Below are 230,686 nucleotides of genomic sequence, written 5' to 3'. Positions count from 1 at the left end.
TGGACGCCACCTGGAACGCGACCTCACCCGGTTCGTAATCCGCTGTGCGAGCATAACGTGCCCCCGCGAGACCCTGCTCCCTGCTCAACATATCGAGCGTCGGGCCGTCCAAAAACCGGATGGCGATCAGATAGTATTCCGCCTTCACCTTACCTGGATCATCTTGCACCTGATGAACCACCGGAACGATGCCCGCAATCGAGGGCCTGCCTTCCAGCCGGAGCAACTCCACCTGATTCTTTTGGGGAGCGGGAGCGTGCTGCCCATTGGTTTCCAGGCCTTTTGTTACGGCCGAGATCATTGGCCAAAGGACGGGACGAACCCATTTGAAACGACGCACGCTATCGGGGTCAGGCTGGAGTACGAGTTCTCCGTCGGGCGAAATCAGAAAAACGGCGCTGTAGCCAAAGACGGATGTGGCGATCCGACCAAACGTCTGGATCGACGCGCTTCTGGATATCTCCGTGCCGCTGTCCGAAGAGCCGGGCGATAAGAATGAAGCATAGCCTTCCGCCAGCAGTTGCATATCCTGTGCAACGCGGTCGACCTGATTTTGCAGCCTGCCGTCAACCAGCTCTCGTTGCCTGTCGCGCGCCGCAGAGTCGCTTTCACTTCCGGCCCAAATGGCTGCGAGAACAACGAGCCCTAATATTGCAAGACCGGTTCCGGTCAGCAGGATCAAAACCGACTGCGACGACGAACGAGCCGACAGTCGCGTCAACAATGAAAACACCCAGTTTGAAGACACGGAATCTCCCCTCGCCCAGGGAAGTGTAGAGGGGATTAATTACGAAATGCTTTTAAAGCATGTCTCAAAATTGAAGCATTCGCGATTGATGACGAAAACACGCAATGCCGGAGGCGGCCGGGGTCAAGATGAGCTTCTGGTTGGCCGCTGACAAGCATGCGAGAGAAGCTCTTAATCCTTGTATGTTCTAATATTCCCAATACGGGAATCGAGCCCGGACGACAAGAGGAGAGCCAGATGCCGAAAATGAACCCCAGAGCGCTGATCACACTGTGTATAGCTGCTTCGTTGCTCCTTTTGCCCACACATAACCTTAGAGAGGCAGTCGCTGCCGACCGGGCAGGAGATCAGAAGATCAAGGTTGCGTTTGAGGGAGGCTTTCCTCCCTTCAACTACGTGGACTCCAGCGGTCAACTGCAGGGTTTCGACGTCGACATCGCCAAGGCCCTTTGTGAGACGGCACGGCTTTCCTGCGAACTGGTCGTCCAGGAATGGACCGACATGATCCCCAATCTGCTTTCGAACAAATACGACATGATCGTATCGTCCATGTCGATGAGTGCAGAGAGACGCAAACTCGTGACATTCTCGGACAAATACTACGACAGTCCCTCCGTCTTTATCGCACGCAAAGACTCGGTCTTGACCACCATATCGGACGAAAGCCTCAAGGGCCTGCGCGTCGGCATCGCGGCGGAGACCTCACAGCAGGCATACATCAAGAAGTTTTTCCCAAGCGCCGAGACAACGGTGTTTCGCTCCTCGCCGGAGCTTTACAAGGCGCTGGCAAACGAGGACGTTGACGTCATGCTTGAAGACAAGCTTGCCGTGTACGACTGGCTCACGAACACGAATGAAGGACGTTGCTGCAAGTTCGTTGGCACCGACGTCAAGGACACATCGATCTTCGGCGAAGGTGCGGGCATCGCTTTCCGCAAGGACGATGCTGCGTTGACGGCAAAGATCAATGCGGCCCTGGCGGAGCTTCAGGCTGGCGAAGTCTATGACAGCATTAACGCGAAATATTTCCCCTTCAGCATCCGTTGATGCGGGCCATCTGGCATTCCTGAAGATCGAAACAGGATGTCGGGTCGACACCCTGCCGCGAACCGGCCTAAGCCGGAATCCTGATGCAGCTCAGCGAATGTCGTAGTGGAGATCCGCTCGCGTCATTTCGGTCAGTTCCGCCCCGTTCAATAGGGCCCGTTCAGCTCTTGAGCAACCGTTTGGCAGGCGCGTGTTTGCTTTCTGTCTGTCTGGCTCGCTCACGCCCGCCAGACAGCAACCTCATACGGGCGAAGAGTGCGCTCGCCGAGCACGATGCGGATCCCGGTTGGAACCGTCCAGTCCTCCGCACCGTAGTTAAACGCGAAGACGAGCTCGCCGCGTCGCCGCATACGAACATGTTCCGGCAGCTCGAACGTGGGGATGTCCGCAGCGTCCAGAACCAGGCTCATCGTTGCGGCAAGGAGTGACTCATCCGGCCAGCAGGCCAAGTAATGGATCTTCTCCTTGCGGGTGAGGGCCGGCATGCCATCGCCGAAGCGGGCAAGAACATCGCCGCTCGCTTCTATATCTTCGCGCCAGCGGATCGCCTCTCCCGAGACCTGGCCGGTCACCGGGTGGGCAAGGCCCGACCGCAGCGTGGCGACCTGCAACACGCGGTGGCCGGTGAGATCGGAGAGCGGACCGGGCGGCAGATTGTCGGGAATGGTGAAATTGCGCGTGCGCGATCCGGTCCGGGGGCCGATCAGGACTACACCGTCGAATTGGCGGAGTTCCCTCTCCAGATCCGCGGATATTTCCGTGACGCAGGGCAAAATAACCAGCGCGTAGCCATCCAGCGGCGCGCCGGGGCGCACGAAGTCGATATCGACGCCGAGGCGCCGAAGGCTTTCATACCAGCGGAAGGTCAGTTCTTCGTAACGGAAGTCCTTGCCCTGCGGCTGGATCACCGTCGTCCAGTAGCTCTGGTAATCGAAGACAACAGCAACTTTAGCCGTCTGTGTTTCCGGCAGAGTTCCGAAAGTGGCGAGCTCGCTCGCTACCTGTCCAGCTTCGCGGCCGCCGGGCGAAAGTTCGTCTAGGCCGGGAAGGTTCAGACCCGCGTGCATCTGCTCCTGAGCGAAGGGTGCCTGCCGCCAGCGGAAATAGCTGACGACTTCTGCGCCATGGGCCAGCGCTTCCCAGGTCCAGAGGCGCACCATGCCGGGCTTCGGGATCGGGTTCCAGGGCGCCCAGTTTACCGGGCCGGGTTGCTGTTCCATCACCCAGAACCGGCCACGGCCCACCGCGCGATAGAGATCGTGGTGAAACGGCGCGATATCCGGATGCGACGTCTCGGCCCAGCGATTGCGCTCCGCCTCCGAGAACGGAAACTTTTCGACGAAGCCGATCGGGTAGCTGTCCCAGGAGGCGAGGTCGAGATTGTCAGCCACCTGGAAATGGTCGAAATCGAGAACGAAGCCCATGAAGTTATGGGTGATCCAGCGATCCGGCGAATGCCGGCGGATGATCTCGCACTGCATTGCGTCATAGGCTGCGACCTGCTCCGAGTGAAAACGCCAGAAATCGAGCCGCGTCGCCGGATTGCTTTCGGTCACGGTCAGGTTCGGCAGCGCGACGTCGTCGAAGCTCGCGACTTCCATCGACCAGAACACCGAGCCCCAGGCTTCGTTGAGCTGCTCGGTAGACTGGTAGCGCAGCCGCAGCCAGCGGCGGAATGCCTTCAGGTCTTCAGGTCCAAAGGACAGCGTCGTGTCGTGGCAGCCGTATTCGTTGTCAGTCTGCCAGCCGACGAGACCCGGATGGTCGCCGTACCGTTTCGCGACCGCCTCGACGATGCGGGCGCTCTCGCGCCACCAGGTTTCCGAGGAGAAGGTGTAGTGACGCCGCGAGCCGAAACCACGCGGACGCCCCTGTTCGTCATAGGGGAGAATCTCGGGATATTCGTCGATCAGCCATTTCGGCGGTGTCGCCGTCGGCGTACCCAGCACGATCTTGAGGCCAGCCTTCGTCAGAACGTCCATCGCCCGGTCGAGCCATGCGAAGTCAAAATTGCCGCGGCTCGGCTGAAGCCGTGACCAGGCGAATTCGCCGATGCGCACGAAGGAAATGCCGAGTTCGCGCATGCGCCGCGCATCGGTTTCCCAGCGGTCTTCGTTCCAGTGTTCCGGATAGTAGCAGACGCCAAGCATTATCGTGTGAGATCTCCATTGACGACGGCATGGCCGTCGGTATCGAACAGATGGCAGGCCCTGGCCGGAATGCCGATGCGGATAGGGTCGCCCGCCCGCTGGCTTGCAAGGCCGTCGGCCTTTACCGAAATTTCTGCACCATCGGCGAGCGAAACGAAGAACAGGGTCTCGGAGCCGAGATGTTCGGCAAGTTTCACGCGGCCGTCCAGAACGACGTCGCCCGCGCCGGTCGCATCCAGATGTTCGGGGCGAATGCCAAGCGTCATCGTTGCGCCTTTCACAGAGGCGCCATGCGTGTCGAGCGAAAGCGATGCGCCGCCGGGAAGGCTTGCGGTGGCGCGGCCGTTCTCTCCTGATGTCACGGGAACGTTGAGGAAATTCATCTTCGGCGAACCGATGAAACCGGCGACGAACAGGTTTTTCGGCCGGTGATAAAGCTCGAGCGGCGCACCGACCTGCTCGATGCGACCTGCCGACAGCACGACTATCTTGTCGGCCATGGTCATCGCCTCGACCTGATCGTGGGTCACGTAGATCATCGTCGCCTTCAGATCCTGATGCAGGTTCGAGAGCTCCGAGCGCATCTGCACGCGCAGCGCCGCATCCAGATTGGAGAGCGGCTCGTCGAACAGGAAGACGTCCGGATTGCGGACGATCGCGCGGCCGATCGCGACGCGCTGGCGCTGGCCGCCCGACAACTGCCCAGGCTTGCGCTGCAGCAGCGGCTCCAGTTGCAGCATCTTGGCCGCATAGGCCGTCCGCTCCGCGACTAGTGCTTTCGGATGGCCCGTCATCTTCAGGCCAAAACCGATATTTTCCGCAACAGTCATGTGCGGATAGAGCGCATAGGACTGGAAGACCATGGCGACGCCGCGCTCCGACGGGCCGACATCGGTCATCTCCTGGCCGCCGATCGACAGCGTGCCCTCGGAAATCCTCTCAAGGCCGGCGATCATCCGCAACAGCGTGGACTTGCCGCAGCCGGACGGGCCGACGAAAACGCAGAACTCGCCATCGGCAATATCGAGATCGACACCCTTGATGACATTGACGGCGCCAAAGCTTTTCTTGACGGCGCGCAGGCTGACGTCGCTCATCGCGTCTGTCTCCCATTGTGAGGTGTTAGTTCGAGAAGCAGGGCACTTTCGGGCCGAAGCATCGGCAAGGGCAGGCCTGCAAGCCCGGAATTTGCCAGATCGAAAGCGATCTCGCCGGAAAGCAGTCGCTTCTGACCGTCCGATATGCGGATGAAATCAGGCTCTGTGGGCAGAACAGTTTCGATGCGCCAGGTTCCCCCGAAGCGTATGATCTGTTCAGGCAACCGCAGGGTTGCGGGTTGTTCGCCCACCATCTGCGGTCCCTGCGCAACGATGACGACGATCTTTTCAGCGCTTGCGGCACCCCAGACATAACGGCCATCGATTGGCTCAAGCCGGAAGTTGGCGCCGGGCGCATGCAGAAGCGGGCGAAGCCGCTTGTGGGTTTCGATATAGAGCGCCAGCTCGCCGCGCTCTTTGACTGAGAGTTCCAGCGGGTTGAGTTCGACGCCGAAATGATAGGCCATCGCCACCAGCGCCCGGAAGCTCAGGGAATGGCGACGGTTGGTCTGGTGGTTGGGGTCTGCGGAGATGTGACTTCCGAGGATTTCCGGCGGTACGAAAACCGAGGCGCCGCGCTGGATTTCCAGCCGCTCCAGCGCATCGGTGCAGTCCGATGTCCAGACGCGATGGGTGCGGGCGAGCGCGCCATAATCGATCCGGCCACCGCCCGACGCGCAGCTTTCGATCTCGACATCGGGGTGAGCGGCGCGAACGCGATCCATCAGCGCGTAGACGGCGCGTGTCTGGGCGGCGGTCCTTGCTTTGCCGTCGCGACCGCCGCTATGGGTCAGGTCGCGGTTCATGTCCCATTTGACATAAGAAACCGCGTGGCCGCCAAGCACCGCATCAATCTTCGAAAACAGATAGTCGGAGACGTCCCGCCGGGTAAGATCGAGCACAAGCTGGTTGCGGGACGCGAGCAGGGGCCGCCCTTCCACCTGCAGCACCCAGTCCGGGTGGGCGGTAAATAGGTCGGACAAGGGATTGACCATTTCCGGTTCGAACCAGATGCCGAACTGCATGCCAAGGCTTGTCACGTGATCGACGAGCGGTTTCAGTCCGTTCGGATATTTGCGCGGATCGATATCCCAGTCGCCGAGGCTCGTCGTGTCGTCGTCACGTTTACCGAACCAGCCATCGTCCAGAACGAAACGCTCGATGCCGAGTGCTGCAGCTGCAGACGCCTGCGCCTTGAGCGAGTCCAGCAGGTGGTCGAAATAGTTGCCTTCCCAGGTGTTGAGCGTGACAGGCCTTGGGCTCATGGAGCCGCCCGGCCACTGGACAAGCTCGGAGCGGACGAAGGCATGAAATGCCTCGCTGTGGGGCCCGGCATAGGCGACCGGGCTTTGGTAACTCTCGCCCGGCGCGAGAATGATCTCGCCGGGCTCGAATAGTTCGCCGAGATGGACGAGCCGCTGGCCGTCATCGGTACGGTCGATGGCGATCTGGTGATTGCCGCTCCAGCCAAGCGTGACGCCGAAACGATGGTCACCGGTCTCGACGAACAGCATCGGCAACCGGTCGTGGGAGGTGCGGCCGCGGCGGTTTTCCTGCATCCACAGGCCATTGCCGAGCGTTTCACGACGGGTCTGGAACTCTCGGCCCCATGAGCCGGTAAAACTGGTGATGGTTGTCTCACCTGAGGGCGCGAGGAAGCTCGCGGCCATGCAGCGATCGAGCTGGTAGTCGGTATCGCCTGAATTGGAGAGCCGGGTTGCGATCGACAGCACGCCGGAAGCATGGTCCGTAAGCGTGATGGCGATCCCGATCCGGGCGACCGCGTCACTTGCCGAAAGCACCGTCTGTGCCCCGTTCCGTGATGCCGACCAGCCGCTGAACGCGAGAATGAAATCGCGGCCGGCGCGGTGGCCTGCAATCGCCGGCCAGCCGAAAAAGCCCATTCCGCCTGATGGCAACAGGACGGCCGAGGGGACGGCGATGTCCATGCCGTTGATACGGCTCGACCGTTCGATCTCAAACAGCGGATCGGCGACAACCGGCGGTCGGCCGAAGGCCAGAAACTCGGGCATTCCGGCTTCGGGCATGCGCAGGCTCAGCGCGAAATCGCCCGAGCCGACAGTTACGATGTCACTCATCCCTTGGTTGCTCCAAGTGTCAGGCCGGCAATGAAATGCCGTTGCATCAGGAAAAACATGGCGACCGGCGGCAGGGCCGCGATGATCGATCCGGCGGACACGAGATGCCAGGCGGCAACCCATTGGCCGTTCAGCGAGTAGAGGCCGGCAGTCACCGGCATGGCGTGCTGGCCTTGCACGAGCACGGTCGCCCAGAAATAGTCGTTCCAGACGAAGGTGAAGATCAGGACGGACAGTGCTGCGATCGCCGGCCGCATCAGCGGCAGCACGATATGGCGGAAGATCTTCCATTCCGACACGCCTTCGACGCGCGCGGATTCAATCAGGGCAAAGGGCAGGCCCTTGATGAAGTTGCGCATGAAGAGCGTGCAGAAACCGGTCTGGAAGGCTGCATGGAAAAGCACCAGTCCTGTCACGGTGTCGTAGAGACCGAGTTTCAGCGTCAGGTCGCGAACCGGCACCATCAGGATCTGGAACGGAATGAAATTGCCCGCGACGAACATGAAGAACAGGACGAGATTGCCCTTGAAGCGATAGACCGCAAGCGCAAACCCGGTGAGGCAGGAAATGCCGACCGCGCCGATCACCGTCGGGATCGTCACCTTGAACGAGTTCAGGATGTAGAGACCGATCGGAGAATCCCGGAAGACGGCCGTATAGTTCTCGACACCGGCAAAACCGGAGGGAATGCCGAAGTAGTTGCCGGCTGCAAGATCGCCCGCCGGCCGCACCGAGGTGATGGCGACGCCGATCAGCGGCAGGAGCCAGAGGACGAGCGACACAGGCAAGAGCACCTTGTAGCCGGTCCGCATCCATGGCGATGCGTTCTGAATGGGAGAGGGGAACATCAGGCGTTCCTTTCCTGGACAAGCATCCGCACGATGAAGAGCGAGATGAACACCATCATGATCAGGAACAGCACGACGGCGATCGCGGCGCCATAGCCCATGCGGAAACCGTATTCCGACAATGCCTGTTCGAACATGAAGTAGGAGAGAACCTGGCTCGATCCGTAAGGTCCGCCGGCGGTCATGATCGAGACGAGGTCGAAGGAGCGTAGCGAACCGATGACGGTGACGACCATCGCGATGAAAGTCGCCGGCGCTAGCTGCGGCAGGACGACGTACCAGAGAAGCTTGAACCCCTTGGCGCCATCCATCCGTGCGGCCTCGACCTGTTCCGGATTGATGTTGTTGAGACCGGTGAGATAAAGGATCATGCAATAGGCCGTCTGCGGCCACAGGCCGGCGATGATGATGCCGTAGGTGACGTAGTGCTCATCCGCCAGCACCGCCACCTGCTCGCCCGTCAGCCATTCCAGCAGTTTCGAAAGCGGCCCGAAATCCGGTGCGTAGAACCAGGTAAAGATCAGGCCGACCACGACCTGACTGATGACAAACGGAAAGAAGAACAGCGACTTGTAGAGCCGGATGCCGGTGACCGACTGGTTGAGAAAAAGTGCTACGGCAAGGCCTGCAGGGATCGCTAGAAGATAGAGCAGCAGCCAGATGACGTTGTTCTTGAGGGAAACGTAGAAGGAATCGTCGTCCAGAAGTTCGCTGTAGTTGCCAAGTCCGATCCAGACCTTTTCGCCAAGCCCGTCCCAGTCATGAAAGCTGATCCAGATCGACTGGAAGATCGGCAAAAGAACATAGACGATGAACATGAAAAGGCCGGGGGCGAGAAACAGCCATGGCGTGAGCCATTCTCTGTTGTTCTTCGAGCGGCGCGACGGCGGCGTTGCGGAATAGCTCACGACGATACCCCTGCAGATTGTAAGAATTGCGCCCGGACGCAGGACCTCTCGGTCGCTGCGCCCGGATTCCTGGGAGGAAGCGCTACTTGTAGACGCGGGCGCGGACCTTCTCGAGCCGCGCCAGGATGGCGTCGATCTTGTCCGGCTTGACCATGAATTCCTGGAAGCCTTCCATGCCGGCCTTTGCCATTTCGGCATTGGCATCGCGGTCATAGAACTGCGCAAGACCCTGGGCGCCCGACAGCATCGTGAAGCCCGCCTCGAGGAAGACGTCCTTCGGCTTTTCCGCCTGATTGTTGACGGGCAACTGGCCAAGCGTCGCATTCATCGTCGACTGTGCCTGGGCCGAGCCGACGTAAGCGAGGAATTTCTTGGCGTCTTCCTTGTTCTTGGCCTTGGCCGGAATGTGGAACGTATCCGTCGGCGCTTCTTCGGCCCTCGGCAGGCCGGGGGTGATTTCAGGGAAGGGAAGGAAGCCGATCTGCTCTTCCTTCAGACCGCCGTCCTTCATCGTGGCGACGGCGAAATTGCCCATCAGATACATGGCGGCCTTGCCCTGGACGAGCTGCGGGACTGCATCCTGCCAGTCGATCGCCGCATGGTTCTCGATGAAGTAGCCGGGCTTGACGAGCTCGGCCCATTTCTCGAACACGGCCTTTACCTTGGGATCGGTGTAAGGAACCTTGCCCGCCGTCAGGTCCATGTGGAACTGGTAGCCGTTGACGCGAAGATTGAGATAGTCGAACCAGCCGCCGGTCGGCCAGAGCGCCTTGGTGCCGATCGTGAAGGGCGTGATCCCCGCAGCCTTGAGCTTGGCGCTCGCGGCGATCAGGTCGGCCCAGTTCTTTGGCGGGGTGATGCCCTTTTCGGCAAAGATGTCCTTACGGTAGTAGATGCCCCACTGGTAGTAGGTGTAGGGCATGCCCCACTTCTTGCCGTCGATCGTCATCGACGGTACGGCAGCCTTCATCTGCTGATCGTAGCCATTGGCCGACCAGACGTCGCTCACATCGGCAAACAATCCCGCCTTGACGAAGGGCTCCATGCGGTTGCCGGCATACCAGGCGACGACATCGGGCGCATCGGCCGTCAGGAAGTTGCGGATAGCCGCCTTGTAGCCTTCGTGGTCAAAATTGTTCCACTTGACCTTGATGTCGGGATTGGCCTTCTCGAAGGCGGCAATCAGATCGCCCATCGCCTTTTTCGGCACGGGATCCGAATGGTCTGAATTGACAGTGATTTCGCCCGCGAAAACCGATGGCGCAATCAGAAAAGTCGACAATACGAGGCCAAGCAGCCTCTTTCTTAGAACGGTCATGTGTTCCTCCCTTGTGACCATCGGTAACCGGATGAAGTCCTAGATTTCAGCCTTACCGATCGAGCTCCTCCAGCCCGTCTTGATGTTCCGCCACAAACCCGTAGAGTTCCACCGTATTTCAGGGAATGTTTTCCGGGATTCTAAGATGGATAAGGCCGCATCAACCATTTCACAGGACGGATCGGTTCCGGCACATCCCGATCTCGATCCGCGGCACCCGCTTGTCGTGTTCGGCGACCATCGGTTCTGCGCGGGCGAAACTCTTGTCGTGCAGCGGATGGCTGGCCCGCATATGCACAGTCAGATCGAACTGAATTTTCTTACCCAGGGCCAGATGACCTACTGGTTCGACGGGCGGGAACTGACGATCGGCGCGGGTCGTCTCTGCCTTTTCTGGGGCATGGTACCGCATCAGGTGACGGAGATCGAAAAAGGTACGCGGTTTGTCTGTCTCTATGTTCCCATGTCCGTTTTTCTTGGTCTTGCCACTCTCAGCCGGTTCCGGGATGCCGTCTTCCGTGGTGCGGTCATCGAAGCGACCGTTATCAGGCCTTTCGATGAGGACGTTTTTCTCAGATGGCGCGAGGAACTCTTGCAGGGTGACGAGGGACTGGCAGAGATCGTCCGAACCGAGCTCACGGCCCGGGTTTTGAGGATCGAGCGGGAAGGTTGGCGGGATCTGCGCGAACACGCCCCTGCCATTGCCGGCCTCTCATCCAGTGACAGCGGGCGCGCCGGTCATGTGGAGCAGATGTTGCGCTTCATTGCCGAACACGCCCTCGGCGATATTTCCGTCGATCACGTGGCGCGGGATGTGGGACTTCATCCAAATTATGCCATGAGCCTGTTCAAGCGGGCGGTCGGCCAGACGATGAACCAGGCGATTGCCCGCCACCGGTTGGACACGGCTCGCTCGCTTTTGATCTCGACAGACATGTCGATCACGAATGTCGCCTTCGAATCCGGCTTCGGCTCGGTCTCGCGCTTCTACGAAGCTTTCACCGACCGCTTCGCCGACCGGCCATCCGCGTTTCGCCGCAGGATGCAGGCAAATGCGCGACGCGACTGACACTGCGTGATGACCAGCCGTTCTGGTTGAACGTCCGATTTCAAGTTGAATAGAGCCTTCGCAGGCAATTCCTGCAAGCCGCGCTGAGCAGCGGCCCTAACGTGGTCGTGCACGTCGATTGAGGTTGAGTTTGCATTCTGGGCGATACCTCCGTACATCGCGCAGACACAACCGCTAAGCCCTGTAGGAGTATAATTTTGCCGGAGTTCGAACAGACCCTGGGAGCGGGTACGCTCATATCCATTGCGGCTGGCGCCGTTGCGCTGCTGCTGGTTCTTATCATCCAGTTTCGCATCCACGCTTTTGTCTCGCTCATTCTCGTCAGTTTCCTGACCGCGCTCGTGACGGGAATTCCGGCGGGGAATATCCTTACCACCCTCACGTCCGCGTTTGGCTCGACCCTCGGGGGCGTTGCTCTGCTTGTCGGCCTTGGCGCCATGCTGGGTCGCTTGCTGGAAGTATCGGGTGGTGCGCAGGCTCTTGCGGATGACCTCGTCCGCCGATTTGGCGAAAAACGTGCACCGCTGGCGTTGGGCATCGCGTCGCTGTTCTTCGGCTTCCCGATCTTCTTCGATGCAGGCCTCGTCGTCATGCTTCCGGTGATGTTCACGGTAGGGCGTCGCCTTGGCGGAAGCCTTCTTCTCTACGGCATCCCGGTCGCGACCGCCTTCTCGTGCATGCACGTTTTCGTGCCGCCGCATCCCGGGCCCGTCGCCGCAGCCGAACTGCTGGGCGCTGACGTCGGACTCCTGATCATCGTCGGTCTGTTGGTCGCCATCCCGACCTGGGTCGTTGCGGGCCATTTTTTCGGAAGCTGGATCGGCAAACGCATCTACCTGCCGGTGCCCGACAACGTCACTGATGAGCAATCCTCCGACGACGAGAGAATCTCCCTGCCGAGCCCTGGCCTCGTCGTTGCACTTCTTCTTTTGCCGCTCGTTCTCATCTTCATGAATACCGGCCTCGATTTCGCGCGCGCACAGGAATGGGTCAGCAAGGATGCCAGCTGGTTCCAGCTTGCCCGCACCGTAGGCTCTACTCCAATCGCACTTCTGATTTCGGTTCTCGTCGCCGGCTACGTTCTTGGGCCAATGCGCGGTCGCGATCCCATCAAGGTGGAGCGCATCGTTGACTCTGCTCTTGGACCTGTCTGCTCTGTTATCCTGATCACCGGCGCGGGCGGCATGTTTGGCGGCGTTCTGCGTGCTTCGGGGATCGGAAATGCTTTGTCGGATGTGCTTGCCGATATCGGTATGCCCATACTGGTGGCAGGCTTCCTGATCTCGACCGCGCTGCGCGTTGCACAGGGCTCCGCGACGGTTGCACTCATCACGGCTGCTGGCCTTGTGCAGCCTGCGGTACAGGCTGCCGGTTATCAAGGTATTCAGCTGTCAGCGATCGTCATCGCCGTCGCATCGGGTTCTGTCATGCTGTCGCATGTCAATGATTCCGGCTTTTGGCTGGTCGGTCGCTTCTTCAACATGGACATCAAGACCACGTTCAAGACCTGGACCGCGATGCAGACGTTAGTGGGCCTCGTTGGCTTTGCGCTCTCCGGGATCATCTTCTGGCTGGCCTAACAACCCGGTTTCATAGCCAGGCACGCTCTTGATGAAGGCGTGCCTGGCTTCCCCCGCTCTAATCGGCAAATTTCCAGACGGTCGGCAGCGAGCCGCGCTCAGACAGCGCCGTGACCACGGTATCTCTCACCGGAAAAACTTCTGCAGAGACGGCCTCAGTCGCAGGAACCCCCGATAGGCCATCTCGAACAATGGTGTGGCGGGAGGCCAGCCTGCGATGAGACCGAGCGGGCGCAAAAGGGGTATCGCCCGCCACATTGCGGCAAAGGCTGCCGCCCCCGACAAAAGCTTGCCCCCTTCTTCGGCATGAAACCGCGACAGGATCTCCACACGATCGACAGGACACGATGCCATGGGATCGCAGGCGTCGATGAAGCGGATTGCATTGCGGCGGTCCAGCCTCCGGATCATCGCGATCTCGCGCCGGCAAAGCGGACAGCCGCTGTCAAACCAGACCGTGACTTGCTCCATCATGACGTGTGCTTCGTAGTGTTGATGAGCATGGCTAATACCTCGAGTGCGAAGAATTCCAAACCATCCCATCTGCACAGATGTTCCGCAAGCAAAGGTCACATCACAGCCTACCTGCTGGATCGGTGCCCTCTATCCCCGATATAGGGCACCTTGCGCCCACGAGCGCCCACGTATTCAACCAAGGCCGCATCCAAGATGGAAACCAGAGACGCAGCCTGATCGGCTTGCGGCGGCGGAACCTAGGGGGCATTGATGGCCTCAGCCACCGCCGGAGATCGACAGACATGGCAAGACGAATACGACTGGGCATTGTCGGTGCAGGGATCGCCGGCCTGACTCTGGCCAGAGCCATGGCCGACTGTGCCGATGTCAGGATTTTCGAGAAAAGCAGAGGCGTCGGCGGACGGATGGCGACACGGCGAACCGATGCCGTGACTTTTGATCATGGAGCGCAGTATTTCACCATCAGGGACGGACGTTTCCGTGCAGCGCTGGAGACGGCGCAGGCCGACAGAGTGATTGAGCCCTGGACCGGTGCGCTTGCAACGCTGCCCGACGGCAATCTCGCGGCTTTGTCGGGGGGCGACACCACGCGTTATGTCGGGAGCCCTTCGATGAACGCGCTTGCGAAAGCGATGGCGGCAGACCTTGATATCCAGACCGACGCGCCTGTGGAGGCGATCAGCGGCACGGCGGGTAAGTGGTTCTTGAAAATCGGCGATCGCCGCGAGGGCCCGTTCGACTGGCTGGTTTTAGCGGCGCCAGCCCCGCAGTCGGCATTGCTTCTTCCTGACGAGTTTACGCATCACGGGGCGCTGGCAAAAACCCGGATGAATGCCTGCTTCACGCTGATGATTCGCCAGACCGAGGATGCAAAGCTTCCCTTTGCTGCCGCCCGTGTCGATGATCCGGTCATCGGCTGGATCTCCCGCAACAATTCCAAGCCGGAACGGCCTGACGACCCCTGTCTAGTGGTCAACGCGACGGCCAAGTGGTCCGACGATCATTTGGAGGAGCCACTGGAAGATGTTCGTCGGACGATGCTGGAGGCGCTCCAGCGCTATATTCCGATCTCCCCGAGTGAGGCTGAGGCTGCAACCATCCATCGTTGGCGCTATGCCAATGTCGATCGGCCGGCCGGACAGGCTTTCCTTCTCGATGATGTGTCCCAATTGGCGGCTTGCGGAGACTGGTGCATCGCAGGGCGGGTCGAGGCAGCGTTCCTCAGCGCCGCGGCCCTTGGCGATGCGCTCAAACAGATCGTAAAGGTAGCGCCATGACAATAACCCCGCGGACCATCTCCACGCTTCTGACCTATTGCGGGGCCCTGCCGTTCTGGCTGCTGGCATTTGCCCCCTCGACCGTTCTCGATTTTGAAACGGCACCCGCATTCCTGTCCTACGGGGCAGTCATCGCATCCTTTATGGCCGGAGCCCTCTGGGGAAGCGCTCAAACCGGCAGGGGCGACCTGGTGATCATTGTCGCCAGTAACGTGCTGGCTCTCATTGCCTTTGTGACACTGGTTGCCAGTCCTTTGCCGATAGCCCTGCTGGTACAGGTGTTGCTGTTTGCCCTTCTGCTGATCGCCGACCACAGGACCCTTTCTACGGATCTTTCACGGCAGTGGTATTGGAAACTGCGCATTCGGATCACTGCGCTTGTCGCGCTTGCCTATGGCGTCATGCTTTTCCGCTACGCCTTTTGAACGGGTGGCTGGAACTGCGCTCTCAAGTGTCATCAACTCGATAGGTTGGCGAAGCCGCAGGTATCTCGATGGCACACTTCCGGTGGCCGTCTCAAGACCGCCTGTCCGTCCTTTTCTAGCTCGCAGGCCCGGTGCGTCATTTCCCTGAGGCTTTAAGCTCCCGGTTGATCCGATCGGCCGCATCCGCCAATGCTGTCCTGTCTGACTTTGCCCCCGACATTGCGTCATGCACTTCCTCGCCAAGGATCCTTTCGATCGCTGAATATTGCGGAATATTGGGGCGCTGCCAGGTGTGCAGCAGGTTCTTCTTCGCGAGCTGATCGACAAAACGCACGATCGGCGAACTCGCCGCAGCTTCCGGGTCCGCACTCACCGAGAAGCGCGGGGCGATCGGAAAGCCGTTCTTGACATGGGCCTTCATGGCCTCGCGCGACGCCATCCAGGCGATTGCGTCTGCGGCGAGTTCCACCCGGGCTTCGGGCAGATTGGACGGAATGCAGAAAAGGAAACCGCCGATCGGCGAGGCGCGGGTACCGCCAGGCCCGGAGGGCTGTGGCAGGTACTCGACCCGCCGCTTGACCACGGACTGGACGTCGTACTCGAACCTTGCCGCGCGCATCGTCCAGAAATAGCCGAGACTGGCCTTTCCCTTCATGAACACGTCAAGCGTCTTGTCCCACGCCATGTTGAGAATGCCGGGCGGCGAGATCTCGATTAGGCGGCGCATGAAGTCCAGCGCGGATAGGGCGGCATCCGACTGGATGGTACAGTGCAGTTCTTCGAGGTTCACACCCTCCAGCGTAAAGCCCGCCCGGGACTTGCGCAGTGAAATGGTCGGCTGGCCGCAGGCGCCGAGAAAGAACATGAAGCTCGACGCGATCGGCATGCCGCGGGCACCGTCCCAGACTGCGCCATACATGCCGTGCTGCGGGGCGTGGAAATGCCGGCCTGCGGCAAGCACGTCCTCGAACTTTCGCGGGAAATCCAGCCCGGCATCGGCAAACAGGTCCCGCCGGGCGGCGAGGATCTCGATCGTGCAGTAGCCCGGAACGCCATAGTCCTGGCCATCCCAACGGGCCGTCGACCAGATGGAGGGATGGAAGTCGAGCGGGTTGATACCGGTTTTCTGAATGAGGGCATCGAAGGGGCGGATGATGTCCTTTTCGGCAAACTCGCCAAGCCAGGGCATGTTGATGGCGAGAACATCGTAGTCAGAGACCGGTTTGTTGCGATTGTCCAGGATGCGGCGATAGAGATCTGGCAGTGGCAGAAGGTCGAAGTTCTTCTTCGATGCGAGGTTGTTGCGGAAGTCGGCCCACATGTTGCGCATGGACGAAAAGTAGTTGTCGTCGTTGAGGAGGAAGCGCAGTTCGATATGCGACTCGACCCGCTTCTGCACCAGTCGCATGGGCGGGATGATCTGCGAGCCCAACGGGGTCCCGCCAAAGTAATAGTCTTCCTCCTGCTCGCCGCCGCGCAGGCCGAGCGTCTGGGCAAGCAGGGACTTCGTCTTTCCGGCATAAGCCTGGAAGGACTGCAGGAGCTTTTCGCTCGGTTGCAGGGAAAAGGTCTTGGCGCCGGGCCCCTTGGGGACTTTCAAAATGTAGCCACTGTCCACCATGCGATTGATCAGTCGCATGGAAGTTGCGTAGGGCAGGCCGGATTCCTGGCCGAGCGTTGAGATGGCGACAGTCTGGCTGTGGATATGGGCCTTGATGAGAAAGACCACGATTTTCCAGCCGGGGTCTTCGTCGAATCCGCCGATCACGTCGCCGAAGGGCCGCCGGGTCTTGTCCAGGAACTCAATCACCCGCAGCATTTCGTAGTCGTTCACGTCGGCCCCCCGTCCGTCGCGTCACTAGACGATGTTCGTAGCCATTGCAGCGCCTCTTGGCTAGGCGCTCCAGGTGCTGACGCGAATGTGGTGATTATTTTTCCGCCGGCGGCAGCAGACCCGCGCGGCGTTCGGACTGCTCGAACAGCACAAAGAAGTCCTTTTCAGCCAGCCCTTCCGTAAAGGCGGTCTCGTATTGCTGACGGATCATCGATGCCATGTACATCGGGATATGGTCTGCCCGGGCCGCGTCGAGGATCAGGTCGAAGTCCTTCATCATCTGCGACACCGAAAATGCCGGGTCGAAATTGCGCTGGACCAGAAGGTCACGCTTATAGGCGATCAAAGGCGACGCGACTGCACTTTCGCAAATGACATTGAGCATGGTCTCAACCGAGAGGTTTCCCTTGAGGCCGAGCGTCAGCGCTTCGCCCAGCAGAGCCGATGTGGCGCCCACCAGGGCGTTGAGGACGAGCTTCAGATAGCGGGCCTCCTCGGCCTGGCCGACATAGAAGCGACGCGAGGCAAAGCAACCAAAGATAGGATCGAGGCGCTTGTAGGCGTCTTCCGGACCTGACGCCATGACCGAAAGGGTTCCCGCTGACGCGGTCGCCGTGCTGCCCGAGACCGGTGCGCGCAGGTAATGGACGCCGCATGCGCTCATGGCTTCATTCACTTCGGCGGAGATCGCGGGCGACACAGTGCTCATTTCCACCAGCGTCTGGCCGGTTTTCATGACGCTCGCAAGGCCGCCCTTGCCGAAGATGAGGTCCCGCAAAACGGCGTCGTTGGGAATAGTCAGGATCACGACGTCGGATTTCGCGGCCAGATCCTCAAGCGTGTGGGCGACATTGGCGCCTTCCGCAACGATCGTCGCCCGATTTTCGGGCAAGGGTTCATAGACGTGAAGCCGGTAACCGGCTTCCAGCACCCGGCGGCTCATCGGAGCGCCCATCTTGCCTATGCCAGCCCAGCCGACTGAAATTTCTTCGTTCATTGCGTCCTCCCGTCCCAATCGACAACAGGCTGTGACGGACCACCGATCTGGCCATCGCCTGGGGATCCATACGCCCAGCGCGCGCATCGATCAGCGCGGACCAGACATTTCCTCCCTCCAAAACACTAGGGCGACAGTCTATCGAATGCTCTCTGCAAAATATCCATTCTGGACAAAAGGGGGGCTGTGACAGGTTCCGTTATCTACTAGCCTGAAGTCGGACCGTTCAGCGTTCCGTGGGAGGAACTTAGCTGACAACAAGGATCATGGTGCGCGCGCTGTCGAGCGTCGTTCCCCTGTGCCGTGTGTTTCGCAGGATATGTCGAGGATCGGAGGAGGATCCGCCATGCAAGACGATCATTTCAGAAATTTGGATATTCGCCGCTAGCAAACCTCGGCAATGCGTTGGTGAGGCCACTGCCGCCATGTCGCCTCGTGACATCAGAGATTGGCGGGGCGCGGCTGGCAGCGCAGGCAGATGCAGTTATTTCGGGAAGGACAGTCAGATGAAAGCCGTTCGCTACTACACACAGAAAGACATCCGGGTGGAGGATGTCCCGGCGCCTTCGGGTCCGCTCGGGGACGACATGGTGCTGATCGAGCCGCTGGTCTGTGGCATTTGCGGGACCGACCTGCATGAATACATTGCCGGACCGATCGTCACGCCGAGCACGCCTCATGTCTATTCGGGCGCAACACTGCCACAGATTCTCGGCCACGAATTCTCGGCGCGCGTCCTTGAAGTCGGGCGCAACGTAACGCATGTTTCGCCCGGAACCCGCGTGTCGGTGCAGCCACTCATCTCCCCACGCGACGACTATTACGGGCGCCGCGGTCAATATCATCTCAGCGAGAAAATGGCCTGCGTCGGCCTGTCCTGGGACTGGGGCGGCATGGGCGAGCGCGCTGTCGTCAACAGCTACAACGTCTTTCCGGTCCCTGACAGCGTCAGCGACGTTCAGGCGGCCATGATCGAACCGGCGGCGGTCGCGCTCTATGGCGTCGATCGCGGCGGTGTCGAGGCCGGAAGCACGGTCCTCGTGTCCGGTGTCGGGCCGATCGGAGCTCTGGTCCTTCTGGCGACCCGCGCAGCCGGTGCGACGACGATCTTCGTTTCCGAACTCAATCCAAACCGCCGCGCGCTGGCTCAGAAGCTGGTCCCGGAGGCGATCGTCTTCGACCCGCGCGAAACGGATACGGAAAGCCTTTTCCGACAGCATACCGAAGACGGCGTCGGCGTCGATGTGGCGCTCGAATGTGTCGGCGCGGAAGCCTCTCTCAATCTCTGCGTCAAGGCCGTCAAGCGCCGAGGCACGGTCGTCCAGGTCGGCCTGCATGTCAAACCTGCCTCGATCGACGCCATGCTCTGGGCCTTGAAGGACATCACAGTGGAGGCGACGTGGTGCTATCCGGTGACGATCTGGCCACGCATAGCCCAGATGATCGGCGCCGGCATCTTTCCGGTTGAGCAGATTGTGACCGCGCAGATCTCGCCGGAGGATGTGGTCGAGAAGGGTTTCGAGGCTCTGCTCGATCCCAATGCGTCACACATGAAGATTCTGGTCAACATGCAGGGCTGACACCCTGCGCTTGCCGCGGACCGTGACAAGCGCGGCCGCCACGCAGATCCGTCCGACCAAAGGTGATTTGCGGGCGGTCTGCAGCACTTGAAACAGCCTGATCCAAGAGGGTTATCATGCATTACATCGTTCATTGCCTCGATCATCCCGGCGCCGTTGACAAGCGCCTCGCCCATTACGATGCCCATAAGGCCTATCTGGCATCTGCCAAGACAAAGACCGTAATCTCCGGTCCTCTTCTCGCCGACGACAACGAGACGATGATCGGCTCGCTGTTCCTGCTCGAGGCCGACACGAAGGACGAGGTGGTGGCCTTCAACCAGGCAGATCCGTTCAATGCTGCCGGCGTCTGGGCGTCGGTAAACATCCATCCCTTTGCCAAGCGGGTGGACAACCGATGAGCGGCTACGAGGGAAAACCCGTCCAGGCGGCCATTGTCGGCCTTGGCTGGTGGGGCAAGAAAATGGCGACGCTGGTCAATGCCGGAGGTGCTGAAATGCACTTCGTGCATGGCGTCGACCCCAACCCGGCAGAGCAGGGCTTTGCCGCGGAACGGGGCATGCGTTTCTCCTCCGAACTCGGCGAGGCGCTTGCCGATCCCGAGGTCGAGGCGGTGATTTTGGCAACGCCACATTCGCTGCACCAGAACCAGATCGCGCAGGCGGTTGCCGCCGGCAAGCATGTCTTTTGCGAAAAGCCGCTTGCGATGACCAGGAAGGACGCCGAAGCCTCTGTCGCGCTGTGCGAGAAGGCCGGTCTGGTGCTTGGCATGGGCCACGAGCGCCGCTTTGAACCGCCGATTGCCGAGATCCTTGATGCCGCGGCCACGGGCCGCCTTGGCCGCCTGCTGCAGATCGAAGCCAATTTCAGCCATGACAAGTTCCTGGGGCTCGATCCGTCCAACTGGCGGCTCAATGCCGAACAGGCGCCGGCGGGCGGCATGACTGCCACCGGCATCCATCTGACGGACCTCTCCGTCAAGCTGATGGGGCCGGCGAAGGATGTCCGCGTCATCTGCGAAAACCTCGCGTCGGAAATCCCGCAGGGCGACACCATGAGTGCGCATATCCGCTTCAAGTCCGGCGGGTCGGCCTATGTGTCCGCCACACTTGCAACGCCGTTCATCTCGCGCTTTGCGGTGTTCGGCACGCTCGGCTGGATCGAGGTGCGGGACAAAGCGCATGTGGAATCGCCGGATGGGTGGATCGTCACCGAGGGCTGGAAGGGCCAGCCGATCACGACCCGCGAAGTGTCACCGGCCGAGCCGGTCCGGGACAACCTGCGGGCTTTTGCGCGCGCTGTCCGCGGCAGAGAGACCTATCCGATTAGCGGCGAAGAAATGATCGACAATATTGCGCTGCTCGAAGCGATCATCCTGTCTGCCCGCTCGGGCGCAGTCGAGCAACTTTGAGATTGGCTTTGGGAGGAGCATCATGAAAGCCTTGGTATTCGAAGCACCGGACAAGCCGGTCATTGCCGATCTGGGCATGCCGGAGATTTCCGCAAACGAGGTCCTCGTCCGAACCCGTGCCGTCGGCATCTGTCATTCGGATTACGAACTTCTGGCCGGTCGCTACATCATTCCGATCTCCTATCCGGTGACGCCCGGCCACGAGTGGAGCGGCGAGATCGTCGAGGTCGGTCGCAACGTCACGGGCTTCAAGGCGGGAGACCGTGTCGTCGGCGAATGCGTGGTGCGCACGCCCGAGCGGCTTCATCATTTCGGTTTTTCGATAAGCGGCGCCGACCGGGAGTTCTTCGCCGTCAATCCGGAGTGGCTGCATAAGCTGCCGGACGCGGTGGACGACAAGAAGGCGGCGCTGATCGAGCCGTTTACCTGCGGCTTCTATGCGGTGCTGCGGTCCGGCGGCACCAATGCCAGCGAGACGGTCGTCGTCTCCGGCGGCGGAACGATCGGCCTGGTGTCGGCGGCGGCTGCGATCGGCATGGGTGCACGCGTCATCGTCGTTGATCCGCTCGCAACCCGTCGCGATGTGGCGCTGAAACTCGGCGCAGACGCTGCGATCGATCCATCCGATGGCGGCGCGGCAGATCGGATCCGAGAGATGACCGGTGGTCATGGCGCTGATCTGGTGGTCGAAGCCTCCGGACATGATGCCTCGCTTGCGGCGGCGTTCGACTACGCAAGAGAAGACGGGCGCATGTCGATGGTCGGCATCAACATCGGCCGCAAAGTCCCTGTTGTCATCGGCCAGATCCAGATGAAGAATCTGACGGTCCGGGGCTGTATCGGCTCGCCCGGCGTCTGGCCGGCCGCGATCCGCTTCCTGGAGCGAACGGGCATCGACCTCTCGCCGATCCAGACCCATGACTATGCTCTGACCGATGCGGTGCAAGCCTTTGCCTTTGGCAAGGACGCGACCAAGAGCATCAAGATCACTCTTTTGAATGGATGAGAACATGACACATCACGCTCTCATTGTCGGTGCGACCGGCATTGCCGGCAGCAATCTTGCCGAATACCTGCTGGCCCAAGGCGGCTGGGAGATTTCCGGTCTGTCCCGGTCGCAAAGCCCGATTGCCGCCGTCCGGACCCTGTCCTGCGACCTCACTGACGCTGCTTCCGTCGCTGCCGCCCTCGAGGGTATCCGGCCCACCCATGTCTTCATAACCGCCTGGTCGCGGCAGGAGACGGAAGACGAGAACTGCAATGTGAATGGTGCGATCGTCCGCAACGTTCTCGATGCCCTGCGTGGCCGAGGTGTGAACCATGTCGCCCTCGTTACCGGCACCAAGCATTATCTTGGGCCTTTCGAGAACTATGCGAAAGTCGCGCCGCAGACGCCGTTCCGCGAAGAGCAGGAGCGCCTTCCCAACCAGAACTTCTACTATGTGCAGGAAGACGAGGTCTTTGCGGCGGCAGCCCGCGAGGGGTTCACCTGGTCAGTGCATCGGCCGCACACCCTGATCGGCTATGCGGTCGGAAACGCCATGAACATGGCGGCCACGCTTGGCGTCTATGCCTCTCTTTGCAAGGAAACCGGGATGCCCTTCGTGTTTCCCGGATCCGCCGAGCAATGGCAGGCGGCAACCGACGTGACGGATGCCCGCATCCTCGCCAACCATCTGGCCTGGGCCGCAACGACGCCAGCAGCTGCCGACACGGCGTTCAACGTGGTCAATGGCGATGTCTTCCGCTGGAAGTGGCTCTGGCCGCGCATCGCCGCCTATTTCGGAATCGAGGCCGCGGACTATCCGGGCTCTCCGCAGCCGCTCGAGACGAAGATGGCCGATGCCGCGCCGATCTGGGATGCGCTCGTGAAGAAGCACGGTCTGAAGGAGAATGCGCTCTCGCGCGTCGCCTCTTTCTGGCACACGGATGCCGACCTCGGACGGCAGGTGGAAACGTTCAACGACATGGGCCGCAGCCGCAAGGCAGGCTTCCTCGCCTACCAGGACACGACGGAGTCCTTCACGGACGCCTTCGATCGCCTGCGCGCCGACCGGATCATTCCGTAATGACAGGACCACGCGACCAGCAAGGAGATCGACAGGCCATGGCGGACATCGGTTACTTTACGGAGACGAACTCGGTCGACACCGTCAATGCGCGCATGGGCGCTGACGTTGATCCGCGCCTTGCGCAAGTGATGGCGAGCCTTGTGAAGCATCTGCATGACTTTGCCCGGGAGGTCCAACTGACGCAGGACGAGTGGGAGACGGCGATCGGGTTTCTCACCCGCACCGGCCAGATCTGCACGCAGGAGCGGCAGGAGTTCATTCTTCTGTCCGATACGCTCGGTCTGTCGATGCTGGTGGATGCGATCAACAACCGTCGGCCCGAGGGTGCAACGGAAAACACCGTATTTGGGCCGTTCCATGTCGAAGGCGCCCCGGTGAGGGAGATGGGCGCGCAGATCTGTCTGGACGGGAAGGGCGAGAGCTGCCTGTTCCTCGGCCGTGTGCTCGATCTCGAGGGCAAGCCGATCGAGGGGGCGCGGATCGACGTGTGGTCCGACAATGCCGACGGCTACTATGACGTCCAGCAGCCCGACATTCAGCCGAAATGGAACAATCGCGGCGTATTCGTCACCGGGGCCGACGGACATTACAGCTTCATCGGCATCAAGCCGGTGTCCTACCCCATTCCCGACGACGGTCCTGTGGGCGACATGCTCGCGCATCTGGGACGGCACCCATATCGCCCGGCTCACATGCACTACATGGTGCGAGCCGAAGGCTATCAGAAGCTGGTGACGCATACGTTTGTCGGTGGTGATGCGTATCTCGAATCCGACGCGGTGTTTGGCGTCAAATCGACCCTCGTCGCACCCTTCGACCGCCTTGAAGAACGCGACACGCTGTGGCGTTCGGAGTTCGATTTCATCCTCGTGCGACCTGACCAGTCAAGATAGGAGCCAGGCTTGGACAATTTCATCTATAATGGAAATCCGGCCCGCGTGATTTTCGGGCGTGGAACGATCTCTCGCCTGGCGGAAGAGGCCGAGCGATTGTCGGCCGACCGGGTGCTGGTGCTTTCAACGCCCGAACAGGCAGACCAGGCGCAAGGGATTGCAGAGGTTCTGGGATCGCGCTTTGCCGGGCTGTATTCCAAGGCGCAGATGCATACGCCGGTCGACGTGACGGCCGATGCTTTGCGTGAGGTCGAGCGGCTCGGGGCCAATGCGGTTCTGTCGATCGGCGGCGGGTCCACGACAGGGCTTGGTAAAGCGATCGCCTTTCGCACCGACCTTCCGCAGATCGTCGTGCCGACGACCTATGCCGGGTCTGAAGCGACTCCCATTCTGGGTGAGACGGAGAATGGCCGTAAGGTGACGAAATCCGACCCGCGCATCCTTCCCGAGGTCATCGTCTACGACGTGGACCTCACTCTCACCCTGCCGGTTGCCATGTCGGTCACAAGCGGCATCAATGCCGTGGCGCATGCGGTTGAAGCGCTTTATGCCCGCGAGGCCAACCCGATTGTTTCGCTGATGGCGGAGCAGGGGATTGCCGCGATAGCCCGCGCATTGCCCATCATTGCCCGGCAACCGGAGGATCCGGATGCAAGGGCGGACGCGCTTTATGGCGCCTGGCTCTGCGGCGTATGCCTTGGGTCCGTCGGCATGGCGCTGCACCACAAGCTTTGCCACACGCTCGGCGGCATGTTCAACCTGCCGCACGCACCCATGCATACGGCCCTTCTGCCGCATGCGGTCGCTTATAACGCACCGGCCGCGCCGGAAGCCATGGCGCGTATTGCGCAGGCGCTCGGTGCAAAGGATGCGGCAACGGGGCTGTTTGATCTGGCGCAAGGACTGGGGGCTTCGATGGCTCTTAAAACTATGGGCATGCCGGACGACGGCATCGATCCTGCCGTCGAGCAGGCCATGGCCAACGCCTATTGGAACCCGCGAGTGCTGGAAAAGGATGGTTTGCACCAGCTCCTAGCCGGGGCTTACGAGGGCCAGCGACCAGAATAACGTCTTATAATGAACGGCCCTTGGGAGGGGGTGGCGATGAGCAAGTGGCTTAGTGATTACTGGCAGGTGATATCGGATTGGCTTCGTGACCTGGGCGCGGCCCACGTCGTGGACGACGGCTCATCCGAGCGAAAAGACAAGCCATGATCAGGCACATCGTCATGTGGAACGTGCGCGGCGAGACGCCCGAGGAGAAACTGGCGGCTGCGCGTCTGATCAAGACCAAATTCGAAGGCCTCAAAGGACAGATCCCCGGTTTGAGTACAATTGAGGTGGGGTTGGACATCAGCCGCATCTCCTATGCCTGCGACGTAGTTCTCTACTCCGAGTTCGACGACGAAGCCGCTCTCAAGCTTTACGCGGACCATCCGGCGCACGCGAAGGTGCGGGCCGAGCTCGAGGGCATCCGGATCGCCCGCCATCAGGTCGATTATATCTGCTGACCACGCGTGTCGCCTGACCGCGCGACAAGCGCGGCGCGGCCCCGCCTTCATGCCATTCAAGGAGACCATCGCATGACCTCCCATTCCACCAAGACGCCGAGAATTGCCTTTCTCGGAACCGGCGCTCAGGGCGCTTCGATCGGGGCGGACTTCGTTCTCGCCGGTCATGACGTGACTTTCATCGAGCAATGGCCCGACCATGTGAACGCGATCCGGGAAAATGGGATCACCGTCAATCTGCCGAGCCGGACGATCAACGCCAAGGTCAAGGCCCTGCATCTCTGCGAAGTCGCGGAGATCAAGGAGCCGTTCGATCTCGTCTTCCTGGTGGTCAAAGCCTACGACACGAAATGGGCGACCCAACTGATCGAGCCGGTGCTGGCCAAGGACGGCTTGGTCATCGGCCTCCAAAACGGCATGACCCACGAGGACATTGCGGCCATCGTCGGGCGGCAGCGGACTATCGGCGCCGTCATCGAAATCGCTTCCAACATGTTCGTACCCGGCGTCACCAACCGGCAGAACGACCACGATACCTCCTGGTTTGCGCTCGGCGCCCTAGACCCGCAGACCCAGGAGAGGGTGGAGTCGGTGGCCGACCTGCTGCGCTGCACCGGGACCGTCGAGGTGACGGATGATATCCGCTCCGCCAAATGGATGAAGCTCGTCGTCAACGCCGCCGAACTTATTCCGTCTGCCATCGTCAACCTGCCGCTCGGCGATGCAGCCCGCAGCCCGGGAATGCTAGAGGTGATGCGAGCTGCCGGATATGAGGCCATGCAGGCGGCGATTGCCGATGGCGCAAAGATCGTCCCGATCATCGGCATGCCACCGGTCACCACAAACCATCCAGAGCGCTACGTCGACCAGATCTTCGAGGAGGTGCTCACCGTCTTCTCGCAAGCCGATACGCTCACGACCTCGCTGCAGGACTGGCGGAAGGGCCGGCGGGCCGAGATCCAGGAGGTCAACGGCTGGGTCATCGACACGCTGAAAGCGCATGGCCGGACGGCCCCGATCAATCAACGGGTCGTAGACCTGGCCTATGAGATCGAGGCGAACACGCTTGAGGCGAAACCAGAAAACGCCGCTTTGCTGATCGAAACCTATGCGGCCAGCATCCCGGCGGGCTGAGGGTGCACTGATATGTTTCCCGTCTCGAATACACTTATCCAAAGCGGATATTTTCAGGGTTTTCGTAGTCTTCAAAATACATACAGTTGATCGGAAGGAGTTCGGAGGAGAGAATTTCCTGACGTATTTGAATCGCCGGATTGCGTACTTGTTTTAGCAAGAGATGCCGACCGGTCAGAGTGACAAATTCTTGGAGGAGCAAGAATTTGGGCAATCCGCAAATCATCGTGCCTTGTGAAGTTCTGACCGCGCAGCGGTTCGGAGCCAGCTACAGGCTTGCCGAAGCTTGAGGCTGAGGCCGACGATGCTAAGGATCTGTCCAGCAGATTGCTTCCTCCAGGTATGAACCATAACCGGCTCTGGGAGGAGGACGCGATGCCTGATTTTGCTGACAAATCGACGTGTCTCTTTGCAGACTTCAAGGCGGCGTCCGGCGCCGCCGAAGAGATCGGCTTGCGCCGCCCGGCCATCGTTTCGGGTGAGGTGCGATCATCAAAAGGAGCCGACCGGTGAGTGCAGTCTCAACAATCCCCACACGGGCGGACAGCTATGCCCCAGGCCGGATGAAGCTGACGCGGAGTTTCGTGACCGTGGTCTTCTCAACCATGGTCCTTCTGGTCGCCTGCCTGGTCTTTGCGCCCTCAAGCGTATCCTGGGGTGCCCTGTCAGGCAGTCTTCCGTTTGCGGCGATCATTGCCATTGTCGGCCTCGGCCAGTTGATGGTGGTTCAGCAGGGCGGCTTTGACCTCTCGCTTCCCGGTGCCGTCTCTCTCGCCGTCGTGGTCTCGACCCATTACCCTCAGCAGAATGACGGATTGCTGTATCAGGCGGTGCTCTTGGCGCTGGCCTTCAATCTGACGATCGGCATTCTCAATGGCGCGCTCGTCAGCATCTTCCGCCTGAACTCGATCATTGCGACGATTGGCACCAACGCACTGCTTTATGCGACCGTCTTTGCCATGTCGGGCGGGGTGCCGTCTGTTACGACGGGCCTGCTCGCCAATATTGCCGGCGGCGAAACCTTCGGCCTGCCCAATGCCGTCTACTTCGCCCTCGGCGCCACCGCGCTGGTCTCCTTCATGCTGAAAAAGACCGTGGGCGGCCGCCGGTTCGAGGCGATCGGCGCAAGCCCTGCTGCCGGAGAGGCCGCAGGCCTGCGAGTGCGCTCCTATCAGATGATGGCCTATGTCTATGCCCAGCTGTTCTATTGCCTGGCCGGCGTCCTGATTGCCGGCATCACCCGCGAACCCACGGCCTTCCAAGGCGATAGCCTGCTGCTGCCGTCGGTTGCCGTCGTCGTGCTGGGAGGCACGTCGCTGCTCGGCGGGCGCGGATTTCCCATCTCGACGGTGCTGGCGGCCTTCTTCCTCAACCAGCTGAGCCAGTTCGCGCTGTCGGTCGGTGTGCCCTATTCAGCACAAACCATCATCCAGGCCTTGGCCCTCGGTTTCGGCATCGGCGTCTACTCGCTCCGGTGGAGCGGGAAAGTCAGAAAAACAACCTAACAATAACAAGTGGAGGAGCAGACATGAACTATGCAAATTTGAAGAAGGGCCTGGCAGTCTCGGTTGCGACTGCGGTCATCGCACTGGGAGGTGCGGGTCTGGCAAAGGCGGAGACACCGTCCTGGTGCGGGCCCAAGAAGGCGACGCTTGCCCTTCTCGACGGCTACGGCGGTAACAGCTGGCGTCAGGTGACGACGGCATCCGGCAAGCAGACCGTCGAACTGTGCCCCAGTATCACCAAGTATGAGTATGCCGACGGCCAGGGCGACACCCAGAAGGCAATCTCCGACATCAAGGGTATGGCCGCCAAGGGCGTCGATGCGCTGGTCGTCTTTGGCGACGCCGGCCCGGCCATGCTGCCGGCCATTACCAGCGTCTTCAAGGCTGGAAAGATCATTGTGCCCTACCGCGTCGCTGTTGGCGGCAAGGAAGGCATGAACTATTCGAAGTTCATCGGCTCGTCCTTCGAAAACGACGGCGTCACCTGGGGCAAATGGATCAAGGGTGTGCTTCCCAAGGGCGGCAATGTCCTGTTCCTCAGCGGACCTGCCGGCAACAGCCAGGGTCTGGATGAGCTGAAAGGGCTGAAGAGCGTGCTCGGGCCTGAGTATGTCTTCGTCAATCAGGCGCCTTTTGCCGTCACGAACTGGGATCCGGCGCTGACGCAAAAGGTGCTGACCGCCGAAATCGCCAAGAACGCCAAGATCGACGTCATCGTGTCCGATTTCGGCCCGTCGCTGGTTGGTGCTCTGCCGGCCTTCACCAAGCAGGGCAAATCGATCCCGGCGCTGGCTACGTCAGACGGCAACTCGCTCGGCTGCTTCTGGCAGGACAATCACGCCAGCAACCCGGACTTCAAGCTGTTCACGGTTGCCACCGGTAACGACAATGTCCGGTTGGCCGTGCAGTGGGCCGTCGCGCTTGCAACCGGCGGCGAAAAGCCGAAGGAGCAGATCTTCGAGGCGCCTGCTTATGAGGATTCCGTATCGGGCAAGCCCAATGCCGTTCAGTGCCGCAAGGATCTGCCGGGCGCCATCTATATGTCCTCGGCGCTGAAGCCGGAAGACCAGGCAAAGGCCGTCGGCCAGTAACTGAAACTTAGGCATCGCTGACCCCGGAGGGTTTACCTTCCGGGGCTCTGTCACCAGGACGGATTGCAAATAATGTTGGCACGAAACAGTCAAGACGTGGCGCTGGACGCTCGGGATGTGGTGATCCGCCTTTCGGGCATCTCGAAATATTTCTCGGTTGTCGCGGCACTGGCCGATGTCAGTGTGGAATTCCGCGCCGGCGAAGTGCATGCCCTTCTCGGCGAGAACGGCGCCGGCAAATCGACCCTGATGAACATCATTTCCGGAACGCTGCAGCCGACCGAGGGAGAGATTCACTTCGAAGGCCGCGCCGTACAGCAAATGACCCCGGAAATCGCCAAGTCCCACGGGATTGGCATCTGCTTCCAGCATCCTGCCATTCTGGACGATCTGTCGATCCTGGAAAACCTGCGCGTGGCCTTGCCAGCCTCGGTGTTTGCGGGCGCAAAGCCCGACGATGTGGGCCGGCGCGTGCTTGCCAAGGTCGGCCTGCATCTCCCTCTTGGCATGCGCGCCGACGGTCTGACGGTTGCGCAGAAGCATTTGCTTGAGATCGCCAAGGCGCTGGCGCTCGAGCCGAAGGTGCTGATCCTGGACGAACCCACCGCCTCGCTCGACCAGGATTCGACCGACATGCTGTTTGCCCGCATCCGCGAGGTGGCGGCCGCTGGCACATCGGTCATCTACATCACCCACCGCCTGGCCGAACTTCGCCAGATTGCCGATCGGGTCACCGTGCTTCGGGATGGTCGCGTGCGCGGCTCCGCCGTCATCGGCGAGATCAGCGATTCCGATCTGGTCGGGCTGATCGTCGGGCGTACTCTGGAATCGGCATTCCCGCCGAAAGCGTCATCGGCCGATACGGAGACCGGTCTGTCCGTGGTGGGCATCACCAACAGGGACCTGAAGAACATCAGCTTCGACGTGCCGCGCGGGCAGATCGTTGGGATCGCCGGTGTCGCCGGCAACGGTCAGCCGGAACTGATGCGGGTTCTTGCAGGGCTGAGGCCTGCCGAGGGGCAGATCGTCTTACGCGGGCGCGCACTCGCCCAACCGGAACTCCTCCATGAGGCGGCCTTCATGCCGTCGGATCGCCACGTCGAAGGTGTCGCCGGCAGTTTGACCGTTCGGGAAAACGCAACCTATTCCGCGCTTGAGAAGTTCGCGGTCGGTGGCGTGATGAGCCGCAAGAAGGAACTGGCGCAGGTCGGCGCGATCTTCAGTGAGCTGGCGGTCAAGACGCCCGGGATCGAAGCGCCGATTTTTGCGCTGTCGGGCGGCAACCAGCAAAAAGTGGTCATGGCCCGCGCACTTTTGTCCGAGCCGGGACTGATCATTGCCGACGAACCGACGCAAGGTGTGGATGTCGGAGCCCGGTTTGAAATCTACCGAATTCTGCGCGAAGTCTCGGAGGCAGGGACGCCGGTTGTGGTGAACTCCTCCGATGCCGTGGAGCTCGAAGGTCTGTGCGACAAGGTCGTCGTGCTGTCGCGCGGGCATGTGGTCGAGATCCTTGAAGGTGACGACGTCACCGAAGAACGCATAGTCGCTGCGGCCGTTGGAGCGGAGACGCATGGCGACAGCAGTTTGACGGTGGCACAGCCGAGTACCGGCAGCCGATGGCGCGACCTGCTGCGGTCGGACAATGCTCCGGCGGTCCCGCTTGCCATCGTGACCGTGCTCCTTGGGCTCTATGTCTATGGCCAGAACGAGAACTTCTTCTCTGTCTACAACATCTACAACATCCTGCTTTTGGCGACCGCACTCGGCTTTATTGCGATGGGCCAGACAGTGGCGCTGCTGATGGGCGGGATCGATCTTTCGGTCGGTCCTCTCGCCGGATTTCTGGTCGTGGTCGCGTCATTTTTCATTACCGACGACAATTCCACTGCGATGATGGCGGTCGGCTTCCTCCTGATGTTTGCCGGCGCCTTTGTGACCGGGGCTATCAACGGTGTGCTGATCCGATTTGCGAATTTCACCCCGATTGCCGCGACGCTCGCCATGTATATCGCGATCCAGGGCTGCAGCTTCCTGCTGCGTGACAATCCGGATGGCTATATCAGCGCGACGGTCACCGACTGGGTCAACTGGCAATTGGGTCCTTTCCCGGTCGCCTTTCTGGTACTGGTTGTTGCAGCGGTCGGCGCCGAATTCTTGCTGCGCCGGACCCGGGCCGGATGGCGTCTGCGGGCGGTCGGATCCGATGAACAATCTGCGCGGCGGGCCGGCATTCCTGTCGAACTCACCTTCATCGGCGGCTATATCGCCTGTTCGCTGCTGACCGCTGTCGGTGCCATCATGCTGATGACGCAGATCGGTGTCGGTGACCCGCGCCAGGGCGTGAACTACACGCTGGCCAGCATCACCGCAGTCGTTCTGGGCGGAACGAGCCTTTCGGGCGGGCGGGGAACCTTCATCGGAACCCTTCTCGGAGCCGTGCTTCTGACCGAAGTGCTGAACGCGGTGACATTCCTGGGGCTGACCCAGACCTACCAGTATCTCTTCCAGGGATTGCTGGTTGTGGTGGCAGCGCTGATCTACGCAAGCGCTGGCCGGCGGAAATCGCACTGACTTCCTGGTTCTGAACACGAGTACCTGCCGTCGATCGTAAGAAGACGACCCGGAACACGCATCTTGACTGATTCCATAAATCCAGTATTCTGGATATATGGAATCAGAAGTCGCTATTCTCGCCCTTGCTGCGCTTGCTCAGCCAACCCGGCTCGAAGCTTTTCGCCTGCTTGTCAGGCATGAACCGGATGGACTGCCCGCAGGTGACATAGCGCGCGCGCTCGCGGTGCCACAAAACACGATGTCTGCGCATCTCAACATCTTGTCACGCGCGGGTCTTGTTTCTTCGCAGCGCCAAAGCCGCGTCGTTACCTACCGTGTGGAGATGGAGACGTTACGGGAACTGGTGCTCTTCCTTCTCAAGGACTGCTGTGGCGGAAACGCAGAGCTCTGCGCGCCGCTGATTGCGGAACTCACCCCGTGCTGCCCTCCGGAAAAGGCGCTCTCATGACCGACAAGACATTCAACGTCCTGTTTCTGTGCACCGGCAACTATGCGAGATCGATCCTCGCGGAAAGTGTTTTGCGAAAAATTGGCGCTGGGAAATTCAATGCCTACTCGGCGGGAAGCCAGCCTAAAGGCAACGTCAACCCAATGGCGCTCGATGTGCTTGTTGGCCACAAGTTTCCCACGGAGGGACTTCGGTCAAAAAGTTGGGACGAGTTTGCGGGTGCCGAGGCTCCGCAATTAGATTTTATCTTTACGGTCTGCGACAACGCTGCTGGCGAATCCTGCCCGGTCTGGCCGGGAAAACCGATGACCGCCCATTGGGGTATCGAGGATCCTGCTGCGGTGGAGGGGACCGACGCGGAAAAGCGCATCGCCTTCACCACAGCGCTTCGCTACATGAAGCTGCGTATTGCGGCTTTCGCCGCGCTGCCTTTGCAAAGCCTCGAAAGGATAAGCTTGACCGCCAAGCTTCAGGAAATCGGTCAGCTCGAAGGATCGACAAACAAAAGGCCTGACGTCACATGACTAACCCTATCGATATCGTCATCTACCACAACCCGGACTGCGGGACCTCGCGCAACACGCTTGCGATGATCCGCAACGCCGGCATCGAACCCCATGTGGTCGAGTATCTCAAAACCCCGCCAGCGCGCGCGCTGCTTAAGCAGTTGATCGACCGGATGGGAATTTCAGCGCGCGATCTTCTTCGCGAAAAGGGAACGCCATTTTCCGAACTCGGTTTGGGCGACCCTTCCTTTTCCGATGAGCAACTGGTCGATGCCATGATGGACCATCCCATCCTGATCAACCGCCCGATCGTCGTCACGCCTGCCGGTGTCAGGCTGTGCCGACCATCGGAAGCGGTGTTGGATATTCTTCCAGCTGGCCAGCAGGCTGCGTTTGCCAAGGAAGATGGCGAAGTCGTCGTCGACCAGGCCGGTCGTCGCGTCTTCTGACACAAAACATGCAAGCCGAACCCGTGCGACTGCAGTCTTCATGGCAAGGCTGCGGACGATATCTATCTGCCAAGGAGGCCGCAAATGCGTCCCGAAGAACCAACACTGCGTCTGTCGTTCCTCGACCGCTATCTGACCGTCTGGATTTTTGCCGCCATGGCACTGGGTGTGCTGCTCGGAACTGTCTTTACCGGCCTGCCCGCAGCGCTCGACAGCCTGTCCGTCGGCACCACCAATATTCCGATTGCCATCGGCCTCATCCTGATGATGTATCCGCCTCTGGCGAAAGTGCGCTTCGAGGAACTGCCGCAGGTGTTTGCCGACAAGCGGGTTCTGGCGATCTCTCTCCTGCAGAACTGGATTATCGGTCCGGTGCTGATGTTCGCGCTGGCGGTGACCTTCCTGCGGGACTATCCGGAATACATGACCGGCCTCATCCTGATCGGTCTTGCCCGCTGCATTGCAATGGTTCTCGTCTGGAACCAGCTTGCCCGGGGCGACAACCAGTATGTCGCGGGTCTCGTTGCCTTCAATTCGATTTTTCAGATCCTGTTTTTCAGCGTCTATGCGTGGTTCTTCCTGTCCGTCATGCCTCCGCTGTTTGGTCTTGAAGGCAGTGTGATTGACGTCTCGTTCTGGACGATTGCGGAAGCGGTGTTGATCTATATCGGTATTCCGTTCCTCGCGGGATATCTGTCGCGCCGCTTGCTGACCGCGAGCAAGGGCAGGGATTGGTACGAGAATGTCTTCCTCCCGAAGATCAGCCCGATGACCCTGGCCGCCCTTCTGTTCACGATCGTCGCCATGTTCAGCCTGAAGGGCGGAGACGTGGTCCGCCTGCCGGGCGATGTGGTGATGATCGCCATTCCGCTGACGATCTACTTTCTCATCATGTTTCTTGTCAGTTTCTGGATGGCGAGGTCGGTGGGGACAGATTATCCGCGCACGACAGCGGTTGCCTTTACTGCGGCCGGCAACAACTTCGAGCTGGCCATCGCGGTTGCCATTGCCGCGTTCGGCCTGGCGTCCCCGGTCGCATTTGCGGCCGTCATCGGCCCGCTCGTCGAGGTTCCTGTGCTGATCCTTTTGGTACAGATGGCACTGTGGATGGGCCGCAGATATTTTGCCAAATCGGCAGGAAGCCCGGCCGTGTAGCGCTCCCAGCGGGCACCCAAGGACGCACGGATCCCAGCGTACTAGTTCAGGCCGGACGGCTCGCGAGATGATCGCCAGACTTGTGGCGGCGCTCCAGTCGCGCAATCCCGACGAAGGCGACAATCGCACAGGCCCCGAGCGCTGTTGTGATGGTCAGTGACCACAGCGTACCGATATGGGCCATGGCAAACGCCAGCGCAAACGGTGCGGTCGCGGACAGGATCAATCGTGCGGCCATGACCTTGCCCTGCAGCCTGCCGTAGCCAGCGCTGCCAAACAGCATCAGCGGCAGGGTGCCGGTGACGATGCTGAAAAGACCGTTGCCCAAACCGAAGACAACGGCAAACGCCATGGCGCCTGCCACCGACGGAGCGGTAAGGGTGAGGATCAATACACCCCCAGGGATCAACGTGGCGGCAATCGTTGCCAAAGCCAGCGGCGGCAGATTGCCGCCGAGCATCATATTGGCAAACCGGCTCAGCACTTGTGACGGACCAAACAGCGTGCCGACAATGGCGGCAGTGGCCCCAAGGCCAAGCCCCGACAACAGCGGCACCATATGCACCAGGATCGCCGCACTGACGAGAGATTGCAGTGAAAACCCCACCACCATCAGCTTGAACCCGAACTGGCGGACGTCCGGGCTGAGGCACCCCTCGACGACTTGCGCCGTGCCGTTCTCTTTCTGCGACTTCCCCTGGGCAAGGCCGTAGGACAGCCAGGCGTGGAGAGGCAGGCAGACGAGCAGATTGAGCCCGGCAAACACCAGGTAGACATTCTGCCAGGACAGATGGGCGTGCAGAGCCGTTGTGATGGGCCAGAAGATCGTCGAGGCGAAGCCGGCGATCAGGGTCAGATAGGTGATGCTGCGCTGGGCGGTGCGGGGGCTTGCCTGCACCAGCAGCGCAAAGGCCGCGCCATATTGTACCAGATTGGCGGCGATCTCGATCACGATCAGAGCGGCGACGAAGCCGCTTTTGCCCGGCGCATAGGCACAAGCGACCAGCGCTGCCGCGGCAATCGCGGATCCGGCCGTCATCACCCGTCCTGCGCCAAAATGATCAATGGCCCGGCCGAGCCAGGGAGCGGTCAAGCCGCCCAGAAGAAGTGCCGCCGAAAGTGCGGCAAATATCCACTCCGTCGACCAGTTCAGGTCTCGCGCCATATCGGGTGCAAGAATGCTGAAGCTGTAATAGAGAGTTCCATAGCCGATGATCTGGGTGAGGCCCAGGGCAAGGATAGTGCCGATCGGCGGCCGCTCGCTCATATCGACTTCAGATCCACGCGCTGTTCGAGCTTTGCGGCCTCTTCCTTCCTCTCGCTATAGCGGTCTGTCAGGTAGTCGGACGCATCGCGGGTCAGCAGTGTGAATTTGACCAGTTCCTCGCAGACATCGACGACGCGATCGTAGTAGGCCGAGGGTTTCATGCGGCCATCCGTGTCGAACTCCTGCCATGCCTTGGCAACCGACGACTGGTTCGGAATGGTGATCATCCGCATCCAACGACCGAGAATGCGCAACTGATTGACCGCGTTGAAGGATTGCGAGCCACCGGAGACCTGCATGACGGCGAGCGTCTTGCCCTGCGTCGGTCGCACCGAACCGGTCGTGAGGGGGATCCAGTCGATCTGCGCTTTGATAATGCCGGTCATCGCACCGTGCCGCTCGGGGCTGACCCAGACATGGCCTTCCGACCAGAGAGAAAGCGCGCGCAATTCCTGAACCTTCGGATCCGTATCCGGTGCGCCATCTGGAAGGGGCAGACCTTCGGGATTGAAGATCTTCACCTCGCATCCAAGGTGCTCGAGGAGCCGTGCTGCCTCTTCCGCCAAAAGACGGCTGAACGAAATCTTCCGCAGCGATCCATAGAGGATCAGGATCCGCGGCTTGTGCTGCGAATAGGGTGGTCGAAGTGCCTCAAGGTCGGGCTGGGAAATGAGATCAAGCGAGGCGGCTGGCAGATCAGCCATTTGGATACTCCATCGGATGAGATTGAAACGTTCGCATTTGGGGCTCCTATGACCCAGACCCGGCGAGTTCTGTAGGCCCGCAACCGGCGTCGGATTGGCCCGAACAACAGTTCTCCATCAGGAAATGTGCGAGGCCGTTGAGGGTCTCGAAATTCGCGCTGTAGACGATGGAGCGTGACTCCCGCTGAGCGCTGATCAGGCCCGCATGTTCCAGTTCTTTGAGATGAAAGGAAATGTTGGAAGGCGACACGTTCACAGCTTCGGCAATCATACCCGCCGCCAGTCCGCCGGGGCCGGCGACGACGAGCTTGCGAATGACCTGCAGTCGGGTCTGCTGTGACAATGCGCCAAACGCATCAAGGACCTGTCGCTCGTTCACCAGTTCGTTCCTTGTCCAATAGTGACCAGGCGCGAGCGCTTGCCCGGCCTTCAAAGCCCTGTAAAGGCTATAGAACAACAATTATTCAAGACTTCAAGGATTATTGAAATATTGGTCGAAAATAATCCGCGTGACGAAGCCCGCGCGCTCGATCCCATAACTCCATTCGGTCTCTCAAACTGGTCGCAGGGTAGGGGCCGAGCTTTATAAAACCAAGGCTCGAAGCCGCAAAGAAGCTCGCGTTCCGAACGGCTGTCCTGTCGCGTGGACGCCAAACCGTTCGGATGCTTTCCAATCAGCCTAGCGGGCTGGCGGAAATTCCAGCTTCTTTACGTCGTAGCCGAGTTCGCTCGCCTTGCGCACCATGCGGTTGAGCTTGGATTTCGATGGTACGGTTCGCGAATAGATCCACAGGTCCGACATCGACGGGTTGGCGCTGATGAACCAGGATTTATCCGGCGATTTGTAGAGCACGCGGTAGGTGAAGGTAATGAGCAGTGGATAGCGGACGCGCATCGTTGCGTTCGTCGTTCCGTAATCCTGGATCTTCCCGGTCCCATTGATCGTTTTGAGGCGACCGTTTGGAGTATCGACACGACAACCGTCTTCGACCATGACCGTGTCAGGCGTTTTGCCCTTGCGGTAGGTGGAATAACCGGCAACACAGCCGTCGGTCAGGAACATCGGGGTCCTCCCGATTTCCAGCCATGTCCCCTGGTAATGATCCGGCCCGACCTTGACGACATCGGGAGCGGCGAGGGCCTGCGATACGACGCCGATCGCGAAAAGGCATGTGATAAAGTGCAAGCTGAGATGTCTGATAAGATTGTGCATATGCTCATCCTGTCGGTTGCCGATCCCGCGTGATCTCGAGGCAACCGTACTCCCCGCGGAAGTACTCGCTGTTGCCAAACGGAACCACACATCAGCCGCATTCAGGGTCGCCGAGACATGCGCCACAGGCACAACCAGTTTGTTTGCTGGCCAACGATGTGGATCTATGGCTGCGACGGGCAAAATCAAGCGCGTTGCCACGCGCGAACAACTGCTCGGCTGGTCTCGATCCAAGGGCGCGGCTTATCGGGTTGGCCCTATCGCTTGGTGAGCAAGATTGCTGCAAAGGGCTCCGAGTTGACGTTCGTGAGAGGTTGACTTAGGAGGGGCCGCCGTGACGCTTGATGTCCTCGTGTTGCCCGCTGTCACAGCGTTGCTGCAATCAGACCTGCCTCGTGGGCATCCTGTGGCCAGACCATCATAAAGCCGCGCCAGTGCAGGCGTTTGACAAGCCGGATTTTACACCATGAGTGCCCAACCCGAAGTCGCTGGTTTTTACGACGCGCGTAGCGGCAGCATCCAGTATGTCGTAAGCTGCAAGGCCACGAAGAAATGCGCCATCATCGATCCGGTTCTCGACTACGACGAGAAATCCGGAAGCACGGCCACGCGTCACGCCGATGCGCTCCTTTCACATATCCAGATGCAGGGACTGGACGTCGCGTGGATCCTCGACACGCATCCCCATGCAGACCATCTCACCGCAGCAGCGTACCTCAAGTCGAAGACCGGCGCGCCGACCGCGATCGGCGCCGACGTGGTCAAGGTCCAGGCGCTCTGGAAGGACATCTACAATGCACCGGCGATGCCAACCGACGGATCCCAGTGGGACCGGCTGTTTTCGGATGGCGACCGGTTCATGATCGGTGAGATCGAGGGCCGCGTCATGCATTCGCCCGGCCACACACTGGCATCGATCACGTATCTGGTCGGTGATGCGACCTTCATCCACGACACGCTGTTCATGCCCGACAGCGGTTCGGCCCGCGCCGATTTTCCCGGAGGCAGCGCTGAAGATCTGTGGTCGTCGATCGAGGCAATCCTGAACTTGCCCGACGACACCCGGCTGTTCACCGGCCACGATTATCGTCATGGCGGGCGGGAAGCGCTCTGGGAGAGCACCGTCGCGCAACAGAAGGCGCAGAACATCCACCTCCGGTCAGGGCGTGACGAGTTTATCCAGTCCCGCATCAGCCGTGACAAAACGTTGCCGTTTCCAAAACTGATGCTGCATGCCCTGCAGGTCAATCTGATGGCAGGAGAGCTGCCGCCAAAGGAGGCGAACGGTGTGAGGTACCTGAAGATCCCGATCGACGCTTTCCCTGTGGCGGCTTGGTAAGACATTTGTCGGCGCCAAGCGCAACCTCACGAAATAGTGCGGCCGTAGGCGGTTTGATGCTTTTCAGAAGGGGATAATGTTTGCATATTGTCTCGGCAGACGACGATACAGTCGTCGGCAACCCTCGGTATAGCTTGGAGGAGCGATTACATGAAGCGGACGTGGCCTGAGGAATTTGACTTCATACTGGATGGGGCTGAGGAGGTTTCGCTGGAGGTTCCAGTGGCCCGCAAGGGAGATGTTTCGCAGGGCGAAACGATAACGCGCCATGCTCTTAAGGTCCGTCTCACGCAACAGGATTACGAACGTGTCTGGCCGTTGGCGGAAACACGCTATCGTCTTGGCGGTAGCCGTACTGGCAAAGCGATCACGCTGATCGCCAACAATCCGCACTACCAGCAATGGCACCCGGCCGACGGAGGTTCGGACGCAGGCGATGCCGAGGGCGGCCGATCCTATGCGACCCGCTATGTGGTCGTGTTCTTCCTGCTCGACGAAGTGCGAGAGACTGCAGACGCCTGACCTCTTGAGATCGCAGCCGGCCTAGAAACCCGACTGTACGTGAGAGAAAATCTCGACAACGAGAAGATTGAGTTGGCCGCCTATGAACGGGGCGGCCACTGCCAGCGCTACAAAGACAGCAACAATCTTTGGCGCAAAGCTCAGCGTGCTTTCCTGGACCTGCGTGAGAGCCTGGACAAGGCTGATAACCAGGCCGACTGCCATCGCGGTGAAAACCGCAGGCGCTGACGCAAGGAGCATTGCCCAGACAGAGATCCGCAGGATCCCCAACGCGTCTGCTTCTGTCATTTTACACCAGCATTGAATGTATAGTGGGCGGCGAGACCGCGTTTCGTATCTGCCTTAATACAGATTCGGCGGTTATCAGAGTTAAGTATTGTTAAGATGCGTAAAACGTCTGGACTGCGATAAAATAACGTACAATTTGCGTATTGAAGCAGAGACGGAATGCGGAGATGCTTAGCCACCGAAGCTTATATCTTGCTTGTATTCCTGCTCGCTTATGTGGCGCCGGACTTGGTTCGGTCCATGAAGATACGCGATTTTATTCAATGGTGGTTGGAGGCGTTATGGACATCGGTCTGTCGGGAGAAGTTCTTCCCTTCGATGAGGGCGATGCCGCCGATCTACTGAAGGTTATGGGGCACCCCGCACGGTTCAAAGTCCTCTGTCTGGTACAGGATTGCGAGCGCGACGTGCGATCACTCGCAAAGGCGGTGAATCTCAGCCAATCGGCACTCTCTCAACATCTGAAGATTCTCAGAGACGCGAACCTCGTCTCGGCGCGTCGACAAGCGCAGACGGTTTTCTATCGCTCTCACGAGGAAGGTGTCCGCCAGGTTCTTGACTGTATGCAAAGCATATTCTGTCCCGTCGCAGAGACTCGCGATGCTGTGGCGGTTGCCTACGCTTAGACCCTACGCAATGACCTTGACGATGTCCCAGCTCTCTTCTGTCAATATCGACCGCTGTCTTGAGAATGCAATGAGCACGCTGCCGGTCATAGCAGCGCTTACATTCGGCATGAATTTTAAGGCAAAAACTCGTATTTTTGGCTCTATACTTGACGATTGCCAGATATAGCCTCGGTCAAACGATGGAGGTGCTTAAATCAAGTTCTGCTACTATAGCACAGGGCGAACTATTAACGGTTTTTTATCCCCTGAATCCTAGATTTGTGGTGCCAGATAGGCGCCGTGGCGCCGCATACCCATGAGGGTTTTATGGCCGTGAAGATCAGGAACAGCCGCCACCTGACAGTCTAACACCTGTTCGGTAGACATCTGGGTTTTTGAGCCCCCTTGCTTGCCCCGCGATGGCTTCGAAGCACGCGCGCCGGTGATGGACTGCGTTCCCGTCAGCAACAGATCGCACTCGCTTTAGCGGGCAGACCAACCATGCCTTGTTACCAAGGGACCGCAGCAGGGGACATACATGAGTACGCAGAAATCAGCACAGGCAACGCTTAACGACCGACTGGACTTCGCCGGTCTTGGTGATCCACAGCGCAGGACACTCGCAGCATTGGCGCCCATCATCAACGGGTCGCTCGATAGCGCGCTCGATGTGTTTTACGCCAAGGTCCGTCATCACCCGGAAACCTCCAAATACTTTTCCGGTGAAAATCACATCACCCAGGCAAAAGGACGACAGGCTCGACACTGGGAAACGATTTCCTCGGCAAAGTTCGACGAAGCCTATGTTGATGAAGTCACCATGATCGGCAAAGCCCATGCAAGGCTTGGGCTTCAACCGCGCTGGTACATTGGCGGCTATGCGTTGATGATCGAGAACATCGTGCGCGCCGTCATCGATAACGAGCTTGGTAGTTTTCTGGTGCGCGGCAAACGCCAGAAGATCGGAGACGACGTAACGACGGTTGTCAAAGCGGCCCTCGTGGACATGGATTATGCGATCTCCGTCTATCTCGACGTCCTTGCGGACGAGAGAGCCAAGGCTGAAGCGGAGCAGGCGACGCTGAAAGCGGAACAAGACACAGCGCTCTCAGCCCTCGAAAGTGCGTTGAGATCTCTCTCCGGCGGTGATCTGACCCGGCCCTTGGAACAGCCCCTCGCGGTCAGTTTCGACGGGCTCAAGCATAATTTCAACGATTCCGTATCGAGCCTCAACGGTGCTCTTTCCGAGATCTCAAGCACGGTCGGCTTCGTTCTCTCGCAGTCGGCCGAAATCGCCACTGCGACCGACGAAATGGCAAAGCGCACCGAACGGCAGGCCACGGCGCTTGAAGAAACAGCGGCAGCGCTGGAACAGATCAGTTCAATCGCGCGGCAGTCTCAAACCCGGACGACAGAAGTCCAGGCGGTCGTGACGGCCTCTGCAACAGAGGCAGCAACGTCCGGAGAAATCGTAGAGCAGGCCGTCAAGGCGATGAGCGACATTGTCGAGTCATCCAAACAAATGAACGACATCATTAGTGTCATCGACGAAATCGCGTTCCAGACGAACCTCCTCGCACTCAATGCGGGGGTCGAAGCAGCCCGTGCCGGTGACCAGGGGAAAGGCTTTGCGGTGGTGGCGCAGGAGGTGCGGGAGCTCGCGCAACGCTCAGCCCGGGCCGCCAAGGAAATCAAGGATCTCATCTCGAGATCTTCTCAGGATGTCGCGCGCGGCGTCGACCTTGTGAACACAACGGGCAAGGCATTGAGAAGCATCGGTAGACAGGTGCAGACGATCGACGAACACATGGTATCGATTGCCATGTCGTCGCGCGAACAGGCGACTGGGATAGCTGAAATCAACTCTGCCGTGGGCAGCATGGATACGATCACGCAGCAAAACGCTGCCATGGTGGAAGAGACGTCTGCGGCGACGATAAAACTCTCCAACGAGGCCGAGAGACTTTCCGAGCTTGTCGCCGGATTCAAAACGACGCCAAGCGCGGTGGGGCAAAGCAACGGTCGGGCGCAGTCTCCTGCAGCTTCGCCTTCGCGACAAATGATCCAGTCGCTTCCTGGCAAACTACAGCGGTCGAAGGCGGCCAATGAAGGCTGGTCGGAATTCTGAGCCTGGCGACCCGGTACGCCACATCATGAGGGTAGTTTTGTGAAAATGCTGATCGCAATACCACTCGCACTGCTGGCTGCCGGGCTCTCCACCGCACAAGCGCTCGATAAACTGATCCTTTTGGTCAGGAGGAATCTCGAGCACCTGGACATCGGCAATACGGCGCAGTTCGATCTGAACATGCTCACGGGGTTTGCGGGTCGCCGAGGGTATAGGTCGGGATCCAAAGCGGCCGGGGCCGAATGGATAGAGATCACGGAAGTCGTCGAGTTTATGACTCGTATTGTGGACGCAAAACTAGCTGGAGGTTTTTCACCCGCGAACCTCTCCATCGGGCGAGGTTGCGGCGAGGGAATGATGACAGACAGAACCTGCGACATGCAATATCGGGTGGATCTGCGGTTCTTGCCGTCACCGGTCGTCCTGCTGTGGCAATCCCCTAAAGCGAATAAGGGTTAGGCCGATGCTTTCGGATGAACGGGCGGCAGCCTCACTCTTTTCCAATGTGACACAAGGCGGAGATGGGCTGGACGGAATGTTGCAGACGCTGTTTCACATCTCTCCACTTGCCTATGCCATTTCGATGGCCGGGCCAAACTCCGTTTATGTGCGGGTCAACCAGGCTTACATGGACCTCGTCGGGATGAACGAAACGGCACTGGTTGGTCGCAAACTGACAGATGTCGGCCTGATCGTCGATGGCTCAGACCGTGTTGCCAGGATCAAACTCCTTGACGAGGTTGGGTATTACTCCGCGCAGTCGGGCAAGATCCGGCATCGTGACGGGCGGGAGATTTCCGTGATGATCTCCGCACGCCGGATCACGATCGGAAACGACCTCTACGATCTCGAGGCGCTGACCGATGTCACCGAACAGACGAGCGCGCAAATCAGACAGGAAGAGGCGTTGCGAGCCGCGGCCGTCACCGATAGCCTGACCGGGCTGCCGAACCGTCTTGGGTTCGAGCAACGGATCGCTCACTTTATCGAAGATCGCGCCAACCATGAGGAGTTCGGGCTCGCAATCTTCGATCTCAACGGCTTCAAGATCGTCAATGACATGCACGGTCACCCGGTCGGGGACGAGTTGCTTGCGGTTATCGGGAAAAGGCTGTTGTCGTCCCTGAGAGCGGGCGAATTCGTCTCGCGGCTGGGCGGTGACGAGTTTGCCCTCCTGTTCCAGTCAGACATGGGAGACAGTGAAATGCAGGAGCAGAGGCTCGCCGTGATGATGGACACTGTGCTGGCCGCCGTCACGATCGGAAGCAAAACGCTGCGCGTCGGTGCGGCGCTGGGTTTTGGCTTTGCAAGCGAGGTCAAGTGGTCGAGAACGGCTCTTGTCGCTCTCGTAGATCGGCGCATGTATCACGCCAAACTGACGCGGCGAAGTATTGCGATCCTCGGGCCGCCGGAGGCCTTGGCAACGGCCAACGGCTGATGCCACCCATGGCGACGTGTAAAGACCCTGCCGGTTACGAACCGGCAGGGTCTGATGTCATGGTCTAGCGGCGGACAGCCTTGACGTCTTCCGCAGTGACCGGCGGAGCGTCGTTATGCCAGGCCTGGCGCAGGAAGGTGGCAAGTGCTGCCGCTTCTTCGTCGTTGAGGCGGTCGTTATAGCCCTGCATGCGCACGCGCATGGGACGGTCCTTGGTCGAAGGCAGTTCCGCTCCGTGCAGCATGACATCCAACAGGCCCTTTGAAGACTTCGCGGTAACCAGCGAATTTCCGTCAAGCTCCGGGAAGATTTCCGCGGCACCCTTGCCGTTGACAAAGTGGCAGCCACCGCAATTGTCGAGATAGAGGCGGGGACCGAGCGGCATATCCGCTTTGGCTTCCGTCAGCATTTTCTCGGTGTCGGTAACCTCGGCCTTTTCAGGCGCCGCCGAAGGCGTTGCCGGTGCCGTGGAACCGCCAGTGCTGCCGATCTTCTTGAGGTAGGTTGCGATCGCCAGATTGTCCTCGGGCGTCATGTATTGCAGCGAATCGCGCACCACCAGCATCATCTCGCCGGTTGCCGTGGAATGCGCGTTGCGGGCAGTCGTAAGATAGGCCGCGAGCTCTTCGGTGGACCATTTCTGCGGTGCGCTTTGCGGGCCGCGCAGGTCAGGTGCCGTATAGCCGTCGATCTCGCCGCCGGTCAGGAAGGCAGCGCTGCTCTCGTCGGTACCGTCCTGCGCCATCAGCAGGTTGCGCGGGCTGTGGCAGGCGGCGCAGTGTCCGGCGCCCTGCACGAGATAGGCACCACGGTTGAACTGCTCGTCCTGCGAAACAGGTTCAAAGCCCGGCTTGCCCAGCGCCAGCCAGTTCCAGGCGCGAATGCCCCAGCGCTGGTTGAACGGGAAGGACAGTGCCGTTTCCTCGACCTTGTTGGAAACTGCAGGCACCTCGGTCATGAAATACTGGTAGAGGGCCTGGATGTCCTGTTCCATCAGCTTGCGATAGTTTTCGTAAGGCATGGCCGGGTAGAGATGCGCACCGTCGTTGCGAACGCCGTCGTAGAGCGCCGCGCGGAAATCATCGAGCGTGTAATTGCCGATGCCGGTTTCCTTGTCCGGTGTGATGTTGGTGGCCCAGATCGTGCCCATCGGGCTGTGGATAGGCCGGCCGCCGGCGAAGGGCTTGCCGCCCTCCGCGGTATGACAGGCCATGCAGTCACCGGCCCGCATGGCGTATTCGCCACTGCCCGCCGGTGCTTTGTAATCAGCCGGGAGCTGGGCAACCGCGGCAGTGCGCTGGACCGGCACGAAGATGAAGGCGAGAAGGCCGACGACGCCGAGAACGGCGAGGATGAGAATGACGCGAAGAAAGGTTTTCATCGTTGCTCTCCTCACACCAGTGGCCGCGGATTGGACAGGTACTGCGTCCGGATCGCATGCGCCGCCCAATAGGCCAGGCCGCCGACCATGCCGGTCGGGTTGTACTGGGTGTTCTGCGGGAAGGCGCCGGCGCCCATCACGAAGATGTTGTGCTTGTCCCAGGCCTGCAGATATCGATTGATTGCCGAGGTCTTCGGATTGTCACCCATCACAGTGCCGCCCACATTGTGCGTCGTCTGGTAAGGACGCACGTCGTACATGGCGCCGTCCTTCTTGAAGCCTTCCTGCATTGAGGTCGGGTTCATCGACTTGGCGATCGGCTCCATCTTCGACTTCATGAACTGGGTCATGCGGATGTCGTTCGGCTGCCAGTTGAACGTCATGCGCATCAGCGGACGACCGTGGCGATCCTTGTAGGTCGGGTCGAGGTCGAGATAATTGCCGCGATAGGACATGTGTGAACCGTGCGAGCCGATCGACATCGAGTGGCCGTACCACTCGCCGATGCCCTTCTTCCAGCCGGCACCCCAGGTCGGCGTGCCCGCGGGGAGCGCCATGGAGCGGATCGGCTGACCGTTGGACTGGCCGGCACGCCAGTAGGCACCGCCGATAAAGCCTTCACGACCGAAGTCGATATTGTCCATGCCGAAATCATCGATCGACATGCCGTTGGCACCGGTGCCGATGAACGGATTGAACACCTCGTCCTTGAAGAACATCGTGTAGCCGCCGTTCATCTGGTAGGCATAGCTGCGACCGGTGACGCCTTCGTTCGTTGCGGGATCAAACGGCTGACCGATGCCCGAGAGCAGCATCAGATGGACGTTGTGCAACTGGTAGGCGGCCAGGATTACCAGATCCGCGGGCTGGAACACCTCTTCGCCGGCCTTTTCGTCAAAATAGGTCACGCCGGTCGCGGTTTTGCCGTCGGGCGCCATTTCGATTTTCAACACTTCCGCATGGGTGCGGTATTCGAAGTTCGGCTTGCGCTTCAACGCGTCGAGAATCGCCGTCTGCGGCGAGGATTTCGAATAGTTGTAGCAGCCGTAGCGCTCGCAGAAACCGCAGTGGTTGCAAGGGCCCATCTGCATTCCGTATTCGTTGACATAGGCCTGCGAGGCAATGCCGCCCGGGCTTGGGAACGGGTGACAGCCGGCAGCTTTCGCGGCTTCGGCAAATTTGGCTCCGTCCCAGGTCACCGGCATAGGCGGCATCGGGTATTCGCGCGAGCGCGGTGCCTCGAACGGATTGCCGCCCTCGATTTTCTTGCCATTGAGATTGCCGGCCTTGCCGGAAATCCCCGCGACATGCTCGAACCGATCGAAAAACGGCTCCAGCTCTTCGTAGCTGACGGGGTAATCCTGCAGGTTCATGTCTTCCGGAATGATGCCGGCGCCCCAGCGCTCTTCCACATGCGAGCGCAGACGGTATTCCGAGAGCTGCGGACGCCAGTTCAGACCGTTCCAGTGGGTGCCTGCACCGCCCACACCGATGCCCGGCAGAAACGAACCGAGGCTGCGATAGGGCAGGGCAGCTTCATCGACGTTGCGACGGATCGTCAGGGTCGAGTTGCGCGGCTTTTGCATCATGCCGAGACGAACGCCGTACTTCAGCTCGTCGATCATGTTCGGATACTGAAAGTCCGGAACGGTGTTCTGGTCATGGCCGCGTTCGAGCGCAACGATCTCCAGACCCTCGTTGGCGAGTTCCATGCCGAGGATCGAGCCGGTCCAGCCGAGACCGACGATGACGACGTCCTTCTTCTTTGCCGTGCGTGCCATCGTTATGCCCTCTCACCGGAAATCGAAACGGGACCGAGCGGGTAGGCGACGTTGTGCTTCAACACCCACTCCTTGTAGCTGCCGCGGGCACCTGGGAAACCGATATATTTCCAGGCCTGCATGCCGTGATTGCCGCCATATATCGGGTCTGCGAAGTAGCCCTCCTTGGTGTTCTGCAAGAGGATCGTGAAGAAGTCGCGCAGTTCGGGCTTGATCTTCATCTCGTCTTTCTGGAGGGAGGTCAGGGCCTTGTCCTGGGTTGCGGCGTCAAGCTCGGCAAATATCTTGCCGTGCGTCTGCTGACACCATGCGTCGAACACCGGGATACCCTGCTGATAGATTTGCAGCGGCGTCAAAGGCGATTGCCAGCCGCGGAACGGATGGGCTGCGGCATCGTGCGGACCTTCCATGTACCAGTCTGCCGCCTCACCGAATCCACCGGCCAGTTCCTTGTCGATAAAGACGGGGACGCGGGCCTCGATGGCACCGGGAGCTTCGCCTTCGGAGGGAATGAGCCGCGCCGTGGCAGCCATAACGAAGGCCCACTCATTGGGCTTGAGACAGACCGGCTGGTATTCTTCGATCGGTGGCGGGGCCGGCGGGGTCTCCGCCTTCGCCTGCATCACCACGCCGACGACGGCCGCACTTGCCGCCGAAGCTTTCAAAAAGCTACGGCGGGACGGTAACCCCGGGACATCTCTCATTGTATCGCTCCTTGGTGTCCCGACAGGGGGCCGGAACCGAATAGGCTGGAAACGTGAGGCACCCGTCGCTGCGACATATGGCCTCATTCGTTGCTGACCTTTAAACCCGCAAGGTTTGAGTATGCAATGCTTATGAGGTACGATTTATGAGAAAAATTTTGCGCTAATTAGCGATGCTGCCATGCGTGCGCACAAATGCCTACCTCTGCGGGAAGTTCGTGGCTTGCTCGACTTCATCGAGTATTATTATCAATTGTCAATTTGCCGGCGGATCGCTCTCGGCATTCGAAATTCGGGTGGCGGGATCAGCAGGACCGGTCCGATCAAAAAGGCGGGAGGGACACGGCCGGTTGCCGACGTCAGTGGATTGTCGGTGTTTTGCCGGAATACGCGTCCTGGAGGATCACGATCAGCCGCGAGGCAATAGCCCGTATTTCAGCTTGCTCCGATATCGAGAGATCGGCCTCGCTGCGAGCAAGAGTTTCCAGCGCTGCCGTCGTGTCGTTGACCATCCGGGCGACACCCATCCGGCTGAGCGGGCTGAGGCGCCAGTTCAGATGCCGGATGATACCGGCGAGATCGCCAAGCCGCTGAGCGCTGAAACGCATGTTCCTATCCCGTACTCACTACAATTCAGGACAAGGATGAGCGCTAACCCGTCAAAATTTGGTTACAGCGATTTGGTTACCGCGACGGAGCAAGTACGACCGGAAACGGACGCATAACGACGCAGGCTCTAATTTAGCATTAATCCTTCATTAGTTAGTTGCCTCTAAAATTCGGGTATCAGACCGTCGCGGTCGTGCCGTTTCTTCAGATGGAGGGGGTTCGTGATGAAATTCGAAGTTTGCCTGGTTACCGAAAGTGCTCTCCCATGACTGTAAAGTCTTCTGTCAGCACCCTTTCGGACCTCAACGAGATCGCCGTTCTGCGCAACAAGGCACGCGCAATCGACTGTGCGCAAGCGGTCATCGAATTTGATCTGACCGGCACGGTAAAGAACGCTAACGAGAACTTCCTTTCCCTCATGGGCTATTCGCTGGCCGAGGTGCGTGGCCGGCATCACTCCATGTTCTGCGAGCCGGAGATCGTGGAAGCTCCCGAATATGCCGCGTTTTGGAGTGATCTGGCGGAGGGCAAGCTCCACGACGGTGAGTTCAAGCGCATTGGACGCGGCGGACGCGAGGTGTGGATCCGGGCGAGCTACAATCCGATCCTCGACGACAACGGCGTGACCATCGGGGTGGTCAAGTACGCGATGGATGTCACAGCGACCAAGTCGGTAGAGGCGGAACTCCTGGGAAAAGTAGCGGCGATCGACCGCGCAATGGCCGTGATCGAATTCGACCTCGAAGGCCACGTCCTCGCAGTGAACGAAAATTTCCTCACCCTGATGGGATATGCTCGGGAAGAAGTCATCGGTCAGCATCACCGGATGCTGTGCGGAGCCGACCAAACCCGAACACCCGCCTACAAGGCATTCTGGCAAAGGTTGGGACGCGGCGGCTATGAGAGCGGAGAGTACCGTCGTCTTGCCAAGGGCGGAAAGGATGTCTGGATCCAGGCGACCTACAATCCCATCTTCGATCTCAACGGCAACCCCTGCAAGGTGGTCAAGTATGCCTATGACGTGACTGCAAGCAAGATCCGGAACGCCGAGTTCGAAGGCAAGGTCAACGAGATCGGCCGGGCCCAGGCCGTCATCGAGTTCGACTTGCACGGCAATATCCTTGACGCGAACGAGAATTTTCTTGCCGCCGTCGGCTACTCACTGGAGGAAGTCCGGGGCAAGCACCACCGGATGTTCTGCGACCCTGCCCTCACGCAGACAGCGGAATACGCTTCCTTCTGGGACCGGCTGGGACGTGGCCAGTTCGAAGGAGGGGAATACCCACGCCTCACCAGAAGCGGTAACGACATATGGCTTCAGGCGACTTACAATCCGATCCTCGACCTCGCAGGCCGCCCGATCAAGATCGTAAAGTTCGCCTCTGACATCACGCAGGCGAAACTGCGCAACATCGAGTTCGAGGGAAGGGTCGACGCGATCTCGCGGGGGCAGGCGGTCGTCGAATTCGATCTCGACGGACATGTCGTTTCCGCCAACGAGAACTTCCTACGGGTCATGGGATACTCACTTCGCGAAATCACGGGGCAGCACCACAGCATGTTCTGCAGCCAGGATTACATCGTCTCGGAAGACTACCGGGATTTCTGGCTGCGCCTCAACAAGGGTGAATTCTTTTCGGGGCGTTTTGCCCGCGTTGGAAAGTATGGCCGCGAAGTGCACATTCAGGGGATCTACAGCCCGATCGTCAATCTGCGGGGCGAGACGGTGCGCGTGGTCAAGTATGCCAGCGACATCACCGATCAGGTCAAGCTCGAGCATGACATCCGTTCAAAATCGCAGCAAATGACCAGCATTGTCGGAGAACTGTCCGGATCGATCGCTGGAATCACCGCTAACACCCGCACGGCTACCACGCTTGCATCCGAGACGCAGGGCAATGCGGAACAGGGTTCAGAAGCGCTGGGCAGCGCGATCGCGGCAATCGATCTCATCCAGAAGTCCTCCACGGAAATCTCCGATATCGTCAAGGTGATTGGCGAGATCGCCAGTCAGACCAACCTTCTCGCCTTCAACGCGGCAATCGAAGCCGCAAGGGCAGGGGAACATGGGGTCGGATTCTCGGTCGTCGCGGGCGAGGTCAGGAAGCTCGCCGAGAGAAGTTCGGAAGCTGCGCACGAGATATCCAAGCTCATCCAGGAATCGACCATGCGCGTCAACCAGGGAACGGACCGGTCGCAGCATGCGAGACTGGCTTTCGAACGCATCGTCGGCAGCGTGAACAAGACCGGCGAGTCCATCCGAGAGATTGCGCAATCGACGGATGCTCAGCAGCGTGTCTCGAAGACTGTTGTCGAACTCATCAATGACCTGACGTCTTCGACGGCGCAGCAGCGCAAAGTGGGTTAACCCATGAACCAGATGGTCAGATCTCTTGCGATGCCGGAAGTGCTGAGAGGCAGTCGCCCTGCAACGCAGCAGTTCGGCCTCCTGCGCATTGGCGAGGCGATGCTTGCCATCAATGTCGAGAATATCCGAGAAGTCGTTCCGGCGCCCGGTGGGCTATCGAATGCAGGCATCGCGGCAACCGGCTTGTGCGGGTTGTTCGAATTGAGAGGCAGCACCATCCCGGTTATGGATATCCGACCGATGCTCGGCCTGCCGGCGACGGAGGCCTACGGCGCCGTGATTCTGGTCCTGCGGGTAAGACAGAGGCTGATATGCATTTTTGCTGACGAAGTGCGCGGCATCGCGACAGAAGACGTCGCGGCACTCGATGAACTGGGCGTGTCGCGACCCGCCGTACAGGGACCTTTGGTCACGCATTCATTCTTCCACAGCGGAAAGGTAATCTCGGTCCTGGCAGCGGAGCGCATCTTGGCGTTGCCGGGAATTCCGTCGGTGCAAGAGCCAGTCGCGGAGGCGGTCGCAAAGACGAGCTCGAATGCGAAGCCGCTTCTGCTGTTCACGTGCGGCGCGTTTTCTTTCGGCGTTGCGGCCGGGGTGGTCGAGGCCACCGCGCCGACCGCGCAGTTGAAGGATTCGCCGATGAAGACGGAGACCTGCCTCGGTGTCATCGATCATCATGGCACCCAGGTGCCGGTTCTTGATACGCTTCGGGTGCTTGGCATGGGCGTCCTGTCGGAACGCAAGCAGTCGTCCGTCCTCGTCCTGCGTTACCCCGACGACCGGCTGCTGGGCTTTGCGCTCGATACCGTCGTCGATATACGGCCGATACCGTTGGGCGACATTATGGCGATGCCTGATAATGCCGTAGAGACCGGGTCTGTTCTCAGCGGTGTCTATTCCGTCGACGGACGGACATTGTTTCTCGTCCTCGACGAGCGCACAATGATGAGTGACGATGTCCTGCTGATGTTTTCGCGACTTTCATCCACCAAGCCCAAGACAGCGGCGGCCGGTCGAGCGCCGGGGCAGCGCGGAGACGCGTTGCTGCCATACTTGGTCTTCAGAGCAGGGGGAGACATGGCAACGCCGGTTGCCGATGTCCGGGAGATCGTCGAGATGCCGGAAGACTACGTTTCGTTGAACAATGTCGGACGCGGCACGATGGGCCTGTTTGTCCACCGTGGCACAGCTATCCCTCTCATCTCCCTTGCCAGACGGCTCCGGTTGCCTGCAGTTCCTCCCGGCCAAGAAGGTCGCGTTCTGCTCGTGTCGGACGGCCTCAAGACGACTGGCCTGGTGGTCGACAGTCTGGCACGGATCGAAATGGCCTCGAAATGTGCGACAGGACCGGACGCTACGGACTCCAGCGGGTTCGAGCACCGGATCCTGGGAGACTTCATGGTTCGGTCAGCGGACGGGCGGCTCCTCCCATATATCGACCTCAGAAAAGCCCTCGCTTGAAAGAGCCCGACTGTTGGTTGCAAAATCCAAGGTTGAGTCTTTACCTTTTGTTAACGCTGAGACGCCAAAACTCGTGTTGACGATCTTCCAACGGATTCTGATATGCCCGTCAGCGCGCTTTCCATTCTTGATCCAAACGCTCTCGACGACTATTGCGACCTGCGTTCGGTGCCGAAGCATCGTCATTTCGGAAAAAACGACATCGTTGACCGCCTGCGGTTGGCGGTTCCATTTGACTACATCTCCATCAGCGGTCTCGACGTCGACCACTACAGGTTCGGTCAGGGTTTTTCGATCGACACCGACATGCCTCCTGCATTCCTCGACGCCTATGACGCGGATCGCCTCTATCTGACCGACCCGTTCGTGCTAGCCGCGAAGGCCTCGAACGTGATCGTGGTCGAGAGCGAGGTCTACGCGGAAACTCCGCCGCCGCAGAGGCTCGTTTACCTCCAACGAACCTTCGGCCTGCACAACCGAACGCTTATCCCGATCCTCAGGAACGATGTCATTTACGGAGCGATCTGTTTTTCCCGCTCGACACCGTTTGACGAAAAAGAGTTGATCTTCCTTTCGCTGGTAGCGGAATCCATTCACACGGCTGTCACCAAGCCGCTGATGGATCGCTTCGCTGCCCACCAGCTTCGGCTTTCCAAGGGTGAAATTGCCTGCCTGACCCAGGCCAGTCTTGGGCTTACGAGCGAGGCGATTGCGGTCGCGACCGGATACCAGAACGATACGGTCAACAGTTACATAAAGTCGGCCGTGAAGAAGATCGGCGCGACCAACCGAACGCAGGCCATTGCCGAAGCTATACGCCGCCGGCTCATCGCATGATCGCATCGCCCTAGCTAAAAAGCGATCTGCCACAGGGCGCGGTCATCTTTTCGACCGTAAGCGCCTGAGGCAACAGCAAAGAAGTAAGAATTGAGCGATACGTCTCGTAACGTCTCTTTCTACTCCAATTCTCATTTCAAGATTCACCTAATATAAATGCCTCCGCCCTAGAATTAAGGCGTCCACAGCGTTGAACACGCAATCGGCATGACGCCGATCTGGGAGGAGCGCGCGGTGTATTCCACCACGCATGCCCCGATGGGACGCTGGCCAATAGGCACCCCCCGTTTTGACAGCTTGTCGCGCGCGCCGCGAGTCTACTTCGTATCTTGGAGTTTCAAGTGATAAACCGCATCATGATCGCAGCCGTCATTGTCGCCGGCGCGCTGCTTCCTCTTCAGGCGACGGCGCTTGACTTGCCGAAAGGCAAGGTGGTGCTTACGGTGACTGGCACCAAGCTCGATCATCCCAACGTCGGTGGCAAAGCCCAGTTCGACATGCCTATGCTCGAAGCCCTTGCGGGCCGCACGGGTGAAATGGAGACCCCCTGGACCGAAGGCGTGGTCAAGTTCTCCGGCCCGCTTCTGCGGTCTGTACTCGAGGCAGCGGGGGCCCATGGCAACAAGCTCAAGGTCATTGCGCTCAACGATTATGCCGCTGACCTGCCGATGGAAGATGCAACCTCGCTCGACACAATGCTCGCCACCCGCATGGACGGCAAGCTGATGTCTGTCCGCGACAAGGGCCCGCTCTTCCTCGTGTATCCTTTCGATAAGGACCAAGGTCTGTTCAACGAGAAATACTTCTCCCGGTCGGTCTGGCAGATCAAGGATATCGAGGTCACTGAATGATCACTGCCGCCCAGCAGAGTGGCGATATCATCCGGAAAGCCAGCAAGGCGACCGTCGTGCTGCAGTGCTTTGCCGTGTTGCTGTTGCTGGGCCTCGTTTTTCTGTTTGCCGATATCTCAAGGAAATACTCCGCCCTGCAGGACGGCATTCGCGAGAACGCTTTGTGGTCCGTCTACCAGCTCGACCGGGAAGCGCGCCGGTTGCACGAGACCCTGCACATCATGCTCGTTGAAAACGACCTGACTCCGGAGCGCATCAAGGCTCTCGGGACGCGCTACGACATTCTGTACTCGCGAATGAACATTCTCGACAAAACCTCGTTCGAGACAAAGTTCAAGCTGGATGCGGCTGTTGCCGAGCAGGTCACTGCCATTCGCGACGCGGTGTTCGGTCGCAGCGCCGTTTTCGACAGACTGGCCGCAGGCGACCCCGTGGATCCGGTGCAGCTAGAGACAGCAGATTCAGAGTTTGAGAGGCTGGTAGAGAACACGGAAAAACTGCTTCTCTATACGAACAGCACCGTCAGCATCGAACGGGCTGAGGCTCGGGACGCAGTCCTTGACCTTCAGATGAAATCGGCGGGTCTCGTCGCACTTCTTGTCTGCTGCGTGGTATTCCTCATTCTTACGCTGCGACGTCAGCTCAAGTCAGTTCAGCTTGCCGGTCTCAGCCTGGAGGCGATTTCGAACCAGCTGAAGGAGTCATATCTCGCGGCGGAAGCCGGGAACCGCGCCAAGTCCCAGTTCATGGCGACGATGGGACACGAGATCCGCACACCTCTGAACGCCATTCTCGGAACTGCGGAACTACTGGAGTTGTCTCCGCTACCGCCGTCAGTTGCCCCTGGCCTGCAGACCATCAGGCGTTCTGGTCAGGCGCTTCTCGAGATCATCAACGAAATCCTAGACTTCGCAAAGATCGAACACGGAAAACTGGACGTCGAGACCCGCGCGGTTGACGTTCGGGCCGTCGTCACAGCCACGGTCGAAATGGTACGAGACAGGGCAACTGAACACGGAAATCGCATTGCGCTCGAACTGCCGATCTCGTTCACCACGCCGGTCATATCATCGGACCCCACCCGTCTGCGTCAGGTTCTTCTCAACCTGTTGAGCAACGCCATCAAATTCACGAGCGAGGGCACCGTCACGTTGCGCGTGCTGGAGATTGGCGATCCGCAAGACGCACAGCTGAGGTTTGAGATTGAAGATACAGGCATCGGGATCGACGGTGAAGGTCTTGGCAAGCTATTCCAGCCGTTCTCGCAGGTCGATGCGTCTATCAGCCGGAAATACGGTGGTACGGGACTGGGACTGACCATCTGCAAGCAGATCGTAGAGGCGCTGTCGGGAACAATAGGTGTCAACAGCCGCAAAGGCGAGGGCAGCATCTTTTGGTTCGTAATCCCTGCCAACCCGGCCGAGAAGGGTCTTGTCGACGCCTTGGCGGCAAAGGCCGCGCCCCAACAGTTTCAGTCATGGAATATCCTTCTTGTCGAGGATAACGTGATCAATCAGCAGGTCGCGGCGGGGTTTCTCGCCCATCTCGGCCAGTTGGTCACGATCGCGAACGACGGGCTGGAAGCCGTCAAACTGACGGAGACGACCCGCTTCGATCTCGTCCTCATGGACATGCAGATGCCGAGGCTGGACGGCATAGAGGCTACCAAGCAAATTCGCGCTTCCAACGGCCTTAGCCGGAACGCTCCCATCATCGCGATGACCGCGAATGCTTCTGACGACGACAGGCGGCTTTGCGAGGAGGCGGGGATGACGGGGTTCCAGTCGAAGCCGGTCTCGATGCATCAGCTTCGGGGTATCATCGGGTCTCTGGAGGCGGCTGCGGAAACTGCTGTGGAGCCTATCCAAAGTCCGAGCATCGATAACGCGTTCGAAACCCGGCGGTTGGAGATCGTGGAGGCACTGGGCGAAGAGACGTTCGACGAACTCCTGTCGAGCTTTTTCGAAGACGCAAGCCTACTCCTCACAGATCTTCACTCCGCCTTGGCCGTCAATGACCACCGTCATACCGATCATCTGCTGCACACTCTGAAGGGCGCAGCAAGCAGCGTCGGTCTTCAAGACGTGGCTGACCGGTCTCAGGACCTCCGTCATGCATCAATCACCGAAACCGTACTTGCAGACCTTGAAGACACAGTCACCCGCTACAGGCAGCTCCTTGTCGCATAAGGGACGTTCACATGCGCATTCTACTTGTCGACGACAATAAAACGAACCTCTCTCTCCTGACGAGACTCGTCGAGAAACTGCCGGACTGCGTCGCCATTCCCTATCTTCACCCCGAAGACGTGCTGGCAGATGCCCCGGCGCTCGAATTCGACATCGCGGTCATCGATTTCCAGATGCCTGTCTACAGCGGCATCGAGCTGTTGACCGAACTTGTTCGCTTCGAGAATTACCGCGACAAGCCCGTGGTATTTGTCACGGCCGATACCGATACGGCGACGCGCATGGCGGCGCTCAATGCAGGCGCGATCGACTTTCTGACGAAACCCGTGAACCCGCTGGAGTTCCAGGCCCGGATCAAGAACCTGGTCGCCCTCGTGGACGCGCGCAACAAGCTTGCTGACAAGGCCGAGTGGCTTCGTATCGAGGTCGAGAAAGCGGTCGTCGAGCTGCGTGCCCGCGAGGAGGAAATCATTGACCGCTTGACGATTGCAGCAAGCTACAAGGACTTCGAGACGGCCCGGCACACGCGGCGCGTAGGCCTTTATTCCGAGGCAATCGCGCGGGCCTACGGCATGGAGGCGCGCGCTTGTTCCGACATCAGGCTTGCCTCGCCGATGCACGATATCGGAAAGGTCGCCATTCCCGATGCCGTCCTCCTGAAAAATGGCAAGCTGACCGAACAGGAGTTCGCGGCCATGCAGCGGCATACGGTCGTCGGCTGCGATATTCTCCGGGAGTCGAAGTCGAGCCTCCTGCAGCTTGCTGCAGAAATTGCTGGCAGTCATCATGAACGCTGGGACGGGCAGGGGTACCCGTTCCGTCTTTCGGGTGAGACCATTCCGGTTTCCGGTCGCATCGTCGCCATTGCCGATAATTTCGATGCGTTGACGACCGCAAGGCCCTACAAAGAGGCGTGGAGCGTGGATCGCGCCGTGGCGCACATACGTGAAAGATCGGGGAGTCACTTCGACCCCCGCTGCGTCGATGCCTTCGACAAGGCATTGTCCGTCATTCTCGAAATCATGGAGACCGATCGCAGGGAAAGCCTGCTTTCAGTGCCTACAAGCTGCATCCCGGTTCACGCTGGGTGCTCGCAGTCGCAGGAATCCTTTGAACGCTGCCGCCGCGCCATCAGCGATACCCGCGTGGAGAAAAATGACGGTCCACTGACTGTTGCAATGATGACGTCACCAACAACACAGAACTACGAACTCGAAAATCAACCGACCGCTTTGCAAGGACGATGAAATGAACACTTTGCATCCTTCCAATTCTGCACGTTCCGGTGAGACCCTGGAAATCATCGCGTTCCGCCTTCACGACCAGGAGTTCTGCGTCAGGACGGTGACGATCCGCGAAATCCGCGGCTGGGGCCCTGCGACGCCGATCCCGCATTCACCCAGAGAGGTTCTGGGAGTGATGAACCTCCGCGGTGCAGTGATTCCGATCATCGACCTCGCCTGCAAGCTCGGTATGCGGAGTACCGAACCCAATGAGCGGAGTGCGATCGTCGTGGCGGAAGTCCACGGAATGGCCTTTGGTCTTGTTGTCGACCGGGTCTCGGACATCCTCACGATTCCCGTCGAAAACATGCAGCCTGTGCCTGACATGAACGCGGGTGCCGCGACGAGCTATTCCGACGGCATCATCGTCCAGCCCACAGGAATGATCTGTTTTTTGAACCTGGAACGAATGTTCGAAGGTTTGAATACCGCCGGCCTCATCGCCGCCTGATAGCTGCGCCGTTCGCACGCATCCGCCTAGACGCTCCGTGACTGTCAGATGACAGTTCGGTGCACGACCAAACTTGGCTTGCGGAAGCAGGTACAACCTGAAACGCAACTTACGCCTCAATCGCACAACGTATGAGTATTTGATTAAGACGAATTGCTGATTTTCGCATCGTAACCACAGTTTAACGAATCTGCCCTACAAATCGAGGGAGTGGGTAGGCGCTCGTCTTTTGTCAGCGCGAGACCGATTTCAGGATTTGCACTGCCCGGTAAACGGCAACAATTTTAGTTTGGGCCAATCGTCTAGAATTCCTTTTCCGATCGACCCCTGCGGTACCGGCGAGCAAGACGCCTTGCCACTGCATACGGTCAGTTTCTCCAAAATCCACAATCTGCGACCATACTGACTTCCGGCCCGTTGTGCCGGTGGCGGGTCGATGCCCGATGAGAGGTTGAAAATGTTGATACGAACAAAGCTTCTAGCCTGTCTTTTCGTCCTCGCTACGGCGCTACTGTCGATGGCTGGTTTTGCTTTCTATGCACTCGATGAAGAAGGCAAGCTTGCCAATTCCATCGTTGAAGATCGCGTCATCCCCTTGGCGCAGTTGAAGCAGGTCGCCGACAGTTACGCGGTAAACATCGTCGATACGGTCCACAAGGCCCGCGCGAGAACGGTGACAGCCCGGCAGGCGACCGAAAACATCGAGACCGCCATGAAGGTCATCGACCTGCGATGGCGCGAATATCGCAACACGAAGATGACAGCCGAAGAGCAGGCGATCGCTACGACCTTCGAGGCGTCTCGCTCAGCGGCCGATGCAAAGCTGAAAGGCCTGCTGACCCTGATTGCATCCGGCGATCTGGATGCCTTGGGACGCTTCGCCGACGCCGATCTTTATCCGACAATCGATCCGCTTGGTGGTCCCATCGACGAACTGGTGAAGCTTCAGCTTCGCGTCGCAGCCGAAACGCTCGCGACAGGAAAGGAGATGAAGGCTGGCCTGACATTGGTCATGGCGATCATTGCCTTCGCGGGTCTTACCGTCGTGGTGATTTCGGTGTGGACGGTCCGTTCTGCGGTTATCCGGCCGTTGACCGAGATGACGAGGGCCATGACCGAGTTGGCGAGCGGCAAACTTGACGTGCGCATCTTCGGAGAGGGCCGCCGCGACGAGATCGGTACGATGGCAGGCGCCGTTGGTGTCTTCAGGCAAAGTGCGAAAGATCGAGCTCGTCTTGAGGCCGAGGCCGATGCAAACCGGAGCGTTTCAGAGCGGGAGCGTATCGAACGCGACCGGATCAGAGCCGCGGAAGCCGAAGCGATGGAGTTCGCTGTCGATAACCTGAAACATGGTCTCGATCAGCTTGCGAATGGGAATCTCGTGCATCGGATCGATGCAGCATTCGTTGCGCAGCTTGATGTGTTGAGGACGAACTTCAACAGCTCCATGGAAAGGCTCGAGCAGACCTTGCGCACTGTCGGCCAGAACGCGCAGACGATCGCGGCGGGTTCCAACCAGATCATGTCGGCCGCCAATGATCTTTCGAAGCGCACCGAGCAACAGGCTGCCTCTGTTGAAGAAACGGCTGCGGCCCTTGAGCAGATCACGACCACCGTTGCCGGATCGAGCAAGCGTGCCGAAGCCGCTGGTCGCCTTGTCACCGAGACAAAGGACAGTGCCGAAAAGTCTGGCGACGTCGTGCGAAAAGCGATTTCGGCAATGGGCGAAATCGAGCGCTCGTCGAACGAGATTGTCAAGATCATAGGGGTCATCGATGATATCGCTTTCCAGACAAATCTGCTGGCATTGAATGCCGGCGTCGAGGCGGCGCGCGCCGGGGAGGCCGGAAAGGGATTTGCCGTCGTCGCCCAGGAGGTCCGTGAACTTGCTCAACGCTCTGCAAAGGCGGCCAAGGAGATCAAAACCCTGATCAACACCTCAGGCGAGCAGGTTCGAAACGGGGTTCAGCTTGTTGCAGAAACCGGAAAATCGCTCACTGAGATCGTCTCCCGCGTCCAAGACGTCAGCGTCAATGTCACCGCCATCGTCGAAGCGGCCAAGGAGCAGGCGGTCGGGCTCAAGGAAATCAATATGGCGGTCAATACGATGGACCAGGGCACGCAACAGAATGCGGCCATGGTCGAACAATCGACTGCAGCCAGCAACAGCCTTGCCCGCGAAGCAGATAACCTTTTCACCATGATTGGTCGGTTCACGTTGAGCAAAGGACATGACCTTCAACCTCGAACCGGAAACGCCAACGGCGCGCCCCATATGCGGTCCCCAGCCAGAAAGCTGATGGCGAGAGTGAACAGCTCTTTTCCAACAAGTGCAGCTGTCGCCGAGGCGTGGGAGGAGTTTTAGCCGCTGTCTGGTAAGGCTCCAAGGTCAGTCGGGATTACAAGCTACCGAAGGTCGCGGCTGAGCTAGGATTTGCATTTTTCAAACCCGCGGCCATTGCTTTGTCACGCTTCGTCTCTCTCGCTTCGTCTCTCACGCGTCGGCAAAGATAGCCGGAAATGGCGTGCTGATATCGGCGCTTCAGAGGCGGCACGTTGAACCGTAGCGGACGTATCTACCGTCTCAGCCAAGGCCGCTAAGCCTGCTACTTGCCATCAATATCCGTTGGTTCCATAATAAGACTTACGCGATTTTATTTAGCCGGCTAATGTTCACGGTTTTGTTCGTGTTACTCCATAACGAGAGCACCCCGCTCTCGTTCATGAGCATCAGATTAATGAAGCTTCTGCCTTACCAACCCTCCTTCGACTGTTCTTTGCGAAAGCGTCAGCTGCGTTCTGGGGAAACGGTGTGACCTTGCCGCCAAGCTTTCTCCAGTTTGAGTTCGCTCCTGGGGTTTTGGATTGCCCCCTCCCCGTCATCTCCCTGAGACCCAGCTCTGTCACGATCCGCCGCGCCGCCTGCGGCGTTATTTCCAGCGTCTTCGCCACCATGCCGGCCGACGCCAACGGCTTTGCCATCACCAGCTCGACCAGCTCCGGCAGCTGTGACGACGTCCGTCTTCCCTCCAGCTTCCGCTCGAACAGCGTGCGCGCCAAAACTAGCCGGTCATGCTCTTTCATGCCGATCTCGGCGGCCGCCAGAATGCCGTGGGCGATCGCCAGCAGCCGGCTCTCGCGATCGCGATGCCGTCGGCGATTAACGGAAATGGTTTTCAGTTCGAGGTTGATGGCAGCGAGATGTACACCGGTGGTGACGCCGGCCTGGCGAAGGATGGAGGCGGCAAATAGCCGGCCGAGCCAGTTTATGCCCAGTAAGGGCGGACAGCCATCTACCAATTCGCGCCAGAAGCGGTCATAGATTGTAGCAGCGCATGATGTCGTGCTACATCCCATATACGAGCTGGCTGCGATTTGAGAGGCGCTATGACAACAAACTCGGTGAAGGGTACTGCTTCCTATTTTTAGTTGGGGGCACTTCTCTTGATACGATGGCGGGTGCAGGCGGCTCTGTTGCGACCACCATGGTTAGCGGCGCCCTTCACGAAGGTATCTTTGTCCCTTCGGCATTAAGGACCGATCAGGATCCGCGCAAGATCGCGATAATCACAGAGCCCGAACGCTTCGCTTTTGCGCAGGGTGCCGTCAGCAGCGCCTGGGCTTACAATCTGCCTGCAACATCCACCGATATTCAGCCAGGCCCCATCGATACCGGCACGACGGGGCAACACCTGCGTGGCGTTTCGAAGATCTCAGGCGCCGGCAAGAACAGATACGATGTTGTCGCCGTAGACCTGGATAGCGGGACGGTGCTTATCGGCCAAGGCGTCGAGCGGGAACTAGATCTTAACGCGAACCTGCCGCCGAACCTCGTCTACAGCCGTGCGGGATATTTTCGCGTTCACTTAGGCGCGTCGAGTTCATCAAGACGTCAGACTTCCGGGGCTATGTCCATGTTGGAGAAGAGGGAGAGTTTGAAAACAATCTTCGCAGCAACTTCAGCGCTACAAACGGCGCCGATAGCTTAGGACGTATGAATTTGGTAATCGACCTGTGTCGCCGCACGCGTATCGTTCTGCGGGATGGATGCAGTCCGCGGGCAGTATGACATAATTGAGGGCTGTGAGAAAAAATGGACGCTACTGCCAGGGACAGAGCCTTGAAGGAATTCAACGTTAGCCTTCCGCCACTTTCAACGTTTCAGCTCAGACGGGCAACACGGTTTGAGGAAAACGTCGTAATTGCGAGCAAAACTATTGTGATGATCAGATCCTTTGGATCCTTCAGTTACCTTGGTAGAGGCTGTGAAATCTACTCGACGGAGAGTGTTGGCCGCTATTGCTCCTTCGGTCAGGAGATACTGGCCGGGGCGGGACCGCATCCTACAAACTGGCTTTCGACCAGCACATTCTTTTACCGCAAGAAGATGTTCGCCGGACATCCTGAGGTAGACGAATTCTATTCCGGCGAACAGCCAGCGTTCACGACAGACTCACGTCAAATCAAGATTGGCAATGATGTCTGGATCGGGAGCCGAGCGATCATCTTGTCAGGTGTTTCGATAGGTCATGGCGCCGTCATCGCAGCTGGTGCGATCGTTACAAAAGATGTTGATCCGTACTGCATAGTCGCTGGTGTACCTGCCAAGCCTATCCGCAAACGCTTCAACGACCCAACTGTTGATCGCTTACTTGAGTCAGGATGGTGGGATGTCAAACCTAGCTCGCTGAAAGGCTTGGACTTCACAGACGTCGAAAAAACTCTAGACGAGATAGACCGGATCAAACAAACGCAAGGGTGGGAATACAAGCCTAAATTGCTCACACTCGGTCCTACTTGATTTCATCGCGCGTATCTGTTTGCAGGGTGGACGTGGCCTGCCCCCATTGGGTGATCCGGGTTTGACGTTAGTGCATGCTGGGAGCCGCTACCACCGGGGTTGATGCCGGTCCGTTCTGACGGGGCCAAACGGTGGCTTCAGGTGCTGGTGGCTTGTAGTTAAGTGATGAGTGCGGACGTACGGCATTGTAGTGCTGCCTCCTGCCCTCGATGATGATCCTTGACTCCTTGAGCGTGTAGAAGATCTCTCCGTTGAGCAGTGTCCCTGAGCTTCGAGTTGAAGCTCTCGCAGTAGCCGTTCTCCCACGGGCTGCCCGGCATGATGTATGGCGTTTTGGCACCGACCAGCGCAATCCATTCCCTCAAAGCCTTGGCGATGAACTCAGGACCATTGTCGGAACGAATATGTGCCGGGATGCCGCGCAGGATGAACAAATCAGAGAGCACATCGATGACATCGACCGCCTTCAGCTTCCTCTCGACCCTGATGGCAATGCAATCTCTCGTGAACTCGTCGATCACGTTTAACATAAGGATTTTCTTTCCACTATGCGTCCGGTCCTCGACAAAATCATAGGACCAGACATGGTTGGGGTATTCCGGCTGAAGCCGGATGCACGAACTATCGTTCAGCCACAGCCGACCGCGCTTGGGTTGCCTGGGTGGAACCTTCAGCCCCTCCCTTCGCCATAACCTCTCAACCCGTTTGACGTTCACGATCCAACCCGTCTGGTGCAGCATCGCCGTGATGCGACGCCTTTCGCCAATTGAAGCCAATTGGCTAGCCGCGTTCTCGTTCCGATCATCTGGTCCCGCACCCGATGCAAAGCGTGAAGATCGGCTTGTTCCTCGCTCTTGAGTGCAGCAAACCGCATCGTTGGTCGCGTGGCTGCCTCAGCATATGAGGTCGGCCTTGTTCGACTTTACGTAGGGCTTCACAAATTGCGCGGGGATCAAGCGTACCTTTTTCCGAGCCTCTGTATCTTCCTGGCGATCTACTGAGATCCTGCGCACGATTCCATCCTCACGATCGCCGGTGCTGCGCGCTCGAAGAACTGTAGCAGCGTGTCGCGTCGGAAACTAACCTTCTGGACTGGCACGCCATCGCTTCCGAGGCCGACGACGTGGAAGATGTTCTTGCCGATATCAATTCCGTAGACAGCCGCGGGGCGCGGCGGACCAGCCCATTAATGGTAGGGCCTACCGCCAAGCTTGACGCTGTCGCGCACCTGACGGCCATCATGGGCCTTTCGCAACGGCGGGCCTGCCAGATCATATCCGCTGACCGAAAGACGACCGCTATCGGTCCTGCCGCCCGCCGGAAGTCGAACTGCGCTCGAGGCTGCGCGATCTCGCCAACGAGCGACGACGCTTCGGATATCGGCGACTGTTCATCCTGCTTCGGCAGGAGGGAAGCCGTCCGGCGTTAACCGCATCTACCGGCTTATCGCGAGGAAGGCCTTTCGGTCCGCAAGCGCAAAACGAGGCGGCGTGCTGTCGGCACGCGTGCGCCGATCCTGGTGGAGGCGAAGGCCAATGCGCGATGGTCACTGGATTTCGTTCACGACCAGTTCGCATGTGGCAGGCGCTTCCGCGTGCTCAATGTCGTGGACGACGTCACACGCGAATGCCTTGCTGCGGTCCCGGACACGTCTATCTCCGTCGCCGTGTCGCCCGAGAGCTGACGATGCTGATCGAGCGGCGAGGCAAGCCCGGCATGATCGTCTCCGACAAAGGGACCGAACTCACCTCGAATGCCATTCTTGCATGGTCGAAGGATCACAAGGTCGAGTGGCACTACATCGCACAGGGAAGGCCGACGCAGAATGGCTACGTCGAAAGTTTCAACGGCCGCATGTGCGACGAGCTGCTCAATGAAAGCCAGTTCTTCAGCATCGATCATGCCCGAAGTGCCATTGCCGAATGGGTGACCAACTACAATCATATCCGGCCTCACTCATCGCTCGGATACCAGACCCCGGCAGACTATGCCGGGACCCCTCCGGCGGCGGATAGCTCCGACCGATCGACACGAGATAATCGGCGATCTTCGTCATCTCCGCAGTCAATTTCGGGGCGGCACGGCGGGCGTAGAAGAGGCAGCGCGTAAATCGGTGTCATTGAGGTCGATGCGCTTTTCGAGCGCACCCGGAATGAAGAAGGGCGAGACCGCAAAGCCCCACCCTTTCAGCTCATGCCCCGTGCAAGGCGGTGGGCTGTTACTTCACGCTTGCCAGATAGCGGTCGCGCTCGGCGATCCACAGATCGGCATAGTCGACATTCTGCCAGTTCTCAAACCAGGGTCCGCCATTCGTATAGTGGATCGCGGCCGGGGTTTCCTCGGGCTTGGGATATTCGCCCTCGAGGAAGTTCCAGGCGAGCGGCAGTTCGCCGATGAGGCTGTCGTCGGAGAGCCACTGGAAGCGGTGGAGGAAGGCGGGGGCGGCCGTGTTGACGATCTCGGGCGTCAGCGCCTTCACCTCGGGATGGGCATTGTTGAAGAGGATGAAGGACGACCAGTTCTTGCGCGGGTAGGTCACCTGCTGCTGGCCGTCCATCTTCACCATGTTGGCGGGGGTGTAATCGTGCTGCACGACATAGACCGCCTTGTCGCGACTGACCTTTTCCAGAACGCTGGCCACGTCGCGGGTGAAGAGGAAGTCGCAATCGACGAAGATCGTCCAGCCGTCATGGGCGCCAAGATAAGGCGTGAGGAAACGCGTGATCGAGAATTCGGTCGCCGCATTGTCGGTGTCGCGGGTGTAAAGGCCGAGTTCCCGCAGAGTGGATTGCTTCAGGGGGTAGATCTCGACGCTTGTGCCGCTGTGCGCGCGAATGGAGTGGCGGCACACCTGCCAGGCAATGTCCTCGCGCGTATCGTAGCCGACGAAAATCTTGATATGGTCGCTCATCTCGCTGTCTTTCTCTGTCTGGTTCCCTTGGGGTCCCGGCCGTTTGGGCGGCCGGCACGTCTCTCGTCTCGCGTTTGCCGCCGCATCCCGATCGCCCTCTCTGCGAAGGGTCCTGCGACCGGTTTCGGGGTTATACCACCCCGGCGTGCAGACAGTCATGGATATGCAGGATGCCGATCGGCTTGACGCCGTCCTCCACGACGAACACCATGTGGATCTTCTTCTCATTCATCAGCGCCACCGCCTCCACGGCCAGCATCGATGGCGGCACGGTGGTGGGCGACGGCGTTGCGACCTCGATGGCGGTCATCGTCATCAGCCCGTCCATGTGGCGGCGCAGGTCGCCGTCGGTGATGATGCCAACCAGCCGGTCGTCCTGCATCAGCCCGGCAACGCCGTATCCCTTGCGGGTCATCTCGAGGATCGTGTCGCTCATCGGAGTTTCCGGCTGCACCAGCGGCAGCGACGCGGCTCCCCGCATCAGCTGGCTCACCCGCGCGAGCCGCGCGCCCAGCCGTCCGCCCGGATGCAAGGTGCGAAAATTCTCGACTGCGAACTCCCGCTGCTCCATCAGAGCCACGGCCAGCGCATCGCCCAGCGCCAGCGCCATGGTGGTGGAGGTCGTCGGCGCCATGCCGATGGTGCAGGCTTCCGGCGCGGGCGGCAGGCAGAGCTTGAGGTCGGCAGCCTGCGCCAGCGTGCTCTCGGCCCGGCTGGTGACGGCGATGAGCGAGATCTTGAACCGACGGGTATAGGCGATGATGTCGGAGAGCTCGGCCGTCTCGCCCGAATTGGACACGAGAATGCAGACGTCGTCGCCTGTGATCGTTCCGAGATCCCCATGGCTCGCCTCGGCCGGATGCACGAAATAGGCGGGCGTGCCCGTGGAGGAGAAGGTTGCGGCGATCTTGCGGGCGATGTGCCCCGATTTGCCGATGGCCGATAGGATGACGCGGCCCTTGATGCCGACGATCAGCTGCACCACGGCACAGAAATCCGCCGGGATCGTCTCGGCGAGCAGGCCGAGCGCGCGCTGTTCCGTCGTGATCACGCGCCGCGCGGTGGACTTGATCGCCTGGTCGTCGTCGGAGGGTCTGCGCTCTAAATGAGCTCTGGGAGTGGCATTCATCGCGTCATCACATTCTTTCGCTATGTCCTTGCCAACCGGGCCATCTCGACCCGTCATCAAGGCACCGCCGTGAAACGGAACCTTGTCTCCTGTCAGTATGGTCTGCGCTCGACCATCGATCGCGTTCCTCTGAAAGCCGTCGGATCACCAGACGTAGTCTGTTTCCTTACAACGTAATCCGGTCGTGGGAAAGCAGGCTTTTGACGTCGACATAATCCCGGTCTCGCCATGGCCCCTGCTGCCTGCGGCCGCCGAGTCATGCTTTACTTACGCCCGAGGCCATCGGCCCTTTCGCAGCAAATCGCGCAGAAACGCCGCCGATCACAGCCGTGACCTGTTCGAGAAGCTTTTCGGTGGTGTAGTGGGCCAAAAGGCGATCCTGCGCGCGTTGAACCTGAGCATAACGGGTCTGCGGATCGAGAAGCGCCTCGAAGGCCGCAAGCCAGGTGTCCGTGCTGTCGGCCAAAAGGCCGCATCCGTCTGAGGCGCAGGCGTCGTAGACGGTTCCGCTGCTGGCGATCACGGCGGCGCCGATCGCGGTATATTCGACCCATTTCGTATTGGCCTTCACCATGTTGAAATTGATCGGCACGAGCGGGCAGATGCCCACGTCCCATTCATGCATCGCGAACTCTTCCAGAAAGGTCTCGTAATTGCGGATCGGCGGCGCGGTCGCGACCCTCTCGCCGAACTCCGCAAGAGCCTCCGGTTTCGGGATGGACCCGAAGAGCTCGAAACGGACCGTCGGATTGCGCCGCAGGAAGGCCGTGACAGCCGGCAGTATCATGTCGAGGTTCTGTGCGTGATCTGAGCTTGCCATGTAGCCGAACGTCCGCACCGGCCTGAGGACCGCGGGCGCAATGACCCGGCACGAGCAATAGATGGCGCCGGCCCGCACGGGCGCCCTCACGCCCAGGCCGACCAGCCGGTCCTTCAACTTGTCCGTCGAGCAGTAGACAAGATCGGTTTCGTCGAGCAGGCGCCTTACGGCGGCAATGCGGGCCGGATCGTTGTGAATGACGGCCTTCTTCTCTCCGATGGACGCGGGCACGTTCAGGAGGTCGTCGTCGATGTGGTAGAGGGTCGGCACATGCGCGTGCGCCGCATAGTCGAGAAAGACGTCCTCATAAGGCCCGCCATAGCGGCAGAAGACGATGACATCAGGCGCGAAATCGGCAGCCGTTTCAGCGATCCACTGGCGCGTTTCGGCCGGCGAGCCGCGCTTCTTCAGATGCGCGTTGACGTCTTCCTGCGTGATGATGTGATAGGCGAACGCCGTCTTGCCCGCCGGGCTTTCAAACGGCTTCACGAAACTCAGCTGCAGCGTCGGCAGGAAGGCCGGGCTGACGAACAGTACGCGTGTTCGTCGCGATTTCGCGTCGAGATTGCAGAGGCGGCGAATTTGCGTGGCGTGCCGCTCGATCGCGTTTCCCGACCCGCGGCGCGTCGCAATGGCGAGATGCCCTTCTATCCCGGTGATTTCCGTCGATGGGATGCCGGCCGCCTCGAGTGCGGGCCGGAAACGCGACAGGCGGGCGGGCGGGCCGCAGACGACATCGGCCAGGGCCTTCATGTCCTGCATGAGCGCGGCATCGCCACTGACATCCTGGGACACGCCCGGTTCGATGTTTGATGCCGCCAGAAAGACCGCGACTGGGATGCGTTTGCGGCGGGCCGAATGAACCAGCGTCTTCACCTCGAGCGAGGACAGGTCCTTTTCCCAGACGACGATCAGTGTCGGCTCGATCGCCGAAAGGCGGGTTTCGATCCATGCGGCGACCGCGGAGGGCGACATGCGAATGCCGAATGCCTTGCGGATACCGGCCATCGGAAAAGGGTGAAAGGAGAACGCGGACACGGCGGCAAGGTTGGGAAAGGCCGCATTGAAGAAGCCGGTCATCCCGACGTTCGGCGCCCGCGAGGCCAGAAGCAGACGGTTGACGGCCCGTGGCGGCACGGGCGGCGCGGGCGACGCGTCGCAGGCGGCGGAAAAGAGACGGATGAAGCGTTCGCGCACGTCGCAGGCCTCATACGGCATGTGCTGGCGATCGAGAAACGCTCGCTGCCGCTCGAGGAAGATCTCCGGCGTGGCCATCGCCTCGCGGGCAAACCCGATCCAGTCCTGCGCCGTCCTCACCACCGTCAGACCGTCATAGGCGCTGGCATCCATGGCATCGCCGTCGTCCCGCCAGACGGCGACGGGAATACCGGCCAGGAGCATGTCGATGATCACCGAGGAGGCCGCCGAGATGCCATAGGCATAGCTGGACAGCGGCACCTTGTACATCGGATCGTTGTTTATGCGGGCGTTGAAGGGCAATTTCAGCCTGTTGCGAACGGAAAACTGCCCGGCGGGATGCGGCCGCAAAACGACCTTGCCGTCGTCGCTCGCGAGCTCCTGACAGAAGGCTTCGAAATGCTCGACGAAACTGCCTTGCGTACCGGCATTCGCCGTAAAGCGCACGGAGTGCAGGTTCTCGCAGACGAGACCCGTCATCGGAGCTATCATTGCATCGGGCACGCCTTCGCCTTGCGGCCCATCTTCAACGTGCGGCCCGTCTAAAATGGGCGGATTCAGCACGCAACTGGGGCCGGTCACCACCAGTTTAGGCTTTTGCGACGGCAGCATCGACACTTGCCGGTCGGCATCGAACCATCCGCAGACGATATCGGCGGCGAAGGTCACGCCGCGTCCATGGGCGGCATCATGTTCCCTGCTGTGCAGGAAGCCGACGCCTTCGAAACCATGCTGGAGCGTCATCGTCACGAAGCCGGGTGGTGCCGCCCTGAAAAGGTCGTGCGTTTCGGCATGCGCGGGCAGGTTCGACTCGCTGGCTGCAACCAGGATGCCGCGTCTTGTGGAGAGAACCATTATGCTGTCGGCGAGATCGCGAAAATGAAAGATCTCGATGCCGCAGAGCGCGGCGAGCTCGGACACTTCCTCCAGCCACCGACCCGTCGTGTCCGACTGGCGAAACCGCAGCGACACCAGCAGCCCCACCTCGACGTTCAGGTCGCGGACGGCCAGAAGCACGAGCGGACGCAGGATGTTCACGTCCTGGATGAGGTTGACGACAAAAATGGCAGACGGTCTTCGCATCGCTCAGGCCTCGACTTCACAATTCGGTGTCGTGAGAACAGCGAAGGGAAACACGCTTTTCTCGGAAAAAACGCAGGTCATGCCCGGGAAAAGATGCGCAATCACGGCCTCGATGCGGCGCAGGACCGCCCCGTAACCCGCCATGATCTCGATCGTGCTCCCCCCGCGGCCGGAAAGTGCGCAGGCGACCTCGAGCCTGTTGGCCGGCAGGCTTAGCCTGCGGTAACGCCGGGTTCCCACGGTTTCCGGCAGACCGGAGCCGGCGACGAGAGAGGCCGGCAGCTGGAGCATCGTCCGCTCGCAGACCAGGACCTCCATCCGCGTCGCCTTGGCGACGAAGCGGAACAGGACGTCGACGCTGAGGGGATCCCGACAATAGGGGCTGGCCACGGTGATGGCGCCGGCGGCGGTCGCACTCGTATTGACGTCGTCGTCGGATCGGACGCCGTGGACGACGGCAAGCTTTGCGGGCGAGACGGACACGGGCGAGGACTGGGGACGATGCGCCTTCAGGAAGCCGGAGAGAGCCGCGGCTTCCGCACCGATATTGCCCAGCCGGTTGATGAGGACCCCCATATCGTCGACGGTCTGCGGTCGGAGCGCAAGCCTGTCGCCTTCGAGATCGGCCAGAAGATCGGCGGGACGGCGATAGATGAAGGGGTAAAGCGGCGCATAGAGAGGATGGCCGACGGACAGGACCTGTCCCCCATGCGTCAGGGCAGTCAGGGCGCGGTTCAGCGATTTGGCGGTGGAAAAGTTCTGGCCTGTGGTCGGAATGAAGCAGATCAGGCTTTCTTCGATCAGCAGGGCCTCGCTTTCGACCGACCATTCCTGCAGCGAATAGGGCACCGGGATACGGCGCAGCCGGGACAGGCTGTCGACCGTGAGGGCGCGGGCATTCGTGCGGATGGCAAGGCTGACCTCGTAACCGGAGGCTTCCAGCTCCGTCAGCTTGTGGCTGAATGCAACGAGATCGGCGAGCCCGACGGTGAAATACGGGTTGTCGCCTATTCCAAACCAGCAGACCTCAATGTTTCGGGTCCGCCTTGCCTTTTCGATCTTGTCGCGGAGAAGGATTTTCAGGCGATCCGGATCGAGACCCGGAGCCGGATCGTTCATGATATGGACGGGCAGCGCCGGGGCGAGCGCCTTGGCCACCTTGGCCATGGCGGGCGTCGAGCAGAGGATGAAATCCATCCAGCCGGTCATTTCGCCCAGCCAATGCCGGAATCGAGCCATTCGGCTGTCCCGGCTCTGGCTGAAATAGTCGTCGAAAAGGTCGATCCCGATGATTTTGCCGGCCGTCTTCAGCGTGTGGGCGAGAACCAGGGCGCGGGCATCGTAGCACTTGCTGAAGATATAGACGTCGTCGTCATCGCCGCGTTGCGCAAAGGCTTGAAAGCTCGTCACGCGGATGCGGTCGCCCCGCGCCGCCAGCGCCTTCTCGATGCGGTTGTAGCGGATGCGGACGCCGGCTTGCTGGGTGACGTCCTCGGTCGGAATGATGATGCAGATCTTCATCCTCTGAGCGCCCTCAAACCGGCGGAAAGCGGAAAACGGTCAGACGCCCTCACGGCATTGTCGATGGCCGAGCGGTCTGCGACGGGCGCAGCCTCGACGCGCAGCCCGGCGGAAACGCCCGTCGTGCAGACGTGAAACAGGCCGAGCGCCGTGGCGCGGGCCTGAAAGCCGGTCTCGTCTCCGGATCCCGCCGACAGACCGCCGCAGGCCGAGAGCGCTCGCGCGGAGATCATCTGGAGCACGGGTGCGTTGGCCGCGACCGGATAGGTCGCGAGAGGAAAGGCCTGCTGGCAATCCAGCGCACGGGCCACGTCGCCATCGGGCGTGACGACAGGAAACAGCCCTGCTGAATGAAAGACAATCTCCTTTTCCTTTTTCGACAGGCCCGCGCGGATGAGCATGCAGCTCGCAGACCCGATCCTTTCCTGCGACGCGAGCGAAACGAGCGTCGAGACCGTCCGCCGATCATGAAGCGTGACCGAGCGATGGACGACCATGACAAAGTCGCTGCGAAGGTGAGCCACGCTCAACGCAAGCCGCTCCGCAAGGCCCATGTCTTCGGTCGAGGCAAGGAGAACGAAGCGGCCGGGGAATGTCCGGCCGAGGAGCCCTTCGGCGTCGAGACGCTCGAACGGATCATCGGCGGACACGATCGCAACGACATCCATGCGGCTCGAGGCGGTCTGCTGCGCGAGCGATTCGACGAGGGCCTTCAGCCCATCGCCGAGGCGGCCGCAGGCCGGAATGATGACGGTGATTCGCCCCTCCACCGGTTCAAGCGAGGTCGGGAGCAGCATCAGGACAGCCGGCGAAACCGGCGCAAGAAGCGTGATCTTCCGGCCCAAAGGGTTGGTGTCGACGAACTTAATCGCCAGAGGTATCGACGGGGCCCGCATATCCGTTATGCCCGACTTGCCCGTGTCCGCATCGCCGCCGCGCAGCAGGGGAAAGGGGCGGGCCGCCCCCAGGGGCTGCAGGTCCAGAATATCCCGGCCGACACGGGGCATGCCCACGGCCCACAAGGGATGGCCGGTTTCGCCTTCCGCGACCAGGAAGCTGCCGATCGCCGTTCCCAAGGCCATGCCGCTGTTGGGCGCCAAGAGGGCCTGCAGCGATGGTAGCGACGCCTGCGGAAGGTCGAGCGTGAGACCTTCGCTCAGGGCGCCATCGTTCTCCTCGTCGCGTCTGCCGCCCGGCTCGATCCTGCCATTCTCGTCCACGGTCGAAATCGTCAGTCGCCGGCCTGGCACCAGCCAGCCGAGCCAGGCGCGCATGTCGGAACTCAGCAGGGCGTAGACATCGTCCACACCGCGTGCCAGGCTCGCGATATCACCGATCAGAGGTTTCGTCGCACCCGACCGGAGGGCGAGCAAGCTGGACACGAGACGCTGCGACAAGGCTGCGAGATCGGTTAAGAGGCTGGCTGCGGAGCCAAAGTCGCAGAGTTCGGCATAGTGCAGGCCGCCCCGGCACAGCGACGGGAACGGCAGGACGCCCGTTTCCACCACCTCGCCACCGCCGGTGCGCACGGTCACTAGGACGGGCAGAAACGGATTGCGCAGCACGACGTCGAGAAAACCGAGGCGGGCACCGCTCATCGGCCGGGACGCCAGGCACAGGAGGCCGCCGGTCCTCAGATCGGTCTGGTAGACATCCCATGTCAAGGGTTGCGCAGCGGCGGACGCCGGCGGCACATCGACACGCAACCGCAGGCACCGACTGTTCGTAAACCAGAGATCGGCGATGCGGATCAGCTTGTCCTGCGCAAACCGCAGCACGCCGGTGGCAAGGTGCGCAGGCGTCAGGACCTCGTCAGGGACGGGCCCGGTCTGCGATCTGCCGATCGGCAGTCCGTGCAGCGCGCAAAATACCCTCAGCCCATTGAGGCGCGTCCGATCGCCCTCGTCAGCCCGCCACTGGCCAAAGCCGACGTCTGCGACCTGGATGTCGCTCGCGTCCCGGCTCTCTGACAGTCGGCTCGACCCGTTATCGCGCACTGACGTATCTGACATTGATCCTGCAATTCCTCCCAAAATCCCCACCCCAAAAAAATCCCTATGGGGAAGTGAAGGTCCCACTTACGAAAATACATTTTTTGACACTGGAGGAAATAGTCCGACCGCCCGCATCTCCGGCCTGTCGGCTTTTTAGACGAAACGAACGCCATTAATCCCCGGCGTGCAGCAATTCCTCCTCGCAGATCACACCCTGTCCGTCGATGATTTCACGCGCGATGACCGGCAGGGCCGACAAGCTTGCCACCGAAGCCGCTAACGGGCTGGGCGCTGACGGGCTGGGCGCCGACTGGTAGTGTCTCAGAAAGACCCCCATGACGTGGTCCACGCCCGCAGATGTGACGTTGCGCTTGTCGGCCTCGAAATAGAGACCGTTGTTGTAGGAGCCGGTAATGATCTCGTAGGACGGAAAATACTCGACGTCATCTCGCAGTCTGGAAACGGCATCCGCCGCAACGCGAAGGACAGACTTGCTGTAGGCGTTGGACACGAGCACGTGGCGCTTCTCATAGGTAGCCACCAGCGGAACTGGCGACACCGTCAGGATGATGCGTGCGTTCGGATTGACGGACTTCAGACGCTCTGCAAATGCGATGAGGTCGCCGATGACGTCCTGCGTGTCGAGATTATAGAATTCGTAGAGGCTCTCGTTCATGGCCCCGCCGGAGACACCCGGCGCGAGCGGAAACACGCAACCGTCTGTCTTCGAGCGCCACGTCTCCGTCAGCCCGAGCGTGAAGATGAAGACGTCCAGCTCCCGCCACATCCGTCGCAGGGCCGCGAAATGTCGGTCTCTCTCGGCCTCGAGCTCCTCGATGGAGGCAAACCCGTCCGGCTCGAATTCCGGCCGGAAAGGATCGACGAAGTGATCGCCCCGCGCCCAGGCGCTGTCGTGCGGAACGAGCTTTCCCTCCGACCGGTCGAACAGCTGAAGCAGTTGCCGTGCCGTATAAAGATTGCCGTAACGCGCCGAATAGACGCGGTAGTTGCGGCGGACCGCCTCGCCCGGATCGAGGCCGCCGCCGTCCTCCACGACCAGGTAGTTGAACCCTTCGCGCTCGAGCCTCTTCGTCACATGCTGCGCGAAGCAACTCCCGGCGGCGGCCACCTTCTGGTCTTTCCGGATCTCGAAACTCCTGCCCGCAACCGGATCCATGTCCGGTATGGCCACCTGCGAGACGGCATTTTTCCAGAACTGGTGCGACGGCAAGCCGCGATAGGGATGACGGCTCTTGGCTCTTGCCCCGGGCTTCTGCCGGAAGTCGGCAAGGCGCGCGTACCGGACATCGTCAAACCGCTTGCACTCTATGGCGCTGCGATCGACGGTTTCGTTCTGCTTGTAGAACCGGGCCACGAAGGCGGGCAGATCGAACGTCGCCTTCCACGGGCTCAGATCCATGTTTCGGATAGGCACCCGAAACAGATAATCACCGTCGATCCCGTGTCGGCGCGCGACCTCCGGAAAGACGGGGAAGACCGGACCGGAGACGAAGGGGTCCGCCACCAGCCGGTGCGGGCGCCGAAGATAGATATCGAGCGACATTTTCTCGGCCATGGCAACGGCGATGTCGATCATGACCGGCAGGACGGGATGATTGGGGGTGTAGACGAAGCAGCCCAGCGCCATCCACTGCGTGAGCATCGCGTCGAGCGAGATCCCCGTCTTGCGTCCCTCCTGCTGGAGGGCTGCGACGGAAGCGGCCCAATGATCGTAGTAACCGAGATGCTCGAAGACCTCGTCGCGAAACAGCGACACGGTCTCCTCGACGCTGAACCCTTCCCGGAAGCCGTAGAGCGCCAGGGCCGAGAGCGGGTTGCCCAGCGGCGAAACGGCACCGCCCTTCGCATAGACGAAATCCGGGTGATAGCCGGTGAAATACACAGTCGGCGCGACCGTGATCCTCGCATGGAACCTGGGGTTGATAAGCGCCTCGACGGCCTTGCGCCAGGTCGAGAGAACGATGATCTGTTCGTCGCGTTCCAGCGTTTTTGCGGTGTCCTCTGCCGCCTGACCTGAAAGATCCTTTGCCGAAATGGCGCGGATATCGTCGCGTCGCGCGATTACGCCGAGAAGCTGAGCCAGGGATGACGCTTGGCAATGGCCGATGATCGCGATTGTCATGCGCCGTCCCAGTCCTCATTCCGATGCGTCGAGATAGAGCATAGGACCGGACGTGCGTCAATATTGACGAACATTTGGCCTGGGTTCGACAACCCCGGAGGACCAGAGTCCTCCCCCGCTTTCGGGGGTGCAAAGCCCGAAGTTTCCGTTTATAGGGGAACACAAAGCACTCTGCGGAGGTTCGTCGGATGCAATGTGTGAGGATGCAGTATGGTAGCTGATCGCCGACCTGACGGAACGACGTCCCCGCCATCGCACAGGCTTCCGACATGTCTGGTGGCCGGCAACAGTCACGTGAGCGCTCTTCAGGTGGCACTGGCCGAAGATCCGGGCCGCAGCCAGAACGCGGGCCACATCCTCGATGTGCGTCGCATCTATTCGCCCACCGAAACGCCACCGCCGGAAGGCGTGACCATGGCAGAGGCGCTTGCCCTTGCCCAGCGTCTTGAACACGGAGATCGCGTCGCGCTGTCGCTTGCGGGAACCTGCCACAACATCATGGGCCTGCTGCAACATGACGAGCCGTTCGATCTTCTGGCGCCCGATATGGCGCCGGAAGCGACCATGGTGCCCTACAAGCTGATGTACGACCAGATGCTGGAACATATCGGGACGCGGCGAACCACCCCGCGCTTCCAACAGCTCTCCCCGGCAACCATCTACCATATCGCCACGCCGCCGCCCAAAGAGGACGAGGCCTATATCCGCGCCAAGATGATGCGGTATCGGGGCATCGCGCTTGGCAGCGCCATCCTCAATCCGGCCCCTGTGCGCCTGCGTCTATGGGAGATCGAAATGGAGGCTCTGAAAGAGGTCTGCGCGGAGTGGGGGGTGCATTTCCTGGCCGTGCCGGATGCGGCGAGAACGCGCAGCGGATTCTTGAAACCAGAATATTATGCGCCCGATGCGACCCATGCCAACGCGGCCTATGGCGCTCTCGTCCTTGAGCAACTGGACGGACTTGCCGCTGGAGGGTCGGCCCGAACCGGAGAGGCGCGATGAGCGGCAAACAGCATCCCTACAAGGCTCTTTCCGAAAAGGCGTTCTGGCGTCGCTCGGTTGCCGGCGTCGCGCCCGGCGCCGTCGATCCCGTCGGCCGCTTCGCTCTGCGCATCACCAAGGCAACGAAGGTCGCAACGGCCGGCAGTTGCTTTGCCCAGCATATCGCCCGCCATCTTAGCGCGCTGGGTTTCAACTATCTCGTGACCGAGCCCGGCCATCCGATCCTCACGGAAACGGTGCGCGCCCGTAACAATTACGGGCTCTTTTCCGCCCGCTACGGCAATATCTACACCGCCCGTCAGCTGGGTCAGCTGTTCAAGCGCGCGCATGGCACCTTCGTGCCGCGCGAAGATTGCTGGATCGAGGAGGATGGAACTGTCAGGGATCCGTTCCGGCCGACCTCCCAGCCCGGCGGCTTCCTGTCGCAAGACGAGATGCGGCTCGACCGCCGGCAGCATCTGGCAGCCGTCCGGCGCATGTTTGCCGACCTCGACGTCTTCGTCTTCACGCTGGGGCTGACGGAGTGCTGGGCCTCGCGCATCGACGGCGCCGTCTTCCCGCTTTGCCCGGGTGTCGAAGGGGGGCAGTTCGATCCGGATCGCCATGTCTACGTCAACCAGACCGTGGAGGACGTGATCGTCGATCTCTCGGACTTCGTGCTCGGCCTGAAAGCGGTCAATCCTCGCGCCGAGGTGGTGCTGACGGTCTCGCCGGTTCCCTTGGCGGCCACCGCTGAAGCGCAGGCGCATGTTCTCTCGGCAACCACCTATTCGAAGTCTGTCCTGCGCGTGGCCGCGGAAATGCTGACGAAGCGGTTCGCCAACGTGCATTACTTTCCCTCCTACGAGATCATCACGGGCGCCCATGCGCGCGGCAGCTATTTCGCCGAAGACCTGCGCAGCGTGACGGAGAGTGGCGTCTCGCACGTCATGACGATGTTCACGCGGCATGCAACGGATTACGACCCTGCCGAGGTAACCGTCGTAGCACCGGTCGCGCCGAAGGTCGGAACGCTATCCCTGGCCGAACAGGTCGTCCAGGTTGAATGCGACGAGGCGCTTCTCGACCGGCAGACGCGGTGATCGCCGCGAGACCGGCCCGGCTCGCTTGTCACGCAGGGCCTGCTACGTCCTGGTCAGCAGTCCGAGATAACGGGCGGCGGCCACCAGAATATCCGGGCGGGGCTTGCGGGCACTCCAGTCGATCGCCGTCAGGATCCTGTCCTCCAGGACATCCGCGCGAAACGGCGTGAGAAAGCCGGTGGTGACGTAAGGCCGGTAGCCCCGATAGAGGACGTCCCGGATCGTCCCGATCAGTTCCTGCGACGTTCCGACCGTCACCTTGCTTTGCAGCGCGTCCAGGAGGCTTTGCTGCGAGGGATTGCGAAACAGCACCGTCGGCGTCCCCGCCATCTCGCAATCGAGAAGCGTTGTCGAGATGCTGGCGACGATCAGGTCGGTGTGCTGCAGCAGCGTGTCGTACACGCCGTCGAAGCGGCGCATCTCGATCCGGTAATTGGCGATGCCGGCGCTGTCGAGCGACGCCGTCATCGCCTGGAAGTCCTCGCTCTTCATCTCCCCGCCATGGGGAAGCAGGACGAAGTCCGCATCAGGCACCGCAGAGATCGCGTCCGCCATAATCCGGTAGCAGTTGCGCCGTTCGCCGTCCGCGATGATGCTCCAATGATGATTGGTCACGAAAGTCACGCTTCGCTTTCGCGTGATGCCGTCCTCCCGGTCCCTCTCCTCGCCATCAAGGCGCGGATAGCCGATGCCGCCGTCTCCGAACCATTCCAGGCTGTCGCAGACGAGGTTCCGTGCCTCCGGCAATGCCGTCGCCACGCCGTCGCCCGAGCCGGAAAAGGCCCCATCCTCGCTGTAGGTCAGTCCGATCTGGAACAGGCCATGCTGCAATTCGAAGACCGGAAGGCCCACCTCATAGGCCAGAGCGATGAAGGGCAGAACGACAAGATGCTTCGGGTGGGGAACGGACCACGTCGTGACAACCGCATCGATCTCCGTGACATGGGCCAAGGCAGACTGACTGTCGCTGAAAAAGCGGACGCCATGGCGAAAGAAGAGACGCTCGACCTCGGCCAGACCTTCGGCCGGCAAATCCTTCGGACGCGCGGGTAGGAGGCAGCACCATTCGACCGTCGTGCAGTGTCGAAACATGTTTTCGTAGAGCATCAAATGATGGACACCCTGAAGTAGAAGGAGAACGCGCGGCTTGCTGCGCTTGGCGCGCCCGTTCTGTGTCTTCGGATAGGCATACATCACGCGGTCTCCGCCACATGGGGCCTCTCCACATGGGCCCCGTCCAAGCGGGTCTCGTCCACGGCCTCCGCGGGCGGCTCTTCCGTCGCGGCCGCCTCGACAGCGCCGACCGGGGACTGCGGTGCAACCGACGCGATCGGACCCTCCACCAGAGGCGCAATACAGATCTGATCGCCCTCTCCGCTCGACACGAGAAGCGACAGCGTGTCGAGGCCGCTGCGGTTTTCAGGCAGCGGCACCGTTAGCGCGAACCCGCAATGCTCGTGGGGAAGATTCATGCCGATCTTGGACCCGAGACTGTTTCGCTGGAGGATAGAGGGGCGGAAGCTCTTGATGATCCGGTCTCCCAGGGCAACGGCGACGAACGTCATCTCCGAGAGCCTCTCGCCGTGATAGGTCCATCCCTTGATCTGGACACGGTGCGGCTGATGACGCAGCACGTCGATGGCGCCGAGAACGGGAAAGGTCGGGGACGCCACAGACCGGACGTCTGCGCCCTCCCCAGCAGGCGAGACGATCACAACGGCGGCATTCCCCCGTTCAATCGCGACCGCACTGCGCAGGACCTGCGGCGTGAGGTTGGCAAGGAGCGTCTCCCATTTCGCGCTCTGCTCCTCGAGCAGACGATTGCTGCGTTCCAAGGCCGCTTCCGCGGCGTTGGCCCGCTTTTCGGCGCGGGCGATCACCGCGGGAAGGTCCGGGGACGCAGCATCGGGCTTCATGTCTGCCGGGGCAGGCGCCTTGCCCGGGTCGGCCTTGCCCGGCTTGTCCTGCTTGCCCGGCACAGCGTCCGCCTTCGCCTCGGCGACCTCTCCCCTCAGAACAGCCACCTCCTCGGCAAACGCCAGGGCCTGTTTCTGCAGGCTATCGCGGAAATCGCGCGCCTTCAGCGTGCCGCGCGCCAGAAGCTTGATCGCCTGCGGCTGCGAGACCGCGAGTTTCGGCGCATAGCCCGCCCGGCGCGCGAGTTCGGCGATCACGCCCTCGATGCCCGTGATCCGCGCAAAATTGCCGCGCTTCACCTGGGCATTCAGCGCAATCAGCGCGGCGATGAAGGTTTGATCGAGGACCAGTGTTGCCGAAAAAGCCGCATTGCCGCGCCAGGGCCAGTTGGCCTGGTTGAGGGCGCGACGCACCTCCGGAGGATAGTCGTCGAACGTCCAGTTGCTGGCCCGCGGGCACAAGGGCTCGAAGCGGGTCGTGCGTCCGAAGACGCTCTCCGTCGGCGCGAACATCAGCCCGATCCGCGGCGTCGTCCGGAACGTGTCGGACACCATGCCGATCGTCCCGGGGGACGACAGAAGCGGATCCCAGTAGTTCTCGATGAGAAACTCGCGGAAGCGATAATTATCGCGCTCCTGGAAGAAGCAGGAGAGGTTGAAGACCACGTCGTCTTCCGACACGAAGGTGGCGAGGCGATCTGCAAAGGCGCAGATCGGGGCGCCGGTCATTGGGACCGCGCTGTGCTGCGTCGTCCAGCCGCGGCTCTCGAAAAACTGGCAGATCTCCTCGCGGGACGACACCACGAACAGCTTCCGGCTGTCGTAGGCGGCGAAATACGACGCGACGCGCTCAAGGCAGGACACGTCTTCCACGGACAGGAACACCACGGCGCGCTGAAAGGCCTCAGGGCCCGTATCGGCCGGCAGGGTCTGCTCGGCGATGGCGACCCTCGTGATCGAGTCGATGATCTGGTCGACCGACGTCTGAGAGAGGATATAGTCCCAGATGAAATCGACGGGATACTCCGTCTTCTCCGCGATGAGGGCATAGTTCAGCGCCGGCGCCACGCCGCCACGCCGCTCGATTGCCGAGGCATCGAAGTTGAAGGCGCGATACTTCACGATCGGCAGACGCTTGGCCAGGAGCGCCTCGAGCTCCAGGAGCGTCGTGTTGCCCTGCCAGCTCGCCTCGTTCTCGATATAGACGCCTTTCCTGTAGCCCCGCTCGACGAAGTGGGGGGTGAAGCGGAATTCGTGCAGCTCCACGGAATCGTTGACCGCTTCGATCTTCGGCATGTTCAGCCAGTAATCGCGAAAATCCTGCGAGGCGTGAAGCCGTTTGCGGGTGACGAGAAAGTAGGACTGGAGGAATTCCTTGTTCCGGTCGCGAAATTCGGTGACGCCCCAGAAATCGACGTCGCGTTTCCCCATCTCGGAAAACATCTCCGCAAGGTCGAACATCGGCCCGAAGACGGTGTAGTTGAAGAGCACGAGTTCGTCATAGTCAGCAAGGTCGTCGAAGCCGACCGACATGATGCCGTCGATATAGCCGCCCACATCGAAGCCGGTATTGTTGCGAACCAGGATTTGGTCCGCATAGTGCGCGATGCGCGCGTCGTCCCCTGCCCGGATCGGGCCATTGGCAACCACGATCAATCTGTCCAGGTGCTCGGAGAACTTTGCGAGCAGATAGACGGTGTGATCGCTCACATGTCCCTCGCCGTCGTAAAACAGGAAAATTCCGAGACGCATGGAAACCTCAGTTCAAAAAGCAGGAACCTTCGCGCGATCTGGCGCCAGCGGGTCACTAACAATGCTTGGCGACGCCCGCAACCGGTCGGCGGAGACCGCGTCGAAGTTAGGGGTCGCCGAAGCTAACCTGTGTTCTTACCTAACTCAAGGGTATGTCTTCAGTTGCGCTACAGCCGGATTTCGCTGAACATTTCGGGCGCCCCGTCGGCACTCCCCCCTCGATCGAAGCAACTCAGGGTGGATTTGGTCGGAAATCCACAATTGCAACCATTGCGACGTTTGGGTAGTATTGGGGCTTACGGTAAGACATATCGTGACATTGCGATTCATTTAATAAGACATGACTGATGTATGTGTTGCTTCTCCGCTTGACTAAGAGGAGGATCTCACTAACAAACTTGGAGAGCGGGAGGCAACGAAGCCTCAGCCTGTGCGACGGGCGAATGAACAGGTAAAGGTGGCGTGATCGAAAAGGACAACTCAGCAGTGGCAGCGTCTCACGCGTCGGAGATTATGCTCGAACTTGTATCGGGCTCCGACCTGTTCAAAGCAGAGTGGTATCTTGCCAACAATCCGGATGTCGCCGCAGCTGGTCTCGACCCCGTCTATCACTTCCTAGTCTTTGGCGGCAGCGAAGGCCGCCCCGCCGGCCCGCATTTCTGTTCGGCCTCCTATCTCGCTTTCAATGTGGATGTTGCGCGCACGGGGCTGAACCCCCTCGCCCATCACCTGCAACAGCCCGAGACCGAAAAGCGCTATTTCGAAACGGTTGACGATTTTGCGGTATCCTTCGGCGAGGAAAACGCCGAGCCGATGCGCCGGGCCGTGGCGCTCATTGCCGGCAGCAGCCTGTTTGATCCCGAGTGGTTCGATGCGCGGTACCCGCAGATTTCGGCGTCCGGTCTTTGCGGCATCGTCTATCTGCTGCGCCACGGCTTTTCCGAGCGCCTGAGCCCCGGGCCGGATTTCAACGCCGGGGCCTATCTCGATGCCAATCCCGACGTGATGTCCAGCGGCCACAATCCGGTCATGCACTATCTCACGCATGGCAAGGCCGAGGGCCGGGCGGCCATCCCCGTTCCGCCGCTTGCGGTGGCCGTCGATGCGCCGGACGAGTCCACGGACGATCGGGAGCTGATCGCCGGGTCGCCGCTGTTCGACGCGACCTGGTACGTCAATGCCAATGCCGATGTCGCGCGGGCAGGCATGGATCCGGCCCTCCATTATCTGCGCTATGGCGGCGTGGAACAGCGCAAGCCGAGCCTCTTCTTCGATCCTGCCTTCTATCTCGCGCAATTACCGCCTTCCGCGGAGCAACCGGCCAATACGTTGCTGCACTATCTGAAGACCGGGCGGGCAGCCGGGTTGAAGCCCTCCACGCTTGCCGATTTTTCCCCGCCGTCCCGTCTTCTATCCGCCCTGCCGGCGGGGATCGGCGCGGATCTCGGCCTGGCGGTCTCGCGCGAGCGTGACGTCGCATGGGCGCGGTATGGCGAACTCCTGCCGCATGAGGACGACGAGCCCGTGCTGTTCTTCGGGCAGACGGCGCTCGGCGTGGTGAACGGCGACGGCATCGGGCTGGAGACGCTCGTCGCCCTGTGCCGCCTCCTCGGCATCGAGGCGGACGCACCGATCGCCCTGCGGCTGCGCGGCGGACACCGGGTGGAAGCGCTAGCGCTCACGGCTTTCAGCCCGACCCGCTATCGCGGGTTCGGGACGATGCTGACGACGGGCCATGGCCGGATCGCCGACGCCTGGTTCGCCTCGGACGTCGGGCTGATGCTGCGCTTCGGCGATGACGGCCGCGCGCTGTCGCCACGCCCCCTCACGCTTCGCGCCTTCCAGACCGATCTCGCCAGGCGCCACGATCCCGTTTTCATCGGCGAGGGTCTGATCAGCCCGTCCGGCCTGTCGATCATCCCCCTCACCCTCGACAATCCCTTCACGCCGATCCTTCTGTGCCTTGCCGAACAGGATGGCACGCTGATCGAGCTCGGATTGCTGCCCTTCCCGTCTCTTGCGCGCGGCGGCCATCATCATGCCGAGCTCGTGGCGATCTCGACGGCCGGCGATCCCATGGACACCCTGCGGGTCCTGTCGGATGCGCTGCTGCGCGAATATCTCGGCTGGGACGAAACCGAGCCCGCCCCTCTGTCCGTCTCCGGCCTGAGCCTCGACCTCGAAGGGGCCGTCGGCATCGAGCCGATCTTTTCCGTCACGGCGCGCGAATGGCTCTCCGGCCTCTTCGGCCTCGGCGTGATGTCCATCAATGCCAGGGACACGGGAACGCAGTATCTGGCGGGCATGATCGCGGGCAAGGCCGACCTTCGGCCCGGCGTCGCAGCCCCGGCTCGCCGCCCGACCGGCATCCTCCACATGCCGGCCGATGCTCTGCCCACCCTGTCGGCGATCGTCAGCCGGCGCCTGCCGCTGTCAGGCGACGCGCACTGCATCGGCGCCTATGTCATTGCCGACCTGCATGTACATCGCCCCCGCTGGCTGGTCGTTCCGTCGCGCGCGCAAGCCGATCTCATCGCCCTGCAGCCGGCCGGGCTACCTGCGCCATTCCCGATCCTGCGCGGCGCGCAGTCCGATGCAGCCGGACCGGAGCCGGTTGAGGGTCCCGACCTTCCCCTTGCGCTGCGCTACCGGATCGCCATCGAACCGAGAGACGCGTCCATCCTGATGCCGGGCGCGCCGGACGCCCTCGGCCATCTTCTGAAAACGCCGCCAGTCGAGATCGCGTCCGCGGACCCGGGAAGCCTTATCACCGCGATCGTCGTGGACGATGGAACAGGTCGCGCCGCCGACGTTCTGGCCGCGCTTCGGCACCAGACCCTGTCGTTGCGGATGGACGTGACGCTGGTTATGCGCGCCCCCTCTTCCGCGCTTGCGGCGGATCTGGAGCGCCTCTTTGCCTATCGGCACCGGGTGATGGAGCCCTGTGCGGATCTGAAGGACACGCTGCGCGCGGCCGCCGCGCAGGCTGCGTCGCCCTTGCTGCTGATCATCGAGGGCACGACGATCCTTCACGATGCCCGCACGGTAGAAACCCTTCACACCATGATGCTTGCAGATGCCGTCGCATCCGCAAGCTGTGGGCTCGTTCACGAAAGTGTCGTGCGCAACGGGCGGACGCTGAAGAACAGAACGGCGGGATCCTTCCCCTCCCGGGTCTCGCTCCTCGGCGCGCCGCGCCTCGTTCTGTCGGAGCCCGACGCGCTGGACGCCTTACCGGCCGCGACGTTTCCAGTCCTCGCCAACAGCTTTGCCGCCACGCTGGTGCGCAAGGATCTGCTGGTCGAGGCCTGCCTGCGCCAGGCCGGCGTCCATGCCGGCAGCCAGTTCGCGCTTCGCTTCGCGCTCGACGCCATCACCGACGGATATCGCCATCTCGCCACCACCGTCGTTCGTGCGACCCGGCTCTCGCCGCCGCCGCCGCGCGACATTGTCGATCCCCTTGGCGCCCACTTCGTCAAGCCGGCGGGATGGGAGAAGCTTCTGGCCGCAGCCACGCTTCTGCGGGACATAAGCTGATGAGGATCGGCGTTATCCTGCAAAGCGAGGACAGCCGACAGTCGGCAGGCGTTCGCATCCGCTATGATCGCTTGCGTCCCTGGCTCGTCGCCCGGGGCCACACGCTCGACCTGATGCCGATCGAGACGATCGACCCGTCGCACCCGCTCGCCTACGAGGTCTATCTCTTCTGCAAATGCCACGACATCCGATCTCTCCTGCTCGCGGATGCGATGAAGGCTGCGGGCGCGAGCGTCGGCATCGATCTTTTCGACGACTATTACACGCAGACATCGAACAGCCGCTTCGTGCATATGCGCGACTGGCTTCGGGCCATTAGGCCGGATCTCTCCTTCGCGCTCTGCTCCACCGCGGCCATGCGGGACCGGCTCGACGCCGTCCTGTCGGGCGTGCCGCTGCACATCCTAAACGATCCCTACGAGCAGTTCGATGCAGAGGCGATCGGGCAGGCAGTCGCGCACAACATGGATCGCGCGCGCCAGACCCGGCAGCTCGACATCGGCTGGTTCGGAATGGGTGACAATCCCCATTTCCCGCTTGGGCTTCACGATCTGACGGCGCATGGCGAGGCCATTCGGTTGGTGCGCCGCGCCGGCTACCGGCCACGCCTAACGATCCTCACCAACCGGCGCGCCTTGTCGGCGGATGGTCTAGAGATGATCTCACGCCTGGGTGTCCCCTACCGGCTGGAGGAGTGGAGCGAAGCGCTGGAGCAAGCATTGATCGGCTCGAGCGTCGCCTGCCTGCTTCCCGTCAACGCCCAGTCCTTCAGCATCGTCAAATCCATCAATCGCGCCATCACGACCTTGACGGGCGGCAGCCAGGTTCTCTCGACCGGCTTTCCCCTCTATGCGCCGCTGGAACCATTCGTCTATCGCCGCGTGGACGCCTTGCTTGCCGATATCGAGGCGGGAGCCCCGGCTTTGCGGCAGGCGACGACGGCAAGCCTTGCGCAGACGCTGTCCGACATGGCGGACCCCGACATCGAAGCCGGACGATTGTCGGATTTCCTGAAAAGCCTCGGGCCCCGCCCTGCCCAGCCCCGCCCTGCCATGGCCCGCAGTGTCGGCGGCATCGTCCTGTTCGGCCGGCAGTCGCCGGAGCCGGCCTTTTCCTATGTCCGCGCGACCCCGTCGCTTTCGGTCGCAAGCCCCTTTGCGCCGCCGGGGCAGGACTATGACGTCGTCTTTCAACCCGACCCAAAGACGGGCTACGCCGATCTGCTCCTGTCGGAGCGGGCCGTCGCGCACCTTGCCGCGGACGTGAAGCCGTTCCTCAAGCCTGTGCCCAAGAGCCCCCGCGGGCTGCGTCAGCTGCCGGGCGACGCCTTGCCGATGCGGACGCGTCTGCGCAACGGCCGGAAACCCAACAGCCACCTGTCGGTGGATCTCTCCCAATATGCCGACACGATGCGGACGATCCTGCGACTTCTCGGCGACCTATTTCCAGCTGCAGAAGTCTTCGTCTCCGAAACCGGTGCACCCTTTACGACTCAGCGCCCCGGATCTCGAGACCCGCGAAGAGGTGTTGCAGACTCAGCGCCCGCCTCGCCCCCTTTCTCCGGGAGAGCCACGCGATGACGCGGCCGACGATCGTTTTCCTCTTCAATCTCGTTCAGGATGTGAGCGTTCTTCGTCCCATCGCCATGATGGCGCGCCGGGACTTCGACTGCGAGATCGTCTTCATGGTCTCGCACCTGTTTTTCGGTCGCGACAAGAGAATGACCTGGCAGCGCGAGCTCGCCCAGCTGCGCGTCGATCTCGGCGCCTCCATCCATCTCTACCAGACGCCAAGCGAGGCCTTTGCCGTCCTCCAGAACCGTCGCGGGATCATCCTGGCAGGCAGCGAGTCCAACCTCAGCGCCCATGCCGAAACCCATCATGTGTTCCGCGCGGCGCCCCCGTCCTTCCTGACCGTGACGCTGCAGCACGGTTTCGAGTGCGTCGGGTTTCTCCAGACGCGCGAGCACGATCTTGCCCATGGGCGCAACGTGACTTTTGCCGCAAACGTCGTGTGCGGCTGGTGCGAGGCGCCGACCCTGACGGCGCTGGCCCTCTCCGAGCGGCCGAAACTCTATGTGACCGGACCATCGACCGTTCTCAACACCGTTGCGACGACGACCCGACCGTCTCCCCTCGACATGGGGATCGTGTGCGAGAACCTGCATTCCGTGCGCATGCACGCCAACTTCAATTTTGGCCTCTCCTATATGGAGACGTTCCGCTCCTTTGCCGAGCTGTATGGCGCCTATGGTCGCAGCGTCACCCTGCGCTCGCATCCGGCCGGCCAGTACGTCGTCAACAATGTTCACGACCTACCGTCCAACGTGGTCATCAACAATGTCCCGATCTACGAAGCCGGTCTGCAGCGCTACAGGTTCGGCATATCGGCGCCCTCCAGCATCCTGATCGACATGCTGCTGGCCGGAATTCCCACCGCCGTCTGGCACGATGCGGGTGGCCTGATCGACGACAGCCAGTATGCCGGACTGACGGACGTCTCAACCCTGGAGGACTGGCTGGCCTTTGCGCGCGACGCCGTGCTGCGTCCCGATGCCATTCTGGCGCAGCAGGCACAGTTTCTCGACGGCCTGTCGATGCCGACCGAACCCGCGGAAATCTATACGCGTTTCGCCCGCCTGCTGGCCACCGGGAGCGACGGACCCGCCCTCTGCGTGTTGGCGGAGACGCAGGCCGGGCGTGGCTGGCGCATCTGCGTTCTCGCCGACGACAGGCAGACCTATGCCAGGTCGGCGCTTGCCCGGGAGGCCGAAGCGACAGGCGACTGCACGGTCCTTTGCGAAGGCGACATGGTGCCCGGTGCGCGGCCGCAGCGTCCGAGCCTCGGCCTTTTCCAGCGCCTGGACCACGCGATCCGCAGCGCGCGGCCGGACGTGCTGGTTCTTGCCGGCTACACAGGCCCGCATCTGGCAGCGCTGGGCGACACGGCCACAGCGCTCGAGATCCCCGTCATCCTGTCGATCGACAGCGATCCCTTCACGGCAATCGACGGCGATCCCTCCTCCGTCGAGCGCCTGCTCTCAAGGGCGGACCTCATCTATTGCACCCGGGAGGAGGTCCAGCAAAGTCTGAGGCGACGCGGCTTTGCCGGCGTCATGTCTTCCGGCTCCCTGTCTTCAAGCGCCCTGTCTTCCGAAGCCGCCGATCCCTCTTCCGCGCGGGCCCGACCGCCGAAACCGGGCGCAACCAAACTGGGGGAGGCGATTGCGCGAGCCCGTTCCCTCATTGCCGACACGGCCACCGAAAAGGCCTGGATGCCGCAGGGCAGCTTCTCCCGTTTTGTCGAGACGGCCCCTTACGCGGCGGGGCCGACGGGGGACATCGCCCATGGACGCTGACCGGTTGCTCGTCGTTGCCGATCCCCTTGGCGCCACGCAGTTCATCAGCTTTCTGCGCCCGTTGACCGCAGCCGTTGGACGCGGAGAGCTTCGCCTCGCGTTCGAAACGGCGGCCGACGCCGTCACGGAAGCCGCGCTCTCGGCCAACCCTCCCGCAGCGGTCGTCCTATCGCGCTATGCGCTTGCCGATGGCGAGGCGCTGATCGCGCGCGCACGGGCGGGCGGCATCCCGACGATCTTTCACATCGACGACGACCTTCTCAATATTCCTGAGAACCTCGGGCCGAAGAAATACGCGTTCCACACGGCTCCGGCGCGTCTTGCCGCGCTCCGCCGCAACATGGATCTCTGCGACGTCGTCTACGCCTCCACCCCGGCTCTCAGGGAGGCGCTGGCCGGCCATGGCATCCGCGCGCCGATCGTCGCCGGCGACCTCTATTGCACCATTGCCGCAGCCGAGATGCGGATTGCCCTTCCCTCCACCATGCCGACGATCGGCTACATGGGAACGGGCGGCCACAGCAGCGATCTCGATCTCGTGCTTCCCACGATCCGCACGCTGATGAAGGCGGTTCCCGGACTGCAGTTCGAGACCTTCGGGACGATCGCGCCGCCCGAGATGGGCGAGCTTGCCGCGCGGCATCGGCATCACGGACCGGTTGGCAACTACGCCGCCTTCCTGGAGAAGCTCTGCGCTCTCGGCTGGTGGGTGGGCATCGCGCCGCTGGAGGATACGGCCTTCAACCGCTGCAAGGCGGATACGAAATGGGTCGAGTACAGCTTTGCGGGAATGGCGACCGTCGCGTCGGATCTCCCCGTCTACGAACAGGCCTGCGAGGGTGGCGCCGGACATCTGGCGCGATCACCCGACGCATGGCTTGCCGCCCTTTCCAGGCTAATCGCCGATCCCGACGCCCGGCGCGACCAGGTGACGGCGGCGCGCCGCAAGCTGCTGACCCGCTACACGCATGAGCGGCTGGAACACCAGATCAACACCGTCATCGATCGGGCAAGGACCGCCGTTGCGCGCAGCCCATCCGTCGAGACACCACAACAGCCATCGAAAAATGCCATTCAGCAGGCAGGGGAACAGGAATGACGACGGAAACGACATTTGGCGGACACCGCATCTTCGTCACCGGGGGTGCCGGCTTTATCGGGTCACGCCTGGTCAGACAGCTTTCGGCAAAGGGTGCAGAGCTTGGCGTCTACGACAATCTCCTCGCGCAGGTGCATGGCCCCTCCCCTTCCGTCAATCTGCCCGCGCAGGTCACGATCGCGGATGTCAGGGACGGAGACGCTCTGAGTGCGGCGATCACGGCCTTCAAGCCGACCATGGTCGTGCATCTGGCCGCCGAAACCGGGACCGGCCAGTCCGCCGACGAGCCCGTGCGCTATGTCGATGTCAATGTCGGCGGCACGGCACGGCTGATCGAAGCGATGCGCCGTCTGGACAAGCCGCCGCAGCGCGTCGTGCTGGCCGCAACGCGCGCCGTCTACGGGGAAAGCGCCTACAGGACCGCAACGGGCGACATCGTCATTCCAAGCCCCCGTCGCCCGGAGGACATGGCCAAAGGCATCTTCGACGTCCACGGCGCCGATGGTGCGACGCTGACGCCGGAACGGACCTTGGAGACGATGGCACCGGCGCCGAGCTCCGTTTACGGATCGTCGAAGCTCATGCAGGAATATCTTCTCCTGCAGGTTCCCGCCGCGTGGAACACCACGATCCTGCGTCTCCAGAACGTCTACGGTCCCGGGCAGTCACTGCGCAATCCCTATACGGGCGTGCTCTCGATCTTCTGCCAGCAAGCCATGGCCGGCAAGACGCTGAACATCTACGAGGACGGCCTCATCTACCGGGATTTCGTCTTCATCGACGACGTTGTGTCCGCATTCGTCGCGGCCTGCGCGGATGGCGGGCAGGCCGACAGGCTTCTCAACGTGGGAACAGGCCACGAAACCTCGATCCTATCCGCCGCCCGGATGATACTGACCGATCTTTGCCTGCCCGACCACCAACTGACGGTCACGGGCGATTTCCGGGCGGGCGACGTGCGCTATGCCGTGGCCGATATTTCCCGCACGCTTGCCGCGCTCGACTGGACGCCGCGCGTGTCCTTTGCCGAAGGCGTGGCGCAGCTGGTCAACTGGGCGAAGGCCGAAGCTCGGCTTTAGTGCTTCGGCGCGCGTCCATTGTCTCAGCCATTTTTTAACTCGGCCACTCGTCAACTGAGCCGGCCCGACAAAACTCAAAATGGTCGATTCCGCATCCGCACTCATGGCTTGGCCCCATCCCATTGAAACGTCTCAAGGGTCATTTTGACAGGTAGATTGTTTTAGCAAAGCATCAGGCAAGACCATCTGTGCGCAATACGTCTCAAAGCGGTTGTGGCGGGCTGGACGGCTTCGTGTTGAGTTGGGGGAGAGATCGACCTCCTTCAGGCAAAGCGATACGAAAACCGTTCACCCGCATATGGCAGCCTTCAGCGCTGTCCTCGCTGCAACGAAAAGCACCGGATCTGTCATCCACAAAGGGCGCACTGGCGCGGGGCAAAGAATGTTGCGGACGAGGGCCCGAACCTTACGATTGTCGGCGGTCAGCGGTTTTTTTCGATTCCCGAACAATGGCAACACGGGAGGTAAATATAGCGAAATCAATCTCTTGGAAAAAAATCGCGTAATGACACTTACGGTACACAGATAGTGCCGAAGGAAATCCACCTGTGCCAAGCCTTGATTTGTAGGCCTTAAATTTCGCAAGATTGAGGGTTCGTTCTGCTGTTACCGTTCTTGAGCTGGGAGAGTGGGAGCTGCTTCTTAAAGCCCATCTGGGACAGAGACACGCGATGGTTCCATAATGCATATTATCTGATAACTGGGTGATGCGCTGTGTTGGGTGACTCGGGTTTTCCACGTCGGCGAAACTGCATATCCCCTTCGCTTTGACGACAGCGCACGGTATCTCTACCGCGCGCTGTCAACGTCTTTTTACGTTGCTCCACTGACCGTCATAAGGTTCACTTGAACCCCGACGACCCCGCAGCCCGCTGGTGACTAGTTCCGCTTGGCGCGCCCGGGCTGTGCATTGCTGTCTTGCAGCAAGGTCGCCTGATCGGCGACAATCGCAGACGCCTCGTTTTTCAGGACGTCCTTGGCATTCTTGCGCGCATCCTCAAGAGCGATCTCAGCACTCAAGCTACGTTCATTTGCTTGCAGACCATCGTCTTCGCTGCCGACCAGGCCATTGTTGATCTGCTCGCGAGCCTTCAGACGACTGGCGACGGCTGCGAGTTCTGCCCGGCGTTCGGCCTCGTTGAGCGAGATGACCTTTTTCTCGCGCTGCTGCTTCAGTTCGGCAGCGTCCTCGATGAACCGCTGGAAATCCGGGTCATCCTTGATTCGGGCTTCGTGCTGGGTCTGCAGTTGTGGCAGAACCAATGCGACATTTCCGACTGCGGCATATTTGGCAGGCTTGATACGTGTCCATGGGAGCGCATTGTCATAGCTCGCCTCACCCAGCGTCTTCGGGTCAGAAAGGCCCGGGAGGCTGATATCCGGCGTCACACCGCGAAGCTGGGTCGTACCGCCATCGACGCGGAAGAACTGGGCGATGGTCAGTTTCAATTCGCCGTATTTCGATTCGCTGCTGCGCGTCGCCTGATCGAGATCCACGACGGTCTGCACGGTTCCCTTGCCGAAGCTGGGCTCGCCGATCACAACGCCTCGACCATAATCCTGGATAGCTGCAGCAAAGATCTCGGAGGCCGAAGCCGAACCGCGGTTGATGAGCACGCCGACCGGGCCCGCCCAAGCGGGAGCAGACCGATCGTCCTTCAGGATTTCAACCTTACCCTTGGCATCGCGCTGCTGCACGACCGGTCCCTTGCCGACAAAGAGCCCGGTGAGTTCAATCGCTTCAGACAGGGATCCGCCTCCGTTATCGCGCAGGTCAATCAGGACGCCATCAACGTTTTCCTGTTTGAGTTCAACGAGCAGCTTGGCGACATCGCGGCTGGCGCTCTTGTAGTTCTTCTCGCCTTTGCGTCTCGCTTCGAAGTCCTCGTAAAAGGCAGGCAGAGTGATCACGCCGATGCGGCGGGTGACACCTTTGTCCTCGACCGGAATAATGCTTTTCTGGGCTGCCTGTTTTTCGAGACTAACCCGGTCGCGCACGAGGCTGATAACCCGATGGCTTCCGGTCTCACCGGTATCTGCAGGCAGCACGTCCAGACGGACGACAGAATCCTTCGCGCCACGGATCATCTGCACAATTTCGTCGAGGCGCGTACCCACGACGTCCTTCATCGGGCCATCTTCACCTTGCGCAACGCCTGCGATGCGATCGCCGACAGCGAGCTTGCCGGAGAGCTGCGCCGGGCCGCCAGGCACGAGTTCACGGATCGTGGTGTAACCGTCACGTTCTTGCAGAACCGCGCCGATACCGACGAGAGACAGGCTCATGGAGATGTCAAATTCAGCCGCTGCCCTCGCCCCGAAATAGTCCGTGTGCGGGTCAACCGACGTCGTGTAGGCAGCCATGAAAGACTGGAATACATCGTCGCTCTTATAACGGTAGGTCCGATCAAGGACGTTCTGGTAGCGCTTGTCGAGCGTCTCGCGGATCGTCGCGTCCTGGGAGCCCGCCAGTTTCAGGCGCAGCCAGTCGCTTTTCACACGCTTGCGCCAAAGGTCGTTGCTTTCCTGTTGCGACTGCGGCCACGGCGCGTCGTCTCGCAGCACGGAATACTCTTCCCGCTGGGTGAAGTCGAAACCCTGCTTCAGCAACTCACGTGCATAGGTCAGGCGCTCTGAAACGCGCTGCGAATAAACGTTGAAAATCGAGAAGGGAAGCTTCAGGTCCTCGTCCTCGATCGCATCGTCGATCTTCTTGCTGTTCGCGGCAAAGCTGTCGATATCGGATTTGAGAAAAAAGCTCCGGTCCGGATCCAGCGACTTGATGAAGCTGTTCATGATCTTGACCGACAGCGCGTCGTCCAGCGGTACGGGCTTGTAGCTGTAGCGGCCGAGAAACTGTGCGCTGATATTGGCCGCCTGTGCCTGCCGATCGAGCGGAGCCAAGACGGGGGGTGTGCCCGGTTCCAAGGCATAGGCTGCTGGTGCGATGGCAAGAAGTAGACCAAGGAAAGAATATCTCAGACGCATTCCGCTATGTTCCAATTGCGATGTCGGTTCGTTTTGCGCAATGGTGGTGCAACAATGATCGAGTTTTGGCAACTGTCTGGGTGTGCAATATTGCGTGTCCATCGCAAGAACCAGGACGAACGGCGTGCGCGGAGGGCCGCTGATTCCTGCAGAATGTCGTTCGCGGGCGTTCGGTCGTCAGGCTTCAATGCATGATCTTCTGAAGACCGCGCGGCAATCTATTCATGCATTCCGTGCTGTCAGAGGTCACAAGGAACTGGTCCTCGATCATCAGGGCACCAAAGCCATTCCCGTAGAAGGGCGTCTCGAGCGCCACCACCATGCCCGGCTGGATCAGTTCCTCATTTCCCATCGAGAAAAATGGCCATTCCTCGATGCCGGCACTGCCGCCGACCGAATGCCCGAAATGCCCACGATGATATTCGCTCAATCCCCCACGGCGGATGGCGGCCGTGACAACCCGATGCACCGCGCCGAATGTATTGCCGGGCCGGATCTGCTCGAGGCCCGCTTCAAATGCCTCGAGGAGGATCTTGTCGAGATCGTTCGCGAGCGGCGACGCCTCGCCGTAGACGAAGGTTCGTGCGCTATCGGAAGAATATCCCTCCACCAGCGTTCCCACATCTGCCTTGATGAGCGCACCCGGAACAACCGTTGCGTTCGCGTCTGAAAGATCCGGGCCAACGGAGATGTAGTCCCATGACCCGGACAGGCTGACGCCCTTCCCTATTGCGAACGCCTTCGCGCCGGATTTCCAAGCGTCGGAAAGCGATTTTACAGAGGAGCCAGGCCGTATGGCCTCGACCATTCTGACGATGCCTGCCTCTGCCGCATTGGCCGCAAGACGCAATCGAGCGATCTCGACCGGCGTCTTCACCGAGCGCAGGCGGCGCAGAACCGCAGATCCATCGGTCAACAAGGCGCGGGGCAGATGGTGCTTCAGCGCGGCAAAATCGGCGGCGGGCATGAACTCCATGTCAACGCCAAGACGGGCCTCAGATAGACCGCGCTCACGAAGCAGTTCCCCCAGCAGGCCGAAGGACACTTCGCGATCAAAGGTTTCAGGCCTTTCCCCCGTCGACCCACCTCGGCGATAGCACTGGTCGATTTGCGCGATGGAGCCGGCGTCCGTTGTATCGACGGTGTCGATCCAGATCCGATGACTGCGCAACTCGACATCATGTGCGGATTTGCGGATGCTTGGCAGGGCGTGATCGCTGACGACGGCGGCAAGCGCGAGCCCCGCATCCGCGGGGACAAAAGCGATTGCTGCCCCTGCCCTGCCCCACATCGTTGCGACGCCAGCGGGTGCGCCGATTGCGTAGCGGAATGCCTCGGGTTGGAATAGCAGCAGGCCGTCAAGATCGGCCTCTTGCATCAATCGCTCTGCCCTGTCCCGATCGATATCGCCCACTGCCTGTCCCCGTCGTCCGTAAAGATGCACCCCATGACATGGCGCACCGGACATCGGCCGGTCAAGATGCGGTGGCTCAACCCGTCGGCATATGTGTTTGTCGAACGTTCGATCCCGGTAGCGTCTGGGGATTGCGAACGTGCCGGGGATCGCGCAGCACCGAGATCGAGCAAACGATCAGTACGAATATGCCCACGAAAATTAGACCGGGCCGAAGACGAAAACTGTTCACCGAGTATAGGCCTTGTTGCTTCTCACTCAGGCAATGATGACGAACGAAGCTGACTCCCAGCTGAAGGGTGGCCGTTGGTCTAGGGCATTCAGGTGCGTGTCAGGATCCGATGCAAATCCGTGGCAATCGAGTTCGCCGAGGATCAACCAGTGCCGATCTACAGTCTGTCCAGAACCGCACCTCCTTTCTTCCGCCCGCGGATGGGTAGCGTTACCCTGGCTGTGACAGGTGCGCTCTATCTGGCGGCCTTTACCAACCGGATGTTTCTCACGCGGGCTTTCGCCTATTTCGACAGTCACCTCGCCTTTGCTGCCTTCATACTCGGTCTCGCATGCCTTTTCGCAGCGTTGATCGTATCGTTGTCGCTCAAGTATGTCCTGAAGCCGGTTCTGGTCTTTCTTTTCGTGAGCGCTGCTGCGGGCTCCTGGTTCATGGACAGGTTCGGAACGATCATCGACGTCGACATGATCCGCAACGCCGTCCAGACGACGTCGTCCGAAGCCGGGCATCTGTTGACACCGGCCTTCGTGCTGCACATGGCTGTTTTCGGTATCCTGCCATCGCTTCTGGTCTGCTGGGTCAAGATCGAACACAGGCCTTTCTTCGGCAAAGTTTTGTGGAACAGCGCAGCAATCGTTCCACTTCTGCTGGTCGCGCTCGCCTGCGGAATGAGCAGCGCTCGCAGCATTGCCTCGGTCACGCGGCTTCACAAAGACCTGATGATGACACTTAACCCCTTCGTGCCGATCGGCAATGCCATCGGCTTTGCCATGGCGACCGGCGAGGACGAAACCGTCGTCGTGAAATCGCTCGGGACCGATGCCCGCGTCATCGCTCCGACATCCTCCGGCCGACCGCGCGTCGTGGTGATCGTTGTCGGCGAGACGGCCCGTGCCGAGAATTTTTCGCTCGGTGGCTACGGCCGCGACACCAATCCGGAGCTCGCCCGCCGAGACATTACCTACTTCAAGGAAACATCAAGCTGCGGCACGGCAACAGCGGTTTCCGTGCCCTGCATGTTTTCCAACCTGACACGGCGCGGCTATTCCCATCGTGCCGGCCTCGCGAATGAAAATCTGCTCGATGTCCTTGGTCACGCGGGTGTCAAAACGGAGTGGTGGGACGACAACACCGGCAGCAAGAACGTTGCAAGCCGTACCGCCTACCACTCGTTTTCCGATGCCAACGATCCCCGCTACTGCAAAGACAGGGAGTGCCTCGACGAGGGGATGGTCGCGGCACTCGATGGCTGGCTCTCGACAGTCAAGGGCGACAGCGTCCTGGTCCTCCATCAGATGGCAAGTCATGGCCCCGCCTATTCTGAGCGCTATCCCAAGTCCTTTGCCCGCTTCAAGCCGGAATGCCGCAATGCTGAACTGGGCAATTGCAAAACCGATGAGATCGTCAACGCCTATGACAACACGATCCTTTACACCGACCACATCCTCGCGTCGGTTATCGACAGTTTGAAGGCGCGTCAGGACGTCATCGCTCCAGCCATGATCTACATGTCCGATCACGGCGAGTCGCTCGGTGAGCATGGCCTTTATCTGCACGGCGCTCCGTATGTCGTTGCGCCATCGCAGCAGACCCACGTGCCCTTTGTGCTGTGGCAAGGGTCGGAGTTGAAAACCACGACCGATCCGCAATGCCTCTCTTCCCGAGCGGCTGCACCCGCCTCACATGACAATCTGTTTCACACCGTACTGGGAATGATGTCCGTTCGGACTTCGAGCTACAAGCCGGACCTTGACGTAATGGCATCATGCCGGCGGGTGAGAGACAGTAGCGGCGTTGCCAGCGCGCGTGCAGACTTCTGACCCGTTCGACACTGGTGGTAGTCCGGTCAGACAGTTCTTCTCGATATCGATTGCTGGGTTGGCAACAGGACTCTCGTGCTTCGCTTGTGTGCGCACGATTGTCGCTCCACTTCCTGAGATTTCCGGCTATTCTCGCCTCCGGATCGCCGAAGCGAATGGCAAAGGGATGGAGCAGACTGCTTGAGAGTTCTTCTGGTCGAGGATGACGTGACACTTGGGGAAGCAGTGCGCGACCATGTGGCGAGCGCCGACCATGCCGTCGACTGGACCAAGACGCTTGACGCTGCAGAGAGCGCCCTCTCGACGACCGGCTACGGTCTTGTCCTTCTGGATCTGCGCCTGCCGGATGGCAGCGGCATCGCGCTTTTGAAACGCCTGCGCGCCAAGGGTATTACCACGCCGGTAATCATTCTGACGGCACATGACCAGATTTCAGATCGCATCGAAGGATTGAACAGCGGTGCAGACGACTACCTTGTGAAGCCTTTCAACCTGGGTGAGCTGACGGCGCGCATGTTGGCGGTCAGTCGCCGTTACAGCGGCCGTCCGGTTTCGCTTCTTCGCGTGGGCGATCTCGAGATCGATGCGACCGACCGCCGCGTTACCGCAACGGGCACCGTCATCGAACTTTCCAGCCGAGAATGGGCCGTGCTTGACGCGCTGTCGTCTCGTGTCGGCGCGGTCGTTTCCAAATCACAGATCGAGGAAGCGCTTTACGCCTTCGGCTCGGAAATCGAGAGCAATACCGTCGAAGTCTATGTCAGCCGCTTGCGCAAGAAGCTTGGCCGCGACCACATCACAACACTGCGCGGAATTGGATATCGGCTAGGGTAGATCGATGAGCATGCTTCTTTCCAAGACGGCGCCTTCCATGACCCGGCGTTTGATTTTGTGGCTGACCGTGGTGATGGCGTTTCTCTGGCTGCTTGCCGTGGGCCTCGGCCTCGTTGTGATGGAAGAGGAGCTCGCCGAAATTTTCGATGGCACTCTGCAGGATACGGCCGAAAGACTGGTTCCCCTTGCCGTCGACGACCTTGAACATCGCAGCCTCGTCGGCGCCTCCCCCCAACAACTACAGACCGCGAGTTCGAGCGGCGAACGGGAGTACCTGATCTATCAGGTGAGAGACACGGCCGGCCGGATCTTGATCCGGTCCCATGATGCGCCGGCAGAACCTTTCGAGGCGCCGCTGAAGGCAGGGCTATGGCGAAACGACACCTATCAATTTTATACCGCGGCGAATGGCGATCGGAGTGTCTTCGTGCAGGTCGCCGACGCTTTCGAAAACAGAGAAGAAGCGCTTCGCGAAGGCGCCATGGCACTGTTTCTGCCACTTCTGCTGCTCATTCCCGTCTGCGGAATGGCGATCTGGTTCGTGGTGCGGCGAGCTGTCCGTCCCGTCGGTGCGTTGCGCGAGGAGATCGAAACCAAGGACGGCGGCAACACCGAGCCGATCGACGCGACGGCGCTTCCGAAAGAGTTGATGCCGATTGCCGCATCGGTCAATCGGCTGATGCAGCGCCTGCGCACAGCACTTGATGCGGAGCGTGAATTTACCGCCAACAGCGCCCACGAGCTGAGAACGCCGATTGCGGGCGCGCTGGCGCAGACCCAGATGCTGGTCGCCGAACTTGTGGGAAACCCTCATCGCCGGCGTGCCGACCAGGTTGAAGCCTCACTGACGCGACTGAGCCACCTTGCGGAAAAGATGCTGCAACTGTCTCGCGCGGAGGCGGGCATCGGCCTCGCCGACCACGCCGTCGATCTCGGTCGTGTTCTGGACATGGTGGTGACCGATTTTCAGCGCGGCATGGCCGATCCCGACCGGCTGGTCCTCCGCCATCCAACTGGCGCGCGCCTGACGGCGCCGGTGAGCGAAGACGGGTTCGCGATCGTGCTGCGCAATCTGATCGAAAACGCACTCATTCACGGGACACCGGATAAACCGGTCGAGGTGTTTCTTGAGGATGGTGGCCCAGTGCGCATTACCAACGGATCGCCGGTTATGAGTGCGATTGAACTTGCCGCCATTCGCAAGCGCTTCGGGCGTGGCCGGACCGAAGCCGAAGGCTCCGGTCTCGGTCTTTCAATTGTGGACCGACTACTCGGTCAGATGAACGGACAGTTGATCCTCGCATCTCCGGCGACAGGACGCTCCGACGGTTTCGAAGCGCGGATAGAACTGCGCCATCTCTAGGAAATCGACGAGCTCGTTCACATCGGAGGCACGACGCCGTTGGTGCCAACAACGACCCGACCGCTCGACATGGAGCCATCGGCCGCCTTTTCCGATGGCACAAACACAGTCGCGCCTGCCTTGATATCCGCTTCGACTGCTGACGCGAACGTCACGATCGGTGTGCCCTCAGGGATCGAGATCTTTTTCTCCTGGCCATTGTACGTCACGGTGACCGTGTGGCCATCGACGGATTTGACCGCATCGGCAACCGTCGCATTGGTCATCGAGCTGTTCGGCTTCAGATCCCAGGCGTAGCTGCCTTCACCGGTGCCTTTCATCGCCGCCGGGAAGATCAGAACTTCAAGAGCGCCATCACCGCCATCGGCAGTCGGCAACGAGGCGATCCCTACAAAGTCACCAGGCTTGATGTCATCGATAGAGGCCTTGGCAACGCTCGACACCTTCCAGTCATCCTTGAGCGTGATCTTGGCATTCGTGCCTTCGCGGGTTTTGACAGACAGGGTCTTGCCTTGAAGGCTCTCGACTGTACCACGGACCCGGACGGTGTCTGCCGCAAAGGCCGAAACACCGAGCGTGACGGCGATCAGTGCGCCTGAGAGTATCGTAAAGCCGGTTCTGGAAATGGAGGACATGGTCTCTTCCTTTTTGAAACCCTTAAGGTCGTGTCGTGCTGCCGGTGGATTCGGGTTGGAAATCCTCCGACCTTCGCCGAGCGCGGCACGATGCCGGCGCGGAATTGTTGTCGCGCAGAGGCGACAGATCAGTCTCTCGCCCTCATCGGCCACCTGACGATGCCCGCCGCAAACAGGGCGATCCAGATCAGAACAGGCTGTAACGGCAATCGGACCATGTGATAAAGCCACTGCCACTGCGAGACGTCTGGCGCAGTCAGGCTGGTAACTGCGTGCTTGATATTGGCAGGAAACACGCAGGCTGCGTAAAGCGCCAGGCCAATGCCCGCATACCGACGGGACCACGGAACAAGCAATCCGATCGCGCCTGCGATCTCGCAGAGGCCCGTTACAAGAATCACCTCCGGTGCATCAGGGACCCAGCTGGGTGTGATGCTGAGAAACGGCCGCGGCACGGTGATATGCAGGACGCCCGCTGCGGCATAGAACAGGAATAGGCCCAACCGGCACCGACGGCGCCAGACGGTCAGGTCCTGTCCGTCGCGTTCCCTGGCGGGTTCAATCCTTTGCATCTGCCGCTATCCGTCGCTCCACCGACCTTGCAATGGAGGCTAAGTCCTTGCGTCGGCCCGCAACGCTTTCTATGGCAGCCACCGCCAGATCCCTCGCGATGTAGTCGGACTTGTGCCCGAGCTTGTGGACGACGATCAGTTTTGCGCCGCGGATATCGCGCGCCAGATGTTTGGCATGGATTTCGGGAGATACGATCTCATCGGCATCACCGGTGATGATCACTGTCGGCGCCTTGATCTTCGGATATTGTCGCGAGGCGGTACGTGCCCAGTCGCTGAGCGCCGAGATTTCCCGCGCATTATGGCGAAATGCGGTTGGGCTCAGCGCCTGAAACGCATTGGTCTCGGCAATATAGCCGGCGGGGACAGGGTTGGGAGAGAAGACTGCGCTCGCCGCACCCTTGATCGCCAGCAGCCCCACCGGTGGAACGACGAGCGCACTGAAGACCTGGCCCGTGACAGGGGCTGTGGCTGCAGAATAATACCATGCGACGCTGCCGTCCCAGGGGTAGACCGCCGGCGACAGGAAGACGAGACCGGACACCATGTCCGGATGCCGAACTGCAAATGCTGCGGCGATGGCGCCCCCGAAGGAATGGCCGACGATAATGGCCTTGCCGATCCCCCGCTTCCTCATCAGTTGCGCGACGGCATCAGCCTGGCCATCCGGAAGGATATTCTGTTCGCCTCCGATATCGGAACTGCCATGTCCCGGTCGGTCGACGAACAGCAGTCGCGCCCTGCCCTGCAACGTCTTCCTGAACGAAAAGAGGGGATCTTTCAGGCTCGTGCTCGCACCATGGAGAAAAACGATCGGGGGAAGATCCGCTTTTTTGTCCGGCTCGATCAGAACGCTGTTGAGTTTGTAACCGCCGACATCGATCCGGACCGCTTGTGGCACATGGTCATCGGCCGTCACCTGCCGCGCGCCGACGATGCCGAACGCCGCGAGCGCAAACCCCAGAAGCAAGACAATCTTTTGCATTAGTCCTCAATGCGTTTCGCCGAAATGAGCATTTCGCTCCTACTACGCGCTCGGGACAAGGAAAGTTTCAGTCCGGAATGATCAAAGGCGCAAGAGGCGCCCATAGTCGCAACACGCCGCGTTTGACAGCGGCGACGACGGGCGCGTTGCGGCGGATCGCATCTTCGGCCGTTTCTGCGGCAACAAGAATGAATTCGGCCTTCGCCCCCACAGCGATCGGTGGCGCCAGCATCCCCGTGATCTTCTCCGCATCTGTCGACACCATCTCGAAAACGCTGTGCATATCAGCTGCCGTCGAGAGCTGATCGAGATTGGCGTAGAGGCCTGCCATCCGAAGCAGTGAGGCGTCGCCGTACGGTGTGAACGGGTTTTGCACATTGTTGGTGGCGAGCGCGACATCCACCCCGAAGCGCTTCATCTGGGCTGCCGGAGCGATCCCGCGCGGCCGCATCGGGTTGTCGCGCGATCCGTTCAAAAACGCGTCTGTCGCGGGCAAGACGACGAGAGCGATACCGGCCTCGGCCATGCTCCGCGCCATCCTCTCACGCTCGTCAGGGTCGAAGGCTGCAAGCTTCGTTGCATGGCCGACAGTGACACGCCCACCCAAGCCGAAGGCTTCGGTCTGCCTGATGATCTCGGGCAAAATGGAATTTCCGGGATCGAGATCGAAGTCGGCGTGGAAGTCGACATCAACGTTGTAACGACGGGCAAGGCCGAAGATGAGCTCGACATGGGCAACGGGATCAGGGTCCGTATAAGGACATCCGCCAATCAGATCCGCACCCATCTTCATGGCTTCGTGAAGAAGGTCGATGGTTTCAGGCTCGTTGGTCAGGCCTTCCTGCACGAAGGCGCAAAGCTGGACGTCGATGAGACCCGACCATCTGCGCTTCAGCCGCAGCAGACCTTCCAGACTTCGAAGACCTGCGCGTGGATCCACCTCGACGAAGCTGCGCATGCGCTGCGTACCCGCACGCACAGCCAATTCCAAGACTTGCGCGCCGCGCGCTTCGACATCCTCTGCGGTAAAGCTGCGTTTCGCTTGCGCCGTCAGCCGAACGGCTTCAGCAAGGGTCCCCTCGCACAGCGGGCAGCGGCCAAGGATCATCGCCTTGTCGAGATGGACATGCGCATCCGTCAGTCCCGGCAGGATCAGCACCCCTCCAGCATCGAGACGCGGCGACGATAGCTGTGCGGTCTGCTCTCCGATCGCGACTATCACGCCGTTCGAAACACTCAGCGACATGCCTTGGCGACCGTCCGCTAATCTCAGATTGTCGATGATAAAAGTACTCTGCCCGACAACGCTCATGAGACCACGCTGAGTAAACCGCTTCACAAAGACCAGACGTCGTTACCCGCCCATCACCCAACAATGCAAATATCCCATGTCGCATTGCAACGCGAGTGTTTCTCAGAGCGGCTGCGGGGAGTTGCGTTGGGTGTAACGGTCCGGAAATCGGCTTGTTGGGACGATTGCGCGGCGCAGTCTAGCTCACTGGCTCACAAGTCTGGACGTTCGCAATTTGGGCTAGAGCAAGATTTTCATTGTTTCACGGTTTCGTGATGGCCGGTCTGAAATCCGGGTTCGATAGGGCGAGATGCTCGTTGATGCAGTGGATCTGCGATGGATGAGCCCGCCTCGGGAGGTTTTCCGGCCCATGTAAATTGGATTTTTTGATGGACATCCACATCTCCCGCTCTACAAACAGGTCATGGACGGGCTGCAGATGCGCATAACGAATGTGCGTCTGAGCGCGCTTTTAGTGCGTGACGTCTGACTTGATACAATCCTCGCGATACGCTGATCGGATTGGTTCTTCGCCGGCGATGGCTATATCGCCCAAATAAAATACACGGACGACCTCTGGCCGGAAAGCCTATGCTTCCGCCGTAGAGTAGATCCGACTGTCTAGGAGAATGCCCGCGCTACCGAGCCCGGGCCAAATTTTTAATGGCTTATGCAACTGAAAATGACGCGCCGCTCGAAGCGACACCGACCAAGATCAGTCTAAACAACGTCTACAAAATCTTCGGCGAGCGGCCTGACAAGGCCTTGGACATGATCCGCGCCGGCAAGACAAAATCCGAAATCCATTCAGCGACCGGTTGCTCCGTCGGTGTCAACGACGCGAGCTTCGAGATCAAGGCTGGCGAGATTTTCGTGATCATGGGCCTGTCCGGCTCCGGAAAATCCACCCTCCTTCGTCTGCTGAACAGGCTCATCGAGCCGACATCCGGTGCGATAAAAATCGACGGGCGTGACATCACCCAGATGTCGCGCAAGGAACTGATCGATCTGCGGCGCCGCGATATCAGCATGGTGTTCCAGTCCTTCGCGCTTCTGCCCAACCGTACCGTGCTCAACAACGCTTCCTTCGGTCTCGAGGTCGCAGGCGTCAACGAAGCCGAGCGTCGGCAGAAGGCTCTCGTTGCTTTGAAGGCCGTGGGCCTCGACGGTTACGAGGACAGCCTTCCGGATCAGCTGTCCGGCGGCATGAAGCAGCGCGTCGGCCTTGCCCGTGCGTTGGCCAGTGAACCGACCATTCTTCTCATGGACGAAGCCTTCTCGGCACTTGACCCGCTCATCCGGACCGAGATGCAGGACGAGTTGGTCCGTCTTCAGTCCGAACAAAGCCGCACGATCGTCTTCGTCAGCCACGATCTCGACGAAGCCATGCGGATCGGCGACCGTATCTGCATCATGCAGAACGGCAGCGTCATTCAGGTCGGCACGCCGGACGAAATCGTCATGAGCCCGGCCAATGATTACGTCCGCTCCTTCTTCCGCAATGTTGATGTCAGCCATGTCTTCAAGGCCGGCGATGTTGCCCGCAAGACCCAGGTCACGATCATCGACCGTCAGGGTGTATCGGCCGCCGCCGCACTCGAACGCATGAAGCACTTCGACCGCGAATACGCGATCATTCTTGGTCGCGACAAGACCTACCAGGGAATGGTCAGCCAGACATCGCTTGTCGAAAAGCTGCGCGCCAAGGCGGATGATCCCTACCGCGGAGCGTTTCTCACCGGGATCGAGACAATCGCAGCCGACGAACCGCTGTCGAACGTTCTCGGCACGGTCGCCGCCAGCGCCTGGCCGGTCCCCGTCATCGATGACGCCAAGCGCTATCTCGGATCGATCAGCAAAACGACGCTGCTCGAAACGCTCGACCGCGCCAGCTGATTTCCATTCACGACCTTAGAATTGTTGCAGCGCCCTGCCGGTCCACGATGCAGGCGGCGCTGTAGCCGGCCAGAAACCGGAGACAGACATGAATTTCAACATCGGCGACGGCATCGATACAGCCGTCAACTACATCCTCGACAACTTCTCCCCCTTTCTCGATCTGATCGCGTCGGCGATCGGCTTTGTGACCGGGACGATCCAGGATGCGCTGCTTGCGCTCCCGATGCCCGTCGGCATTGCCATCTTTGTCGCGCTATCCCTCTGGCGGGTCGGCCTCGGCTTCGGCCTGCTGACCGGCATCGCACTTTGGCTGGTGGACCACATGGGTCTTTGGAGCGCCATGATGGAGACGCTTTCCCTGGTGATCGCGTCCACGCTGATGGCGATGATCATCGGCCTGCCGCTCGGCATTGCCATGGCGCGCAAGGATAGTGTCGCAGCCATCGTCCGGCCCATCCTCGATCTGATGCAGACCATGCCGGCGTTCGTCTACCTCATTCCGGCAGCGATGTTCTTCGGGCTTGGAGCGGTACCGGGTGCCATCGCCACGGTGATCTTTGCAATGCCGCCTGTCGTGCGACTGACCAATCTTGGCATCCGCCAGGTACATCACGAGTTTATCGAGGCAGGCAACGCGTTTGGCTGCACCTCGACGCAGCTTCTGTTCAAGATCCAGCTTCCCAATGCCCTGCCCTCGATCATGGCCGGTATCAACCAGACGATCATGCTGTCGCTGTCGATGGTCGTCATCGCTTCGATGATCGGCGCCGGCGGGCTCGGCAACACGGTCCTGACCGGTATCCAGCGCCTGGATGTGGGCACAGGCTTCGAGGGCGGTCTTGCCGTCGTCATCCTGGCCGTCATTCTCGACCGGATCACCCAGAGCCTCGGCCAGAAATCCAGAAAGCCGAACGCCCTCTGGCGCGCGCTTTCCAAGAGAAACGAGCGTGAGGACATGGTGACGGCAACCGCCTGATCCAGTCCTTCGCCGAACCGTGCGGGTGATGAACCCGCAATTGCAAACCTCCCAAAAAGGAGACTACATGTTCAAGACCCTCGCAACCCTCGGGCTCGCCGCCACCCTCATCGGTGGATCTGTGACCGCAACGATGGCGCAGGACGCCAAGCCGGTAAAGATCGGCTGGTCCGCTTGGTCCGATGCTGAATTTGTCACCAAGCTCGCCGCCAAGCTCATCAAGGATGAACTCGGCACGGAAGTCGAGCTGGTACAGTCCGATGTCGCTCCGCTCTACCAGGGTGTCAGCCGCGGCGATCTCGACGCGATGATGATGGCCTGGTTGCCGCAGACCCATGCGGACTATTACGACAAGGTGAAGGACAAGGTCGAAACGCTCGGTACCGTCTATGATGGCGCAAAGCTGGGCTGGGTCGTTCCGGCCTATATCCCGGAAAGCGAGATCGCTTCGATCGAGGATCTGAAGAAGCCTGAAGTGCAGAAGAAGCTTTCCGGCATCGTGCAGGGCATCGATCCGGGAGCAGGTCTGACTCGGTTGTCAGAAAAGGCCGTGAAGGATTACGGTCTCGACGACTACAAGCTGCAGATCTCCAGTGAGGCGGGCATGCTGACGACGGTCGATCGCGCCATGCGCAGCGAAAAGTGGTTCGTCGCCACGTCCTGGAGCCCCCATTGGATGTTCGGCAAGTACAAGCTTCGTTACCTGACCGACCCCAAGAAATCGTTGGGTGAAGCAGAGCATGTCGACGTTCTCGCCCGCAAGGATTTCAAGACCGAAAATCCGAAGGTTGCCGGCTTCCTCTCGCGCATGAAGCTGCCGATCGCTGATCTCGAAGCGGGGATGTTTACCGCGCAGGAGACGTCCTACGACGAAGCGGTCGCAAAATACATCAAGGACCATCCGGATCAGGTCAAGGCCTGGGTTGGAGAAGAAGGCTGACATAGGCCTCGGGCTTCGCGGTTATCCGCGGAGCCCTTTTGCTACTTGATGCCAGCGTCCAGTTGTTAGGAGCAGACGATGTTTATTGACGGAACGGATCTCGACCAGGCTACCGGCGATACGCTCGGCGGGCGTATCTCGCTGGCACGCGACGCGACTGATCTTTCGGTAGATGATGCCGCCCACATGTCCGGTGTTGACCGGAGTGTTTGGGAGGCCTGGGAGAACGACCGTGACGCACCGATCGCAACCGATCTCGAGATCGTCGCACGCTCCCTGCAGGTAAGTTTCGGCTGGTTGATCACCGGCCGCGGTGTCGGGCCGAAGTGGGACAGCTAGACTGTCAGCGTTGAAGCTCTACCAGAAGCGGAATTACCGCACGTTCAGGCCCGTACGACGAGCTGCAACCCGCTCGACGGCGGAGAGCGTGTCGTAGATGAGGATCGCAAGAGCGCCGACGATCAGGCCGCCTTGCAGGATAAAGGCGAGATTGTTGGCCTGCAGGCCGGCGATGATGACTTCGCCCAAGGTTTTTGCGGCAACGGTCGAACCGATCGTGGCCGTGGCGAGACTGATCACGACTGACAGACGGATACCGGCGAGGATGACGGGTGTGGCGAGCGGCAGCTCGACCTTGAACAGCCGCTGCAACCCGGTCATGCCTGTCCCCCGCGCTGCCTCCATGACGGAGGGCGGAAGGGTCGTCAGCCCCGTCAGTGTGTTTTCAAAAATCGGCAGCAACCCGTAGAGAAAGAGCGCGACGAGCGTCGGTTTTTCACCAAAGCCCAGCGTTGGAACCGCGAGCGCCAGCACCGCTACTGGCGGGAAGGTTTGCCCGATATTCACGAGGCCCCGCGAGAGCGGCAAAAACTCGGCGCCGATCGGCCGCGTCACGAGAACTGCCATGGGAACAGCCACAAGAATCGCTGCTGTCGTGGCGATGGCGACCGTCCTCAAATGCAGAAGCGTCAGTGTCAGAAGACTTCCCTGATTGTAGATCGCGGGCGCATTCTGCTGAACCAGTGGGCGCAGGATGGGATCGAACAATTCGGGCATCAGCAGGAACGTCAGCAGAAGAACGAGCAGTAACGCCCGCAGCATGAGAGGAAGCCACGCTCTCATGCCAGACCCGCCGCGCGCTTCGAAAGTCCTTCGACCGAAACAGAGCCGATGATCCGCCCATCGGATGCGCGAACAGGCAATGCCTGCTGTCCCGTCCACAAAAGCTTTGACAGCGCTTCTCGCTGGCTCATGTCTTCGGACAGTGGTTCCCCTGTCGCTTGTTTGGGCTCGAGGGCCTCACGGATAGTCTGCATCGACAGGAGCCGGAACGGCCGCTCCGTATCGCCAATCAGCGTCTCGACGAACGGGGTCGCAGGCTGTCGAACCAGTTCGACAGGCGCGCCGTATTGAACGACCCTGCCCTTGTCCATCACCGCGATCCGGTCCGCCAGATGAAAGGCCTCGTCCATATCGTGCGTGACGAGAACGATGGTCGTGCCTAGCACTTTTTGAATGCTGATAAGGTCTTGCTGGGCCTTGGCGCGAATGATCGGGTCGAGAGCGCCGAACGGCTCATCCATCAGGAGCACGTTGGGTTCAGCCGCAAGAGCGCGTGCCACGCCGACGCGCTGTTGCTGCCCGCCGGAGAGTTCATGCGGAAAACGCGCCGCGAAATCGGCGGGGTCGAGCTGGAAGAGTTCGAGCAGCTCTTTTACTTTGGCGTCGATGCGGGGCCGGTCCCAGCCAAGCAGACCCGGAACAGTGGCGATATTCTGCGCGACGGTTCGATGCGGAAAAAGCCCGTGTCCCTGGATCGCGTAGCCGATCCTGCGCCGCAGTTCGAACCCCGGCAGGTCGCGATTGTCGACGCCGTCGAGCTTGATGGTTCCAGAGGTCGGTTCCACGAGCCGGTTGATCATCCGCAGAAGCGTGGTCTTGCCGGAGCCGGACGTTCCGACAATGACCGTTACCGTGCGCGGTTGGATCGTCATAGTCACTGTGTCGACAACCGTATTGTCGCCGTAACGCTTGGTGAGGGTCTCGATTTCGATCATGCGGCTTTGCCTCGAGTGCCAACAGGGGCGTTCAGTTCGACGAGTGCGTCCAATACGGTGGCTGCGGTGAAGGCGAGCACGACGGTGGGTACGGCGCCCAGGAGCACAAGATCCATTGCCGTCTGGCCGACGCCCTGGAAGACGAAGACGCCGAACCCGCCGCCGCCGATCAGGGCCGCAATGGTCGCAAGCCCGATATTCTGAACCAGAACGATGCGGATACCGGTCAGGATGACGGGCATGGCGAGCGGCAGTTCGATGCCGAACAGGCGTTGGCGCCCGGTCATGCCGACTCCGCGGGCCGCCTCGTTTGCTTCCCGGGGCACGCCTTCGAGTCCCACGACGGTGTTGGCGACAACAGGCAACAGGGAGTAGAGGAACAGCGCCACGAACGCGGGTGCAGCGCCAATGCCGCGTATGCCGATCGCGGCCGCACCCGGCACGTTGATGGCGATCCAGCCGAGCGGCGCGATGAGAATGCCGAACAGGGCAATCGACGGGATCGTCTGGACGAAGTTCAGCGTGTTGAGAATGCCGGCACGCAAGGACGTGACTCGGTGGGCAAGAACGCCGAGGGGAAGACCGACGACGACGGCAGCAATCAGCGATCCGATCGCCAATGTCACATGTTTTCCCGCTTCCTGCCAGAAGACGTCGGCGCGGCCCGCATATTCCCTGATGATGGAAAGTCCGTCCCAGAGACCCGAAGACAGGACGAGCGCGATGCCCGCTAGGCTGACCGCCAGCAAGGCGATCCGAACGACGGGTGTTGGCCGCAGTCTGGCGATCGCATCGGCGGCGAGCAGAGCGAAGGCAAGCATCAACAGCCAGGCACCGGAGGCCGGCGAAACACGAGCATAGGTATTGCCGTCCGGCGTCAGAAACGACGCGGCGGAACCGACGGAGATGGCCAGTCCCGCGAGAACGGCCGCCGCAGCCGACAGCCTCAGATAAAGAGGTGTTTTGAAGAGTGTGATGAGGATCGCGACGCTGATAACGACGACGAAGGAGATCGACGTGGATGGCGGCAGGGATTCCCAGAGAGACTTCCCCTGCCCCGGCACGATCCGGTTGGGACGGAAAATCATGAGGGGCGCGAAGAAGGCAGCGTAGACCGCCAGCAGCGCCACGACGACACCCAGCTTATCGAGGCGAAGCTTCAATCCGATCCTCCTTGGCCCCCGGATGATGCATCCCTCCCTTTCGGGAGGAACGCATCAAGCAGACAGTGTTACTTCAGAAAGCCGTTCTTCTTCAGAAAGTCTTCGGCAACGGCCTTCGGCGGTTCGCCACCGAGCTGTACGCGACCGTTCAACTCCTGGAGCGTCACAAGATCGAGCTTTTCGAAGACCGGCTTCAGAAGCGTTTCGATCTGCGGATGCTCCTTCAGAACCGCTTCACGGATGATCGGAGCCGGCTGGTAGACCGGCTGGACGCCCTTGTCGTCTTCCAGAACGACGAGACCTGATGGCGCAATGCCACCGTCCGTGCCGTAGACCATCGCCGCATTGGCGCCGTTGGTCTGGTTTGCAGCTGCTGCGATCGTGGCAGCGGTGTCGCCGCCGGACAGCGTGATCAGCTGGTCGGACTTCAGCGTGAAGCCGTAGGTCTTCTGGAAGGCCGGAAGGGCTGCAGCCGAGTTGACGAATTCCGAGGAGGCAGCCAGAACGACCTTACCGCCGCCAGCAACATAGGAGCCGAATTCGCTAAAGGTCTTGATCTTGCCTTCGTCCGCGACTTCCTTGCGGATGGCGACCGCCCAGGTGTTGTTTGCCGGAGACGGGGTCAGCCAGACAATCTTGTTTGCATCGTAATCCAGCTTCTTGGCCTCAGTATAGGCCTTTGCCGCATCCTTCCAGGCCGGGTCTTCGGCTTTTTCGAAGAAGAACGCCGCATTGCCGGTATATTCCGGATAGATGTCGATTTCGCCAGCGGTAATCGCCTTGCGCACGACAGGTGTGGCGCCGAGCTGAACGCGATCCGTCGTCTTGATGTCGTTTGCGTTCAGGATGGACAAAATGATGTTGCCGAGGACGCCGCCCTCGGTATCGATCTTTGATGATACGACGACTTGCGCCGATGCCGTGGCCGCAGATGCGGCAATGGCGAATATGGTTCCGATCACGATCTTGGGCAGGTGCACGGCCGGTATCTCCCTGTTTACAACTAGTCTTGCCTCGCGCGCCCAACCGCAATCGTCCGGACGCAAACGCCTATATATGCCGCCGGTTCAAGAAGAATAGTGGAGCAACGTCACGTCGGTCATTTGCGGTATGCCTCGTCCTGAAACCGAGGCCGTATGCCGTCTCCGGATCCGACAGCCGCTCGGAAACGACTGCCCGGCGGGAGGAACGATCGCGCCTTCTTCGAGTTATGTCGATGCCGCCCCTAGCATCCCTTTCAGCGAACATTTCGGAGGCCCACCCATGGCAGACAACATCAGCAATCCTGAAGGCAAAGGCCCTGCAGGTGGTTGGGGCTCGGTAAAGTCGATTTTCCGGATCTACGGCGAGAGTTCGCCTCCACCAGCGTTTCTCGAAACGTTGTCTCGCCAAAACAAGCCGGGCGGATTTATGTGCGTCTCCTGCGCCTGGCCAAAGCCCAAGAACTATCACCCCTTCGAGTTTTGCGAGAATGGTGCCAAGGCCACCATGTGGGACCTGACCAACTCCCGTTGCGGACCTGATTTCTTCAAGAAGCATACGGTGGAGGAGCTGAAGGGCTGGAAAGACCACGATCTGGAGATGACAGGTCGCCTTACCCATCCTCTCCGCTTCGACCACGCGACCGGACAATACGTAGAGGCCACCTGGAACGAGGCGTTCCAAAAGATCGGCGCAACGCTAAAGCGCCTGGAGAAGAAGAGCGTAGTCTTCTATTCGTCCGGCCATGCCGGACTGGAAGCATCCTACCTCTATGCCTTGCTGGCACGCGCCTACGGCAACAACAACCTGCCGCAGAGCTCGAACATGTGCCACGAGACGACGTCCGTCGGCCTCACCAAGGTCATCGGCTCGCCGGTCGGAACCATCGTATGGGAAGATTTGGAAAAGACCGACGCCTTCTTCTTCTTCGGCCAGAACCCGGGCACCAACAGTCCACGTTTCCTGCATCCGCTGCAGGAAGCCAAAAAGCGCGGCGCGAAGATCGTCACATTCAACCCTGTCATCGAGCAGGGTCTCGTGTCGTTCGTGAACCCGCAAAATCCGCTCGACATGGTCACGGGCAATGAGACCAAGATATCCGATCAGTATCTGCAGGTGCAGGCCGGTGGTGACGTCGCTGCCATGCTGGGTCTCTGTAAGACCGTCGTCGAGGCCGATGATGCAGCGGTTGCCGCTGGCCGGGCGCGTGTTCTCGATGTCGATTTCATCGCCGAGCATACGACGGGCTTCGACAAGTTCATCGAATGCGTTCGCGATACTCTTTGGTCGGACATTGTGCGTGAAAGCGGGCTCACGGAGGCTGATCTGCGCGAGGCAGGCGCGACTTATATTGCCGCCAAGCGCGTCATCGGCGTCTATGGAATGGGACTGACCCAGCACTCGCAGGGCGGCCTCAACATCGCGATGCTAGTCAACCTTCTTCTCCTGCGCGGCAATATCGGCCGCGAGGGTGCCGGTTGCTGTCCGGTGCGTGGCCACTCGAACGTTCAGGGCCAGCGGACCGTCGGCATCGCCGAAAAGACCAAGCTCATCCCGATGGACAAACTGAAGGAACTGTTCGATTTCGATCCTCCGACCGAGGACGGAACGCACATCGTCGATGCGGTCAAAGGCATGATGGCAGGAACCATTCGCGCCACGATCTCACTCGGCGGCAATCTGCTTCGAGCCGTGCCGGATCAGGTCGATATGGAGCGGGTCTGGGCCGAGCAGGAGCTGACGGTCATGGTCTCGACGAAGCTCAACCGCAGCCATCTGTTTCCGGGCAAGGAGGCCTGGATCCTGCCATGTCTCAGCAGAACCGAGATCGACATGCAGGCGACCGGAAATCAGTCCGTCACGACGGAAGACAGCTTCTCCCACATTTCCGGATCGATCGGAAAGCGCACGCCGGCATCCAAGCAACTCCAGAGCGAACTTGCAATCGTGACCGGCATCGCCAAGGCAACCCTCGACCATAACCCGAAGCTGAAATGGGACGAATGGACGCGGGACTACAGCCTCGTTCGCAATCTCATCGAGGCAACCTACCCCGACGACTTCAAGCATTACAACCAGCGCATGTTCGAGCCCGGCGGCTTTTATCGCGGCAATGATGCACACGAACGGAAGTGGAATACCGAGGAAAAGAAAGCGGTCTTTACAACGCCGCATCAGCTCAACGCGTTGTCGTTCGAGGATGCGCCTGGTCGGTTCCGGCTGATCACGATGCGATCCAACGACCAGTTTAACACAACGATCTATGGCTATTCGGATCGATTCCGCGGCATTGAGGGTACGCGAGACGTGCTTCTAATGTGTCCGGAAGACATCGCTGCAGCAGGACTTCGGGAAGGTCAGGTCGTATCGCTCGTCAGTGACTTCGAAGACGGCAAACATCGCGAACTTAGCGGGCTGACGGTCAGAGCGCACAAGCTTCCGCGCGGCACGATCGGCGGGTACTACCCCGAATGCAACGTGCTGAACGCAATCGACCATCACGACGAGATGTCCAAGACGCCGGCGTCCAAGGCAATCCCGGTAAAAATCGTCAGCCACTGATTCCGAAAGCGAGTACCGTCCGGTACAGTGCCCGCCACGCCAGGTAAACCCGGTTTGGCGGGCACACTTCGTTCTGCTTAGGCGCTTTCAATTTCGCCAAGAAACGCATCTCGATTGTTCTGCACGACCGCCAAAAGGTAGTCGGCGACGGCACGTACACGGGGAATGCGGCTCATGTCGCGGTGACGGACCAGGTAGTAGTGCCGGGTCAACTGCACCTCGCGGGGCAGCACCAGCTCGAGATCCGGCTGACGGCGCGCAATGAAATGCGGCAGGATGCAGAGTCCCTGGCCCTGAAGCGTCGCCGTCAGTTGCGCCGAGATGCTTGAGCTCTGAAACCGCGGCCGGATTCCCGGATGGACGTCGCCAAGATAGTCCAGTCCCGGCGCAAAGATCATATCCTGGATGTAGCCGATGAACGGGTGTAGCAGCAGGTCGTCGCGGCTTTTAATCTCCGGTCGCTCGGACAGGTAGGATTTTGCGCCGTAGATGTTCAGCCGATAGTCGGTGATCTTCTCGATTTCGTAGGGTCCGCCCTTCGGCGGATCGAGCGAGATGGCAATGTCGGCCTCCTTGCGCGACAAGGACATGATCTGCTGGATCGTCACCAGCTCGAGCGAGAGATTGGGATGCTGGACGGTGAAATCGCCGATCTGATGCGCGAGGAAGAAGTTCGCAATTCCTTCCGGAGCACTGAGACGGACGACGCCCTGGTGAGCAGCGCTCCCCGAGAAGATATCCATCTGTAACCGGTCCGCTTCCGCCTCCATGCGTTCCGCCGCTTCGATGAAGCGTTGTCCAATTCCCGTTAGGACATAGCCGCGCGGATTGCGCTCGAAAAGCTTTATCCGGAGACTGAATTCCAGTCGGTCGATGCGGCGCGATACGGTGGCATGGCTGGTGCGCAATTGCCGGGCCGCGACGGAAAGCTGCCCGGTTCGGGCGACGGCCAGGAAATATTGAAGGTCGTCCCAGGTGAAGTTCGGGCTGGCTGTCATGTCGGCGGTTAGCGCTCCAATGTCCCTATTTGTTCAAACGCTGTCACGTGTCTGTTCAAAATTGAACAGAGGCTGTTTGCAATTAATAGCGCGCTCCTCCTTGCGTCAACGTTCGTTTTACTCGACCATACCCACAGGAGGGGCTGCTTTGAGGAGGGTGGCCCGCCAAATTTGAACAGATTCGCGCGCTGTTATCTCTGGGAGGAGACCTTATGCGAAAGACGTTTGTGGCGTCCGTTGTTACACCGCTGGCCGTATTGCTCGCCAGCAGCACTGCATTTTCCCAAACTGCATCCGACGGCAAGGTCAGGATCGGTATCCTGAACGACCAGTCCGGCGTGTATTCCGATTTCGGCGGCAAGTCGTCCGTTGAGGCTGCAAAGATGGCGGTCGAGGATTTTGGCGGCAAGGTTCTGGATGTTCCGATCGAGGTCATCGACGCCGATCACCAGAACAAGCCCGACATCGCCTCCAACATCGCCCGCCAGTGGTACGATACCCAGCAGGTCGATACGATCATGGACCTGACGACGTCGTCGGTCGGTCTCGCGGTCCAGGCGCTGTCCAAGGACAAGAAGAAGATCACCATCAACACCGGTGCGGCGACCACTGATCTCACGGGCAAGTCCTGCACGCCCTACGGCTTCCACTGGGCATATGATACCCATGCGCTTGCGGTCGGCACAGGCGGTGCGATGGTCAAGCAGGGCGGTGACAGCTGGTTTTTCCTGACCGCGGACTATGCTTTCGGCTATTCCCTGGAGCAGCAGACCAGCGACTACGTGAAGGCCAATGGCGGCACGGTCGTCGGTTCGGTGCGGCATCCCCTGTCGAGCCAGGATTTCTCATCCTTCCTGCTGCAGGCGCAGTCATCAGGCGCGAAGGTGATCGGGCTTGCCAATGCCGGTCTCGACACGGCCAACTCGATCAAGCAGGCGGCCGAGTTCGGTATTGTCCAAGGCGGTCAGAAATTGGCGGCGCTCCTGTTCACGCTGGCCGAAGTGCACGGGCTCGGACTTGAGGCAGCACAAGGCCTGACGCTAACGGAAGGCTATTACTGGAACCTCGACGACAAGAGCCGCGAGTTTGCCAAGAAGTTTTTTGCCCGGACCAACAAGATGCCGAACATGGTTCATGCGGGCACCTATTCTGCCGTGACGCAGTATCTCAAAGCCGTGCAGAAGGCCGGTACGGACGAGAGCGATGCGGTTTCCAAAGCTCTGCATGAAATGCCGGTCGACGACTTTTTCGCGCGCGGCGGCACGGTCGGAGCCAACGGCCGAATGATCCACGACATGTACCTGCTGCAGGTAAAGAAGCCTGACGAAAGCAAGGAGCCGTGGGACTATTACAACGTGCTTGCCACCATTCCCGGCAAGGAGGCCTATCTCGACCCGGCCAAGGCCGGTTGCGAGCTGGTGAAGTGAGCGATGGCAGTCGCATCGATCTCGACTAACGAGCAGCCACGGGTGGTCTTGTCCGCCCGTGGCCTGTCGAAGAGCTTTGGAGCATTCGCAGCCGTCAAGAATGTCGATCTCGATGTTCACGACGCCAGTGTCCATGCGCTGATCGGTCCGAACGGCGCCGGCAAGACGACGGTTTTCAATCTGCTCACCAAGTTTTTGCAGCCGACCGCCGGTTCGATCACGCTGATGGGCGCCGACATCACGAAACTGCCACCCGACAAGGTGGCGCGGATGGGGCTGGTCCGCTCGTTCCAGATCTCGGCCGTGTTTCCGCATCTGACCGTGCGTGACAATGTCCGCGTCGCATTGCAGCGTCCGAGCGGGTTGTCGACACAGTTCTGGCTGCCGCTCTCCTCGCTCGACCGGCTGGATGCCCGCGCCGACGAGCTGATCGAGACTGTGGGGCTGAAACGCGAGCGAAACGCGCTGGCTGCCGACCTTTCCTACGGTCGCAAGCGGGTACTGGAGATCGCAACGACGCTGGCACTCGATCCGAAAGTGCTGCTGCTCGACGAGCCGATGGCCGGCATGGGCCAGGAGGATATCGGCACCGTGTCCGCCATCATCCGCGAAGTGGCGAAGACCCGTGCGGTGCTGATGGTGGAGCACAATCTCTCCGTCGTTGCCGATATCTGCCACCACGTCACGGTGTTGCAGCGCGGCGAAATTCTGGCCGAGGGCGATTACGCGACGGTCAGCCAGGATCCGCGCGTCCGCACCGCTTACATGGGCACGGAGGAAGCATGATGGCGCAACCCCTGCTTCAGGTTTCCAATCTCAATGCCTGGTATGGTGAAAGCCACGTCCTGCACGGCGTCGACATGACGGTGCATGAGGGCGAAACCATCACCATTCTCGGTCGCAACGGCGTCGGCAAGACCACGACGCTGCGCACGATCATGGGCATCATCCGCGAACGCCGCGGCGAGATCCTCTTTTCCGGCCAGGACATGTCGCGGGTTCCATTGCACAGAACCGCCCATGCGGGTCTCGGCTTTGTGCCTGAGGAGCGTGGTATCTTCTCGACGCTGACCGTCGAGGAAAACCTCATGCTGCCGCCGGTCGTTGCGCAAGGGGGAATGCCACTCAGCGAGATCTACGAACTATTCCCGAACCTTCACGAACGCCGCTCCAGCCCGGGCACGAAGCTCTCCGGTGGCGAACAGCAGATGCTGGCGATCGCCCGCATCCTGCGCACCGGGGTAAAACTGCTCATCCTCGACGAGCCGACCGAAGGGCTTGCGCCTGTCATCGTGCAGCGCATCGGCGAAGTGCTGAAGACGCTCAAGGACCGCGGCATGACGGTGTTGATGGTCGAACAGAATTTTCGCTTCGCAAGCCGCGTCGCTGACCGGTTCTACCTGATGGACCACGGAAAAATGGTGGCAAATTTCCCGGTCGGCGAACTGCCGGAGAGGATGGACATGCTGCACAAGGTTCTGGGGGTTTGAGCATGGTCGTAATGCAAACGGATCACCGCACGGACGACCTGGCAACGCGCTCGCGTCCAATTTCGGTAAAATCAGACGACGCCAGGAGCGCCGCACCATGACCATGATTTTCGGCATTCCGCTCCAGGCTTTCCTCGGACAGCTCCTGATCGGCCTGATCAACGGCTCTTTCTACGCACTCTTAAGCCTCGGTCTTGCGGTCATCTTCGGGTTGCTGCGGGTCATCAACTTTGCCCACGGCGCGCAGTATATGCTCGGCGCTTTCGTTGCCATGCTGATGCTGCAGTATTTCGGCATCAACTACTGGTTCGCGCTCGTTCTCGCACCTCTCGTCGTCGGCCTGTTCGGAGCAATTACCGAACGCTTCCTGCTGTCACGGCTTTACAAACTGGACCACCTCTACGGCCTGCTCTTCACCTTCGGATTGGCGCTCACCATCGAGGGCACGTTCCGGTATCTCTACGGTTCGTCGGGCCAGCCCTATTCGGTTCCGACGCAGCTTGCCGGCGGCACCAATCTCGGCTTCATGTTCCTACCCATCTATCGCGGCTGGGTGGTGGTCGTCTCCCTGGTCGCCTGTATCGGCACCTGGCTTTTGATCGAAAAGACCAAGCTCGGCGCCTATTTGCGGGCAGCCACGGAAAACCCGATCCTGGTGCAGGCGTTTGGCGTCAACGTGCCGGTGCTTTTGACACTGACCTACGGGCTCGGCGCGGGCCTTGCCGCCTTTGCCGGCGTTCTGGCGGCGCCGATCTACCAGGTCTCGCCGCTGATGGGGTCCAACATCATCATCGTGGTCTTTGCGGTCGTCGTCGTCGGCGGCATGGGATCGATCATGGGTGCGATCCTGACCGGCTACATGCTCGGCATCGCCGAGGGCCTGACGAAAGTGTTTTATCCGGAAGCGTCGAGCATCGTGATCTTCGTGATCATGGCGATCGTGCTGCTTCTGCGGCCAGCCGGTCTTTTCGGCCGGGATGTTTAGGGAAGGATGCCAGAGATGAGCGACATCATCCACACCGCTGCCCCGCCGCGCATCGAGAGATCGGGCACAGCCACGAAAACCTACGCGATCTTCATCGGGTTGGGACTGGTGCTGCTCCTTGTTGCACCGCTGTTCTTCTACCCGATCTTTCTGATGAAGCTTTTGTGCTTTGCGCTATTTGCCTGCGCGTTCAACCTGCTGTTGGGTTACACGGGCCTGTTGTCCTTCGGCCATGCGACGTTCTTCGGCGGAGCCGCCTATTTTACTGCCCATGTCGTAAAGGTCTGGGGTCTGTCGCCGGAACTCGGCATTCTCGTCGGCGCATTCGGAGCGGCCGTGCTTGGCCTGATCATGGGCTTCTTTGCCATTCGACGGCAGGGCATCTACTTTGCGATGATAACGCTTGCGCTTTCGCAGATGTTCTTCTTCTTCTGCCTGCAGGCGGAATTCACGCATGGCGAAGACGGCATCCAGTCCGTGCCGCGCGGCCACCTGTTCGGCTTTATCGATCTCAGCGAAACGACGAACATGTACTATTTCGTGCTGGCCGTCTTCTTGATCGGCATGGCGATCATCTGGCGGTTCATCAACTCGCCCTTCGGCATGATCCTCAAATCGATCCGCGAAAACGAGCAGCGCGCCATCTCGCTCGGCTATTCCGTATCCCGCTACAAGCTCGGCGCCTTTGTCACGTCGGCGGCGCTTGCCGGGCTTGCCGGCGGAACCAAGGCGCTCGTCTTCCAGTTCGCGACGCTGACCGATGTCGGCTGGCAGATGTCCGGCGAGGTGATCCTGATGACGCTGCTTGGGGGCATCGGCACGCTGATCGGACCGATCTTTGGCGCCGGGCTTGTCGTGGCGTTGCAGAACTACCTCGCGACCTCGGAATTTCCCGTCACGATCATCACCGGCGTGGTCTTCATGGTCTGCGTCCTCCTCTTCCGGCGCGGCCTGATCGGGGAATTCTACGCCTCGCGGCTTGGCCGAAAACTGGGCTTCGAGCATCGCCGCTGATTGGCTGAAGATCATGGAAACCTACGACTACATCATCATCGGTGCCGGAAGCGCCGGCTGCGTTCTTGCGAACCGCCTTTCGGCCGATAGCCGCAACAGCGTGCTGCTGCTGGAAGCCGGCGGGACCGACAACTATCACTGGGTGCATATCCCGGTCGGCTATCTCTATTGCATCAACAACCCGCGCACCGACTGGTGTTTTGCCACCGAAAAGGAAAAAGGCCTCAACGGCCGCTCCCTGTTTTATCCGCGCGGAAAGCTGCTCGGTGGCTGCTCCTCGATCAACGGCATGATCTATATGCGCGGCCAGGCGCGCGATTACGACCTATGGCGGCAGATGGGATGTGCCGGCTGGGGCTGGGACGACGTGCTGCCGCTGTTTCGCAAGAGCCAGGACTTCTACAAGGGCGGCGACGATCTGCATGGCGAAGGCGGCGAATGGCGGGTCGAAAAGCAGCGTCTGCACTGGGCGGTGCTCGACAGTTTCCGCAAGGCGGCGGAACAGGCGGGCATCCCGATGATCGAGGATTTCAACCGCGGCGACAACGAAGGCTCAAGCTATTTCGACGTCAACCAGCGTTCGGGCATTCGCTGGAACACCTCCAAGGCCTTTCTGCGGCCCGCGATGAAGCGGCCGAACCTACGCGTCCTCACCAAGGCGCATGTCCGCCGCCTGATCATCGAAACCGGTGAGGTGAAAGGCGTCGAGTTCCAGCAGAATGGCGTGTCGCAGGTGGCTCATGCCCGGCGCGAGACGGTGCTTTCGGCCGGCGCGATCGGGACGCCGCATGTGCTCGAACTCTCAGGCGTCGGACGCGGCGAGGTTCTGGCGGACGCCGGGGTCGAGATGGTCAAGGAGGTGCGACAGGTCGGCGAAAACCTGCAGGATCACCTGCAGCTACGGCTGGTCTACAAGGTCACCGGCGTGCCGACGCTGAACGAGAAAGCCTCTCGCTGGCTCGGCAAGGCTGCGATCGGGCTGGAATATGCGCTGAAACGCTCAGGACCTATGTCCATGGCTCCAAGCCAGCTCGGGATTTTTACCCGGTCGGGTCCGGACAAGGAAACGGCTGATCTCGAATACCATGTCCAACCGGTCTCGCTGGACCGCTTCGGGGATCCGGTTCATGCTTTTCCGGCAATCACCGCAAGCGTATGCAATCTTCGCCCCGAAAGCCGCGGTTCCGTGCATCTGAAAGGCCCGGATTTTGCAGCAGCGCCGGCGATCCGGCCGAACTATCTTTCGACAGCTGCCGACCGCAGTGTCGCGGCAAGTTCGATCCGGCTGACCCGCAACATCGTCGCGCAGCCTGCTTTCGCCCGCTACCAGCCGGAAGAATACAAGCCGGGACCGGCGTACGACACGGATGCAGATCTGGAGCGCGCTGCCGGCGAAATAGGAACGACGATTTTCCATCCCGTGGGCACGGCCCGGATGGGGTCGGATCCCGATAGCGTCGTCGATCCGCGACTGAAAATGAGAGCACTCGGCCGGCTGAGAATTGCCGACGCATCAATCATGCCCGCCATCACATCGGGCAACACGAATTCTCCGACGATCATGATTGCCGAAAAGGCGGCGGCGATGATCTTGGCGGACAATCGGTAAGGGGGGACTATGAGCAAGGTTGCATTCGTTGGACTTGGGAACATGGGCGGGCCGATGGCGGCCAATCTCGTCAAGGCGGGACATGACGTCTGGGGCTTCGATCTTTCGGAGGCGAGCAGGAATGCCGCAAGCGCGCATGGCGTCAACGCGGCAAGCACCCTCCCCCAGGCTGTGCTGAATGCAGACTGCATTATCACCATGCTGCCCAAGGGCCAGCATGTCCTCGCCGTCTGGTCGGATCTGGCATCCGTGATCCCCGAGGGAACGCTGCTCATCGATTGTTCGACCGTGGACGTGGAGAGCGCCCGCAAGGCGCATGCTCTGGGCAGCGCGATGGGTTGCCTCTCTCTCGATTCTCCGGTGTCCGGGGGAACGACCGGCGCGGAAGCGGGCACGCTGACATTCATGGTGGGCGGCTCGGAGAGTGCGTTTGCGTCGGGTAAGGCTATCCTCGAAGCCATGGGCCGCAAGATTGTCCACTGCGGCGGCGATGGTGCGGGTCAGGCTGCAAAGATCTGCAACAACATGATCCTCGGCATCTCGATGATCGGCGTCTGCGAAGCGTTCGGCCTGGCTGAAAAGCTCGGCCTCTCGCATCAGGCGCTGTTCGATGTCGCCTCGACCTCATCGGGCCAGTGCTGGTCGCTGACGACCTATTGCCCCGTGCCCGGTCCCGTGCCGACATCGCCTGCCAACAACGACTACCGCCCCGGCTTTGCCACGGCGTTGATGCTGAAGGACTTGCTGCTGTCACAAGAGGCAGCACAACAATCCGGCGCCGCGACACCGCTCGGAGCCCACGCGGCCGACCTCTACGCCCAGTTCGAGGCAGCCGGACACGGCGGCGAGGACTTTTCCGCCATCATCCGGATGCTGCAGGAGATACCGCGGGAATAAGATGGTTTGGGAGTTGGAACGCCGGCATATGCCGCAAATTCAACCGGATATGCCGGTCAGCTCCTTCTGAACTTTAAGCAGTGACGGAATGTAACGGTCAGCGACAGCCTGCATCGGCTCCTCTGACGCGGCTAGCCCGATGTTCAGCGCGGCGACGACTTGGCCGCGGGGGCCGAATAGCGGGACGGCCAGAGAGCGAAGGCCGATTTCGACCTCCTGATCGATGCAGGCATAGCCGCGATCACGGATGCGGAGCAGTTCGCCCTTGAGCGTTTCGATGTCGGTCACGGTCTTTGCCGTCCTCGCCACGAGCGGCTTTAATGAAAGAAGATCTTCTGCCTGCTCGACAGGAAGTGCTGCCAGCATCACCCGCCCCATGGAGGTGCAGTAGGCTGGAAGGCGTGAGCCGGGCATCAGCGAAATCGACATGACCCTGCGCTGCGCGGCCCGCGCGACGTAGACGATGTCACTCGCATCAAGAATGGAAACGGATGTGCTTTGGCCTGTCTGTTCGGACAGGTCATCGAGCCAGGGCTGCACGATCTTCGGCAATGGCATCGCTGCCAGGCATCCCGTCCCCAGTCGCAAGACGCGGGGCGTGACGGTGAAGAATTTTCCGTCATAGGCGCAATAGCCGAGTTCGGAGAGCGTCAGGAGGCATCGTCTCACCGTCGCGCGATCATAACCGGTGAGCTGTGAGGCTTCGGCGATGCTGAGACGCGGTCGCTCGGCAGAGAAGGCTTCTATGACCTTGAGGCCCTTTGCCAGCCCGCCCATCATGTCTCTGATCTTGACGTCCAACAGAGCCTCGTTTTGTGCGATAATCGTACAAAGAGACGATATCGCACAAATGGTTTGCCGTCCATCCTCATGGGATTTAGTTGTTTCTGCAGCGGGAGCGGTTTGCGGAGGATACTGATGGATAAAACAATTCGGACTTTGGCTGATGCCGTGTCCAAGATCACCGACGGTGCCACGGTGATGATCGGTGGTTTCGGAGGCTCCGGTGCGCCGATCGAACTCATCCACGCGCTGATCGACAGCGGTCCTAAAAACCTGACCGTGATCAATAACAACGCCGGGAACGGACGCATCGGCATTGCGGCAATGATCGATGCGGGCATGATCGCGAAGATGATCTGCTCCTTCCCTCGCTCGTCCGATCCGCGCGCCTTCACCGATACCTATCTGGCCGGAAAGATCGAGTTGGAACTCGTCCCCCAGGGCACGCTTGCCGAGCGGATCCGCGCAGGTGGCGCCGGCATACCGGCCTTCTACACGCCGACGGGTTATGGAACGGAACTCGCCGAGGGCAAACCAGTCGCCGAGTTCGATGGACGACATTATGTGCAGGAGCGCTGGCTCAAGGCCGACTTTGCCATCGTCAAGGCGCATCTGGGCGACACCCATGGCAACCTCACCTATCGCAAGGCCGGCCGGAACTTCAATCCTCTGATGTGCATGGCGGCGACCACGACCATCGCCCAGGTCTCGCAGATCGTTGAACCCGGCGACATCGACCCCGAACACGTGATCACGCCCGGCATCTTTGTCGATGCGGTGGTCGAGGTTTCAAACCCTCAGCAAGAAGAAGAACTCATCCGGGCCGGAGTGGCCTATGCCGGAGGAATGAGCGCATGAGCGGCGAAACTCAGACACTGGACACCCGCGAAGACATCAAACTGTCGAACACGCAGATCGCTTGGCGTGCCGCGCAGGATATCGAAGATGGCGCCTATATCAATCTCGGGATCGGTTTTCCGGAAATGGTCGCCCGCTATCAGCCGCCCGGCAGACAGGCGATCTTCCATACGGAAAACGGCATCCTCGATTTCGGCGAGCCTCCGGCAGCCGGTGAGGAAGACTGGGATCTGATCAACGCGGGCAAAAAGGCCGTCACGGTCAAGCCCGGCGCGGCTTTCTTTCATCATGCGGACAGCTTCGCCATGGTGCGGGGCGGCCATCTCGACGTTGCAATCCTCGGCGCCTATCAGGTGGCGGAAAATGGCGACCTCGCCAACTGGCGCGTTGGCTCCAAAGGCGTGCCGGCGGTCGGCGGCGCGATGGATCTGGTGCATGGTGCCAAGCAGGTTTACGTCATCACCGAGCATGTGACGAAGGACGGCAAGCCGAAACTTGTCTCCAAATGCACATTTCCCCTGACTGGCGTCGGCTGCATCACGAGGGTCTATACGAGCCATGCGGTGATCGATATCGCGGACGGCCGTTTTGTCCTGCGTGAAAAGCTCGCCGCAATGACCATCGAGGAATTGCAGGCGATGACCGGCGCGCAGCTCCATGTCGACGGCGCTGTTGCCGATCTTGTCGTACCGGCGCTTTGAGGAGAGATCGATGACCGAAGCATTTATCTGCGATTATATCCGTACCCCGATCGGTCGTTTCGGCGGCGCGCTGTCATCGGTCCGTGCGGACGATCTGGGCGCTGTACCTCTTAGGGCACTGATGGAGCGAAACGCTGCCGTCGACTGGGAAGCGGTCGGCGACGTGGTCTTTGGCTGCGCCAACCAGGCGGGCGAAGATAACCGGAATGTCGCGCGCATGTCGCTGCTGCTTGCCGGCCTGCCTGTTTCCGTATCCGGCACGACGATCAACCGTCTCTGCGGATCGGGCATGGATGCCGTGATCACCGCTGCCCGCGCCATCAAGGCCGGCGAAGCCGAGATTATGATTGCCGGTGGCGTTGAAAGCATGAGCCGTGCGCCATTTGTGATGCCGAAGGCCGAGACCGCGTTTTCGCGCAACGCCGAGATCTATGACACCACCATTGGGTGGCGTTTCGTCAATCCGCTGATGAAAAAGCAGTATGGCGTCGATTCCATGCCGGAAACGGGCGACAACGTCGCGATCGATTATCACGTCTCTCGCGAGGATCAGGACGCTTTTGCACTGCGCAGCCAGGAGAAAGCCTCCGCAGCTCAGCAGAACGGCCGTCTAGCGCGCGAAATCACACCAGTCAGCGTCCCGCAACGCAAGGGCGACAGCATCATTGTCGACAAGGACGAGCATCCCCGTACGACCAGCCTGGAGGCATTGGCCAAGCTCAGGCCGGTGAACAAGATCGAAGGCGGCACGGTCACGGCCGGCAACGCATCCGGCGTCAATGACGGGGCCGCGGCACTGATCATCGCCTCGCAGGAAGCGGCCCTAAAATATGGCCTGACGCCGATTGCACGCATCCTCGGCGGCGCTGCGGCTGGCGTTCCGCCACGGGTGATGGGCATCGGGCCTGCGCCAGCGACGCAGAAACTCTGCGCACGCCTCGGCCTGTCGCCGCAGGATTTCGGGATTGTCGAGCTGAACGAAGCCTTCGCCTCTCAGGGCATCGCCGTTTTGCGCGAGCTCGGAATTCCAGATCATGCGGAGCATGTCAACGCGAATGGCGGTGCCATCGCGCTCGGTCACCCGCTCGGCATGTCCGGAGCACGCATTGCCGGAACTGCGGCACTGGAGCTGTCGCTGGGGAGTACGCGATACGCGCTTGCCACGATGTGCATCGGCGTTGGCCAGGGGATAGCTCTAGCTTTGGAACGAGTTTAGGGGGATTGCAGCCGGAGCTCGAAGACAATTCGACGCCTCCGGCAACCATTGGCGGCGGTGACTGTTGATAAGCGAGGCGCACGGCAAGAACACAAGCCGGATAGCGTCTCCCCCTCGAAAACTCGTAAGGATCGGCAGCATGAACGAACCGCAGGAGTTTGCGCACAGCACCAATGGAGATCGGTGGTTTATAGAGCCCGCTCCCGAGAACCAGCACCCAACAGTTATTCACCGTGGCAACTTGCCGTCCGGTGGCCACGAAACGCGGATCCCAGTGGACGTGTTCTTAAGTCAACACCCACGTGGCCCCGAGCACGACGCGCTTGAGCGGATGCTATCTGCACTTCCCGTTAGAAACTCCACGATTGAGACTGGGACTGCGTCCGGCCTGTCGATGCTGGCCCATCAGTATCTGCGTCTCGGTGGCCGTCGCAGCGCTACGCGTGCATGGGGAACCGATACCAAAGAAGCTGAAGATTTCTGGAACGAGAATATCGCTGTGCTCGACACCGGGGGAAGGCGTGAAGTCGAGACGTATCTGCCCACGATCGGAGGTCCGTGATCTCTGGTCGACTGTAGCGGTAGTCGGAGCCACGGGCATGAAACAAGATCGGCCGCGCAGGCTGCGGGCCGAGTTCATTCCAAGTCGGACTGGTGTCAGGCCTTCTTGGCGCGCTTTGCAATCAGTGCAGCGGTCGCAGAGGCGCGGTCTTCAATTTCTTTTGCAAGGCGCGCAGCCTTGAGCCGAGCCGTCTTTGAGTCACGTTCGGCGACGTGTGCGTTTAATTCTGCGACCGCTTCGACGCGGGAGAAAAACTGGGTCTGGGTCTGAGCAAATGCGGCTTCCGCACGCTCGCGCGACTTCGACATTGTTTCCGTCATTTCTTATCCAATCCTGGCGGTAGACGCCAAATAAGAAGGCCGAGCACGTATGCTCGGCCCTCACCAACTGCTACTTCGACAGTGCCAGTACATCCGTGGTCAAAGCGAAGCAAAAATCGAATTAAGCAGCCTGAAGGTTGCAGGCCGACATCTTGCCCGACTTTGCGTCGCGCTCAAGTTCGTAGCCCAGCTTCTGGCCTTCGACGATTTCGCGCATTCCGGCGCGCTCGACTGCGGAGATGTGAACGAACGCATCAGCGCCGCCATCGTCAGGCTGAATGAAGCCGAAGCCCTTAGTGGAATTAAACCATTTTACTGTGCCGGTGGTCATAGTGAACCCTTTCAAAGCATAGAGAAGAAATCTGCAAAACGAGATCTTGCAGAAGGTGATAGCGATTTGTTTTGAAGAGGAAGTTCGCTCAGGCGCTTCGTTCGAAGCGCAATAACCAAAGATCAGCAAGCAAAATATCGATAAACCACAAATAGCGGCTACGCTCCCGAAAGTCAACTTTTAGTTTCCCCGGCCCGACTGGAGCGCTTTCGAAGAGGCTGAGTGAGCGACAACGGAACCGATTGTGGATCAGCTTGTTTCTGCTCAGAACGCTAGACTGGAGATCAAACCATGCAAGAAACACGTCGCCCGACACCTCCCCATCCCGCCCAGCATCAGGATCCGCCAGGCCAGACCGCATTGATGGATCCGGCGCCGGATCATGGCGAACACTCCTACAAGGGCAATGGTCGTCTTGAGGGCAAGGTCGCGCTGATTACCGGTGCCGATTCAGGCATCGGCAAAGCTGTGGCGATCGCATTCGCCCGCGAAGGCGCGGATATCCTGATTTCGTACCTCAGCGAACACGAAGACGCTGAAGACACGGCGAAGTGGGTGCGCGAAGCAGGCCGCAAGGCAGTGGTCGTTCCCGGAGACATCAAGTCGGAAGAGCATTGCAACGCGCTCGTGAAGCGCACGGCCGATGAGCTCGGAAAAATTGACATCCTCGTCAACAATGCCGCCTTCCAGCGCACCTATGCCACCATTACCGATATCACTGCGGAAGAGTGGGACGAGACGTTCCGGACCAACATCTACGCACCATTCTTCCTATCGAAGGCGGCTGTCCCTCTGATGAAGCCGGGTAGCTCGATCATCAACACGACGTCGATCCAGTCGCGTCAACCTTCGCCACAGCTTCTCGCCTACGCCTCGACCAAGGGTGCCATCTCCAACTTCACGGCTGGTCTTGCCGAAATGTTGGCAGAACATGGGATCCGGGTGAATGCCGTCGCGCCGGGCCCGATCTGGACGCCTCTCATTCCCTCGACCATGCCGGCTGAAAAGGCGGCGAAGTTCGGCGAGCAGACCCTGCTCGGTCGTGCGGGCCAGCCAGCCGAATTGGCAGGTGCCTATGTTCTCTTGGCGTCCGACCTTGGCAGCTACATGACTGGCGCCGTCATTCCGGTGACCGGCGGCGAGATCATGATCTGATCCGTTCATTGTCGTTCGGTTTCGGGAAGGCTCGCTCCTCTCCCGAAACCGCTCTCGAAGAGCGAGTTTCGGTACCCAAAGAAACACGAGCCGGATCAGAGGATGTCTCGATCCCCAAACAAACAAGCAAGGAAAACCCAATGGCCGATCATTCCCAGTCGCCTGCTGCCGCGTCTCTTCTTCGCGAACAGGCAGCACAACGCGCCCGCACTCCAGACGAAGTCCTGCAACAGGGCCTCGAGGAGACCTTCCCGGGTTCCGATCCTGTTTCATCTTCGTCCACTGCCACAGGCTTTGGCGGCCCGAGCACGAGTTCAGACGAACCGCTTGTCGATGAAGCGCTGGCATCGGTCCACGACCGCGACAACTCGGCAACTGCCAAAGCACGAGATACGCTGACAGCCCTGCGCGCCGAGCTCGAAAGTTTGAAGGACAGAGCCGTAGAGCCGGCAACCTACCGCGAGTACGCGAACGAACCCCGCCTTATTGTGGACGACATCAAGCGCGGTATCCAAAGATCTCCAATCGGAGCCGTTGGGCTTGCGGCGGCTATCGGATTTCTGTGGGGCATCACGCGATAGCCACGTTCAACCATAAGTATTTGTGACGAAAACTGGAACACCCTGCATTTCCGCCCGTTCGTTCACTAAGAGATTACGCAAAAGTGTTCATGAACGGAGAATGGAAATGGCTTTCAATGTTCTGATTGTCGAAGATCAGCCAATTATTGCAATGGGTCTGGAAGACGCTGTCGAAGCGTTGGGGCACCATTCGATTGGCGTGGCGAGAAACAGAGCGGAAGCCACGTTGCTTGCTGCCACGGCGGATATGGCATTGGTCGATGTCAACCTCGATGACGGTCCAACCGGGCCGGGCATCGGGCGCGACCTCGCAATCGCCGACATCACCGTCTTGTTCATGACGAGCGATCCGGGCGCGCTGGGGGCGGGCGTGAAGGGAACGCTTGGCGTGATGGAGAAGCCGATCCTCGATCTCGAGGTCGTGAAAGCAATCCAGTACGTAGCTGACAGACGCGCCGGGATCGAGGGCACGTGCCCGCCGGACCGCCTCAGAACGTTTCCCGTCATAAAGCAGTAAGGACCGGCGTCGTCCCGATATAGTGTCGGGGCGACCATTAGCCGCTCGCAGCGCGTCGTCTATCGATTATCCGTCGTGTGCCCGAATAATATCAAGGAACGCGTCGCCATAACGCTCAAGTTTCGCTTGCCCGACGCCGGATACACCGAGGAGCGCATCTTGGGTTGTCGGCCTCTGCGTTGCAAACGCGATCAGCGTCGCATCGGCGAATACGACGTAGGGAGGGATCGCCAGATCCTTCGCAATCGTCATTCTCATTTTGCGCAATGCCTCAAACAAGACCGCATCGGTCTCTCCCAACTGCGACCTTGGGTTTTTCGAGCCTGCCGTTTGCCCTCGTGCCGTCTTGCGGCCGGTCACCGGGTCCTTGCGGAAACGGACGGTCCGCTCGTGGCGGAAGACATCGCGTGCCGAAGGCTCCAGTTTCAAAGCTCCGAAAGCCTGGTGATCGACGCGCACCAGGCCTGCGGCCAGAAGCTGGCGATAGACGGACTGCCACGTCTTTTGCGCCAGATCCTTTCCCGCACCGAAGACCGGCATGTCCACATGGCCAAAGCGACGTGTCTTTTCGTTGTCATTGCCGAGCAGGACATCGATCAAATGGCCGGTACCGAACCGTTCCTCTGTTCGATACACGGCAGCGAGCGCCTTGATGGCGGCCTCGGTTCCGTCCCAGGTGTCCACGGGCTTGATGCAGGTATCGCAGTTTCCGCAATGCCCCGCATGCTCTTCTCCAAAATGTGCGAGGATCGCCTGTCGTCGGCAGCCGGCTGTCTCGCAGATAGCAAGCAACGCATTGAGCTTGGCGCGCTCGACCCGCTTGACGTCGTCGCCGGACGTGCCGTTGTCGATCATCCTGCCGCGCTGAATGACGTCGGCCATCCCGTAGGCCATCCAAACTTCGGACGGCAGACCGTCACGACCGGCACGGCCCGTCTCCTGATAATAGGCTTCGACTGAGCTCGGCAAATCCAGGTGCGCGACGTAGCGTACATCGGGTTTGTCGATGCCCATCCCGAACGCGACGGTCGCGACAAGGCAGAGGTCTTCCTCTTTCAAGAAGGCGTCCTGATTGGCATCGCGAACCTCCCGGTCCATACCCGCATGGTAGGGCAACGCGCGGATGCCTTGCGCACTCAGCCACTCCGCGGTCTCCTCGACCTTCGCGCGCGACAGGCAGTAGACGATACCGCTCGATCCCTTGTGATTCTCCAGGAAGCGCAGCAACTGCTGGCGCGGTTGATCCCGTTCAACGATCTCGTAGGCAATGTTCGGGCGATCGAACGATGCGGTGAAGACCCGGGCATTGCGCAGGGTGAGCCTGTCGATAAGATCTTCCCGCGTATGCGGGTCGGCGGTCGCGGTCAGCGCCATACGCGGCACGCCCGGGTAAAGGTCGGCGAGTTCACCGAGCTGCCGATACTCCGGGCGAAAATCATGCCCCCATTGCGAGACGCAATGCGCTTCATCGATTGCAAACAGCGCGACCTTGGCGTCTCCGATCAACTCACGAAACCCTGACGTCACGATCCTCTCGGGGGTCACGTACAGCATGTCGAGCCTGCCGGCCGCGAGCGCGCGTTTGACCTCGCCGAACGTTTCCCGCGGCATGGAGGAATTGATCGAGGCGGCACGGACTCCGATCTGCTTCAACGCCTCGACCTGATCGCGCATCAGCGCAATCAGCGGCGAAACAACGATGCCGACGCCGTCGCGGCAGAGAGCCGGGATCTGAAAGCACAGGGATTTTCCTGCGCCCGTCGGAAACAGCACAACCGCGTCTCCGCCCGAAACAACATGGCGAACGACAGCCTCCTGGTCGCCGCGAAAGGAAGGGTAGCCGTAAACCTTCTGCAAAACCCCGACCGGATCCGCCTGCATACCGCTTTTGCGTTCACCATCTTGGCTGGTTGATTTCGCTTGCATGAGCTCGTTCCGCCTCCATCCTTGCTCGCGAGCCATCTCACAAGGCACGACCTTTGCAAAGCCCGCCGCCGCAGATATCGCCACTATCCATCAAGCGGTTCGTGCCCGAATGACATTGAGGCACGAAACAAATGACCTGATAGAAAATATCAATCGACATACCCCTAGATTTAAGGGGGCAGCGAGATCGCGACCGCGTTGCAAAATTAGCAAACGATAATATTAGATACCGATAATTTGAACACTTTAGGAACATTCTAAAAACCTGCCGGCACCGTTCAAAACGGATTCCCAGACGGTCATAGAGAATATCTATCATATTCTGATCGAAGCAGTCACCATACAGCTACTCTGAAACTGTTTGCAGAAACTGCGGACAGGCCAGCTCTCATGGGCCAGCTTTCTCAGGCCTCTCGGACGCAAAATGTCCGGCTCGCGATTGCATCGCAACATCGTGATGAAACAGCACCGTACGATTTGCCGCCTTCCGCGTTACCTGCCGAGCAACTCATCTCGGCAGCGACGAAACAGGCCAAATTACGATGATCCCCACACAGTTCTCCTACCCGAAGAAGGGGTTGCTGCCGCGGCTCGCAGCCATCGGCTGTGCCGTTGCGCTTGCCGGCTGCAATCTGCAGGCCGAGGAGGAAGCAAAGCCACCGCGCCAGCCAACGGAAGTTGGGATTGTGACGGCGATGACAGAAGACGTGCCGCTCGTGAACGAGCTTGCAGGTCGCACCTCCCCGTTCGAGACTTCTGAGGTCAGGCCCCAGGTGTCAGGGATCATCGAGGCTCGCTCGTTTACCGAAGGTGCTTTCGTCAAGAAGGGAGACACGCTCTACCAGATCGATGCAAGCCTGTTCGAAGCCTCGGTTGCGGAGGCACGCGCCAATCTCGAAAGTGCCAAGGCCGGCGAAGACAACGCGCGGATCGAATTCGAACGTTTAAAGCCCCTGGCGCAAAAGGGAGCGGTTAGCGAGCAGGCGTTTACGGATGCCACTGCAGCGCTCCGGTCTGCCACTGCGGCCGTCGCACAGAACAATGCGAAGCTCCAGACCGCGGAGATCAACCTGCGCTACAGCAAGGTGACCGCGCCGATCAGCGGCAGGATCGGCCGTTCGCTGGTGACGACAGGTGCGCTCGTATCGGCTCAGCAGACGCAGGCCTTGGCGACCATCCAGCGCCTCGACCCAATCTTCGTCGATATTCAGCAATCCTCGACCGCGCTTTTAAAGCTGCGAGATGCGATGGCCTCGAGCGAATTGTCCAAGGACACGGCCGAGGTGCGTTTGAAACTGGAAGACGGTCAGGAATATCCGCTTCCGGGCAAACTCCAGTTTACCGATGTCACCGTCAATCCGTCGACCGGATCTGTCACACTTCGCGCCGAGTTTCCGAACCCCGACGCAATCCTGCTGCCAGGCATGTATGTCCGCGCAGTTCTCTCACAGACTCAGGCGAAGGATGCGATCCTCGTGCCGCAGCAGAGCGTGACGAGGAGCCCGACGGGAGAGGCAAGCGCGCTCGTGGTCGGCGACGGAGATACCGTCCAGCGGCGAGCGCTCCAGGTCGCTCAGGCTGTCGGCAATCGCTGGCTCGTAACCGAAGGCCTTGCTCCTGGAGACCGGGTCATCGTTGAAGGCGTCTCCAAGGTCAAACCCGACGACAAGGTCAAGATTGTCGACGTGGGTAAGAAGCAGACCGCAGAAGCAACAGAGAACAAGGCGGTCCCCGCGCTATGATCAGCCGTATCTTTGTCGATCGTCCAATCTTTGCCTGGGTGATCGCGATCGTGATCATGTTGGGTGGTATCGGCTCCATCCTGACGCTTCCGGTCGAGCAGTATCCGGATATCGCGCCGCCGCAGGTGAACATCCGCGCCAATTACACTGGGGCTTCAGCTGCAACGCTTGAAACCAGCGTGACACAGGTGATCGAGCAGCAGCTTACCGGCATCGACGGCCTCATCTACTTCACGTCGACCTCCAGCGCCGAAGGCCAGGTCACGATCGCGGTAACATTCGACAAGGGCACCGATCCCGATATCGCACAGGTTCAGGTTCAAAACAGAGTGCAGCAGGCTCTCTCTCGTCTGCCCCAGCAAGTGCAGCAGCAAGGTCTCACCGTTACGAAATCCAACAGTGACTTTTTGCTTGTCGCCGCAGTTTACGACGAAACCGATAAGGCGAAGGATTCCGACATTTCGGACTACATTGCCGCCAATCTCCAGGAGCGGATCGGTCGCCTTCCCGGCGTCGGCGATACCAACCTTTTCGGCTCGCAATACGCGATGCGCATCTGGCTCGACCCGGGTCGTTTGTTTTCATACGGGATGATGCCGTCGGACGTCATCACCGCGATCGAGGCGCAGAATACGCAGGTTGCGGCCGGCCAGATCGGCGCCCAACCCTCCCCCGACACGCAGATGCTGAATGCGATCGTGACCGCCCGTTCGCGCCTGACGACACCGGAGGAGTTCCAGCGGATCGTCATCCGCACGGACGAAAGCGGCGCACGTGTCACCTTGGCGGATGTCGCCCGCGTCGAACTCGGACAGGAAAGCTATACGCGCTTCACCCGTTTCAACCGTCATCCGGCATCCGGCATTGCCGTTCAGCTTGCCCCCGGCGCGGACGCGCTTGAAACGGCCGAGCTGGTGAAAGCGGCTATCGATGGCGAAGCGGCAAACATGCCGGATGGCTACCGCGTCACCTACCCTCGTGACTCCACCGAGTTCATCCGGCTTTCGATCGAGGAAGTGGTGAAGACACTGATCGAGGCGATCGTTCTTGTCGTCATCGTCATGTTCGTCTTCCTGCGCAGCTGGCGTGCGACGCTTATTCCAGCACTTGCCGTCCCGGTCGTCGTGCTCGGCACGTTCGGCGTGCTCGCACTGTTCGGATATTCGATCAACACGCTCACCCTATTCGGACTGGTCCTTTCGATCGGTCTTCTGGTCGATGACGCGATCGTCGTCGTCGAGAATGTCGAACGTGTCATGGAGGAAGAGCCGGACTTAAGCCCCCGAGACGCGACGCTTCGCTCGATGGGTGAAATCCAGACTGCGTTGATTGCGATCGCGCTGGTCCTGTCGGCGGTGTTTGTTCCGATGGCATTCTTCGGCGGCTCAACCGGTGTCATTTACCGGCAGTTCTCGGTCACTGTTATCTCCGCAATGGTTCTGTCGGTCGTGGTGGCGCTGGTGCTGACGCCGGCCCTGACCGCAACCCTCATGAAACCACGCGTCAAAGAGAATGCGCCGAAGCGCACTGGTGGTCTGATCCGGCGATTTGGGACGATGTTCGACCGCGGCTACGGCTGGGTTCAAAAGACATATCTCGCGGCCGTAACGATCGCCATCCGCAGGATCTGGCTTTCGATCATCGCCTTTTGTGCGCTGGTCGGCGCCGTCGTGTTTCTCTTCCTCCAACTTCCCGGCGGCTTTCTTCCGGTTGAGGATCAGGGTTACGGCGTGGTTCAGTACACGCTTCCGCCCGGCGCAACACGCGTTCGCACGGTCGAGACGGCAGCCGCGATCGAAGACCACTTCCTCGGACCGGAACAGGCGAATATTGCTGGCCTGTTTACGATTTCGGGTTTCCGTTTCAGCGGTTCCGGCCAGAACGTCGGTCAGGGTTTTGTGCAGTTCAAGCCATGGGACGAACGAGTGGGCGAAGAGAATGCGGCCGCCTCGATTGTGGCGCGTGCCACAGCCGCGCTCGGGCGCTCCTTGCGCGACGCCCAGTTCTTCGCGCTGACACCGCCATCGGTGCAGGGACTGGGTCAGTCCAACGGCTTCACCATGCAACTTTTGAACAATGGCGATCTCAGCCTGACGGAATTCAAGCAGCGGCGCGACCAGCTTCTCGCTGCGGCGACTGCGGATCCGACACTTGCGCGCGTACGTCCGAGCGGACTTGAAGACGTCCCGACGTTACAGATCGACATAGACGACGAAAAGGTCGGCGCACTCGGGATCCAGCAGTCCGATGTCGATGCAACCCTGAGCGCAGCCTGGGGTGGCGTCTATGTCAACGATTTTGTGGACCGTGGGCGCGTGAAGCGGGTTTACGTCCAGGGTGACGCCGCCCACCGCGGCGCTGTCGAGGATCTCGATGGCTGGTATGTACGCACGGCAAGCGGCGAAATGGCACCTTTCTCTTCGTTTGCCAAGACGAGCTGGTCCCAGGCGCCGACAACGCTGACGCGGTTCAACGGGTTGCAGTCCTATGAAATCCAGGGACAAGCGGGACCGGGCCTAAGCTCCGGTCAGGCAATGGACCGTATGACGGAACTGGCCGCGGACCTGCCGGGGACGTCGGTGGCCTGGAGCAGTCTCTCGTACCAGGAAAGACTGTCCGCCGGACAGGCGCCCATCCTCTACGGGCTGTCGCTTCTCGTCATCTTCTTATGTCTTGCAGCACTTTACGAAAGCTGGTCGATCCCGTTCTCGGTCATGCTCATCATCCCGCTTGGCATCATCGGAGCGGTCTGTGCTGTCACGTTGCGCGGACTGGAGAACGACGTTTACTTCCAGATCGGCCTTCTGACCACGATGGGCCTTTCCGCAAAGAATGCGATCCTGATCGTCGAGTTCGCGGAACAGGCGGAACGGGCCGGCAAGAGCGCTTACGATTCGGCCATGGAAGCCGCCCGCCTGCGGCTAAGACCGATCCTGATGACCAGTCTTGCCTTCATCTTCGGCGTTTTGCCGCTTGCAATTTCGTCCGGCGCGGGTGCACAGAGCCGCATCGCGATCGGTACGGCGGTCATCGGCGGCATGATCACGGCGACGATCCTTGCAACGCTTTACGTCCCGCTGTTTTTCGTGCTCGTACGGCGCATCTTCAGCGGCCGCAGAGCTAAGGCAGAAAATCTGGAGGCCAAGACAGAGACCGCATAGCAGCAGCATGTCCGTTATAGATGCGGCTGTCCTTCTCGCGCGGTCCGGTTAAAACCTCATGATCTACTTCACAAGCGACACCCATTTTGCCGATACTCGCGTGTTGCGCATCGACCGGCGACCGTTCCCGGACATGGTCGCGCACGACGCGGCACTCATTCAATACTGGAATGATATAGTCGGCGCTGACGACGATGTCTGGCATCTCGGCGATTTCATGTCGGTACGCGGTGGCGATTGCGATGCGCTACTGGCAAAGCTCAACGGCCGCAAACACCTGATCATCGGCAATAACGACCCGGAGACCACGACGTCGGCCAGTGGCTGGACGTCCGTGCAGCACTATCATGAGCTTCATATCGACGATGTCCATCTGATCCTCTGCCACTACGCGTTTCGCACCTGGAACAAGATGGGCAAGAAATCGATCAACCTCCACGGCCACTCGCATGGCCGGCTCAAACCGCTGCCACGGCAGTTTGATGTTGGCGTCGATGCGCAGGGGCTTCGGCCGGTAACGCTGGAGGATGTCGTCAAGAAGAAGGCTGCGCCAAAGATCGCCTCTGTCGTGACACTGGGCGGCGGACATGCAAGCGGATAGAAGAGAGCGGTTTTTGTTGAAGAGGGAATTCCAACTTCTGGGCGCTGGCGCTTTGATGGTCGCGGCTGCCTTTGCCGACCCTGTCGCTGCCGAGACCTCACTTCCGGAACCAACCAAAGAGACGGAGTGCCTCTACGAGCGGCGCGACGGCGACGAAGCGCTCTGCATCGCCAAGGAGACGTTCAACGTCGATCTCTGTCACGCGATCGAACATTTCGCGACAGAACAGAAGATCCCGCCCGCCTTTTTCGCCCGCCTGATATGGCGTGAAAGCCTGTTTCGGCCTGAAGCAGTCAGCCCGAAGGGCGCGCAGGGTATCGCGCAGTTCATGCCGGATACGGCCCGTCTACGCGGTTTGAACAACAGCTTCAACGTTCTCGAAGCGCTTGATGCCTCCGCGACATATCTCGCTGAAATGAGAGGTAAGTTCGGCAATTTCGGTCTCTCGGCGGCCGCTTACAATGCCGGCGAAGCACGGCTGCAGAGGTTCCTCACCTCGGGAAGCCTGCCGATGGAGACGCGGGACTACGTCTTCGCGATTACAGGCTATCCCGCGGAAGTCTGGAGAGACAATGCTCCGGCGGTTGCCGCACCCGATCTGGACCCTCAAAAACCGTTTAAGGACGCCTGCGTCGCGCTGGCGGACACTCGTCGCATCAACGATCCGGTTCTCGGTGCGTCAGCCGACTGGGCGCCTTGGGGTGTCCAGCTCGCCGCGCATTATAACCCTGGCGTTGCCGGCCGGCTATTTGCCGCCTCGGTTGCGAAACTGCCCTCGCCGCTTAATGCCGAACGGGCACTTATCGTGCGCCAACGCGGCGGAAATTTCGGTCGTCGTCCGCGCTACGCAGCCCGCATCGGTGAGGAAAGCCGGGCCGCTGCAGTCAAGCTTTGCAATGAAATCAAAGCCCACGGCGTTTCCTGCACGGTTCTCAAGAACCGCTGAACCGTGGACCCTGTGTGTGGGCGTCGATACCGTTTCCTGAGAAATCGTCGGCGGGCCTTACTCGAATTCCATGATCAGTTCATCAACCGCAAGGCTCTGGCCGGGCAATGCTGTCACCCGCTTCACCACGCCACGACGTTCCGCCTTCAGGACATTTTCCATCTTCATCGCCTCGACAGTCGCCAGCGTCTGACCTGCTTCCACCTGATCGCCCACGCCGACCGTGACCGAGGTGATGACGCCGGGCATCGGGCAAAGCAGCATTCGCGACATATCGGGCGGGACCTTGACCGGCATCAGGCGTGCAAGCTGCGCAACACGCGGTGAACGCACCCGCGCCCTGACATCCATACCGCGCCAACGTAGCCGGATGGCCGATCCGATCAGATCGATTTTCACTTCGGCAACTCTGTCACCGATGGTAAAACTGGCAAGTCGCTTGCCGGGCAGCCAGTCCGAAGAGATCGCGAAGCGACTGCCATCTGCAAATACGACGGCGCTTTCTGCCGATCCGGTCTCGATCGTGACCGTTTCCTCAGCGTCTGCCAGCGCCACGATCCAGTCCTTGGCCGCCACGCGGCGAGCGGTCGCAAGCGTTCCTGAGATCTGCAGCGCCCGCTGCCTGATCATCTGATGCGCAAACGCCGCAATCACTGCCAGCGTCCGCAACGCATCCGCATCGGGATGCACACCGGAAAAGCCATCGGGAAACTCCTCGGCGATATAGGCGGTCGTCAAGTTGCCGGAGCGGAAACGCTCCTGGCTCATAACCGCCGAGAGGAAGGGTAGGTTGTGGCCGATGCCCTCGACCTCAAAACCGTCGAGCGCAGTCGCCATCGCATCGATCGCAGCCGTCCTGTCTTTCGCCCAGGTGCAGAGCTTGGCGACCATCGGGTCGTAGTACATCGAGATCTCGCCACCCTCGAAGACGCCGGTATCGTTGCGCACGATCGTGCCATCGTGCTTGACGCCCTCGACCGGTGGACGGTAGCGGCTGAGCCTGCCGATCGACGGCAGGAAATTGCGATAGGGATCTTCGGCATAGAGCCGGCTTTCGATCGCCCAGCCTTCAAGCTTCACGTCGTCCTGGCTGAGGGCCAGCTTTTCACCGGCCGCGATTCGGATCATCTGTTCGACGAGATCGACGCCGGTAATTAGCTCCGTCACGGGATGCTCGACCTGCAGCCGGGTGTTCATTTCGAGGAAGTAGAAATTCCTGTTGCTGTCGACGATGAATTCGACTGTGCCCGCGGAGAAATAACCAACGGCCTTTGCGAGCAAGACGGCCTGCTCGCCCATCGCTTTCCGGGTCTGCTCATCGAGGAAAGGAGACGGCGCTTCCTCGATGACCTTCTGGTTTCGCCTCTGGATCGAGCATTCGCGCTCCCCGAGATAGAGCGTGGTCCCGTGCTGGTCGCCGAGTACCTGGATCTCGATGTGACGCGGTTGCGTCACGAATTTTTCGATGAAGATGCGATCGTCGCCAAAGGAAGACTTCGCCTCGTTTTTGGATGACTGGAAACCCTCCCGGGCTTCGGCATCGTTCCAGGCGATCCGCATGCCCTTGCCGCCACCGCCGGCAGACGCCTTGATCATGACCGGATAGCCGATCGAGGAGGAAATCTTTACGGCCTCATCGGCATCCGCAATGAGATCCATGTGACCCGGCACGGTCGAAACGCCCGCTTCGGCGGCGATCTTCTTGGACGTGATCTTGTCGCCCATCGCTTCGATCGCCCTGACCGGCGGACCGACGAAGATGATGCCGGCTTTCTCGAGCGCTGCTGCGAACAGGGCGTTTTCCGACAGAAACCCGTATCCAGGGTGGACGGCATCTGCGCCTGTTTTCGCGACGGCATCGAGAATACGGTCGATGACGATATAGGACTGGTCGGAGGGCGCTGGACCGATATGAACCGCGTCATCCGCCATCCTCACATGCAGCGCATCACGATCAGCGTCCGAATAGACAGCGACGGTTGCGATACCCATCCGCTTGGCGGTCCGGATGACCCGGCAGGCAATTTCGCCGCGATTGGCGATCAGGATTTTCTTGATCATGCTTAGAGCCTCACAGCGGGATTGTGTCGTGCTTTTTCCAATGGGTCTGCACCTGCTTGTCGCGCAACGAGGCAAATGCCCTTGCGATACGACGGCGCGACGAATGCGGCATGATCACATCGTCGATAAAGCCACGCTCTGCCGCGATAAACGGGTTGGCGAACCGTTCCTCGTATTCCCGGGTGCGGGCTGCGATCTTGTCCGGATCGTCAAGCTCCGACCTATACAGGATCTCGGTCGCACCTTTAGCGCCCATAACGGCGATTTCAGCCGTCGGCCAGGCATAGTTGATATCGGCGCCGATATGTTTGGACGCCATCACGTCATACGCGCCCCCATATGCCTTGCGGGTTATCAGCGTCACCATCGGCACGGTGGCCTGCGAATAGGCAAACAGCAGCTTTGCGCCGTGCTTGATGACGCCGCCATATTCCTGCGCCGTGCCCGGAAGGAAGCCCGGCACATCGACCAGCGTCAGCAGCGGAATGGAAAACGCATCGCAGAACCGCACAAACCGCGCCGCCTTGCGCGACGAGTCGATATCGAGGCAGCCGGCCAGCACCATCGGCTGGTTGGCAACGACGCCGATCGTCTGTCCTTCCATGCGAATGAAACCGGTGATGATGTTTTTCGCAAATGCTTCCTGGATCTCGAAGAAGTCGCCTTCATCGGCAAGTGCCGTGATCAGTTCCTTCATGTCATAGGGCTTGGCCGCGCTATCTGGGATCAGCGTATCGAGCCGCATCTCCAACCGCGACGGGTCGTCATGGACAGGGCGAACCGGGGGCTTCTGGCGATTGTTGAGAGGCAGAAAGTCGAATAGCTGCCTGACCGCTTCCAGCGCTTCCACGTCGTTTTCGAATGCGGCATCCGCGACCGAAGATTTCTGAGTATGGGTCGTGGCGCCCCCCAGTTCTTCGGCGGTCACGATCTCGTTCGTTACGGTCTTCACCACGTCGGGACCCGTCACGAACATATAGGACGTGTCGCGCACCATGAAGATAAAGTCGGTCATGGCAGGCGAATAGACGGCGCCGCCGGCGCATGGTCCCATGATCACCGAGATCTGCGGGATGACGCCGGAAACCTCGGCATTGCGGCGAAACACTTCCGCATAGCCGCCGAGCGAGGCGACGCCTTCCTGGATGCGAGCCCCGCCGGAATCGTTGAGGCCTATGACGGGCGCCCCGACCTTCACCGCCATATCCATGATCTTGCAGATCTTCTGGGCATGGGTTTCGGATAGAGACCCGCCGAGCACTGTGAAATCCTGGCTGAAGACATAGACCTGGCGCCCGTTGATGGTGCCCCAGCCGGTCACGACACCGTCGCCGGCCACCTTCTGTGTCTCCATGCCGAAATCCGTGCAGCGATGGGTGACATACATGTCGAACTCCTCGAAGGAGCCCTCGTCCAGCAGGACCTCTATCCGCTCGCGCGCCGTCAGCTTGCCCTTCGCGTGCTGGGCGTCGATCCGTCTTTGGCCCCCTCCGAGACGCGCCTCAGCCCTGCGTTGTTCCAGCTGTTCGATTATCTGCAGCATGCGTTGTCGTCTCCCATCCCCTCGTCCCCGTGCCCCAGCTAAGACTGATGCGACAGCGGCGCGCCTTATGCCTTCGCGATCAAAGATGAAGCTGCGGCTTCGTCTAGAACTATTGCTAACCGCTTGCCGGAGATGACGCCAGCCCCTCCGATAGGCTGACGTCCGCATCCATTTCAAGTTCCCCCGCCCTCGCGGAAGCGGACAATCTGGCAGCTCAGCGTAGCATATATCGCCGCCAGGGATGCTCTTCGCGGAAGCCTAAAACTTCGCGGGCCTTGCGGTTCGAGAGCGGCGCTTCATCCCGACCCATCTCGCGCCAGACCGGCGTATCCGGACAATATTTGGCGAGGAATTCGGCGGTTGGCAGCTCGGCGGTGATCGTGTCGTTGACTGCGTTGAAGACCTGATAGCCAAGCCCGTCTTTCTCCAGGCAGAGATGGACGATCTGACCAAGGTCGCGCGCGTCGATGTAGCTCCACGCATTGCGTTTTCGCGACATCGGCTGTTCAAGGAAATCTGCGAAATCGTCGTATTCGTCAGGCTCGATCACGTTTCCGATGCGCAGAGCATAGACGTCGGCTCCGTAGCGCATGGCAAAGGCGCGAGCGGTTTTTTCGTTGACGACTTTCGACAATCCGTAGCTGTCCATCGGATCGCTGTCGTAATCTTCTTCCAGCGGAAACGCGTGGAAATTCTTGTCACCTTCGGCAAAGCAGACGCCGTAGGTCGTCTCGCTTGAAGCAATCACGACTTTGCGTACGCCGAGCTTCATGGCGGCTTCCAGCACGTTATAGGTGCCCATGACATTGGCTTCGAATGTTTTGTTATCAGGCTCGATCAGCACGCGTGGAACGGCTGCGAAATGGACGACCGCATCGGGTGCCGATGGTGGTGCGCCGTCTTCGAAGCCGGAGAATCCGAAATGCGTCGTCAACGCATTGAAGACCTGGCCGCTGTCGGTGATATCCGTGATCAGCGTATTCACGCCGGGCATATCGAGCGGTTTCAGATCGACATTCAGGACCGAGTATCCCTTCGCCAGAAGATACGATACCGCATGCTTGCCGGCTTTTCCGGTGCCGCCAGTGAAAACGATCCGCTTTGTCATGTTTCTGTTCCCTTCCCATATGTGAGCCATAACCGCCATGCCGGGCGGTCATGGTAGTCCGCGGCAACGTGATCGTCACGCCCCTCCGCGCAGCCTTACGTCGCAGCCGGCCAATCGTTGGCGGGTTCCTCGACAACAGCCTTGTCGCTGGCGCGATCAGGCTCATCGGTTTTCGGAAGCCGCAGATCGACCCCTGTCTTTGCTACGACATCGAGCACATCGCTCTGGGATGCTCCAGCTGCAACGTATTCGTCGACGAGTGCCTCAACCTTCTGGCGAAGTTCGTTTGTCCAATGGCCTTCCATCACTCAGCTCCTTTTTTAAGATCGTCTAACAACTCTATCCATACAGGTGCATGGTCGCTCGTGTGGGCCCAGCCCCGAACATGCGTGTCGACCTCGGCTCGCGAGAGGTCGTCTGCGAGACCTGGGCTCAACAGGAAATGGTCGAGGCGAAGTCCTGCGTTTCGCCCATACGCATTCCGGATGTAGTCCCAGAAGGTGTAGATGCGCTCGTCGGCATGTAACCTGCGAATGGCATCCGTCCAGCCCTGCGCGAGAAGCTCCCTGAATTCATCGCGAACTTCGGCCCGGAACAACGCATCATCTGTCCATCGCTCAGGCTTATAGACGTCGAGTTCGGTCGGTATGATGTTGTAATCACCCGCGATGACGACCGGAACGTCTAATTCTATCAGCTCGGCGGCATAGTCCTGCAGTCGCGAAAGCCACGCGAGCTTGTAATCGAATTTCGGGCCGGGTGAAGGATTACCATTCGGAAGATAGACGTTGCCGACGAGGATACCGTTCACAAGGGCTTCGATATATCGGCTTTGGACATCGTCAGGATCGCCAGGGAGGCCCTTTCGAGTCAGCAGCGGCTCTTCGCCGCGCGCTAGAATCGCCACGCCATTCCAGGATTTCTGCCCGTGCCACACGGCGCCGTAACCGGCTGCTTCAATGGCTTTGATGGGAAACTTTTGATCAGGCGCTTTGAGCTCCTGCAGACACACGACATCAGGCTGCGATTCCTCCAGCCACTGGAGGAGGATATCGATCCGCCCGTTGATGCCGTTGACGTTGTAGCTGGCTATTTTCACGCGAATTGTACCCGAGTGCTACTATCGAGTTCGCGGCCCAGCCTAAATTTGCGGTGCTGCGTGTTGGTTTTGACAAAGCACAAGTTGACAGATCGATGCCGCCTTGCGCAGTCGCCGGCAATTGCCCGGCATAAAGAAAGGGCGGCCATGAAGACCGCCCTTTCAGAATATGGATCAGATCGGAGTGTTGGTGCGGTAGCGACCGCGCTCGGCGTCGATCTGGTCCTGTGTGTAAGGATCAGCCTTGTCGTCGAACTGCGACCAGCCATCATTGGTGTATGCTGTGCGACGCTCGTTGAGATCGACAGAACGCGAACGGGTCAGGATCGCTTCAGAAGCCACTGCCTTGTCGTCATCGACCTTGGCGACGACCAGCGAACCGCCGCGGCGTACGCCTTCGGCATAAAGGTGGGCGTCCTTCTCCGACACACCGGATTCGATCATTGCACCGACGATACCGCCTGCTGCGCCACCGGCCACTGCGCCAGCGACAGCACCGGCTGCCGTTGCTGCAAGCCAGCCAGCTGCTACAACCGGGCCAACGCCTGGAATTGCGAGCATTCCGAGACCGGCCAGAAGACCACCGGCGCCACCAGCGACGGCACCGATGCCAGCGCCTGTGCCCGCGCCTTCAGCAGCGTTGCTGCCCTGGCCTTCGATATCTTCTTTGCCGTTCTTGTGCGACACGATGCTGATGTCGTCGGATGACACGCCAGCATCTTCGAGAGCCTTCACCGCGGCGCGGGCGTCATCGTAGCTGTCGTAAAGTCCAGTAATGGTACGCATGGGAATTTCCTCTTCGTATTCGTTATTGTTGTTGGGACGATCAGGCTTACTTCGCCATCACCACATTGCCCTGGAAGTCCAGCGCCACGTTGCCGTGCTTGCCGTCCTTGGTACCCATGGCGCGCCAGATGCCCTGGTCGTCCAGCTTGAGACCGGAGACTTCCGCGTAACCGGCTTCCTCGATTCTCGATTTTGCCTGCGCCTCTGTGAAGCTGTTCTTGCCAGCAACCGGTGCGGCCGGATTTGTTTCGCCGGAGGTGCTCACCGCTGGTGTCGTCTCGGTCGTCTTAGGCTCTGTCTGAGCCAGAACGGCGGATGCCGAAAGAAGGACTGCAGCGAGGCCAAAGCTAAGTTTTTTCATGGTGTTCCTCCAAGTTCTGCATTCACTTTCGAATGCGCGGAGGACAACCCGCGGAGCCGGATTTTGTTCCGTTGAGATTAGGCACGGCGGATCAACCAAGGACGCGCATCCGCGTTCACCCACGATACGAACACGGTTGGTCCCGATCTCACCAGTTGGTGAAAGAGCCGTCATCGCGGCGCAGGTGCGGCGGCTCGCTGTATTCGAAGCTCGACGCCTGAAGAAGCGATTCATTGACATCGACACCGAGACCCGGCTCGTCCGGCACGCGGTAGAAGGCTCCATCCATCCCGATCTGTTTCGGGTAGGTTGCGGGGTCACCGAAACCCAGCTGCTCTGTCGGTGAGTTGCGGCATTCCAGCCAAGCGAAGTTGGCGACGGCTGCGGCAAGGTGGACGGAGGCCGCCGTGCATACGGCGCCAAGCGGCGCATGCGGCATGAGGTCGACGTAATGCGCCTCGCACCAACCGGCAATCTTCATCGCTTCGGTGAAACCGCCGACATTGCAGATGTCGATGCGGCAGAACTGCAGGAGGTCACGTTCGACATAGGGAAGGAATTGCCATTTCGACGAAAACTCCTCGCCGATAGCAAACGGTATCTCCGTCATTCTGCGCAGTGCTTCGTAGGCACCGGGCGTCTCGTCGCGGATCGGTTCCTCGATGAAATCCAGAGTGCCCCGCGGCAGCTTTTGACAGAACGAGGCGGCCTCGGCGACGCTGAGGCGATGATGGTACTCGACGCCAAGCGTTATCTCATGACCCACGGCCTCGCGCACCCGCGTGACCCACTCGGCCGTCGTCGCGATCGACTCGCGTGGTTCGAAACGATCGCTATTTTCCTGGCCGGTGGCGATCATCCGGATGCACCGCCAGCCCTGGTCCTTCAGGAGCAGCGCCTGCTCCACCATCTCAGGTCCCGGTTCGGCAGAGGTCGTTGCGAAGGCCGGCACCCGCTCGCGCTGCCGGCCTCCGAGCAATTGGTACACGGGCACTCCGAGAGCCTTACCCTTGATATCGTGAAAGGCGATGTCGAGGGCAGAGATCGCGGCCGTCAACACCCGGCCGCCCTCAAAATACTGGCTTCGATACATCTCCTGCCACAGCGCGCCGCAATGCATCGGATCGCGACCCATCAGAAACCGGCTGTAGTGATCGATCGCCCCGAGAACCGCCTTCTCTCGATATGACAGGCCCGACTCGCCCCAACCATAAATCCCCTCCTCCGTTTCCACTTTGAGAAGCAGTTGGTTGCGAACACCCAGTTTGGTGACATAGGGCTTGATTGCGGAGATTTTCATGAGAGCCGGGCCATGCTTGTCGGAGATCGGGCGGACTGAGCGTCAGGAGACCATCAGCGCGCCGCCCAGTTTGCACCACGCCTGAAGATCGTCCGCATCTGCGGCACCTCGAATTCCTTCGCCACGTGGCCGAGCGACGAATAGAAGACGCGTCCTTTGCCGTAATTGCGCTTCCAGACGACAGGCATGACAACACCATCGATCCAGGACGCGTGATCGCCATTGAACGTTGTCGTCGCCAGCACCTCGTTCGAGGGGTCCACATGCATGTAATACTGCTCGGACGTGTAGGGGAAATCGCCGATCCCCTGCATCAACTCGTCGTCCGGGCGGGTCACGTTGACGGTGTAGTCGATGATGTTGCCGGGATGGGCCACCCACTGGCCGCCGATGATGAACTGGTATTCGACGCATTCGCGAAACGCGTCACCGGCGCCGCCATGGTAGCCGGCGATGCCGACACCGTTTTCGACTGCAGAAGCGAGGTTCTTTGCCTCCTCCTTCTCGATCTTCGACATGGTCATGATCGGTACGATCAGAGACAGGTCGTGAATGGAAGGGTCTGCAAACGCTTCCGTCGTGTTTTCCAGATAGACCTTGAAGCCGTCCTCCTGAAGAATATCCCTAATGACATGAGCGCATTCCTGCGGTTCATGCCCGCTCCAGCCACCCCATACGATCAAAGCTTCGCGCATATCAGTCTCCTCCAGTGTGGTGTCAGCGGGCGAGCTGCCCGTCTATCAACGATTGCGAAAGCGGCGCGGGCCGCTCCGGCTTGGTGGTGATGTCAACGGTCTGCCCCTTGTCTGCCGCGGTGCCGAACGCTTCCATGACCTCGAGGACATGCAGGGCGAGATCGCCGCTTGCCCGATGCGGGCGGTCGGACAGGATGGCATGAGCCATGTCCGCAACGCCGAGCGACCGGTAATTGCCATCCGCATAGGGTTCCGTCGTCGGCTGCAGCTCGAAGCTAGCGCCTCTCTTCAGCAGCTGAATGTCGCCGCCAAAATGGTTCGGATCGGGGACGATCAGCGTTCCCTCGGTGCCATAGACTTCGAGCGGCACATGCTTGTGGCCCGCGACATCGAAGCTCATGCTGATCTGCACCACGGCGCCGTTTTCGAAGGCCATGACGCTCGAAACATGCGTGGGAATATGCACTGGGATCTTCTGCCCGTTGCGCGGTTCGCTGGTGATCGTGCGCTCGTTGCGCGGAGTGACCGCAAAGCCTGCAACTTTGGCAACCGGACCCAGAAGGTTGACGAGGTCGGTGATGTAGTAAGGTCCCATATCGAGCATCGGCCCGCCGCCGGCTTCATAGTAGAAGTCAGGGTTTGGATGCCAGCGTTCGTGCCCGGGGCACATGAAGGTGGCGGTTCCGCCAACCGGCGTTCCCAGCACGCCCGTATCGATGATCGACCGGGCTGTCTGGTGCGAACCGCCAAGAAAGGTATCCGGCGCTGCGCCGATCCGGAGACCAGTCGACTTCGCGGTCTCCGCGAGCTTCTTGCCTTCTGCAAAGGTAATGCCGAGAGGCTTTTCGGAGTAGGTATGCTTGCCATGCGCAAGGGCGCGAAGACCGACCTCCACATGCGCCTTTGGCACGGTGAGGTTGACGATCAGCTGGATCTCCGGATCGCCGAGCAACTCATCGATGCTCTTGGCCGCAAGGTTGAACTCGCCGGCTCGCTGCTCGGCCAGACCGTGATTGAGGTCGGCGATGCCGCGGATGTCGAGGACCGGGAAAGATGCCATCGCTTTCAGATAGGCTGACGATATGTTGCCGCATCCGATGATGCCGATGCCGAGTTTTTGCATAGTCTCCTCCCAAAGTTGCAAATATGTGGTTCGCCTGCGCTAGAGGCTCGAAGCGGGACCTGTCGTTCCCCAGGGCGACTCGTAAAGCTCGCGCAACGCGACGACCGCCGCGCCCTGCGCCCACGCCTCGTCGGTCGACTGGTCGAAAACCAGTTCGGCGACTTCGCTGATCGAGCTCGGAATAGCGCGGGAATAGGATTGCTGCAGGCTGTCGGTAAACGCGGCGCCAAGGCCCAGCGTCGAGCCGACGATGATGACGCGGGGCGGACCGAAGAGTGTGACGATGTTGGCAATCGCCAAGCCGACCGCTTCGCCGGCCCTTACGGCAGCGCCCGACAATGGGTTGTTCTCGGTGGCGATCAGCGCTTGTGCATGCGCCATGCCGCGCCCAAGCCTGACGGCTTCGGCGAAATGACCGACCATTTGCTGCTCACCGAAAATGGCTGTCTCGCCCGCAATCGCCGAAAGCCTGAGCGTCTCCTCGGATGTCGCCCCGAGCACCAGATCGCCGAGATTATGACTGAGACCACCAGCGCCACGGAACACCTGGCCGTTGTGAAGAAGTGCAAGGCCCAATGTCTGCTCCAGCGAGACGATGACGAAATCGTCGAGATCCCGGGCCTGACCGAACCAGTGGTGCGACAAGGCGATCGCGTGCGCATCGCTTTCGACGATCGTCGGTAGGCCAAGCCGGCTCGTCATCTCCTCGGCAAAATTGATATCCGTCTCGCGAAAGATCGGGCTGGAGCGCACCTTTCCGGTGCGATGTTCGACAACGCCCGGCAGGCCCAGGCACACTGTGTCGATGTCGCTCAGCGAAATCCCGGCATCGACGATGCACCGGCGCACGCCGTCTTCGACCAGATCGCTGATGACGGCGATCGGCAACCTGTCAACGCGGACCGGAATGGTGAGCTGCGACAGAACCTCGCCGCAGAAATTCGTCAGGGCGAAAACAAGACGATTGGTGGCGATCTTGGCGCCGACGACGCGTGCCGCATCCGGGTTGAGCTCCAGCATCACGCGCGGCCTGCCGCGGGCCGCCGTATTTCTGATGTCGCCCTCATGCCTGGTCAGGATCAGCCCGTCGTCGAGCAGCGATGCGGTGATAGCCGAGACGGTCGTGGTCGACAGCTGCGAACGTTCGCTGATCTCGACCCGGGAAATCGGGCCGCGCCTGCGGATCTTGTCCAGCACCGTGAAACGATTGATCGCCCGCATCAATTCTGGATCTGCAGTCTTCATGGAAAGCCGGATGCCCGTATCGCTATGACGTTTGATTCCGATATTTATGTCGGATCGCGAATTAAATAGCGTCGACGAACTGCCTCTTGTCAAGCCAATGTGAGCAAAACTTCAGCGGGTGCGGTTGACAATGATGTAAATGTCGTTTGAATTAATCCGCATAAGGGAAAAATTGAGGATGGTTGTTTCCCTTTGGAGGAGGAAGAATGACCTATCACCACAACGCAACGTCCTATACGGGCGTTCGGATCACTGCGCTCGCCGCAGCCACTGCACTTTCGACGCTTTTCGGGACCCATACGGCAACTGCTGCACAAACGGTCGTCAAGTGGATGCACGTCGAAACCGTACCCGCCTATATCAAGACGTGGGAAGACATCGCCAAGAAATATGAAACGCAGCATCCGGATGTCGATATCCAGCTGCAGTTTCTCGAAAACGAAGCGTTCAAGGCCAAGTTGCCGACGCTTCTGCAGTCCGACGCGGCGCCTGACTTCTTCTACAGCTGGGGTGGCGGCGTTCTTCGTCAGCAGTCCCAGACGGGCGCCCTGATGGATCTTACGGAGGCCATGAACGCGAATGGCGGCGAATGGGCCAAAACCTACAAGCCAGCCGCCGTCGCCGGCCTGACATTCGATGAAAAGATCTATGCCGTCCCGTATCGCATGGGCACCGTCAACTTCTTCTACAACAAGGAGTTGTTCGCCAAGGCGGGCGTCAAAGCCGACGACATCAAGACCTGGGACGATTTCCTGGGAGCGGTCAAGACGTTGAAGGCTGCCGGCATCGCACCGATTGCAGGCGGCGGTGGCGATAAGTGGCCACTGCATTTCTACTGGAGCTTTCTCGTCATGCGCAATGGCGGTGAAGAGGTGTTCGAAGCCGCCAAGAACAAGGAAGGCGAAGGCTTCATGCACCCGTCCGTGATCAAGGCCGGCGAGCAACTGGCCGAACTCGGCAAGCTTCAGCCGTTCCAGAACGGCTATCTCGGCGCCAACTGGCCGCAGACGCTCGGCGCATTCGGCGATGGACGCGCAGCGATGCTTCTCGGTTTTGAAAATACCGAGCCCAACCAGCGCAAGAACGCTGGCGACGGCAAGGGACTTGCTGCCGAAAACATCGGTCGCTTCGCCTTCCCGACAGTCGAAGGCGGCGCTGGCAAGGCGACCGATACGCTTGGCGGCCTGAACGGCTGGGGTGTCACTAAGAACGCGTCTCCTGCGGCTGTCGATTTCCTCCGTTACCTGACTGGTCAGGAAATGGAGCGAAGGATGGCTTCCGAGGGGATGATCATCCCTGCCGCTGTGGATGCTGAGGAAGGCTTGAAAAACCCGCTGATGCGGGAATCTGCGGACCAGCTCGCCGCATCCACCTGGCACCAGAACTTCTTCGACCAGGATCTCGGTCCATCGGTTGGCCGCGTCGTCAATGATGTCTCGGTCGAAATTCTCGCCGGGCAGATGACCGCCGAAGAGGGAGCGCAGGCAATCCAGGACGCGACCGAACTGGAGTAAGCCGACAAGCCGGTGGCGGCGAGCGCCGTCACCGGCGAAGGCACCCCTGAATTGGTGCGACAAGGATAGACCGGATGAACAACATGACCGCGAAGATCAGCGGCGCCTCCGTCATGGGTGTGCCGGAAAAGGTGCGCTACAAAAGCCCGACCGCGCGTGGCCGATTGCCGGCGCTGATCATCTTCCTGCCGCCCGCCCTGCTTCTGTTCACGCTCTTTGTGATCCTGCCCATGGGCGAAGCCGCGTGGTACAGTTTCTATCGCTGGAACGGCTACGGCACGCCGACCGAATTTGTGGGCGTTCGCAATTTCGAGGTGCTGTTCAACAACGCCGCCTTTTCGACCGCTTTGATCAACAATGGCCTGATCATCGTCGTGTCCCTGCTGCTGCAGGTGCCGCTGGCAATCTGGCTGGCGGTGATGCTCGGCAAGAAGATCAGAGGCGTCGTCGCATTCCGGCTGATCTTCTTTCTACCTTATGTTCTGGCCGACGTGGCCGCCGGTCTCATCTGGCGCTTCGTCTATGACGGTGACTATGGATTGTTCGCCGCAATCGCCGGCTTTCTCGGCGTAGCGACACCGTATGTTCTAGCTGACAGGGATCTTGCGATCTACGCGGTGCTGGCCGTCGTCATCTGGAAATATTTCGGCTTTCACATGATGCTGTTCATCGCCGGCCTCCAGTCGATCGACAAGAGCGTCATGGAAGCGGCCGAGATCGACGGTGCGACCGGCTGGCAGAAATTCCGCTACGTCACCTTGCCACTGCTCGGATCGACCGTGCGCCTGTCCGTCTTCTTTGCCATCATCGGATCGCTGCAACTGTTCGACCTGATCATGCCGCTGACCGGCGGCGGTCCGTCGAACTCGACGCAGACCATGGTCACCTTTCTCTACACCTACGGCGTCACGCGCATGCAGGTCGGATTGGGAAGCGCCGTCGGCGTCGTCCTGTTCGTCATTTGTGTAACGATCGCCTTCGGTTACAAAAGGATATTCATGCGCAATGACTGACACATCGTCCACAGTCCGCGTGTCCACGGCCACGCGCCTCTATGTCTATGTTTCGCTGTCGCTGGTCGCTGCCGTCGTGCTGGTGCCGCTGGTCACGACGGCGCTAGGCGGCTTCAAGACGCTTGGCGACCTCCGGCTCAATCCGTTCGGGCTCCCCAGCGAATGGGTCTGGTCCAACTACATCGATATCCTGTTCGGCGAGCGCTACTGGCGCCAGATGATGAACTCGCTGATCATCGCCGGTGTCACCGTGTTCCTCACATTGGTCGTCTCGTCGATGGCGGCTTTCTGCTTTGCGCATATCCGCTTCTTCGGCTCAAACCAGTTGCTCAACTACTTTCTGATCGGGCTGATGTTTCCGGCAGCAACGGCAATTCTCCCGCTGTTCATCCGTATTCGCGATCTTGGCCTGCTCGACTCCTATTGGGGCGTGATCCTGCCGCAGGTCGCATTCGGGCTCGGTATGAGCATCCTTCTGTTCCGCAACTATTTCCGCAACCTGCCGGAAGAGCTGTTCCAGGCGGCCTTTGTCGATGGCTGCGGCTATATCCGCTTCTTCTGGTACATATCGCTGCCGCTATCGCGGCCGATCGTGGCTACGGTTGGCATCGTCACCTTCGTCAGCAGCTGGAACAGCTACATCCTGCCGTTGATCATGCTGAATACCGAAAGCAAATATCCGTGGCCTCTCGGCATCATGGTCTATCGCGGCGAGTTCGGCACCGATTGGCAGCTGGTGCTTGCCTTCATCACGCTCACCATCCTGCCGACGATCATCGTCTTCTTCCTGGCCCAGAAACACATCATCGCAGGCCTAACCGCCGGCGCCGTAAAGTCTTGAAATGAGGGATTAGCATCATGGCATCGGTTGGCCTTACAAACGTTCGCAAGAGCTACGGCGCGCTCCAGGTGGTGCACGATATCTCGCTGTCGGTCGATGACGGCGAATTCATCGCCCTGGTCGGGCCGTCAGGCTGCGGAAAGTCGACGCTGCTGCGCATGATCGCGGGGCTTGAAGACATCAGCGACGGCGAAGTCACGATCGGCGGCACGGTGGTCAATGCCATGACGCCGCGGGAACGCAACATCGCGATGGTCTTCCAGTCCTACGCACTCTACCCGCACATGACGGTCGGCGAGAACATGGGCTTCAACCTCAAGCTTGCCGGTGTCACCAAGCCTGACATCGCGACCCGCGTCGGAGAAGCTGCCCGCATGCTGGCGCTCGAGGATCTGCTGGACCGCAAGCCCAGCCAGCTTTCCGGCGGGCAACGGCAGCGCGTCGCGATGGGACGGGCGATCGTTCGCGATCCGGCAGTCTTTCTGTTCGACGAACCCTTGTCCAATCTCGACGCCAAACTGCGCGTGCAGATGCGCACCGAGATCAAGGCGCTGCACCAGAAGGTCGGCACGACGTCCATCTATGTGACGCATGACCAGATCGAAGCGATGACGCTTGCCGACCGGATCGTCGTTCTCAATTCCGGCCGCATCGAGCAGGTCGGCACGCCGATGGAACTCTACCGGACGCCTGCCAACCTCTTCGTCGCGGGCTTCATCGGCTCACCCGCGATGAACCTGCTCGACGGCACGATCGACGGCGAAAACGACAGACCGGTCGTTCGTCTGGCGGAAGGATCCGCAATCGACATTTCGCCGCTGCGCAAGGTCCGTCGCGGCCAGAGCGTCAAGCTCGGGCTCCGCCCCGAACACCTGACGGCCGGCGGCGACAATATCGGTGGAGAAACGCTGCTCGTCGAACCGACGGGCGCCCAGACGCATGTGCTGTTTGAATTTGCCGGCCAGCAGATGACCGCCATCGTCGATGGAGACCACCCTGTCCGACATGGAACGCAGTTTCGCGCCGGCATCGACAAAAACCTCGTCTATGTCTTCGACCGGGAAAGCGGCGTGAGCCTCTGACGCCAATTTAGCGCTGCACGTGATCGGGAGGGTCGTCTGCCCGCGCGGCTCATCTGCGTCACAATGTCCTCGTGGTTGCAACGCATTGCATGGGTTGCCGTAACTCATTATGACCTTGGGCTGCATGATGAGCTGATAGGCGAGATGATCCGGTGTTTTGGGCAGATTAGACAGGTAGGGTTGCGCATTCTCTGCAGCCTTGCGTTTCTGCTGCTTGGATTTGCCAATTCTAATCCGACCGCCAATGCGCGCTCGATCGAGACCATCGCGATTGCGTCCTACATCCTCCCGGACGGAAGTCTGCCTGATCTTTGCCTTCCCTCGGAAGCCGGGAAGCACCATAAAGGTGAAAGCAAGATCTCCTGCGACGGCTGCCGGCATGTGACGGCATCAATACTGCCACTGCCGACAGATACGTTGGGTGCGCCGATCCTGCGCGAGATCGTGCACGCGCATTGGCAATCCAACGAAAGCCTTTCTCGGTTCGTCCTGCTGACCGGCACCTCGGCCAGAGGGCCCCCTCTTCGTAGCTGACGGAATAAGCAAAACCGATTCTGCTACGTCAAAGGCGAATACCCATGTCGACAATCCGAGCGAAATTTCTTGTAGCGGCCGTGGCATTGATGCTGCCCGGCACCGCCTCTTCCCAGCACATGCATGCCCACGGGGCCGGCGATATCACGATCGAATCCGCATATTCCCGCGCCATGCTGCCGGTAGCAAAGGTCGGAGGGGGCTACCTGACGATCAACAACGCCGGCGCGGCCGATCGACTTGTCGGCGCGAGGTCGGATCGTGCCGAAGAAGTCCAGATCCACGAGATGAAGATGACCGGCGCCGTGATGGAAATGCGGGAACTGGACAAGGGCATCCCCGTGCCGGCCAAGTCTACCGTCAAGCTGGAACCCGGTGGCTATCATTTCATGTTCACGAATGTCTCTAGACCTTTCAAGGAGGGCGAGACGCTGGCGGTCACGCTCATCTTTGAAAAGGCCGGGCCGATCGAGGTCGATTTTGCCGTCGGACCGTTTGCCGGTGCGCAAAGGCCTCACGCCGCTCATGAGGGTCACCACTGATGACGAAGAACCCGTTCATGCTGGTTGCCACAACGATCTCGGCAATCTTCATCACTGTCCTCGTCGGAATCCTCTTCTTTACGTTCAAGGATGAGCCAAGAAACACCACATTCAATACCGCGTTTTCTCTGATCAACGATCGGGGAGAAGCGGTCGATCAGTCGATCTTCAAGGGCAACCCGTCACTGGTCTATTTCGGCTACACGCATTGCCCGGAAGCCTGCCCGACGACGCTTTATGAAGTTGCTGGATACCTCAAGGAACTGGGTGAAGATGGCCTGCCGATCAAAAGCTACCTGTTCACGGTCGACCCGGAGCGAGACACCCCTGACATCATGAACGGCTATGTCACGGCGTTTTCCGACCGGATCACGGGGGTGACCGGAACGCCTGAGGAGATCCGGCGGGTGGTGGCCGGATGGCGCGCATTTGCGGAAAAGAAGCCGAACAAGAGTGGTGGCTATTCCATGAGCCACACGATGGACCTGTTCCTGATCGGTGCGGATGGCAGGTTGAAGGGGCTCATTCCCTATGGCTCGGATCCCGACGCCGCCATCAGCAAGATCCGCAGCGCGCTCCTGTAGTCTCACGAGCGCGGTCATAGCTCATGGCGGCCATCGAACCAATGTAGATGCCGACAGATACGCATCGTTTCTTAAATTAAGCCATGCTAATCTATTCTTAAGCGGTCTCTGACATTGCTTTTCCGCAAGTGTGGAAAGTGCCATGATCTCTGGTCGACATATCGGTCCGGCAAATCGGAAATCTGCACAGCAGGTTTTGACGAAAGGACCCGCGTCCGCCAAGGACGGCATCTTGTCGAAGCGACGACTTTCCGAAGCCCTCTCAACCGATGCGATCTGGCCGGCATTTCAGCCGCTTGTCGATCTGCAGAGCGGTGCGATCATCGGCTTTGAGGTCCTTGCGCGTTGGACCGATTCTGAAGCAGGTGCCATCGCACCTTCAGATTTCATTCCGTTCGCCGAAACCAGCAATCTGATCGGGGCTTTGACGCAAAAGATCGTCCAGGATGCCTGTCGCAAAGCTGCAAGCTGGAGGGGAGACTTTGTCCTCGCGATCAACCTGTCGCCGACGCAGTTTCAGGACCCAGACCTCTTCCACTTTCTGGCTTCGATAATCTCGGACACCGGGTTTCCGATGAACCGGATCCATATCGAAATGACGGAAAGCGCACTGCTCGATGACGATACAGTCGTCAGGGAAAACATAGCATCGCTCAAGTCTGCCGGCATGGGCATCTCCCTCGACGACTTCGGGACCGGCTTTGCCAGCCTGACGCGGCTTCACGCGTTCCCCTTCGACAAACTGAAGATCGACACAAGCTTCGTGCGCTCCATGCAGCATGACAGCGGCAGCCGGAAAATCGTCGCCTCGGTCATTGGGCTGGGGCAAAGCCTTGGCATGACGGTTGTTGCCGAGGGCGTTGAAACCGAAGAACAGGCAGAAATGCTGAAGCGCCTTGGTTGCGACGTTGGACAGGGGTGGCTGTTTGGCAGACCTGTCGACGGTGATGCGACAGAACGGCTTCTCGCTGTCAGCAAGCAGAAGCCACTCACGGAACGCCGCGGAACCGGCTCGCTGTTCCAGCGGGTCCATCAACTGGAAACGCTCTATGAGGCGGCACCGGTCGGTCTCTGCTTTCTCGATTCAGACTTGCGCCATGTCAGTGTAAACAATCGGTTCGCTGCAATGCTGGGATTAACGCCCGAGCAGATGATCGGGCTCACCGTTCACAGTTTCATGCCGGCACGAGAGGCGCGCCGGGTCACCAAAGATCTTCAGCGAGTCCTTGCGGGCGAGCCTTTGATTGTGGACGAATATCGTCCGCCCGGAAGTGAGAACATTCTCCTCGTGGTGAACCAGCGGGTCGATGACGACGCAGGCGAGCCGATCGGCATTTCGGTCACGGCGATCGATGTTACCGGTCACAAATCGATGGAAAAGGCGCTGACCGAGACGGAAGACCACGCACGATGGTCGATCGAACTCAGCCCGAACATTCCCTGGTCGAGCGATGCCGAAGGCATTGTCAATTTCATGGGGCCAACGCCAGACCCGACGATGTCCAGGATGCGTGACCGGATCGCGGACTGGTACGGTCGGATGCATCCGGACGACAGTTTGCGGGTTCGGCGGGAATGGCTTGGATGGCTGCCATCCGGCGACCCATTCGAAACCAGGTTTCGCATGCGTCTGCACGACGACAGCTGGCGATGGATGGTCAGTCGGGCAAAGCCTCATCGCGATGCGACCGGCAAGATCGTGAAATGGTACGGCACCATCACCGAGATCGTGCCCACGGAGGTCCCGCTGGACGGGAAAGTATCCGTGAAGGCTCCTCATGTCTGGCATGATCCGGACCAGGCTGATGTCCTGCCGACGCAACACTTGATCTCAATGCTGATGAGGATGTTTGAGTCCGCGCCCATTGCCATGGCCATCACGACGAGCGACACGAAAACCTCGAGCTACGTCAAAGTCAACGATGCCTATCTGAAGCTCACCGGCCTGAAATGGGACGAGATCAACGGAAAGAAGCTGATTTCCGAGGGTGCCGCGATCGACAATCCCGCCCGCGACAGACGGCACCGGCTATTGCGCGAGGACGGCGCCTACGAGCTCGAAGATGTTGAGATTGCTCATTCGGATGGTACGATCATCCCAACCCTGATTTCCGCGCAACGCACGATCGTCGATGGCGTTTCATTCGATGTGGAGGTCATTGTCGATGTGTCTGCCCGCGTCAGGCAGCAGCGCGCTATCGAAAGCGCTCTGAAAACCTCCGCGCAGACCGATGCCCTGTCAGGTCTCCCAAACCGAGCCTGTTTCGATGAGGTTGTTGCCGGAGAGGTTGCCCGCAACCTGCTCAATGACAGAAAGCTCGCCATCGCCTACATCGATCTCAACGGCTTCAAGATCGTCAACGACAGTCTGGGGCATTCCGCAGGCGACGAAGTCCTGCGAACGATCTCGGCGAGACTTCGCGAAAGTTTCCGAGCAACGGATTTCATCGCCAGGGTCGGAGGAGACGAGTTTGCTATTCTTCTCGACATGGATCGCAAGTTTGCGGGCGATATGCAGACGCATATTCAGGAAACGATGGAAAGGGTGTTCAAGCCGATCCCCATCGATGGCCAGGTGACATTCACGGGTGCCGCGGTCGGCGTTACGTTCCTAAAGGCCGAAGACACGCCGCAAACCTATGTCAAACGCGCTGACGACTATATGTATCTGGCGAAAGCCACCGGAAAACGGGTGGCCGTCGTGTGTTTCGGTCAGGTTCTCGATCGCCCGACGACGCATAAAGTGGACCGGACGAACGGGTTTTGTGACGGCTGAAGTGTGTCGACGGCCGAACTATCGGCAGCCGATATTTCGAGGTGTTGTGCCAACCCCTTTCATGCAGGGCAGGTCTGATACCTATCCAGACTACCGCTGGTCGACGTCAGTCCGGCGCGACTGACGACGGAGGCCGGATTGTGGCGGCATCGTCGGCCGCTGCATCGTTCTCTCCACCAAACGCCGCATCAGCCTGCTGGTTGACCTTGGTCACATCGTCGCTTTCCTGATCCGACATGTCGGCTGGATGCTCGGAACGCTTCCAGTGATCGTCATGGGACCCTTCAGGACGGCCTTCTTCCTCCCACAGTCTGTAGGCCCGTTCGCGCTGTTCCTGTTCTCTATCGGTCATGGTTGCTCCTCCTAAGTTGCGAAGACATAACCAGCGGACGGGCCCCGGGTTTCCGGGAGGCGGATGACATAGAATAAAATTTTTGTCACCTCGCCGCGCAGGCTCTGCCGGACAGCGATCGCAAGCGATTGACAAAGGCCGTTTCTTTGTCCAACCTTAGCGTCATTCCGAGGGGAGCATCGAACGGTGCTGAGATGGCGGTGAGCCGGACCCTTGAACCTGATCCGGGTCATACCGGCGTAGGAACGGAAACGGCGCAATACCGCACCTCTTTCTTATTCTCCGCTCGCCTGGATCTCCATGATGTCAAGGTCAGGAGATCAGCCATGCTTACGCTCTCGAGAAATACCCGAATAGGACGAATGCGGTTCGACGGTTTCAACCCGCGTCGCTGACATGCAGTCCCGGTTTGCAGCCCTCGGGCTTTTTCTGCTGCTGGTGGGCTGGCAGATAGCCGTTCAGGTCTTTTCGCCGCCACGCTATCTTTTGCCGTCACCGCTCGCGGTGGTGCAGGCATTGGTGCGTCAGAGCAGCTTCCTCGCTCATCATACCGCTGTCACCATCACCGAGATTTTTGCAGGTCTCGTCGCCGGCAGCATCTTCGGTGCGGCGGTCGCGTTTCTCGTCGTGGCATTCCCGCGGGCCGGCAGGCTTGCCTGGCCGATCATCCTTATCCTGCAGACCTTTCCGGTCTTCGTGCTGGCACCCATCCTGGTGCTCTGGCTCGGTTTCGGCATGGCGTCGAAAGTGATGATGACGACGCTCGTCATCTTCTTCCCGGTCGCCTCCGCCTTCGCAGATGGCCTGAGGCGGACGGAACCGGCGATCCTGGAAGCCGCCGCGCTGACAAGCGCGACGCCCTGGCAGATCCTTGTGAGGCTCAGAACACCGCTTGCGCTGCCGGCGCTCGTGTCCGGTCTGCGCGTCGCCGTGCCGCTCGCGCCGCTGGGTGCCGTGATCGGCGAATGGGTCGGGGCTTCAGCCGGGCTCGGCTTTGTCATGGTTCAGGCGAACGCCCGGATGCAGACCGACACCGTTTTCGCAGCCATGACCATCCTGGCCCTGACCAGCGTCGCGCTGCGCCTGGGTTTCGACCGTCTCGTAAAGGGACGCCCCCATTGGGCAATCGAGACCGAACAACAGACACAGTTATCATCGTGAGGAGAGACGACCACCCATGAAACGCATGCTTCTGGCCTTTGCCATTGCCCTATCCGTGAGCATGATTGCGTCCGCTAGCCAGGCGGCAGAAAAGCTCACCGTCATGCTTGAATGGTTCGTGAACCCGGACCATGCGCCGCTCGTGATTGCCGCCCAGAACGGCTATTTCGAAGACGCCGGCCTCGATGTCGAGCTGGTGCCTCCCGCCGACCCGTCGACGGTGCCTCGCCTCGTTGCCACCGGCCAGGCCGATATCGGCATCCACTACCAACCGAACCTCTATCTCGACCGTGCAGCCGGCCTGCCGCTCAAGCGAATCGGTACCCTCGTCGAAACGCCCTTGAATACGGTGACGGTTCTCGCCGATGGCCCGATCAAGAGCCTCAAGGACCTGCGCGGCAAGAAGGTCGGCTTTTCCGTCACGGGTTTCGAAGATGCGATGTTGAAGCGCATGCTCGAAGGCGAAGGCGTTGCACTTACCGAGGTCCAACTGATCAACGTCAATTTCGCCCTCTCGCCGTCGCTGATCGGCGGCAAGGTCGATGCCACGCTTGGCGGTTTTAGAAACTTCGAACTGACGCAGATGCGGATCGAAGGGCACGAGGGTCGTTCCTTCTTTCCGGAAGAACACGGCGTCCCTGTTTATGACGAGCTGATCTTCGTGACGCGCGACGCGCTTGCGACAGATCCCCGCCTCCCCCGCTTTCTCGAATCCGTCGAGAAGGCTGCGATCTTCCTGACCAATCACCCGGACAATGCCTGGAAGCTGTTCATCAAGGCCTATCCCAACCTCGACGACCAGCTCAATCGGCAGGCGTTCACCGATACGCTGCCACGTTTCGCCAAACGGCCTGCAGCGCTTGATCGCGGCAGATACCAGCGTTTCGGTGAGTTCATGGCAGCGAGCGGCCTCATTCCGCAGGCGCCGCCGGTCGAAGACGTGGCGATCGAAATCCGGTGATGACAATGAACAATTACCCGACGCCGCAACAGGCCGGCGATCTTCTGGCACGTGTGCGGGCCCGGCGCCCACGCGTCCATTGTCTGATGAACACGGTGGTGCAGAAATTCGTCGCCGATGGTCTCACCGCGATCGGCGCCATTCCGTCGATGACCTCCTCCCCGGATGAAATCGTCGGTTTCGTCTCGAAAGCGGATGTCCTCGTCGTCAATCTCGGTACACTGGATGCAGACCGTCGCAAGGTCATCGACCTGGCCGTCGATGTTGCAATTGATCAGGGGAAACCATGGATCCTCGATCCCGTGCATAGCGATTATTCCCCGGTCCGGCTTGAGTTTGCAAAAACATTGATCGCCCGCGGGCCGACGGCCCTTCGCGGCAATAGCGCAGAGATGGCGCTGTTCGGAGACATAGGCGAAAAACTGACAATCGAGACCGGTGCTCACGACCGGCTGACCGATGGCACACGCACCGTCACTGTCCGCAACGGCCATAGATGGATGGCGGATGTCACCGGGACCGGGTGCCTTTCAGGCGGCATCATCGCTGCCTTTCTTGCCATCGAACCGGATGCACTGGCTGCGGCCGCTGCGGCCTTGGCGACGACCGGTGTTGCAGCCGAACAGGCCGCCGAGCACGCGCGCGGCCCCGGCAGTTTCGCCGTTGCTTTCCTGGATGCGCTGTCAGCGCTCACGGCCGAAGAGCTCAGTTTGCACGGAAGGATCGACCATGAAACTTGACTACCGACTGAACCCGATCGTCGATGCCGGTCTTTCCGATATCGGCGATCTCGTGGATCTCGCAGCAATCGCCGCTCGAAACGGCGCGACGCTGATCCAGTACCGCGACAAGACCGCCTCCACCCGGCAGATGATCGACATGGCGATAAGCATCAAGGCTGCCCTCGAAGGCACCGGCGTGCCGCTGGTGGTCAACGACCGTGTCGATGTGGCGCTCGCTTCAGGCGCTGACGGCGTGCATCTGGGTGCTGACGACATGGATGCGGGGACTGCACGGCGGCTGCTCGGCCCCGACGCCATCATCGGTCTCACCGTCAAGACACGTGCCGATGCGGAACGCGCCGGACGAGCGCAGGCCAGCTATGCCTGTATCGGCGGAGTGTTCGAGACCCTGTCGAAACAGAACCCCGATCCTCCGGTCGGCCTCGACGGTTTTCGGGATCTGCGCGAACGGTTGCGAAAACTGAATCCGACCCTCCCGGTCGGCGCGATCGCGGGCATCGGGCTGGAGCAGGTGCGGAGCGTCATCGACGCGGGGGCCGACGGTGTCGCGGTCATTTCGGCAATCTTCCGCGCACCGGACCCTGCAGACGCCTGCCGCAGTTTTCGGCGCCGGGTGGATGATGCTCTGAGCGAGGTGAAACGATGACATCCGTTGCCATGACAATCGCCGGCTCCGACAGTGGCGGAGGTGCCGGCATTCAGGCCGATATCAAGACATTTTCCGCACACGGTGTGTTCGCGACCAGCGTAATCACCGCCGTGACCGCCCAGAACACGCGGGGCGTGAGCGCCGTCGAAGACATCTCGGCGACGATGATCCGAGAGCAGATGCGCGCAGTGCTTGCAGATATCACGGTGCATGCGATCAAGATCGGCATGGTGTCCCGCTGCGAAACAATCCACGCGGTTGCCGGGGGGCTGACACACTATAACGGTCCCGTCGTCCTCGATCCCGTCATGGTCGCCACCTCGGGCGATCGGCTGCTGCGCGAGGATGCGATCTCGGCCCTCATCGCCAGCCTCGTGCCAAGAGCGACGATCGTGACGCCGAACCTGCCGGAAGCAGCACTGCTGACCGGCATGCCTGTTGCGCAAACCCGATCGGATATGGTCCGGCAGGCAGAGATGATCCTGAACGCCGGCGCCCGTGCCGTGCTGATCAAGGGCGGTCACGGGTGCGGCCCCGACAGCATCGATCTCTTGTTCGATACGTCAGGCGTGACGGAGTTTTCTTCTCCCCGTGTCGATACGAAAAACGACCATGGCACAGGCTGCACGCTTGCGGCGGCGATCACCGCCGGCCTCGCCCGCGACCTGTCGTTGCATGAGTCCGTTGGCGCTGCAAAAACATATCTTCAGGACACTTTGATTGCCGGAAAAGCTCTTTCTATCGGCGGCGGGCATGGCCCGGTCCACCACTTCTACAAATGGTGGCCGGCATGAACCGAGCTATGGCGGGTCCGGCGAGGCCCGGCCGCCTGGCGCAATTCGCGTCGCGGCTCGCCTCGCCGATTGCCCTCCTCGTCATTTGGCAGATCGCCAGCATGACGGGACTGCTGTCGCCGCGCATTCTGGCCGGACCGGGCGACATCGTCGCGACAGCCAGCCGCCTCATCGCGTCCGGTGAACTGATCAACGGGCTGATCGTATCGTTCCTGCGGGTGCTTGCAGGCTTTTCGATTGCGCTCGTCGCCGGGATTGTTCTGGCTCTGATCTCCGGCCTGTCTCGGTTCGGAGAAGCGGTGATAGACCCGCCGATCCAGATGCTGAAGGCGATGCCGTTCCTGGGTCTTCTGCCACTATTCATTCTCTGGTTCGGGATCGGCGAGATGCCGAAGATCGGGCTCGTCGCCTTCGGCGCCATCTTTCCGATCTACCTCACCCTTTATGGCGGCATTCGCGGCATTGACAGGAAGCTGATCGAGGCGGGGCAGACAATGGACCTCGGCACGACAAGCATCATTCGCCATATCATCATTCCAGGCGCCCTCCCCTCGCTGCTCGTGGGCGTCCGATACGGCCTCAGCGTCGCCTGGCTCAGCCTCGTCGTCGGCGAACAAATCAATGCCGCAAGCGGCATCGGATACACCATTTCCTATGCCCGCGACTTCCTGCAGACCGATGTCATCGTCGTCTGCCTTCTGGTCTACGCGATCCTCGGCCTGCTGACCGACGGTCTCGTGCGCGTGATCGAAGCTTATGCGCTGCGCTGGCGTCCGGAGGTGATCGGGTGAGCCCCCTCGTCGACATCAGGCAACTCACCCGCTCGTTCGGCGCCGCCGCAGTTCTCGACGGCATCGACCTCACACTGGCGCCCGGCGAATTCGTGGCCCTGCTCGGCCGCAGCGGATCCGGAAAAACCACGCTTCTGCGCATTCTGGCCGGTCTCGACACCGCTCCAGCCGAAAAGCTTCAGCTCACCACACGGCGTTCAGTGGTTTTCCAGGAACCGCGCCTGCTTCCGTGGAAAAGTGTGATCGACAATGTCGCGCTCGGTCTGCGCCACCCGGATGCCCGAACGCTCGCCACACATGCACTGGAGGAAGTCGGCCTGTCCCACCGGGTCGATGCCTGGCCACTGACGCTCTCAGGCGGCGAGGCACAGCGGTCGGCGCTTGCGCGGGCTCTCGTGCGTGAACCCGAATTGCTGCTGCTGGACGAGCCCGTTGCCTCTCTCGATGCGCTGACGCGGTTGCGAATGCATGAGCTCGTCCTCGCGCTGTGGCGCAAACATCGTCCAGCCGTGCTGCTCGTCACCCACGACGTCTGGGAGGCCGTCGCACTTGCAGACCGCATCCTGGTGCTCGATCAAGGACGTTTCATCCGCGAAATCAAGGTCGATATCGACCATCCCCGTCGCCGCGACGACCCCAGAACAGGCCGCATCGAAGCGGCGCTTCTGGAGGAGCTCGGCGTCCTTCCCACGCAAGACTGACTTCCGTACCAAAATAGCAGATCGGACCAAGCTATGATCACCAAGCGTATATTCCTTGCCGCTGTCACCCTCGTCAGTGCCGCCGCCGTGTTTGCCCCTCCTGTCCAGGCAGCCGATCAGGTGGTGCGGATCGGCTGGTTGCGGGGACCCAACGACATCACGCTCGCCAAATCCCGCGGCACGCTGGAAAAGGCGATGTCCGATAAGGGCATCAAGGTCGAGTGGGCGGGCCCGTTCCCGGCTGCAGCACCTGCTTTCGAAGCACTCAATGCCGGCAGTATCGATATCACCGCCGGCAGCTCGACCTCTGCAATTACAGCCCTCTCCGCCAAGATCCCGCTGGTGATCTTCGCCTATCAGAAAATGTCGGCAGGCTCCGAAGGCATCGTGGCGACGAAGGGTTCTGGTATCGCCTCCATCAAGGATCTCGCCAGCAAAAAGGTGGCAGTGAACCGCGGTGGCACGGGGGAATATCTACTGATGCGGGGATTGGAGACGAACGGCATCGATCCTGCAAGCGTCGAGCGCGTCTATCTTAGTCCCAGCGACAGCGGCCCGAGCTTCAGCCAGGGCCATGTCGACGCCTGGGCGACCTGGGATCCGTTCCTGACCATCGCGGAAAAGGCCTATGACGGCACGGTCATCGCCGATGGCGCCGCCATCAGGTCCGACAACGCTGTCGTTCTTGTCGCGAGCCGCGAATTCGCCAAGGATAAGGCCGATCAGCTGCAGCTCGTCTTCGATGTCATCAAAGCGGAAAACGCCTGGGCAGTCGCCAACAAGCCGGAGGCCGGGGCGATCTGGGCGAAGGAAATGAACGTACCGGCAGAACTCGGGGCGAAGATCGGCGAAAACAATGCGGTGCCGACGACAGCCGTTTCGCAATCGGCCGTAAAGCAGATCAATGCCGTGGCTGAGTGGTACGCCAAAAGCGGGATCATTCCTGAAATGCCCGACATTGCCGCCGGCGTCGTCGAGCTGAAATAAATCTCGACGAGCCGATTTTCGATCTGGAGGTCGCCGCCCGGAAAATCTTCCACGCCGGCAATCATTCACCCATGACGATCTGCAGCTTCACGTCTTCCGGCCGGCCTTCCGCCGCCCGTTCGAACGCCTTGATCGACTGGTCGAAATGGAACGTGTCGGACACCAGCGGCTTGAGGTCCACCTTGCCGGCCGCTATCAGTGCGAGGGCCCGGTCGAAGACATTGGCGTAGCGGAACACGGTCTCGATCCGGCATTCGCGCGAGCAGGCGGCCGCGATATCGACCGGGACGGGTTCCGGCGGCAGGCCGACAAGCACGACGGCACCACCGGGGCGAACGATCTTGAAGATGTCGCGGATGGCGGCGGGCGCACCGGAGCATTCGAACACGATATCCGCGCCCCAGCCGTCGGTGGCGTTGTTTGTGGCTGTCACGATGTCGGTCTCGCGCAGATTGACGCCGGTAATCCCGTCATAGGTCTCGGCAAGCTTGAGCTTGGTTTCCGACAGATCGGAAATCAGCACGCGCGAGCATCCGCCAGCCAGGGCCGCCAGCGCCACCATGATGCCGATCGTGCCGCAACCGGTGACAACAGCCGTGTCGCCGGGCGTGATGCGGGCGCGGGATGCCGCCTGCATTCCGACGGCAAAGGGCTCGACCATCGCTCCCTCGGCAAACGAGACATTGTCGGCCAGCTTGTAGGTGAATGCTGCCGGATGGACGGTCTCCGGGGCGAGGATGCCATGAACCGGCGGCGTTGCCCAGAATGTCACTGCGGGATCGACATTGTAGATCCCCAACCGCGACGCCCGCGAATTCGGGTCGGGAATGCCGGGTTCCATGCAGACACGGTCGCCTTTTTTCAGGTGGCTGACGTTGGCGCCGACCTCGATCACCGTGCCGGCAGCCTCGTGGCCCAGCACCATCGGCTCGTTGACGACGAAATCACCGATGCGACCGTGCGTGTAATAATGCACATCGCTACCGCAGACGCCGACGGTGTGCAGCTTGATGCGGACGTCATCAGGGCCGAGGTTTTGCGGCAGGTCGATATCGCGCAGGGTAAGGTCGCCGACGCGTTCGAGAACTAGTGCTTTCATGATCTTTATCTTTCTTCCATGCCGCAGACATCGCCACTGTGAACGCTCCTACGACATGAAACTAGTTGGCTTCTTGCTTTCAACTGGTATTATTTTGACATGCTGCGGTGCAAGGTGACGGGATGGCGACAACAAACCAACGGAATTTGGCGCAGCCTGTTTCGCACGCGGCCATGCGCGAGCAGATCGTTCTGCCCGGCGGCATGTCCTACCTCATCCGCCGTGACGACTATCCGAACCCGATCGGCGTCTGGAATTATCATCCGGAATGGGAGATCCACTATATTCCCGAAGGCCAGGGTTTTGCCTATGTCGGTGATTATGTGGGGCCGTTCAAATCCGAGCATCTGATCCTCACCGGAACCAATCTGCCGCATAACTGGATCTCGCCCGGCGCTCCTTCGCTTCCCGGCCGCGATCTCGTCCTGCAATTTGATGCGGACGCGCTGATCGGAATCCGCAATGTGTGCCCTGAATTCGACGTGCTCCACAGACTGAGTTCGCTTGCCGCGCGTGGGGTCGAGATCCTCGGGCCCGAGGCAGCGGAGATCGGGGCGAAGGTTCTCCTCCTGCACCAAACGCAAGGCCGCGGCGGTCTGACGCTGTTCCTCGACATCCTCAACGAGATCGAAGCCGCTCCCCGCAAGCGCCTGCTTGCCAGCGAGCACTTCATATCATTCTACAACGAACAGTCCGACAAACGGCATCGCCGGATCGACCAAGCCATCCAGATCCTGCAGTCCGACCCGGTCAAGCAGATGCATGAGGTAGCTGATATGGTCGGTCTGGCGCCTTCCGCATTTTCCCGCGCGTTCAGACGCCTGACGGGAATGAACTTTTCTCATTACAGCCGTTCGGTCCGGGTCTGGCGGGCTCGGACCATGCTAGCGGAAACGGAGATGCCGATCACCGGCGTCTGCTTTGAAGCAGGCTTCAACAACCTCTCCAATTTCAACCGCTATTTCCGGATGGAAACGGGGCTGACACCGCGCGCCTATCGCATGGCAGCCCGTATCCGGGGCCGATCGATCGTTGCCGCTGCGTAAGGGAACCAGCGTCAGCAAGACGGGTGTCCCGGGCGATCGACACGCCCGGGAACAGGTCTCAGGCCACTTCGCAAATATCGAGGATGGTCAGCATGTAGACGCGGATCATGTCGAGGAAATCGACGATGTCGACGCGCTCGTCCGGCATGGTGTTGTAGCGACCACCCGGGCCGCAGACGATGCCTTCCATGCCAAGCTCGTGGTAGAGATGGCCGGCATCTGTGCCGTAGAAACGCGTCGGCGTGATCGCGCCGGTCGGCTGCTTCTCCCCTCGGACAGCCTCATAGGCCGCATTGATCGATTTGACGATGCGGCTATCCGGCGAAACCTCGAAGGGCGGCATCAGAGGGCGGCCTTCGATCATCTCGGGGACGAGCTTCGCCTTCAGGCCCGGGAAACGGCCTTCGAGTGCCCGCAACTCATCGGCCAGATCGGCGAGAACGCCTTCCTGCGTCTGGCCCGGTGCATAACGGCACGACCCTTTGAGGCGAACGAAGTCGGCCACTTGCGGCGGACGCCATTCCTCGAGGTCGCGACCGAGCGCGCCGTGGACGACGCCCACATGGCCGCGGTTGATCGAGCGGTGGACATCGCTTCTGGCACCGCTGAAGGTCATCGCATTGATGCGCGGGATGATATCGCAGGCGGCGGCAATCGCGTCGACGGATTCTTCGCGCTTCGACAGGTGGCGGGTGTCGCCGGTCAGCTCGATGACATAGCTCAGTGCTGCCGCATGCATGGTGACGGCAACGAGGTCGCTCGGTTCGCTGTTGATGAAATAGTCGGCCTTCACGCCGCTTTTGATCGCCGCAAGTGTCCCGACGCCGCCCTGCAATTCGCCGACGACGAAGGTCAGGATCACGTCGCCCTTGAGCTTGACGCCCGCTTCAAGCAGCGTCTTCACCGCGCAGAAATAGGCGGCATCGCCGGCCTTCATGTTGGAAACGCCGATACCGTAGATGAATTTGTCGTCGACGAGACCGGCATAGGGGTCGACGGTCCAACCTTCGGTGACCGGATTGGTATCGAGATGGCCGTTGAATAGCAGGCTCTTGCCGCCGCCTTGGCCTTTCAGGCGACCGATCGTGTTGAACCGCCGGCCATCGTCGAAGGCCTGCAGCTCGGCTTCGACGCCGATCTTATCCAGTTCTGCCGCCATCCAGCGCGCCAGAACCTTCTCGCCTTCCGTCTCCGAATGGCTCTTGTGCTGAACCATCTTCGACAGAAAATCGAGGCAGGCCTTTTCGTCGATCCGATCCACGAGGGACTTCGGGTCCATTGTCATGCTCCTTGATGCGCAATTACTGGTATTGAGCGGCGGCGCGTGGCACCGCCTCGATCAGGCGGCGGGTGTATTCCGCCCGGTCGGGACTATCGATCTCGGACGCCTTCACCACCTCGATCAGATCGCCGCGATACATGACGGCGATCCGGTGGGCGATCTGGCGGATCAGGTTGAGGTCGTGGGTGATGAAGAGGTATGCGGTACCGCTGGCCTTCTGCAGTTCCAGCAGAAGCTCGACGACGGATGCTTGCACCGAGACGTCGAGCGCAGACGTGATCTCGTCGCAGATGACCAGCTTGGGTTTGGAGGCGAAGGCGCGGGCAATCGCTACGCGCTGCTTCTCGCCGCCCGAGAGCTGATGCGGATAGCGGTTTGCGTGGGTGCGCGGCAGGCGCACCTGCTCCAGCATGTCACCGACCTGTCGCTCAAGATCGCTGGCATCGCCGAACAGTTTTAGCGGGCGCGAGAGGATCTCGAATATCTTCTGACGCGGATTGAGCGAGGCATCCGGGTGCTGGAAGATGATCTGCACGTCCTTGCGATAGGCGTTGTCCATATCGCCGAGATTGCGGATCTCGCGTCCTTCGAACCGGATCTTGCCCTCGAACCGGTTGAGACCGGTCATCGCCTTGGCGAGCGTCGATTTGCCCGAGCCGGATTCTCCGACAATGCCGAGGATTTCTCCCGGACTGATGCTGAGGCTGATCGCATTGTTGCCGGTCACGCGCTCGGTCTTCCGGCCGGTCAGTGCCGAGAGAAACGGCTTGCGACCGAAATGGACGCTGACATTCTCGACCTCGACCAGCGGCTTCTCCGTCGGAGCGACATCATCGTTTACCAGCCGGCGGGCCGGATCGGGAACCGCGTTGATCAGCTCGCGGGTATAGTCCTGCTGCGGATTGGTGAAGATGTCACGCACCGTGCCCTGCTCTACGATCTCGCCGCGTTTGATGACGGCGACGCGGCCGGCGGTGCGGGCGACCAGTGCAAGGTCGTGGGAGATGTAGAGCGAGGCGACGCCTGTTTCAGCCTGCAGCTCGACGAAGAGGTCGAGGATCTGACGCGAGGTGATCACGTCGAGTGCCGTGGTCGGCTCGTCGAAGATGATGCATTCGGGATTGCAGGCAAACGCCGACGCGATGACGACACGCTGCTTTTCGCCACCGGATGCCTCATGCGGCATGCGGTGCATCATCTGCGCTGGCGTCTTCAGGCCGACATGGGCAAGCCGCGCCTCTCCTTCCGTCCATGCCTGCTGCCAGGACAGGCCGCGGTGGCGCACGAGAACCTCGGCCAGTTGTTTGCCGAGCGAGAGGGTCGGATTGAGCGATGTGCTTGGATCCTGGAACACCATGCTGATACGCCGTCCGCGAAACGTTTCCATTTCGCGCTCCGCCTTTTCCAGCAGATTGTCTGAGCCCAGCAAGATACGTCCGCCGGGCTCGCGGGCGTTCTTGGGCAGGTAGCGCATGATCGACCATGCAAGCGACGTCTTGCCCGATCCGGATTCTCCGACGAGGCCAAGGATCTCGCCGCGGTGGATGGCAAGGTCGATGTTCTTCAGCGCGTGAAACGGGCCGTTGGTGGTCTCGTAATCCAGCGAATAGTTCTCGATTGTGAGAACTGGGGTATCGGGCGAAGGGTGTTCGGTAGTGGTCATGATTTTCACCTCAGGCCCGCGGATTGAGGGCATCGCGGAGACCGTCGCCCAGGAGGTTGAAACCGACGGCGACGATCGCGATCGCCACGCTCGGCCAGATCAGGATGCCAGCGGAAAGATGCATGTAGCGGCGCGCTTCCGATACCATCAGTCCCCATTCGGCAGCCGGTGGCTGGGCGCCGAGACCGAGAAAGCTTAAGGTCGCAAACAGCATCACCGCGAAGGACACGCGAATGGTCATCTCGACGATGATCGGCGCAATCACGTTGGGCAGCATTTCGCGGCGGATGATGTAGCCGGCACTTTCGCCCCGCGCGACGGCGGCGTTGACATAGTCCTGCTTTCGCACCGACAGCGCAACGCTGCGGGTGATGCGGGCCATGCCCGGCGCAAACGCGATCGCAACGGCGACCAGGGCATTGACGGTGCTGGAGCCGAGAAGGTTGACCACCAGAAGGGCAAACAGCAGGCTCGGTATCGACATGACCGCATCGATGGTGCGCATGATCAACTCGTCCGCACGACCGCCGAGGAAGGCGGATGCGGTTCCGATCAGCGCCCCGATCAGGGTACCGACGATGGTGGCAAGAACGGCCATGACGACGGTTGCCCGCGCTCCGATCAGAAGCCTGCTGAAAATGTCGCGACCATACTGATCGGTGCCGAGCCAATAGGTGAGGCTCGGACCTTTATAGCGGGCAAGAGGCGACAGCTTTTCCGGATCGTGCGGCGCAACCAGAGGGCCGAAGACGACGACCAGCAGCACGAACAGGACGAGGAACATACCGATCGCGCCCTGCGGCGTCTTCAATAGACGTTTTGTGAAATCAATCATACTGGATCCTCTTGTCGAGCCAGGCATAGAGGATGTCGGCGATGAAATTGACGATTGAATAGGTGGCAGCCATGATCAGCACGCCGGCCTGGATCGCCGGCAGGTCGCGGGCCTGGATGGCGACGATCAACTGGCGTCCGATACCGGGAATAGCAAAGATCTCTTCGACGACGATGACGCCACCCAGAAGATAACCCACATCGAGCGCGACAATGGTGATGGTGGGAAGAAGCGCGTTGCGCAGCGCATGGCGGCGCAGAACCTGTCCGCGAGAAATCCCCTTGAGCCGTGCAGCGCGAATGTAATCGGTATGCAGCACGTCCACCAGTTCGGATCGCACCATGCGCGAGACATGGGCAATCAGGATGATCGAGATGACGCAGACGGGCAGGACGAGATGGGTGATCCCGCGGGAAAAGTCCTCGGTCAGCGGCACGTAACCGGTCGGCGGCAGCCACTTCAGCCAGTCGGCGAAGAACAGCACGGCGACAGTTGCCGTCACGAATTCCGGAAGTGCGACGCCCGCATAGGAGATCAGGCTCACCACCATGTCGGCGACCTTGCCGCGGCGGATGGCGGCGATAATGCCGAGCGGGATCGCGAGAACCAGCATCAGGCCGATCGACAGGAAGGCCAGAAGCAGCGAACGACCGAGCGCTTCGAACATGACCGGACCCACCGGTTGGCCGGTGCGCAGAGATGTTCCGAGATCACCCTGAACCACATGCCACAGCCAGGTCAGATACTGCTGCCAGATCGGCGCGTTCAGGCCCATGGTCGCACGCAGCGCGTCGAGCGCTTCCTGGGTCGCGTTTTCGCCCAACATCATGACGGCCGCATCGGCCGGCAGGACCTGGGTTATGGCAAAGACGATCAGCGACACGACGAACAGCGTGTAGACGATCATCACCAGCCGCTTGGCTATGTAATTCGGGGACAGGGTCGTGTTCCTCTGACAAGAGAGCCGGACGCCTGGCGGCGTCCGGCAGGTTTTAAGATCAGCCGCGCTTCGGTGCGTCTGCTGTCAGCGAGACATAGTCGAGACGGAACACGGATGCGCGCGGATGCGCTTCGTAACCTGAAACCCAGCTGCGCTTAGCCGAGAGGACGTCGAAGAAGGACGGAATGATCGAGGGAACTTCCTCGTTCATGATCTCCTGTGCCTTTGTGTAGAGCTCGGTCCGCTTGTCGGTGTCGATCGTTCCGCGCGCTTCGTTGACTAGGGCATCGAAGGCCTTGTTGTTCCAGCGCGTCTCGTTCCAGGAGGCATCCGACGTGTAGAGCAGCTTGAAGATGCCGTCAGGGGTGGGCTGCATGTTGTAGAAGCCGACGTAGAACGAACCCTTTTTCCAGACCTGCTCGAGGTAGGTCGCATGCGGCATCGTCTGCACGTTGATGGTGATGCCGACTTCCTTGGCCATTTCCTTCAGTGCAACGGCAAGCTGCGTGCGGACCGCGGGGCGGTCGGAGGCGACAAGGGTGGCTTCGAAACCGTTCGGGAACCCGGCCTCGGCAAGCAGCTTCTTGGCTTCCTCGATGTTCTGCTCGCGCTGCTTCACGCCCTTGAAGAACTGGTAGGAGCCGTTGAGCGGCGTGTCGTTACCCTGCGTTCCGAAACCTTCGGTGACGAAACCGACCATTGCTTCCCGGTCGACAGTCAGTGCGATGGCGCGGCGAACGCGAGGATCATTGAACGGCGCCGTATCGCAACCGAAATTGATGTTGCAGAACTGGCCGGACGGCGTGCGCAGCACATCGACGCCATCGCTGCCGTCGAGGCGCAGATATTCGGTCGGCTGGATGGTGGAGACGATGTCGACATCGCCAGACATCATCGCGGAACCTTCAGCGGAAATGTCCGGGAAGACCTGCACTTCGACGCGGTCGAGATAGGGACGAGCCGGGTCGTAATATTTCTCGTTGCGCTCGACGACGATCAGGCGATCGGGCTCATAGGAGACCAGCTTGAACGGACCCGTACCGACGGCCTTGGTCGACAGACTCTTGAGGTCGCCGGTGGCGATCGATGCCGGAATGATGCGGGCGCTTGTATAGGCCATGGAGACGGGAAGGTCGGCATAGGCGCCGGTCAGCTTGAACATGACGGTTGCGTCGTCGACGGCGACGATATCGGCGATCGGGCCAACATTGTTGCGGCCGGGGGATGCTGTCGCTGGATCAAGGATTGCCTTGAAGGTTGCGACGACGTCCTTGGCCGTGAACGGCGAGCCATCATGGAAGGTAACGCCGGTGCGCAGCTTGAACGTCCATTCGGTCAGCGCCTCGTTCGGTGTCCAGCTTTCGGCCAGATCCGGCTCGACCGACATGTCGACCTTGAGACGGGTGAGGTTGCTGTAGAGCAGCTCGGTCACCAGGTATTCCGGGTTGACGCGGGTCAGAAGCGGGTGGATGACGCTGACGGCCTGGTCGACGGAGATTTTCAGCGTACCGCCCTTGGCCGGTGCTGCGGCCTGGGCAGAGCCCAGCGATGGCGTTGCGAGAATGGCGGCGGTGCCGGCCAGGAAGAAGCGGCGTTTCATTTCCAGCATGTTTATCGTTCCCTTTATGCTTCGATGCTGCTTGGTATGGCTATATGCGACTTTCAGGCATGGCCTCGGCAGCGAAATCCGCCGCGAGATAGGCGAGAATGCTTTTTGCGAGTGCGAGGATGTCCTGTCGGGTCGTGTGCTCTTCCGGGCTGTGGATGCAGCTTTCCGGGCGGCCAAGGCCACCGAGCAATACTTCAGGGCCAAAGCCGGCCTTCTGGACATAGCCGAAGTCCGAACAGCTGGCGGCGCCCCATTTCTGAAAATCGTTCGGCTTGTATCCGACGCCGAGCGAAAGCGCCTGTTGCCAGCGCGGCCAGTGCGGGCCATCGGGATCGTCGGTCGGGATCAGATGGCCGACAAGATCGACTTTGAGCCCGAGCTCTGTCCCTTCGATGCAATTTCGGATCGTCGCTTCGATCTCGGCGCGTGCGTCCTCATAGCTTTCCTCCGGGGCATATCGACGGCTGACGAGGATCTTCACCTCGGCCGGAACCTGCCCGCCCGCCGTGCCGCCGTTCACCGCGGATATGGTCAGCTGTGGCCGCAGCGGCCCGGTTGCATGCGGCGGCGGAGCGAGCTTGGATGCGCGTTTGGCCACGTCAGGCTTCAGCGCTGCGAGCGCATTCAGAACCGGCAAGGCGCCCTCGATGGCATTCACACCCGCGCCGGTGCGATTGCCCTCGCCGGCATGGACCGCATGGCCGGTAATCGTGACCTGCAGGTTGAAGATCCCGAAGCAGCCCGCCCAGATGCGTGGTGCGGCCGTTCCGTTGAAATTGAGGATATGCCCCTTGAGCATGCCCTGTTCCGCGAGATAGCGAATGCCGGGATACAGACCGCCTTCTTCATCCGTGCACAGGAGCAGCATCGGATCGTAAGCGAGAGAAACGCCGCATTCGCGTGCCGCCCGAAGCGCCAGAAGCGTCGCAGCGATTGTGCCCTTCATGTCGGCAGCACCAAGCCCGAAAAGGTCATCGCCTTCGACCGTCAGCTTCAGCGGATCGCGGCTCCAGCCGGGAGCGACAGGCACCGTATCGACATGATAGTAGAGACCGCAGACAGGCAGGTCCGTTTCGCGCCTCGCAACGAGATTGATGCGTTCGCCCGACGCCGGTCCGCCCTCGACATGCCAGAGGTCGTGAGGCACCGTCACGCGCTCGAATTCGAAGCCAAGCGGCATCAGCAACTCGGTCATCAGATCCGCAAACGCGCCATAGCCTTCGCCCGGTGGAAAGGTGGTGTCGACCGCAACCATCCGTGCAAGATCCTGCACGGCCATCTCGACATCGCGGTCAATCGCTGCCATGGCAGACGTCAGGGGCTCAGAAGTGGTGCCTGGTTGCTGTAGGCTCATCTCGGTCGTCCTCCGCATTCCGACAGCCTTCACAACTCGGCTCATTAATATAAACTATATAGTAATACAGCGTAGATCGGCATCACGTGTCAACTCCAAAGAAGAGGCAATTCATTGCCTGATAATTCAGCAAATGCCGCCCGACTGAGCGACCTGTCTCTGCCTCTCTATGAGGTCGTGAAACGACAGATCACCGAGGCGATCATGATCGGCGCCCTGGAGCCCGGCTCCGTGCTGCCGAGCGAGATCGCCCTGGCGCAAACCTATGGCGTTGCTGTCGGAACGATTCGACGCGCGCTGATGGATCTCACCAACGACGGACTTTTGAGCCGACGCCGCAAGACCGGGACCGTCGTGACCGGACGCAAACCGCAGCACGGATTGCGCCTGTTCTTCCAGTATTTTCGTCTTCACGGGCTGGACGGCTCGCTGAGCAAATCCGTTACCAAGGTCACGTCGCTGGAATTCGGCGAGGCTTCGGACGAAACAGCGGCGAAGCTGCAGATTGAAACGGGCCGGCCGATCGTGCATTTCCACCGCGTCCGCTATATCGACGACCGGCCAATCATGCACGAAACATTGACGCTGCCGCGCGAGCGCGTCCCCGGCTTTCCGCAGAAGCAGGAGGACATCCCGCCGCTCTTTTATCTGCATCTCCTCGAAAACTACGGGATCCGGATTTCGGCGATCCGTGAACAGATCGGCGCGGACCTGGCATCGGAGGATGATGCACGCTGGCTGAACCTGACGCTTCCAGCCGCAGTCATGACGATCGACGAAGTGGCCTACGACCAGATGGCCGTGCCAGTGCTCATCTCTGCGCACCGGGCGACGACTGCGGACCACCGCTACGTCAACGAGATACAGTAAGCGCGCGATCAAGCTTCAACACTGAAGCATCTGACGCGATGAGCTTCGCTACATTAGCGCAACGTCTAGCAAACCAAAACGAGATGGCGAAACCGCCGCGAGCGTGATCCGGGCTCGCGGCGGTAACAGCTTATTTTCAACGGCTTGGAGCCTATTGTTAACTCAGAATTCTTCCCAGTCCGCAACCGCCAGGGCAGCGGAAGACGAGGCGTTAGCGATCTTGCGCGGCATTGCGACGGCTGCAGGGCGATCGGAAATGGGCTGTGCGACCGGTCTTGAAGCGACGGGGCGATGGGCGATCGGATTGCGCTTCTGCAATGTCTGGGCCGGGGCCCGATCGGTGTCGAAATTGAACTGTTCGAGCAACTGGAACAGCGCGGCCGCTTCCCTTGCCATTTCATGGCTCGCAGCTGTCTGCTGCTCGACCATCGCGGCGTTTTGCTGTGTGCCCTGATCGACCGTGTTGATCGCACGGTTGATTTCGGTCAGCGCGGTGGACTGTTCGCGTGAGGTTTCGACGATCGCGGTGATGTCGCCGTTGATACCTTCGACATGGGTCGCGATCTCGCGCAGGGCGGCGCCTGCCTTCGTGACCAGCGAGACGCCGTTTCCGACATGCGTGCTGGAGGCCGTGATGAGTGTCTTGATTTCCTTGGCCGCTGTTGCAGAGCGCTGCGCGAGTTCACGCACTTCCTGCGCAACGACGGCAAAGCCTTTACCGGCCTCGCCTGCGCGCGCCGCTTCAACACCGGCGTTCAGCGCCAACAGGTTTGTCTGGAAGGCGATTTCATCGATCACGCCGATGATGTTCGAGATTGCCTTCGACGACGCTTCGATCTGGTCCATGGCACCAATCGCTTCACGCACCACGTCACCGGAATGGTTGGCATGCTCCTTCGTGCGGGCAACCAGTTGGCCGGCTTCCTCGGCGCGTCGGCTGGAATCCTTCACGGTCGTGGTGATCTCTTCCAGGGCTGCTGCGGTCTGCTCGACAGATGCGGCTTGCTGTTCGGTCCGCTTCGCCAGATCGTCCGCCGATGTGCGAACCTCATTGGAACCGGCCGAAATAGCCTTCGCGTTTTCGGCAACCATCACCATGGCCTGCTTCAGCTTCTGCGACGCGGCATTGAAGTCGGTCCGCAGGCGCTCCAGTGATGGAATAAACGGCTTTGCAATTTGCTGCGAAAGGTCACCATCGGCGAAACGCGTCAGGCCTTCCGCGAGGCGCTCGACGTTCTCGACCCGGCCGGTAACATCGGTGGCAAACTTGGCGACCTTGATGACCTTGCCACTGGGATCGAAAACGGGGTTGTAGGAAGCCTGGATGTAAACGCTACGGCCGTCCTTGCTGATGCGGCGGAACTCGTCGGCAACATATTCGCCGCCGCGAAGGCGCTCCCACAACTGCGTGTATTGCGGGGATGCCGCTTCGGTCGGGTCCATAAAGATCCGGTGATGCTTACCCACGATCTCGTTCAAGGAATATCCGAGCGCCGACAGGAAGTTGTCGTTGGCGGTAAGGATTTCACCCTGGGGCGTGAATTCGATGGTTGCCTGCGCGCGGGAAACAGCTGAAAGTTTGGCTGCGCTGTCGAGCCCATTCATCTTTGTTTCGCTGATGTCGTTGGCAAACTTGATGATCTTCAACACCTTGCCGCTGGCATTCTTTACCGGATTGTAATTGCCGCGGATCCAGATTTCCTGGCCGTTTTTCGCAATGCGCTTGAATTCGCTGCACTCGAACGTGCCGCCCTTAAGCTTGCTCCAGAAGGCTTTGTATTCAGGCGTTGCAGCGTAATCTCCGTCGACAAAAATCCGGTGATGCTGACCGATAATCTCCTGCTCGCTATATCCCATCAGATCGCAGAAGTTTGTATTGGCTCGCAATATGCGTCCTTCGGTATCGAACTCGATGATCGCGAAGGACAGGTCTAAGGCCGAAAGAATTTGATTAGAGTTTGCGCCGAAAAAATCGAACATTACGAAGCCTTGCAATACAGGTGATTGGTCAACCATCATCGCAAACAATTGTTAAATTAGTAATTAAGACTTGGCAAAAAACAAGAATAAGCCTTTGTAAAAATACAATTAAGCGTTGCTCAATAGTATATTCCTATTGCCTAATCTATGTTGGGTAGTCTCACCTTCAGTTTGCCGGAAGTAGAGGCGAGCATCCTGCGCGGCGTGCCCTTCCTGCCGCCATCAGTCCATCTTTAGCAATCGATAACCCTCTCTCGACAAACAGTCATGTCCCGGGGCTTGGCATCCATTGCCTAGAAACGTTTGCGGATTACCTCTCGGTCAACTCCGAACGGTAACCAACCATGAACGCTGTGACGTCTATCCTCCACACATTGGAACCTCATCCGTTTCAGCTTCTCAACACCGAGAAAATACTAGAGATGTTGCCGCGCCCGGTCTTGGTTGTCGGATCCGATGGTCTCGTCGTCTACGCCAACAAGGCGAGCGAAGTCTCATTCGGCGCATTTCCCGGGGGCGCTGTCCACGCGCTTTTTACGGGCCTGGTCACAGACCTGCCCGACACCAGCTCCGCCCCGCTTTTAGTCACGTCCATCCATAGCGGTGAGAGCTTCGATGCCGCGTTCGTATCCTTCGACGACGGGCAGTATCTCGTTGACTTGCGACCTGCATCGCAGAACCAGGGCATCGCCATCAAGACCGATGTCGACGAACTGACGGGCCTTGCCAAGCGGAACGCCTTGCTTTCGCACCTGTCGTCCGCTTTGAGCAACGGTTCTAAATCTTCATCGATCGCCGTCCACTGCCTCGATCTTGACCGCTTCAAGATGGTCAACGACACGCTGGGACATGCAACAGGCGACCTTCTTTTGAAAAAGGTGGCCGACCGCCTCAAGGCCGCGTGCCGCAAAAGCGATGTCGTTGCGCGTCTTGGCGGGGACGAGTTCGTGATCCTCCAGCATGATGTCGACGATCTTGCAGCGGCCGAGAAACTCGCTTCGCGGATCGTGGACCTTGTCGGCCGCACCTATGTTCTCAACGGTCATACAATCAATATCGGCGCAAGCGTCGGCGTCGCCTTTGGCGCTGATGCGCTCCAGCCAGACGACCTGCTCCGCAACGGTGATCTTGCTCTCTACGAGGCAAAGAAGGCCGGGCGCGGACGTTACCGCATGTTCGAAAGCGGGATGGACGCTCTACTCCTCGGACGTCGGGAAATGGAGATCGATCTCCGCCGCGCGCTGGCCCTGAAGCAGTTCAAGCTGAACTATCAGCCGTTCCTCGATGTCTCGACCAAACGGGTGGATGGCTTCGAGGCCCTGCTCCGGTGGGAACATCCCGTCAAAGGCAACATCCCGCCTCTTTCCTTTATCTCGCTTGCGGAGGAAAACGGCCTGATCGTCAAGATCGGCGAATGGGTTTTGCGTACAGCCTGCCTGGAGGCAATGTCCTGGCCGAATGATATGATTGTCGCCGTCAACGTCTCGCCGCTTCAGTTCAAGGCGGACACACTGCTGGAAACGGTCGCATCGGCGCTAAGGCACTCGGGATTGCCAGCCCATCGTTTGGAAATCGAAATTACCGAGGGCGCCCTGCTCGATGACACGGATAACGTCATCCAGACGCTGAATGCCATGCGCGCGCTTGGCGTCAGAATCTCCATGGACGATTTCGGCACTGGCTATTCGTCCTTGAGCTACCTGCAGAAGTTTCCATTCAACAAACTGAAGATCGATCGCTCGTTTGTCGCCTGTGAAGACGCAGACAGCGAGGCGATCCTGCGATCAATCGCAAGTCTCGGGACGAGCCTCGGGATGTCGATCACGGCTGAAGGCGTTGAGACGGCGGAACAGTTGGCGCGCATTCGTGGCGAACGCTGCACCCATGTGCAGGGCTATCTGACGGGACGGCCCATGGGCACGGATCAGATTCCGGCGTTCCTGGCACAACACGTTTTATAGAGGGGAACTGATAATGGATAACAGCTTGTATCGCCTGGTCTACTACAGCCGCAACCAGATCGGCGACGATGGTGCGGCGTTTAGCTCAAACGTCGACGAGATCCTGGCGAAAAGTCGGGTGAACAATCTCCGTGACGAGATCACCGGGGCGCTTCTGTTCAACGCGGGCTGCTTCGCCCAGGTTCTGGAAGGTCCGCTCGAGCGGGTGGAAGCCGCATTCGAGCGCATCCAGCAGGACGAACGCCATGGCGAAGTTTCGCTGCTGGCCGTGGACCCGATCAGCCATCGGTATTTCCCGAACTGGGCAATGGGTTTTATCGGGACATCCGAAGCCCACGCAAAGCGCTTCGCCGACGTCGGCTCGTCAAGCGGTTTCGATCCGTCCCGGCTGAGCGGCGAGCAGATCCATACCCTGTTGCGAGACCTCGCAATCGAAGAAGAGGCCGCCTGATTCCAGTACGGCCTCCTCCTCCAAAAACATCGCTTGCTGCTCAGCGTTGCAGCGGGGCGTGATCGGACGAAGCCTTACTTCTTCGCAGGATCGACCTTCTGCTGGTAGCGACCCACGATCTCACCCTTGCCGATCACATGACCGGCCACTGCGGCGAGAAGAGCATCCCGGTCGGATGTCGGGGGAAGAGCCAGCATCTCGTCAAGCGCAAGAACCTGGAAGTGATAGTGATGCGCCGGGTCGCCGGCCGGCGGCTTTGGTCCGAAATAGCCGTGACTGCCGGATGTGTTGCGGCCTTGAAGGACGCCTTCCGGTTCGACGAGGCGGAGCTGTTCCTGCAACCCTTCCGGCAGGGACGTCACCGTTGCCGGGATATTCCACGCCAGCCAGTGAACAAACGGCTTGGTTGGTGAGGAGCCTGGATCCTCTACGATGATCGCGTAGGACGCGGCCTTCGGGACGGCCTTCCAGCTGATCGCCGGTGAGACACTCTCGGCATATTCGCTATGACGCTGCGGCATGAGTTCGTCGTTGTCGAAAGACGAGGACGAGACGGATACGCTGCCTTCCGTCTTGGTCTCCGGGCGATCCATGGCAAGTGGCACATCGATACCTTTGGCGGCCTGCGCCTTCATAGGTTCAACGGGCGCAGCGGGCTGCGCTTGTGCCTTTTGCGCGTCGCCGGTGTAAGCCACCCTGTAGATGACACCGTTTGCATCGTCGGCCATCAGCAAGGCGCCATCCTTGGCGACGGCCAGTCCGACCGGTCGTGCGAAATGCGTCTTGCCACCATCGCTGAGGAAGCCGGTGACGAAAGGTTCGAAGGATTTCGGCTTGCCGTTTTCGAAGTGAATGCGAACAATCTCGTATCCGGATGCCGGGTTACGATTCCAGGATCCGCGCATGGTTGCAAACGCATCGCCCGAGAACTCGGCCGGAAACGACGTTCCGCTGTAGAATTTCATCTGCATGGGGGCTGCGTGTGCCGTGTAGCCGAGTTTCATCGGATCGCTCTGCGCCTTCCACTCCTCCTTGGTCACGCCGCCGACCGGTGTCGACTGCGGATAGATGTCGCCTGCTCCGTAAACATGCGGCCAGCCATACTGCTTTCCCTGTTCGATGAGGTTGAGCTCTTCTGCCTGCACCTCATCACCGAGGAGATCGATGCCATGGTCGAGCCCCCAAAGTTCACCGGTCTCGCGGTTCCAGTCGTAGCCGATCGTGTTGCGAAGGCCGGACGCGAAGATGGTGCGGCTCTTGCCATCAGGGGTCGCCCGGAGCACCGTTGCGTTTTCAGCATTGCTTTCGTTGCAGGCGTTGCAGGTGGAGCCGACGCTGATGTAGAGCATGCCATCAGGACCGAACTCCATGACGCGGTTGGGATGCTGTCCGGAATCCGGCAGATCGCCAATGATCATTTCGAGTGGCCCGAGCGTGCCGTCGTCCTTGATGTCCGCGACGAACACCTCTTTGACCGTGACGAGATACAGCCTGTTATCCTTGATTGCCAGACCGTGGGCCTGCGCGCGCGCTGCCACTTTCACCGGTGCGCCGTCGGCCTTGCCGTCGCCGTTCTCGTCCTTCAGCAGCAGCACGTCGCCTTCCTCGCGGCGGCTGACATAGATATAGCCTTTGTCGGACACGGCGATGATGCGGCTGTTTCCGAGACCCTGGGCGAAAGGCTCAACGGTGAAACCTTCCGGCGCCTTCAAGGTGGCGATCCGCTCCGCGGTTGCCGGAATCTTGTTCGGCTTGAACACGTTGGTCGTGATCTGGACTTCGGTTCCATCGCCCTGCTGTGCATAGGCTGCGCTGCTCAAGAATACCGCGGTCGCGACCGACGCGACGCCAAGAAGTCCAAATTTCATCACTGTATCTCTCTCGTTGACTCGCCCCGTAACCAGCAACCGGAGCCATAGTTCCTCCACCGAGACGCGAAGCGAGAGCACAGCCGTGGTTTGAGACGTCAAATCGAACGAGAACGTAGCGTCACGCTTTCGGTGGCTTTGGCAAAGGGTTGCCAAACAGATCAACCGGGTCGGGAACCGCTGACGCGCTCGCCTTCTGGTCGTCGGATAGTCTGCCACCAAATGAGCGTGAACTGTTCGGCCTTCCGGCCCACAGCACCATTTCGATCTTTTCTCCGGCCTTGATATCTCTGTGAGCGATGAAATAGCCGCGGTGGTCCGGTGCGCGCTCGTGGCCGGCTTTTTCATTTTCGAATAGGCTGACATCGCCGGGCTTTGCCTCGTAGCGCATCGTGACGTCCCTCTTGTCTTGTCGTTACCGGTCCCATGGCGGGATAAATCTGCGGTCGTTATAGGCGGACAGGAAACCGGAATGGATGGGGTCGAGCCAGTTCTCGTCTTTCAAAAAGACAAGGGCATCATGAACGAGACCGCCGCCCGATGCCTGAACCTTGAGCATTGCCCGGAAACTTCCCTCTTCACCAACGTCTTCCAGCTTATCCAGAACCGGCAGATCGTCTTCAGGGACTTCAAACAACTCCCCTGTCACCTGCAAACCGATTCCCGGTTGTTCGAGCATCATCGGCCCGTAGAATGGTGCTGCTATCAACAGGGGGTAGGGCTCGACCGTCACTACATCCCCGATATATTCCGAATTCCCAAGCCCCTTATCGTGAAGCGCAAAGCCTCTTTTCAGGGTGCCGTAAATGAACACTTTCACATGGTTCTCCTATCCGTGAGGTCGAATAACCCGCTCGTCATCGACCTGTTCCGTGCACGGCAACGCGGCATCCGGTCGCTGATGTCTCACCGTCATGGCGGCCTGACCGCGTGAAGAGAAAACGCAAAGTTCGAAGGGAACAGGGCGCGACAAACTAAGTTCTTGCAGCCTGATAAAATTGCTGACGCGAGAATGGCAGGTTCATGTGAGTATCGTTGAGTCCCGAAATGAAAACGCCCCCTCTCCCCTCCCCGCATCCGAACAGACCCCGCATCTGAAACTGCCGCCGGGTTTGGTGGCAACCCGGCTTGAGGCATCGCTCCGGAGCTCCGGTCGTTCGCTCTGCTACGTGGCATTGAGCGAAAATGCTGCGCAAAAAATAGCGGATGCCATGGCAGCGCTCTTTCCCTCGGTCCAATTCATTGTTCTGCCGCCTTGGGACTGCCTTCCCTATGATCGGGTTCCGCCCTCGCGGCACTGCATGGGTCGACGCATGGACGCATTGCGGATATGGGCCAGGCCAAGCGACACGCCGCGACTGCTGCTGACATCGATCGACGCGACGCTGCAGCGCATTCCGCCGGCGGGGGTCATCGCAGATGGCCAGATCGAACTGGTGGTCGGCCATCGATTCGATCGCGAGGCATTCCTGAATTTCGTCAGACGATCAGGCTATGTGGAAGAGGGCGTTGCCGACGATCCCGGCGAACTGGCGGTGCGCGACGGGATGATCGACATCTATCCCGCCGGCGCCCCGGGCCCAATGCGCATAGTCCTGTCGGAAGACGATCACGTGACCGAATTGCGTGGGTTTGACCGCGTCTCGCAGCGAACCGAGAGCTACCTTGAACGGTTGAGCTTCGGTCCGGCATCCGAAGCCATACTCGCAGACCTCATTCCGGAAGCCCCTGCTTCAAAATCTGAGACGATGGAGCGCCAGCTTTCCCGCCTTTACCCGGACATGGTGACGGTTTTCGATATCCTCGGCAATGCCGCTTTGACTGCGGCTCCGGGCGCAGCAGACCGGGTCGTACGGAATCTGGAAATCATCGACGACGCCCGCCAGTCCCGCACGGATTTCGGTAAGACCGGAACATCCTCTCCTTGCTCGTTCTATCTTGACAGCGAGGAGTGGGAACAGCGCTTCACCGGCGTGCAGACCAGCGCACTGGATCTCGAACAAGGGGGTGACCTGCCTTCCGGGGCGTCTGATGCGGACCCGCGCAAGGCACTGGTCAAGTTTGCACAGGAACGCCTGGGCGATGGAATGAAGGTTGTAATTTCCGGGCATGGCAAGGCATCAGAGGCGCTTTGCCGCCGTGTCGCGAAAGCAACTGGCGTATCGCCTCGGTCCGTCGACAGCTGGACGCAGGTGATGGACGCCGAATCCGGCGCGCTTTTGAAGCTCGCCTGCGCCCTCGATCACGGGTTCCTCGACGTCGCGCAAAATGTTGCTGTGATCGCCGCGGGCGACGAACACCGACATGTTTCAAGTGCAACTTCCTTTCTTGGCGAACCAGATCTTCGGATCGGCGACGTCGTCGTCCACGAAGATCACGGCATTGGCATTTTAAAAGATCTGGAGAGCATCGCCGTTGCAGGCGTCGCGCGTGACGCTGCCCGTCTGGAATATCGCGAAGGTGCTTCCGTGCTTGTTCCGATGGAAGAATTCGGAAAGCTGTGGCGCTACGGTTCCGAACCCGAGGCGGTCTCGCTCGATCGTCTTCACACCGACGCCTGGCAAAAGAAGCACGAGAAGATTGTCGCGGACATCAAATCGACGGCGCGTCATTTTTCGACCATCGCAAAGCACAGGCAGGCCTCGCCGGCCGAGACGTTCATTCCTCCCCGTGCCGAATTTTCAGCCTTCATCCGACGGTTCCCTTTCGCCGAGACACCAGATCAGGCCGAAGCCATCAAGGCCACGCTTTCCGATCTCGCGTCCGGGCATGCGATGAACCGCCTTGTCTGCGGCGATGTCGGCTTCGGCAAGACGGAGATCGCACTGCGGGCCGCAGCAGCGGTAGCACTTGCGGGCGGTCAGGTGGTCGTCATCGCCCCAACGACTGTTCTCACACGTCAGCATTTCGCCACCTTCAAGCGACGCTTCGAAGGAACAGGCATCTCTGTCGGAATGTTGTCACGGCTCGTCAAGCCAAGCGAGGCGAAGCAGGTCAAGGCGGCGTTGGCCGAGGGTGAAATCGACGTTATCGTCGCGACCCATGCGATCCTTGCAAAAGACGTGCGCTTTGCGCATCTCGGGCTTTTGATCGTGGATGAGGAACATCGGTTCGGGCTCAAGGATAAACGGGCCATGAGCGCGCTCGCGCCGACCCTCCACACGCTCGCCATGTCGGCAACACCTATCCCACGCACCTTGCAGTCGGCAATGGTCGGAGTTCAGGAGGTCAGCCTCCTGACGACTCCGCCCGCCCGGCGCCGACCCGTTCGCACATCGCTTGCAGCATTCGACAACGCATCGATGCGCACCGGATTGATGCGAGAATACCGCCGGGGCGGACAAAGCTTCGTCGTGGTGCCGCGCATCGAGGATATCGAAGCCGTCGAGGCGATCCTGCGCAAGATTGTTCCCGAGCTCTTGGTTAAGGTCGCGCATGGCAAGATGCCGGCGGCGACGATCGATGAAGCGATCGTCGGTTTCGCGGACGGCGATGGCGATGTCCTTCTCGCCACCAACATTATTGAAAACGGCCTCGATGTGCCGCGCGCCAATACGATGTTCATCTGGAATGCGGAGCGGTTCGGTTTGGCCCAGCTGCACCAGTTGCGTGGCCGGGTCGGCCGTGGAGGCGCGCAGGGCATGACCACGATTCTGACGGAAGAAGGTGCAGAACTGCCCGAGGAAACGCGCTTGCGGCTTTTGACACTCGTAGAGAACGACCGCCTGGGCGCCGGGCTTGCGATCAGTCTGCGCGATCTCGATCTGCGCGGCGGGGGCGACATCGCCGGCGAGGATCAGGCTGGGCATATGAAGGTCATCGGCATTGGCCTTTACCAGAAGCTCCTCGCGCGTGCCGTCGCGAAACTGGGAAAACGACTTTCGGCCACCAGAAAGCGCGCAATCCTGCATCTCGACGTCGCGGGCACGATACCGGCGGATTACGTGCCGGATCCGGCTGTCAGGCTCAATCTCTATGCCAGACTTCTGCGGGCATCCTCACAGCGCGACGTGAATGATCTGGAAGAAGAGTTCGAGGATCGCTTCGGCGAATTGCCGCAGGAGACGCTGCTGTTGTTGCGCACAACCAGGCTGCAGCTTGCAGCAGGCCATCTCGGTATCGCCAAACTCGAAGCCGGACCGAAGGCGATTGCGATGACCATTGCCAAGATGCCGGCAAGGGTGATTTCGGCCCTGACGAAGAAGATTGCGGCAATCCGGCGGGAAGACCGGCTGATATTTGAGACGGTCGCCCAGACCTGCGACGAGCAGCTGAAGTTCTTCGAGCGACTCATTCTGGCGGCGCGAAGGCCTTGAGGCTTTACGGTTTGACTTGATCGACGATAGCGCGGGCCCGTACTGTGGGCCCGCGAATTTTTGTCAGAACCCCGCGTCGGAGGCTGACGATCTGTCAGTCTCGCGGAGCGCCTCCTGTCCCCGCATATCGCGCCTCTGATGCCTCAACGTGCTCGTCACGTTTGTTGTCCGCATACGCCGTGCTTTCACCGGTGTTGCCAAACTTGTCCCTTATCCCGTCGGACATTACGTACCTTTCTAGTTGCTGATTGACGGAACACCCCGAACAAGCCAAGAACAAGCAACGCCGCGGGAACCCACTTGGAATGAAGCCCTTACGTATGCAATTGTTCGAGATGAGCGACCACGTCCGCGCTTCCCCGGGAAAGCGCTGGGGAGTGGCGGTTGCAGCGTTCGGGCTTGCGCTCTACGCGCGGTTTCTATGCGACCATCTCCTGCCGCCGGGCTTCCCTTATCTGACCTTCTTCCCCGCGGTAATCCTGACGACGTTTCTGGCGGGCGTCTGGCCCGGGGCCGTTTGCGCCGTGGCCTGTGGCGTGGCTGCCTGGTACTGGTTTATACCGCCGTTTGCGATGTTCGAGATCAACGGGTCGGTCCTCGTGGCTCTGACCTTCTACGCGTGCGTGGTCATCGTGGACATTCTGCTGATCCAGGTCATGCACAAGGCGGTTGATGATCTTCAGGAAGAACGCCTGCGCAGCGAAGACCTGGTGCGCGAACAGCAGCGCCTTCTTGCCGAGCAAAAGGAACGGGAGCGCCAACAGCGTGTGTTGCAGCGCGAATTGTCCCACCGAATGAAGAACACGCTGGCGATGGTTCAAGCCGTCGTATCCCAGAGCCTGCGCAATGCGACAGACGTGAAGCTTGCCGGTGAAATGGCGTCGGCCCGCATCGACGCACTTGCCCGGGCACAGGATACGCTGACGGCAACGAACTGGTCCGCAGCAGATGTCGAGACGATTGTACGGACATCCGTCGAACCGCACCAGGACAGTCCCGACCGCTTCGATATCTTCGGGCCTCCGATGGTGCTGGAAGCACAGCCTTCCATGGGTTTGGCACTGGCAATCCATGAACTTGCGACAAATGCCACCAAATATGGCGCGCTCAGCACGGCCGACGGCAAGGTCGAGATCCGCTGGACGGCGCCCGGCGAAAACGGCTTTGCCTTCACATGGATCGAAAGCAAGGGGCCGGCCGTGAGCGAACCGACGCGGCGCGGCTTTGGCTCCCGCCTGATGGAGCGCGTTGTGCCGACCTATTTCAACGGCGTCGCCAACGTGGACTACCGCACGGATGGATTGCACTACCGCATCGAAGGCGAACTTCTTCCGAAAGAGCCTCAGCCTCTTCAGAGCTGACGCAATATGCGCCATCGGCCGGTTGCGACAACGACGACCATCGACACAATCACTATTCGAAAATCATATATTTCTAGTTCGATTATAATAATTAATTATATTGCAGCGCAGCAGGTTCGGTGGAACACTGGCGTCAACAAGGGCCGCAAAGGCCTGGAGCCGCCAGTAGGAGAACATCGATGAAACCATCTATCAGGGCCGGCTTTGTCGGCTTAGCTACTCTGCTTGCCTGCACGCCAGCCTACTCCCTTGGAGACACAATCAAGACCGCGATCGACGCGACCTTCGCGCCGCACGCGATGCCAACCCTCGACGGCAAGATAGAGGGTTTCAACGTCGATATGGCAAACCTGATCGGCGAACGGTTGGGCAAGAAAGTCGATCTGACCGGAGCGCAGTTCTCCGGCCTCATCCCAGCGCTGCAGGCCGGCACCTATGACTTCCTTGTAGCACCCGTCACCGTGAACAAGGAGCGTGCCGCGAACCTTCTCTTTACCGAAGGCTTCATGGACACCAATTTCGGTTTTGTCGTGCCGGCCAATGCGCCTGAATACAAGACGCTGGAAGACTTCAAGGGCAAGACGATCGCCGTCAACAAGGGGTCTGCCTATGACAGCTTCCTGCGGGAGAAGGAAAAGGAATTCGGCTGGAAGGTCGAAAGCTACGGTACCAATACCGACGCCGTGGCAGCCGTCATTGCTGGACGCGCCGATGCCAACCTTGCCGGCAACACTGCCGCTGCGTGGGCGGTCAAGAAGAACCCGCGCCTGAAACTCTCCTTCGAATACGAAACCGGCCTCGTCTGGGCCCTTTCCTTCCGCAAAGGCGACGAGCAGAACCGCGATCTCGTCGATCGTGCGATGGAATGCCTGAAGCTAGACGGCTCGATGGCGAAGCTTTCGGTCAAGTGGTTCGGCGTCACGCCGGAAGCAGGCACGACGATCGTCACCCCGACCAAGGGTTTCGGAACGCCGGGCTTCGATGGTTACAAGGGCGATGACCACAAAGCCTCCTGCGATAACCTGAAGTAACGCTCTGCAGCACGGGCAGGCGCTTCAGTCGCCTGCCCTCCCCCTTGATCAGACAGGATGCGGCAGCCGGCTGCCAATCGTCTCTCCCATCGGAGATAGCGGTTGGAATCCAGTCGGCAAATCTGTCCGCATCGTGCCTGCCGGAGGTGCCAACATGGCCAATCGCCCAATGCTCGAAGTCGTCGCGCTGGAAAAGCGCTTCGGGTCCACCACCGTCCTCAAGAAGATCGACCTGAGGGTCGCCGAGGGCGAACTCGTGTTCGTCATCGGTCCATCCGGTTCCGGTAAAAGCACGATGCTGCGCTGTTGCAACCGGCTCGAGGAACCAACGTCGGGCGATATCATCGTCAATGGCCGCAACATCATGGCCGGTACCCGCCGCGATCTCGACCGTATGCGGCTGCAGATCGGCATGGTCTTTCAGGGGTTCCACCTATACCCGCATATGAGTGTCCTCAAGAACGTAACTCTTGCCCAGCGCAAGGCGCTGAAGCGCTCGAAGGCAGAAGCCGATGCGCGGGCGATGGATATGCTCGAACAGGTTGGCCTCGCGCACAAGGCCGACGCCTATCCCGGTGAGTTGTCGGGCGGCCAGCAGCAGCGCGTGGCGATCGCCCGCTCGCTGGCGCTCGATCCGAAGGTCATGCTGTTCGACGAACCGACCTCGGCACTTGATCCCGAACTGGTCGGCTCCGTCCTCAAAGTGATGAAGGACCTGAAATCCAAGGGCATGACGATGGTCGTCGTCAGCCACGAGATGGGCTTTGCCCGCGAAACCGCCGATCGGGTTATCTTCATGGATGGCGGTCTCGTCGTTGAAGAAGGCACGCCGGACGAGCTATTCGGCAACCCGAAGGCCGATCGCACCCGCGCATTCCTTTCGCGCGTTTCCGGGTAACGGCGATGGACCGGTTCCTCGAAACCTTCTTCAACCCGGTGGTGATGGCGAAATATACGCCTGACATCATTGCCGGGATCTGGGTCACGCTGCAGATTGCCGCTGCGGTGATCGTGGCGGGTATTGCATCCGGCCTCGCGCTAGCCTGCCTGCGCAGCTATGGCGTCAAGACGCTCAATTTCTGCATCATCTGCTACGCCGATATCTTTCGCGCGCTGCCGCCTCTGGTCGTCATCCTGATCCTCTATTTCGGCTTCCCCTCGATAGGCATCCAGCTGTCCGGCCCGATGGTTCTGTTCCTCGTCCTGGCAGCGACCCTCGCAGCGTTTGCCGAAGAAATATTCTGGGCCGGGTTCTCCTCTGTCGAAAAGGGTCAGTGGGAGGCAGGCATAGCAACCGGGCTCGGTTTTACCCGCACGCTTGCCTATGTCGCGCTGCCCCAAGCCGTCCGTCTTGCCATTCCGCCGCTCGTCAACCGCGTGCTTGCCATCACCAAGATGACCGCGCTCGGCTCGGCCATCGGCGTTTCGGAAATCCTGTCGAGCGCCACGACGGCGCAGAGTTTTTCCGGCAGTGCCACGCCGCTCACCATGTCGGTCGTCGCCTATCTGGTGATTTTCCTGCCGATGGTGGTCTTCGCCCGCTGGCTGGAAAGCCGGACCGCCTGGAAGAAGCGATAGGAGGCTGCCATGGATATCTTCATCGACCAGTTCTTCAATATCGACATCATGCGCCAGTCATTGCCGTTGATGATGTCCGGCCTCTGGATGACGCTCAAGCTGTGCAGCGCCGTGATCCTGCTCGGCCTGATCGGCGGCCTGTTCGTCGCACTCGGCAATATGAGCGAGCGCCGCTGGCTGCGCTGGATCTCGATCGCCTATACCGATCTCTTCCGCGCCCTGCCGCCGCTGGTGCTGTTGATCTTCATCTATGCCGGCCTGCCCTTTGCCGGGGTCAACATCTCGCCCTTCGCCGCCGTCGTCATCGCATTCCTGCTCAACAACTCCTCCTATTATGCGGAGGTCTATCGCGCGGGTCTGATCTCGGTTGCCAAGGGACAGTGGGAAGCGGCGCAGTCGACGGGCCTCAGCCCGGTACAGACGCTTGCCCATGTCGTCCTGCCGCAGGCCATCCGCAACGTGCTGCCGGACCTGCTGTCCAACACCGTAGAAGTCGTCAAGCTCACCTCGCTTGCCTCCGTCATCTCGCTGTCCGAGCTTCTCTACAATGCCGGCATGGCGCGCTCGGTCACCTACAATGCCTCGCCGCTGGTGCTGGCGGCTCTCATCTATCTCGTGCTGCTGTGGCCGCTGGTGCGCCTCGTCAGTAATTTCCAGCGGCGCCTGGCCGCCTGATCGCTTTCGAAAGGAAACTCCGATGACCATTATGAATATCGCAGGTGCCCAGCTCGGCGCCATCCAGAAAGCCGACAGCCGCGAAAGCGTCGTCATCCGCATGATTGCGCTTCTCGATGAAGCCGCATCCAAGGGCGCAGACATGGTCGTCTACCCAGAGCTGGCGCTCACGACCTTCTTTCCCCGCTGGTACATGGAAGACCAGGCCGAAATCGATTTCTGGTTCGAGACGGAAATGCCGAACGCCGCCACGCAGCCGCTGTTCGATCGCGCCCGCGAGCTCAACATCGCCATCACCTTCGGCTACGGCGAGAAGACGCCGGACGGACACTATTACAACACCTCTGTTGTTACCGACCGTCAGGCCAATATCGTCGGAAAGTATCGCAAGGTGCACCTCCCCGGTCATTCCGAATATGATACCGAGCGCGCCTTCCAGCATCTCGAGAAGCGCTACTTCGAACCCGGTGATCTCGGCTTCAACGTCTGGCGCAACGAAGGCGTCATCATGGGCATGGCGATCTGCAACGACCGCCGCTGGCCGGAAACCTTCCGTTGCCTGGGCCTGCAGGGCGTCGAGCTGGTGACGATCGGCTACAACACGCCGTCCGTGAACAGCCAGATGAGCGCCGAAGGGTTGGAGAAACGGCTTTTCCATTCCGACCTCTCCATGCAGTCCGGCGCCTACCAGAACTCGACCTATGTCGTCGGCGTCGCCAAGGCGGGCAATGAAGACGGCCACCCGCTGATGGGCGGCTCAATCATCGTCGACCCGGACGGGTTCGTTCTCGCCCGCGCCGTGACCGAGGAGGACGAGCTCATCATCGCCGAATGCGATTTCTCCAAATGCGACTTCGGCAAGAAGACGATCTTTGATTTCGAGCGTCATCGTCGTATCGAGCATTACGGTCGCCTGACGAGCCAGACCGGCGTGATCATCGAAGTGTAAGGAAAGACCGACATGACAGCGTTTGATACGGTCATCCATGGCGGTCGCATCGTCACCGCATCCGACATATTCGATGGCGATATCGGCATCGTCGACGGTCGGATTTCGGCGATCGGCGAAAAGATCGCCGGAGGAACCCGCCGGATCGATGCGGGCGGCAAGCTGGTCGTTCCCGGCGGCATCGAGGCGCATGCTCATATCGCCCAGGAAAGCTCCGCGGGCGTGATGACCGCCGACGACTACTATTCGGGCTCGGTCTCCGCCGCCTTCGGTGGCAATTCCTCATTCATCCCGTTCGCGGCTCAGCATCGCGGCCAGTCGATTGCCGAAGTCATCGCCACCTATGGCGGCCGCGCCGCGCCGCACTCGGTGCTCGACTATTCCTATCATCTGATCATTTCCGACCCTTCGGCTGATGTCCTTGCAGAGCTACCGGGCGTATTTGCGCGGGGCATCACGTCGTTCAAGGTCTTCATGACCTACGACCTGATGAATATCGGCGACGGCGGCATGCTCGATATCCTGACGATTGCCAAAACCCATGGGGCGCTCACCATGGTCCATGCCGAAAACAACGACATGGTGAAGTGGATGAACAAGCGGCTCGCGGCGGCCGGGCTGACCGCGCCAAAATACCACGCGATCAGCCGTCCGGAGCTTGCGGAGGAAGAAGCGATCAACCGGGCCGTCTCGCTGGCAAAGCTGGTCGATGCAGCACTCTTCATCGTCCACGTCTCAACGGCTGGCGGCGCTGCCATCGTCCAGCGCGAAAAGCTCGCCGGCACGAAACTGTTTGCCGAAACATGCCCGCAATATCTGGCGCTGACCCGTGATGATCTCGATCGGCCCGGCATGGAAGGGGCGAAATTCATCTGCTCTCCACCGCTCCGCGACGCGGCAACGCAGGAAGCGCTCTGGCGACATGTGCAGTCAGGCACGTTCGAAAGCGTCTCCTCCGACCACGCGCCCTACCGTTTCGATGCCAGCGGAAAATTTGCCAATGGTGCCGATGCGCACTACCCGAAGATCTCCAACGGCATGCCCGGCATCGCCATGCGCCTGCCCTATCTGTTTTCGGAGGGCGTTACTAAAGGCCGCATCACCCTGCAGCAGTTCGTGGCACTCTCAAGCACCAATGCGGCCAGGACATTCGGCATCGCGAAAAAGGGATCTATCGCAGCCGGCTACGATGCCGATATCTGCATCTGGGACCCGGAAGCCCGCCGCAAGGCAACGCTTGCCGATCAGCACGACAATATGGACTACACACCGTTTGAGGGCATGGAGATCGAAGGCTGGCCAGTCCTCACCATGAATCGCGGCGATGTCATCGTCGAGAACGGCGAGTTGAAGGCGGACCGTGGTCGTGGCCGTTTCATTGCCCGCAGCCCTGTCGACCTGACGGGCAAGCCCGGCTACCGCGCCAAGGAATTCGATCCGGCGCAGAACTTCGGCGTGGAGATCGCCCCATGAGAAAAGTCGGCCCGATCCTCGTCATCAACCCGAACAGTTCGGAAAGCGTCACCGAAGGCCTGCGCGTGGCGCTCTCCCCGATGCAGTTTCCGGGTGGTCCCGTCATCGAATGCGTCACGATCGATGAGGGTCCGCCCGGCGTCGTCAGCCAGCGCCATGTGGATGAAGCGTCACTGCGCACCGCCGACCTGATAGAAACCCGACCGGATGCATCAGCCTATGTGCTCGCCTGCTATTCGCAGCCCGGGCTGGACCTTGCCCGGTCGATCACCAAAAAGCCGGTCTACGGCATCCAGGATGCGGGCGTGCTGAGCGCGCTGGCGCTTGCGGATCTCTTCGGCGTCATCGCAGTCGCCGAAGGTTCGATCCCCCGTCACATGCGCAACCTTCGCCGCCTCGGCGTCGATGGCAGGCTTGCCGGCGAGGTCGCGCTTGAAGGCGCGATCAGCGTCGCCGATAGCGGCCATGGGGAGGAAAGCTACGCGGCACTCGTGAAGGCCGGGCTGAAATTGCGCCAGATGGGCGCCGGCGCGATCGTGCTGGGCTGTGCCGGCATGTCCGGCCATCGCCGCAGACTGGAAGAGGAGCTCGGCATCCGCGTGATCGACCCGACCCAGGCCGCCGTCGCGATGGCGCTTGGCGCAGTTCTCACCTGAACGCCATGACCGAAATCGAGCAGAAACCGGATATCTCCCTGCGCCTCCTCGAGATCTTCGGGGCCATGATGCGCTGCGAAACGACCGTCGAGGCCGCCGAGCAGTTGGGCATTTCCCAGCCCGCCGTTTCGAACGGCATCCGCCAGCTGGAAAACCAGCTCGGCATAACGCTGTTCGAGCGCCTGCACCGGCGGCTTGAGCCAACCGAGGAAGCGACGCTTCTGTTTGAAGAGGTGCGTCCGGTCTTCAGCATGTTGCGCAGCTTTTCCGCCCGCGCCCGCTCCATCAGGCACGGCACATCGGGACGGCTGCGCGTCATGTCGACGCCGCCGCTTGGCAATACGGTCGCACCGGTGGCGCTCGCACGGTTCCTGAAGGACCGTCCGGATGTGTCTGTCGCCTACGATGTTCGCCGGCTCGAACACGTCATCGAAGCTGTGCAGAGCGGCGCCGCCGATGTCGGTCTGGCGATCGCGCTCGAGCGTCATCCTTCCGTGAATGTAGAGATCCTGTCGCGCACCCATATGGTCGCGCTCGTGCCGAAGGACCACCCGGTCGCTAGCCGGCAGGAGGTGACGGTCAGTGATTTGTCCGAACACGGTTTTATCGGCCTCGAAGCAGAATCGCGCATGGGCCAGATGCTGCGCGACGCCTTCGATCGCGAAGGTATCGACTATGAGCCGCGGGTCGAGGTGCGCTATTGCGCAACGGCTGCGGTTCTGGCCGGAGCTGGCGTCGGAGCGGCGGTCGTCGATCCCTATAGCGCCGCCTACCAGTCATCGGAGGGCTTGGTGCAACTGCCCTTCCAGCCGCCCCGCGAAGTCGCGGCCGTCCTGATTACCCGCAAAGGCATACCGCGCTCACGCCTGCTGCACGGGTTCATCGCCGAACTGAAGCGAGCCGCCGGCGATGTCTTCTAAATTCCCGACATACTGAAGGAGATTGTCTTGTCCCGTATCGTTTATCTCAATGGCGAATGGCTGCCTGAAGCCGATGCCAAGGTCTCCGTGTTCGACCGCGGGTTTCTGTTCGCGGATGCCATCTACGAAGTGACCGGTGTCATCGACGGCAAGCTTCTCGAATATGAAGGCCATGCCGCCCGCCTGAAGCGCTCGATTGGGGAACTGGGCCTGGACTTGCCGATTTCGGCCAGCGAGCTTCTGGAGGTTCATCGCGAGATCATCCGCCGCAATGCACTCAAGGAAGGCCTGATCTACCTCCAGCTGTCGCGAGGCCCCGCCGATCGCGACTTCGCCTTCCCGAAGAATCCTTCACCGACACTGGTTCTCTTCACCCAGGCAAAGTCGGTGATCGAAAACCCCAAGCTCGCCACCGGCCTGTCCGTCGCTCTGCTGCCCGACTGGCGCTGGGAGCGCCGCGATATCAAGACGGTGCAGTTGCTCTATCCTTCGATGGCCAAAGTGCAGGCGATGGAGAAAGGCGCTGATGACGCCTGGCTTGTAGAGGACGGCTTCGTCACGGAGGCAAGCTCGGCGACCGCCCATATCATCGACAAGAGTGGCAGGCTGATCACCCGCCCGCTGTCGAACGCAATCCTGCACGGCATCACGCGCGCAAGCGTGCTTGATCTCGCCGAAAAAGCCGGCATTCCCTATGACGAGCGCGCCTTCACACCCGATGAAGCGATGAGTGCCGCGGAAGCCTTCATCACCTCGGCCACCAACTTCGTAATGCCCGTCACGCGTATCGACGGCGCACCTGTGGGCGACGGCAAGCCGGGGGCTCTAACGCTCAAACTGCGTGAACTCTACATCGCCGACAAGATCGCCAACTCGATCTGAACCACTGAGCAGCTTTGGTTGATCATAAGATGGCGCCAAACCGAAAGTCGGTCATCTGTGGTATGGCGCCTCTAACCGATCGACCGTCAAGCACCGTCCGCCCGCAACGACACCCGCTTCACTTCCTCTGATGCAACACCACCCCGAGTTCATGCCACTCACGACCGTCTTTGCGGATAAGGTCATCGGCTGAGGCTGGGCCCATGCTGCCGGGGGCGTAGGGTTCTGGAACCGAGCCGTCTTCTGCCCAGGCGTCCAGGAAAGGCTGGACGGCAGCCCATCCGGATTCGATGCTGTCGGCGCGTTGAAACAGCGCCTGATCGCCGATGAACAGGTCGTAGATCAGGGATTCGTAGCCCGTCGTGTTGCCGATGTCGAACCTGTCGGAATAGCGGAAATCCAGTGTCACCGGCACTGTCTCGACGGATTGGCCGGGGCGTTTGATCGAGATTTCCATGCTCATCCCTTCATCCGGCTGAACCTGGATGACGAGCCGGTTGGGCGGCAGACGACGCGTCACGTCCGTTTCGCGAAACTGGGCAAATGGGACCTTGTTGAACGTGATGACGATTTCCGTGTCGCGGGCGGTCAAAGCCTTACCCGTCCTCAAGTAGAACGGTACACCGGCCCAGCGCCAGGTGTCGGCATAAAGCTTGAGGGCCACATAGGTTTCGGTCCGACTGTCGGGCGCGACATCCTTGGTGTCCCGGTAGGCTGACAACGACTTGCCGCCGAGATCGCCCGAACCATAGGCGCCGCGCACGCTGTTTGCGGCGGCCTCTTCAGCCGAATAGACACGCAGCGCTTTCAGCACCTTGCCCTTCTCGTTTCTAATAGCCTCGGCATCGAAACTGTTCGGCGGTTCCATCGCGATCATGGCCAGCAACTGGAACAGGTGGTTCGGAACCATGTCGCGGAGAGCACCTGTCGCATCGTAGAACTTGCCGCGACTGCCGACATCGACAACCTCCGCCGCCGTGATCTGAACATGGTCGATATAGGTGTTGCTCCACAGGCCCTCGATGATCATGTTGGCAAAACGGGCCGTCATCAGGTTCTGCACAGTCTCCTTGCCGAGAAAATGATCCAGCCGGTAGACCTGGGTTTCCTCGACATTCGACAATATACGGGCATTGAGAGCCTTCGCCGAGGCAAGATCGGTCCCGAAGGGTTTCTCGATCGCGACGCGCCGGAAGCATGTCTCGGTTTCCTGCATCAGGCCATGCACTGCCAGCTTCTCGACGATCGGTCCGAACAGAACGGGCGGGACGGCGAGGTAGAAAGCAGCATTTGCCGACGATCCAAGCCGCGTTTCAATCGCCACGTAGATATCGTCCCTGGTGAAATCGCCGCTCATATAGGAAATGCGGGATCGCAGACTGAACCAAGCGTCGTCTTTGCGGGTCGGCTCTTCGCCGTCTGGGCTGAGATGGGTGAGGAACTCATCGAGCCGACCGCGCAGAAATTCGTCGTCGCCTTCATCGATCCCGACGCCGAGGATAGCGAGATCGTCTCCGACCAGGCCGCTGCGTGTCAGGTTGATGATCGCCGGAATGAGCAGGCGACGCGTCAGGTCGCCGGTGGCGCCGAAGATGACGAGAGTAACGGGCGGTGCTTTTTTCGGGATCACGCATAGCTCCTTCCATGAGGTCCTCACGGGGATATAGGCTTCTCGGTGCAACCAGCAATTCTCGAAAGGGAAATAGAGGCGAGTTGCGAGAAGGGTCGGCGCCGCGACGACTTGGCATCCACGCGCCGACGAATACTCACACCGGACCCGCATACCCAAGCCACCTTCCGCATCCGACAAACGCAGAATGCAAAGGAACATCGGCGAAACGGCGTTGTTTGTGAGGCGGCGAGCAATTTGGAGACCGGCATGGATCAGGCAAGCGCTTTCAACAGACGCAATCTTCTGAAACTTGGAGCCGCAGGCGCAACGGGGGTGGTGTTGTCCACGACGGTTGCCGGCGCTCAGAGCTACCCCGCACCGACGCAGGTGGACACCGGCATGGTCGAGGACGGCAAGGTCAAGTTCCCGGAATGGCGCGGGCCCGATGAGACCCCGAGCGGAAACCCGTCAACGCCGCTTCCTCCGGAAGATAGGGTCGGCTTTGCGGTCGTAGCTCTCGGTCGTCTCAGCCTCGAAGAAATACTACCCGCCTTTGGCGAAACGAAAAAATCGAAACTCGTGGCGCTCGTGTCCGGAACGCCGGAGAAGCTATCGGCGGTCGCGCGGCAATACGGCATCGCCGAGGATGCCTGTTACGATTACGAGAGCTTCGACGCCATCAAGGCCAATCCGGACATCAAGGCCGTCTACATCGTTCTGCCCAACAGCATGCACCGCGAATATGTCGAACGGGCAGCGCGGGCAGGCAAGCATGTCCTTTGCGAGAAGCCCATGTCGATCAGCTCGGCGGACGGGCAGGAAATGGTCAAGGTTTGCGAAGAGCAGAACGTCAAGCTGATGGTGGCCTACCGCATCCAGTACGAAGCCGCCAATCTCTACCTCGCCGAAAAAGTCCGCAGCAAAGCCTATGGCCGTCTTGTCGGCATGTCCGCGATCAACGTTCAGACGGTTGCCGAAAACGGTGCCGAGCAATGGCGGCACAAGAAGGCTCTTGCCGGTGGCGGATCACTTCCTGACATTGGGCTTTACTGCCTGAACACCGCACGCTTCCTCACAGGTGAGGAACCGGTCGAAGTCATGGCGACGCAATACAGCCCCGAAGGTGACCCTCGCTATGCCGAGGTCGAGGAAACGGTCTCGTTCACCTTGCGCTTCCCATCCAATTTCATCGCCAACTGCTTCACCAGCTATGGCGCGCGAGACGACAAGCATCAGCGCCTCAATTTCGAAAAGGCCACCGTGGATATGGCGAACGCCTACAAATACGACGGCCAGAGCCTGACTGTCACCGAACTGGACGGCGAAAAATCCGTGCAGAAAAAGGTCGAGATCGCGCTCAACAACCAGTTCGCGGCCGAGATCGACCACATGGCGACCTGCATCATCGAGGACCGCAAGCCACGAACGCCCGGCGAGGAAGGTGTGCAGGATCATGTTGTGATGGAAGCAATCTACGAGTCAGCGCGATCGGGAGCGCCCGTGAGGCTCCAGGCCCCGGACCGACTCGACGCCTTCCGCGGACCACCAGCTGCGGTCGAACTCTGACGCCGGTGTTTGCGCAAGCGCTTGTGTCGTGGACGTGTTCACAAGTTCAACCAGCGCTCTACCCATACGGGAGATTCGCCCTATCTCCGTTTTACAACAATGAAAGAGACAGATGAAAAAGCTCGCAATTATAATCATTTCGATGATGACCGCGTTTACCGGATACGTGCCCGCGCAGGCCATGCCGAAGGCAGCGATTACCGCGGCTGCACCGGCGGCTGACGTCCAGCAGGTCCAATACCGCAACGACAACCGCCGTTACGTCCCCCGTGGCGAGCGTCGATACAACAATCGCTATGATCGTCGTGACCGCTACGATCGCCGCAACCGTTACAGCAACCACCGCCGCCATGACCGTCGCTACGACAACCGTCGTCGCAACAACACCGGCGCCATCATCGGCGGCTTGGCTGCAGGTGCACTCATCGGTGGTGCGATCGCTTCGCAGAACCGCAACGGCAGCAGCAGCTGCGCAGCGCGTTACCGCTCGTATCGCGCTTCGGACAACACCTACCAGCCGAACTCGGGCCCACGCCGGGTTTGCCGCTAACATCTTCACCGGTGCGTAAATGACTGACCCCGCCAGCAATGGTGGGGTTTTTCGTTTTTTTGGACCACTGCAGCGGATCGGCGGCCGTGTCACCTCACCTTCGGAGTTATTCCGAACCGCCCCGAACCCTCTCCCCGCAGCAAATGTTCGGCCAACGGGTTCCCGTGCAGGAACCTCGCCGCCGACTGGTCGTTTGCTTTGCATGAAGCCTTAACGCCATCCCGGCTATGGCTGAGAAATCGAGGAGAACACCATGGCAAGCGGTCAATTGAAAGCACTGCTCGGCGTACTCGCCGTTGCTGGATTTCAGAACAGGGACAAAATCGCAGAGCTCCTACGGGGCGTGAACAAGACCCAACCGGCTGGAGCGAACACCGCTCCGGAGACCAGTCCCCGGCAGCCAAGTGGTCTTGAGGATCTGCTCGGCAAGCTTACGGGCGGCAAGGAAGCAGGCGGCCTTGGCGGAATTCTGGGAGGACTTGCGTCCGGCGGTGTCTTGAGTGGTGGTCTGGGTGACCTCCTGAAAACCTTCCAGCAGAACGGATATGGTCAGAAGGCCGAATCTTGGGTCAAGCCCGGATCCAACGAGGATATCGATGGGGATCAGCTTGCCGAAGCGATCGGACCCGAAGTTCTCGATGAACTGGCAGCAAAAACAGGACTGTCGCGAGATGAGATACTTGCGCGGCTGAGCAAGGATCTTCCCCGCGCGGTCGATGAGCTGACCCCGGATGGCAAGGTTCCGGCAGACGACCGAACATCGACAGTGTGATTGGAAGGGGCACCATCCCTTCATCCTCAAGCAAAACGGTAGATCCCTATGAAACTTTCAGACGATGCGCGCTCCATCCTGGTGTTTGCGGCCTATCATCAACTCCTCAGCGGTGACCCCGTAAAGGAAGTCGTTCTGGACGATGGTGCTGGTCATCACGCAAGCTCGAAGGGCCAGGCAGAACTCGAAGACGGCGGCCTCATCCGTATCGACGGAAAAAGAGCGGAGATTACCGACGAAGGTCAAAACGTTCTCGCGACAGTCATCGATGCCATTCGAAACGCCACAGCCGGCTGAAGCAGAGAATAAGCTCAGCGTTTGAGGGCCTGGTTTTCTTCGACCAGCCGACTTCCATCTCAGGAAACAAGCCTCTGCTCTCAGGAATGAGACAGAGGCTTCGTTGCGTTCCCCTTCGGTCAGTCCTGAAGGTTTCTCGTCCGACACGCATCTTAGGGGAGCCCTGCTGCTCGCCATCCGCAGGTCCGGGTCACAGCCGAGAGATTGCCGGCCACGCTGACGCCGGTCGGCGCGATCGTGCTGTTATGATGCCACAGTACGTCATTGCTCAAGGCTGTAAGCGTGCCTCTCCGCTGCCGCCTAGCTAGAGTGGTTTCAGTTGGCATAATCAAAAACCCCACACCGTCAGCGAGAACCGTGTATGGTCGAGGTGAGCAGGCATTGAAAAAGAAATCCCGCCTCGAGAGGCGGGATTATCACTTCAGTCGACCAACGCTCACTAGCACGCAGATCCTACGCTGCGATCTCAGCCGGCGCCTGTGCGCGGGCGGATGACCTGACGCGGCGGCTGCGGACCGGTCTTGTCACCTCGGCAATGATGGAGGCTGCAACGATCTGTCCGAGTTCGGCAGCACTTGTGATGCCCTGGATGAACGGACGTTTGTGCAGAAGATATGAGACAGCCGGGACGTACAGTCGCCTCACCGGTCGCACACCCGCGATCAGCGGTCGGCACTGGTCGTCCACGTCAATCCCGCCCGTACGGCGGTGATTGCCAATGGCTGTCATCGTCTTTGCCTCGGATATCAGCCCTCGTTCGATAAGGGATGGGAATGGCAAGTCGGTCGCCGACAGAGTTTTCTGACCCGTGGCGTCGATAAACGTATCGAAGCGCAAGGTGGTACCGGCGATTTCGACAGTAGCGCCCCGTTCAAGACCTTCTTTCACGATCTCCGAGTCATCGCCAAGGGCGACGATACCAAGACAACCGTTCCGATGAAGCGCAAGTAGTCGCTCGATCGACAGGTGCGGAACGGTCGCATAGTCGTCGGCGAAAATGCTCTTGAAGTTCCGGTTGAAGCGGCCAAGGTCGTCAGCGTTCATAAAGCCGACCGCCGTCTCGATGATCTCATGGGGAATGAGAATGGCGTAACGCCACGGAACGGTGTGCTTCTGGGCATAGTTCCGCTTGGCTTCGGTAAGGTTAGACGCCGCCCACTCGAACGGGTCTTCCTTGTCGCGAACCCCGTAATACGCAACGGCGAACGTGTCGACGGTCAAGCCGTCTAGACCGATGGCCTTGGAATAGTCCGGATCGGCAACAGCAAGTTCCTGGCGAAACAACTCGAAAATGTCATCGAGCAGTCCGCTGCTGCCAAGCGCGATGCGGTCATCGACCGCCTGCTGCGTGCAGATCTTCGGCTCAAGATAGGGGATCGGAAAATAGAAATCGGCTTCGGGAAGAAGACCCTTGCGCGACATCATCACGATATCAAGAGCCCGGCAGTCCGCGTTGACGGAGTACTTCAGTTCGCCACCCTTGCTTTTGGTGAATTCACCGAACTTGGTCGCGACCGTCATGACGGCATCGATCGCACTCAGCGAAGTCCCCAAAATTCCGATCTTGCCGCTCGGGATGCTCTGCAATGCGGTTGCGGGCCATGGCGCCTCAAAGAAGCCGGGCGACGTCTCAGGTTCGGACGGAAAGCTATGTCCGGTCGCAATGACGACGTAATCGAACAGCGCCTCTGCGCCGCCGTGTTCAGGGCTCAGGCACAATTTGAACTGATCACCGACAGGCTGAACGTCGTCGACGGCTGCGTTCTCAAACACGTCGACCGTATGCCTGGAGGCCCGCGATGCGTCTATGATCGCGTCGAACTGAGATCTGAAATAATCGCCAACCACGACACGCGGATAGAATGCACGGTCTGTGATTTCCGAGCGAGCAACACCAATCTCGTTCAGGTACTCGTCGGACTGGAGTTCCAGCCAGTCGTGGAGCATCACCGGCAGAGCCGGCACCTCGATGCTCGGTATATTCGACAGCATCGCGAGGTCGTTGATGCCCCGCTGGTAGGGTGTTCCCTTGCCGGCGACGTCGGTTCGCTCGAAAATTGCAATATCCAGAGAGGCGCTGCATTTCACAAGGTCCTGCAGTGCGAATATGGCTGTCGGACCCGATCCAATAATGGCTACGCGTTTACGCATCTAAATCTCCTGCCCCGCGGAAAGCGGCGCACATTGACAGAACAACCGACATCGAAAGATGTTCCCCATCTGTCCAGAGTGAGCAAACAGCAACGAGCCGGGTTTCACCTTGCTGATATGGGGATTCCTCCGCGATCTGCGATGTCCCGCGTGCCTTCGTGTCGTGTCGGTCCGCTACCGTACAGGCGCAACATGTTGATGAGGCGCTCAACGAGTCCCATGTATCGGGGAAGCAATCACAGAGATGGATACGATGGTTTCAAGGATCAGGAGAACGCTGACCATGGGCGAACGCGCGGCCGCCTTCGAGCACACCAATGCCGTTGCGCGCGAGACTGCAGATGACGAACGGCGACGTCGGGAGGAAAAAAGCGAGCGCCTCCGGAAACTTCGACTGGCGGCAGAGCAAGGTGACAAGTCGAAGTGTTCGGCTGGATGAAACTTTTCATGCCAACCGTCATTAACGCTCCTCCATATCAAGAAAAGTGAGGAAACACGATGACCCTTCAAGGCAAAAAAATCGCCATTCTTATCGCTCCGCGCGGCACTGAAGAGCCCGAGTTCAAGCAGCCGAAAGACGCGGTCGAGGCAGCCGGTGCCACGGTCACTGTCATCGGCCTTGAAAGCGGCGAGGCCCAGACGAACAACAACGACCTCGACGCCGGGAGCAGCTATACCGTTGACAAGACGGTCAGTGATGTCTCGGCTGACGAGTTCGACGGCCTCGTCATTCCGGGCGGATGCGTGGGCGCCGACAAGCTGAGAGCCGACAAGGCGACGATCGCCTTCGTGCACGCATTCCTCCAGCAGGCAAAACCCGTGGGCGTCATCTGTCACGCACCGTGGCTTCTCGTCGAAGCAGACGTCCTGAATGGCCGGACGGTGACATCGTATCCGACAGTTCGCAAGGACATTGAGAACGCTGGTGGCATCTGGGTCGACAAGGAAGTTGTTGTCGACAAGGGGCTCGTGACGAGCCGCACCCCGAAGGATTTGCCGGCTTTCTGCGCGAAGATCGTCGAGGAATTCGAAGAGGGCAAACACCCACAGCAGGCCCGTAGCGCCTGAGTGACTACTCGGGATGCGGCTCCCCGATGGGCCGCATCCCCCAGCCGGCGAGCATATTAGCTTGCGCTGGAACCAGGAGCACTATTCTGGCGTTTTTGGATTTTGAAGGAGCGCCAGATGATTGCACCCACGCCCGTCCGTTATTCCCCAGACCTCGAAACAGTCAAACCTGATGAGCGCGAGACGATCTCGGGTCTAATCGATCAGTTCGACATCATTCTTGAAAAGACTGCCGAGGATTACGGCCATGCCGTTCGGTCCGTGCACGCCAAAGCACACGGCATTCTTGAGGGTACAATGACCGTCAAGGACGGGCTGCCGCCCGAGTTCGCGCAAGGTCTGTTTGCCAAACCGGGCGAACATCCGGTCTACATGCGTCTTTCCACAAACGCCGGCGACATCTTGCCCGACGCTGTCGCTCTTCCACGCGGGTTGGCGATCAAGGTTGTCGGCGTCGAGGGTACTCGCCTGCCTGGCGCGGACGGCAATAACCAGGACTTCGTGATGGTCAACGGCCCGATCTTCCAGACGCCGGATCCGAAGAAATTTCTCTCCAGCCTCAAGCTCCTTGCCAAGACCACGGACAAGCTGGAAGGCACAAAGACCGTGATGTCCAGCGTGCTTCAGACCGTCAACAAGGGCCTCGAAGCCGTCGGCGTGACGAGCCCCACCATTCAGTCGCTCGGCGGCGCGCCGAATGTCGATCCGCTCGGCGAGACCTATTTCAGTGTCACGCCGTTCCGCTATGGTGACTACGTCGCGAAGTTCCGCGTGAAGCCGATCTCACCGGATCTGACCAAGCGCACCGGAACCGAAATCGATGCCAGCGTCCGCGAGAACGCCATCCGTGAGACGGTCCAGGCGGAAATGCAGGAAACGCGGGGCCTGTGGGAATTCCAGGTCCAGCTCTGTCGCGATATCGAAGCGCAACCGATCGAGGATCCGACCGTAGAATGGAAGGAAGACGAAGCTCCGTTCGTGACCGTTGCCACTTTGAGCGCCGCTCCGCAGGATAGCTGGAGCGACGCCAAGGTGCAGAAGGTCGACGAGGAAATGCGGTTCAGCGTCTGGACCGGACTTGCAGATCACCAGCCTCTCGGCGGCATCAACCGGGCACGTAACGAAACCTACCGCCACTCTGCCGACTTCAGAGCCAAGTTCAACGGCTGTCCGTTCCACGAACCGCAGCAGTAAGCGCAGGGCAAACACCAGATTTCGGCGAGATCGACGTCTCGCCGAAATTTTACGTTTAAATTTCAAAAGAAGACGACACTGGCGGATATGCCGTACGGATTGTCCTCACATTCCGCTGCGCCTCGAAACGGCCGGAACTATGCGGCTCGCGGACTGTTCGCCTCCTTGAATGAAAGGAAATGCGATGAAGCCCGAAGATGAACCCAGTATCGACAAAATGAGAGACCCGCCTGAAGTTCGAAAGAAGAAGGGACTGTTAGGGCGCGGAGTGATCGTCGTGCTTGGCATATACGTGCTCGGCGCCTTCAGCCTGTATATCGCAATCGTCATCTACGGGCTCATGAGCTCGTCGTGACAGGACTGGAAGGAATGACCGTGAAGAATCCACCGGTTACCGAGGACGCCGACAAAACGCTGATCGAAAATGATGGGCACCAGCGCTTTAAGGAAAGCGTCGACACGACGCGAACTCCGGAGCAGGAACGCAGAGACGCCCCGGAGAAAACAGGTACGCCCGGATACGGCACAACCAAGTGAAAGGGCGCTGATGTCACAGAGCGGAAATCAAGGCCCGGACTGGTGGTTCGCCTGGCTGGGCCGGGACAACACAGGCACTGGCATGCTGCGGTTCCTAGCGCTGCCGCTGTCGTTCATCGTGGTGGTCGGAATTATGTTCTGGACCATCTGGCCATCGTGAATCTCTGACCAGAAGGAGAATAAAATGAGTGACGACAAAAAGACCGGAAGCGATGCGGATCGCACGAGCGAGAATGCCGACAAGGACCGTGAGGATTTGCTGAAGAAGGCCGAAAAAGGCCTTGAAGACGCCAAGGGCGAAAAGCCCGAGGGCGAGATCTGAAACGTCTCAAGCAGAATAGGTCTGGCCGGTCGCGAAACCGGCCAGACCCTCAGATCAAAACTGGCGACGCAGGCCGAATGTCACAGCATGGCTGCGGAAGTCGGTGCTCGACGTGGATCCGTCGCGGGCCTCGAAGTTGAAATCGTCGGCAGCTGTGAAACGATACCCGATATCGAACGTCGTGTTGTCGAACAGCGACGTGCTCGTGAACAGACCGATAGCCTGCAGATTGATGCCAACGCCGGCATCAAGGTGGTAGGCGAACTGGGTGTCGGAATCATCCATCAGCGTGCCGGTACCGGTTCCGCTGACGCCCTGCTTGCGCAGTTCCAGGTTCATGAAACCTGCACCGCCGCCAACGTAAGGCGTGATCGCGCTGACTGCGCCTTCAGCTGCAAGCGGGATATCGAGATAGCCGTTGACATAGCCCTGGAACGAGCGAGCGTCGCCGTAGGAGTCGATACCGCCAACGCCGCCAAATCCGGAAACGCTGTGTTCGTCGACAGACGCGCTGCCGTAACCAAGTTCAAGCTCGAGGCGCGGCGAAACGAAGCCCATCGATCCGAAGTTATAGCCGGCGCGCAGTGCGCTGTAGTAGCCGACATCATACTCGGTGGACACCGACGCGGCGCCGAAATCAAAGCCTGTATCGTCAAGGAAGTTTACGGAGCTCAGCGAACCAAAGTAAAAACCTGACGTCGCCGGTGCGGCAAGCGGAGTTTCCATGGGCGCGAGATCTGCGGCAGACACCGGGACTGCGATTGCCGAGGCGAGGAGAACGGTGGCCAGGGCTTTTGAGAGAGTGTTCATGACATATCCTTTAGTGGTCCGATGCCTGATCGGTGATTCAATCCACTATCAGAGTCGCGCTGTTTGCTAACGGAAAGAGCTAATAAAGATGATCTTGCAGTAGCGACTGCACAATCACAGTTGCAAGTCCGCCACATGACTTCTGTCATGTTCAGCAGGTCTTTCGCGCTCGGGAGCCGGCAACGTGCCTTATCCCAGACCCAAGGCTGATCTCGCTGCCGCATCGGCCTGTTCATTTCCGGAGATTCCGGAATGCCCTTTGCACAATTGAATTGTGACAAGCGGGTTGCGCTCGAGGAAAGCGTCCAGTTCGCGCCAGACATCTGCATCCGGGATTGGCCGACGACGTTCGTGCGGGTTTGATCTTACCCGCTTCCAGCCGTTGCCGCGCCAGATGAACCGCCATCGACGGCACCCTTCGACGACATGGGCGGAATCGGTCCATATCACCGCAGCCATTCCCGTCGCTTCGGCTTCAAGCCAAGACGCCGCGCGCATGACAGACAGCACCTCGAACGTATTGTTCGAGCTGCCGATCGTCGTCCCCGAGGCGACATGGATCTGCACGTCGCCTTTGAAAGCGACGATCGCCCAGCCGCCAGATCGGGAAGCGGCGTCGAACGAACCGTCGGTATAGACCTGGAAGATATCGGTCATCGGGGAAAGCATAGCATCGACAGATCCGGCGACAATGTCCACTTGCTTGACCGAGCCTGCCGATTTCTCCCCATCCATCACGATCAGCGCCTGAAGGTCGCGAACAGCTTTCGGACGCTGTCTCCGCCCAAGATGACGAGGTCGAACTTCCGGCCAAACAGCAGCCACTCCCAACAGATACCCTTCATCTGCCAGTGCACGGCGCGGCTGCACGCGGCAGGAGTCCACAAGGGTGACAGCTGTCCCTTGTCTTCAGCCTTGGCAAAGATGCGCTCCATGTTTTTAGTGTGCTCAGCGCTGAGGGCGTCCATCTCCTGCAGGACAGGTTCGAACTCATGTTCGAAGTTCGTTCTCAGAAGGATCGTGAGGAGCCGCTGACGCTGGACGTCGCTTGCGAGCATCCCAAACCAGTCGAGAGCAATGGTTTCCACCGCCGAGATCGGATCAGTATCCTCGCAACCCGAGCCGGCAGCGTCGCTCATGTCGACCCGGGGAAGCTGCGCCGCGTTGTAGAGTTGGAGGAACAGGTCGCTCTTGCTGGCAAAGTGCCAGTAGACCGCTCCACGTGTGACACCAGCGGCAGCCGCGATTTCGTCCAGAGTACTGTTGGCGACGCCTTTTTCGAAAAAAAGCTGCTCGGCTGCGGTCAGGACGGCACAGCGCGTCTCGGCCGCTTCGGCTTTCGTTCGTCTCATCCTTGTCCTCCTCTTCCCGCCCCCCCTACTCCGCCGGTTTGGGAGCTGCCTTTTCTGCTTCGTGGTTCGGCTCCTTCACGCGGAAGACTTTCATCACGAAGACGAAGAACACGGGAACGAAGAAGATGGCGAGCAGGGTCGCCGAGATCATCCCGCCGAGCACGCCGGTGCCGATCGCATTCTGACTGGCAGCACTGGCACCGGTGGCAATTGCCATCGGAACGACGCCGAGGGTGAACGCAAGCGACGTCATCAGGATCGGGCGGAAGCGCAGATGCGCTGCCTCGACCGTCGCATCGAAGGTGGAGCGGCCTTCGGCGCGGAGGTCCTTGGCGAACTCGATGATCAGGATGGCATTCTTCGCCGACAGACCGATAATGGCGATCAGACCCACGAGGAAGTAGACGTCATTCGACATTCCTCGAAGCATGACGGCCGCAACCGAACCGATGACCCCGAGCGGCACGACGAGCATGACCGAGATCGGGATCGACCAGCTTTCGTACAAGGCTGCCAGCAGCAGGAACACGAAGAGCACGCTGAGCGCGATCAGGGCTGGTGCCTGCGACCCCGACTGGATTTCCTGCAGCGACTGGCCGGTCCATTCGTAACCGAAACCGTTCGGCAGTTCGCCGGCAAGCCGTTCCATCTCGGTGATGGCGTCACCGGAGGAGAAGCCCGGTGCTGCCTGGCCGGCGATGCGGATCGACGGGTAGCCGTTATAGCCAACAACCTGCGACGGGCCCCGGACCCATTCGACCGACGCGAATGAGGCCATCGGCACCATGCCGCCATTGGCGTTGCGGACGTTGAGCCGCAGCAGGTCTTCTGTCTTCATGCGCTGCTTGCCGTCGGCCTGAACCTGCACGCGCTGCATGCGTCCCGCATTCGGGAAGTCGTTCACATAGGACGAGCCGAGGTTTGCGGTGATCGTCGAGTTGATGTCGCCGAATGTGACACCGAACGTGTTGGCTTTCTCACGGTCGATGAGAAGGTTTACCTGCGCCGCATCCGGCATGCCTTCGATGCGAACGCCTGCGAGAACCGGGCTCTTGGCAATTGCGGCCATCAACTGGTCGCGCGCCGCGCCAAGTGCCGTCTGGCCGTTGCCGGCACGATCCTGCAATCGGAAGGTAAAGCCGGACGAGTTGCCGAGACCCTGGATCGGCGGCGGCGACAGCGAGAACGCGATCGCATCGCGGATGCCGAAGATCTGGCCGTTGATCCTCTTTGCGATCGCATCAGCCGAATCCTCGGGACCGCGATCCGACCAGTCCTTCAGGGTGATGAAGGCGAGCGCGGCATTCTGGCCGCTGCCGGAGAAGGAATAGCCGTTGATGGCGATAATGCGCTCGACGGCCTTTTCACTGAGCGCGATCTTTTCGATCTGCGCGACGACCTCGGTGGTGCGGTCGGTGCTTGCCTCGGCCGGTGCCTGAACGTCGACGATCAGGAAGCCTTGGTCTTCGTTGGGCAGGAACGAGCTCGGCAGCTGCAGATAGGCCCAGCCGAGGCCGACGAGAAGCGCGACGTAGATGACCATGAAGCGACCGGATCGCTTGATGATGCCACCGACCGTGCGCGAATAGCCGTGCGAAGCCTTATCGAAACCGCGGTTGAAAATGCCGAAGACGCCCTTCTTCTCGTGGTGATCGCCTTTGATCGGCTTGAGGAACGAACCGCACAGTGCGGGCGTGAGCGACAGGGCAAGGAAACCCGAGAACAGGATCGAGACCACCATGGTCAGCGAGAACTGCTGATAGATGATGCCGACCGCACCGGGGAAGAAGGCCATCGGGATGAACACCGCACTCAGGACGAGCGTGATGCCGATGATGGCGCCCGAAATCTGGCCCATCGCCTTGCGGGTCGCTTCCTTCGGCGACAGCTTTTCCTGCGCCATGATGCGCTCGACGTTTTCGACGACGACGATGGCGTCGTCGACGAGAATGCCGATCGCGAGCACCATCGCAAACATGGTGAGCACATTGATGGAGAAGCCGGAGACATACATCACCGCACAGGTGCCAAGCAGCGCCACCGGGACGACCAGTGTCGGGATCAGCGTGTAGCGGATGTTCTGAAGGAAGACGTACATCACCACGAAGACGAGGATCATCGCCTCGATCAGCGTATGGATGACCTTCTCGATCGAGACTTCCACGAACGGGCTGGTATCGTACGGGATCTCGTATTCGATGCCGGACGGGAAATACTGCTGCAGCTCTGTCATGACCGCGCGCACGCCTTTCGCCGTATCGAGTGCGTTGGCTGTCGGCGACAGCTGGACGCCGATGGCAGCGCTTGGCTTGCCGTTGAGGCGGCTGGAGAAGTTGTAGCTTTCGCCGCCAACCTCGATGCGGGCGACATCGCGCAACCGCACCGACGAACCATCGGGATTGGCACGCAAAACGATCGCTCCGAACGCTTCGGGGTTGGTCAACTGTCCCTGGACGTTGATGGTTGCGGAAATCTGCTGGCCGATCGGGTTCGGCGTCGCGCCGATACGACCGGCGGCAACCTGGGCGTTCTGGGCGCTGATCGCAGCCGTAACATCGGAGGCCGTCAGCTTGAGGCCGACCATCTTGTCGGGATCCATCCAGATCCGCATGGAGCGCTGGGTCGCGAACAACTGAGCACTGCCGACGCCGGGCACCCGGCGGATCTCGCCAAGCACGTTGCGGTTCAGATAGTCGCCGAGACCGATGACGTCGGTATTGCCGTCCGTGGAGGTCAGCGACACGACCATCAAGAACGATGTGCCTGCCTGCTCGACGCGCACGCCCTGCGATGTGACGGCGCCCGGCAGGCGGGGTTCGGCGCGGGCGATGCGGTTCTGCACCTCGACCTGCGCTTCGCCGATATTCGTACCGGGTGCGAAGGTGACGTTGATGGACACGCGGCCCGACGATTCAGACGTCGATTCGAAATAGATCAGCCCGGGAACGCCGTTCAGTTCTTCTTCGATCGGACGCGTCACGCCCTGGTAGATATCGTCAGGGGAAGCGCCGGGATAGTTGGTGGAGACGGTGATCTGCGGGGGCGCGACATTCGGATACTGCGCGATCGGCAGCATCGGGATGGTCATCACGCCTGCCAGCATGATGAAGATTGCGACGACCCAGGCGAAGATCGGCCGGTCGATGAAGAAACTTGCCATGTAACCTGGTCCTTACTTCTTCGCCGGCTCTGCAGGAGCAGCCTTGGCGTCGCCCTGCGTCGATTGCTCGGTCGCCGGCTTGTCCGCGGACCAGGGCTCAGGCTTGACGGTGGCGCCGGGAGCCGTCTTCTGGAAACCTTCGGCAATCACGCGGTCGCCGGCCTTCAGGCCCTGCGAGATGACCCAGCGTTCGCCAAGCGCACGACCGACGGTGACGCGGCGCTGCTCGACCTTGTCTTCAGCGCCGACCACGAGCACGCTCGCCTGGCCGCCGGAATCGCGCTGCAGGGCCTGCTGCGGCACGGCGAAGGCGTCGCGCTCCAGACCTTCCTCGATCTGCACGCGGACATACATGCCCGGGAGGAGATCCCCATTGGTATTGGGGAATTCACCGCGCAGGGTCACCTGCCCAGTGGTTTCATCGACCGCTGCTTCCGAAAACAGCAAACGGCCCGTTTCCGGGTATTTGGTGCCGTCGTCGAGCATGAGATAGGCGTTCGCCTCGTTCGGTCCCGTCATCAGCTTGCCGTCCTGCAGCGCCTTGCGCAGGCGGATCAGATCGGCGGCCGGTTGGGTGAAGTCCGCATAGATCGGGTCGAGCTGCTGGATGGTCGCGAGGTTTTCAGAGCCAGTCGAGCTGACCAGGGCGCCTTCCGTGATCAGCGCACGGCCGATGCGGCCGCTGATCGGTGCCGTGACATTGGCGTATTGCAGGCTGAGCTCGGCCTGGGCAAGGCCGGCCTGGGCGACGGCGACTTGAGCGTCCGCCTGCGCCAGTGCAGAGATCGCGGTATCGAGGTCCTGGCGAGTGGCGACGTTCGATTTGCTGAGCTGGGTCTGACGATCGGCGGTCTGGCGAGCCTGCATCTGCGCTGCCTGCGCACTCCGAAGCGTGGCCTGCGCGCTGTCGACCTGAACCTGGAACGGTGCCGGGTCGATGCGGTAAAGCACGTCGCCCGCCTTGACGATGGAGCCCTGTTCGAAGACGCGCTCGACGATAATCCCGGAGATACGCGGGCGCACCTCGGCGAGACGGGTCGGAGCGATACGTCCGGGCAGATCGCTGGTGATCGGCAAGGTCTCGGGCTGTACCGTCACCACTCCAACGGGCGATGGCGGCGGCGCCGGAGGTGCTGCGGCTTCTTCCTTCTGGCACCCGACGAGGGCGAGGAGGCAGGTGATGGTCAGGATAGATCGCAACGCCTTAGGCATCGAGTGCTCCGCACAAGGATAGTTTACATACAGTCGGGCACGTATATAACCGCCGTCTAGTTTTGTGCAATGCACATAATCGGTGGTTCACGAAGGATTTACGGATGCTGTCAGGATTTTTCGGAGCGGTTGAAGATACACCTGTTTCTCCGGCGAAAGCCGTCGTCTTTGCGATTTCGAGCGACGGCCTGGCTGACGTCGCGACGGCTGAGGACGGGCAATGAACACCGTTACCTGCCATGGACACACCATTCGGATGCTGAACATCAGCGGCACTCTTTGGATCGCGGCACCTGACGCGCTTCGTGCGCTGGGCGTCGATATTGCGCGTAAGGGTGCAAGTGTTCACCTGCAGAAGCTGCCGCGAACGGAAGTGAGACTTGTCACGTCATCCCAGTATCCGGACCTGTTCGCGGGGCGCCGCGGCAACCCGAGGATGAACCTCGTGACAGAGCAAGGGCTTGCTTTGCTACGAGAGCAATCGGGAAAGTTCTGCGTGGGATAGGCATCTCTCCCCGCCGGACCCGCGTCACCGCAGCGCCTCATCGAACGCCGGTCAGGCCACGAATGCAGGCACAGCGGACTACGAGACGCCTTTACTGACCACTCTCGGGAGCTCAGCCCACTGCCAACTCCGGTGCCTGACCTGCAGCCTTGAAAGCAATCCCTTGGATAATCTCTCCGACGGGCGCTTGCCGCAGCGTCGCGCGGGCATATCTCTTGCTGGATTGAATTCGAGCAAAGGACCATCCAATGGCTGACCCGACGACATACGATACGGACCGCGGTGAAGGCGGCGAGACCCACCAGCATGTTCCGTCCGATGGCTCGCATCCTGCTCAGGCCCACCTGACGACAAACCACGGCGTTCGGATCTCCGACAATCAGAACAGTCTGAAATCCGGCAATCGCGGTCCGAGCCTGCTTGAGGACTTCGTTCTCCGCGAGAAAATCTTTCATTTCGACCACGAACGCATCCCTGAGCGCATCGTGCATGCCAGAGGCTCTGCCGCACACGGTTACTTCGAGCTCACGGAATCCCTCAGTGACGTGACAAAAGCCGACGTGTTTCAGCGTGTAGGGGACAAGGTTCCGGTTTTCGTCCGCTTCTCGACCGTTGCAGGCGGCGCTGGCTCTGTCGATACCCCTCGCGACGTTCGCGGCTTCGCCGTCAAATTCTACACGCAGGAAGGCAACTGGGATCTGGTCGGCAACAACATTCCGGTCTTCTTTATCCAGGATGCAATCAAGTTTCCCGATCTCATTCACTCGGTGAAAATGGAAGCTGACCGCGCCTATCCGCAGGCCGGCAGCGCGCACGGTACCTTCTGGGATTTCGCGTCGCTGATGCCTGAGACCACCCACATGCTTCTATGGGCCATGTCGGACCGTGGCATTCCGCGCTCGCTGCGCATGATGCAGGGCTTTGGCATTCATACGTTCCGCTTCGTCAACGAAGAGGGCAAGTCGACCTTCGTGAAGTTCCACTGGAAGCCGAAGCTCGGCGTTCAGTCGACGATCTGGGATGAGGCGCTCAAGCTTCAGGCCGCCGACAACGACTACCACCGTCGCGATCTCTGGGAAGCCATCGACAGTGGTGATTTTCCGGAATGGGAGCTCGGCGTTCAGCTTTTCGACGAGGAATTCGCAAGCCAGCTCCCCTACGACGTGCTCGACTCCACCAAGATCATCCCGGAAGAGATTTTGCCGGTCAAGATCGTCGGTCGGCTTGTGCTTGATCGCAACCCCGATAACTTCTTCGCCGAAACGGAACAGGTGGCTTTCCTGCCGTCGAACGTCGTCCCGGGCATCGACTTCTCCAACGATCCGCTGTTGCAGGGCCGGTTGTTCTCCTATCTGGATACCCAGAAATCGCGTCTCGGCACGGCCAATTTCCATCAGCTGCCGATCAACGCGCCGAAGTGCCCCATGCAGAACTTCCAGCGTGACGGCATGATGCAGATGAGCGTCCCGAAGGGTCGTGCCAATTACGAACCCAACAGCCTCTCAATGGCTGGAGAAGAAGGCGGCCCACGCGAGTGTCCCGCAACTGGCTTCCGGTCGTTCGAACGGGCGACAGGTGATCAGGAACAGGGCGACAAGCTGCGGGTCCGCGCCGAGCTCTTTGCCGACCATTACAGCCAGGCACGGATGTTCTGGAAGTCGCAGACAGCGTCCGAGCAAGCGCATATCGCGTCGTCTTTCGTGTTCGAGCTTTCCAAGGTCGAGTTCGATCACGTTCCGCCGCGCGTTATTGGCAATCTCCTGAACGTTGACGAGGAGTTGGCGCAGCGGGTCGCCGATGGTCTCGGAATCGACCTTCCGGCTGCCAATCCGGCTGCACGGGAACCGGTCGATCTCGATCCGTCGCCAGCCCTGTCGATCCAGAAGAACATGGTCGAGACGGTCAAGGGTCGAAAGATCGGCATCCTTATTGCTGATGGCACCGATGCGAAGGCATTGAGTGATCTGAAGAACGCCATCAGCCAGGCTGGCGCCACCGCATTCGTCGTTGCGCCTAAGATCGGAAAGGCAAAACTGTCCGACGGCAACGTAACGAAAGCCGATGGTCAGCTCGCCGGTTCGCCGTCACAGCTCTTCGACGCGGTCGCGGTTCTCCTCTCGAAGGAAGGCAGCGACATGCTGACCCGGGAAGCCGCAGCGGTCCAGTGGGTGATGGATGCGTTCGGCCACCTCAAGGCTATTGGCCACACGAACGAGGCCCAGCCACTGCTGCAGAAAGCCGGCGTCGAAACCGATGACGGTGTTGTCGGGATGGACGGCTTCCTGAAGGCCGCTGCAAAGCGGTACTGGGATCGCGAACCCAAGGTGCGCATGCTCGCCTAACGCAATAAATAGCCCGGCGTGTCACTGCTTTCGTGGCATGCCGGATATAGCAAATGAGGGGGTGGGAACGGACCGTTCCCACCCCCTCACGCGTTTATGATGGTCGCGATTTCGATGATCAGCTGAGTGCAGGATCCCAGTCAACGGTCCCGATCGGCTAGTTGAAGGGCCGGCTGACAGTGCGCTTGACGTCTGCCATGGAGGGGCCACGGACTGTCCGGTATCTTGCGGCGACAAGGTTATAGATACCGAACGCTGCGAGCCCGGCTGCGATGACGATGAAGATGGTCGCACCGCCGGGCAGCTCGCTCAACCAGTCCATCGCGTCAGCCATGCCGCCAGCTTGATCAGGATCGACCTTGAAGCCGGCATAGGCAAACAGGATGCCGACAACGGCAAACACCACACCGCGGGCCACGAGACCGTAGACACAGACATAGGTGAGCCAACTGGCATTGCTCGGGATGCTGATATACTTCTCGAATTTCCGCGTCAGGCCCTTTATCATGGTAACGACACCGCCTGCGAACAGTCCAATGCCGGCGATGATGGCGAGGTAGGAGCCGAAAGGTTGGGACATGATCCATGTCGCCAGGCCCTTCTCTCCAGAACCACCGCCTCCGCCGCCCGAAAAGACCGAAAGCCCGATTGCGTAGATCCCGAGACCGACATAGGTCACGGCGCTGCCGAGAAGGCTCGCCCGAATGACCATTCCTTTGGCATCGCTGCCATGTCCGTCACTGTCGGCCAGAGCCTGGGCAAGCCGCCAGGCCACAAAACAGAAAAGCCCGATGCCGATTATCCCGACCCACACCTTGCCGAACGGTTGATCCAGCAACGACGATATGGCCGACTTGCTTTCGGGACGACCGCCGCCGAAGCTCGAAAACAGCGCCAACGCCGCAACCAGAAGAAAAACGACACCTCGCGCGGCATAGCCGAACTTAGCTAGCATCTCAAAACGAAATTCCTGCGGCACGCGCTTCTCCCTGGACGACGTCGGTAAAGGATCGAAACGCTCGGTACGGCATAAGGTTGTCGAAAACTACAGGTGAACCTCAAAGAAGAACCGCATCGCCCTCGTTCACATCCCTGTTTGCCACAAAGCGCACGCTGCAGCGCCAAAGTGCCGGCCAGTCGAACGTGCCTTGTGGCTCGCCGAAAACGAAAAAGCCTGCCGCGGGAGGAGGTGCGGCAGGCTTTTCGAAAAGATCGAACAACGGCTGGGAGGAGGAGTGCCGCTGTTCTGCCAGACGCCCATTGGGAGGAGTGGTCGCCTGGAACACGAAGCTCTGCGGGAGGAGGTGCATTGCTTCGTTGGAAGCCTGGATATTCCATTTATCCGAATGTAGAAAGGCAGCATGTTGCAGTGCAGCTATGCACAATACGCGGCACTACCTCGTTGACGGCTTGAGGATGAGTGCCCATGAGCCGCGTTCTCTCCTAGAATTTTCTGACCGGTGACGGAGCTTTGTCCGATCGGCCTGGCTTTTTCTTTGGAGCCTCAGACGCGAATGCTGCGGGCGGGTACCAGTAGCCGTCGCTGTGGCGCCGGTAGCCCTGACGGCGTTCCTTCATACCGCGGTGGCCCTTGAGCATATGCTGTTTGCCCTGTTGCTTCTGGACAAGCTGAACGTCACCCCTGGAAAGCGGCTTCGCCCCCATCATCTGGGCATTGGCAGTGGAGATCCCGGTCAGCACGAGTATGCCGACCAATCCTGTCGCGAGGTATGCAGAGTATTTCAATGTCAGCTCCTTTGATAGCAAGCGAACAACAGCAAAGGCTCCATGCGGTTCCTATCAGGGATCTGACATTTACGTTTATTTACAGTTATTTACACTTACTGAAAATCGCCTGATCAGCAAGCGAGAGGCGCTCAGGAATATCGGCGCGAACCGATCATATGAGATGGTTGTCAGCCGAGTGCTCGTTTCCGCTGCATCGGTCTTTGGTGTTGTCCCGGTAATATCCCGCACGACGATCAAGATCTGTGCGCTGTTTAGATGCGGCGTCTGAAGCGGCCGCGTGACACAAAGCACCCAAACCGTCGTGTGGCTTTACCGCGCGGAACATTTAGCCAAGAGCACGCGTTGGAAAGCAAATTGTAAATTAGGCATGCTCATGAACGACTCGATCTCGGCGAAAAGGGGGGCACAGGACGCCGGGGACAAGCTTCTTGCAGAGCATTCTTCCAAGGATCCCTTCTCCGCAGCATTCAAAGCAACCCGGATGCCGATGATCATCACGGATCCGCGCCAGTACGACAATCCGATCATCTTTTCCAACAAGGCCTTTAGTGACCTGACCGGATATCCGGCGGACGAACTGGTGGGCCGCAACTGTCGTTTCCTGCAAGGACCCGAGACCGACCCATCGGCAGTTCAGAAGATAAGGGAAGCGATCAGGGACCAGAGGTCGATCGCGATCGATATCGTCAACCACCGGAAAGACGGCTCGACATTTTGGAACGCTCTTTTTATCAGCCCTGTGTTCGACGATCAGGGCGATCCGCTCTACTACTTCGCGTCGCAGCTTGATTTCACGGACGACAAGACGTTGGAGATGCAGTCGGCTTCGGCGCGTCGGAGAGCCGAGGCGGAGGTCGCTGCCCGAACAGCAGAACTCACCCAGGCCCTCGATGCAAAGACGACCCTCGTCCACGAGGTCGACCACCGCGTCAAGAACAACCTGCTGACCATCGCTTCGATCGTGAAACTCAAGGCCAGGAAAACACGGGACGAAACGGTCCGGCATACGCTCCTGTCGGTCCTCAACCGTGTCGAGGCCCTCAGCACGGTGCAACGCAAGCTCTTCATGTCGAACGACGTCGGTCGCTTCGATGTCGCCGACTTTGCCCGCGATCACGTTGTCGACCTTGTGGGATCGCTCGGGCGCGACGATATCCGGATCACCATGGATCTGTCACCGGTTCTTGTGCCCGCCGCCAAGGCCTCCCCACTGTCTCTGATCGTCAATGAACTCATTGGCGATGCGGTCCGACGCGGATTGAGCGTGGGCGGTGGAGAGATCCACCTCGTGGTCAATCGTCCAAACGGGCATTTCATCATCGAAGTCCGCGATACGGCCGATCCGGTCGACGTCGACGAAGAGGATAACGAATTCGGACGGCTGATGCTGGAGACGTGCTGCCGTCAGGTCGAGGCCGAGATCGAACGTGAGGTAGAGGGTCGGCGAACCACTGTCCGCATCATCTTGCCGCTAGATAGCTGATATGGAGCATAGCTTGAAAATCATGATCGTTGAAGACGAGGCCCTTCTGGCGCTTGAGCTCGAAGAAGAAGTCGAGGCGGCGGGCCATTCTGTAATCGGTCAGGCCATGAACCGGAAAAAGGCGCTGGCCATTCTGGAAGGCCAGATACCGGAATTTGCCTTTGTCGATGTGCATCTGACCGATGGCCCGACCGGACTCGAGGTCGGGCGGCACCTTGCCGACCGGGGTATCCCGTACGTATTCATCACCGGAAACCTGAAGCGCATTCCGGAAGATTTCGTGGGTGCAATCGGTGTAATCGAAAAGCCGTATACGATGAACGGCTTGAAGAATGCTCTCGAATACATCGCGCGACTTCTGCGCGGCGACATCGGGTTGAGCGTTCCACCCAGCATTATCGTCGCGCCGCCTGCACCGTGATTGAGACTGATTGAACTACCGGGAACTCCCCGCAACATTCGCCCACTGCCGTCTCGCGGCTACCTTGCACTCGCAGTTCAGAAACGGCCGACAATGACTTCGACACGGATATCCATACGCTTGCGATCGGATACACAATGAACACGGTATCCCAGCGACCGCACGAAGTCGCATTGGCAAACACGATGGATGTTGCTCTCATGGCGGAAATCCTGTCCGCAAGCGACGACTGTATCAAGGTTATCGACCTCGCCGGCAACATTACGTTCATGAGCGCTGGCGGCATGCGCGTCATGGAAATCGACGATTTCGAAACCATCCGCAACTGTCCTTGGCCTGATTTTTGGAAAGACGACGGGAACGCGGCAGCGCGCGAAGCGCTTGAGGCTGCGCGCTCCGGACGTAGCTGTAGCTTTGTCGGGACGGCGGAAACGGCCAAAGGAAACTCGCGGTGGTGGGAAGTGAAAGTTTCCCCAATCCTTGGAGGAGACGGCAAGCCCGATCGGATCCTGTCCATCTCCCGCGACATCACAGGAACGAAAAAAGCGGAACAGGCAGCCATTCGCTCCGAGCGCCGGATGAAGGAAACTCTCGAGGCTGGAAGCCTCGGGTATTGGGAGCTCGACCTCGCGACGATGGCACTCCAGACCTCTGACGTGTGCCGGGAAAACTTCGGTCGTCACAGGGACCAGTCCCTCAGCTATGACGATCTGCAGAGCGCTATCCATCCCGACGACTTGCCCCGCATGCAAGCCGCGGTGGAGGAAACCCTGGCAGGAAGCTCGGACTACGATGTCCAGTACCGCGTCATCCGTCCCGACGGTGTTGTGGCCTGGGTGCTCGCGCGTGGCCAGCTCGTCCACGATGACCGGGGGCAGGCCGTCGCGATGTGCGGCGTATCGCTCGATATCACCGAGCTCAAATCCATGCAGGACAAGCTTTCACGAAGCGAAGAGCGCCTGCAGCTTGCTCTCGGCGCATCGACAATGGTCGGCATCTGGGATTGGGATCTGAAGACGAACCTGATCTATGCCGACCCCAACTTCGCCGAGATCTATACGGTAGAACCGGGTCGCGCAGCCGCTGGCGCGCCGCTTGAGGAATACACCCGGAATTTCCATCCCGACGACATGCCAGCGTTCGAAGCGGAACTGGGGCGGTTGTTCGAGGGACAGTCGACCTTCGATAACGAATACCGCATCATCCAGCCAGGTGGCGGTGTTCGCTGGGTCCACGCAAAGGGCCGTCTTATCCGCGACTGCTCCGGCGAGCCCGTGCGTTTTTCGGGTGCATCTGTCGAAATCACCGAGCGTAAGCAGGCCGAAGAAACACAAAAGCTGCTGATGCACGAACTCGCGCACCGGGTCAAAAACACGCTTGCCGTGGTGCAGGCCATCACCACCCAGTCTTTGCGCAATGCCCAGACGGTGGACGATGCGCGCGACAAGATCCAGTCGCGCCTCTCCGCTCTTTCCAAAGCGCATGACATGCTGACGCAAGAGGATTGGCGCGGAGCCGAATTGCGCGATGTGGTGGCCAACACTGTCTGCAATATCGGGATGCAGGACAGCGACCGCATCAAGGTTCGTGGGACGACCGTCATGCTCGGACCCCAGGCTGCCATGTCCTTCGGCCTGGTACTTCACGAGTTGATGACCAACGCCGTCAAATACGGTGCGCTTTCCAACGAGGTTGGCCATATCGATATCGAGTGGTCTGTCGTGCCACAGGGTGGCGAGAACAGGCTTCAGTTTAGCTGGATCGAAGTGGACGGACCAATCGTCGCCGTTCCAGAGCACAAGGGTTTCGGATCAAAACTGATCAAGTCGAGCCTGGGCTCGATGGGATCTGTTGATGTCGCTTATAATCCCACAGGACTTGTGCTGAAGATGGATGCGTCAATGGCTCAAATCGGGGCCGTGCTCACAGTCTGAGGTGGCAGCAGCTAGCACTTCCCGACAGTGCTAGCTGTTCAGCCATGCGTCCTTGACGTCGGCCGTCGCGTTGTCGGGCTTGGAATCCCCAATGAAGATCAGTACCGGTCCGCTGTTCTTGCGAACCGGATCGTAGAAATCGAGTAGATCAGGATACTCGTTTTGGATGAAGCCCGGGAACGGTTGCTGGTCGCGTAGGAAATGGTCGACCACGACCTGGTCGCCGTGCACGGAGTTGGGAACGGTTCCGCAACTGCCCGGCGCAATCCAGTGATCCGGATCGCGTTTGAACCGCTCGTACAGAAACGAGAAATCGTCTTTGTTCCAGCGCATCAACGCGGTCGACGCTCGAGACTTCAGGAAATGATCCTCCATCACAACGGCATCGCCTTTTGATGCAAGCTCGCTGGCCGAGGACATGAAGATCGTGTCCAGGTCGCAGAGTATGTTGACATCGTCGGAGAGCTCGGGACGGAAAGCCTCGAATTTCGACCACCACTTCGGCCAGTCGTGGCGAAATTTGACGGTCTCGACACCGTCCATTGCCTCATCGAAATCCGTGATACAGACGATGCGATCAAGGCCCGCAATATGCCGCCTCGCCCCGCGGGCAAGGCGTTCCACCCAGATCGGCTCGTAGCGCCCCCCGGAGCGCAGGACGGTCGTCAACGTGACCATGATCAGACGACCTTGAGCAACGGGCTTGCAATACGCCGCGCATCACCCATCCAGAGCTGGTCGCAGAGCTCTTCCAGCCAGTTTGCGGCCCTGGCCGCAGCGGCCGGCTCGTGCAGAGTTGCAAGTGCTTCCGTGTCGAGCTCTTCGGCACGCTGCAGAAGCCCCCGCCATCCCTCGTAATCTCCCGGCCAGTATGGAGCGGAAACCGCTGCACCAAGTCGGACGAGCTCGGATGCCTTGCGATGCTGTTCGGAAAAATACCGCCATTCGGGCATCACCACGAATTTCCGGGCCGCACGCGCAATCTCATGAACCGTGTTGTCGCCAGCGGAGGCCACAACGATATCGGCCGCTGCGATATGGTCCGTGACGTTGTCGACCCAGCCGAGTTCCTTCAAATTGGGGAAATCCGTCTCATGGCCTTCCCGCAGAACAGGACCGGCGACGAGCCACAGCGCATCCGGGACGGCCCGTGCGGCAATCGTCAGCGGCGCATAGGGCGTGCCGCTGCCGCCGCCACCTGTCATGACCAGCACGATCTTCTGATCCGAGGGCAGCCCAAGTCTCTGGCGTGCCTCTGCACGGGACAGAACCTGATCGCGGGTGGTGCAAAGACCACCCGTATAGAACGTCTTGTCGCGAAGATGGCGCGGATAGTCCTGCTGCTCCATACGCTCGTCGAACGGCGCCAGAATGCCGACCATCGCTTCGTAGGATCCGATATGACCGACGTCGTTGCGGTCGCCGTGGAGGCGCATCTGAACTGTTGGGGTGGAGCAGATCCGACCCAACATTCCGATCTCCGACGACACGTCCACGACAAACAGACCAATATCGCGGTCGTCGAGATGCTCGACGATGGTGCGCATCGTTTTCCGCATCGACGGCAGGCCCAAGGGAACGCAGTGCATGACAGATGGTGTAGGCTCATCGAACAGCCGCGCGGTCGGGACCATTTCGCCGATCATGTTCGGCAACGCGACGACTTCGACGCTTGAGCTTACGGACTCGAAATAGTCCGGCCCGGCCGTCAGAACAGAGACCTGCCTGTCCTGGCTGAAATGCTCGGCAATGGCCATGATCCGGTTGGCATGTCCGCGGCCCTGATGATGGGCGAAAAACGCGATTGGCTTTTTCATACTCGATAATTCCTATGAATACAGAACGGTACCGGGCTGTCGCGCGGCCTCAATTTCAGTCGGGTCCGGAAAGCGCAGGACGTCCAGCGCATCGCCATCCTCCTCCCATCGGATCAGCCCCGCCTCGCGGAACTGGCCAAGCCAGTAGCCCATGCACCAGCGGCCATGCTTTTCCTGAAAGAGGCGGGCATTGCGAAGGATCGGGTCGAAGTTGTGCAGAGGCGGTATGAGGACCGGGTGATGCTGGTGGTAGACGCGCGCGCCACCCACCCGGTAGGTCTTCACTCCGGCCTGCTCTGCCGATGCGGCGAAGTCGGTTTCTTCCCCGCCATAACCGACGAAGCGCTCATCCATACCGCCGATCGCTTGCCACGTGCTTTTTCGCAGCGCGAAGGACAGGCCCCAAAGCTGGCCGCCATCCGGTTCCTGCTCGACACGGCCGAATTCAGGAAACCGAGGCTTGGAGACATGCGGTTTGCCGAGCTCGTCGAGCACACCGTAGTCTCCCCGGAAATCGGTCACTTCTGCCGGCAGATACAGAACTTCGCTCAGACAGATACCGTCATGCTCGTTCAAGGCGGCAGAGTAGGATTCAACAACCGTTGGCGACGCGATGCAGTCAACATCGAGAAACATGAGTGTGTCCCCCGACGCCGCGTTTGCCGCCGCGTTCCGCGCCTTGGCAAGCGGCAAGTCCTCTCCCTCGACGAACACGTGCTTGACCGGAAACGGCAGGCTCGGCAGATCCTCGAAAGGCTCCGGCTGCATCCAGGCGATCACGAGCTCCTTGGGAAGGCACGACTGCTCCCCAAGGCTGCGCATCAGGTTGGCGAGATGTCGCTCGCGGCCACGAACCAGGGTCAGGACACTGAGAGACATTCAGCCTCCGCCTGTCTGCGGAAGTGGAGAACACCTTCGATAATGCCTGCCGCGTGGGTTTCTGAAGCGATATAGGAATGGCTGAGTGCAGGAAGCGTGGCCAGTCCATCCGAGTAGTTGGCTACGATGATCGACTGCGGGATGGCCTGAAGCATCTCGATATCGTTGCCGGAATCGCCGGCGACGAATACCATGTTTTCAGACAGTCCAGCACCACGACGGACGTAGTCAACGGCCGTCCCTTTTGAAGCCTTGAGCGGCAGGACGTCGAGGTACCGTCGATGGCTGTGGATCACCGACGCGCGCAAACCTGCCTTTTCCAGCAGTTCCTTGATGCGTGCCACGACGCCGCTCGAGCGGTCACTGAAATAGCTGAGCTTGAAATCGCGCTGTTCGAGCGATGCCTGCGGGGTGAGGAAGCCTGCCTTGCGCAGAACTCTCTCGATGCCGCTTCGGTCCCAGTTCACGGCGATGCGCTCGGCCCAATGCCGGTCATACTCGTAGGAGACGCCGTTCTCGCTCAGGTGATAGATCTCGGATCCGACCGAGGTGATCATGACTTCCGGCCTCGGCACATCCTCCTGTTCGAGAATGGCCATGGCGCTGTGGAAGGAACGACCGGTCGCGACCCCGAAAGACAATCCACTCTGCTGTCGCCGCCAATTGCCAAAGGCGTGCAGATGCGGAACCGATCCCACCAGGGTGTTGTCGATGTCGCTGATCAGTAGCTGCGAGGGCTTTTCCGTCTTGGCTGCGGGCTTGTCGATCAGCTCCGCGAGCAGGCCGTGATACCGTTCGGTATGTCGCGCCCAGTCATAGCAGGCGACAGCACGTTCGCCGGCCTTGGAGTAAGTCTGCCACGTTTCGGAGCAGCCCAGGATTTTCAGCGCTGCGGAAGCAAGACCGTCCTCGTCGCGCGGGTCTATCAAGACACCGTTGCCGCAGGTCTCGACGATATCATTGGGGCCGCCGCTGTCAGTCGCGATCAAAGGCAGACCAACGGCCGAGGCTTCCAGAAGCGTCAATCCGAACGGTTCGTTGAGTGCCGGATTGACGAAAATGCCACCGCGATCGCGAGCATAGGCATAATAGGCTGGCACCAGATCCGGTCGATGCATCTTCGGATAGGCGATCTTGCCGTACAGATCGTAGGTATCGACGAGATGAAGGATTTCGCGCAGGTTGTCCGCGAGATCCGGTTCGAGCTCGTCGATTTCGCAGCGGTTGCCGGCGAGGATCACAAGGTTCGCAGCTTCCTGGAGCGCTGGCGATTTTCCGTAGGCCCGTACAAGCCCGATCAGGTTCTTTTTGGTGACCGGGCGCGCGATGGCAAGCAAGACAGGCTTTTCCGGTTCAGCGAGGAAACGGGCGAGCTGGACCTCGACAGTTTCCGATGACTGGGCGCCCTGAAAAGCATCAAGGTCGCTGCCGGGCGGAAGCACGCGGATTTTGCCGGCGTCGTAGTTGTCATACCCCTTGTACTGCAGCTCAGACTCGTCGCGCGAGGACGCAATGATCAGGGACGCCTGTTCAAGCGCGCATTCTTCCGCCGCAAGACGATGCGTCATGGATGCGTCCGATGCGATTTCCGGCATGGCCGCAATTTTCACCCTGCCGAGCGAATGCCCCGTGAAAACGAAAGGGATGCCCAATTCTGTTTTGATCCGCGCAGCGACGACCGCAGCGTCGGCGTAATGCGCATGGAGAATGTCAGGAAGCCCATGTTCGCGAAGGTGCGCGATCAGCGCGTCGCTGAAGGATGCAACCTCCGCATGCATATCCTCTTTGCTGACATAATCGGGGCGATTGGTACGCAACCGTACAATCGAAATCTGGGGGCTCACGACCTCGGAAGGCCGCTGATAGTCCTCGCCGTGGCCTTCGAAGGCACGCGTTGCGATCACTATTTTGGAGTCGGTGTCAGAGGCTTCACAGGCGCCGACAAGATCCATCAAGTAGCGGATATGCCCGCCGGTATCGGCCGTTAGCCCATACTCGACATTATTTCCGCGCAGACACCCTTGAAGTGCGACATGAAGAACGAACATACACAACCTTTCTGAGCAACAAGGATACAAAATGCTAGAATGCGCACCGGAACTCCCGAAGCCGATAAGGGTTGCGCAGGTTGCACCAAGTATCTTCCCCGTTCCTCCCCGCGATCATGGCGGAACGGAGCGTGTGATCCACGATCTCTGCGTAGCGATGCAACGCCAGGGTTGTGAGGTTACCCTGTTTGCGGCATCCGACAGCACCACGCCGGTCACCCGTATCGGGTCCCTGCCGAGCCTGCAGTTTCTGGAGAGCGAACACGGCACCGTGCCGCCTTCGATACCGGCAGTGCTCGAAAGCGTGACGTTGGATGAGGTTCGCCAGCGGCTCGACGAGTTCGACATCCTGCATTTCCACGGCGAGTTCTTTCACGCGACCCTGCTGGGCGATCAGCGCTCGAAATCGCTGACAACGATCCATTGGCGCGTCGACGAGCTTGACCGGAAGCTGTTCTTCAATGCCTTCCCCGACCTGCCGGTCGCGGCCATTTCAGCGTCCCAGCAACGTGGGATCCCAGAAGCCAACCGCGCTGGCGTCGTCCTTCACGGCGTCGACGGAGACCGCTTCGAGCCCTCCTTTGAGCCCGGGTCCTATCTCGCCTTCATCGGGCGCATGACCGACCAGAAGCGGCCGGACAAGGCAATCGACGTTGCGGTCGAGTGCGGTCACCCCATCAAGCTCGCCGGTACGGTTGACGTCGGCAATCCGCTCTATTTCGACACCTATGTCCGGCCGAAGCTTGGCGATGGTGTCGAGTATGTCGGCCCGGTCGGTGATGCGGCCAAGAGCGAGCTGCTCCGCGGTGCGACAGCGCTGCTGTTTCCGATCGACTGGCCGGAACCGTTCGGTCTGGTCATGATCGAGGCCATGGCCTGCGGCACGCCCGTGATTGCGTGGAACAAGGGTTCGGTCTCCGAAGTGGTGGAAGACGGTGTCACCGGCTTTATCGTCGAGAACGAAGCGCAGGCAGTCGAAGCGGTCAACAAGGTGGGAAGCCTCGATCGCCGCCGCATCCGCGCCCGGTTCGAGGAGCGCTTTACCGCAGACCGCATGGCGCGGGACTATATCGAGATATACAAGAGGATGCTGAAGTCGTGATGCGGACAGCCCTTCTCGCCTGGGACTACCCGCCGTCTCCAAGCGGACTTTCGACGGCGGCCAGGGAGATCGCTATGGCGCTCTCTGGCGAGGGCTGCGACGTGACTGTCTTTACGCTCGATCGCTCGGGAGCCGAGGACATAGACGGCGTTCGCGTCGTCGGTTGTGATATCTCGGATCAATCCCGTATCGGACGCCTGCGCAAATGGGCTGCGATCGGTCACGCCGCCGCACCGCTGCGGTTCCGCCAGGCCGTTTTGCGTGATCATGCGGCAAAGCCCTTCGACGTGGTGGAAGCAACCAACTGGTACGCGCCAGCGAGTTTGCTGACGGGTCGCCACGGATTTGCGCTTGTGACGCGCAATTCGACGCCCGCTGCCTGGAGCAGGATGGCTGAGCTGCCGGTTCGAGACAAGCTGGACGCGGCTGCTGCGGACTTGCTGGAAAAGAAGCAGGCAGGGTCGAGCGCCGGGCTGATCTCCAATACGGACGAACACGGTCGACGGATCGTCGACCTCTATAAGATCAACAGCCAAATACCGCATCGGACGATCGGTCTTTCGCTGCCGCCTGAATTGCTGAAGACGGCACAGTCATCGCCCTACCCGGCTGGAGAGGAACCTGTCAGAATCCTGTTCGTCGGACGTGCGGAACAGCGCAAGGGTTTTGCAGAGCTGATGGGCGCGGTAGAGCTCCTGGCCGCCGAAGTCGCTTCCGGAACACTTCCTCCGTTTCACGTCAATCTGCTCGGCGTGCCGTCCGTCGATCTGCCGTCGCAGATGAGCGCTGTTGCGCGCGAACGGGTAACCGCCCTGGGCCGCCAACCCGACGAAATGCTCCACGACCTCTATCGGCAGGCTCATATCGTTGCGGCACCGTCGCGATACGAAAGCTTCGGACTGGTTTACCAGGAGGCGATTGCGTTCGGGCGGCCCGTGGTCGCATCGGCTGAAGATCCGAGCGCGCGGGAATTCGTCGGAGCGACCGGAGCCGGGCTACTCGCGGAACGAACGCTTCCCCAGGACATCGCAGCCTCATTGCGATCCCTTATCCAGTCGCCACAGTTGCGCGAACAACTGCATCACCGCGCCGTGCTGGCCGCCGGCCGTTTCGATAGACCCTATCTCGGTCGCGAGACCATGGCGCTCTACCGGCAGGCAATAGCCAAGTCCGGAAAGGCAAAACCGTGAAGGACGAGACAAACATCCGAGACGAAAGCCATATCGCGATCATCGGCAACTCTCCTGACTTCGTCGATGCCGGGCAGATGACGGATCGCTGTGACTGGGTCACGCGCTTTAACAATACCGCTGGGTTCATGGACGTCTCGGGGACGGAGATCTCCGAACTGGTTCTCGTCAGCCGCGGCGGACAGGCGACCGAATGGCTGGCCGACCCGGAGTTCACCAATCGCCCCGCGATGCGAAAAGCCGCACTGATTACCTTGGTTTTTCCGCCGAGTTCGGATCCCGGCGACGAATGCGGCGCCTTGGAGCTGACGTCGTTGCTGGAGGGCATCGGAAAACGCGTGCGCTATATCGAGCAATCCGTTCACGATCAGGCCCGACAGGAGCTGGAGGCACGTGGCGCGGCGCCGGACGCAGCCTTGAGCTCGGGCTTTGTCTATGCGTTCGAAACCCTCCTCAATCGCCCGGAAGATGCATCGCCTGTGATCGTGGCGGGCTTTTCGTTCGAAGGCTGGGACGGTCATGCCTGGGCCGCCGAAAAGCGCTGGTTCGAAGACATGCAGAAGTCGGGACGGCTCGATATTCGCGGGCTGTAAACCCGTCGTCAGGATAACGGTTGGCGCGTTCTGTGGCTGTCCAAGCCGCTTGCCCGACCAGAATTTCTAAATCGACGGAACTTCGGTCGGACTCACGCCTTCTAACGCCATGAAAAACAAAATCCTGCTCGTCTCGCTTCTATCCTCAATCACATTCGGAGCCGCGCAAGCGCAGGAATTGACCGCTGAGGCGGTCAACAACGCGAATATTGCGGCTGTTCCGCCAGAGCCCGTCCAGCAGCAGGAGAAGCCTGCCCCGGATCCCGCGATCATTCACCTTCAGGTTCTCCTCGATCGCGCCGGCGCTTCCCCGGGCGTGATCGACGGCCTGGACGGAAACAATGTTCGCAAGGCTGTCGCGGGTTTCGAAGCTCTGCAGAGCCTTCCCGTCGACGGGAAAGTCGACCCCGACGTGGTTACCCGTCTGACAGAGGATCAGCATGTCATCGGTCCATACCAGATCGATCCCGATGATACTGCAGACATCGTCGCCGAGATTCCGAAGGACTATGCCGAACAGGCCAAGATGGAGCATCTTGGCTTTACCAGCGTCGCTGAAAAGCTCGCCGAGCGGTTCCATATGGACGTGGACCTCGTGCATGCGCTGAACCCATCGGCGAAATTCGAGGCCGGCGAAACCATCTTGGTCGCCAACATCGGTGCGCCCCGCGCCGGCGTCGTCAAACGGATAGAAGCTCGTCGCAAGGAAGGACAACTGGTCGCTTACGACGATCAGAATGCTATCATCGCGGTTTATCCGGCCACGATCGGGAGCGAGGATAATCCTTCCCCCTCCGGCAAGCATAAGGTCAACGGCGTCGCCCGTAACCCGACCTATGAATACAATCCAAAAATCAACTTCCAGCAGGGACAAAACAAGTCCAAGCTCACACTCCCGAGCGGTGCCAACAATCCGGTCGGAACGGTCTGGATCGATCTGTCTGAGCCGACCTACGGCATCCACGGCACACCAGAGCCGTCGCTGATCGATAAGGCGGGCTCGCACGGTTGTGTGCGTCTCACGAACTGGGACGCCGAGGAACTGGCCAGCATGGTGAAGCCCGGCGTGATGGTCGAATTCGAAGACTAAAGCGTTACTTCGTCACGCGCGCATAGGCGCCCAGAATGAGCCGTTCGGCGCGCAGGAGGTAGGCCTCGAGCATGATGGATGCTTCCTGCGCGCGACCCGCTTCCAGTTCGGTGAGGATCTCGAGGTTCTGGTCGATGAACGGACCATGCAGCAGCTCCGGATCGCGCAGTAGGCCGAAGACGAGCCGCAGTTCCAGCGATATCTGTGCGTAGAAGGCCGAAAGGCGTGAACTGTCCGCGAGTTCGACGACGGCGGAATGGAATGCGATATCGGCAGTACCGACGCTCAACCAGTCCTTCGTCTCCCGCGAGAGTGCCGCCGCCTCGACGGCCTCCCTCATCTTGGCCACGCCCGGATGGCGCGGATGCGCATTGGCAATTGCCGAGCATTCGATAACCCGCCGGACGCGGTAGATATCGATGATTGTTGCCATGCTGGGCGTCGAAACGAAAACGCCCCGATTGGCTTCGTATCGCAGCAGCCCTTCCTTGGTCAGAATGCGGAATACTTCGCGCAACGTGTTGCGTGATACCTGCATCTCGTCGCTAAGCGTCAATTCTGAAAGGTGACTGCCGGGAGTAAGCCTGCCGGAGATAACCTGTTCGCGGATACGACTGGCAACGCTTTCGGCAAGCGTCTGCACCGGCTCGCCCGGACGCGCAATCACTGGACCGTTGCCGTCTGGAACAGAAAGCACGCCTTTATCAGCGCCTTGCAGTTTGCGTTCAGCCAAGCCTTTGCCCCTCGCTCCGGATCTCGTCTCAATTTTCGGTAAAGCGCTTCGAACCCCGTCACAAGCGAAATGAGCCGAACTCGAACCTGCATGGTCCACTAAACCGTGCAAAACGCGGGTGACGCATCATTATTGCGCATTTGCCTAACTGTAGAGCAACATATAAAAATTGTTCAACACTCTGGACAGCATTGTTCGCCTTTGTTAGCGTCTAGTCAACGAGGATGAGGGTGCGCTGACAGTATGCTGACCATCGACATCAACAGTGACTTGGGCGAGAGCTTCGGCGCCTGGAAGATGGGTGACGATTGCGCCATGCTCGACGTGGTGAGCAGCGCCAACGTCGCCTGTGGTTTCCACGCCGGCGATCCAGCAGGGATCCTCAAGACAGTGAAGGCCGCCGCAGAACGTGGCGTGGCGATTGGTGCGCATGTCGGCTATCGCGATCTGGCAGGCTTTGGCCGTCGCAACATGGATCCTTCGAGCGACGAACTGATTGGCGACGTGATCTATCAGATCGGCGCGCTGCAGGGCCTGGCCAAGGCGGCCGGCACCCGCGTTACCTATGTGAAGCCGCATGGCGCGCTCTACAATACGATCGCCATCGACGCGCGGCAGGCAGCCGACGTCATCGCGGCAATCCGTGCCATCGATCCCTCGCTGGTGCTGATGGCGCTGGCCGGTTCACAGCTGGTTGAGCAGGCCCGTAGTGCCGGCCTGACCGTTGTTGCCGAGGCCTTTGCCGATCGCGCCTATACGCCTGAAGGCAACCTTGTCTCACGCCGTGAAAAAGGTTCGGTCCTGCATGATCCCGAACTGGTGGCCCAGCGGATGCTGCGCATGGTCCGCGACGGTGTGATCGAGGCCATCGATGGCACGGTGACGAAGATCGATGCCCAGTCGATCTGCGTGCATGGCGATAGCCCCGGAGCGGTTGCGATCGCACAGCGGCTGCGCGCGCTTCTCGAACAGTCGGGCCTCGCCGTCCAGCCGTTCGCGCCGGCTGCATAACCCAGCATGAACATCGCTTCCCCTTCCATGCCTCGTGATAAGTCCATGCGTTTTCTGCCCGTGCGCGACGACAGTGTTCTGGTCGAATTGGCCGATCTCGGTGAGGCGCTGGCGCTGTTCGATGCGCTGGATACCAACCCAGTCGACGGTATCCGCGAGATCATTCCGGCAGCCCGCACGCTGCTGATTGCCTTCGATCCGGGCGTGATCTCCAACGAAGCCCTGACGGATGCGGTTGCTGCACTCGCCGGGGGCGAGCGCAAGGCGGCTTCCGGCCCGCTCGTTGAAATCCCGGTTCGCTACGATGGCGAGGATCTTGGCGAAGTTGCTGGCATCCTCGGCCTGAGCGTCACTGAGGTCATTCGCCTGCATGGCGAAAGCGAGTATGTCGCAGCCTTTACCGGCTTTGCGCCCGGTTTCGCCTATCTCTCTGGCGGCGATCAGCGGCTTAACGTAC

The 230,686-nt window shown here is 60.2% G+C and carries 200 protein-coding genes, 4 pseudogenes and 1 riboswitch (2 of these 205 only partly in view); of the genes and pseudogenes, 123 read left to right on the top strand and 81 right to left on the bottom strand.

The annotated features are described in order from the left end of the window. Nucleotides 1-748, bottom strand: the 5' end (the start) of a protein-coding gene (locus G6K99_RS21020) for an EAL domain-containing protein (protein WP_174197762.1). 1,535 nt of this gene lie to the left of the window's left edge; 748 of the gene's 2,283 nt are visible here — the first part of the coding sequence; its start codon is at nucleotides 746-748; the stop codon falls past the left edge of the window. A 237-nt stretch (nucleotides 749-985) separates the two neighbouring features. On the opposite strand from G6K99_RS21020, the gene G6K99_RS21015 reads away from it, so the two are divergent. Further along, nucleotides 986-1,795, top strand: coding sequence for a transporter substrate-binding domain-containing protein (locus G6K99_RS21015; protein WP_244508841.1), 810 nt, complete (start codon nucleotides 986-988; stop codon nucleotides 1,793-1,795). Between the two features lie 218 nt (nucleotides 1,796-2,013). Here the strand turns inward: G6K99_RS21015 and G6K99_RS21010 are convergent, their stop codons facing one another. The 6 genes from G6K99_RS21010 to G6K99_RS20985 form a co-directional block, all read right to left on the bottom strand. Beyond that, nucleotides 2,014-3,945: a beta-galactosidase gene (locus G6K99_RS21010; protein WP_174197761.1), complete on the bottom strand. Its 1,932-nt coding sequence runs from the start codon at nucleotides 3,943-3,945 to the stop codon at nucleotides 2,014-2,016. Continuing rightward, on the bottom strand, nucleotides 3,945-5,042 hold the full coding sequence (locus G6K99_RS21005; protein ID WP_174197760.1) for an ABC transporter ATP-binding protein: 1,098 nt from the start codon (nucleotides 5,040-5,042) through the stop codon (nucleotides 3,945-3,947). Before G6K99_RS21005 ends, G6K99_RS21010 begins: the two co-directional genes overlap by 1 nt. Continuing rightward, nucleotides 5,039-7,141, bottom strand: a complete 2,103-nt coding sequence (locus G6K99_RS21000) for an alpha-galactosidase (RefSeq protein WP_174197759.1) — start codon at nucleotides 7,139-7,141, stop codon at nucleotides 5,039-5,041. The genes G6K99_RS21005 and G6K99_RS21000 overlap by 4 nt, the downstream gene beginning before the upstream one ends. Next, on the bottom strand, nucleotides 7,138-7,989 hold the full coding sequence (locus G6K99_RS20995; protein WP_092662951.1) for a carbohydrate ABC transporter permease: 852 nt from the start codon (nucleotides 7,987-7,989) through the stop codon (nucleotides 7,138-7,140). The genes G6K99_RS21000 and G6K99_RS20995 overlap by 4 nt, the downstream gene beginning before the upstream one ends. After that, entirely contained in the window at nucleotides 7,989-8,897 is a 909-nt protein-coding gene (locus tag G6K99_RS20990; RefSeq protein ID WP_371816258.1) for a carbohydrate ABC transporter permease, read from the bottom strand. The genes G6K99_RS20995 and G6K99_RS20990 overlap by 1 nt, the downstream gene beginning before the upstream one ends. An 82-nt stretch (nucleotides 8,898-8,979) precedes the next feature. Next, nucleotides 8,980-10,215, bottom strand: a complete 1,236-nt coding sequence (locus G6K99_RS20985) for an ABC transporter substrate-binding protein (RefSeq protein WP_174197758.1) — start codon at nucleotides 10,213-10,215, stop codon at nucleotides 8,980-8,982. A 145-nt stretch (nucleotides 10,216-10,360) separates the two neighbouring features. On the opposite strand from G6K99_RS20985, the gene G6K99_RS20980 reads away from it, so the two are divergent. Next, complete coding sequence (locus G6K99_RS20980; RefSeq protein ID WP_174197757.1) at nucleotides 10,361-11,284, top strand: helix-turn-helix domain-containing protein; 924 nt, start codon at nucleotides 10,361-10,363, stop codon at nucleotides 11,282-11,284. 197 nt (nucleotides 11,285-11,481) lie between these two features. Beyond that, a complete protein-coding gene (locus G6K99_RS20975) occupies nucleotides 11,482-12,864 on the top strand; it encodes a GntP family permease (protein ID WP_062459880.1) in 1,383 nt (460 codons plus the stop codon). Between the two features lie 126 nt (nucleotides 12,865-12,990). Here the strand turns inward: G6K99_RS20975 and G6K99_RS20970 are convergent, their stop codons facing one another. Next, a complete protein-coding gene (locus tag G6K99_RS20970) occupies nucleotides 12,991-13,338 on the bottom strand; it encodes a DUF393 domain-containing protein (protein ID WP_113111421.1) in 348 nt (115 codons plus the stop codon). Between the two features lie 284 nt (nucleotides 13,339-13,622). Between G6K99_RS20970 and G6K99_RS20965 the strand changes: the two genes are divergently transcribed. After that, nucleotides 13,623-14,618: an NAD(P)/FAD-dependent oxidoreductase gene (locus G6K99_RS20965; protein WP_174197756.1), complete on the top strand. Its 996-nt coding sequence runs from the start codon at nucleotides 13,623-13,625 to the stop codon at nucleotides 14,616-14,618. Then, nucleotides 14,615-15,043 (top strand): DUF3429 domain-containing protein, encoded by a 429-nt coding sequence (locus G6K99_RS20960; protein WP_174197755.1) that lies wholly within the window; start codon nucleotides 14,615-14,617, stop codon nucleotides 15,041-15,043. The genes G6K99_RS20965 and G6K99_RS20960 overlap by 4 nt, the downstream gene beginning before the upstream one ends. 136 nt (nucleotides 15,044-15,179) lie before the next feature. On the opposite strand, the gene G6K99_RS23330 is transcribed toward G6K99_RS20960, so the two are convergent. After that, nucleotides 15,180-16,877, bottom strand: a complete 1,698-nt coding sequence (locus G6K99_RS23330; protein ID WP_174197754.1) for an extracellular solute-binding protein — start codon at nucleotides 16,875-16,877, stop codon at nucleotides 15,180-15,182. Between the two features lie 94 nt (nucleotides 16,878-16,971). Beyond that, entirely contained in the window at nucleotides 16,972-17,874 is a 903-nt protein-coding gene (locus G6K99_RS20950; protein WP_062459871.1) for an NAD(P)-dependent oxidoreductase, read from the bottom strand. A gap of 506 nt (nucleotides 17,875-18,380) precedes the next feature. Here G6K99_RS20950 and G6K99_RS20945 point away from each other — a divergent pair. From G6K99_RS20945 to arsB, 17 genes are all read left to right on the top strand, one after another. After that, a complete protein-coding gene (locus G6K99_RS20945; RefSeq protein WP_062459869.1) occupies nucleotides 18,381-19,454 on the top strand; it encodes a 2,3-butanediol dehydrogenase in 1,074 nt (357 codons plus the stop codon). A 116-nt stretch (nucleotides 19,455-19,570) separates the two neighbouring features. Continuing rightward, nucleotides 19,571-19,855, top strand: coding sequence for a YciI family protein (locus G6K99_RS20940; RefSeq protein WP_062459867.1), 285 nt, complete (start codon nucleotides 19,571-19,573; stop codon nucleotides 19,853-19,855). Then, nucleotides 19,852-20,865 carry a Gfo/Idh/MocA family protein gene (locus G6K99_RS20935; protein ID WP_062459865.1) on the top strand — a complete coding sequence of 338 codons (1,014 nt, stop codon included), beginning with the start codon at nucleotides 19,852-19,854 and terminating at the stop codon, nucleotides 20,863-20,865. Before G6K99_RS20940 ends, G6K99_RS20935 begins: the two co-directional genes overlap by 4 nt. Before the next feature lie 22 nt (nucleotides 20,866-20,887). Then, nucleotides 20,888-21,871, top strand: coding sequence for a zinc-binding dehydrogenase (locus G6K99_RS20930; RefSeq protein ID WP_174197753.1), 984 nt, complete (start codon nucleotides 20,888-20,890; stop codon nucleotides 21,869-21,871). A gap of 4 nt (nucleotides 21,872-21,875) precedes the next feature. Next, nucleotides 21,876-22,934 carry an SDR family oxidoreductase gene (locus tag G6K99_RS20925; protein ID WP_174197752.1) on the top strand — a complete coding sequence of 353 codons (1,059 nt, stop codon included), beginning with the start codon at nucleotides 21,876-21,878 and terminating at the stop codon, nucleotides 22,932-22,934. A gap of 38 nt (nucleotides 22,935-22,972) precedes the next feature. Then, nucleotides 22,973-23,830 (top strand): intradiol ring-cleavage dioxygenase, encoded by an 858-nt coding sequence (locus G6K99_RS20920; protein WP_174197751.1) that lies wholly within the window; start codon nucleotides 22,973-22,975, stop codon nucleotides 23,828-23,830. Between the two features lie 9 nt (nucleotides 23,831-23,839). Then, complete coding sequence (locus tag G6K99_RS20915) at nucleotides 23,840-24,898, top strand: maleylacetate reductase (RefSeq protein WP_174197750.1); 1,059 nt, start codon at nucleotides 23,840-23,842, stop codon at nucleotides 24,896-24,898. Nucleotides 24,899-25,041: 143 nt separating this feature from the next. After that, the gene (locus G6K99_RS20910) at nucleotides 25,042-25,341 is read left to right on the top strand and encodes a Dabb family protein (protein WP_062459857.1); all 300 of its coding nucleotides are present in this window, start codon (nucleotides 25,042-25,044) and stop codon (nucleotides 25,339-25,341) included. Between the two features lie 72 nt (nucleotides 25,342-25,413). Beyond that, the gene (locus tag G6K99_RS20905) at nucleotides 25,414-26,475 is read left to right on the top strand and encodes a ketopantoate reductase family protein (protein ID WP_174197749.1); all 1,062 of its coding nucleotides are present in this window, start codon (nucleotides 25,414-25,416) and stop codon (nucleotides 26,473-26,475) included. Between the two features lie 276 nt (nucleotides 26,476-26,751). Then, nucleotides 26,752-26,988, top strand: a complete 237-nt coding sequence (locus tag G6K99_RS20900; RefSeq protein ID WP_174197748.1) for a hypothetical protein — start codon at nucleotides 26,752-26,754, stop codon at nucleotides 26,986-26,988. Beyond that, nucleotides 26,985-27,980, top strand: coding sequence for an ABC transporter permease (locus tag G6K99_RS20895; RefSeq protein WP_202048841.1), 996 nt, complete (start codon nucleotides 26,985-26,987; stop codon nucleotides 27,978-27,980). The genes G6K99_RS20900 and G6K99_RS20895 overlap by 4 nt, the downstream gene beginning before the upstream one ends. Before the next feature lie 23 nt (nucleotides 27,981-28,003). After that, nucleotides 28,004-29,071, top strand: a complete 1,068-nt coding sequence (locus G6K99_RS20890; protein ID WP_062459847.1) for a substrate-binding domain-containing protein — start codon at nucleotides 28,004-28,006, stop codon at nucleotides 29,069-29,071. A gap of 72 nt (nucleotides 29,072-29,143) precedes the next feature. Next, nucleotides 29,144-31,645 (top strand): ATP-binding cassette domain-containing protein, encoded by a 2,502-nt coding sequence (locus G6K99_RS20885; protein ID WP_174197747.1) that lies wholly within the window; start codon nucleotides 29,144-29,146, stop codon nucleotides 31,643-31,645. A gap of 97 nt (nucleotides 31,646-31,742) precedes the next feature. After that, a complete protein-coding gene (locus tag G6K99_RS20880; RefSeq protein WP_092662990.1) occupies nucleotides 31,743-32,096 on the top strand; it encodes a helix-turn-helix transcriptional regulator in 354 nt (117 codons plus the stop codon). Continuing rightward, complete coding sequence (locus tag G6K99_RS20875) at nucleotides 32,093-32,620, top strand: arsenate reductase ArsC (RefSeq protein WP_174197746.1); 528 nt, start codon at nucleotides 32,093-32,095, stop codon at nucleotides 32,618-32,620. Before G6K99_RS20880 ends, G6K99_RS20875 begins: the two co-directional genes overlap by 4 nt. Beyond that, nucleotides 32,617-33,051: an arsenate reductase (glutaredoxin) gene (gene arsC / locus G6K99_RS20870; protein ID WP_174197745.1), complete on the top strand. Its 435-nt coding sequence runs from the start codon at nucleotides 32,617-32,619 to the stop codon at nucleotides 33,049-33,051. Before G6K99_RS20875 ends, arsC begins: the two co-directional genes overlap by 4 nt. An 84-nt stretch (nucleotides 33,052-33,135) precedes the next feature. After that, a complete protein-coding gene (gene arsB / locus G6K99_RS20865; protein WP_174197744.1) occupies nucleotides 33,136-34,206 on the top strand; it encodes an ACR3 family arsenite efflux transporter in 1,071 nt (356 codons plus the stop codon). Nucleotides 34,207-34,252: 46 nt separating this feature from the next. Here arsB and arsK read toward each other — a convergent pair whose 3' ends face one another. The 4 genes from arsK to G6K99_RS20845 all read right to left on the bottom strand — a co-directional run bounded on the left by arsK (nucleotide 34,253) and on the right by G6K99_RS20845 (nucleotide 37,390). After that, a complete protein-coding gene (arsK, locus tag G6K99_RS20860) occupies nucleotides 34,253-35,473 on the bottom strand; it encodes an arsenite efflux MFS transporter ArsK (protein WP_174197743.1) in 1,221 nt (406 codons plus the stop codon). Then, a complete protein-coding gene (gene arsH / locus G6K99_RS20855; protein ID WP_062459832.1) occupies nucleotides 35,470-36,177 on the bottom strand; it encodes an arsenical resistance protein ArsH in 708 nt (235 codons plus the stop codon). Before arsH ends, arsK begins: the two co-directional genes overlap by 4 nt. 46 nt (nucleotides 36,178-36,223) lie before the next feature. Further along, nucleotides 36,224-36,556, bottom strand: a complete 333-nt coding sequence (locus G6K99_RS20850) for a metalloregulator ArsR/SmtB family transcription factor (RefSeq protein WP_113165418.1) — start codon at nucleotides 36,554-36,556, stop codon at nucleotides 36,224-36,226. A 300-nt stretch (nucleotides 36,557-36,856) separates the two neighbouring features. After that, entirely contained in the window at nucleotides 36,857-37,390 is a 534-nt protein-coding gene (locus G6K99_RS20845; protein ID WP_174197742.1) for a lipocalin family protein, read from the bottom strand. 466 nt (nucleotides 37,391-37,856) lie between these two features. Between G6K99_RS20845 and G6K99_RS20840 the strand changes: the two genes are divergently transcribed. After that, nucleotides 37,857-38,729: an MBL fold metallo-hydrolase gene (locus G6K99_RS20840; RefSeq protein WP_174197741.1), complete on the top strand. Its 873-nt coding sequence runs from the start codon at nucleotides 37,857-37,859 to the stop codon at nucleotides 38,727-38,729. Between the two features lie 150 nt (nucleotides 38,730-38,879). Then, complete coding sequence (locus G6K99_RS20835; protein ID WP_174197740.1) at nucleotides 38,880-39,251, top strand: hypothetical protein; 372 nt, start codon at nucleotides 38,880-38,882, stop codon at nucleotides 39,249-39,251. Between the two features lie 21 nt (nucleotides 39,252-39,272). Here the strand turns inward: G6K99_RS20835 and G6K99_RS20830 are convergent, their stop codons facing one another. Next, entirely contained in the window at nucleotides 39,273-39,539 is a 267-nt protein-coding gene (locus G6K99_RS20830; RefSeq protein ID WP_174197739.1) for a flagellar biosynthetic protein FliQ, read from the bottom strand. A 281-nt stretch (nucleotides 39,540-39,820) separates the two neighbouring features. Between G6K99_RS20830 and G6K99_RS20825 the strand changes: the two genes are divergently transcribed. The 4 genes from G6K99_RS20825 (at nucleotide 39,821) to G6K99_RS20810 (ending at nucleotide 43,713) form a co-directional block, all read left to right on the top strand. Further along, nucleotides 39,821-40,165 (top strand): helix-turn-helix transcriptional regulator, encoded by a 345-nt coding sequence (locus G6K99_RS20825; protein ID WP_174197738.1) that lies wholly within the window; start codon nucleotides 39,821-39,823, stop codon nucleotides 40,163-40,165. A gap of 520 nt (nucleotides 40,166-40,685) precedes the next feature. After that, the gene (locus G6K99_RS20820) at nucleotides 40,686-42,275 is read left to right on the top strand and encodes a globin-coupled sensor protein (RefSeq protein WP_174197737.1); all 1,590 of its coding nucleotides are present in this window, start codon (nucleotides 40,686-40,688) and stop codon (nucleotides 42,273-42,275) included. A gap of 39 nt (nucleotides 42,276-42,314) precedes the next feature. Continuing rightward, nucleotides 42,315-42,734, top strand: a complete 420-nt coding sequence (locus G6K99_RS20815) for a hypothetical protein (RefSeq protein WP_174197736.1) — start codon at nucleotides 42,315-42,317, stop codon at nucleotides 42,732-42,734. A 4-nt stretch (nucleotides 42,735-42,738) separates the two neighbouring features. Further along, a complete protein-coding gene (locus G6K99_RS20810) occupies nucleotides 42,739-43,713 on the top strand; it encodes a sensor domain-containing diguanylate cyclase (protein WP_174197735.1) in 975 nt (324 codons plus the stop codon). Nucleotides 43,714-43,777: 64 nt separating this feature from the next. On the opposite strand, the gene G6K99_RS20805 is transcribed toward G6K99_RS20810, so the two are convergent. The 4 genes from G6K99_RS20805 to G6K99_RS20790 all read right to left on the bottom strand — a co-directional run bounded on the left by G6K99_RS20805 (nucleotide 43,778) and on the right by G6K99_RS20790 (nucleotide 48,187). Continuing rightward, nucleotides 43,778-45,094, bottom strand: a complete 1,317-nt coding sequence (locus G6K99_RS20805; RefSeq protein WP_174197734.1) for a cytochrome c — start codon at nucleotides 45,092-45,094, stop codon at nucleotides 43,778-43,780. An 11-nt stretch (nucleotides 45,095-45,105) separates the two neighbouring features. Next, complete coding sequence (locus tag G6K99_RS20800) at nucleotides 45,106-46,875, bottom strand: GMC family oxidoreductase (protein WP_062459814.1); 1,770 nt, start codon at nucleotides 46,873-46,875, stop codon at nucleotides 45,106-45,108. Between the two features lie 2 nt (nucleotides 46,876-46,877). Next, nucleotides 46,878-47,579, bottom strand: a complete 702-nt coding sequence (locus tag G6K99_RS20795; RefSeq protein ID WP_174197733.1) for a gluconate 2-dehydrogenase subunit 3 family protein — start codon at nucleotides 47,577-47,579, stop codon at nucleotides 46,878-46,880. A gap of 359 nt (nucleotides 47,580-47,938) precedes the next feature. Then, nucleotides 47,939-48,187 (bottom strand): hypothetical protein, encoded by a 249-nt coding sequence (locus G6K99_RS20790; RefSeq protein ID WP_062459810.1) that lies wholly within the window; start codon nucleotides 48,185-48,187, stop codon nucleotides 47,939-47,941. A 266-nt stretch (nucleotides 48,188-48,453) separates the two neighbouring features. On the opposite strand from G6K99_RS20790, the gene G6K99_RS20785 reads away from it, so the two are divergent. The 8 genes and pseudogenes from G6K99_RS20785 to G6K99_RS20750 form a co-directional block, all read left to right on the top strand. After that, nucleotides 48,454-50,556 (top strand): PAS domain S-box protein, encoded by a 2,103-nt coding sequence (locus G6K99_RS20785; protein ID WP_244631556.1) that lies wholly within the window; start codon nucleotides 48,454-48,456, stop codon nucleotides 50,554-50,556. Between the two features lie 3 nt (nucleotides 50,557-50,559). Continuing rightward, nucleotides 50,560-52,017, top strand: coding sequence for a chemotaxis protein CheW (locus G6K99_RS20780; RefSeq protein WP_092663013.1), 1,458 nt, complete (start codon nucleotides 50,560-50,562; stop codon nucleotides 52,015-52,017). A 102-nt stretch (nucleotides 52,018-52,119) separates the two neighbouring features. Then, the gene (locus G6K99_RS20775; RefSeq protein WP_062459805.1) at nucleotides 52,120-52,854 is read left to right on the top strand and encodes an autoinducer binding domain-containing protein; all 735 of its coding nucleotides are present in this window, start codon (nucleotides 52,120-52,122) and stop codon (nucleotides 52,852-52,854) included. Between the two features lie 341 nt (nucleotides 52,855-53,195). Beyond that, the gene (locus G6K99_RS20770; RefSeq protein ID WP_342366109.1) at nucleotides 53,196-53,705 is read left to right on the top strand and encodes a molybdopterin-dependent oxidoreductase; all 510 of its coding nucleotides are present in this window, start codon (nucleotides 53,196-53,198) and stop codon (nucleotides 53,703-53,705) included. Beyond that, nucleotides 53,702-55,894, top strand: coding sequence for an ATP-binding protein (locus tag G6K99_RS20765; RefSeq protein WP_174197732.1), 2,193 nt, complete (start codon nucleotides 53,702-53,704; stop codon nucleotides 55,892-55,894). Before G6K99_RS20770 ends, G6K99_RS20765 begins: the two co-directional genes overlap by 4 nt. A gap of 11 nt (nucleotides 55,895-55,905) precedes the next feature. Continuing rightward, nucleotides 55,906-57,141 (top strand): HD-GYP domain-containing protein, encoded by a 1,236-nt coding sequence (locus G6K99_RS20760; RefSeq protein ID WP_174197731.1) that lies wholly within the window; start codon nucleotides 55,906-55,908, stop codon nucleotides 57,139-57,141. Between the two features lies 1 nt (nucleotide 57,142). Next, the gene (locus G6K99_RS20755) at nucleotides 57,143-57,628 is read left to right on the top strand and encodes a chemotaxis protein CheW (protein WP_062459796.1); all 486 of its coding nucleotides are present in this window, start codon (nucleotides 57,143-57,145) and stop codon (nucleotides 57,626-57,628) included. 436 nt (nucleotides 57,629-58,064) lie between these two features. After that, nucleotides 58,065-59,732: pseudogene (locus G6K99_RS20750) on the top strand (methyl-accepting chemotaxis protein); the annotation flags it as partial. A gap of 746 nt (nucleotides 59,733-60,478) precedes the next feature. On the opposite strand, the pseudogene G6K99_RS20745 reads toward G6K99_RS20750, so the two are convergent. Further along, nucleotides 60,479-60,898, bottom strand: a pseudogene (locus G6K99_RS20745) (DUF1612 domain-containing protein); the annotation flags it as partial. A gap of 68 nt (nucleotides 60,899-60,966) precedes the next feature. Between G6K99_RS20745 and G6K99_RS20740 the strand changes: the two are divergent. Both G6K99_RS20740 and G6K99_RS20735 read left to right on the top strand, forming a co-directional pair. Further along, entirely contained in the window at nucleotides 60,967-61,617 is a 651-nt protein-coding gene (locus tag G6K99_RS20740) for a hypothetical protein (RefSeq protein ID WP_174197729.1), read from the top strand. A gap of 131 nt (nucleotides 61,618-61,748) precedes the next feature. Next, a complete protein-coding gene (locus tag G6K99_RS20735) occupies nucleotides 61,749-62,429 on the top strand; it encodes a CatB-related O-acetyltransferase (protein ID WP_174197728.1) in 681 nt (226 codons plus the stop codon). A gap of 67 nt (nucleotides 62,430-62,496) precedes the next feature. Here the strand turns inward: G6K99_RS20735 and G6K99_RS20730 are convergent. Beyond that, nucleotides 62,497-63,184, bottom strand: a pseudogene (locus G6K99_RS20730) (IS3 family transposase); the annotation flags it as partial. A 425-nt stretch (nucleotides 63,185-63,609) separates the two neighbouring features. Between G6K99_RS20730 and G6K99_RS20725 the strand changes: the two are divergent. Beyond that, nucleotides 63,610-64,427: pseudogene (locus G6K99_RS20725) on the top strand (IS3 family transposase); the annotation flags it as partial. A 220-nt stretch (nucleotides 64,428-64,647) separates the two neighbouring features. Here G6K99_RS20725 and G6K99_RS20720 read toward each other — a convergent pair. From G6K99_RS20720 to G6K99_RS20695, 6 genes are all read right to left on the bottom strand, one after another. After that, a complete protein-coding gene (locus tag G6K99_RS20720; RefSeq protein ID WP_174197727.1) occupies nucleotides 64,648-65,340 on the bottom strand; it encodes a glycosyltransferase in 693 nt (230 codons plus the stop codon). A gap of 130 nt (nucleotides 65,341-65,470) precedes the next feature. Beyond that, complete coding sequence (locus tag G6K99_RS20715) at nucleotides 65,471-66,526, bottom strand: SIS domain-containing protein (protein WP_244631555.1); 1,056 nt, start codon at nucleotides 66,524-66,526, stop codon at nucleotides 65,471-65,473. Nucleotides 66,527-66,725: 199 nt separating this feature from the next. Continuing rightward, complete coding sequence (locus G6K99_RS20710; RefSeq protein ID WP_174197726.1) at nucleotides 66,726-69,569, bottom strand: glycosyltransferase; 2,844 nt, start codon at nucleotides 69,567-69,569, stop codon at nucleotides 66,726-66,728. Between the two features lie 3 nt (nucleotides 69,570-69,572). Next, entirely contained in the window at nucleotides 69,573-71,090 is a 1,518-nt protein-coding gene (locus G6K99_RS20705; protein WP_174197725.1) for a hypothetical protein, read from the bottom strand. Beyond that, complete coding sequence (locus G6K99_RS20700) at nucleotides 71,087-73,102, bottom strand: hypothetical protein (protein WP_174197724.1); 2,016 nt, start codon at nucleotides 73,100-73,102, stop codon at nucleotides 71,087-71,089. The genes G6K99_RS20705 and G6K99_RS20700 overlap by 4 nt, the downstream gene beginning before the upstream one ends. 154 nt (nucleotides 73,103-73,256) lie before the next feature. After that, nucleotides 73,257-75,227, bottom strand: coding sequence for a GSCFA domain-containing protein (locus G6K99_RS20695; protein WP_174197723.1), 1,971 nt, complete (start codon nucleotides 75,225-75,227; stop codon nucleotides 73,257-73,259). 294 nt (nucleotides 75,228-75,521) lie between these two features. Here G6K99_RS20695 and G6K99_RS20690 point away from each other — a divergent pair, with 294 nt between their 5' ends. Both G6K99_RS20690 and G6K99_RS20685 read left to right on the top strand, forming a co-directional pair. Further along, the gene (locus G6K99_RS20690) at nucleotides 75,522-76,229 is read left to right on the top strand and encodes an SGNH/GDSL hydrolase family protein (RefSeq protein WP_174197722.1); all 708 of its coding nucleotides are present in this window, start codon (nucleotides 75,522-75,524) and stop codon (nucleotides 76,227-76,229) included. Beyond that, nucleotides 76,226-77,311: a GSCFA domain-containing protein gene (locus G6K99_RS20685; protein WP_174197721.1), complete on the top strand. Its 1,086-nt coding sequence runs from the start codon at nucleotides 76,226-76,228 to the stop codon at nucleotides 77,309-77,311. Before G6K99_RS20690 ends, G6K99_RS20685 begins: the two co-directional genes overlap by 4 nt. A gap of 42 nt (nucleotides 77,312-77,353) precedes the next feature. Here the strand turns inward: G6K99_RS20685 and G6K99_RS20680 are convergent, their stop codons facing one another. Then, nucleotides 77,354-78,508, bottom strand: coding sequence for a hypothetical protein (locus G6K99_RS20680; protein WP_174197720.1), 1,155 nt, complete (start codon nucleotides 78,506-78,508; stop codon nucleotides 77,354-77,356). Beyond that, nucleotides 78,505-80,979, bottom strand: a complete 2,475-nt coding sequence (locus tag G6K99_RS20675; protein WP_174197719.1) for a rhamnan synthesis F family protein — start codon at nucleotides 80,977-80,979, stop codon at nucleotides 78,505-78,507. The genes G6K99_RS20680 and G6K99_RS20675 overlap by 4 nt, the downstream gene beginning before the upstream one ends. 513 nt (nucleotides 80,980-81,492) lie before the next feature. Between G6K99_RS20675 and G6K99_RS20670 the strand changes: the two genes are divergently transcribed. The 5 genes from G6K99_RS20670 to G6K99_RS20650 are packed head-to-tail and all read left to right on the top strand — an operon-like array spanning nucleotide 81,493 to nucleotide 90,052. Beyond that, nucleotides 81,493-84,516, top strand: a complete 3,024-nt coding sequence (locus G6K99_RS20670; protein WP_174197718.1) for a hypothetical protein — start codon at nucleotides 81,493-81,495, stop codon at nucleotides 84,514-84,516. After that, nucleotides 84,516-86,096 carry a hypothetical protein gene (locus tag G6K99_RS20665; RefSeq protein ID WP_174197717.1) on the top strand — a complete coding sequence of 527 codons (1,581 nt, stop codon included), beginning with the start codon at nucleotides 84,516-84,518 and terminating at the stop codon, nucleotides 86,094-86,096. The genes G6K99_RS20670 and G6K99_RS20665 overlap by 1 nt, the downstream gene beginning before the upstream one ends. Beyond that, complete coding sequence (locus G6K99_RS20660) at nucleotides 86,093-87,874, top strand: glycosyltransferase (RefSeq protein WP_174197716.1); 1,782 nt, start codon at nucleotides 86,093-86,095, stop codon at nucleotides 87,872-87,874. Before G6K99_RS20665 ends, G6K99_RS20660 begins: the two co-directional genes overlap by 4 nt. Continuing rightward, the gene (locus G6K99_RS20655; protein ID WP_174197715.1) at nucleotides 87,864-88,973 is read left to right on the top strand and encodes a glycosyltransferase; all 1,110 of its coding nucleotides are present in this window, start codon (nucleotides 87,864-87,866) and stop codon (nucleotides 88,971-88,973) included. The genes G6K99_RS20660 and G6K99_RS20655 overlap by 11 nt, the downstream gene beginning before the upstream one ends. Beyond that, nucleotides 88,970-90,052, top strand: coding sequence for an NAD-dependent epimerase/dehydratase family protein (locus tag G6K99_RS20650; RefSeq protein WP_174197714.1), 1,083 nt, complete (start codon nucleotides 88,970-88,972; stop codon nucleotides 90,050-90,052). Before G6K99_RS20655 ends, G6K99_RS20650 begins: the two co-directional genes overlap by 4 nt. Nucleotides 90,053-90,931: 879 nt before the next feature. On the opposite strand, the gene G6K99_RS20645 is transcribed toward G6K99_RS20650, so the two are convergent. Next, the gene (locus tag G6K99_RS20645; protein ID WP_174197713.1) at nucleotides 90,932-93,040 is read right to left on the bottom strand and encodes a carboxy terminal-processing peptidase; all 2,109 of its coding nucleotides are present in this window, start codon (nucleotides 93,038-93,040) and stop codon (nucleotides 90,932-90,934) included. Nucleotides 93,041-93,224: 184 nt separating this feature from the next. Next, nucleotides 93,225-94,454 carry a M24 family metallopeptidase gene (locus tag G6K99_RS20640; RefSeq protein WP_174197712.1) on the bottom strand — a complete coding sequence of 410 codons (1,230 nt, stop codon included), beginning with the start codon at nucleotides 94,452-94,454 and terminating at the stop codon, nucleotides 93,225-93,227. Nucleotides 94,455-94,835: 381 nt separating this feature from the next. Here G6K99_RS20640 and G6K99_RS20635 point away from each other — a divergent pair, with 381 nt between their 5' ends. The 3 genes from G6K99_RS20635 (at nucleotide 94,836) to G6K99_RS20625 (ending at nucleotide 98,703) form a co-directional block, all read left to right on the top strand. Next, nucleotides 94,836-96,506, top strand: coding sequence for a phosphoethanolamine transferase (locus G6K99_RS20635; RefSeq protein ID WP_371816255.1), 1,671 nt, complete (start codon nucleotides 94,836-94,838; stop codon nucleotides 96,504-96,506). A 180-nt stretch (nucleotides 96,507-96,686) separates the two neighbouring features. Continuing rightward, entirely contained in the window at nucleotides 96,687-97,340 is a 654-nt protein-coding gene (locus tag G6K99_RS20630) for a response regulator (protein WP_113165382.1), read from the top strand. 4 nt (nucleotides 97,341-97,344) lie between these two features. After that, nucleotides 97,345-98,703 carry an ATP-binding protein gene (locus G6K99_RS20625; RefSeq protein ID WP_371816254.1) on the top strand — a complete coding sequence of 453 codons (1,359 nt, stop codon included), beginning with the start codon at nucleotides 97,345-97,347 and terminating at the stop codon, nucleotides 98,701-98,703. A gap of 17 nt (nucleotides 98,704-98,720) precedes the next feature. On the opposite strand, the gene G6K99_RS20620 is transcribed toward G6K99_RS20625, so the two are convergent. From G6K99_RS20620 to G6K99_RS20605, 4 genes are all read right to left on the bottom strand, one after another. Beyond that, nucleotides 98,721-99,338 (bottom strand): hypothetical protein, encoded by a 618-nt coding sequence (locus G6K99_RS20620; protein WP_062460469.1) that lies wholly within the window; start codon nucleotides 99,336-99,338, stop codon nucleotides 98,721-98,723. Between the two features lie 128 nt (nucleotides 99,339-99,466). After that, nucleotides 99,467-99,910: a DoxX family protein gene (locus G6K99_RS20615; RefSeq protein ID WP_174197711.1), complete on the bottom strand. Its 444-nt coding sequence runs from the start codon at nucleotides 99,908-99,910 to the stop codon at nucleotides 99,467-99,469. Then, nucleotides 99,897-100,895 carry an alpha/beta fold hydrolase gene (locus G6K99_RS20610; RefSeq protein ID WP_174197710.1) on the bottom strand — a complete coding sequence of 333 codons (999 nt, stop codon included), beginning with the start codon at nucleotides 100,893-100,895 and terminating at the stop codon, nucleotides 99,897-99,899. The genes G6K99_RS20615 and G6K99_RS20610 overlap by 14 nt, the downstream gene beginning before the upstream one ends. A gap of 67 nt (nucleotides 100,896-100,962) precedes the next feature. Then, on the bottom strand, nucleotides 100,963-102,141 hold the full coding sequence (locus G6K99_RS20605) for an amidohydrolase family protein (RefSeq protein ID WP_202048839.1): 1,179 nt from the start codon (nucleotides 102,139-102,141) through the stop codon (nucleotides 100,963-100,965). A gap of 708 nt (nucleotides 102,142-102,849) precedes the next feature. Between G6K99_RS20605 and proV the strand changes: the two genes are divergently transcribed. The 4 genes from proV (at nucleotide 102,850) to G6K99_RS20585 (ending at nucleotide 106,340) form a co-directional block, all read left to right on the top strand. Further along, nucleotides 102,850-104,082, top strand: coding sequence for a glycine betaine/L-proline ABC transporter ATP-binding protein ProV (proV, locus tag G6K99_RS20600; RefSeq protein ID WP_062459769.1), 1,233 nt, complete (start codon nucleotides 102,850-102,852; stop codon nucleotides 104,080-104,082). A gap of 88 nt (nucleotides 104,083-104,170) precedes the next feature. After that, a complete protein-coding gene (locus G6K99_RS20595) occupies nucleotides 104,171-105,061 on the top strand; it encodes a proline/glycine betaine ABC transporter permease (protein WP_174197708.1) in 891 nt (296 codons plus the stop codon). 67 nt (nucleotides 105,062-105,128) lie between these two features. Beyond that, nucleotides 105,129-106,001, top strand: coding sequence for a glycine betaine ABC transporter substrate-binding protein (locus tag G6K99_RS20590; protein ID WP_174197707.1), 873 nt, complete (start codon nucleotides 105,129-105,131; stop codon nucleotides 105,999-106,001). Nucleotides 106,002-106,079: 78 nt separating this feature from the next. Continuing rightward, a complete protein-coding gene (locus G6K99_RS20585; RefSeq protein WP_174197706.1) occupies nucleotides 106,080-106,340 on the top strand; it encodes a helix-turn-helix domain-containing protein in 261 nt (86 codons plus the stop codon). 33 nt (nucleotides 106,341-106,373) lie between these two features. Here the strand turns inward: G6K99_RS20585 and G6K99_RS20580 are convergent, their stop codons facing one another. From G6K99_RS20580 to G6K99_RS20565, 4 genes are all read right to left on the bottom strand, one after another. Continuing rightward, complete coding sequence (locus G6K99_RS20580) at nucleotides 106,374-107,123, bottom strand: ABC transporter permease (protein WP_092663031.1); 750 nt, start codon at nucleotides 107,121-107,123, stop codon at nucleotides 106,374-106,376. Beyond that, on the bottom strand, nucleotides 107,120-108,058 hold the full coding sequence (locus G6K99_RS20575; RefSeq protein WP_174197705.1) for an ABC transporter ATP-binding protein: 939 nt from the start codon (nucleotides 108,056-108,058) through the stop codon (nucleotides 107,120-107,122). Before G6K99_RS20575 ends, G6K99_RS20580 begins: the two co-directional genes overlap by 4 nt. Continuing rightward, entirely contained in the window at nucleotides 108,055-109,221 is a 1,167-nt protein-coding gene (locus tag G6K99_RS20570) for an ABC transporter permease (RefSeq protein ID WP_174197704.1), read from the bottom strand. Before G6K99_RS20570 ends, G6K99_RS20575 begins: the two co-directional genes overlap by 4 nt. Nucleotides 109,222-109,289: 68 nt before the next feature. Beyond that, entirely contained in the window at nucleotides 109,290-110,201 is a 912-nt protein-coding gene (locus tag G6K99_RS20565) for an ABC transporter substrate-binding protein (RefSeq protein ID WP_062578000.1), read from the bottom strand. A 283-nt stretch (nucleotides 110,202-110,484) separates the two neighbouring features. Here G6K99_RS20565 and G6K99_RS20560 point away from each other — a divergent pair, with 283 nt between their 5' ends. Beyond that, on the top strand, nucleotides 110,485-112,764 hold the full coding sequence (locus G6K99_RS20560) for an FdhF/YdeP family oxidoreductase (RefSeq protein WP_174197703.1): 2,280 nt from the start codon (nucleotides 110,485-110,487) through the stop codon (nucleotides 112,762-112,764). Between the two features lie 77 nt (nucleotides 112,765-112,841). Here G6K99_RS20560 and G6K99_RS20555 read toward each other — a convergent pair whose 3' ends face one another. Next, nucleotides 112,842-113,762, bottom strand: coding sequence for a LysR family transcriptional regulator (locus tag G6K99_RS20555; protein WP_174197702.1), 921 nt, complete (start codon nucleotides 113,760-113,762; stop codon nucleotides 112,842-112,844). A 212-nt stretch (nucleotides 113,763-113,974) separates the two neighbouring features. Between G6K99_RS20555 and G6K99_RS20550 the strand changes: the two genes are divergently transcribed. The 7 genes from G6K99_RS20550 to mmsB all read left to right on the top strand — a co-directional run bounded on the left by G6K99_RS20550 (nucleotide 113,975) and on the right by mmsB (nucleotide 121,184). Continuing rightward, the gene (locus G6K99_RS20550; RefSeq protein WP_062459739.1) at nucleotides 113,975-115,189 is read left to right on the top strand and encodes an ABC transporter substrate-binding protein; all 1,215 of its coding nucleotides are present in this window, start codon (nucleotides 113,975-113,977) and stop codon (nucleotides 115,187-115,189) included. A gap of 3 nt (nucleotides 115,190-115,192) precedes the next feature. Beyond that, a complete protein-coding gene (locus tag G6K99_RS20545) occupies nucleotides 115,193-115,975 on the top strand; it encodes an ABC transporter ATP-binding protein (protein ID WP_174197701.1) in 783 nt (260 codons plus the stop codon). Further along, the gene (locus G6K99_RS20540; RefSeq protein WP_062459733.1) at nucleotides 115,975-116,679 is read left to right on the top strand and encodes an ABC transporter ATP-binding protein; all 705 of its coding nucleotides are present in this window, start codon (nucleotides 115,975-115,977) and stop codon (nucleotides 116,677-116,679) included. Before G6K99_RS20545 ends, G6K99_RS20540 begins: the two co-directional genes overlap by 1 nt. Before the next feature lie 97 nt (nucleotides 116,680-116,776). After that, nucleotides 116,777-117,664: a branched-chain amino acid ABC transporter permease gene (locus G6K99_RS20535; RefSeq protein WP_062459730.1), complete on the top strand. Its 888-nt coding sequence runs from the start codon at nucleotides 116,777-116,779 to the stop codon at nucleotides 117,662-117,664. Nucleotides 117,665-117,679: 15 nt separating this feature from the next. Further along, a complete protein-coding gene (locus G6K99_RS20530; protein WP_174197700.1) occupies nucleotides 117,680-118,678 on the top strand; it encodes a branched-chain amino acid ABC transporter permease in 999 nt (332 codons plus the stop codon). A gap of 13 nt (nucleotides 118,679-118,691) precedes the next feature. Next, a complete protein-coding gene (locus tag G6K99_RS20525; RefSeq protein WP_174197911.1) occupies nucleotides 118,692-120,287 on the top strand; it encodes a GMC family oxidoreductase in 1,596 nt (531 codons plus the stop codon). Nucleotides 120,288-120,296: 9 nt separating this feature from the next. After that, on the top strand, nucleotides 120,297-121,184 hold the full coding sequence (gene mmsB / locus G6K99_RS20520) for a 3-hydroxyisobutyrate dehydrogenase (protein ID WP_174197699.1): 888 nt from the start codon (nucleotides 120,297-120,299) through the stop codon (nucleotides 121,182-121,184). 39 nt (nucleotides 121,185-121,223) lie between these two features. Here mmsB and G6K99_RS20515 read toward each other — a convergent pair whose 3' ends face one another. Continuing rightward, the gene (locus G6K99_RS20515) at nucleotides 121,224-121,985 is read right to left on the bottom strand and encodes an IclR family transcriptional regulator C-terminal domain-containing protein (protein WP_174197698.1); all 762 of its coding nucleotides are present in this window, start codon (nucleotides 121,983-121,985) and stop codon (nucleotides 121,224-121,226) included. A gap of 117 nt (nucleotides 121,986-122,102) precedes the next feature. Between G6K99_RS20515 and G6K99_RS20510 the strand changes: the two genes are divergently transcribed. The 4 genes from G6K99_RS20510 to G6K99_RS20495 all read left to right on the top strand — a co-directional run bounded on the left by G6K99_RS20510 (nucleotide 122,103) and on the right by G6K99_RS20495 (nucleotide 125,304). Then, a complete protein-coding gene (locus G6K99_RS20510; RefSeq protein WP_174197697.1) occupies nucleotides 122,103-122,825 on the top strand; it encodes a 3-oxoacid CoA-transferase subunit A in 723 nt (240 codons plus the stop codon). Further along, nucleotides 122,822-123,526: a CoA transferase subunit B gene (locus G6K99_RS20505; protein WP_174197696.1), complete on the top strand. Its 705-nt coding sequence runs from the start codon at nucleotides 122,822-122,824 to the stop codon at nucleotides 123,524-123,526. The genes G6K99_RS20510 and G6K99_RS20505 overlap by 4 nt, the downstream gene beginning before the upstream one ends. A 10-nt stretch (nucleotides 123,527-123,536) precedes the next feature. Further along, complete coding sequence (gene pcaF / locus G6K99_RS20500) at nucleotides 123,537-124,742, top strand: 3-oxoadipyl-CoA thiolase (protein WP_174197695.1); 1,206 nt, start codon at nucleotides 123,537-123,539, stop codon at nucleotides 124,740-124,742. Nucleotides 124,743-124,881: 139 nt separating this feature from the next. Next, the gene (locus G6K99_RS20495; RefSeq protein WP_174197694.1) at nucleotides 124,882-125,304 is read left to right on the top strand and encodes a hypothetical protein; all 423 of its coding nucleotides are present in this window, start codon (nucleotides 124,882-124,884) and stop codon (nucleotides 125,302-125,304) included. A gap of 95 nt (nucleotides 125,305-125,399) precedes the next feature. Here the strand turns inward: G6K99_RS20495 and G6K99_RS20490 are convergent, their stop codons facing one another. Together G6K99_RS20490 and G6K99_RS20485 are read right to left on the bottom strand one after the other, a co-directional pair. Then, nucleotides 125,400-125,624, bottom strand: coding sequence for a hypothetical protein (locus G6K99_RS20490; protein ID WP_062459699.1), 225 nt, complete (start codon nucleotides 125,622-125,624; stop codon nucleotides 125,400-125,402). Nucleotides 125,625-125,745: 121 nt separating this feature from the next. Continuing rightward, on the bottom strand, nucleotides 125,746-125,955 hold the full coding sequence (locus G6K99_RS20485) for a cold-shock protein (RefSeq protein ID WP_062459695.1): 210 nt from the start codon (nucleotides 125,953-125,955) through the stop codon (nucleotides 125,746-125,748). A gap of 291 nt (nucleotides 125,956-126,246) precedes the next feature. On the opposite strand from G6K99_RS20485, the gene G6K99_RS20480 reads away from it, so the two are divergent. The 3 genes from G6K99_RS20480 to G6K99_RS20470 all read left to right on the top strand — a co-directional run bounded on the left by G6K99_RS20480 (nucleotide 126,247) and on the right by G6K99_RS20470 (nucleotide 128,208). After that, a complete protein-coding gene (locus G6K99_RS20480) occupies nucleotides 126,247-127,110 on the top strand; it encodes an SDR family oxidoreductase (RefSeq protein ID WP_162759507.1) in 864 nt (287 codons plus the stop codon). A 140-nt stretch (nucleotides 127,111-127,250) separates the two neighbouring features. Continuing rightward, a complete protein-coding gene (locus G6K99_RS20475; RefSeq protein ID WP_062459686.1) occupies nucleotides 127,251-127,691 on the top strand; it encodes a hypothetical protein in 441 nt (146 codons plus the stop codon). A gap of 106 nt (nucleotides 127,692-127,797) precedes the next feature. Continuing rightward, the gene (locus G6K99_RS20470) at nucleotides 127,798-128,208 is read left to right on the top strand and encodes a response regulator (RefSeq protein WP_244631553.1); all 411 of its coding nucleotides are present in this window, start codon (nucleotides 127,798-127,800) and stop codon (nucleotides 128,206-128,208) included. Nucleotides 128,209-128,274: 66 nt separating this feature from the next. On the opposite strand, the gene recQ is transcribed toward G6K99_RS20470, so the two are convergent. Continuing rightward, complete coding sequence (gene recQ / locus G6K99_RS20465; protein ID WP_371816264.1) at nucleotides 128,275-130,089, bottom strand: DNA helicase RecQ; 1,815 nt, start codon at nucleotides 130,087-130,089, stop codon at nucleotides 128,275-128,277. A gap of 587 nt (nucleotides 130,090-130,676) precedes the next feature. Between recQ and G6K99_RS20460 the strand changes: the two genes are divergently transcribed. The 4 genes from G6K99_RS20460 to G6K99_RS20445 are packed head-to-tail and all read left to right on the top strand — an operon-like array spanning nucleotide 130,677 to nucleotide 136,584. Continuing rightward, entirely contained in the window at nucleotides 130,677-131,876 is a 1,200-nt protein-coding gene (locus G6K99_RS20460; protein ID WP_174197691.1) for an efflux RND transporter periplasmic adaptor subunit, read from the top strand. Next, nucleotides 131,873-135,037 carry an efflux RND transporter permease subunit gene (locus G6K99_RS20455; RefSeq protein WP_180215572.1) on the top strand — a complete coding sequence of 1,055 codons (3,165 nt, stop codon included), beginning with the start codon at nucleotides 131,873-131,875 and terminating at the stop codon, nucleotides 135,035-135,037. The genes G6K99_RS20460 and G6K99_RS20455 overlap by 4 nt, the downstream gene beginning before the upstream one ends. A gap of 58 nt (nucleotides 135,038-135,095) precedes the next feature. After that, complete coding sequence (locus G6K99_RS20450) at nucleotides 135,096-135,638, top strand: metallophosphoesterase family protein (protein ID WP_174197690.1); 543 nt, start codon at nucleotides 135,096-135,098, stop codon at nucleotides 135,636-135,638. 55 nt (nucleotides 135,639-135,693) lie between these two features. Further along, complete coding sequence (locus tag G6K99_RS20445) at nucleotides 135,694-136,584, top strand: lytic transglycosylase domain-containing protein (RefSeq protein ID WP_174197909.1); 891 nt, start codon at nucleotides 135,694-135,696, stop codon at nucleotides 136,582-136,584. A gap of 57 nt (nucleotides 136,585-136,641) precedes the next feature. Here G6K99_RS20445 and G6K99_RS20440 read toward each other — a convergent pair whose 3' ends face one another. The 11 genes from G6K99_RS20440 to G6K99_RS20390 all read right to left on the bottom strand — a co-directional run bounded on the left by G6K99_RS20440 (nucleotide 136,642) and on the right by G6K99_RS20390 (nucleotide 147,905). Beyond that, on the bottom strand, nucleotides 136,642-138,645 hold the full coding sequence (locus tag G6K99_RS20440; protein ID WP_174197689.1) for an acetyl/propionyl/methylcrotonyl-CoA carboxylase subunit alpha: 2,004 nt from the start codon (nucleotides 138,643-138,645) through the stop codon (nucleotides 136,642-136,644). A 10-nt stretch (nucleotides 138,646-138,655) separates the two neighbouring features. Beyond that, nucleotides 138,656-140,188: an acyl-CoA carboxylase subunit beta gene (locus G6K99_RS20435; protein WP_113111475.1), complete on the bottom strand. Its 1,533-nt coding sequence runs from the start codon at nucleotides 140,186-140,188 to the stop codon at nucleotides 138,656-138,658. A 214-nt stretch (nucleotides 140,189-140,402) separates the two neighbouring features. Next, nucleotides 140,403-141,296 carry an NAD(P)-dependent oxidoreductase gene (locus G6K99_RS20430; protein ID WP_174197688.1) on the bottom strand — a complete coding sequence of 298 codons (894 nt, stop codon included), beginning with the start codon at nucleotides 141,294-141,296 and terminating at the stop codon, nucleotides 140,403-140,405. A 95-nt stretch (nucleotides 141,297-141,391) separates the two neighbouring features. Continuing rightward, nucleotides 141,392-141,601, bottom strand: coding sequence for a hypothetical protein (locus G6K99_RS20425; protein ID WP_113165411.1), 210 nt, complete (start codon nucleotides 141,599-141,601; stop codon nucleotides 141,392-141,394). Further along, the gene (xth, locus tag G6K99_RS20420) at nucleotides 141,601-142,395 is read right to left on the bottom strand and encodes an exodeoxyribonuclease III (RefSeq protein ID WP_062578035.1); all 795 of its coding nucleotides are present in this window, start codon (nucleotides 142,393-142,395) and stop codon (nucleotides 141,601-141,603) included. The genes G6K99_RS20425 and xth overlap by 1 nt, the downstream gene beginning before the upstream one ends. 174 nt (nucleotides 142,396-142,569) lie before the next feature. Then, complete coding sequence (locus G6K99_RS20415; RefSeq protein ID WP_062459654.1) at nucleotides 142,570-143,181, bottom strand: general stress protein; 612 nt, start codon at nucleotides 143,179-143,181, stop codon at nucleotides 142,570-142,572. A gap of 46 nt (nucleotides 143,182-143,227) precedes the next feature. After that, complete coding sequence (locus tag G6K99_RS20410; RefSeq protein ID WP_062459650.1) at nucleotides 143,228-143,542, bottom strand: hypothetical protein; 315 nt, start codon at nucleotides 143,540-143,542, stop codon at nucleotides 143,228-143,230. 148 nt (nucleotides 143,543-143,690) lie between these two features. Further along, nucleotides 143,691-144,842 (bottom strand): mandelate racemase/muconate lactonizing enzyme family protein, encoded by a 1,152-nt coding sequence (locus G6K99_RS20405; RefSeq protein ID WP_174197687.1) that lies wholly within the window; start codon nucleotides 144,840-144,842, stop codon nucleotides 143,691-143,693. Between the two features lie 53 nt (nucleotides 144,843-144,895). Next, nucleotides 144,896-145,537: a ThuA domain-containing protein gene (locus tag G6K99_RS20400; RefSeq protein WP_174197686.1), complete on the bottom strand. Its 642-nt coding sequence runs from the start codon at nucleotides 145,535-145,537 to the stop codon at nucleotides 144,896-144,898. Nucleotides 145,538-145,559: 22 nt separating this feature from the next. Beyond that, nucleotides 145,560-146,660: a Gfo/Idh/MocA family protein gene (locus tag G6K99_RS20395; RefSeq protein WP_174197685.1), complete on the bottom strand. Its 1,101-nt coding sequence runs from the start codon at nucleotides 146,658-146,660 to the stop codon at nucleotides 145,560-145,562. 39 nt (nucleotides 146,661-146,699) lie between these two features. After that, on the bottom strand, nucleotides 146,700-147,905 hold the full coding sequence (locus G6K99_RS20390; protein ID WP_174197684.1) for an ROK family transcriptional regulator: 1,206 nt from the start codon (nucleotides 147,903-147,905) through the stop codon (nucleotides 146,700-146,702). 206 nt (nucleotides 147,906-148,111) lie between these two features. Between G6K99_RS20390 and G6K99_RS20385 the strand changes: the two genes are divergently transcribed. The 8 genes from G6K99_RS20385 (at nucleotide 148,112) to G6K99_RS20350 (ending at nucleotide 156,791) form a co-directional block, all read left to right on the top strand. Further along, nucleotides 148,112-149,419 carry an ABC transporter substrate-binding protein gene (locus tag G6K99_RS20385; RefSeq protein WP_174197683.1) on the top strand — a complete coding sequence of 436 codons (1,308 nt, stop codon included), beginning with the start codon at nucleotides 148,112-148,114 and terminating at the stop codon, nucleotides 149,417-149,419. A 113-nt stretch (nucleotides 149,420-149,532) separates the two neighbouring features. Beyond that, nucleotides 149,533-150,432 carry a carbohydrate ABC transporter permease gene (locus G6K99_RS20380; protein WP_092663466.1) on the top strand — a complete coding sequence of 300 codons (900 nt, stop codon included), beginning with the start codon at nucleotides 149,533-149,535 and terminating at the stop codon, nucleotides 150,430-150,432. After that, entirely contained in the window at nucleotides 150,425-151,273 is an 849-nt protein-coding gene (locus G6K99_RS20375) for a carbohydrate ABC transporter permease (protein WP_062578048.1), read from the top strand. The genes G6K99_RS20380 and G6K99_RS20375 overlap by 8 nt, the downstream gene beginning before the upstream one ends. 17 nt (nucleotides 151,274-151,290) lie before the next feature. Then, nucleotides 151,291-152,355 carry an ABC transporter ATP-binding protein gene (locus G6K99_RS20370; protein WP_092663091.1) on the top strand — a complete coding sequence of 355 codons (1,065 nt, stop codon included), beginning with the start codon at nucleotides 151,291-151,293 and terminating at the stop codon, nucleotides 152,353-152,355. A gap of 75 nt (nucleotides 152,356-152,430) precedes the next feature. After that, entirely contained in the window at nucleotides 152,431-152,889 is a 459-nt protein-coding gene (locus tag G6K99_RS20365; protein ID WP_162728390.1) for a hypothetical protein, read from the top strand. A 44-nt stretch (nucleotides 152,890-152,933) separates the two neighbouring features. Beyond that, entirely contained in the window at nucleotides 152,934-153,431 is a 498-nt protein-coding gene (locus G6K99_RS20360) for a copper chaperone PCu(A)C (RefSeq protein WP_244631551.1), read from the top strand. Then, entirely contained in the window at nucleotides 153,431-154,015 is a 585-nt protein-coding gene (locus G6K99_RS20355; RefSeq protein WP_244631550.1) for an SCO family protein, read from the top strand. Before G6K99_RS20360 ends, G6K99_RS20355 begins: the two co-directional genes overlap by 1 nt. A 232-nt stretch (nucleotides 154,016-154,247) precedes the next feature. Next, the gene (locus G6K99_RS20350; RefSeq protein ID WP_174197682.1) at nucleotides 154,248-156,791 is read left to right on the top strand and encodes an EAL domain-containing protein; all 2,544 of its coding nucleotides are present in this window, start codon (nucleotides 154,248-154,250) and stop codon (nucleotides 156,789-156,791) included. A gap of 106 nt (nucleotides 156,792-156,897) precedes the next feature. Here the strand turns inward: G6K99_RS20350 and G6K99_RS20345 are convergent, their stop codons facing one another. Further along, nucleotides 156,898-157,143 (bottom strand): DUF2934 domain-containing protein, encoded by a 246-nt coding sequence (locus G6K99_RS20345; protein ID WP_062459613.1) that lies wholly within the window; start codon nucleotides 157,141-157,143, stop codon nucleotides 156,898-156,900. 160 nt (nucleotides 157,144-157,303) lie between these two features. Further along, nucleotides 157,304-157,406, top strand: a riboswitch (TPP riboswitch). A gap of 133 nt (nucleotides 157,407-157,539) precedes the next feature. Between G6K99_RS20345 and G6K99_RS20340 the strand changes: the two genes are divergently transcribed. Genes G6K99_RS20340 through G6K99_RS20305 form a run of 8 tightly spaced genes read left to right on the top strand, consistent with a single transcriptional unit; the run spans nucleotide 157,540 to nucleotide 163,930 of the window. Beyond that, nucleotides 157,540-158,304: an ABC transporter permease gene (locus tag G6K99_RS20340; protein ID WP_174197681.1), complete on the top strand. Its 765-nt coding sequence runs from the start codon at nucleotides 157,540-157,542 to the stop codon at nucleotides 158,302-158,304. 16 nt (nucleotides 158,305-158,320) lie between these two features. Further along, the gene (locus G6K99_RS20335; RefSeq protein WP_174197680.1) at nucleotides 158,321-159,265 is read left to right on the top strand and encodes an ABC transporter substrate-binding protein; all 945 of its coding nucleotides are present in this window, start codon (nucleotides 158,321-158,323) and stop codon (nucleotides 159,263-159,265) included. After that, on the top strand, nucleotides 159,265-160,005 hold the full coding sequence (locus G6K99_RS20330) for a hydroxyethylthiazole kinase (RefSeq protein ID WP_174197679.1): 741 nt from the start codon (nucleotides 159,265-159,267) through the stop codon (nucleotides 160,003-160,005). The genes G6K99_RS20335 and G6K99_RS20330 overlap by 1 nt, the downstream gene beginning before the upstream one ends. Beyond that, a complete protein-coding gene (gene thiE / locus G6K99_RS20325; protein ID WP_174197678.1) occupies nucleotides 159,995-160,654 on the top strand; it encodes a thiamine phosphate synthase in 660 nt (219 codons plus the stop codon). Before G6K99_RS20330 ends, thiE begins: the two co-directional genes overlap by 11 nt. Then, a complete protein-coding gene (gene thiD, locus G6K99_RS20320; RefSeq protein ID WP_174197677.1) occupies nucleotides 160,651-161,451 on the top strand; it encodes a bifunctional hydroxymethylpyrimidine kinase/phosphomethylpyrimidine kinase in 801 nt (266 codons plus the stop codon). Before thiE ends, thiD begins: the two co-directional genes overlap by 4 nt. After that, complete coding sequence (locus G6K99_RS20315; protein WP_244631549.1) at nucleotides 161,448-162,242, top strand: ABC transporter permease subunit; 795 nt, start codon at nucleotides 161,448-161,450, stop codon at nucleotides 162,240-162,242. The genes thiD and G6K99_RS20315 overlap by 4 nt, the downstream gene beginning before the upstream one ends. Next, nucleotides 162,239-162,943 (top strand): ATP-binding cassette domain-containing protein, encoded by a 705-nt coding sequence (locus tag G6K99_RS20310; protein ID WP_174197675.1) that lies wholly within the window; start codon nucleotides 162,239-162,241, stop codon nucleotides 162,941-162,943. Before G6K99_RS20315 ends, G6K99_RS20310 begins: the two co-directional genes overlap by 4 nt. Before the next feature lie 33 nt (nucleotides 162,944-162,976). Further along, the gene (locus G6K99_RS20305; protein WP_174197674.1) at nucleotides 162,977-163,930 is read left to right on the top strand and encodes an aliphatic sulfonate ABC transporter substrate-binding protein; all 954 of its coding nucleotides are present in this window, start codon (nucleotides 162,977-162,979) and stop codon (nucleotides 163,928-163,930) included. A gap of 61 nt (nucleotides 163,931-163,991) precedes the next feature. On the opposite strand, the gene G6K99_RS20300 is transcribed toward G6K99_RS20305, so the two are convergent. After that, a complete protein-coding gene (locus G6K99_RS20300; protein ID WP_174197673.1) occupies nucleotides 163,992-165,029 on the bottom strand; it encodes an NAD(P)-dependent alcohol dehydrogenase in 1,038 nt (345 codons plus the stop codon). A 122-nt stretch (nucleotides 165,030-165,151) separates the two neighbouring features. Here G6K99_RS20300 and G6K99_RS20295 point away from each other — a divergent pair, with 122 nt between their 5' ends. Beyond that, on the top strand, nucleotides 165,152-166,075 hold the full coding sequence (locus G6K99_RS20295; RefSeq protein ID WP_174197672.1) for an AraC family transcriptional regulator: 924 nt from the start codon (nucleotides 165,152-165,154) through the stop codon (nucleotides 166,073-166,075). A 58-nt stretch (nucleotides 166,076-166,133) separates the two neighbouring features. Here the strand turns inward: G6K99_RS20295 and G6K99_RS20290 are convergent, their stop codons facing one another. The 6 genes from G6K99_RS20290 to G6K99_RS20265 are packed head-to-tail and all read right to left on the bottom strand — an operon-like array spanning nucleotide 166,134 to nucleotide 173,710. After that, complete coding sequence (locus G6K99_RS20290; protein ID WP_174197671.1) at nucleotides 166,134-167,354, bottom strand: M20 family metallopeptidase; 1,221 nt, start codon at nucleotides 167,352-167,354, stop codon at nucleotides 166,134-166,136. 22 nt (nucleotides 167,355-167,376) lie between these two features. Continuing rightward, nucleotides 167,377-169,020, bottom strand: coding sequence for an ABC transporter ATP-binding protein (nikE, locus tag G6K99_RS20285; RefSeq protein ID WP_174197670.1), 1,644 nt, complete (start codon nucleotides 169,018-169,020; stop codon nucleotides 167,377-167,379). A 10-nt stretch (nucleotides 169,021-169,030) separates the two neighbouring features. Beyond that, nucleotides 169,031-169,855 carry an ABC transporter permease gene (locus G6K99_RS20280; protein ID WP_174197669.1) on the bottom strand — a complete coding sequence of 275 codons (825 nt, stop codon included), beginning with the start codon at nucleotides 169,853-169,855 and terminating at the stop codon, nucleotides 169,031-169,033. Next, nucleotides 169,848-170,795: an ABC transporter permease gene (locus G6K99_RS20275; RefSeq protein WP_174197906.1), complete on the bottom strand. Its 948-nt coding sequence runs from the start codon at nucleotides 170,793-170,795 to the stop codon at nucleotides 169,848-169,850. The genes G6K99_RS20280 and G6K99_RS20275 overlap by 8 nt, the downstream gene beginning before the upstream one ends. Before the next feature lie 58 nt (nucleotides 170,796-170,853). Next, nucleotides 170,854-172,404: an ABC transporter substrate-binding protein gene (locus G6K99_RS20270; RefSeq protein ID WP_174197668.1), complete on the bottom strand. Its 1,551-nt coding sequence runs from the start codon at nucleotides 172,402-172,404 to the stop codon at nucleotides 170,854-170,856. A 40-nt stretch (nucleotides 172,405-172,444) separates the two neighbouring features. Continuing rightward, nucleotides 172,445-173,710 (bottom strand): M20 family metallopeptidase, encoded by a 1,266-nt coding sequence (locus G6K99_RS20265; RefSeq protein WP_244631548.1) that lies wholly within the window; start codon nucleotides 173,708-173,710, stop codon nucleotides 172,445-172,447. Nucleotides 173,711-173,872: 162 nt separating this feature from the next. Here G6K99_RS20265 and G6K99_RS20260 point away from each other — a divergent pair, with 162 nt between their 5' ends. After that, a complete protein-coding gene (locus G6K99_RS20260; protein ID WP_062459564.1) occupies nucleotides 173,873-174,628 on the top strand; it encodes a GntR family transcriptional regulator in 756 nt (251 codons plus the stop codon). Nucleotides 174,629-174,790: 162 nt separating this feature from the next. Here G6K99_RS20260 and G6K99_RS20255 read toward each other — a convergent pair whose 3' ends face one another. Further along, on the bottom strand, nucleotides 174,791-176,608 hold the full coding sequence (locus G6K99_RS20255; protein ID WP_174197666.1) for a PAS domain-containing methyl-accepting chemotaxis protein: 1,818 nt from the start codon (nucleotides 176,606-176,608) through the stop codon (nucleotides 174,791-174,793). 422 nt (nucleotides 176,609-177,030) lie between these two features. Here G6K99_RS20255 and G6K99_RS20250 point away from each other — a divergent pair, with 422 nt between their 5' ends. Then, nucleotides 177,031-178,569: a bifunctional diguanylate cyclase/phosphodiesterase gene (locus tag G6K99_RS20250; RefSeq protein ID WP_244631547.1), complete on the top strand. Its 1,539-nt coding sequence runs from the start codon at nucleotides 177,031-177,033 to the stop codon at nucleotides 178,567-178,569. A gap of 13 nt (nucleotides 178,570-178,582) precedes the next feature. Beyond that, on the top strand, nucleotides 178,583-179,020 hold the full coding sequence (locus G6K99_RS20245) for a BLUF domain-containing protein (RefSeq protein WP_062459555.1): 438 nt from the start codon (nucleotides 178,583-178,585) through the stop codon (nucleotides 179,018-179,020). A 74-nt stretch (nucleotides 179,021-179,094) separates the two neighbouring features. On the opposite strand, the gene G6K99_RS20240 is transcribed toward G6K99_RS20245, so the two are convergent. The 3 genes from G6K99_RS20240 to G6K99_RS20230 form a co-directional block, all read right to left on the bottom strand. Then, nucleotides 179,095-180,888: a YbhB/YbcL family Raf kinase inhibitor-like protein gene (locus tag G6K99_RS20240; RefSeq protein ID WP_174197664.1), complete on the bottom strand. Its 1,794-nt coding sequence runs from the start codon at nucleotides 180,886-180,888 to the stop codon at nucleotides 179,095-179,097. Nucleotides 180,889-181,009: 121 nt separating this feature from the next. After that, nucleotides 181,010-181,279, bottom strand: a complete 270-nt coding sequence (locus G6K99_RS20235) for a hypothetical protein (RefSeq protein WP_092663136.1) — start codon at nucleotides 181,277-181,279, stop codon at nucleotides 181,010-181,012. Nucleotides 181,280-181,303: 24 nt separating this feature from the next. Next, the gene (locus tag G6K99_RS20230; RefSeq protein ID WP_174197663.1) at nucleotides 181,304-181,708 is read right to left on the bottom strand and encodes a gamma-glutamylcyclotransferase; all 405 of its coding nucleotides are present in this window, start codon (nucleotides 181,706-181,708) and stop codon (nucleotides 181,304-181,306) included. 493 nt (nucleotides 181,709-182,201) lie between these two features. On the opposite strand from G6K99_RS20230, the gene G6K99_RS20225 reads away from it, so the two are divergent. The 11 genes from G6K99_RS20225 to G6K99_RS20175 all read left to right on the top strand — a co-directional run bounded on the left by G6K99_RS20225 (nucleotide 182,202) and on the right by G6K99_RS20175 (nucleotide 194,729). Beyond that, nucleotides 182,202-185,204 (top strand): DEAD/DEAH box helicase, encoded by a 3,003-nt coding sequence (locus tag G6K99_RS20225; protein ID WP_244631546.1) that lies wholly within the window; start codon nucleotides 182,202-182,204, stop codon nucleotides 185,202-185,204. 305 nt (nucleotides 185,205-185,509) lie between these two features. Next, the gene (locus G6K99_RS20220) at nucleotides 185,510-186,565 is read left to right on the top strand and encodes a sensor histidine kinase (protein ID WP_092663140.1); all 1,056 of its coding nucleotides are present in this window, start codon (nucleotides 185,510-185,512) and stop codon (nucleotides 186,563-186,565) included. A gap of 179 nt (nucleotides 186,566-186,744) precedes the next feature. Continuing rightward, complete coding sequence (locus G6K99_RS20215) at nucleotides 186,745-187,596, top strand: transporter substrate-binding domain-containing protein (protein WP_174197662.1); 852 nt, start codon at nucleotides 186,745-186,747, stop codon at nucleotides 187,594-187,596. A 169-nt stretch (nucleotides 187,597-187,765) separates the two neighbouring features. Further along, the gene (locus G6K99_RS20210) at nucleotides 187,766-188,494 is read left to right on the top strand and encodes an amino acid ABC transporter ATP-binding protein (RefSeq protein ID WP_174197904.1); all 729 of its coding nucleotides are present in this window, start codon (nucleotides 187,766-187,768) and stop codon (nucleotides 188,492-188,494) included. 5 nt (nucleotides 188,495-188,499) lie between these two features. Beyond that, nucleotides 188,500-189,174: an amino acid ABC transporter permease gene (locus G6K99_RS20205; protein ID WP_174197661.1), complete on the top strand. Its 675-nt coding sequence runs from the start codon at nucleotides 188,500-188,502 to the stop codon at nucleotides 189,172-189,174. A gap of 9 nt (nucleotides 189,175-189,183) precedes the next feature. Continuing rightward, nucleotides 189,184-189,849 carry an amino acid ABC transporter permease gene (locus G6K99_RS20200; RefSeq protein ID WP_174197660.1) on the top strand — a complete coding sequence of 222 codons (666 nt, stop codon included), beginning with the start codon at nucleotides 189,184-189,186 and terminating at the stop codon, nucleotides 189,847-189,849. 22 nt (nucleotides 189,850-189,871) lie between these two features. Further along, a complete protein-coding gene (locus G6K99_RS20195) occupies nucleotides 189,872-190,798 on the top strand; it encodes an N-carbamoyl-D-amino-acid hydrolase (RefSeq protein ID WP_174197659.1) in 927 nt (308 codons plus the stop codon). Between the two features lie 12 nt (nucleotides 190,799-190,810). Further along, entirely contained in the window at nucleotides 190,811-192,271 is a 1,461-nt protein-coding gene (gene hydA / locus G6K99_RS20190) for a dihydropyrimidinase (protein WP_174197658.1), read from the top strand. Next, nucleotides 192,268-192,927, top strand: coding sequence for an aspartate/glutamate racemase family protein (locus G6K99_RS20185; protein WP_174197657.1), 660 nt, complete (start codon nucleotides 192,268-192,270; stop codon nucleotides 192,925-192,927). The genes hydA and G6K99_RS20185 overlap by 4 nt, the downstream gene beginning before the upstream one ends. A 5-nt stretch (nucleotides 192,928-192,932) precedes the next feature. Then, complete coding sequence (locus tag G6K99_RS20180; protein WP_113111512.1) at nucleotides 192,933-193,847, top strand: LysR family transcriptional regulator; 915 nt, start codon at nucleotides 192,933-192,935, stop codon at nucleotides 193,845-193,847. Between the two features lie 27 nt (nucleotides 193,848-193,874). Then, complete coding sequence (locus G6K99_RS20175) at nucleotides 193,875-194,729, top strand: D-amino-acid transaminase (RefSeq protein WP_174197656.1); 855 nt, start codon at nucleotides 193,875-193,877, stop codon at nucleotides 194,727-194,729. 118 nt (nucleotides 194,730-194,847) lie between these two features. Here the strand turns inward: G6K99_RS20175 and zwf are convergent, their stop codons facing one another. Then, the gene (gene zwf / locus G6K99_RS20170) at nucleotides 194,848-196,359 is read right to left on the bottom strand and encodes a glucose-6-phosphate dehydrogenase (protein WP_371816253.1); all 1,512 of its coding nucleotides are present in this window, start codon (nucleotides 196,357-196,359) and stop codon (nucleotides 194,848-194,850) included. A gap of 249 nt (nucleotides 196,360-196,608) precedes the next feature. On the opposite strand from zwf, the gene G6K99_RS20165 reads away from it, so the two are divergent. The 4 genes from G6K99_RS20165 to G6K99_RS20150 all read left to right on the top strand — a co-directional run bounded on the left by G6K99_RS20165 (nucleotide 196,609) and on the right by G6K99_RS20150 (nucleotide 199,526). After that, nucleotides 196,609-197,907 carry a Gfo/Idh/MocA family protein gene (locus G6K99_RS20165; RefSeq protein WP_174197655.1) on the top strand — a complete coding sequence of 433 codons (1,299 nt, stop codon included), beginning with the start codon at nucleotides 196,609-196,611 and terminating at the stop codon, nucleotides 197,905-197,907. Between the two features lie 112 nt (nucleotides 197,908-198,019). Next, nucleotides 198,020-198,457, top strand: a complete 438-nt coding sequence (locus tag G6K99_RS20160; RefSeq protein WP_113166085.1) for a BA14K family protein — start codon at nucleotides 198,020-198,022, stop codon at nucleotides 198,455-198,457. 253 nt (nucleotides 198,458-198,710) lie between these two features. Further along, on the top strand, nucleotides 198,711-199,229 hold the full coding sequence (locus tag G6K99_RS20155) for a YidB family protein (protein WP_062459502.1): 519 nt from the start codon (nucleotides 198,711-198,713) through the stop codon (nucleotides 199,227-199,229). A gap of 48 nt (nucleotides 199,230-199,277) precedes the next feature. Further along, nucleotides 199,278-199,526, top strand: coding sequence for a hypothetical protein (locus G6K99_RS20150; RefSeq protein WP_062578146.1), 249 nt, complete (start codon nucleotides 199,278-199,280; stop codon nucleotides 199,524-199,526). A 453-nt stretch (nucleotides 199,527-199,979) separates the two neighbouring features. Here the strand turns inward: G6K99_RS20150 and G6K99_RS20145 are convergent, their stop codons facing one another. Continuing rightward, nucleotides 199,980-201,677 (bottom strand): FAD/NAD(P)-binding protein, encoded by a 1,698-nt coding sequence (locus G6K99_RS20145; RefSeq protein ID WP_174197654.1) that lies wholly within the window; start codon nucleotides 201,675-201,677, stop codon nucleotides 199,980-199,982. 498 nt (nucleotides 201,678-202,175) lie between these two features. On the opposite strand from G6K99_RS20145, the gene G6K99_RS20140 reads away from it, so the two are divergent. The 5 genes from G6K99_RS20140 to G6K99_RS20120 all read left to right on the top strand — a co-directional run bounded on the left by G6K99_RS20140 (nucleotide 202,176) and on the right by G6K99_RS20120 (nucleotide 204,798). Then, nucleotides 202,176-202,745 carry a type 1 glutamine amidotransferase domain-containing protein gene (locus G6K99_RS20140; protein ID WP_174197653.1) on the top strand — a complete coding sequence of 190 codons (570 nt, stop codon included), beginning with the start codon at nucleotides 202,176-202,178 and terminating at the stop codon, nucleotides 202,743-202,745. 117 nt (nucleotides 202,746-202,862) lie between these two features. Beyond that, nucleotides 202,863-203,939, top strand: a complete 1,077-nt coding sequence (locus tag G6K99_RS20135; protein ID WP_174197652.1) for a catalase family protein — start codon at nucleotides 202,863-202,865, stop codon at nucleotides 203,937-203,939. Nucleotides 203,940-204,123: 184 nt separating this feature from the next. Then, nucleotides 204,124-204,294 (top strand): hypothetical protein, encoded by a 171-nt coding sequence (locus G6K99_RS20130; RefSeq protein ID WP_156461775.1) that lies wholly within the window; start codon nucleotides 204,124-204,126, stop codon nucleotides 204,292-204,294. A gap of 14 nt (nucleotides 204,295-204,308) precedes the next feature. Continuing rightward, a complete protein-coding gene (locus G6K99_RS20125) occupies nucleotides 204,309-204,476 on the top strand; it encodes a hypothetical protein (RefSeq protein ID WP_174197651.1) in 168 nt (55 codons plus the stop codon). 184 nt (nucleotides 204,477-204,660) lie between these two features. After that, nucleotides 204,661-204,798, top strand: a complete 138-nt coding sequence (locus tag G6K99_RS20120) for a hypothetical protein (protein ID WP_156461778.1) — start codon at nucleotides 204,661-204,663, stop codon at nucleotides 204,796-204,798. A 54-nt stretch (nucleotides 204,799-204,852) separates the two neighbouring features. Here G6K99_RS20120 and G6K99_RS20115 read toward each other — a convergent pair whose 3' ends face one another. The 5 genes from G6K99_RS20115 to G6K99_RS20095 form a co-directional block, all read right to left on the bottom strand. After that, nucleotides 204,853-205,608, bottom strand: coding sequence for an outer membrane protein (locus tag G6K99_RS20115; RefSeq protein ID WP_244631545.1), 756 nt, complete (start codon nucleotides 205,606-205,608; stop codon nucleotides 204,853-204,855). Between the two features lie 189 nt (nucleotides 205,609-205,797). Further along, a complete protein-coding gene (locus G6K99_RS20110; protein ID WP_371816252.1) occupies nucleotides 205,798-206,343 on the bottom strand; it encodes an RNase H family protein in 546 nt (181 codons plus the stop codon). Nucleotides 206,344-206,348: 5 nt separating this feature from the next. Continuing rightward, nucleotides 206,349-206,960, bottom strand: a complete 612-nt coding sequence (locus G6K99_RS20105; protein WP_062459490.1) for a TetR family transcriptional regulator — start codon at nucleotides 206,958-206,960, stop codon at nucleotides 206,349-206,351. A gap of 25 nt (nucleotides 206,961-206,985) precedes the next feature. Beyond that, complete coding sequence (locus G6K99_RS20100) at nucleotides 206,986-210,120, bottom strand: efflux RND transporter permease subunit (RefSeq protein ID WP_174197650.1); 3,135 nt, start codon at nucleotides 210,118-210,120, stop codon at nucleotides 206,986-206,988. Nucleotides 210,121-210,132: 12 nt separating this feature from the next. Further along, nucleotides 210,133-211,332 (bottom strand): efflux RND transporter periplasmic adaptor subunit, encoded by a 1,200-nt coding sequence (locus tag G6K99_RS20095; protein WP_092663201.1) that lies wholly within the window; start codon nucleotides 211,330-211,332, stop codon nucleotides 210,133-210,135. A 220-nt stretch (nucleotides 211,333-211,552) separates the two neighbouring features. Between G6K99_RS20095 and G6K99_RS20090 the strand changes: the two genes are divergently transcribed. Further along, the gene (locus tag G6K99_RS20090; protein ID WP_062578156.1) at nucleotides 211,553-211,837 is read left to right on the top strand and encodes a hypothetical protein; all 285 of its coding nucleotides are present in this window, start codon (nucleotides 211,553-211,555) and stop codon (nucleotides 211,835-211,837) included. Nucleotides 211,838-212,085: 248 nt separating this feature from the next. Then, nucleotides 212,086-214,179 (top strand): catalase, encoded by a 2,094-nt coding sequence (locus G6K99_RS20085; RefSeq protein ID WP_174197649.1) that lies wholly within the window; start codon nucleotides 212,086-212,088, stop codon nucleotides 214,177-214,179. Between the two features lie 157 nt (nucleotides 214,180-214,336). On the opposite strand, the gene G6K99_RS20080 is transcribed toward G6K99_RS20085, so the two are convergent. Together G6K99_RS20080 and G6K99_RS20075 are read right to left on the bottom strand one after the other, a co-directional pair. Continuing rightward, nucleotides 214,337-215,158: a DUF1206 domain-containing protein gene (locus G6K99_RS20080; protein ID WP_062459479.1), complete on the bottom strand. Its 822-nt coding sequence runs from the start codon at nucleotides 215,156-215,158 to the stop codon at nucleotides 214,337-214,339. A gap of 464 nt (nucleotides 215,159-215,622) precedes the next feature. After that, nucleotides 215,623-215,925, bottom strand: coding sequence for a hypothetical protein (locus G6K99_RS20075; RefSeq protein ID WP_156461779.1), 303 nt, complete (start codon nucleotides 215,923-215,925; stop codon nucleotides 215,623-215,625). Nucleotides 215,926-216,301: 376 nt separating this feature from the next. Here G6K99_RS20075 and G6K99_RS20070 point away from each other — a divergent pair, with 376 nt between their 5' ends. The 3 genes from G6K99_RS20070 (at nucleotide 216,302) to G6K99_RS20060 (ending at nucleotide 219,766) form a co-directional block, all read left to right on the top strand. Beyond that, nucleotides 216,302-217,411 carry a PAS domain-containing protein gene (locus tag G6K99_RS20070; protein ID WP_092663482.1) on the top strand — a complete coding sequence of 370 codons (1,110 nt, stop codon included), beginning with the start codon at nucleotides 216,302-216,304 and terminating at the stop codon, nucleotides 217,409-217,411. A 13-nt stretch (nucleotides 217,412-217,424) separates the two neighbouring features. Beyond that, a complete protein-coding gene (locus G6K99_RS20065) occupies nucleotides 217,425-217,832 on the top strand; it encodes a response regulator (protein WP_062459470.1) in 408 nt (135 codons plus the stop codon). 137 nt (nucleotides 217,833-217,969) lie between these two features. After that, complete coding sequence (locus G6K99_RS20060; protein ID WP_174197648.1) at nucleotides 217,970-219,766, top strand: PAS domain-containing sensor histidine kinase; 1,797 nt, start codon at nucleotides 217,970-217,972, stop codon at nucleotides 219,764-219,766. A 30-nt stretch (nucleotides 219,767-219,796) separates the two neighbouring features. Here G6K99_RS20060 and G6K99_RS20055 read toward each other — a convergent pair whose 3' ends face one another. From G6K99_RS20055 to G6K99_RS20040, 4 genes are read right to left on the bottom strand one after another with little or no spacing between them, the layout of a single operon-like run. Next, nucleotides 219,797-220,444 carry a hypothetical protein gene (locus tag G6K99_RS20055; RefSeq protein WP_092663211.1) on the bottom strand — a complete coding sequence of 216 codons (648 nt, stop codon included), beginning with the start codon at nucleotides 220,442-220,444 and terminating at the stop codon, nucleotides 219,797-219,799. Nucleotides 220,445-220,446: 2 nt separating this feature from the next. Continuing rightward, entirely contained in the window at nucleotides 220,447-221,583 is a 1,137-nt protein-coding gene (locus G6K99_RS20050; protein ID WP_174197647.1) for a glycosyltransferase, read from the bottom strand. A gap of 12 nt (nucleotides 221,584-221,595) precedes the next feature. Then, nucleotides 221,596-222,462 carry a galactosyltransferase-related protein gene (locus G6K99_RS20045; RefSeq protein ID WP_174197646.1) on the bottom strand — a complete coding sequence of 289 codons (867 nt, stop codon included), beginning with the start codon at nucleotides 222,460-222,462 and terminating at the stop codon, nucleotides 221,596-221,598. Then, nucleotides 222,444-224,510, bottom strand: a complete 2,067-nt coding sequence (locus tag G6K99_RS20040) for an HAD-IIB family hydrolase (protein ID WP_174197645.1) — start codon at nucleotides 224,508-224,510, stop codon at nucleotides 222,444-222,446. Before G6K99_RS20040 ends, G6K99_RS20045 begins: the two co-directional genes overlap by 19 nt. A gap of 31 nt (nucleotides 224,511-224,541) precedes the next feature. Here G6K99_RS20040 and G6K99_RS20035 point away from each other — a divergent pair, with 31 nt between their 5' ends. From G6K99_RS20035 to G6K99_RS20020, 4 genes are all read left to right on the top strand, one after another. Beyond that, nucleotides 224,542-225,612: a glycosyltransferase family 4 protein gene (locus G6K99_RS20035; RefSeq protein ID WP_113111529.1), complete on the top strand. Its 1,071-nt coding sequence runs from the start codon at nucleotides 224,542-224,544 to the stop codon at nucleotides 225,610-225,612. Continuing rightward, nucleotides 225,612-226,802: a glycosyltransferase family 4 protein gene (locus G6K99_RS20030; protein WP_174197901.1), complete on the top strand. Its 1,191-nt coding sequence runs from the start codon at nucleotides 225,612-225,614 to the stop codon at nucleotides 226,800-226,802. The genes G6K99_RS20035 and G6K99_RS20030 overlap by 1 nt, the downstream gene beginning before the upstream one ends. Then, a complete protein-coding gene (locus tag G6K99_RS20025; protein WP_174197644.1) occupies nucleotides 226,799-227,395 on the top strand; it encodes a hypothetical protein in 597 nt (198 codons plus the stop codon). The genes G6K99_RS20030 and G6K99_RS20025 overlap by 4 nt, the downstream gene beginning before the upstream one ends. Nucleotides 227,396-227,504: 109 nt before the next feature. Then, nucleotides 227,505-228,485 (top strand): L,D-transpeptidase, encoded by a 981-nt coding sequence (locus G6K99_RS20020; RefSeq protein ID WP_174197643.1) that lies wholly within the window; start codon nucleotides 227,505-227,507, stop codon nucleotides 228,483-228,485. A 4-nt stretch (nucleotides 228,486-228,489) separates the two neighbouring features. Here G6K99_RS20020 and G6K99_RS20015 read toward each other — a convergent pair whose 3' ends face one another. Beyond that, nucleotides 228,490-229,152, bottom strand: coding sequence for a GntR family transcriptional regulator (locus G6K99_RS20015; protein ID WP_174197900.1), 663 nt, complete (start codon nucleotides 229,150-229,152; stop codon nucleotides 228,490-228,492). Nucleotides 229,153-229,461: 309 nt separating this feature from the next. Between G6K99_RS20015 and G6K99_RS20010 the strand changes: the two genes are divergently transcribed. Then, entirely contained in the window at nucleotides 229,462-230,229 is a 768-nt protein-coding gene (locus G6K99_RS20010) for a LamB/YcsF family protein (RefSeq protein ID WP_174197642.1), read from the top strand. 45 nt (nucleotides 230,230-230,274) lie between these two features. Next, nucleotides 230,275-230,686 carry the start of a 5-oxoprolinase subunit PxpB gene (gene pxpB / locus G6K99_RS20005; RefSeq protein ID WP_174197641.1) on the top strand. The gene runs 1,187 nt beyond the window's last position, so the window shows 412 of its 1,599 coding nt (coding positions 1-412); its start codon is at nucleotides 230,275-230,277; its stop codon lies beyond the right edge, outside the window.

This window comes from Neorhizobium sp. AL 9.2.2 (genome assembly GCF_013317225.1).
Lineage (GTDB): Bacteria > Pseudomonadota > Alphaproteobacteria > Rhizobiales > Rhizobiaceae > Neorhizobium > Neorhizobium soli.
This window is presented reverse-complemented; position numbering and strand designations above follow the sequence as displayed.

Coding starts and splice junctions, on each gene's coding strand:
- G6K99_RS21015 (WP_244508841.1), top strand. CDS start 986: ATGCCGAAAATGAACCCCAGAGCGCTGATCACACTGTGTATAGCTGCT.
- G6K99_RS21010 (WP_174197761.1), bottom strand. CDS start 3,945: ATGCTTGGCGTCTGCTACTATCCGGAACACTGGAACGAAGACCGCTGG.
- G6K99_RS21005 (WP_174197760.1), bottom strand. CDS start 5,042: ATGAGCGACGTCAGCCTGCGCGCCGTCAAGAAAAGCTTTGGCGCCGTC.
- G6K99_RS21000 (WP_174197759.1), bottom strand. CDS start 7,141: ATGAGTGACATCGTAACTGTCGGCTCGGGCGATTTCGCGCTGAGCCTG.
- G6K99_RS20995 (WP_092662951.1), bottom strand. CDS start 7,989: ATGTTCCCCTCTCCCATTCAGAACGCATCGCCATGGATGCGGACCGGC.
- G6K99_RS20985 (WP_174197758.1), bottom strand. CDS start 10,215: ATGACCGTTCTAAGAAAGAGGCTGCTTGGCCTCGTATTGTCGACTTTT.
- G6K99_RS20980 (WP_174197757.1), top strand. CDS start 10,361: ATGGATAAGGCCGCATCAACCATTTCACAGGACGGATCGGTTCCGGCA.
- G6K99_RS20970 (WP_113111421.1), bottom strand. CDS start 13,338: ATGATGGAGCAAGTCACGGTCTGGTTTGACAGCGGCTGTCCGCTTTGC.
- G6K99_RS20965 (WP_174197756.1), top strand. CDS start 13,623: ATGGCAAGACGAATACGACTGGGCATTGTCGGTGCAGGGATCGCCGGC.
- G6K99_RS20960 (WP_174197755.1), top strand. CDS start 14,615: ATGACAATAACCCCGCGGACCATCTCCACGCTTCTGACCTATTGCGGG.
- G6K99_RS20950 (WP_062459871.1), bottom strand. CDS start 17,874: ATGAACGAAGAAATTTCAGTCGGCTGGGCTGGCATAGGCAAGATGGGC.
- G6K99_RS20945 (WP_062459869.1), top strand. CDS start 18,381: ATGAAAGCCGTTCGCTACTACACACAGAAAGACATCCGGGTGGAGGAT.
- G6K99_RS20940 (WP_062459867.1), top strand. CDS start 19,571: ATGCATTACATCGTTCATTGCCTCGATCATCCCGGCGCCGTTGACAAG.
- G6K99_RS20935 (WP_062459865.1), top strand. CDS start 19,852: ATGAGCGGCTACGAGGGAAAACCCGTCCAGGCGGCCATTGTCGGCCTT.
- G6K99_RS20930 (WP_174197753.1), top strand. CDS start 20,888: ATGAAAGCCTTGGTATTCGAAGCACCGGACAAGCCGGTCATTGCCGAT.
- G6K99_RS20925 (WP_174197752.1), top strand. CDS start 21,876: ATGACACATCACGCTCTCATTGTCGGTGCGACCGGCATTGCCGGCAGC.
- G6K99_RS20920 (WP_174197751.1), top strand. CDS start 22,973: ATGGCGGACATCGGTTACTTTACGGAGACGAACTCGGTCGACACCGTC.
- G6K99_RS20910 (WP_062459857.1), top strand. CDS start 25,042: ATGATCAGGCACATCGTCATGTGGAACGTGCGCGGCGAGACGCCCGAG.
- G6K99_RS20905 (WP_174197749.1), top strand. CDS start 25,414: ATGACCTCCCATTCCACCAAGACGCCGAGAATTGCCTTTCTCGGAACC.
- G6K99_RS20890 (WP_062459847.1), top strand. CDS start 28,004: ATGAACTATGCAAATTTGAAGAAGGGCCTGGCAGTCTCGGTTGCGACT.
- G6K99_RS20885 (WP_174197747.1), top strand. CDS start 29,144: ATGTTGGCACGAAACAGTCAAGACGTGGCGCTGGACGCTCGGGATGTG.
- G6K99_RS20880 (WP_092662990.1), top strand. CDS start 31,743: ATGGAATCAGAAGTCGCTATTCTCGCCCTTGCTGCGCTTGCTCAGCCA.
- G6K99_RS20875 (WP_174197746.1), top strand. CDS start 32,093: ATGACCGACAAGACATTCAACGTCCTGTTTCTGTGCACCGGCAACTAT.
- arsC (WP_174197745.1), top strand. CDS start 32,617: ATGACTAACCCTATCGATATCGTCATCTACCACAACCCGGACTGCGGG.
- arsB (WP_174197744.1), top strand. CDS start 33,136: ATGCGTCCCGAAGAACCAACACTGCGTCTGTCGTTCCTCGACCGCTAT.
- arsK (WP_174197743.1), bottom strand. CDS start 35,473: ATGAGCGAGCGGCCGCCGATCGGCACTATCCTTGCCCTGGGCCTCACC.
- arsH (WP_062459832.1), bottom strand. CDS start 36,177: ATGGCTGATCTGCCAGCCGCCTCGCTTGATCTCATTTCCCAGCCCGAC.
- G6K99_RS20845 (WP_174197742.1), bottom strand. CDS start 37,390: ATGCACAATCTTATCAGACATCTCAGCTTGCACTTTATCACATGCCTT.
- G6K99_RS20840 (WP_174197741.1), top strand. CDS start 37,857: ATGAGTGCCCAACCCGAAGTCGCTGGTTTTTACGACGCGCGTAGCGGC.
- G6K99_RS20835 (WP_174197740.1), top strand. CDS start 38,880: ATGAAGCGGACGTGGCCTGAGGAATTTGACTTCATACTGGATGGGGCT.
- G6K99_RS20830 (WP_174197739.1), bottom strand. CDS start 39,539: ATGACAGAAGCAGACGCGTTGGGGATCCTGCGGATCTCTGTCTGGGCA.
- G6K99_RS20825 (WP_174197738.1), top strand. CDS start 39,821: ATGGACATCGGTCTGTCGGGAGAAGTTCTTCCCTTCGATGAGGGCGAT.
- G6K99_RS20820 (WP_174197737.1), top strand. CDS start 40,686: ATGAGTACGCAGAAATCAGCACAGGCAACGCTTAACGACCGACTGGAC.
- G6K99_RS20810 (WP_174197735.1), top strand. CDS start 42,739: ATGCTTTCGGATGAACGGGCGGCAGCCTCACTCTTTTCCAATGTGACA.
- G6K99_RS20805 (WP_174197734.1), bottom strand. CDS start 45,094: ATGAAAACCTTTCTTCGCGTCATTCTCATCCTCGCCGTTCTCGGCGTC.
- G6K99_RS20800 (WP_062459814.1), bottom strand. CDS start 46,875: ATGGCACGCACGGCAAAGAAGAAGGACGTCGTCATCGTCGGTCTCGGC.
- G6K99_RS20795 (WP_174197733.1), bottom strand. CDS start 47,579: ATGAGAGATGTCCCGGGGTTACCGTCCCGCCGTAGCTTTTTGAAAGCT.
- G6K99_RS20790 (WP_062459810.1), bottom strand. CDS start 48,187: ATGCGTTTCAGCGCTCAGCGGCTTGGCGATCTCGCCGGTATCATCCGG.
- G6K99_RS20785 (WP_244631556.1), top strand. CDS start 48,454: ATGACTGTAAAGTCTTCTGTCAGCACCCTTTCGGACCTCAACGAGATC.
- G6K99_RS20780 (WP_092663013.1), top strand. CDS start 50,560: ATGAACCAGATGGTCAGATCTCTTGCGATGCCGGAAGTGCTGAGAGGC.
- G6K99_RS20775 (WP_062459805.1), top strand. CDS start 52,120: ATGCCCGTCAGCGCGCTTTCCATTCTTGATCCAAACGCTCTCGACGAC.
- G6K99_RS20765 (WP_174197732.1), top strand. CDS start 53,702: ATGATCACTGCCGCCCAGCAGAGTGGCGATATCATCCGGAAAGCCAGC.
- G6K99_RS20760 (WP_174197731.1), top strand. CDS start 55,906: ATGCGCATTCTACTTGTCGACGACAATAAAACGAACCTCTCTCTCCTG.
- G6K99_RS20755 (WP_062459796.1), top strand. CDS start 57,143: ATGAACACTTTGCATCCTTCCAATTCTGCACGTTCCGGTGAGACCCTG.
- G6K99_RS20740 (WP_174197729.1), top strand. CDS start 60,967: ATGTCGTGCTACATCCCATATACGAGCTGGCTGCGATTTGAGAGGCGC.
- G6K99_RS20720 (WP_174197727.1), bottom strand. CDS start 65,340: ATGAGCGACCATATCAAGATTTTCGTCGGCTACGATACGCGCGAGGAC.
- G6K99_RS20715 (WP_244631555.1), bottom strand. CDS start 66,526: ATGACGGGTCGAGATGGCCCGGTTGGCAAGGACATAGCGAAAGAATGT.
- G6K99_RS20710 (WP_174197726.1), bottom strand. CDS start 69,569: ATGCGAAGACCGTCTGCCATTTTTGTCGTCAACCTCATCCAGGACGTG.
- G6K99_RS20705 (WP_174197725.1), bottom strand. CDS start 71,090: ATGAAGATCTGCATCATCATTCCGACCGAGGACGTCACCCAGCAAGCC.
- G6K99_RS20700 (WP_174197724.1), bottom strand. CDS start 73,102: ATGTCAGATACGTCAGTGCGCGATAACGGGTCGAGCCGACTGTCAGAG.
- G6K99_RS20695 (WP_174197723.1), bottom strand. CDS start 75,227: ATGACAATCGCGATCATCGGCCATTGCCAAGCGTCATCCCTGGCTCAG.
- G6K99_RS20685 (WP_174197721.1), top strand. CDS start 76,226: ATGAGCGGCAAACAGCATCCCTACAAGGCTCTTTCCGAAAAGGCGTTC.
- G6K99_RS20675 (WP_174197719.1), bottom strand. CDS start 80,979: ATGCGTCTCGGAATTTTCCTGTTTTACGACGGCGAGGGACATGTGAGC.
- G6K99_RS20670 (WP_174197718.1), top strand. CDS start 81,493: ATGCTCGAACTTGTATCGGGCTCCGACCTGTTCAAAGCAGAGTGGTAT.
- G6K99_RS20665 (WP_174197717.1), top strand. CDS start 84,516: ATGAGGATCGGCGTTATCCTGCAAAGCGAGGACAGCCGACAGTCGGCA.
- G6K99_RS20660 (WP_174197716.1), top strand. CDS start 86,093: ATGACGCGGCCGACGATCGTTTTCCTCTTCAATCTCGTTCAGGATGTG.
- G6K99_RS20655 (WP_174197715.1), top strand. CDS start 87,864: ATGGACGCTGACCGGTTGCTCGTCGTTGCCGATCCCCTTGGCGCCACG.
- G6K99_RS20650 (WP_174197714.1), top strand. CDS start 88,970: ATGACGACGGAAACGACATTTGGCGGACACCGCATCTTCGTCACCGGG.
- G6K99_RS20645 (WP_174197713.1), bottom strand. CDS start 93,040: ATGCGTCTGAGATATTCTTTCCTTGGTCTACTTCTTGCCATCGCACCA.
- G6K99_RS20625 (WP_371816254.1), top strand. CDS start 97,345: ATGAGCATGCTTCTTTCCAAGACGGCGCCTTCCATGACCCGGCGTTTG.
- G6K99_RS20620 (WP_062460469.1), bottom strand. CDS start 99,338: ATGTCCTCCATTTCCAGAACCGGCTTTACGATACTCTCAGGCGCACTG.
- G6K99_RS20615 (WP_174197711.1), bottom strand. CDS start 99,910: ATGCAAAGGATTGAACCCGCCAGGGAACGCGACGGACAGGACCTGACC.
- G6K99_RS20610 (WP_174197710.1), bottom strand. CDS start 100,895: ATGCAAAAGATTGTCTTGCTTCTGGGGTTTGCGCTCGCGGCGTTCGGC.
- G6K99_RS20605 (WP_202048839.1), bottom strand. CDS start 102,141: ATGTCGCTGAGTGTTTCGAACGGCGTGATAGTCGCGATCGGAGAGCAG.
- proV (WP_062459769.1), top strand. CDS start 102,850: ATGGCTTATGCAACTGAAAATGACGCGCCGCTCGAAGCGACACCGACC.
- G6K99_RS20595 (WP_174197708.1), top strand. CDS start 104,171: ATGAATTTCAACATCGGCGACGGCATCGATACAGCCGTCAACTACATC.
- G6K99_RS20590 (WP_174197707.1), top strand. CDS start 105,129: ATGTTCAAGACCCTCGCAACCCTCGGGCTCGCCGCCACCCTCATCGGT.
- G6K99_RS20585 (WP_174197706.1), top strand. CDS start 106,080: ATGTTTATTGACGGAACGGATCTCGACCAGGCTACCGGCGATACGCTC.
- G6K99_RS20580 (WP_092663031.1), bottom strand. CDS start 107,123: ATGAGAGCGTGGCTTCCTCTCATGCTGCGGGCGTTACTGCTCGTTCTT.
- G6K99_RS20575 (WP_174197705.1), bottom strand. CDS start 108,058: ATGATCGAAATCGAGACCCTCACCAAGCGTTACGGCGACAATACGGTT.
- G6K99_RS20560 (WP_174197703.1), top strand. CDS start 110,485: ATGGCAGACAACATCAGCAATCCTGAAGGCAAAGGCCCTGCAGGTGGT.
- G6K99_RS20555 (WP_174197702.1), bottom strand. CDS start 113,762: ATGACAGCCAGCCCGAACTTCACCTGGGACGACCTTCAATATTTCCTG.
- G6K99_RS20550 (WP_062459739.1), top strand. CDS start 113,975: ATGCGAAAGACGTTTGTGGCGTCCGTTGTTACACCGCTGGCCGTATTG.
- G6K99_RS20545 (WP_174197701.1), top strand. CDS start 115,193: ATGGCAGTCGCATCGATCTCGACTAACGAGCAGCCACGGGTGGTCTTG.
- G6K99_RS20540 (WP_062459733.1), top strand. CDS start 115,975: ATGGCGCAACCCCTGCTTCAGGTTTCCAATCTCAATGCCTGGTATGGT.
- G6K99_RS20535 (WP_062459730.1), top strand. CDS start 116,777: ATGACCATGATTTTCGGCATTCCGCTCCAGGCTTTCCTCGGACAGCTC.
- G6K99_RS20530 (WP_174197700.1), top strand. CDS start 117,680: ATGAGCGACATCATCCACACCGCTGCCCCGCCGCGCATCGAGAGATCG.
- G6K99_RS20525 (WP_174197911.1), top strand. CDS start 118,692: ATGGAAACCTACGACTACATCATCATCGGTGCCGGAAGCGCCGGCTGC.
- mmsB (WP_174197699.1), top strand. CDS start 120,297: ATGAGCAAGGTTGCATTCGTTGGACTTGGGAACATGGGCGGGCCGATG.
- G6K99_RS20510 (WP_174197697.1), top strand. CDS start 122,103: ATGGATAAAACAATTCGGACTTTGGCTGATGCCGTGTCCAAGATCACC.
- G6K99_RS20505 (WP_174197696.1), top strand. CDS start 122,822: ATGAGCGGCGAAACTCAGACACTGGACACCCGCGAAGACATCAAACTG.
- pcaF (WP_174197695.1), top strand. CDS start 123,537: ATGACCGAAGCATTTATCTGCGATTATATCCGTACCCCGATCGGTCGT.
- G6K99_RS20495 (WP_174197694.1), top strand. CDS start 124,882: ATGAACGAACCGCAGGAGTTTGCGCACAGCACCAATGGAGATCGGTGG.
- G6K99_RS20490 (WP_062459699.1), bottom strand. CDS start 125,624: ATGACGGAAACAATGTCGAAGTCGCGCGAGCGTGCGGAAGCCGCATTT.
- G6K99_RS20485 (WP_062459695.1), bottom strand. CDS start 125,955: ATGACCACCGGCACAGTAAAATGGTTTAATTCCACTAAGGGCTTCGGC.
- G6K99_RS20480 (WP_162759507.1), top strand. CDS start 126,247: ATGCAAGAAACACGTCGCCCGACACCTCCCCATCCCGCCCAGCATCAG.
- G6K99_RS20475 (WP_062459686.1), top strand. CDS start 127,251: ATGGCCGATCATTCCCAGTCGCCTGCTGCCGCGTCTCTTCTTCGCGAA.
- G6K99_RS20470 (WP_244631553.1), top strand. CDS start 127,798: ATGGCTTTCAATGTTCTGATTGTCGAAGATCAGCCAATTATTGCAATG.
- recQ (WP_371816264.1), bottom strand. CDS start 130,089: ATGCAGGCGGATCCGGTCGGGGTTTTGCAGAAGGTTTACGGCTACCCT.
- G6K99_RS20460 (WP_174197691.1), top strand. CDS start 130,677: ATGATCCCCACACAGTTCTCCTACCCGAAGAAGGGGTTGCTGCCGCGG.
- G6K99_RS20455 (WP_180215572.1), top strand. CDS start 131,873: ATGATCAGCCGTATCTTTGTCGATCGTCCAATCTTTGCCTGGGTGATC.
- G6K99_RS20450 (WP_174197690.1), top strand. CDS start 135,096: ATGATCTACTTCACAAGCGACACCCATTTTGCCGATACTCGCGTGTTG.
- G6K99_RS20445 (WP_174197909.1), top strand. CDS start 135,694: ATGGTCGCGGCTGCCTTTGCCGACCCTGTCGCTGCCGAGACCTCACTT.
- G6K99_RS20440 (WP_174197689.1), bottom strand. CDS start 138,645: ATGATCAAGAAAATCCTGATCGCCAATCGCGGCGAAATTGCCTGCCGG.
- G6K99_RS20435 (WP_113111475.1), bottom strand. CDS start 140,188: ATGCTGCAGATAATCGAACAGCTGGAACAACGCAGGGCTGAGGCGCGT.
- G6K99_RS20430 (WP_174197688.1), bottom strand. CDS start 141,296: ATGACAAAGCGGATCGTTTTCACTGGCGGCACCGGAAAAGCCGGCAAG.
- G6K99_RS20425 (WP_113165411.1), bottom strand. CDS start 141,601: ATGGAAGGCCATTGGACAAACGAACTTCGCCAGAAGGTTGAGGCACTC.
- G6K99_RS20415 (WP_062459654.1), bottom strand. CDS start 143,181: ATGCGTACCATTACTGGACTTTACGACAGCTACGATGACGCCCGCGCC.
- G6K99_RS20410 (WP_062459650.1), bottom strand. CDS start 143,542: ATGAAAAAACTTAGCTTTGGCCTCGCTGCAGTCCTTCTTTCGGCATCC.
- G6K99_RS20405 (WP_174197687.1), bottom strand. CDS start 144,842: ATGAAAATCTCCGCAATCAAGCCCTATGTCACCAAACTGGGTGTTCGC.
- G6K99_RS20400 (WP_174197686.1), bottom strand. CDS start 145,537: ATGCGCGAAGCTTTGATCGTATGGGGTGGCTGGAGCGGGCATGAACCG.
- G6K99_RS20395 (WP_174197685.1), bottom strand. CDS start 146,660: ATGCAAAAACTCGGCATCGGCATCATCGGATGCGGCAACATATCGTCA.
- G6K99_RS20390 (WP_174197684.1), bottom strand. CDS start 147,905: ATGAAGACTGCAGATCCAGAATTGATGCGGGCGATCAATCGTTTCACG.
- G6K99_RS20385 (WP_174197683.1), top strand. CDS start 148,112: ATGACCTATCACCACAACGCAACGTCCTATACGGGCGTTCGGATCACT.
- G6K99_RS20380 (WP_092663466.1), top strand. CDS start 149,533: ATGGGTGTGCCGGAAAAGGTGCGCTACAAAAGCCCGACCGCGCGTGGC.
- G6K99_RS20375 (WP_062578048.1), top strand. CDS start 150,425: ATGACTGACACATCGTCCACAGTCCGCGTGTCCACGGCCACGCGCCTC.
- G6K99_RS20370 (WP_092663091.1), top strand. CDS start 151,291: ATGGCATCGGTTGGCCTTACAAACGTTCGCAAGAGCTACGGCGCGCTC.
- G6K99_RS20360 (WP_244631551.1), top strand. CDS start 152,934: ATGTCGACAATCCGAGCGAAATTTCTTGTAGCGGCCGTGGCATTGATG.
- G6K99_RS20355 (WP_244631550.1), top strand. CDS start 153,431: ATGACGAAGAACCCGTTCATGCTGGTTGCCACAACGATCTCGGCAATC.
- G6K99_RS20345 (WP_062459613.1), bottom strand. CDS start 157,143: ATGACCGATAGAGAACAGGAACAGCGCGAACGGGCCTACAGACTGTGG.
- G6K99_RS20340 (WP_174197681.1), top strand. CDS start 157,540: ATGCAGTCCCGGTTTGCAGCCCTCGGGCTTTTTCTGCTGCTGGTGGGC.
- G6K99_RS20335 (WP_174197680.1), top strand. CDS start 158,321: ATGAAACGCATGCTTCTGGCCTTTGCCATTGCCCTATCCGTGAGCATG.
- G6K99_RS20330 (WP_174197679.1), top strand. CDS start 159,265: ATGACAATGAACAATTACCCGACGCCGCAACAGGCCGGCGATCTTCTG.
- thiE (WP_174197678.1), top strand. CDS start 159,995: ATGAAACTTGACTACCGACTGAACCCGATCGTCGATGCCGGTCTTTCC.
- thiD (WP_174197677.1), top strand. CDS start 160,651: ATGACATCCGTTGCCATGACAATCGCCGGCTCCGACAGTGGCGGAGGT.
- G6K99_RS20315 (WP_244631549.1), top strand. CDS start 161,448: ATGAACCGAGCTATGGCGGGTCCGGCGAGGCCCGGCCGCCTGGCGCAA.
- G6K99_RS20305 (WP_174197674.1), top strand. CDS start 162,977: ATGATCACCAAGCGTATATTCCTTGCCGCTGTCACCCTCGTCAGTGCC.
- G6K99_RS20300 (WP_174197673.1), bottom strand. CDS start 165,029: ATGAAAGCACTAGTTCTCGAACGCGTCGGCGACCTTACCCTGCGCGAT.
- G6K99_RS20295 (WP_174197672.1), top strand. CDS start 165,152: ATGGCGACAACAAACCAACGGAATTTGGCGCAGCCTGTTTCGCACGCG.
- G6K99_RS20290 (WP_174197671.1), bottom strand. CDS start 167,354: ATGGACCCGAAGTCCCTCGTGGATCGGATCGACGAAAAGGCCTGCCTC.
- nikE (WP_174197670.1), bottom strand. CDS start 169,020: ATGACCACTACCGAACACCCTTCGCCCGATACCCCAGTTCTCACAATC.
- G6K99_RS20280 (WP_174197669.1), bottom strand. CDS start 169,855: ATGATTGATTTCACAAAACGTCTATTGAAGACGCCGCAGGGCGCGATC.
- G6K99_RS20270 (WP_174197668.1), bottom strand. CDS start 172,404: ATGCTGGAAATGAAACGCCGCTTCTTCCTGGCCGGCACCGCCGCCATT.
- G6K99_RS20265 (WP_244631548.1), bottom strand. CDS start 173,710: ATGGCAGCGATTGACCGCGATGTCGAGATGGCCGTGCAGGATCTTGCA.
- G6K99_RS20255 (WP_174197666.1), bottom strand. CDS start 176,608: ATGTTCGATTTTTTCGGCGCAAACTCTAATCAAATTCTTTCGGCCTTA.
- G6K99_RS20250 (WP_244631547.1), top strand. CDS start 177,031: ATGTTGCCGCGCCCGGTCTTGGTTGTCGGATCCGATGGTCTCGTCGTC.
- G6K99_RS20245 (WP_062459555.1), top strand. CDS start 178,583: ATGGATAACAGCTTGTATCGCCTGGTCTACTACAGCCGCAACCAGATC.
- G6K99_RS20240 (WP_174197664.1), bottom strand. CDS start 180,888: ATGAAATTTGGACTTCTTGGCGTCGCGTCGGTCGCGACCGCGGTATTC.
- G6K99_RS20235 (WP_092663136.1), bottom strand. CDS start 181,279: ATGCGCTACGAGGCAAAGCCCGGCGATGTCAGCCTATTCGAAAATGAA.
- G6K99_RS20225 (WP_244631546.1), top strand. CDS start 182,202: ATGGACGCATTGCGGATATGGGCCAGGCCAAGCGACACGCCGCGACTG.
- G6K99_RS20220 (WP_092663140.1), top strand. CDS start 185,510: ATGAAGCCCTTACGTATGCAATTGTTCGAGATGAGCGACCACGTCCGC.
- G6K99_RS20215 (WP_174197662.1), top strand. CDS start 186,745: ATGAAACCATCTATCAGGGCCGGCTTTGTCGGCTTAGCTACTCTGCTT.
- G6K99_RS20210 (WP_174197904.1), top strand. CDS start 187,766: ATGCTCGAAGTCGTCGCGCTGGAAAAGCGCTTCGGGTCCACCACCGTC.
- G6K99_RS20205 (WP_174197661.1), top strand. CDS start 188,500: ATGGACCGGTTCCTCGAAACCTTCTTCAACCCGGTGGTGATGGCGAAA.
- G6K99_RS20200 (WP_174197660.1), top strand. CDS start 189,184: ATGGATATCTTCATCGACCAGTTCTTCAATATCGACATCATGCGCCAG.
- G6K99_RS20195 (WP_174197659.1), top strand. CDS start 189,872: ATGACCATTATGAATATCGCAGGTGCCCAGCTCGGCGCCATCCAGAAA.
- hydA (WP_174197658.1), top strand. CDS start 190,811: ATGACAGCGTTTGATACGGTCATCCATGGCGGTCGCATCGTCACCGCA.
- G6K99_RS20185 (WP_174197657.1), top strand. CDS start 192,268: ATGAGAAAAGTCGGCCCGATCCTCGTCATCAACCCGAACAGTTCGGAA.
- G6K99_RS20180 (WP_113111512.1), top strand. CDS start 192,933: ATGACCGAAATCGAGCAGAAACCGGATATCTCCCTGCGCCTCCTCGAG.
- G6K99_RS20165 (WP_174197655.1), top strand. CDS start 196,609: ATGGATCAGGCAAGCGCTTTCAACAGACGCAATCTTCTGAAACTTGGA.
- G6K99_RS20160 (WP_113166085.1), top strand. CDS start 198,020: ATGAAAAAGCTCGCAATTATAATCATTTCGATGATGACCGCGTTTACC.
- G6K99_RS20155 (WP_062459502.1), top strand. CDS start 198,711: ATGGCAAGCGGTCAATTGAAAGCACTGCTCGGCGTACTCGCCGTTGCT.
- G6K99_RS20150 (WP_062578146.1), top strand. CDS start 199,278: ATGAAACTTTCAGACGATGCGCGCTCCATCCTGGTGTTTGCGGCCTAT.
- G6K99_RS20145 (WP_174197654.1), bottom strand. CDS start 201,677: ATGCGTAAACGCGTAGCCATTATTGGATCGGGTCCGACAGCCATATTC.
- G6K99_RS20140 (WP_174197653.1), top strand. CDS start 202,176: ATGACCCTTCAAGGCAAAAAAATCGCCATTCTTATCGCTCCGCGCGGC.
- G6K99_RS20135 (WP_174197652.1), top strand. CDS start 202,863: ATGATTGCACCCACGCCCGTCCGTTATTCCCCAGACCTCGAAACAGTC.
- G6K99_RS20130 (WP_156461775.1), top strand. CDS start 204,124: ATGAAGCCCGAAGATGAACCCAGTATCGACAAAATGAGAGACCCGCCT.
- G6K99_RS20125 (WP_174197651.1), top strand. CDS start 204,309: ATGACCGTGAAGAATCCACCGGTTACCGAGGACGCCGACAAAACGCTG.
- G6K99_RS20120 (WP_156461778.1), top strand. CDS start 204,661: ATGAGTGACGACAAAAAGACCGGAAGCGATGCGGATCGCACGAGCGAG.
- G6K99_RS20115 (WP_244631545.1), bottom strand. CDS start 205,608: ATGAACACTCTCTCAAAAGCCCTGGCCACCGTTCTCCTCGCCTCGGCA.
- G6K99_RS20110 (WP_371816252.1), bottom strand. CDS start 206,343: ATGGATGGGGAGAAATCGGCAGGCTCGGTCAAGCAAGTGGACATTGTC.
- G6K99_RS20105 (WP_062459490.1), bottom strand. CDS start 206,960: ATGAGACGAACGAAAGCCGAAGCGGCCGAGACGCGCTGTGCCGTCCTG.
- G6K99_RS20100 (WP_174197650.1), bottom strand. CDS start 210,120: ATGGCAAGTTTCTTCATCGACCGGCCGATCTTCGCCTGGGTCGTCGCA.
- G6K99_RS20095 (WP_092663201.1), bottom strand. CDS start 211,332: ATGCCTAAGGCGTTGCGATCTATCCTGACCATCACCTGCCTCCTCGCC.
- G6K99_RS20090 (WP_062578156.1), top strand. CDS start 211,553: ATGAACACCGTTACCTGCCATGGACACACCATTCGGATGCTGAACATC.
- G6K99_RS20085 (WP_174197649.1), top strand. CDS start 212,086: ATGGCTGACCCGACGACATACGATACGGACCGCGGTGAAGGCGGCGAG.
- G6K99_RS20070 (WP_092663482.1), top strand. CDS start 216,302: ATGAACGACTCGATCTCGGCGAAAAGGGGGGCACAGGACGCCGGGGAC.
- G6K99_RS20060 (WP_174197648.1), top strand. CDS start 217,970: ATGAACACGGTATCCCAGCGACCGCACGAAGTCGCATTGGCAAACACG.
- G6K99_RS20055 (WP_092663211.1), bottom strand. CDS start 220,444: ATGGTCACGTTGACGACCGTCCTGCGCTCCGGGGGGCGCTACGAGCCG.
- G6K99_RS20050 (WP_174197647.1), bottom strand. CDS start 221,583: ATGAAAAAGCCAATCGCGTTTTTCGCCCATCATCAGGGCCGCGGACAT.
- G6K99_RS20045 (WP_174197646.1), bottom strand. CDS start 222,462: ATGTCTCTCAGTGTCCTGACCCTGGTTCGTGGCCGCGAGCGACATCTC.
- G6K99_RS20040 (WP_174197645.1), bottom strand. CDS start 224,510: ATGTTCGTTCTTCATGTCGCACTTCAAGGGTGTCTGCGCGGAAATAAT.
- G6K99_RS20035 (WP_113111529.1), top strand. CDS start 224,542: ATGCTAGAATGCGCACCGGAACTCCCGAAGCCGATAAGGGTTGCGCAG.
- G6K99_RS20030 (WP_174197901.1), top strand. CDS start 225,612: ATGCGGACAGCCCTTCTCGCCTGGGACTACCCGCCGTCTCCAAGCGGA.
- G6K99_RS20020 (WP_174197643.1), top strand. CDS start 227,505: ATGAAAAACAAAATCCTGCTCGTCTCGCTTCTATCCTCAATCACATTC.
- G6K99_RS20010 (WP_174197642.1), top strand. CDS start 229,462: ATGCTGACCATCGACATCAACAGTGACTTGGGCGAGAGCTTCGGCGCC.